Source organism: Bacillus sp. FSL P4-0248 (assembly GCF_038593305.1).
Classification (GTDB): domain Bacteria; phylum Bacillota; class Bacilli; order Bacillales; family Bacillaceae; genus Bacillus; species Bacillus safensis.
Genome location: NZ_CP151983.1, coordinates 1,611,291 through 1,841,976, shown reverse-complemented (window position 1 = coordinate 1,841,976; position 230,686 = coordinate 1,611,291). Strand labels below are relative to the sequence as shown.

217 protein-coding genes and 4 pseudogenes (1 of these 221 running past the window's edge) are annotated in these 230,686 nt (G+C 40.9%); 110 read left to right on the top strand and 111 right to left on the bottom strand.

Going from position 1 to position 230,686, the window contains the following annotated elements:
- The 9 genes from NST65_RS09240 to NST65_RS09200 all read left to right on the top strand — a co-directional run.
- Positions 1-175 carry the 3' end of an FAD-dependent oxidoreductase gene (locus NST65_RS09240; RefSeq protein WP_111926577.1) on the top strand. It extends 2,075 nt beyond the left edge of the window, so only the last 175 of its 2,250 coding nucleotides appear in the window; its start codon lies beyond the left edge, outside the window; the stop codon is at positions 173-175.
- Complete coding sequence (locus NST65_RS09235; RefSeq protein WP_111926579.1) at positions 172-2,331, top strand: molybdopterin oxidoreductase family protein; 2,160 nt, start codon at positions 172-174, stop codon at positions 2,329-2,331. The genes NST65_RS09240 and NST65_RS09235 overlap by 4 nt, the downstream gene beginning before the upstream one ends.
- A 69-nt stretch (positions 2,332-2,400) precedes the next feature.
- Positions 2,401-4,812, top strand: coding sequence for a nitrite reductase large subunit NirB (nirB, locus tag NST65_RS09230; RefSeq protein ID WP_080943454.1), 2,412 nt, complete (start codon positions 2,401-2,403; stop codon positions 4,810-4,812).
- Positions 4,813-4,835: 23 nt separating this feature from the next.
- The gene (gene nirD / locus NST65_RS09225; protein WP_024422642.1) at positions 4,836-5,159 is read left to right on the top strand and encodes a nitrite reductase small subunit NirD; all 324 of its coding nucleotides are present in this window, start codon (positions 4,836-4,838) and stop codon (positions 5,157-5,159) included.
- A gap of 66 nt (positions 5,160-5,225) precedes the next feature.
- The gene (locus NST65_RS09220; protein ID WP_046311386.1) at positions 5,226-5,927 is read left to right on the top strand and encodes a DUF421 domain-containing protein; all 702 of its coding nucleotides are present in this window, start codon (positions 5,226-5,228) and stop codon (positions 5,925-5,927) included.
- 84 nt (positions 5,928-6,011) lie between these two features.
- Positions 6,012-6,986 carry a pectinesterase family protein gene (locus NST65_RS09215; RefSeq protein ID WP_111926581.1) on the top strand — a complete coding sequence of 325 codons (975 nt, stop codon included), beginning with the start codon at positions 6,012-6,014 and terminating at the stop codon, positions 6,984-6,986.
- 126 nt (positions 6,987-7,112) lie between these two features.
- A complete protein-coding gene (gene dacB / locus NST65_RS09210; protein WP_081124486.1) occupies positions 7,113-8,597 on the top strand; it encodes a D-alanyl-D-alanine carboxypeptidase/D-alanyl-D-alanine-endopeptidase in 1,485 nt (494 codons plus the stop codon).
- A gap of 25 nt (positions 8,598-8,622) precedes the next feature.
- Positions 8,623-9,990, top strand: coding sequence for an MATE family efflux transporter (locus NST65_RS09205; RefSeq protein WP_061109223.1), 1,368 nt, complete (start codon positions 8,623-8,625; stop codon positions 9,988-9,990).
- 64 nt (positions 9,991-10,054) lie between these two features.
- Positions 10,055-10,615: a CatB-related O-acetyltransferase gene (locus NST65_RS09200; protein WP_111926583.1), complete on the top strand. Its 561-nt coding sequence runs from the start codon at positions 10,055-10,057 to the stop codon at positions 10,613-10,615.
- A 21-nt stretch (positions 10,616-10,636) separates the two neighbouring features.
- Here the strand turns inward: NST65_RS09200 and NST65_RS09195 are convergent, their stop codons facing one another.
- Complete coding sequence (locus NST65_RS09195; RefSeq protein WP_342489374.1) at positions 10,637-17,140, bottom strand: hypothetical protein; 6,504 nt, start codon at positions 17,138-17,140, stop codon at positions 10,637-10,639.
- A 173-nt stretch (positions 17,141-17,313) separates the two neighbouring features.
- Here NST65_RS09195 and NST65_RS09190 point away from each other — a divergent pair, with 173 nt between their 5' ends.
- Positions 17,314-18,333 (top strand): LLM class flavin-dependent oxidoreductase, encoded by a 1,020-nt coding sequence (locus NST65_RS09190; protein WP_034284055.1) that lies wholly within the window; start codon positions 17,314-17,316, stop codon positions 18,331-18,333.
- A gap of 38 nt (positions 18,334-18,371) precedes the next feature.
- Here NST65_RS09190 and NST65_RS09185 read toward each other — a convergent pair whose 3' ends face one another.
- The gene (locus NST65_RS09185; protein WP_024425703.1) at positions 18,372-18,992 is read right to left on the bottom strand and encodes a GPR1/FUN34/YaaH family transporter; all 621 of its coding nucleotides are present in this window, start codon (positions 18,990-18,992) and stop codon (positions 18,372-18,374) included.
- A gap of 142 nt (positions 18,993-19,134) precedes the next feature.
- On the opposite strand from NST65_RS09185, the gene NST65_RS09180 reads away from it, so the two are divergent.
- Complete coding sequence (locus tag NST65_RS09180) at positions 19,135-19,956, top strand: uroporphyrinogen-III synthase (RefSeq protein ID WP_111927482.1); 822 nt, start codon at positions 19,135-19,137, stop codon at positions 19,954-19,956.
- A 38-nt stretch (positions 19,957-19,994) separates the two neighbouring features.
- On the opposite strand, the gene NST65_RS09175 is transcribed toward NST65_RS09180, so the two are convergent.
- On the bottom strand, positions 19,995-20,597 hold the full coding sequence (locus NST65_RS09175) for a DedA family protein (protein WP_034284052.1): 603 nt from the start codon (positions 20,595-20,597) through the stop codon (positions 19,995-19,997).
- 322 nt (positions 20,598-20,919) lie between these two features.
- Between NST65_RS09175 and NST65_RS09170 the strand changes: the two genes are divergently transcribed.
- Positions 20,920-21,150 (top strand): excisionase family DNA-binding protein, encoded by a 231-nt coding sequence (locus NST65_RS09170; RefSeq protein ID WP_034284049.1) that lies wholly within the window; start codon positions 20,920-20,922, stop codon positions 21,148-21,150.
- A 508-nt stretch (positions 21,151-21,658) separates the two neighbouring features.
- On the top strand, positions 21,659-22,219 hold the full coding sequence (locus NST65_RS09165; protein ID WP_258521782.1) for a hypothetical protein: 561 nt from the start codon (positions 21,659-21,661) through the stop codon (positions 22,217-22,219).
- A 6-nt stretch (positions 22,220-22,225) separates the two neighbouring features.
- Here NST65_RS09165 and NST65_RS09160 read toward each other — a convergent pair whose 3' ends face one another.
- From NST65_RS09160 to NST65_RS09135, 6 genes are all read right to left on the bottom strand, one after another.
- Complete coding sequence (locus NST65_RS09160; protein WP_111927481.1) at positions 22,226-23,326, bottom strand: Ger(x)C family spore germination protein; 1,101 nt, start codon at positions 23,324-23,326, stop codon at positions 22,226-22,228.
- A complete protein-coding gene (locus NST65_RS09155; RefSeq protein WP_041117651.1) occupies positions 23,323-24,423 on the bottom strand; it encodes a GerAB/ArcD/ProY family transporter in 1,101 nt (366 codons plus the stop codon). Before NST65_RS09155 ends, NST65_RS09160 begins: the two co-directional genes overlap by 4 nt.
- Before the next feature lie 12 nt (positions 24,424-24,435).
- The gene (locus NST65_RS09150; RefSeq protein ID WP_342489373.1) at positions 24,436-25,920 is read right to left on the bottom strand and encodes a spore germination protein; all 1,485 of its coding nucleotides are present in this window, start codon (positions 25,918-25,920) and stop codon (positions 24,436-24,438) included.
- Between the two features lie 73 nt (positions 25,921-25,993).
- A complete protein-coding gene (locus tag NST65_RS09145) occupies positions 25,994-27,334 on the bottom strand; it encodes a (Fe-S)-binding protein (RefSeq protein WP_111927480.1) in 1,341 nt (446 codons plus the stop codon).
- Positions 27,331-28,740, bottom strand: coding sequence for a glycolate oxidase subunit GlcD (gene glcD / locus NST65_RS09140; RefSeq protein ID WP_111927479.1), 1,410 nt, complete (start codon positions 28,738-28,740; stop codon positions 27,331-27,333). The genes NST65_RS09145 and glcD overlap by 4 nt, the downstream gene beginning before the upstream one ends.
- Positions 28,741-28,818: 78 nt before the next feature.
- On the bottom strand, positions 28,819-29,952 hold the full coding sequence (locus NST65_RS09135; RefSeq protein ID WP_111927478.1) for a sugar diacid recognition domain-containing protein: 1,134 nt from the start codon (positions 29,950-29,952) through the stop codon (positions 28,819-28,821).
- Between the two features lie 125 nt (positions 29,953-30,077).
- Here NST65_RS09135 and NST65_RS09130 point away from each other — a divergent pair, with 125 nt between their 5' ends.
- The gene (locus tag NST65_RS09130; protein WP_024427762.1) at positions 30,078-30,656 is read left to right on the top strand and encodes a hypothetical protein; all 579 of its coding nucleotides are present in this window, start codon (positions 30,078-30,080) and stop codon (positions 30,654-30,656) included.
- A gap of 17 nt (positions 30,657-30,673) precedes the next feature.
- On the opposite strand, the gene NST65_RS09125 is transcribed toward NST65_RS09130, so the two are convergent.
- Positions 30,674-31,438, bottom strand: coding sequence for a DeoR/GlpR family DNA-binding transcription regulator (locus NST65_RS09125; RefSeq protein ID WP_111927477.1), 765 nt, complete (start codon positions 31,436-31,438; stop codon positions 30,674-30,676).
- A 149-nt stretch (positions 31,439-31,587) separates the two neighbouring features.
- Here NST65_RS09125 and NST65_RS09120 point away from each other — a divergent pair, with 149 nt between their 5' ends.
- The 10 genes from NST65_RS09120 to NST65_RS09075 all read left to right on the top strand — a co-directional run bounded on the left by NST65_RS09120 (position 31,588) and on the right by NST65_RS09075 (position 43,701).
- The gene (locus NST65_RS09120) at positions 31,588-32,394 is read left to right on the top strand and encodes a tyrosine-protein phosphatase (protein WP_025093168.1); all 807 of its coding nucleotides are present in this window, start codon (positions 31,588-31,590) and stop codon (positions 32,392-32,394) included.
- Positions 32,395-32,418: 24 nt separating this feature from the next.
- Positions 32,419-33,960, top strand: a complete 1,542-nt coding sequence (locus NST65_RS09115) for a family 10 glycosylhydrolase (protein ID WP_111927476.1) — start codon at positions 32,419-32,421, stop codon at positions 33,958-33,960.
- Positions 33,961-34,103: 143 nt separating this feature from the next.
- Positions 34,104-35,246 (top strand): acyl-CoA dehydrogenase family protein, encoded by a 1,143-nt coding sequence (locus NST65_RS09110; RefSeq protein WP_111927475.1) that lies wholly within the window; start codon positions 34,104-34,106, stop codon positions 35,244-35,246.
- Positions 35,247-35,288: 42 nt separating this feature from the next.
- Positions 35,289-36,926 (top strand): AMP-binding protein, encoded by a 1,638-nt coding sequence (locus NST65_RS09105; RefSeq protein ID WP_111927474.1) that lies wholly within the window; start codon positions 35,289-35,291, stop codon positions 36,924-36,926.
- Positions 36,927-36,934: 8 nt separating this feature from the next.
- A complete protein-coding gene (locus tag NST65_RS09100) occupies positions 36,935-38,284 on the top strand; it encodes an acetyl-CoA carboxylase biotin carboxylase subunit (protein WP_111927473.1) in 1,350 nt (449 codons plus the stop codon).
- A complete protein-coding gene (locus tag NST65_RS09095) occupies positions 38,281-38,496 on the top strand; it encodes an acetyl-CoA carboxylase biotin carboxyl carrier protein subunit (RefSeq protein ID WP_024425681.1) in 216 nt (71 codons plus the stop codon). Before NST65_RS09100 ends, NST65_RS09095 begins: the two co-directional genes overlap by 4 nt.
- 11 nt (positions 38,497-38,507) lie before the next feature.
- Positions 38,508-39,416 carry a hydroxymethylglutaryl-CoA lyase gene (locus tag NST65_RS09090; RefSeq protein WP_111927472.1) on the top strand — a complete coding sequence of 303 codons (909 nt, stop codon included), beginning with the start codon at positions 38,508-38,510 and terminating at the stop codon, positions 39,414-39,416.
- Positions 39,417-39,428: 12 nt separating this feature from the next.
- Entirely contained in the window at positions 39,429-40,211 is a 783-nt protein-coding gene (locus tag NST65_RS09085) for an enoyl-CoA hydratase (protein WP_111927471.1), read from the top strand.
- A gap of 18 nt (positions 40,212-40,229) precedes the next feature.
- The gene (locus tag NST65_RS09080) at positions 40,230-41,753 is read left to right on the top strand and encodes an acyl-CoA carboxylase subunit beta (RefSeq protein WP_111927470.1); all 1,524 of its coding nucleotides are present in this window, start codon (positions 40,230-40,232) and stop codon (positions 41,751-41,753) included.
- Positions 41,754-41,766: 13 nt separating this feature from the next.
- On the top strand, positions 41,767-43,701 hold the full coding sequence (locus NST65_RS09075; protein ID WP_111927469.1) for an AMP-binding protein: 1,935 nt from the start codon (positions 41,767-41,769) through the stop codon (positions 43,699-43,701).
- A 29-nt stretch (positions 43,702-43,730) separates the two neighbouring features.
- On the opposite strand, the gene cysI is transcribed toward NST65_RS09075, so the two are convergent.
- Positions 43,731-45,449: an assimilatory sulfite reductase (NADPH) hemoprotein subunit gene (cysI, locus tag NST65_RS09070; RefSeq protein WP_041117625.1), complete on the bottom strand. Its 1,719-nt coding sequence runs from the start codon at positions 45,447-45,449 to the stop codon at positions 43,731-43,733.
- 33 nt (positions 45,450-45,482) lie between these two features.
- The gene (locus NST65_RS09065; protein ID WP_111927468.1) at positions 45,483-47,303 is read right to left on the bottom strand and encodes an assimilatory sulfite reductase (NADPH) flavoprotein subunit; all 1,821 of its coding nucleotides are present in this window, start codon (positions 47,301-47,303) and stop codon (positions 45,483-45,485) included.
- Between the two features lie 260 nt (positions 47,304-47,563).
- On the opposite strand from NST65_RS09065, the gene NST65_RS09060 reads away from it, so the two are divergent.
- Entirely contained in the window at positions 47,564-47,962 is a 399-nt protein-coding gene (locus NST65_RS09060; protein WP_257994956.1) for a YobA family protein, read from the top strand.
- A 69-nt stretch (positions 47,963-48,031) separates the two neighbouring features.
- Here the strand turns inward: NST65_RS09060 and NST65_RS09055 are convergent, their stop codons facing one another.
- Entirely contained in the window at positions 48,032-49,459 is a 1,428-nt protein-coding gene (locus NST65_RS09055) for an aldehyde dehydrogenase family protein (RefSeq protein ID WP_111927467.1), read from the bottom strand.
- 211 nt (positions 49,460-49,670) lie between these two features.
- Between NST65_RS09055 and NST65_RS09050 the strand changes: the two genes are divergently transcribed.
- From NST65_RS09050 to NST65_RS09040, 3 genes are read left to right on the top strand one after another with little or no spacing between them, the layout of a single operon-like run.
- Positions 49,671-50,096: a DMT family transporter gene (locus NST65_RS09050; RefSeq protein WP_111291186.1), complete on the top strand. Its 426-nt coding sequence runs from the start codon at positions 49,671-49,673 to the stop codon at positions 50,094-50,096.
- Positions 50,097-50,109: 13 nt separating this feature from the next.
- Positions 50,110-50,790 (top strand): cyclic nucleotide-binding domain-containing protein, encoded by a 681-nt coding sequence (locus tag NST65_RS09045; RefSeq protein ID WP_111927466.1) that lies wholly within the window; start codon positions 50,110-50,112, stop codon positions 50,788-50,790.
- 21 nt (positions 50,791-50,811) lie between these two features.
- A complete protein-coding gene (locus tag NST65_RS09040) occupies positions 50,812-51,297 on the top strand; it encodes a DMT family transporter (protein ID WP_111927465.1) in 486 nt (161 codons plus the stop codon).
- 8 nt (positions 51,298-51,305) lie between these two features.
- Here the strand turns inward: NST65_RS09040 and NST65_RS09035 are convergent, their stop codons facing one another.
- Complete coding sequence (locus NST65_RS09035) at positions 51,306-52,712, bottom strand: phospholipase D family protein (RefSeq protein ID WP_111927464.1); 1,407 nt, start codon at positions 52,710-52,712, stop codon at positions 51,306-51,308.
- 159 nt (positions 52,713-52,871) lie between these two features.
- On the opposite strand from NST65_RS09035, the gene NST65_RS09030 reads away from it, so the two are divergent.
- The 5 genes from NST65_RS09030 to NST65_RS09010 all read left to right on the top strand — a co-directional run bounded on the left by NST65_RS09030 (position 52,872) and on the right by NST65_RS09010 (position 57,468).
- Complete coding sequence (locus NST65_RS09030; protein WP_034284000.1) at positions 52,872-53,648, top strand: MurR/RpiR family transcriptional regulator; 777 nt, start codon at positions 52,872-52,874, stop codon at positions 53,646-53,648.
- 130 nt (positions 53,649-53,778) lie between these two features.
- On the top strand, positions 53,779-54,693 hold the full coding sequence (gene pfkB, locus NST65_RS09025; RefSeq protein ID WP_111927463.1) for a 1-phosphofructokinase: 915 nt from the start codon (positions 53,779-53,781) through the stop codon (positions 54,691-54,693).
- A gap of 13 nt (positions 54,694-54,706) precedes the next feature.
- Positions 54,707-56,122: a PTS fructose transporter subunit IIBC gene (locus NST65_RS09020; protein WP_111927462.1), complete on the top strand. Its 1,416-nt coding sequence runs from the start codon at positions 54,707-54,709 to the stop codon at positions 56,120-56,122.
- Positions 56,123-56,137: 15 nt separating this feature from the next.
- On the top strand, positions 56,138-56,596 hold the full coding sequence (locus tag NST65_RS09015; RefSeq protein ID WP_024427781.1) for a fructose PTS transporter subunit IIA: 459 nt from the start codon (positions 56,138-56,140) through the stop codon (positions 56,594-56,596).
- A gap of 2 nt (positions 56,597-56,598) precedes the next feature.
- Complete coding sequence (locus tag NST65_RS09010; protein ID WP_065214439.1) at positions 56,599-57,468, top strand: class II fructose-bisphosphate aldolase; 870 nt, start codon at positions 56,599-56,601, stop codon at positions 57,466-57,468.
- 38 nt (positions 57,469-57,506) lie between these two features.
- Here the strand turns inward: NST65_RS09010 and NST65_RS09005 are convergent, their stop codons facing one another.
- Positions 57,507-59,027, bottom strand: a complete 1,521-nt coding sequence (locus NST65_RS09005; RefSeq protein ID WP_041117607.1) for an MDR family MFS transporter — start codon at positions 59,025-59,027, stop codon at positions 57,507-57,509.
- Between the two features lie 170 nt (positions 59,028-59,197).
- Here NST65_RS09005 and NST65_RS09000 point away from each other — a divergent pair, with 170 nt between their 5' ends.
- The 4 genes from NST65_RS09000 (at position 59,198) to NST65_RS08985 (ending at position 62,387) form a co-directional block, all read left to right on the top strand.
- Positions 59,198-59,617: a MarR family transcriptional regulator gene (locus NST65_RS09000; protein ID WP_258521789.1), complete on the top strand. Its 420-nt coding sequence runs from the start codon at positions 59,198-59,200 to the stop codon at positions 59,615-59,617.
- 305 nt (positions 59,618-59,922) lie between these two features.
- Entirely contained in the window at positions 59,923-60,396 is a 474-nt protein-coding gene (locus NST65_RS08995; RefSeq protein ID WP_111927460.1) for a GNAT family N-acetyltransferase, read from the top strand.
- Between the two features lie 363 nt (positions 60,397-60,759).
- Complete coding sequence (locus tag NST65_RS08990; protein WP_220092504.1) at positions 60,760-61,827, top strand: arginine deiminase family protein; 1,068 nt, start codon at positions 60,760-60,762, stop codon at positions 61,825-61,827.
- 278 nt (positions 61,828-62,105) lie between these two features.
- Positions 62,106-62,387 carry a hypothetical protein gene (locus tag NST65_RS08985; RefSeq protein WP_111927459.1) on the top strand — a complete coding sequence of 94 codons (282 nt, stop codon included), beginning with the start codon at positions 62,106-62,108 and terminating at the stop codon, positions 62,385-62,387.
- 323 nt (positions 62,388-62,710) lie between these two features.
- On the opposite strand, the gene NST65_RS08980 is transcribed toward NST65_RS08985, so the two are convergent.
- Both NST65_RS08980 and NST65_RS08975 read right to left on the bottom strand, forming a co-directional pair.
- Positions 62,711-63,175 carry a phage tail protein gene (locus NST65_RS08980; RefSeq protein WP_111927458.1) on the bottom strand — a complete coding sequence of 155 codons (465 nt, stop codon included), beginning with the start codon at positions 63,173-63,175 and terminating at the stop codon, positions 62,711-62,713.
- Positions 63,176-63,196: 21 nt separating this feature from the next.
- Positions 63,197-63,676: a GyrI-like domain-containing protein gene (locus NST65_RS08975; protein WP_111927457.1), complete on the bottom strand. Its 480-nt coding sequence runs from the start codon at positions 63,674-63,676 to the stop codon at positions 63,197-63,199.
- A gap of 108 nt (positions 63,677-63,784) precedes the next feature.
- Here NST65_RS08975 and NST65_RS08970 point away from each other — a divergent pair, with 108 nt between their 5' ends.
- From NST65_RS08970 to NST65_RS08890, 17 genes are all read left to right on the top strand, one after another.
- Positions 63,785-64,747, top strand: coding sequence for an HTH domain-containing protein (locus NST65_RS08970; protein ID WP_111927456.1), 963 nt, complete (start codon positions 63,785-63,787; stop codon positions 64,745-64,747).
- A 338-nt stretch (positions 64,748-65,085) separates the two neighbouring features.
- Entirely contained in the window at positions 65,086-66,573 is a 1,488-nt protein-coding gene (tcuA, locus tag NST65_RS08965; protein WP_111927455.1) for an FAD-dependent tricarballylate dehydrogenase TcuA, read from the top strand.
- Positions 66,574-66,750: 177 nt separating this feature from the next.
- Positions 66,751-67,623 (top strand): LysR family transcriptional regulator, encoded by an 873-nt coding sequence (locus NST65_RS08960; RefSeq protein ID WP_111927454.1) that lies wholly within the window; start codon positions 66,751-66,753, stop codon positions 67,621-67,623.
- Positions 67,624-67,979: 356 nt separating this feature from the next.
- Positions 67,980-70,052 (top strand): BglG family transcription antiterminator, encoded by a 2,073-nt coding sequence (locus NST65_RS08955; protein ID WP_111927453.1) that lies wholly within the window; start codon positions 67,980-67,982, stop codon positions 70,050-70,052.
- 15 nt (positions 70,053-70,067) lie between these two features.
- Positions 70,068-70,334, top strand: coding sequence for a PTS sugar transporter subunit IIB (locus NST65_RS08950; protein WP_024425192.1), 267 nt, complete (start codon positions 70,068-70,070; stop codon positions 70,332-70,334).
- 25 nt (positions 70,335-70,359) lie between these two features.
- Positions 70,360-71,622, top strand: a complete 1,263-nt coding sequence (locus NST65_RS08945) for a PTS ascorbate transporter subunit IIC (RefSeq protein WP_024425191.1) — start codon at positions 70,360-70,362, stop codon at positions 71,620-71,622.
- A 17-nt stretch (positions 71,623-71,639) separates the two neighbouring features.
- Positions 71,640-72,332 carry a D-allulose 6-phosphate 3-epimerase gene (gene alsE, locus NST65_RS08940; protein WP_342489372.1) on the top strand — a complete coding sequence of 231 codons (693 nt, stop codon included), beginning with the start codon at positions 71,640-71,642 and terminating at the stop codon, positions 72,330-72,332.
- 185 nt (positions 72,333-72,517) lie between these two features.
- On the top strand, positions 72,518-73,558 hold the full coding sequence (locus NST65_RS08935; protein ID WP_034622055.1) for a LacI family DNA-binding transcriptional regulator: 1,041 nt from the start codon (positions 72,518-72,520) through the stop codon (positions 73,556-73,558).
- A gap of 218 nt (positions 73,559-73,776) precedes the next feature.
- The gene (locus NST65_RS08930; RefSeq protein ID WP_111927452.1) at positions 73,777-75,033 is read left to right on the top strand and encodes an ABC transporter substrate-binding protein; all 1,257 of its coding nucleotides are present in this window, start codon (positions 73,777-73,779) and stop codon (positions 75,031-75,033) included.
- A 30-nt stretch (positions 75,034-75,063) separates the two neighbouring features.
- Complete coding sequence (locus tag NST65_RS08925; RefSeq protein WP_065214471.1) at positions 75,064-75,996, top strand: sugar ABC transporter permease; 933 nt, start codon at positions 75,064-75,066, stop codon at positions 75,994-75,996.
- Entirely contained in the window at positions 75,996-76,826 is an 831-nt protein-coding gene (locus tag NST65_RS08920) for a carbohydrate ABC transporter permease (protein ID WP_065214470.1), read from the top strand. The genes NST65_RS08925 and NST65_RS08920 overlap by 1 nt, the downstream gene beginning before the upstream one ends.
- A 31-nt stretch (positions 76,827-76,857) precedes the next feature.
- Positions 76,858-78,198, top strand: coding sequence for an alpha-glucosidase/alpha-galactosidase (locus tag NST65_RS08915; RefSeq protein ID WP_065214431.1), 1,341 nt, complete (start codon positions 76,858-76,860; stop codon positions 78,196-78,198).
- Between the two features lie 338 nt (positions 78,199-78,536).
- Positions 78,537-79,997: a CoA-acylating methylmalonate-semialdehyde dehydrogenase gene (locus NST65_RS08910; protein ID WP_065214430.1), complete on the top strand. Its 1,461-nt coding sequence runs from the start codon at positions 78,537-78,539 to the stop codon at positions 79,995-79,997.
- Between the two features lie 220 nt (positions 79,998-80,217).
- Positions 80,218-81,756 (top strand): glycoside hydrolase family 43 protein, encoded by a 1,539-nt coding sequence (locus NST65_RS08905; protein WP_046311295.1) that lies wholly within the window; start codon positions 80,218-80,220, stop codon positions 81,754-81,756.
- A 35-nt stretch (positions 81,757-81,791) separates the two neighbouring features.
- Positions 81,792-83,057, top strand: a complete 1,266-nt coding sequence (locus NST65_RS08900; RefSeq protein WP_342489371.1) for a glucuronoxylanase — start codon at positions 81,792-81,794, stop codon at positions 83,055-83,057.
- 140 nt (positions 83,058-83,197) lie between these two features.
- Entirely contained in the window at positions 83,198-83,905 is a 708-nt protein-coding gene (locus NST65_RS08895) for a response regulator transcription factor (RefSeq protein WP_034283500.1), read from the top strand.
- Positions 83,906-83,907: 2 nt separating this feature from the next.
- A complete protein-coding gene (locus NST65_RS08890) occupies positions 83,908-85,311 on the top strand; it encodes a HAMP domain-containing sensor histidine kinase (RefSeq protein ID WP_046311289.1) in 1,404 nt (467 codons plus the stop codon).
- A 55-nt stretch (positions 85,312-85,366) separates the two neighbouring features.
- Here NST65_RS08890 and NST65_RS08885 read toward each other — a convergent pair whose 3' ends face one another.
- Positions 85,367-85,675, bottom strand: a complete 309-nt coding sequence (locus NST65_RS08885; protein ID WP_041109292.1) for a DUF4870 domain-containing protein — start codon at positions 85,673-85,675, stop codon at positions 85,367-85,369.
- 343 nt (positions 85,676-86,018) lie between these two features.
- On the opposite strand from NST65_RS08885, the gene NST65_RS08880 reads away from it, so the two are divergent.
- The 7 genes from NST65_RS08880 (at position 86,019) to NST65_RS08850 (ending at position 92,931) form a co-directional block, all read left to right on the top strand.
- Positions 86,019-86,861, top strand: a complete 843-nt coding sequence (locus NST65_RS08880; RefSeq protein WP_342489370.1) for a PRD domain-containing protein — start codon at positions 86,019-86,021, stop codon at positions 86,859-86,861.
- 114 nt (positions 86,862-86,975) lie between these two features.
- Positions 86,976-88,877, top strand: a complete 1,902-nt coding sequence (locus NST65_RS08875) for a beta-glucoside-specific PTS transporter subunit IIABC (RefSeq protein WP_065214429.1) — start codon at positions 86,976-86,978, stop codon at positions 88,875-88,877.
- Positions 88,878-88,900: 23 nt separating this feature from the next.
- Complete coding sequence (locus tag NST65_RS08870; RefSeq protein ID WP_176544438.1) at positions 88,901-90,364, top strand: glycoside hydrolase family 1 protein; 1,464 nt, start codon at positions 88,901-88,903, stop codon at positions 90,362-90,364.
- A gap of 167 nt (positions 90,365-90,531) precedes the next feature.
- On the top strand, positions 90,532-90,924 hold the full coding sequence (locus NST65_RS08865) for a MerR family transcriptional regulator (protein WP_065214469.1): 393 nt from the start codon (positions 90,532-90,534) through the stop codon (positions 90,922-90,924).
- Between the two features lie 29 nt (positions 90,925-90,953).
- Complete coding sequence (locus NST65_RS08860) at positions 90,954-91,874, top strand: alpha/beta hydrolase (protein ID WP_065214428.1); 921 nt, start codon at positions 90,954-90,956, stop codon at positions 91,872-91,874.
- 230 nt (positions 91,875-92,104) lie between these two features.
- Positions 92,105-92,377, top strand: coding sequence for a DUF2651 family protein (locus NST65_RS08855; protein ID WP_065214427.1), 273 nt, complete (start codon positions 92,105-92,107; stop codon positions 92,375-92,377).
- A 131-nt stretch (positions 92,378-92,508) separates the two neighbouring features.
- The gene (locus NST65_RS08850; RefSeq protein ID WP_342489369.1) at positions 92,509-92,931 is read left to right on the top strand and encodes a cytidine deaminase; all 423 of its coding nucleotides are present in this window, start codon (positions 92,509-92,511) and stop codon (positions 92,929-92,931) included.
- Between the two features lie 23 nt (positions 92,932-92,954).
- Here the strand turns inward: NST65_RS08850 and NST65_RS08845 are convergent, their stop codons facing one another.
- Together NST65_RS08845 and NST65_RS08840 are read right to left on the bottom strand one after the other, a co-directional pair.
- Positions 92,955-93,722, bottom strand: coding sequence for a pentapeptide repeat-containing protein (locus NST65_RS08845; protein ID WP_342489368.1), 768 nt, complete (start codon positions 93,720-93,722; stop codon positions 92,955-92,957).
- 347 nt (positions 93,723-94,069) lie between these two features.
- Complete coding sequence (locus NST65_RS08840) at positions 94,070-94,960, bottom strand: LysR family transcriptional regulator (protein ID WP_025093223.1); 891 nt, start codon at positions 94,958-94,960, stop codon at positions 94,070-94,072.
- A gap of 100 nt (positions 94,961-95,060) precedes the next feature.
- Here NST65_RS08840 and NST65_RS08835 point away from each other — a divergent pair, with 100 nt between their 5' ends.
- On the top strand, positions 95,061-96,008 hold the full coding sequence (locus tag NST65_RS08835) for a carbon-nitrogen hydrolase family protein (RefSeq protein ID WP_024425171.1): 948 nt from the start codon (positions 95,061-95,063) through the stop codon (positions 96,006-96,008).
- Between the two features lie 47 nt (positions 96,009-96,055).
- On the opposite strand, the gene NST65_RS08830 is transcribed toward NST65_RS08835, so the two are convergent.
- Entirely contained in the window at positions 96,056-96,373 is a 318-nt protein-coding gene (locus NST65_RS08830) for a monooxygenase (protein WP_197172879.1), read from the bottom strand.
- An 11-nt stretch (positions 96,374-96,384) separates the two neighbouring features.
- The gene (locus tag NST65_RS08825; RefSeq protein ID WP_024425169.1) at positions 96,385-97,311 is read right to left on the bottom strand and encodes a DsbA family protein; all 927 of its coding nucleotides are present in this window, start codon (positions 97,309-97,311) and stop codon (positions 96,385-96,387) included.
- Positions 97,312-97,490: 179 nt separating this feature from the next.
- Between NST65_RS08825 and NST65_RS08820 the strand changes: the two genes are divergently transcribed.
- The 3 genes from NST65_RS08820 (at position 97,491) to NST65_RS08810 (ending at position 99,022) form a co-directional block, all read left to right on the top strand.
- Positions 97,491-98,063 (top strand): TetR/AcrR family transcriptional regulator, encoded by a 573-nt coding sequence (locus NST65_RS08820; protein WP_034622018.1) that lies wholly within the window; start codon positions 97,491-97,493, stop codon positions 98,061-98,063.
- A gap of 68 nt (positions 98,064-98,131) precedes the next feature.
- Positions 98,132-98,557, top strand: a complete 426-nt coding sequence (locus tag NST65_RS08815; RefSeq protein ID WP_342489367.1) for a MarR family transcriptional regulator — start codon at positions 98,132-98,134, stop codon at positions 98,555-98,557.
- A gap of 117 nt (positions 98,558-98,674) precedes the next feature.
- Entirely contained in the window at positions 98,675-99,022 is a 348-nt protein-coding gene (locus tag NST65_RS08810) for a DoxX family protein (RefSeq protein ID WP_024425167.1), read from the top strand.
- Positions 99,023-99,094: 72 nt separating this feature from the next.
- Here NST65_RS08810 and NST65_RS08805 read toward each other — a convergent pair whose 3' ends face one another.
- Positions 99,095-99,283, bottom strand: coding sequence for a hypothetical protein (locus NST65_RS08805; RefSeq protein WP_025093227.1), 189 nt, complete (start codon positions 99,281-99,283; stop codon positions 99,095-99,097).
- A gap of 242 nt (positions 99,284-99,525) precedes the next feature.
- Between NST65_RS08805 and NST65_RS08800 the strand changes: the two genes are divergently transcribed.
- From NST65_RS08800 to NST65_RS08735, 14 genes are all read left to right on the top strand, one after another.
- Positions 99,526-100,695, top strand: a complete 1,170-nt coding sequence (locus NST65_RS08800) for an NAD(P)/FAD-dependent oxidoreductase (protein WP_342489366.1) — start codon at positions 99,526-99,528, stop codon at positions 100,693-100,695.
- Between the two features lie 42 nt (positions 100,696-100,737).
- Positions 100,738-101,418 carry a TetR/AcrR family transcriptional regulator gene (locus tag NST65_RS08795; RefSeq protein ID WP_169510854.1) on the top strand — a complete coding sequence of 227 codons (681 nt, stop codon included), beginning with the start codon at positions 100,738-100,740 and terminating at the stop codon, positions 101,416-101,418.
- Positions 101,419-101,562: 144 nt separating this feature from the next.
- Positions 101,563-102,228, top strand: coding sequence for a helix-turn-helix transcriptional regulator (locus NST65_RS08790; protein WP_342489365.1), 666 nt, complete (start codon positions 101,563-101,565; stop codon positions 102,226-102,228).
- On the top strand, positions 102,225-102,599 hold the full coding sequence (locus NST65_RS08785; RefSeq protein ID WP_024427108.1) for a RidA family protein: 375 nt from the start codon (positions 102,225-102,227) through the stop codon (positions 102,597-102,599). The genes NST65_RS08790 and NST65_RS08785 overlap by 4 nt, the downstream gene beginning before the upstream one ends.
- Before the next feature lie 72 nt (positions 102,600-102,671).
- Positions 102,672-103,775 (top strand): threonine synthase, encoded by a 1,104-nt coding sequence (locus tag NST65_RS08780; protein ID WP_342489364.1) that lies wholly within the window; start codon positions 102,672-102,674, stop codon positions 103,773-103,775.
- A 216-nt stretch (positions 103,776-103,991) separates the two neighbouring features.
- Positions 103,992-106,154: an MMPL family transporter gene (locus NST65_RS08775; RefSeq protein WP_342489363.1), complete on the top strand. Its 2,163-nt coding sequence runs from the start codon at positions 103,992-103,994 to the stop codon at positions 106,152-106,154.
- 101 nt (positions 106,155-106,255) lie between these two features.
- Positions 106,256-107,440 (top strand): sensor histidine kinase, encoded by a 1,185-nt coding sequence (locus tag NST65_RS08770; protein WP_342489362.1) that lies wholly within the window; start codon positions 106,256-106,258, stop codon positions 107,438-107,440.
- A gap of 5 nt (positions 107,441-107,445) precedes the next feature.
- The gene (locus NST65_RS08765) at positions 107,446-108,096 is read left to right on the top strand and encodes a response regulator transcription factor (RefSeq protein WP_044334492.1); all 651 of its coding nucleotides are present in this window, start codon (positions 107,446-107,448) and stop codon (positions 108,094-108,096) included.
- Positions 108,097-108,303: 207 nt separating this feature from the next.
- A complete protein-coding gene (locus NST65_RS08760) occupies positions 108,304-109,272 on the top strand; it encodes an AraC family transcriptional regulator (RefSeq protein ID WP_034621993.1) in 969 nt (322 codons plus the stop codon).
- Positions 109,273-109,411: 139 nt separating this feature from the next.
- Positions 109,412-110,830, top strand: coding sequence for a rhamnulokinase (gene rhaB / locus NST65_RS08755; protein WP_111927444.1), 1,419 nt, complete (start codon positions 109,412-109,414; stop codon positions 110,828-110,830).
- A 21-nt stretch (positions 110,831-110,851) separates the two neighbouring features.
- The gene (gene rhaA, locus NST65_RS08750; RefSeq protein ID WP_111927443.1) at positions 110,852-112,120 is read left to right on the top strand and encodes an L-rhamnose isomerase; all 1,269 of its coding nucleotides are present in this window, start codon (positions 110,852-110,854) and stop codon (positions 112,118-112,120) included.
- 280 nt (positions 112,121-112,400) lie between these two features.
- Entirely contained in the window at positions 112,401-113,117 is a 717-nt protein-coding gene (locus NST65_RS08745) for a (Fe-S)-binding protein (protein WP_111927442.1), read from the top strand.
- Between the two features lie 20 nt (positions 113,118-113,137).
- Positions 113,138-114,562 (top strand): LutB/LldF family L-lactate oxidation iron-sulfur protein, encoded by a 1,425-nt coding sequence (locus tag NST65_RS08740; protein ID WP_111927441.1) that lies wholly within the window; start codon positions 113,138-113,140, stop codon positions 114,560-114,562.
- Positions 114,562-115,275 carry a lactate utilization protein C gene (locus NST65_RS08735; protein WP_111927440.1) on the top strand — a complete coding sequence of 238 codons (714 nt, stop codon included), beginning with the start codon at positions 114,562-114,564 and terminating at the stop codon, positions 115,273-115,275. Before NST65_RS08740 ends, NST65_RS08735 begins: the two co-directional genes overlap by 1 nt.
- Before the next feature lie 119 nt (positions 115,276-115,394).
- On the opposite strand, the gene NST65_RS08730 is transcribed toward NST65_RS08735, so the two are convergent.
- From NST65_RS08730 to NST65_RS08720, 3 genes are all read right to left on the bottom strand, one after another.
- The gene (locus tag NST65_RS08730; protein ID WP_111927439.1) at positions 115,395-116,666 is read right to left on the bottom strand and encodes an MFS transporter; all 1,272 of its coding nucleotides are present in this window, start codon (positions 116,664-116,666) and stop codon (positions 115,395-115,397) included.
- A gap of 82 nt (positions 116,667-116,748) precedes the next feature.
- Entirely contained in the window at positions 116,749-117,063 is a 315-nt protein-coding gene (rhaM, locus tag NST65_RS08725) for an L-rhamnose mutarotase (protein ID WP_056766886.1), read from the bottom strand.
- A gap of 330 nt (positions 117,064-117,393) precedes the next feature.
- Complete coding sequence (locus NST65_RS08720) at positions 117,394-118,176, bottom strand: DeoR/GlpR family DNA-binding transcription regulator (RefSeq protein ID WP_111927438.1); 783 nt, start codon at positions 118,174-118,176, stop codon at positions 117,394-117,396.
- A 366-nt stretch (positions 118,177-118,542) separates the two neighbouring features.
- Between NST65_RS08720 and rhaD the strand changes: the two genes are divergently transcribed.
- Both rhaD and aldA read left to right on the top strand, forming a co-directional pair.
- Entirely contained in the window at positions 118,543-119,379 is an 837-nt protein-coding gene (gene rhaD, locus NST65_RS08715; protein WP_111927437.1) for a rhamnulose-1-phosphate aldolase, read from the top strand.
- 42 nt (positions 119,380-119,421) lie between these two features.
- Positions 119,422-120,888 carry an aldehyde dehydrogenase gene (gene aldA / locus NST65_RS08710; protein ID WP_111927436.1) on the top strand — a complete coding sequence of 489 codons (1,467 nt, stop codon included), beginning with the start codon at positions 119,422-119,424 and terminating at the stop codon, positions 120,886-120,888.
- Between the two features lie 143 nt (positions 120,889-121,031).
- Here aldA and NST65_RS08705 read toward each other — a convergent pair whose 3' ends face one another.
- Positions 121,032-121,373 (bottom strand): helix-turn-helix domain-containing protein, encoded by a 342-nt coding sequence (locus NST65_RS08705; protein WP_111927435.1) that lies wholly within the window; start codon positions 121,371-121,373, stop codon positions 121,032-121,034.
- A 122-nt stretch (positions 121,374-121,495) separates the two neighbouring features.
- On the opposite strand from NST65_RS08705, the gene NST65_RS08700 reads away from it, so the two are divergent.
- Entirely contained in the window at positions 121,496-122,077 is a 582-nt protein-coding gene (locus NST65_RS08700) for an NAD(P)H-dependent oxidoreductase (RefSeq protein WP_034621984.1), read from the top strand.
- 228 nt (positions 122,078-122,305) lie between these two features.
- Here NST65_RS08700 and NST65_RS08695 read toward each other — a convergent pair whose 3' ends face one another.
- Positions 122,306-122,875, bottom strand: coding sequence for a sugar O-acetyltransferase (locus tag NST65_RS08695; RefSeq protein WP_024427095.1), 570 nt, complete (start codon positions 122,873-122,875; stop codon positions 122,306-122,308).
- 228 nt (positions 122,876-123,103) lie between these two features.
- Between NST65_RS08695 and NST65_RS08690 the strand changes: the two genes are divergently transcribed.
- From NST65_RS08690 to NST65_RS08680, 3 genes are all read left to right on the top strand, one after another.
- Positions 123,104-124,285 (top strand): MFS transporter, encoded by a 1,182-nt coding sequence (locus NST65_RS08690; protein ID WP_024425151.1) that lies wholly within the window; start codon positions 123,104-123,106, stop codon positions 124,283-124,285.
- 184 nt (positions 124,286-124,469) lie between these two features.
- Positions 124,470-124,805 carry a hypothetical protein gene (locus NST65_RS08685; RefSeq protein ID WP_024425150.1) on the top strand — a complete coding sequence of 112 codons (336 nt, stop codon included), beginning with the start codon at positions 124,470-124,472 and terminating at the stop codon, positions 124,803-124,805.
- A 43-nt stretch (positions 124,806-124,848) separates the two neighbouring features.
- The gene (locus NST65_RS08680; RefSeq protein WP_254966705.1) at positions 124,849-124,974 is read left to right on the top strand and encodes a hypothetical protein; all 126 of its coding nucleotides are present in this window, start codon (positions 124,849-124,851) and stop codon (positions 124,972-124,974) included.
- 53 nt (positions 124,975-125,027) lie between these two features.
- On the opposite strand, the gene parC is transcribed toward NST65_RS08680, so the two are convergent.
- From parC to NST65_RS08660, 4 genes are all read right to left on the bottom strand, one after another.
- Entirely contained in the window at positions 125,028-127,466 is a 2,439-nt protein-coding gene (gene parC / locus NST65_RS08675) for a DNA topoisomerase IV subunit A (RefSeq protein WP_024427093.1), read from the bottom strand.
- A gap of 2 nt (positions 127,467-127,468) precedes the next feature.
- Positions 127,469-129,436 (bottom strand): DNA topoisomerase IV subunit B, encoded by a 1,968-nt coding sequence (gene parE / locus NST65_RS08670; protein WP_111927434.1) that lies wholly within the window; start codon positions 129,434-129,436, stop codon positions 127,469-127,471.
- A gap of 417 nt (positions 129,437-129,853) precedes the next feature.
- Positions 129,854-130,267 (bottom strand): CoA-binding protein, encoded by a 414-nt coding sequence (locus NST65_RS08665; protein ID WP_025093244.1) that lies wholly within the window; start codon positions 130,265-130,267, stop codon positions 129,854-129,856.
- Positions 130,218-130,346 carry a hypothetical protein gene (locus NST65_RS08660; RefSeq protein WP_254966706.1) on the bottom strand — a complete coding sequence of 43 codons (129 nt, stop codon included), beginning with the start codon at positions 130,344-130,346 and terminating at the stop codon, positions 130,218-130,220. Before NST65_RS08660 ends, NST65_RS08665 begins: the two co-directional genes overlap by 50 nt.
- A 75-nt stretch (positions 130,347-130,421) precedes the next feature.
- Between NST65_RS08660 and plsY the strand changes: the two genes are divergently transcribed.
- Entirely contained in the window at positions 130,422-131,003 is a 582-nt protein-coding gene (plsY, locus tag NST65_RS08655) for a glycerol-3-phosphate 1-O-acyltransferase PlsY (protein ID WP_024425146.1), read from the top strand.
- A 97-nt stretch (positions 131,004-131,100) separates the two neighbouring features.
- Positions 131,101-131,388, top strand: a complete 288-nt coding sequence (locus tag NST65_RS08650) for a HesB/YadR/YfhF family protein (RefSeq protein WP_024425145.1) — start codon at positions 131,101-131,103, stop codon at positions 131,386-131,388.
- A gap of 40 nt (positions 131,389-131,428) precedes the next feature.
- Here NST65_RS08650 and NST65_RS08645 read toward each other — a convergent pair whose 3' ends face one another.
- The 7 genes from NST65_RS08645 to acnA form a co-directional block, all read right to left on the bottom strand.
- On the bottom strand, positions 131,429-131,740 hold the full coding sequence (locus tag NST65_RS08645) for a hypothetical protein (protein ID WP_041117529.1): 312 nt from the start codon (positions 131,738-131,740) through the stop codon (positions 131,429-131,431).
- Between the two features lie 3 nt (positions 131,741-131,743).
- Positions 131,744-132,166, bottom strand: coding sequence for a thioesterase family protein (locus NST65_RS08640; RefSeq protein WP_024425143.1), 423 nt, complete (start codon positions 132,164-132,166; stop codon positions 131,744-131,746).
- 107 nt (positions 132,167-132,273) lie between these two features.
- On the bottom strand, positions 132,274-132,516 hold the full coding sequence (gene tlp, locus NST65_RS08635; RefSeq protein WP_024427090.1) for a small acid-soluble spore protein Tlp: 243 nt from the start codon (positions 132,514-132,516) through the stop codon (positions 132,274-132,276).
- 14 nt (positions 132,517-132,530) lie between these two features.
- Positions 132,531-132,674, bottom strand: coding sequence for an acid-soluble spore protein N (locus NST65_RS08630; RefSeq protein ID WP_008357830.1), 144 nt, complete (start codon positions 132,672-132,674; stop codon positions 132,531-132,533).
- Positions 132,675-132,725: 51 nt separating this feature from the next.
- Entirely contained in the window at positions 132,726-132,896 is a 171-nt protein-coding gene (locus tag NST65_RS08625) for an FbpB family small basic protein (RefSeq protein ID WP_229137412.1), read from the bottom strand.
- A gap of 28 nt (positions 132,897-132,924) precedes the next feature.
- Complete coding sequence (locus NST65_RS08620; protein WP_024425141.1) at positions 132,925-133,428, bottom strand: TlpA disulfide reductase family protein; 504 nt, start codon at positions 133,426-133,428, stop codon at positions 132,925-132,927.
- A gap of 66 nt (positions 133,429-133,494) precedes the next feature.
- Positions 133,495-136,224: an aconitate hydratase AcnA gene (acnA, locus tag NST65_RS08615; protein WP_024427088.1), complete on the bottom strand. Its 2,730-nt coding sequence runs from the start codon at positions 136,222-136,224 to the stop codon at positions 133,495-133,497.
- A 220-nt stretch (positions 136,225-136,444) separates the two neighbouring features.
- Here acnA and sspO point away from each other — a divergent pair, with 220 nt between their 5' ends.
- The 4 genes from sspO to NST65_RS08595 all read left to right on the top strand — a co-directional run bounded on the left by sspO (position 136,445) and on the right by NST65_RS08595 (position 137,949).
- A complete protein-coding gene (sspO, locus tag NST65_RS08610; protein ID WP_024425139.1) occupies positions 136,445-136,591 on the top strand; it encodes a small acid-soluble spore protein O in 147 nt (48 codons plus the stop codon).
- A gap of 16 nt (positions 136,592-136,607) precedes the next feature.
- Positions 136,608-136,754 carry a small acid-soluble spore protein P gene (locus NST65_RS08605; RefSeq protein ID WP_003211331.1) on the top strand — a complete coding sequence of 49 codons (147 nt, stop codon included), beginning with the start codon at positions 136,608-136,610 and terminating at the stop codon, positions 136,752-136,754.
- Positions 136,755-136,856: 102 nt separating this feature from the next.
- Positions 136,857-137,258 (top strand): Hsp20/alpha crystallin family protein, encoded by a 402-nt coding sequence (locus NST65_RS08600; RefSeq protein ID WP_024425138.1) that lies wholly within the window; start codon positions 136,857-136,859, stop codon positions 137,256-137,258.
- Between the two features lie 262 nt (positions 137,259-137,520).
- Complete coding sequence (locus tag NST65_RS08595; RefSeq protein WP_111927433.1) at positions 137,521-137,949, top strand: DUF2621 domain-containing protein; 429 nt, start codon at positions 137,521-137,523, stop codon at positions 137,947-137,949.
- A 222-nt stretch (positions 137,950-138,171) separates the two neighbouring features.
- On the opposite strand, the gene NST65_RS08590 is transcribed toward NST65_RS08595, so the two are convergent.
- The gene (locus tag NST65_RS08590) at positions 138,172-138,654 is read right to left on the bottom strand and encodes a CcdC protein domain-containing protein (RefSeq protein WP_024425136.1); all 483 of its coding nucleotides are present in this window, start codon (positions 138,652-138,654) and stop codon (positions 138,172-138,174) included.
- A gap of 94 nt (positions 138,655-138,748) precedes the next feature.
- A complete protein-coding gene (locus NST65_RS08585) occupies positions 138,749-139,456 on the bottom strand; it encodes a cytochrome c biogenesis protein CcdA (protein ID WP_024427084.1) in 708 nt (235 codons plus the stop codon).
- A 214-nt stretch (positions 139,457-139,670) separates the two neighbouring features.
- Between NST65_RS08585 and NST65_RS08580 the strand changes: the two genes are divergently transcribed.
- Positions 139,671-139,838, top strand: coding sequence for an aspartyl-phosphate phosphatase Spo0E family protein (locus tag NST65_RS08580; protein ID WP_008343814.1), 168 nt, complete (start codon positions 139,671-139,673; stop codon positions 139,836-139,838).
- Positions 139,839-140,100: 262 nt separating this feature from the next.
- On the opposite strand, the gene NST65_RS08575 is transcribed toward NST65_RS08580, so the two are convergent.
- From NST65_RS08575 to yneA, 6 genes are all read right to left on the bottom strand, one after another.
- A complete protein-coding gene (locus NST65_RS08575; protein ID WP_003212379.1) occupies positions 140,101-140,319 on the bottom strand; it encodes a YneF family protein in 219 nt (72 codons plus the stop codon).
- Between the two features lie 84 nt (positions 140,320-140,403).
- Positions 140,404-140,850, bottom strand: a complete 447-nt coding sequence (gene sirA / locus NST65_RS08570; RefSeq protein WP_024425134.1) for a sporulation inhibitor of replication protein SirA — start codon at positions 140,848-140,850, stop codon at positions 140,404-140,406.
- Positions 140,851-141,055: 205 nt separating this feature from the next.
- Positions 141,056-143,059 (bottom strand): transketolase, encoded by a 2,004-nt coding sequence (gene tkt, locus NST65_RS08565; RefSeq protein WP_024427083.1) that lies wholly within the window; start codon positions 143,057-143,059, stop codon positions 141,056-141,058.
- A gap of 187 nt (positions 143,060-143,246) precedes the next feature.
- Positions 143,247-143,477, bottom strand: a complete 231-nt coding sequence (locus tag NST65_RS08560) for a DUF896 domain-containing protein (RefSeq protein ID WP_024425132.1) — start codon at positions 143,475-143,477, stop codon at positions 143,247-143,249.
- Positions 143,478-143,546: 69 nt separating this feature from the next.
- On the bottom strand, positions 143,547-144,194 hold the full coding sequence (locus tag NST65_RS08555) for a recombinase family protein (protein ID WP_034283427.1): 648 nt from the start codon (positions 144,192-144,194) through the stop codon (positions 143,547-143,549).
- Positions 144,195-144,211: 17 nt separating this feature from the next.
- Positions 144,212-144,523, bottom strand: a complete 312-nt coding sequence (yneA, locus tag NST65_RS08550; RefSeq protein WP_111927432.1) for a cell division suppressor protein YneA — start codon at positions 144,521-144,523, stop codon at positions 144,212-144,214.
- Positions 144,524-144,681: 158 nt separating this feature from the next.
- Here yneA and lexA point away from each other — a divergent pair, with 158 nt between their 5' ends.
- Positions 144,682-145,302, top strand: coding sequence for a transcriptional repressor LexA (lexA, locus tag NST65_RS08545; protein WP_034283422.1), 621 nt, complete (start codon positions 144,682-144,684; stop codon positions 145,300-145,302).
- 45 nt (positions 145,303-145,347) lie between these two features.
- Here the strand turns inward: lexA and NST65_RS08540 are convergent, their stop codons facing one another.
- Positions 145,348-145,782, bottom strand: coding sequence for a hypothetical protein (locus NST65_RS08540; RefSeq protein WP_111927431.1), 435 nt, complete (start codon positions 145,780-145,782; stop codon positions 145,348-145,350).
- A 296-nt stretch (positions 145,783-146,078) separates the two neighbouring features.
- Between NST65_RS08540 and NST65_RS08535 the strand changes: the two genes are divergently transcribed.
- The gene (locus NST65_RS08535; protein WP_041109224.1) at positions 146,079-146,621 is read left to right on the top strand and encodes an IseA DL-endopeptidase inhibitor family protein; all 543 of its coding nucleotides are present in this window, start codon (positions 146,079-146,081) and stop codon (positions 146,619-146,621) included.
- A gap of 32 nt (positions 146,622-146,653) precedes the next feature.
- On the opposite strand, the gene NST65_RS08530 is transcribed toward NST65_RS08535, so the two are convergent.
- The 7 genes from NST65_RS08530 to NST65_RS08500 form a co-directional block, all read right to left on the bottom strand.
- Positions 146,654-147,502 (bottom strand): STAS domain-containing protein, encoded by an 849-nt coding sequence (locus NST65_RS08530; protein ID WP_041117519.1) that lies wholly within the window; start codon positions 147,500-147,502, stop codon positions 146,654-146,656.
- Positions 147,503-147,647: 145 nt separating this feature from the next.
- The gene (locus tag NST65_RS08525) at positions 147,648-148,028 is read right to left on the bottom strand and encodes a NucA/NucB deoxyribonuclease domain-containing protein (RefSeq protein WP_044335941.1); all 381 of its coding nucleotides are present in this window, start codon (positions 148,026-148,028) and stop codon (positions 147,648-147,650) included.
- 259 nt (positions 148,029-148,287) lie between these two features.
- Complete coding sequence (locus tag NST65_RS08520; protein ID WP_024425124.1) at positions 148,288-149,196, bottom strand: trypsin-like serine protease; 909 nt, start codon at positions 149,194-149,196, stop codon at positions 148,288-148,290.
- A gap of 193 nt (positions 149,197-149,389) precedes the next feature.
- A complete protein-coding gene (locus NST65_RS08515) occupies positions 149,390-152,533 on the bottom strand; it encodes a bifunctional cytochrome P450/NADPH--P450 reductase (protein WP_211044056.1) in 3,144 nt (1,047 codons plus the stop codon).
- Positions 152,534-152,554: 21 nt separating this feature from the next.
- Positions 152,555-153,133: a TetR/AcrR family transcriptional regulator gene (locus tag NST65_RS08510; protein WP_034283407.1), complete on the bottom strand. Its 579-nt coding sequence runs from the start codon at positions 153,131-153,133 to the stop codon at positions 152,555-152,557.
- Positions 153,134-153,361: 228 nt separating this feature from the next.
- A complete protein-coding gene (locus NST65_RS08505) occupies positions 153,362-154,072 on the bottom strand; it encodes a DUF421 domain-containing protein (protein ID WP_342489361.1) in 711 nt (236 codons plus the stop codon).
- A 64-nt stretch (positions 154,073-154,136) separates the two neighbouring features.
- Positions 154,137-156,353, bottom strand: a complete 2,217-nt coding sequence (locus tag NST65_RS08500; RefSeq protein ID WP_342489360.1) for an RNA ligase — start codon at positions 156,351-156,353, stop codon at positions 154,137-154,139.
- 110 nt (positions 156,354-156,463) lie between these two features.
- On the opposite strand from NST65_RS08500, the gene NST65_RS08495 reads away from it, so the two are divergent.
- Positions 156,464-156,655: a hypothetical protein gene (locus NST65_RS08495; protein WP_046311192.1), complete on the top strand. Its 192-nt coding sequence runs from the start codon at positions 156,464-156,466 to the stop codon at positions 156,653-156,655.
- Positions 156,656-156,667: 12 nt separating this feature from the next.
- Here NST65_RS08495 and NST65_RS08490 read toward each other — a convergent pair.
- From NST65_RS08490 to NST65_RS08470, 5 genes and pseudogenes are all read right to left on the bottom strand, one after another.
- Positions 156,668-157,105 (bottom strand): annotated as a pseudogene (locus NST65_RS08490) (DMT family transporter); the annotation flags it as partial.
- A gap of 159 nt (positions 157,106-157,264) precedes the next feature.
- A pseudogene (locus tag NST65_RS08485) lies at positions 157,265-157,930 on the bottom strand ((Fe-S)-binding protein); the annotation flags it as partial.
- A gap of 190 nt (positions 157,931-158,120) precedes the next feature.
- On the bottom strand, positions 158,121-158,972 hold the full coding sequence (locus NST65_RS08480) for an SDR family oxidoreductase (RefSeq protein ID WP_111927427.1): 852 nt from the start codon (positions 158,970-158,972) through the stop codon (positions 158,121-158,123).
- 101 nt (positions 158,973-159,073) lie between these two features.
- Positions 159,074-159,487, bottom strand: a complete 414-nt coding sequence (locus NST65_RS08475) for an Rrf2 family transcriptional regulator (RefSeq protein ID WP_111927426.1) — start codon at positions 159,485-159,487, stop codon at positions 159,074-159,076.
- A 48-nt stretch (positions 159,488-159,535) separates the two neighbouring features.
- Positions 159,536-160,009, bottom strand: a complete 474-nt coding sequence (locus NST65_RS08470; RefSeq protein WP_111927425.1) for a VOC family protein — start codon at positions 160,007-160,009, stop codon at positions 159,536-159,538.
- A gap of 160 nt (positions 160,010-160,169) precedes the next feature.
- On the opposite strand from NST65_RS08470, the gene NST65_RS08465 reads away from it, so the two are divergent.
- The gene (locus NST65_RS08465; RefSeq protein WP_111927424.1) at positions 160,170-160,613 is read left to right on the top strand and encodes a DUF2188 domain-containing protein; all 444 of its coding nucleotides are present in this window, start codon (positions 160,170-160,172) and stop codon (positions 160,611-160,613) included.
- 218 nt (positions 160,614-160,831) lie between these two features.
- Here NST65_RS08465 and NST65_RS08460 read toward each other — a convergent pair whose 3' ends face one another.
- Positions 160,832-161,680, bottom strand: coding sequence for a Ku protein (locus NST65_RS08460; RefSeq protein ID WP_024425113.1), 849 nt, complete (start codon positions 161,678-161,680; stop codon positions 160,832-160,834).
- A gap of 115 nt (positions 161,681-161,795) precedes the next feature.
- Between NST65_RS08460 and NST65_RS08455 the strand changes: the two genes are divergently transcribed.
- Complete coding sequence (locus NST65_RS08455) at positions 161,796-163,628, top strand: DNA ligase D (RefSeq protein ID WP_041117492.1); 1,833 nt, start codon at positions 161,796-161,798, stop codon at positions 163,626-163,628.
- Positions 163,629-163,695: 67 nt separating this feature from the next.
- A complete protein-coding gene (locus tag NST65_RS08450) occupies positions 163,696-164,391 on the top strand; it encodes a YoaK family protein (protein WP_041117490.1) in 696 nt (231 codons plus the stop codon).
- 729 nt (positions 164,392-165,120) lie between these two features.
- Here NST65_RS08450 and NST65_RS08445 read toward each other — a convergent pair.
- Positions 165,121-166,233 carry a tetratricopeptide repeat protein gene (locus tag NST65_RS08445; protein ID WP_034283371.1) on the bottom strand — a complete coding sequence of 371 codons (1,113 nt, stop codon included), beginning with the start codon at positions 166,231-166,233 and terminating at the stop codon, positions 165,121-165,123.
- A 543-nt stretch (positions 166,234-166,776) separates the two neighbouring features.
- Here NST65_RS08445 and NST65_RS08440 point away from each other — a divergent pair.
- Complete coding sequence (locus NST65_RS08440) at positions 166,777-167,148, top strand: iron chaperone (RefSeq protein WP_041117486.1); 372 nt, start codon at positions 166,777-166,779, stop codon at positions 167,146-167,148.
- A 53-nt stretch (positions 167,149-167,201) separates the two neighbouring features.
- Here the strand turns inward: NST65_RS08440 and NST65_RS08435 are convergent, their stop codons facing one another.
- Positions 167,202-167,783 carry an undecaprenyl-diphosphatase gene (locus NST65_RS08435; protein WP_041117484.1) on the bottom strand — a complete coding sequence of 194 codons (582 nt, stop codon included), beginning with the start codon at positions 167,781-167,783 and terminating at the stop codon, positions 167,202-167,204.
- A gap of 228 nt (positions 167,784-168,011) precedes the next feature.
- Between NST65_RS08435 and NST65_RS08430 the strand changes: the two genes are divergently transcribed.
- Positions 168,012-168,473: a macro domain-containing protein gene (locus tag NST65_RS08430; protein WP_041117482.1), complete on the top strand. Its 462-nt coding sequence runs from the start codon at positions 168,012-168,014 to the stop codon at positions 168,471-168,473.
- A gap of 64 nt (positions 168,474-168,537) precedes the next feature.
- Here the strand turns inward: NST65_RS08430 and NST65_RS08425 are convergent, their stop codons facing one another.
- The 5 genes from NST65_RS08425 to NST65_RS08405 all read right to left on the bottom strand — a co-directional run bounded on the left by NST65_RS08425 (position 168,538) and on the right by NST65_RS08405 (position 173,681).
- Entirely contained in the window at positions 168,538-169,020 is a 483-nt protein-coding gene (locus NST65_RS08425; RefSeq protein WP_041117480.1) for an immunity protein YezG family protein, read from the bottom strand.
- Between the two features lie 4 nt (positions 169,021-169,024).
- Complete coding sequence (locus NST65_RS08420) at positions 169,025-170,950, bottom strand: T7SS effector LXG polymorphic toxin (RefSeq protein ID WP_065214385.1); 1,926 nt, start codon at positions 170,948-170,950, stop codon at positions 169,025-169,027.
- An 89-nt stretch (positions 170,951-171,039) separates the two neighbouring features.
- Positions 171,040-171,174, bottom strand: coding sequence for a hypothetical protein (locus tag NST65_RS08415; RefSeq protein WP_254966822.1), 135 nt, complete (start codon positions 171,172-171,174; stop codon positions 171,040-171,042).
- Complete coding sequence (locus NST65_RS08410; protein ID WP_041117476.1) at positions 171,175-172,284, bottom strand: RapH N-terminal domain-containing protein; 1,110 nt, start codon at positions 172,282-172,284, stop codon at positions 171,175-171,177.
- Between the two features lie 557 nt (positions 172,285-172,841).
- Positions 172,842-173,681 carry an SMI1/KNR4 family protein gene (locus tag NST65_RS08405; protein ID WP_111927423.1) on the bottom strand — a complete coding sequence of 280 codons (840 nt, stop codon included), beginning with the start codon at positions 173,679-173,681 and terminating at the stop codon, positions 172,842-172,844.
- 182 nt (positions 173,682-173,863) lie between these two features.
- Between NST65_RS08405 and NST65_RS08400 the strand changes: the two are divergent.
- Positions 173,864-174,120 (top strand): annotated as a pseudogene (locus tag NST65_RS08400) (stress protein); the annotation flags it as partial.
- Positions 174,121-174,171: 51 nt separating this feature from the next.
- On the opposite strand, the pseudogene NST65_RS08395 reads toward NST65_RS08400, so the two are convergent.
- A pseudogene (locus tag NST65_RS08395) lies at positions 174,172-174,270 on the bottom strand (hypothetical protein); the annotation flags it as partial.
- Positions 174,271-174,466: 196 nt separating this feature from the next.
- Between NST65_RS08395 and NST65_RS08390 the strand changes: the two are divergent.
- On the top strand, positions 174,467-174,964 hold the full coding sequence (locus tag NST65_RS08390; protein ID WP_041117472.1) for a GNAT family N-acetyltransferase: 498 nt from the start codon (positions 174,467-174,469) through the stop codon (positions 174,962-174,964).
- Positions 174,965-175,305: 341 nt separating this feature from the next.
- Here the strand turns inward: NST65_RS08390 and glnA are convergent, their stop codons facing one another.
- The 5 genes from glnA to spoVK all read right to left on the bottom strand — a co-directional run bounded on the left by glnA (position 175,306) and on the right by spoVK (position 180,842).
- Entirely contained in the window at positions 175,306-176,640 is a 1,335-nt protein-coding gene (gene glnA, locus NST65_RS08385) for a type I glutamate--ammonia ligase (protein WP_025093273.1), read from the bottom strand.
- A 60-nt stretch (positions 176,641-176,700) separates the two neighbouring features.
- Positions 176,701-177,111, bottom strand: coding sequence for a MerR family transcriptional regulator (locus tag NST65_RS08380; RefSeq protein ID WP_034281940.1), 411 nt, complete (start codon positions 177,109-177,111; stop codon positions 176,701-176,703).
- Between the two features lie 91 nt (positions 177,112-177,202).
- Positions 177,203-178,483 carry an aminotransferase class I/II-fold pyridoxal phosphate-dependent enzyme gene (locus tag NST65_RS08375; RefSeq protein ID WP_342489359.1) on the bottom strand — a complete coding sequence of 427 codons (1,281 nt, stop codon included), beginning with the start codon at positions 178,481-178,483 and terminating at the stop codon, positions 177,203-177,205.
- A gap of 6 nt (positions 178,484-178,489) precedes the next feature.
- Positions 178,490-179,761 carry a GTPase HflX gene (hflX, locus tag NST65_RS08370; protein WP_046311059.1) on the bottom strand — a complete coding sequence of 424 codons (1,272 nt, stop codon included), beginning with the start codon at positions 179,759-179,761 and terminating at the stop codon, positions 178,490-178,492.
- A gap of 121 nt (positions 179,762-179,882) precedes the next feature.
- The gene (spoVK, locus tag NST65_RS08365) at positions 179,883-180,842 is read right to left on the bottom strand and encodes a stage V sporulation protein K (protein ID WP_024424083.1); all 960 of its coding nucleotides are present in this window, start codon (positions 180,840-180,842) and stop codon (positions 179,883-179,885) included.
- A 320-nt stretch (positions 180,843-181,162) separates the two neighbouring features.
- Between spoVK and NST65_RS08360 the strand changes: the two genes are divergently transcribed.
- Positions 181,163-181,921 carry an N-acetylmuramoyl-L-alanine amidase gene (locus tag NST65_RS08360; protein WP_024427042.1) on the top strand — a complete coding sequence of 253 codons (759 nt, stop codon included), beginning with the start codon at positions 181,163-181,165 and terminating at the stop codon, positions 181,919-181,921.
- Between the two features lie 67 nt (positions 181,922-181,988).
- On the opposite strand, the gene NST65_RS08355 is transcribed toward NST65_RS08360, so the two are convergent.
- From NST65_RS08355 to NST65_RS08315, 9 genes are all read right to left on the bottom strand, one after another.
- Positions 181,989-182,606, bottom strand: a complete 618-nt coding sequence (locus NST65_RS08355) for a hypothetical protein (protein WP_046311057.1) — start codon at positions 182,604-182,606, stop codon at positions 181,989-181,991.
- Positions 182,607-182,690: 84 nt separating this feature from the next.
- A complete protein-coding gene (gene nrdF / locus NST65_RS08350; protein ID WP_024424085.1) occupies positions 182,691-183,671 on the bottom strand; it encodes a class 1b ribonucleoside-diphosphate reductase subunit beta in 981 nt (326 codons plus the stop codon).
- A 17-nt stretch (positions 183,672-183,688) separates the two neighbouring features.
- Positions 183,689-185,791 carry a class 1b ribonucleoside-diphosphate reductase subunit alpha gene (nrdE, locus tag NST65_RS08345; RefSeq protein ID WP_024424086.1) on the bottom strand — a complete coding sequence of 701 codons (2,103 nt, stop codon included), beginning with the start codon at positions 185,789-185,791 and terminating at the stop codon, positions 183,689-183,691.
- A complete protein-coding gene (gene nrdI / locus NST65_RS08340; RefSeq protein ID WP_008360380.1) occupies positions 185,751-186,143 on the bottom strand; it encodes a class Ib ribonucleoside-diphosphate reductase assembly flavoprotein NrdI in 393 nt (130 codons plus the stop codon). The genes nrdE and nrdI overlap by 41 nt, the downstream gene beginning before the upstream one ends.
- A gap of 265 nt (positions 186,144-186,408) precedes the next feature.
- Positions 186,409-186,621: a hypothetical protein gene (locus tag NST65_RS08335; RefSeq protein ID WP_003212415.1), complete on the bottom strand. Its 213-nt coding sequence runs from the start codon at positions 186,619-186,621 to the stop codon at positions 186,409-186,411.
- 79 nt (positions 186,622-186,700) lie between these two features.
- A complete protein-coding gene (locus tag NST65_RS08330) occupies positions 186,701-187,021 on the bottom strand; it encodes a YmzC family protein (protein WP_046311054.1) in 321 nt (106 codons plus the stop codon).
- Between the two features lie 162 nt (positions 187,022-187,183).
- Positions 187,184-187,405, bottom strand: a complete 222-nt coding sequence (gene hfq / locus NST65_RS08325; protein WP_024424088.1) for an RNA chaperone Hfq — start codon at positions 187,403-187,405, stop codon at positions 187,184-187,186.
- 25 nt (positions 187,406-187,430) lie between these two features.
- Positions 187,431-188,387 carry a tRNA (adenosine(37)-N6)-dimethylallyltransferase MiaA gene (miaA, locus tag NST65_RS08320; protein ID WP_034281931.1) on the bottom strand — a complete coding sequence of 319 codons (957 nt, stop codon included), beginning with the start codon at positions 188,385-188,387 and terminating at the stop codon, positions 187,431-187,433.
- Positions 188,388-188,457: 70 nt separating this feature from the next.
- Positions 188,458-188,859, bottom strand: a complete 402-nt coding sequence (locus NST65_RS08315; RefSeq protein ID WP_034281930.1) for a YmaF family protein — start codon at positions 188,857-188,859, stop codon at positions 188,458-188,460.
- Positions 188,860-188,963: 104 nt separating this feature from the next.
- On the opposite strand from NST65_RS08315, the gene NST65_RS08310 reads away from it, so the two are divergent.
- The 4 genes from NST65_RS08310 to NST65_RS08295 all read left to right on the top strand — a co-directional run bounded on the left by NST65_RS08310 (position 188,964) and on the right by NST65_RS08295 (position 190,586).
- Positions 188,964-189,227, top strand: a complete 264-nt coding sequence (locus tag NST65_RS08310) for a hypothetical protein (protein ID WP_025093279.1) — start codon at positions 188,964-188,966, stop codon at positions 189,225-189,227.
- A gap of 112 nt (positions 189,228-189,339) precedes the next feature.
- Positions 189,340-189,882 (top strand): TetR/AcrR family transcriptional regulator, encoded by a 543-nt coding sequence (locus NST65_RS08305; protein ID WP_046311052.1) that lies wholly within the window; start codon positions 189,340-189,342, stop codon positions 189,880-189,882.
- A gap of 2 nt (positions 189,883-189,884) precedes the next feature.
- The gene (locus NST65_RS08300; protein ID WP_041117460.1) at positions 189,885-190,202 is read left to right on the top strand and encodes a multidrug efflux SMR transporter; all 318 of its coding nucleotides are present in this window, start codon (positions 189,885-189,887) and stop codon (positions 190,200-190,202) included.
- Positions 190,203-190,217: 15 nt separating this feature from the next.
- Positions 190,218-190,586 (top strand): multidrug efflux SMR transporter, encoded by a 369-nt coding sequence (locus NST65_RS08295; protein WP_034281925.1) that lies wholly within the window; start codon positions 190,218-190,220, stop codon positions 190,584-190,586.
- A 47-nt stretch (positions 190,587-190,633) separates the two neighbouring features.
- On the opposite strand, the gene NST65_RS08290 is transcribed toward NST65_RS08295, so the two are convergent.
- On the bottom strand, positions 190,634-191,083 hold the full coding sequence (locus NST65_RS08290) for an OsmC family protein (protein ID WP_034281924.1): 450 nt from the start codon (positions 191,081-191,083) through the stop codon (positions 190,634-190,636).
- Positions 191,084-191,159: 76 nt separating this feature from the next.
- Entirely contained in the window at positions 191,160-191,894 is a 735-nt protein-coding gene (locus NST65_RS08285) for a poly-gamma-glutamate hydrolase family protein (protein ID WP_024427035.1), read from the bottom strand.
- A 584-nt stretch (positions 191,895-192,478) separates the two neighbouring features.
- Between NST65_RS08285 and NST65_RS08280 the strand changes: the two genes are divergently transcribed.
- Positions 192,479-193,804 (top strand): S8 family peptidase, encoded by a 1,326-nt coding sequence (locus tag NST65_RS08280; RefSeq protein ID WP_342489358.1) that lies wholly within the window; start codon positions 192,479-192,481, stop codon positions 193,802-193,804.
- Positions 193,805-193,894: 90 nt separating this feature from the next.
- On the opposite strand, the gene NST65_RS08275 is transcribed toward NST65_RS08280, so the two are convergent.
- The 3 genes from NST65_RS08275 to NST65_RS08265 all read right to left on the bottom strand — a co-directional run bounded on the left by NST65_RS08275 (position 193,895) and on the right by NST65_RS08265 (position 196,738).
- On the bottom strand, positions 193,895-195,043 hold the full coding sequence (locus tag NST65_RS08275) for a Rap family tetratricopeptide repeat protein (RefSeq protein WP_034281920.1): 1,149 nt from the start codon (positions 195,041-195,043) through the stop codon (positions 193,895-193,897).
- 162 nt (positions 195,044-195,205) lie between these two features.
- Positions 195,206-195,955: a poly-gamma-glutamate hydrolase family protein gene (locus NST65_RS08270; protein ID WP_328699436.1), complete on the bottom strand. Its 750-nt coding sequence runs from the start codon at positions 195,953-195,955 to the stop codon at positions 195,206-195,208.
- Between the two features lie 309 nt (positions 195,956-196,264).
- Positions 196,265-196,738 carry a CarD family transcriptional regulator gene (locus NST65_RS08265; protein ID WP_024424099.1) on the bottom strand — a complete coding sequence of 158 codons (474 nt, stop codon included), beginning with the start codon at positions 196,736-196,738 and terminating at the stop codon, positions 196,265-196,267.
- Between the two features lie 572 nt (positions 196,739-197,310).
- On the opposite strand from NST65_RS08265, the gene NST65_RS08260 reads away from it, so the two are divergent.
- Both NST65_RS08260 and bslA read left to right on the top strand, forming a co-directional pair.
- Positions 197,311-197,715, top strand: coding sequence for a hypothetical protein (locus NST65_RS08260; RefSeq protein WP_111927418.1), 405 nt, complete (start codon positions 197,311-197,313; stop codon positions 197,713-197,715).
- 123 nt (positions 197,716-197,838) lie between these two features.
- The gene (bslA, locus tag NST65_RS08255; RefSeq protein ID WP_111927416.1) at positions 197,839-198,363 is read left to right on the top strand and encodes a biofilm surface layer hydrophobin BslA; all 525 of its coding nucleotides are present in this window, start codon (positions 197,839-197,841) and stop codon (positions 198,361-198,363) included.
- 35 nt (positions 198,364-198,398) lie between these two features.
- On the opposite strand, the gene mutL is transcribed toward bslA, so the two are convergent.
- The 23 genes from mutL to NST65_RS08140 form a co-directional block, all read right to left on the bottom strand.
- Positions 198,399-200,300 carry a DNA mismatch repair endonuclease MutL gene (mutL, locus tag NST65_RS08250; RefSeq protein ID WP_111927414.1) on the bottom strand — a complete coding sequence of 634 codons (1,902 nt, stop codon included), beginning with the start codon at positions 200,298-200,300 and terminating at the stop codon, positions 198,399-198,401.
- A 21-nt stretch (positions 200,301-200,321) separates the two neighbouring features.
- Positions 200,322-202,898 carry a DNA mismatch repair protein MutS gene (gene mutS / locus NST65_RS08245; protein ID WP_111927412.1) on the bottom strand — a complete coding sequence of 859 codons (2,577 nt, stop codon included), beginning with the start codon at positions 202,896-202,898 and terminating at the stop codon, positions 200,322-200,324.
- Positions 202,899-203,022: 124 nt separating this feature from the next.
- A complete protein-coding gene (gene cotE / locus NST65_RS08240) occupies positions 203,023-203,568 on the bottom strand; it encodes an outer spore coat protein CotE (RefSeq protein ID WP_024424105.1) in 546 nt (181 codons plus the stop codon).
- A gap of 255 nt (positions 203,569-203,823) precedes the next feature.
- Positions 203,824-204,258: a RicAFT regulatory complex protein RicA family protein gene (locus tag NST65_RS08235; RefSeq protein ID WP_008358013.1), complete on the bottom strand. Its 435-nt coding sequence runs from the start codon at positions 204,256-204,258 to the stop codon at positions 203,824-203,826.
- 1 nt (position 204,259) lies between these two features.
- Positions 204,260-205,786, bottom strand: coding sequence for a tRNA (N6-isopentenyl adenosine(37)-C2)-methylthiotransferase MiaB (gene miaB, locus NST65_RS08230; protein ID WP_024427027.1), 1,527 nt, complete (start codon positions 205,784-205,786; stop codon positions 204,260-204,262).
- A gap of 150 nt (positions 205,787-205,936) precedes the next feature.
- A complete protein-coding gene (locus NST65_RS08225) occupies positions 205,937-207,115 on the bottom strand; it encodes a glycine C-acetyltransferase (protein ID WP_111927410.1) in 1,179 nt (392 codons plus the stop codon).
- Entirely contained in the window at positions 207,115-208,179 is a 1,065-nt protein-coding gene (gene tdh, locus NST65_RS08220; protein ID WP_034281903.1) for an L-threonine 3-dehydrogenase, read from the bottom strand. Before tdh ends, NST65_RS08225 begins: the two co-directional genes overlap by 1 nt.
- Before the next feature lie 174 nt (positions 208,180-208,353).
- Positions 208,354-211,398 (bottom strand): efflux RND transporter permease subunit, encoded by a 3,045-nt coding sequence (locus NST65_RS08215; RefSeq protein ID WP_065214374.1) that lies wholly within the window; start codon positions 211,396-211,398, stop codon positions 208,354-208,356.
- A gap of 202 nt (positions 211,399-211,600) precedes the next feature.
- Positions 211,601-211,861, bottom strand: a complete 261-nt coding sequence (spoVS, locus tag NST65_RS08210; RefSeq protein ID WP_003211281.1) for a stage V sporulation protein SpoVS — start codon at positions 211,859-211,861, stop codon at positions 211,601-211,603.
- 202 nt (positions 211,862-212,063) lie between these two features.
- Positions 212,064-212,858: a TIGR00282 family metallophosphoesterase gene (locus tag NST65_RS08205; RefSeq protein WP_065214373.1), complete on the bottom strand. Its 795-nt coding sequence runs from the start codon at positions 212,856-212,858 to the stop codon at positions 212,064-212,066.
- 90 nt (positions 212,859-212,948) lie between these two features.
- Positions 212,949-214,511: a ribonuclease Y gene (gene rny, locus NST65_RS08200; RefSeq protein ID WP_003211958.1), complete on the bottom strand. Its 1,563-nt coding sequence runs from the start codon at positions 214,509-214,511 to the stop codon at positions 212,949-212,951.
- Between the two features lie 308 nt (positions 214,512-214,819).
- Positions 214,820-215,863 carry a recombinase RecA gene (gene recA, locus NST65_RS08195; protein WP_034281901.1) on the bottom strand — a complete coding sequence of 348 codons (1,044 nt, stop codon included), beginning with the start codon at positions 215,861-215,863 and terminating at the stop codon, positions 214,820-214,822.
- 176 nt (positions 215,864-216,039) lie between these two features.
- Positions 216,040-217,290: a competence/damage-inducible protein A gene (locus NST65_RS08190; protein WP_024424112.1), complete on the bottom strand. Its 1,251-nt coding sequence runs from the start codon at positions 217,288-217,290 to the stop codon at positions 216,040-216,042.
- A gap of 16 nt (positions 217,291-217,306) precedes the next feature.
- On the bottom strand, positions 217,307-217,888 hold the full coding sequence (gene pgsA, locus NST65_RS08185; RefSeq protein ID WP_081124410.1) for a CDP-diacylglycerol--glycerol-3-phosphate 3-phosphatidyltransferase: 582 nt from the start codon (positions 217,886-217,888) through the stop codon (positions 217,307-217,309).
- A gap of 74 nt (positions 217,889-217,962) precedes the next feature.
- On the bottom strand, positions 217,963-218,862 hold the full coding sequence (locus NST65_RS08180; RefSeq protein WP_111927408.1) for a helix-turn-helix domain-containing protein: 900 nt from the start codon (positions 218,860-218,862) through the stop codon (positions 217,963-217,965).
- A 23-nt stretch (positions 218,863-218,885) separates the two neighbouring features.
- Positions 218,886-219,677: a DUF3388 domain-containing protein gene (locus tag NST65_RS08175; protein WP_003211480.1), complete on the bottom strand. Its 792-nt coding sequence runs from the start codon at positions 219,675-219,677 to the stop codon at positions 218,886-218,888.
- A gap of 131 nt (positions 219,678-219,808) precedes the next feature.
- Positions 219,809-220,066 carry a DUF3243 domain-containing protein gene (locus NST65_RS08170; RefSeq protein ID WP_024424114.1) on the bottom strand — a complete coding sequence of 86 codons (258 nt, stop codon included), beginning with the start codon at positions 220,064-220,066 and terminating at the stop codon, positions 219,809-219,811.
- A gap of 73 nt (positions 220,067-220,139) precedes the next feature.
- Positions 220,140-220,868, bottom strand: coding sequence for an SDR family oxidoreductase (locus NST65_RS08165; RefSeq protein ID WP_024424115.1), 729 nt, complete (start codon positions 220,866-220,868; stop codon positions 220,140-220,142).
- A gap of 31 nt (positions 220,869-220,899) precedes the next feature.
- Positions 220,900-224,019 (bottom strand): MMPL family transporter, encoded by a 3,120-nt coding sequence (locus tag NST65_RS08160; protein WP_111927406.1) that lies wholly within the window; start codon positions 224,017-224,019, stop codon positions 220,900-220,902.
- Positions 223,997-224,473, bottom strand: coding sequence for a MarR family transcriptional regulator (locus tag NST65_RS08155; protein ID WP_111927404.1), 477 nt, complete (start codon positions 224,471-224,473; stop codon positions 223,997-223,999). The genes NST65_RS08160 and NST65_RS08155 overlap by 23 nt, the downstream gene beginning before the upstream one ends.
- A 151-nt stretch (positions 224,474-224,624) precedes the next feature.
- Positions 224,625-225,917, bottom strand: coding sequence for a pitrilysin family protein (locus tag NST65_RS08150; protein WP_111927402.1), 1,293 nt, complete (start codon positions 225,915-225,917; stop codon positions 224,625-224,627).
- Positions 225,914-227,194, bottom strand: coding sequence for a pitrilysin family protein (locus NST65_RS08145; protein WP_034281889.1), 1,281 nt, complete (start codon positions 227,192-227,194; stop codon positions 225,914-225,916). The genes NST65_RS08150 and NST65_RS08145 overlap by 4 nt, the downstream gene beginning before the upstream one ends.
- A 145-nt stretch (positions 227,195-227,339) precedes the next feature.
- A complete protein-coding gene (locus NST65_RS08140; protein WP_111927400.1) occupies positions 227,340-230,456 on the bottom strand; it encodes an MMPL family transporter in 3,117 nt (1,038 codons plus the stop codon).
- Positions 230,457-230,686 lie beyond the last annotated feature (230 nt).

Here is a 230,686-nt window from a genome sequence, read left to right as displayed (position 1 = left end):
TGAAGAGTATAGAAAAAATGCTTACTTTCAAGAATCCATTGGTGATTGGCTTTCCCGGCAAGGGAACATTTCTATTCGAGAAAAGTTACTTGATGAGGAAATAAGAGAAGAGCTCTGTGCGCAATTTGACCAAAGCAGACAAGAAAATGTAAGTCATAAGGATGTGAAGGTATGAGTCAATCTTTTTTACAATATGCCCAGCAAAAATCAAAGCAGGAAGAACAAAAGCGAGTGTTCCCAGCCCAATGTCCTTTTTGCAGTATGCAGTGCAAAATGCAATTAATCGAGCAGCATGTGGAAGGGCGAACACGCTACCAAACGATTGGTGTACACAATCCAACTACGCACGGAAGACTTTGTATGAAAGGACAGCATGCCCACCAGCACGCGCTTCATAAAGATCGCCTGAATCACCCGCTGATCAAAAGAAACGGACAATTTGTAAAAGCAACATGGCAGGAGGCTCTTGAGGAAATCAAAACAAACATAGAATCCCTTCAGCTGTCACATGGCCATGATGTGATCAGTGTGTACGGAAGCGCATCAATTACAAATGAGGAAGCGTACTTACTCGGGAAATTTGCAAGAGTGGCGCTGAAAACAAAATACATCGATTATAACGGGAGACTATGTATGTCTTCGGCAGCAACTGCCGCAAATCAAACATTCGGACTTGACCGTGGCCTGACCTTTCCTCTCAGCGACATCAAGCATGCACGAGTGTTGATATTGGTTGGAACGAATATAGCGGAATGTCAGCCAACCTTCCTGCCCTACATCGAAGAGGCGAAAAACAATGGCGCATTTCTCATCGTCATTGATCCGCGCAGAACTCCGACAGCCCAATTAGCCGATTTACATGTCAGCCTAAAACCAGGGTCAGATGCCGCACTGGCAAACGGCATATTGCACATCATGATGCATGAGCATTTAATCGATGAATCATTTATTCATCAACGAACGTCAGGTTTCCAAGAACTAAAGGAGCATATCTCACGCATCTCCCTGCCAGACATAGCTGAGCAAACCGGCGTGACGATTGATGTGATGCAGAAAATAGCAAGGAAATTCGCACAAGAAAAGACAGGCATGATTTTTACAGCAAGAGGCATTGAGCAGCAAATAGACGGTACAGCCTCTGTGCGTAATTTCCTGAATATTCTGCTTGTTACTGGGAAGATCGGCCGCTTTGGATGCGGCTATGGCGCAATAACCGGCCAGGGAAATGGCCAGGGAGCAAGAGAGCATGGGCAAAAAGCAGATCAGCTTCCAGGATATCGAGATATCTCAAACCCTGGTCACAGAAAAGAAATGGCTGAACGATGGAACATTGATGAAAAAGAACTCCCAGGAAAGGGTGTGTCTGCTTTTGAGATGTTTGAAAAAATGGAGGCAGGTGAGATCAAAGCGCTCTTTTTAATGTGCTCAAACCCTGTCCAGTCAGGGCCGAACGCGCACCTGATTCAGCAAGCCATCAAGAACTTGTCCTTTTTTGTTGCCGTTGATTTATTTATGTCTGAGACAGCTGCGCTGGCAGATGTAATTTTACCGACTTCGTCATATTTAGAGGATGAAGGTACCGTGACAAACATAGAGGGGCGCGTTACGCTTAGAGAAGCAACATATCCACTTAAACACCAAAGAAAGCACGATTGGCAAATCATTTGTGAAATAGCAGCTGTATTAGGCAAAGGCAGCCATTTTTCCTTTTCATCCGCAGAAGAGATCTTTGAGGAAATAAGAGCCGTAACGAAAGGTGCAAAGGCTGATTATTCAGGCATAACCTATGAAAGGCTGAGGAAGGAACAAGGCATAAGGTGGCCTTGTACTCATTTAGAAGACCCGGGAACTGAAAGATTATTTGAACATGCATTCTCACATTCTGACAGTTTAGCGAAGTTTGCCGTTGTCACACATGGAAAAAAGGCTGCAAAGGAACCCGTCAGTCAAGAATACCCTCTTTATTTAACGACCGGCAGGGTGATGGCTCATTACCAAACAGGCGTTCAAACAAGAAGGAGCACCTCTCTTGTTGCCAGACAGTTTGAAGCATATGCAGAGCTTCACCCTGACACAGCGAAAACGTATGGACTTCAGCACGGGGAGCTCGTGACCATCAAGTCAAAAAGAGGAAGTGTCATCATCAGATGCCGCATATCAGACACCATTCGAAAAGATACCGTATTTGTTCCATTTCACTGGAGCAAACATCAATCAATTAATCAATTAATTGATGACCAACTAGATCCGCACAGTAAAATGCCAGGCTTTAAATATTGTCCTGTACAGCTGTCAGCCTACGTGAATGAAAAACTATGTGAGAAATTTTAACATGTATTTTCCATCTATGTTTAGATTATGGTACTTTCTAAAAAATGATCACATGAGGGGTGTTTTATCATGAAAGAAAAACTCGTATTAGTGGGGAACGGTATGGCCGGCATTCGAAGCCTTGAAAACATTTTAAAAACAGACGGCGAACGTTTCGACATGACGGTATTTGGGACTGAACCGCATCCTAACTATAACCGAATTCTTTTATCGAAAGTGCTTCAAGGGGATACGAAGGTCGAAGATATTACGTTAAACGATTGGAACTGGTATCAAAAGCATGATATTCAACTGTTTACAAACGAGACCATAGTGAAGATCGATACAGAGAACCAAACAGTCACCAGTGATCAAGGACGGACCGTGCATTATGACCGATTGATTTTAGCAACAGGGTCACTTCCATTCATCCTTCCAATTCCAGGGAGTGATAAAAAAGGCGTGACGGCTTTTCGTACATTGCAAGACACTGAGGAAATGGTCAATGCCTCTACTATGTACAAAAAAGCAGCAGTCATCGGAGGCGGACTCCTTGGGCTTGAAGCAGCACGCGGTCTATTAAACTTAGGCATGGAAGTGAATGTCATCCACCTCAGCTCTCATTTAATGGAACGCCAGCTAGACCCTATTGCAGGCCAGCTTCTTCAAAAAGCATTAGAAGAACAGGGGATGAAATTCCTGTTAGGAAAACAGACAAATGAGATTTTAGGAGATACAAGAGTAGAAGGATTATCATTTTCAGACGGCACTACACTTGAGACAGACCTAGTCGTCATGGCTGCGGGAATTAAACCAAGTAAAATGCTTGCAGAAATAAGCGGGCTTGAAGTGAACCGTGGGATTATCGTCAATGATTTTATGGAAACAAGTGTCCCGGGCATTTATGCCGTCGGAGAATGTGTGGAACACAGGGGACAAACGTACGGATTAGTTGCTCCTTTATACGATCAAGCGACTGTACTTGCCAAGCATGTATGCGGCTTGAACCCTGCTCCATATGAAGGCTCTGTTCTGTCAACACAGCTGAAAGTATCAGGAGTTGATGTATTTTCAGCTGGTGATTTTATTGAAAACGATGAGAAAAAAGCGATTAAAATTTTTGACGAACAAAAAGGCATCTATCAAAAACTCGTCTTCCAGCAAAACCGATTAGTAGGCGCCGTCATGTTTGGAGAAACAAGCGACGGACCTCGTTTATTCTCGTACATTAAAGAAGGAATAGATATGTCGGATATGGAGAAGGTATCTGTCTTAACCTCCAATGATCCGGCGCAAGAAAGCACGATTGACAGCATGGCAAACGACCATATCGTTTGCGGCTGTAATGGCGTGTCAAAAGGGCAGATTGTGGAAGCCATTCAGAAAGAAGGCTTAACAACGTTTCAGGAAGTCAAGCAATGTACAAGTGCCTCACGATCTTGCGGAGGCTGTCAGCCTGTTGTCGAAGAGATTCTTTGGCATACGCTAGGTGAGGATGCAAGCCGGACAGCCCAAAAAGAAACCATCTGCGCCTGCACTACCCTTTCACGAGATGAAGTCATTCATGAAATCAAAGAGAAAGGGCTGCAGCATGTCAAAGAAGTGATGAATGTACTTGACTGGAATACAGAAGAGGGCTGTTCAAAATGCCGCCCTGCACTGAATTATTATTTAGGCATGCTTCATCCACTTGAATACAAAGATGAAAAGAGCTCACGTTTTGTAAATGAACGCATGCACGCCAATATTCAAAACGATGGCACCTATTCAGTTGTTCCGCGAATGTACGGCGGCGTCACCAATGCAAATGACTTGAGAAAAATAGCCGATGTCGTCGACAAATATGAAATACCGCTTGTGAAAATGACTGGCGGTCAGCGTATTGATCTTCTAGGTGTCAAAAAAGAAGATTTACCTAAAGTGTGGGCGGATCTAGATATGCCATCGGGTTATGCATATGGAAAATCTTTAAGAACAGTTAAAACATGTGTTGGAGAACAATTTTGCAGGTTCGGCACGCAGGACTCCATGGCTCTTGGAATTGCACTTGAGAAGAAATTTGAAGGTCTTGCGACACCGCATAAAGTAAAAATGGCCGTCTCTGCTTGTCCGAGAAACTGTGCAGAGTCCGGAATTAAAGACCTCGGTATTGTGGGGATAGATGGGGGGTTTGAATTGTACGCCGGCGGAAATGGCGGCACACACCTGCGGGCTGGAGATTTATTAATGAAGGTCAGTACAGCAGAAGAAGTAGAGCAAATGGCCGCAGCATACCTGCAATATTACAGAGAAACGGCAAATTATTTAGAAAGAACCTCTGCTTGGGTTGAGCGACTTGGGTTAGATCATATTCAATCAGTACTCCTGGATGATGAAAAACGAGCAGCCTTAATCGAAAGAATGGACATTGCGCTTTCAACATATGAAGAGCCTTGGCAGGAGCTTCGCGAGAGTCAAAAAGACACGAGACAATTATTTCAAAAAGCGACGGCTTCCGTATAAATCAATTGAAGGGATGAGATCATATGACAGTTTCAGTTGTTAAAGTTCACATTGGCACCCTATCAGATTTTCCGCTACAGCTAGGTAAAACAGTTGAAGCCGGTACACTTGAATTAGCTGTTTTTCAAACCTCTAATAAGCAGTTCAAAGCCATTGAAAATCGCTGTCCTCATAAAGGCGGCGTTCTGGCTGAAGGCATGGTCAGCGGGAATCACGTTTTCTGCCCAATGCATGATTGGAAAATTGATCTTTCATCAGGAAACGTGCAAGCACCAGATCACGGATGCGTTAAAACATATGAAACATTCGTTGAAGGGGACAATGTCTTTATTTTATTGCCTTCATAAATGGTTTAGATCCTTCCTTTCATGTATATGCTGTATATAAATGCAGCAAGAAAGGAAGGAATTTTTGTGCCGTTCGTTAATATTTTGATTGAACTCTTAATCGGATTTTTCGCTTTATTTTTTATTACAAAATTATTAGGGAAAACACAATTTGCACAAATCACACCGTTTGATTTTATTTCTGCACTAATTTTAGGCGAAATGGTCGGAAACGCCATTTTTGACCCAGAAGTCAGGATTCAGCACATTTTATTTGCTGTTGCGGTATGGGGCGTACTTATTTATACAGTTGAATGGCTTTCACAGCGCTTTAAATCCATTCGCGCTTTTTTAGAAGGAAGACCTACTCTTGTGATTGATAAGGGGAAGATTCACTACAATCGGTTGAAGAAGAATATGCTTGATATCAATCAGCTGCAGACACTGGTTCGCGCAAAAGGCCATTTTGCACTGAATGAAATTGAATATGCCATTTTGGAAACGGACGGTTCTGTCAGTGTTCTTCCGAAAATGAAATACGCGCCAGCCACAGCAGAAGATGTGAACGTGAAGGGAAAAGAAGTGAAATTGCCTAGAACATTTATTATTGACGGCGAAATCTTAAAAGATGATTTACAAGAAGCCGGCTTTGATGAATCCTGGCTGAATAAGCAATTAAAAAAGCAGCATATTTCCTCTTATCGAGACGTTCTATTTTGTGAATGGATTGAAAATGAAGGGATTTATGCGATGCAATATGAAAAGTCTAAAAAAACATCCACAACATAAAAACGTGGGTGTTTTTTTGTGCGTGTATGGAATAGGATCAAAAAGAATGATGAAAACGTTCACAAAATGAGGAGGAGATATGTGATGAAATATAGAAACGTATGGATTGTTATGGTCTTGTCTTTCTTTCTTTTTGACTTCGCTTCACTTCAAGCAGCAGAAGCCGGGCATAACCGCGTCCTTGTCGTTGATCAAAAGGGAAGCGGGACATACCGCACCGTTCAGTCTGCCATTGATGCGATTCCAGCAAACAATCAACAACCGGCAACGATCTATATTAAAAATGGCGTATATAAAGAAAAAATTTCGCTTCCGCAAAATAAACCACACGTATCCTTTATTGGCGAAAACCAGCACAAGACGATCCTTACGTATGATGATACAAACGCAAGCACTGGGAGTACAACAAACAGCTCAAGCACAATGATTCGTGCAAACGATTTTTATGCAGAAAATATCACCTTTCAAAATACAGCTGGCAGACATGCTGGTCAGGCAGTTGCGCTGTATGTGTCTGGCGACCGGGCTGTGTTCAAGCAAATACGCGTGTTAGGCTATCAAGATACACTTTATGCAACAGGCACAGGGCGGCAATATTATGAAAACTGCTATATTGAGGGCACGGTCGATTTTATTTTTGGATCAGCCACAGCTGTGTTTAAAAGAGCTGAAATAAAAAGCCTTGGAAACGGGTATATTACTGCAGCATCCACAACAGAAGCGCAAAGGTACGGCTATGTATTCATGGACTCTACGCTGAAAAAGGGGACGGCAGCTGCGCAATCGGTTTATTTAGGACGTCCGTGGAGACCTCATTCGGCTGTAACATTCCTTCATACAAAAATGGATGATCATGTGAAAGCAGAGGGATGGCATAACTGGGATAACCGTGACAATGAAAGAACGGCCAGATATAAAGAATTTGGATCGACAGGAGCGGGAAGCAGTCCAGCAAACCGCGTAAAATGGTCAACCATTTTAACCCAAAATGAAGCAAGTCAAATCACGGTTCAGGCTGTTCTTCGCGGAACCGATGGCTGGAATCCAGAAAAGAGGTAAGGGGCTTGTCAGTTTTCGTCAAAGAAAGCTGACTTTTCTGTTTAAAAAACCTTTGAGAACAAACGTTCTTTTGTGTATAATGAACATATTCTTCTAAAATTGGCTGCAACAAAAAGGAGGGATTGCGTGAAGCGTTTTTCACAGCTCATGTTTTTACAAATATGTATCCTGTCGATTTTATTTCTCCCTTTTTCAGCGAAAGATGAACAACTCAAAGCTCGTGACGATTCACTTCAATGGATGACAGCTTTAGACGAATTCATACGAACAGCACCTGATTTAGAGGGCGCGATCTCTGGCATCAGCGTCCGCGATACTTCTGACACCTCTCTTCTTTATGAACATCAAGCCGATATTCGTCTTACTCCTGCTTCTAATATGAAACTGCTCACATCAGCCATCGCACTTGATATACTTGGAGAAACACACACATTCCCTACAGACATCTGGATGGATGGTTCCATTCAAAAGAAAACGCTACATGGCAGCCTTTATCTTCGCGGCACCGGCGATCCGACTTTATTAGAGGAGGATTTTGCAGCACTTGCCAAACAAGTCAAAAAGGCCGGAATACATACCATTCGCGGGCAGCTTGCGGCAGATGACACTTGGTTTGATGACACGAGATACTCCATTGACCTGCCTTGGAGTGATGAGGATCAATATTACGGGGCACAAATTTCTGCTCTCACGGCTTCACCGAATCAAGATTATGATGCAGGGACCGTGATTCTCGAAGTAAAACCAGGAAAAAGAGCAGGACAGAAAGCCGCATATGATATGATCCCAAAGACGGATGTCGCTCAAGTCATCAATCAAGTGAAAACAGTTCCAGAAGGTGAAAAAAAGAAAATCTCTTTTAAGCGCTCTCACGGAACCAACAAGATTACGTTGACTGGGACTATTCCTGTTAAAGCGAGCTCATCTAAACAATGGGTAGCTTTATGGGATCCGTCCGTCTATGCTTTAGACTTAATGAAACGAGCGTTAAAGGCGGAAGGGATTCAAGTAAAGGGACCGCTGAAATCAAAACAAGTTCCTAAAAAAGCCAAAAAAATTGCCTCCCATACATCGATGCCATTATCAGAGCTGCTTGTTCCTATGATGAAATTAAGCAACAATACCCATGCAGAAATTTTGCTAAAGGAACTAGGGAAAAAAGTGAAGAACAAAGGGAGCTTTGAAGCTGGGCTGGACGTCATGAATGAACGGCTTCCTGCGTTTGGCATCGATCCTTCGCTTGCAGTGCTGCGTGACGGATCGGGCATATCACCTATTAACCTTGTCTCTGCTAACCAGTTCACTTTATTTTTGACAAACATTCAAAAGGAAAAATGGTTTAAAACCTATGAACATGCGCTCCCTTTAGCAGGGGCAAGTGAACGAATGGTAGGGGGAACGTTAAGGAACAGATTGAAGGAACCAGCTACACTAGAAAAAGTACGTGCAAAAACAGGGTCGTTAACAACGGTCAGCACACTTTCTGGATATATTGACACGCAGGGCGGGAAAACGCTCGCTTTTTCCATCTTATTAAATCACCTTGTTGATGACGAAAAAGGGAAAGAGATAGAAGACCGTATTGTCAGCATACTAGCTGAGAATCTTTAGATTTAGAGAGAGAAGGAGAACCATCATGACGTTAGATAATAATCAATCTTTAGTAAAAACCATGTCCATTTTTCTCATCCCGCTTTTGCTAAGTAATATTTTGCAATCGATCGGACAATTAGTGTCTATTGTTCTTGTCGGAAGATGGATTGGAGAGGATGCAGTAGCTGCCATTTCTGCATTCTTTCCGCTTTTCTTTTTACTCGTTTCTTTTTCCATTGGAATTGGATCGGGAAGCTCGATCCTTATTGGACAAGCGTATGGAGCAAAAAATGAACAGAAATTAAAAGAAATTATTGGCACAACGCTTTCATTCACTTTTTTGATCGGAGTATCTTTAGCGATCATTGGAGGTTTTTTCGCAACAGACATCTTAAACCTTATGGGAACACCCGCTAATATCGTGGAGGAAAGTGCGGGCTATGCTAGAATTCTATTCATCTCAATGCCGATCTTATTTCTTTATTTTGTTTATACGACCTTCTTGCGAGGGACAGGGGATTCGAAAACGCCATTTTATTTCTTAATGATTAGTACGGCAACGAATATTTTGATGCTGCCCATTTTATTATTTGGATGGCTGGGACTGCCAGCGTTCGGCTTATACGGCGCTGCGTATGCTTCTGTGATTTCAACAATTGTGACATTTATCATTCTACACATCTACTTATATAAGACAAAGCACCCGCTTCGCATTGATGCATCGGTGAGAAAGCATTTATTGATGAAAGGAGATCTATTAAAAACGTTATTAAAGCTCAGTATCCCATCAAGCATTAATATGATCCTCATTTCTTTATCAGAAATTGCCGTTATTTCTTTCGTCAACGATTATGGATCACAGGCAACAGCTGCCTATGGAGTTGTCAATCAAGTCGTGAGTTATGTGCAGATGCCGGCAGTGAGCCTTGGCATTGCGGTCTCGATCTTTGCAGCTCAATTCATTGGCGCAGGAAATATGAATCGACTGAAAGATGTCATTAAAATTGGGTTAGGGCTTAACTTCGCCATAGGCGGATGCATCATCATTTTCGTTTATATTTTTGCGCCTCAGATTTTATCGATCTTTTTAACAGATCCTGGGACGATAGACATCGCCTATAGTTTGGTCGTCATTACATTATGGAGCTATCTCATTTTTGGAACGGCCCAAATTGTTGCAGCCACAATGAGAGCAAGCGGGACGGTTCTTTGGCCGACGATCTTTAGTATTTGTTCCATTTGGCTTGTAGAAGTACCAGTCGCTTATGTGCTATCGCACTATACATCTCTTGGCATTAAAGGAATATGGATTGGCTACCCAGCTGCTTTCTTTGTGAACTTACTCCTCCAATACAGCTACTATCAGCTCGTATGGAAGAAAAAACAAATTGTCTCGCTTGTTCAATCATAATGTAAAGGTGTAAGACAGCATATACATACGAAGATCTCTCACTTTTAAGGAGGCCGGATCTTCTATGTTTTTGAATCAAAGAAATGAACTGAGCTCGCACAATATCGGTGACTTTTCTTATGCCGGACCAGATTTCCAAGTGCTGACGTGGGGGGAAGGAACGACATTACATATTGGGAAGTTTTGTTCCATCGCAAACGAAGTGAAAATTTTTCTAGGCGGGGAACACCGTACAGATTGGGTCACAACGTATCCGTTTAATCAAATTTTCAAAGAAGCTGCCGACATTAAAGGACATCCCAAATCGAAGGGAGATGTTCATATTGGACATGACGTATGGATTGGATATGGTGCGACGATTATGTCAGGGGTATGTATAGGAAACGGGGCCGTGATCGGGGCAAATAGTGTGATCACAAAAGATGTGCCGCCATATGCAATTGCCGCAGGAAATCCCCAGCAGCTCATGAAATATCGATTTTCATCCGAAATAATCGAAAAACTGCAGTTATTAGAATGGTGGAATTTAGAGTTTTCAATCATCCAATCTATTTTTCATCTTTTGCAATCGTATGATATTGAACAGTGTATAAATGTAATAGAAGACATAAAAAAGAAAGGCTGAAAAAGCCTTTCTTTTTTTAGTTTAGCTAAGACGTATGATGGTCAAGGCTGCTCCAGCAGCACCACCTCCGCCAACTAAAATAGCTGTGACAACCGCCCCAAAAAACTGCAGTGAGATGGTATTACCAGCTGTTAAATTAACAATAACAGTGTTGTTGATTAATGAAGTTGAGATAACAGGTGATTGAACAGAACCAGAAATAGTAGTTGTTCCATTTAAAAGCAAACGTGTATTAATCAAAAGAGCTGTAGTGGTGTTGATTTGATACGTAATATAATATTTACCAGTTTGCAGAACGGTAAAAACAGTACTTGTGCCGTTTGCTGTAAAACCAGTAATGTTTTGAAAGTTTGGCAAAGGAATATTCGTTCCTCCTGCTACAGTAACGATGGTAGGGCCAGAACTATTAGCAGCATAAAGTGCTGTATCTGTAAAACCACCTGTTCCAGTAGCCCCAGTGACACCTGTCACGCCAGTAGGACCTGTTGGTCCAGTAATACCAGTGACACCAGTAGGACCGGTAGATCCGGTAATACCTGTGGCACCAGTAGGTCCAGTTGATCCAGTGATGCCGGTGGCACCAGTAGGTCCAGTTGATCCAGTGATGCCGGTGGCACCAGTAGGACCCGTAGCTCCAGTAATACCTGTGGCACCAGTAGGTCCAGTTGATCCAGTGATCCCCGTAGCGCCGGTAGAGCCAGTTGATCCAGTAATCCCTGTCGCACCAGTAGGTCCGGTAGCTCCAGTGATCCCCGTGGTCCCGGTAGGTCCAGTTGAACCGGTGATACCAGTGGCACCAGTAGGACCCGTAGCTCCAGTAATCCCCGTGGCACCCGTAGGTCCAGTAGAACCAGTGATCCCCGTGGCACCAGTAGGTCCGGTAGCTCCAGTGATGCCCGTGGCACCGGTAGGTCCGGTAGGTCCAGTGATACCCGTCACACCAGTAGGACCTGTTGGTCCAGTAATACCAGTGACACCAGTAGGACCGGTAGCTCCAGTGATGCCCGTGGCACCGGTAGGTCCAGTTGAACCGGTGATCCCCGTGGCACCCGTAGGTCCAGTTGAACCAGTGATGCCCGTGGCGCCAGTAGGACCAGTAGCTCCAGTAATCCCCGTGGCACCCGTAGGTCCGGTAGCTCCAGTGATCCCCGTGGTCCCGGTAGGTCCAGTTGAACCGGTGATCCCCGTGGCGCCAGTAGGACCAGTAGCTCCAGTAATACCAGTGACACCCGTAGGACCAGTAGCTCCAGTAATACCAGTGACACCAGTAGGACCGGTAGATCCGGTAATACCGGTGGCACCCGTAGGACCAGTTGAACCAGTGATGCCCGTGGCGCCGGTAGAGCCAGTTGATCCAGTAATCCCTGTCGCACCAGTAGGTCCGGTAGGTCCAGTGATCCCCGTGGCACCCGTAGGACCAGTTGAACCAGTGATGCCCGTGGCGCCAGTAGGACCAGTAGCTCCAGTAATACCAGTGACACCAGTAGGACCGGTAGATCCGGTAATACCGGTGGCACCCGTAGGTCCAGTTGATCCAGTGATGCCCGTGGCACCGGTAGAGCCAGTTGATCCAGTAATACCTGTTGCACCAGTAGGTCCGGTAGATCCAGTTGAACCGGTGATACCAGTGGCACCAGTAGGTCCAGTAGAACCAGTGATGCCCGTGGCACCAGTAGGTCCGGTAGCTCCAGTGATCCCCGTGGCACCGGTAGGTCCGGTAGGTCCAGTGATACCCGTCACACCAGTAGGACCTGTTGGTCCAGTAATACCAGTGACACCAGTAGGACCGGTAGCTCCAGTGATGCCCGTGGCACCGGTAGGTCCAGTTGAACCAGTGATGCCCGTGGCACCGGTAGGTCCAGTTGAACCGGTGATCCCTGTCGCACCAGTAGGTCCGGTAGCTCCAGTGATACCCGTGGTCCCGGTAGGTCCAGTTGAACCGGTGATACCAGTGGCACCCGTAGGTCCAGTTGAACCAGTGATGCCCGTGGCGCCGGTAGAGCCAGTTGATCCAGTAATCCCTGTCGCACCAGTAGGTCCGGTAGGTCCAGTGATACCCGTCACACCAGTAGGACCTGTTGGTCCAGTAATACCAGTGACACCAGTAGGACCGGTAGCTCCAGTGATCCCCGTGGCACCGGTAGGTCCAGTTGAACCGGTGATCCCTGTCGCACCAGTAGGTCCGGTAGCTCCAGTGATCCCCGTGGCACCCGTAGGACCAGTTGAACCAGTGATGCCCGTGGCGCCAGTAGGACCAGTAGCTCCAGTAATACCAGTGACACCAGTAGGACCGGTAGATCCGGTAATACCGGTGGCACCGGTAGGTCCAGTTGATCCAGTGATCCCCGTAGCGCCGGTAGAGCCAGTTGAACCGGTGATCCCCGTGGCACCCGTAGGTCCAGTAGCTCCAGTGATGCCCGTGGCACCCGTAGGTCCAGTAGCTCCAGTGATACCCGTCACACCAGTAGGACCAGTTGGTCCAGTGATGCCCGTGGCCCCTGTATCACCAGTAGATCCGGTAATACCGGTGGCACCCGTAGGTCCAGTAGCTCCAGTGATACCCGTGGCACCCGTAGGTCCAGTAGCTCCAGTGATACCCGTCACACCAGTAGGACCAGTTGGTCCAGTGATGCCCGTGGCACCTGTATCACCAGTAGATCCGGTAATACCGGTGGCACCCGTAGGTCCAGTTGAACCAGTGATCCCCGTAGCGCCGGTAGAGCCAGTTGATCCAGTAATCCCTGTCGCACCAGTAGGTCCGGTAGCTCCAGTGATACCCGTGGTCCCGGTAGGTCCAGTTGAACCGGTGATACCAGTGGCACCCGTAGGTCCAGTTGAACCAGTGATGCCCGTGGCGCCAGTAGGCCCAGTAGCTCCAGTAATACCAGTGACACCAGTAGGACCGGTAGATCCGGTAATACCGGTGGCACCCGTAGGACCAGTTGATCCAGTGATACCCGTTGCGCCGGTAGAGCCAGTTGATCCAGTAATCCCTGTCGCACCAGTAGGCCCAGTAGCTCCAGTGATACCAGTGACACCAGTAGGACCTGTTGGTCCAGTGATACCCGTCACACCAGTAGGACCTGTTGATCCAGTAATACCAGTGACACCAGTAGGACCGGTAGGTCCAGTTGAACCGGTGATCCCCGTGGCACCCGTAGGTCCAGTTGATCCAGTGATGCCCGTGGCACCGGTAGAGCCAGTTGATCCAGTAATACCTGTTGCACCAGTAGGTCCGGTAGATCCAGTTGAACCGGTGATACCAGTGGCACCAGTAGGTCCAGTAGAACCAGTGATGCCCGTGGCACCAGTAGGTCCGGTAGCTCCAGTGATGCCCGTGGCACCGGTAGGTCCGGTAGGTCCAGTGATACCCGTCACACCAGTAGGACCTGTTGGTCCAGTAATACCAGTGACACCAGTAGGACCGGTAGCTCCAGTGATGCCCGTGGCACCGGTAGGTCCAGTTGAACCAGTGATCCCCGTGGCACCCGTAGGTCCAGTTGAACCGGTGATCCCTGTCGCACCAGTAGGACCGGTAGCTCCAGTGATACCCGTGGTCCCGGTAGGTCCAGTTGAACCGGTGATACCAGTGGCACCCGTAGGTCCAGTTGAACCAGTGATGCCCGTGGCGCCGGTAGAGCCAGTTGATCCAGTAATCCCTGTCGCACCAGTAGGTCCGGTAGGTCCAGTGATACCCGTCACACCAGTAGGACCTGTTGGTCCAGTAATACCAGTGACACCAGTAGGACCGGTAGCTCCAGTGATGCCCGTGGCACCGGTAGGTCCAGTTGAACCAGTGATGCCCGTGGCGCCGGTAGAGCCAGTTGATCCAGTAATCCCTGTCGCACCAGTAGGTCCGGTAGCTCCAGTGATCCCCGTGGCACCCGTAGGACCAGTTGAACCAGTGATGCCCGTGGCGCCAGTAGGACCAGTAGCTCCAGTAATACCAGTGACACCAGTAGGACCGGTAGATCCGGTAATACCGGTGGCACCCGTAGGTCCAGTTGATCCAGTGATCCCCGTAGCGCCGGTAGAGCCAGTTGAACCGGTGATCCCCGTGGCACCCGTAGGTCCAGTAGCTCCAGTGATACCCGTGGCACCCGTAGGACCAGTAGCTCCAGTGATACCCGTGGCCCCTGTATCACCAGTAGATCCGGTAATACCGGTGGCACCCGTAGGTCCAGTAGCTCCAGTGATACCCGTGGCACCCGTAGGACCAGTAGCTCCAGTGATCCCCGTGGCACCCGTAGGACCAGTAGCTCCAGTGATACCCGTCACACCAGTAGGACCAGTTGGTCCAGTGATGCCCGTGGCCCCTGTATCACCAGTAGATCCGGTAATACCGGTGGCACCCGTAGGTCCAGTTGAACCAGTGATCCCCGTAGCGCCGGTAGAGCCAGTTGATCCAGTAATCCCTGTCGCACCAGTAGGTCCGGTAGCTCCAGTGATCCCCGTGGTCCCGGTAGGTCCAGTTGAACCGGTGATACCAGTGGCACCCGTAGGTCCAGTTGAACCAGTGATGCCCGTGGCGCCAGTAGGCCCAGTAGCTCCAGTAATACCAGTGACACCAGTAGGACCGGTAGATCCGGTAATACCGGTGGCACCCGTAGGTCCAGTTGATCCAGTGATCCCCGTAGCGCCGGTAGAGCCAGTTGATCCAGTAATCCCTGTCGCACCAGTAGGCCCAGTAGCTCCAGTGATACCAGTGACACCAGTAGGACCTGTTGGTCCAGTGATACCCGTCACACCAGTAGGCCCAGTAGCTCCAGTAATACCAGTGACACCAGTAGGACCGGTAGGTCCAGTTGAACCGGTGATCCCCGTGGCACCGGTAGGTCCAGTTGAACCGGTGATGCCCGTGGCGCCAGTAGGACCAGTAGCTCCAGTAATCCCCGTGGTCCCGGTAGGTCCAGTTGAACCGGTGATACCCGTGGTCCCGGTAGGTCCAGTTGAACCAGTGATGCCCGTGGCGCCTGTATCACCAGTAGCTCCGGTAATCCCTGTCGCACCAGTAGGTCCAGTTGAACCAGTGATGCCCGTGGCGCCAGTAGGACCAGTAGCTCCAGTAATACCAGTGACACCAGTAGGACCGGTAGATCCGGTAATACCGGTGGCACCCGTAGGACCAGTTGATCCAGTGATACCCATTGCGCCGGTAGAGCCAGTTGATCCAGTAATCCCTGTCGCACCAGTAGGTCCGGTAGCTCCAGTGATCCCCGTGGTCCCGGTAGGTCCAGTTGAACCAGTGATGCCCGTGGCGCCTGTATCACCAGTAGCTCCGGTGATCCCTGTCGCACCAGTAGGTCCGGTAGCTCCAGTGATCCCCGTCACACCAGTAGGACCAGTTGGTCCAGTGATGCCCGTGGCGCCAGTAGGACCGGTAGATCCGGTAATCCCTGTCGCACCAGTAGGACCTGTTGCTCCAGTAATACCAGTAACACCAGTAGGACCGGTAGATCCGGTTGAACCGGTGATCCCCGTGGCACCCGTAGGTCCGGTTGAACCGGTGATACCAGTGGCACCCGTAGGACCGGTAGCTCCAGTGATGCCCGTGGCACCCGTAGGTCCAGTTGATCCAGTAATCCCTGTCGCACCAGTAGGTCCGGTAGCTCCAGTGATCCCCGTGGTCCCGGTAGGTCCAGTTGAACCAGTGATGCCCGTGGCGCCTGTATCACCAGTAGCTCCGGTGATCCCTGTCGCACCAGTAGGTCCGGTAGCTCCAGTGATCCCCGTGGTCCCGGTAGGTCCAGTAGAACCAGTGATGCCCGTGGCACCGGTAGGTCCGGTAGCTCCAGTGATCCCGGTGGCACCCGTAGGACCGGTAGATCCAGTAATACCCGTGGCCCCGGTAGGTCCAGTTGAACCGGTGATCCCCGTAGCGCCTGCAGGCCCAGTTTCACCTGGTGCTGCTAAAAGTGTGTAATCTGACGACGTATCTGGCGTACCTGAAGGTGGTGCAGAATCCACTATATACGTACCACCACCATAAGTGACCACTTGCCCTACTGAATATGTTGTTGCCATAACAGGATCATAGGCTTCAACACCAATTAATCCGATCCCAGTAGGCCCCGTAGGCCCAGTTTCTCCAGAAGCAGCCAAAAGGGTATAGTCGGGGGAGAGTCCAGGTATTCCTGATGGAGCGTCAACATTGGCAATGTAAGTACTGCCATTAAACGTGACCACTTGCCCTGCATCATAATCTTGTGATTGTGAGGGATCAAAAGGAAGAGCGCCGGTTAACCCGCCAGCAGGTCCAGTAGGTCCGGTTGGTCCAGGGGGACCTGCTGGGCCTGCCGGGCCTCTTGGTCCAGCTCTTTGATTTGGTTTTGATTGTTTTATTCCTTTTGCAATCTGGCAAGGTTGATTCCCTTGAGATATCTTTTGTGTTGGATATTCTTGTTTAATGAATGGACAGTCTCTTTTTCGAGGACGGTCATGACGTGATCTTTTGTAATGAGGCTGTTCATGGTATTTACCGCAAAAGGGACATTTGTGTTCGAATTGATTGTACAAATTGCCCATCTCCTAGAATTGATATTTCATTCTATGTGCAAATTTTCAAATTGGAAGTAAAACCTAGGAAATCATCATTTCGAAAATCATCGAATCAAATCATTTAAATCTTTCATGGTTTTGTGTTATGGTGTTGAAAGTATAAAATAGTATGATTTTTGACAGAAATGGGGACATCATTTATGAGTCAATCAGTTTTACAAGGCAAAGCCTATTCCGTTTTAAATTTATCCTCAGTGACAGAAGGAGGTACCATTAAAGAATCTTTTGATCGTAGTATGGATTTAGCAAAGAAGGCGGAGAAGTGGGGCTATCATAGATACTGGCTGGCAGAACACCATAACATGGAAGGGGTAGCGAGCTCTGCAACGTCTGTTTTAATTGGATATATTGCGGGAGGAACCGAAAAAATTCGAGTAGGATCTGGCGGGATTATGCTGCCAAACCACTCTTCACTTGTCATTGCCGAACAATTTGGCACACTTGAGACATTGTATCCAGGGAGAATTGATTTAGGTCTTGGCAGAGCACCAGGGACGGATCAGTTAACAGCAAGAGCGCTTAGACGTAATCTTCATAACGGAGAAGATTTCCCAGAGCAGCTTGAAGAACTTCGTCAATATTTCAAGCCGACCGGTCAGGTTAAAAAACATGTAAGAGCTGTTCCAGGAGAAGGTCTGGACATTCCGATTTGGCTCCTTGGTTCAAGTGGTTTTAGCGCCAGACTTGCAGGAGAACTTGGATTACCATTTGCCTTTGCAGCACATTTCTCACCTAAAAATACAATTCCCGCGTTAGAGTTGTACAGACAGTCATTTAGACCTTCTGATGTATTAAAAGAGCCTTATGCCATGGTCGGTGTGACGGTTTTTGCTGCAGATGAAACAGAACGGGCTGAATACTTGGCAACCTCTCATTATCAGCGGTTTTTAAGTCTCATTCGCAACACACCAGGAAAACTGAAGGCGCCTGTCGACAGCATGGACGGTCTTTGGAGTCCATATGAAAAGGCGATGGTGGATGAACAATTAAGCTCGACTATCATTGGGGATAAAGAAAAAGTAAAAATAGAATTAGAAGCCTTTATTGAAGCTACACAAGCAGATGAAGTGATGATTAATTCTGATATGTTCGATCATCAAGAAAGAATGCGTTCGTATGAAATCATCGGAGAGATCTTTCAAGAGGCACAAGAAAAATAAACATAAAAAAAGAACTGCACAGAGCAGTTCTTTTTTATTTAAGCTTTTGTAAAAATGCGAAATGGTTGTCCGATTGGCAGAACAATACGGCCAAAATGTGTATTAAGGACTACAGCTGCAGAACCATAAAATGAAAGCAGGGAAATAATCAATTCTGCAATACCAGCCATGGTATGAGTCACATCGTACATCACACCAAAAGTGCTAAGGGAAAGACCAATGAATAAGAAATCAATAAAGACGAAAATCAAAAATAATACTTTATGTGTTTCCATTGCACCAATCGTCATAAACAAGCTGAAAATCAAATAACCAATAAACGCAAAACCTAACTGTTTTGGATCTGCTGCTCCCGCAAGCGTTTTCCCAAAAACGCCGGCTTGAATGAGCCAAGTTGTTCCAACGCCCATCCAGAAAAGACCGAATGCGCCAAAAGCAGTGGCTCCAAAAATATTATGATGCTTTGAATCTTGTATGGACGCGATCAGCTGCGCGATTCCTCCAAGGAAGATAGCCCAAGGTAAAATAAGGGAAGTGCCATCTGTGATTCCTAGTTTTTGTGAGGACGCAACGAGCGTCACCATTGCTAAACCAAACAAACCAAGTGGTGTTGGGTCTGCAATTGATAATCGAATTGCTTGAACATTCTGTTTTTCCATAATGACCTCCTACAATTTGCACTTACAAAAGATACTCGAATTCGATAGAAACGTCAAGCTCTTTTTTAGTAGACACTTGCATCGTCTTCCAAATAAATCTATATTTAATACATATCAAATGTGATAGAAAAAGAGGGATAAAATGAGGAAGGGCTTATCTGGAAAAACGATTGCCATTTGTGGAACGAGAAAAACAGAAGAAATGCGTACACTTGTCGAAAAGCAAGGGGGACAAGCCGTTATTCGTTCTCTTCAAGGAACCGTATTTTTAGCCAAAGAGGAATTAAAGCCAGGCATAGAAACCTTTGTGAAACAAGGGGCCGACTGGGTGATCTTGACAACAGGCATCGGTACAGATACATTGATTGAGAGTGCACAAGAGCTGCAGCTTGGTAAAGAATTTATGAACATTCTATCAAATGCCCATATTGCTTCAAGAGGGTACAAAACCTTTGCTGCTTTGAAAAAACACGGAATTCAGCCTGAGGTCTCTGATGAAGACGGTACAGTTCGTGACTTGATTTCAAAGCTTGAAGACAAGGAATTTCAAGGCAAACGTGTGATGGTGCAGCTTCATGGTGAAAATGCACCAGCTCTCATTCAGTTTTTACATGAAAAAGAGGCAGATGTTTTGCCGCTTTTACCATATCAGCACACACCTCCTGAACCAGAGGCAGCTGAAACGCTGCTGAAAGAAATGAAAGATGGACAAGTTCATGCCGTTTGTTTTACAACCGCTGTCCAAGTTCACGCCTTTTTCAAACTAGCTGCAGAATGGGGAAGAAAAGAAGAATTGCAAGCATTATTCGAGCAGCACGTGCTTGCAGTAGCCGTCGGGAAAGTCACTGCTGAAGCTTTAAAAGAAGAGGGAATAGACCGAATTCTTGCCCCGTCACTTGAGAGAATGGGTGCAATGATAATAGAGCTATCCCGATATATGGAAAAACAATCAGCACACTCATAAAAAAACGCCTTTCACCAGATCAGTGAAAGGCGTTTTGGTTAGATTGTCCGTTTTCGATTCGTCCGAATTTTTTTGAGTACAAAGTAGAGAACAATCAGGACAATGGCAATGACCATAATAGGGGTTGTATAAGCATGAGCAACACTTTGAATATGATCCCATTTTGTCCCAAGCTGCATGCCAAGATAGATAAATAAGATAGACCAAGGGATGGCAGCTAATCCTGTCAAGAAAACGAATTTCAAAAAAGGCATCTTTGCAATACCCGCTGGAATCGAGATGGCATGACGGACAACAGGGATAAAGCGGGCGGTAAAAACTACACCGGTTCCATACCGGTCAAACCAGCGCTCTGCAGTCGCGATATGATGTTCATGGATGAACAAATACTTTCCATACTTTGTTAAAAAAGGTCTTCCGCCGTACAGACCGATCCAGTAAATAAAACACTGGGCGAGCGTACCACCGATGACGCCGGCAATCACAGCTCCTACAAAACCAATTGTGCCTGTTGACACCATATATCCGCCATAGGCAAGTACAATTTCACTCGGAATGATTTCAATCATCAGCCCTAGTGCTACACCTACATAACCAAGGCTTGTCAGCCAGGTTAAAATTTCATTAAAAAAGGTTCCCATTCATTTCACTCTGCCTTTAAATACGATTTTTCTTCAAGCATCCTTATAAGAGCCTATGCTTGTTTTGCTTTTCTCATGAGTATGCTTTCTATATATGCCAGGATGGCTTGCGGCTCATACAGACACCACTGAACCTGGCTTTTTCATCAAGTCTATGTTAAAAAGCTCTCGTCTAGCAGATTTTATCATACCATATTTGCCGGCATTTAGACGATCTACTTGCTATGTGAAAAATAGTCACCATAAAAGAATAGGCTGCATCCGTTTTTTCAGCAGAACATGATATAATTTGCTAGATGAAACGAACGGGTGGTGCACAAACATGTATCTAACAATTGCAGAAACAGCTGAATACTTGGAAGTATCAGAAGCGTATATTAAAAAATTAATCCAGCAAAAAAAGATCCGTTACGTATTTGACGGGGAATCTTATCTTATTTATCAAGGGCAGTTTCAAACGCATTTAAAGCAGCTCGAACAATATAAAGAGCTCGTCCAAGAGATCTTAAATGAACCGATTCCGGAAGACCCCGATGTAAAGGATGAAGATTAGAATATTGTCATTTTTTCAATTGATTCAACATGGATCAATGTAGAAAGAATAATCTTTATATTAACTTATGCTCAAATGGTTTCCGCTCTTTCTCGAATGACAATCATTAGCAGTAAAAGGAAGTGAAAATGGTGGGGACAACTACTTTATGTGAAGCCTGTCAAAAAAACGAAATGAATGTTGTAGAAGCGTCTGATGAACCGAAACAGCCTTATCACTTAGCCGTTCTCCGTTCTCCGTTCTCCATTCTCCTAACCAATTTTTACTGCACGATGATTTTTATGGAGAGGACGGACAGGCTTTCCAATCAGAGAAGGACGTCATCGTCACCAAAAGTGAGAAAGCACCAACATTACACGTCGTTAGGCATGATTTGGCGTCTTTAATAGACTTTTCAATTACTAGATGGTTTCTTGAGGATGATGTCATCGATGCGCTGAAACAGCACGACCGGCAAAAAATCTTGGATTCTGTTCATAGTAGGTTTTATGAAACGGAGCATGCCGAAGTGAAATCACGAATGTTAGAAATCGCAGCTGATGTTCTAGGTACAGTTGCCGCTGAATGGGTAAGGGAACTTTTGGATCAGGCGGACGAAGAATTCCTTTATCCGCTTTTGTGGGCAGCAGCCAGCTGTTTGCCAGAAGATGAGGGATTACACCATATATTGAAAAAAATGAAATCGATCAGTGAAAAAGAATTGCCGTTAGAGGCTTTTATTTGCCTACACCGTTTCCGTTCTCACAAAATATTGGATTGGATGGAGTCAAATTGCACCCATTTTCACGATCAGTGGGGAAGGCTGGCAGCCGTCAGCTGTCCAACCTGGGAAAGAATGAAATCTTGGCTAAACAAAGGAAGGTCTTTCAGCTTAATTGCACTAGATACAATGGCAAACTGTGCAGGAAATAGACCGGCCCTAGTGGAACAATTTTCACCTAAAATCCTTAAAACTGATAAAAATGAAGTAGAGAAGATTTTACATGATGTTAAACAAAAAGATCAGGTTCCACGAGTGAAAATGAAAGTGTCCAATATCTTGGAGAACAAACAAGACATATTTGAATAAGCCTTTTTATTGGCTGACTCCCGTTTGAACAATTTTCATGCGGCATTTCACTTTTACATCCGCATCAGGATAAATGTCTTGCCATTTTTCTGGTGTCATTGCCTTGTCTTTTGATCTATACCTAAGGCCCAGTCCAAGCGGGTCTATGTTTTGCTTTTTAAAGGATTGTACAAGATCTTCTCCTTGCTGAGTGATACGTTTTTCAACTTCTTTTTCGACTTGGTCCAATATATTCGGTTTATCAATTTTTTTGGACTTCATGAATTCTTTTAATTCGCCTTTTAGTTTGATATCAATCGTGATATGAGGCTTTTTTGTTAGGTTTTTCGTCGGTTTGATCTGGTAAGACACATGTGATTTGATATTTTCAATGACAACATGAGTCTTTGCTCGATCATGCAATTGAAACTCATAGATGCCATTTTTATGATTTTCAATCATCGCTTTAAATGTGAACGTGTCTTCTCCTGGAATATGACCCACCATTTTTTCTTGATCAAATAGAGCAACGCCCGAGACCTTGATGGCATTGCTTGTTCTTTCAATGTAAGGGAGATAAGCATCGACCCCTTTTGCCATCATCTGATTCATAAAAATATGCTGATTTGTGACCGGCTCATTGCCATTTCGCATATTTTGCGCTAACAAATCAGAGAGATATACACCTATATTTAAGTTCGTTTGATTCATCTTTGTGTATAATAATTCTTCGACTTCTCCGCCAACAATCGCAAACACTTGGCGTGAACCAATAATAGGATCACGATAAATGTAATTCATTAAATCGATCATGCCGACTTCTTTTGCTAACTTTTCACTGACTAAAATAACGAGCACCTGGCCCATAACCACCGGAAAAGGCGATTTTTCTGACACGAGAAATTGGATATTACTAATCGTGTTTGACTTTGCACTTAATATTTGATAGCTGCCTTGCTCTTCACTTTTAAAGACGGGAAAGACAAAAAAGCCCTTCATTTCGCCATCTTCCATTAAATCAAATCCTGCCGCCTGAGAGATATTTAATTCATCTAATAGCCGGGGCTGTGCACAGCTAGTTAACAAAAGACTAAACAACATGAGACCTATGAGTACGTAGTGTTTCATGTTCGTTTTTTCACCCACCTTTTTTTCAGCATCAGTCCAATGACCATACAGACAATCAATCCATAGATCAGAATGAATCCGCTATATTCCACCCATTGATTAAAGGTTTCAAAAGAAGTTGCACCGGCAAAAAACGAAAACATGATCAGAATGAGAATGCTGAGACCGATTAAATTGACGCGCTGGCTTGTATGAAATACTTGTTTCGCCATTCGGCTCGCTGCCCATAATGGAATTGCGATATTTGGAATAATAAGAAGCAGCCAAAGAGACACTTCAATAAATTCAAAGCGCTGAATGAAGGGAAGTTTCACAATGCTTGTTAACGTCAATGTTGGCCATTTTGTTAATTTAAGCTGAGCACTCGAATAATACGCAATGGATACGAGAAAGACAAGTAAATTTAAGCATGTCGTGAATAATGCTCCCATGTGGGCAAATTTTTGTGACGTTTGTGCTTTTTTAATAAAGGGATAATAGACAAGCAGCGTTCCAAAACCAAACATGGGTAAGGAGGCATCTTTGAGACCCATTACCAGCTGCGAGAATGTATGATCAAACATTGGAAACATAAAGCGAATGTGACTATATTTCATGACGTAAAAGCAAATAAACGTCATCCAATATGTGAGTATAATGCTAAAAAACGCCCATCCTGCAATGGTTCTAAAGCCGCCGGTATGAATGTAATACACTAGCACAAGCAGTACAGCAGCAAACAAAAAACCCGGAATTTCTTTAAACAGCCACACATGGATTACATCCATATAATGGACGAGGACAGTAAGCGACAAACATGAAAAGTATAAGATGTAGAGAATATTGAATAATTGCCCAATCCATTTACCAAATACGAATTTTGTAATATGAACAAATTCATCCGAAGGAGCCTTTTTAAACATCAAGTAAATCAGAAAGATCATCACATTGACACTGATGCCAGAAATTAGAATGGCGATCCATCCGTCATTATTCATGGAACGGACAAGGTTCGTTTGAAAGTTTAAAATGCCGACACCTACTTGATTGGCATTAATGAGAAAAAACACAAAAAAAGGGGATATTTGAAATTTCTCTTTGACAGAAGAAGAGCTCATGCCTTCACTTCCTTATTCATAAAAATCATTTTTCCCCTTCCGGCCTTGCTTAGGCTTTGGCTGGTGAATGGTTTTATTTTGTCCGCGTAAATTATCCGGCCTTTTATTCAAAAAGCGAAGCTGAGGGCGAATCAAACTGCTCTTTAAATCAGCTAGACGAGGTGGATAAATGGGTTCAAGGTATGGCTGCCCAATAGAGGTTAATTTCATCAAATGGGTGATCAGAAAAGCGCCCATCAGTGAAATTCCTAAGGCTCCCCAAACCTGTGCTGCAAATAGAAAAGGGAACCTCAAAAGCCGGATGGCATTTCCCATTTTATAGATCGGGGTGACAAAGGAAGCTAGAGCAGACAATGCCACAATGATCAGCAGGATATTACTTGTTAAGCCCGCTGCCACCGCCGCCTGTCCAATGACGATCCCGCCAACAATCCCGAGTGTTTGTCCTACCTTTGTCGGAAGCCTGGATCCAGCCTCTCTTAGTAATTCAATCGAAATCTCTAAAAATAGTGCCTCAATGATCGGAGGAAATGGCACAAGATAGCGCGAGGACACAATGGTTTCTAATAAATCCTTTGGGATCAGCTCATAATGAAAGGTTAAAACGGCTACATATAAAGGTGTCGCAAAAATGGAAAATATCACAGCAAATATGCGTAACAGCCTAAAGCAAGAAGCCGCAATCCATGACATATTATAGTCTTCCATAGTGGAAAAATACTCAAGTAAAATAGTCGGGGCAAGCAAGACATGAGGCGAACCATCCACTAATATGGCAATTTTCCCTTCTGATAAACCTGAAGACACGCGGTCGGGTCTTTCTGTATTCAAAAACAACGGAAAGATCGTATTGGACACATCATAAAGCATTTGAGCAAGGTAATTCGCATCTAAAATCTGATCATAATTAACGTCCTCAATTCGCTGAAGAACCGTTTCGATGTTTTCCGGGTTGGCGATTTCTTCAATATATAACACGGCTACTTTTGTTTGAGACAGCGTACCAACCGTCTTTTCCTCAACTTTTAGGTTAGGCGTTGGCAGCCGCCGCCTGACTAAATTTAAATTGGTATCTAAAGACTCTACAAATGCTTCCTGTGCACTAATAATCCCAAATTCAATCTCAGGCGGACCTACTTGTCTGCCTTTCTTTTCTTCAATCGGCAAAAGAAGCGTTTTGCCCCAGTCTGTCTCAAGTCTAATGGCAATGCTGCCCCGGTGAAGGGCTTCTTCCACTTTTTGAAGATCGCTCGTGATGACAGCCTGCTCAATGGGAATTCGTTCTTTCAACTCTTCAAGAGTGGGTGTCAGATGCATTTGTTTGAGGGAGGGGAGAATTTGTTCATGTAGAAGATGTCCATTAATCAATGAACGAAAAAAGGAAATCCTATACAGAAAATCTCCATTTCGAGACAGCTCATTTGTAAAATCAGCAGAACGTGACAATGCTTCAAATACTGAATTCGGGTCCTTTTGTTGTTTGTTTTTCTTCAGCATTTGAACCAGCTCCTTCGGCGATTTGCCTCTATTATCTAACCAATTGTCTAAAGATATGCATGAAAAAAAGCGTTCAGCTTGATGGGCTGGACGCTTTTTTTCCATATAGAACGGCTTCTAATAATAAATCAGCTAAATGGACCGCGCGCATGCTCGGCGAGTGCCCTGAGCGTTTGATGCCTGCTGCCATTTGCAGCTGACAGCCTGGATTAGATGTAACGATGGCAGCCGCCTTTGTTTGGCTGGCTTCTGTCATTTTATGATCTAAAATTTGCATCGACATCTTTGGCTGCAAAATGTTGTAAATGCCAGCTGAGCCGCAGCACCGGCCCGCATCCTTCATTTCTTTAAATGATACACCCTGAATGGCCTTCATCAGCACCCTTGGCGCATGCTGTACTCCCATTCCGTTCCGCAAATGACAGGAATCTTGGTAGGTGATGACTTGCTCTGGCAAAGCAAGCGGCATGCGGCGGTGAAATTCCAGCTCCACTAAAATGTCTGATATATCCGTGATTTTCTTTGAGAAGGCTTCACTTCGCTTTTGAAAATCCGGATCATCGCAAAGCAAATGATCGTAATCACTTAAAAAAGCGCCACAACCGCCCGCATTCATGACAATGGCATCCGCATCTATCTCTTCAAAAGCTTCAATATTCCGCTTTGCTAACTTTTTCGCTTGTTCTTTTTCACCGCTATGGCCATGGAGCGCTCCGCAGCACGTCTGAATAGGAGGAACGAAGACGTCACAGCCTGCCAGCTGCAAAAGCTGGATGGTTGCTTCGTTTGTACTGGAAAAAACCGTGTCCATTAAACAGCCAGTAAAAAAGGCGACCCGTTTTCTCGCTGGGCCGGCGGCTTTGTATTCCGTCAAACGGCTTTTCTGTTGACGCGGCACCTTTGGAAGCGCCTGTTCCATCAGGCGTAAGTGCGGTGGAAGCACCTTCAGCATGCCAGTTTTGCGGGCAGCCGTTTGCAGACCAGATGTTTGATAAAATCGAAGAAGTCCTGCTGCTTGCCTCATTCGGCTTTGTGAAGGAAAAAGACCTTTAAACACTACACGTCTTACAAGTTTGACAGGAATGGATTGTTTTTTGTGCTGCTGAATGATGTCTCTTGCATCTTCAAGTAACCGTCCATATTTAACGCCGGAAGGGCAGACCGGTTCACATGCACGGCAGCCAAGACAAAGATTCAGCGAATGCTCGACATCTTCATCTGGCTCAATGACGCCGTCTCTCACCGCCTTCATTAAAGCAATTCGGCCGCGGGGAGAGTGTGTTTCTTGCTGACCAGATTCAATATAAGTCGGGCAGGAAGGAAGACAGAATCCGCAGCGCATGCAATTGAGCAGCTCTTTTTCGTCCATTTGCTGCTGAAATGCTTGCTGAATCTCTGTTTGTTTAGAACTCATGAGACCACCACCCGCTTTCTTGCGGCTTTTCCAAACACTTTATCAGGGTTCATGATATTTTCCGGGTCAAGCGCTTGTTTGATCGCTTTCATTGCCGCAATGCCTTCTTTTTTAACCTTTAGTTCTAAGTAAGGGGCTTTCATAAGACCCACGCCATGTTCACCCGTAATGGTGCCGCCAAGTGAGACTGCTTTTTCAAAAATGGCCTGAAAGGCTTCTTCCACCCGTTTCATTTCTTCTTCATTTCTTGCATCTGCTGCACAAGTAGGATGCAAATTGCCATCACCTGCATGACCAAATGTACAGATTTTCACTTTGTACTCCTTCGCAATGTCTTCGATCGCCCGCACCATGCTGGCAATTTCAGACCGGGGGACTGTGGCATCTTCTAAAATGGTCGTCGGGCTTAACCGGGCGAGAGCTGATAAAGCAGATCGTCTCGCTGTTAAAAGGGCATTGGCCTCTTCTTCAGAATGTGCGATATTCACTTCTTTTGCACCGTGCTGCTGGCACACTTTTGCGATGCGCTGCATATCACGGGCAACCGCCTCAGGATGGCCGTCTTGTTCGATTAACAGCACCGCTTGAACGTCAGTCGGCAAACCGATTTTTGCAAAGTCTTCAACGACTTCCAAAGTCGGCTGATCCATAAATTCTAATGTGGCGGGGATGATACGCTCTGCAATAATCGCCGACACTGAAGCGGCGGCTTCCTCTAAACTTTCATATAAGCAAAGCATCGTTTGTTTTGTTTCTGGAAGCGGCAAAAGCTTCAGCGTGGCTTCAGTGACAATCCCGAGCGTTCCTTCTGAACCTACGAACAAACGGGTCATATCATACCCGGCCACGTCCTTTGCAAGCTTGCCGCCTGTTTTGATGATGTCACCGTTTGGCAGAACGACTTCAAGTCCAAGTACATAATCTCTTGTCACACCATATTTTAACCCCCGGAGACCACCTGAATTTTCATTAATATTTCCGCCTAATGTAGAGATTTTCATAGAGCTTGGATCAGGTGGATAGAAGAGGCCTTTCGCCTCTACTTGGCGAATAAGTTCCTGTGTGATTAAACCAGGCTGCACCGTTGCTGTCAGGTTTTCTTCATCTATTTCTATTAATTGGTTCATTCTTGTAAACAGCATCACAAGTCCGCCTTGAGTGGGACATGTGCCTGCACAAAGGTTCGTTCCTGATCCTCTTGGCACGATCGGAATGTTATATGAGGAGCAGAGCCGGACAATTTGCTGGATTTCCTCAGCCGCGTGCGGGCTTACGATGACATCTGGCATATGCTGAAAATTTGGTGTTGCATCATAAGAGTAGGCAAGCCGATCGGCTTTACTGTCCTGCATGTAAGACGCACCGACAATCTTTTTTAATTGATTTAAAAATTCAGAATGTAACATACGCATTCAACTCCTATTGATGAGACGTATCGTTTCTTCCAGTATAAAAAAAGAATCGCCTCATGCCTATGGACGATTCTACAAAATATCGGGCTGTTCGCTTCGTTTTTTTGGATCATGATCTAATAACATGAAGGCTAAATAAAAGAGCATTGCATCTTGCATACGCTTTGGATCAAGTGTCGTTAAATCTTGGATGCGTTTTAGCCTGTAATGCAGTGTATTGATATGGACATGCATCGCTTCTGCTGTATATTTCAATGAGTAATCTGATGTCATAAGCACCCGCAATGTTTTCACTAATTCAGGATAGGGGAGAAGAGGGGCGATTGTTCGATCAAGAAACACTTCTTTTGTTTCCTGACTCACTTCCTCCATAAAAAGTTCAAGCGTTAAATCTTCATCAAATACAATCGGTGTATCAGCATGTGCCATTTTTAATGCTCGAAAGGCTTGTTGAAAGGATTGCTTCATCAAATGAGCAGCTGCTGGTTTTCCTGCTCCAATCAAAACCCCCTGTGTGCCCCGCGCCGTAAGGGAGGCATGGATGTGAAACAGGCGCTGCTGCAAGGCTTTACGATCATCTGCTGTTGTCTGCAGCATGAGCAAAAAACGGGCATGCCCCCAGCGGACGATGATCTCCTGCATAGTGAGATGCAGCGTTTCCTTCAATTCTTTGTATTGATTCTGCTTCATAAACGATTCATCCTGACAATCGATCAGAACAACTGCGCGCTCCTTGGTGATATCAAGCTGAAGCCGCGACGCTTTTTCAGTGAGATCAATCGCTGTCTCTGGCAGATGAAGCCAGTCGAATACAAACGCTTCGAGCTGACGTTCATCCGTTTCAGTTTCTTGAAAAAATTCATGTTCATGAATAAGCAGCTCGGTCATTTTTCTTAATATTTCGCCAAAAGGAGACACATGTACAGGATCTCCTGTCATTCCAATGACCCCGATGACCTCTTGCTTAAAATAAATAGGCAGATTGATGCCAGCTTTGACGCCTTTCATGTGCTGCTGGTCATCCTTTGTGAGAATTCGTTTCTGTCCTTCAAAAGATGTCAGATACGCTCCTTCATGAAATTGTCCAACGCGCGCTGGATCTGTTGCTGCAATGATGGTGCCGTTTGTTTGTGCGATGATGATTTCCTCAGTCAGCACCTTTTTAACCTCATCTACGATTTTTTCTGCCAGTGTCATTGTGAGCAAAACGTACCCCTCCGAGATGTTTCTTTTGACACTATCATACCATCATATGCTGGGACATATCTTTCTTTTCATGAGTTATGCTAAAATAATAAACACACATGAAGGAGAAGAAAGGAGACATAGCCATGTCACTGCAAAATCGCTTACAAGACTTACTGAAAGAAGGACAGGCGCTGACCGACTTTGAATATGATGAAGCGGCGCGCCGCAATTGGACATTAGAAGGGGCGAGAATAAAAGAAGAAGCCCGTTTTGGCGATGTATATATAGAGCGTGTAGACAAGGAATCAGAGAACATGATTCAAACAGAAAACGCCTCATTTCTAAACACACCGCTTACATATGTGAAAAAACATCAAAAAGAATTCATTTATATCGAATCCAAGTGGTTTGATGTTGTGAAAGTGGATGGCTTGGCCATTGAATGGGATGAAGTGTTTCAAACGTATACCGTCCTATTCGGTTTAAAACGTCCTAAAAAAGACACGAATATTCTAAAGGACATGCTATCGCCATTAAATGGTGCTCAGCTTCAATTTAATGGACAAGATGGCTTATTTGATGTGAATTTGCAGCTTCTTGAGCTTGAGGATATCCACGAAGATACGGCTTTCATTGATGTCATCTCGGCCGTGTATCGATTTTTATTCCATATGATCATACAGCTTGAAATCAATGAATCAAAAAACGGCTCAAATTCCTGAGCCGTTTTTTTGTCCATCTATTCATTTGATGAAGGCGTGACAAACCGTACATCATGCTCTTTTCCATATTGAAGATAATCTTCATTTGGCTCCTGATTGGTCACGACGAAATCAATCTCGTGCAAATCACAAAACGTGGTCAAGGCGTAATGATCGAATTTGCTATCATCCACTAATAAAAACGTTTTGGCACTTTTTTGAACGAGCGTCTTTTTAATATCGGTTTCAAGCGGAGACGAATTCGTGACACCGTGATCAATGGATAAACCAGTTGATGCGATAAAGGCTTTATTGACATTGTAAGCTTTTAAGCGCTCAACACTTTGATAACCAACGAAAGAATTCGTTTTTCTTTCAAGCATCCCGCCAGTGGAAAAGATGGTGAGATTTTCATAAGGCATCGCCTGTGTAATAAAATCCACATTATTGGTCACAATGGTCACCTGTTTCTCCGTCAAATAGGGGAGCATCTCAAGCGTTGTCGTACCAGAATCAATAAAAATCATATCCCCGTTTTCCACAAAAGCGGCAGCCGTCTGACCGATCAATTGCTTTTTACTGAGCTGACGGATCTTTCGCTCCTGATACACCACTAACGTTGAGTGGTTCACAGCCACTCCGCCATACACTTTTTTGAGTACGCCGGACTCGACCAATGCCTGTACATCTCGGCGTATCGTGTTTTTTGAGACACCAAAATACGCCACAAGCTCATCAAGTGAGGCAGATTCACGGTCAAACACATACTCTTTGATTTGCTGAATCCGTTTTGTTTTTATCATACTTCATATCTCCAATCAATCCGAATGTCCTTTTTCCATTATACCAATAAATTCTCTTACATGGATTAGGTCAATTGATTCTCTTTTCTCCTTTGATATAAAAGCGTATGATAGAAAAAAGAACGAAACCAGAAAGGACTTTCACTTCTATGAATCAATCAAACAACCCATTTTCAAAGCTTGCGAATTTTAGAGAAGTAGGGGGACTTCAAACAACAGATGGGATGGTGATCAAACAGGGAATGATTTATCGATCCGCAGACTTATCCCGTTTGTCGAAACAAGACATCGAGATATTCTCAGCACTCGGAATTCAAACCGTTTGTGACCTCCGTACAGCCTCAGAACGTAAATCACATCCGCCAAAGATCAAGGAACACGACAAAATCGTGCATATTCCGATGCAGCCTGACAGTAAGATGCCAAGTAAATGGACCATGTTTCGTATGCTGGTAACAGAAGGGAAGTCTCTCTCATTTACACCGATCATGAAAGAGTTATATCAAAGCATGCTGACAGAGCGTAAAGAAGAGATTCGGCAGCTGTTCACACTGCTTTCAGATCAAAGCCATTACCCGCTGATGCTTCACTGCACGAGTGGCAAGGACCGAACAGGTTTTTTATCTGCCCTGATTCAGTTGGTGGCAGGTGTACCGCAGGCTGTCGTTTTAAGTGAATACATGCGTTCCAATGAAGGCGTGCAAATGCTCGTCAGAAGGCAGGAACGATTTGTCCGATTGATGAGTTTATACCGGGTGTCAAAAGAACAAATTCAGCCGCTTGTCGGTGTGCAGCAAGATTATCTTGAAGATGTGCTGCACGAAATGCTGGAGACATACGGGAGTGCAGAGCGGTATTTAATTGAAGCCTGCAAAGTCCCTGAAGCTCAGCTCAATGAAATGAAAAACATTCTGCTTACACCATCTGCTGGCATTCCATCACAAAAAGCGGAATAAACTTAAGATGAGGTGATGCAAAACATGCTGAAAAAGATCAGTATGACAGTTTTAACACTGATGTTGATGTTTGTATTTTTATTGATTCCTTCCAGCAGTCTAGCAGCTCGTGCAGTGCCAAAAGGGAAGCTTGAGAGCACAAGAGAGATGCGCGCGGTATGGATTGCATCTGTTTATAACTTAGATTGGCCCTCAAAGAAGGGGCTGCCTGTAGCAGAGCAGAAGCAAGAGTTTATTCGTTTGTTAGACGAAATCAAAGCGATGAATATGAATGCCGTCATTATGCAAATTAAACCAACAGCAGATGCCTTTTATCCTTCAGCATACGGGCCGTGGTCAGAATATTTGACTGGAACACAAGGGAAAGATCCGGGGTACGATCCGCTTGAGTTTATGATCGAAGAAGCTCATAAACGCGGCCTTGAATTTCACGCTTGGTTTAACCCTTACCGAATCACAATGAATCATACTGATCTCAGCCGTTTGTCTGCCGATCACCCTGCAAGACAACATCCTGATTGGACGATTGCGTATGGTAATCAGCTTTATTACAATCCTGGTATTCCTGAAACTCAGGACTTCATTATCGGCGGTATCGAAGAAGTTGTGAAAAACTACGATATTGATGCAGTACATATGGATGATTATTTTTATCCATATAAAATAGCCGGTGTACCATTTCCAGATCAAGAAACGTATGAAACATATGGAAAAAAAGCATTTACTCATATAGAAGATTGGCGAAGAGATAATGTGAATCAGCTGGTGAAGCAAATCAATGACACCATTAAGAAAGAAAAACCGTATGTGAAATTTGGTATTAGTCCATTCGGGGTATGGCGCAACATAAAAGATGACCCGACTGGTTCAAACACCACTGCAGGAATGACCAACTACGATGATTTGTATGCTGATACAAGAGAGTGGATTCAGCAGCACGATATTGATTATGTTACTCCGCAAATTTACTGGAGCATCGGCTTTCAAGCTGCCGCTTATGATGTGCTGACGAAATGGTGGTCAAATGAGGTGAAAGGGGAGCCGGTTCACCTGTACATTGGGCAGGCGGCATATAAAATTAATCAAAACAGTGACCCTGCTTGGTCTGACCCGGAAGAATATTTTAGGCAGATTGAGCTGAACAGGCAGTCACAGCTTGTGCAGGGAAGCATGCATTTCAGCCTGAAGGATCTCAATCGCAACCCTTTGAATGTAAAGGATCGATTGATAGAAGAGTCATACAGCAAACCAGCTCTCATTCCAGAAATGCCTTGGCTTCATCAGAAAGCACCTAAAAAACCAATCATTCAATCTGTGAAAAAGACATCGGATGGTGCGGCTTTACAAATCAAAAATGATCCGCATTCTACCGTATCCTATTATGCGGTCTATCGATTAACAAATAAAGGAACATATGAATTGCTGCAAACGGTTAGAAAAGAAAAAGGCGCCATAACAACGATTAAAGACCTCCCAGTCAATCAAAAGAAAATGGATACTTACAAGATTACGGCTCTGAATCGTCTTCATCACGAAAGCAAGCCTTCTACAAAAATAGTGAAATAACAGAAAAAGCATGAGTGAGATTTTCTTCGTTCATGCTTTTTTTCTATTATTCTTGTTTTAATTTTCTGAATTCAATCAAGCTTGGCATGAAGCAGCTGCTTGATTAATAAATATGATAGAAAAGAGCTAAAGGGGGAAGCAAGATGGATTTTGAATTAACGAAAGAACAACAAATGATCCGCCAGATGGTCAAAGATTTCGCCAAAGCAGAAATTGCACCACTCGCTCAAACCATTGATAAACAGGCCGTATTCCCAGCCAAAACGTTTCAAAAAATGGGGGAGCTCGGCTTTATGGGCATCCCCTTTCCAGAGAAATACGGCGGCTCAGGAGGAGATACGATATCATATGCACTCGCTGTAGAAGAAATCGGAAAACAGTGCGGTAGTACAGGTCTTAGCTATGCCGCAGCCGTCTCCTTAGGCGCAAGCCCGCTTTATTACTTCGGTACAGAGGAACAAAAGATGGACCACCTTGTCCCGCTGGCTTCTGGAACAGCACTTGGTTCCTTCGGATTAACAGAACCAAATGCAGGGTCAGATGCAAAAGGGACGAAAACAAAAGCAGTCAAAGACGGACAAGAGTATGTCATTAGCGGGGAAAAGTGCTGGATCACAAACGCCAATTTTGCCAGAACCATTATCGTCACTGCTGTCTCGGATCAAGATGAAAACGGCCGCCCGATCATCTCCGCCTTCATTGTGGAGAAAGGGCAAAAAGGGCTGACCATTACAAATCCATATGACAAAATGGGCGTGCGCGGTTCAGATACAGCAGAAATCATTTTAGACGGTGTACGTGTACCAGCCCAGAATATTTTAGGAGACCCAGCGAAAGGCTTTAAGCAATTTTTATATACATTAGACGGGGGGCGCATTTCAATTGCTGCGTTATCAGTTGGCATCGCACAAGCTGCACTAGATGCTTCGCTCTCGCATGCAAAAGAAAGAAAGCAATTTGGGCAGACCCTTTCTTCCTTCCAAGCGATTCAATTTAAGCTGGCAGATATGGCGATGCAAATAGAGCTCGCTAGACAAATGGTTTGGAAAGCCGCTTGGCTGAAAGATCACGGCAAGCCGTTTACAAAAGAAGCTGCCTATGCCAAACTCTTCGCTTCTGAAATGGCGACAAAAGCAAGTCTTGATGCTGTTCAAATTCACGGGGGAACAGGCTACATGAAAGAATGTGGTGTAGAACGGCTTGTGAGAGATGCCAAGCTAATGGAAATTGGAGAAGGGACCTCTGAAATTCAGCGTCTAGTCATCGCAAGACAACTGTTAGCGTAATCCGATAATGAAAACGCTTACCATCAATGGAGGAGGAAAGCCATGATGTCGATTCATCCACAGACAATCGGCTCGTTATTAAAAGAGAAAAGGGAGCAGCATCCAGGACATGAAGCCATTGTGTATCCAGAACGTTCTTTACGTTATTCATATGAAGCGTTTTATCGAGAAGTCAAGGAAACCGGAAAAGGTCTTATGGCATTAGGGGTTCAAAAAGGGGATCATATCGCCATCATGGCGCCCAATGTACCCGAATGGCTCATGCTGCAATTCGCCTGCGCGTCGATTGGAGCCGTTCTTGTCACCGTGAATACAAACTTTCAATCACAAGAACTCGCTTATTTACTCAAGCACTCTGATAGTAGCATGCTGTTTATCGTAGACGGGTTCAAAGAGACATCCTATGTCAAAATGCTTGATGAACTCATACCGGAGCTTCAAAACGCTCATCAAGGAGAGATCACATCCTCATCTTTTCCTTATTTAAAAAGTGTCGTCTATATAGGTGAGCACACGCCAAAGGGCATGCGCAGCTGGAACAGTATTCAAGCAGCTGCCAAAAGAACAGAGGATCATGAGTGGGAGAAACGAATGGATGAGCTTGCACCGGATGACGTCATTAATATGCAATATACCTCAGGCACAACCGGCTATCCAAAAGGAGTCATGCTCAGCCATACAAACATTGTCTGCAATGCCAGCCAAATCGCAGATTGTATGAAGCTCACCCAAAAGGACCGAATGTGTATCCCTGTTCCTTTCTTTCATTGCTTTGGATCCGTCCTTGGCGTGCTTGCATGTCTCACAAAAGGAGGAACGATCATTCCAATTGAATCCTTCCACCCAGAGCGAGTTCTTCAAACCGTAGAAAAAGAGAAGTGCACCGTCCTTCACGGCGTCCCGACAATGTTCATTGCAGAGCTCGACCATCCGAATTTTCACCAATACGATCTGTCCACATTACGAACGGGCATTATGGCAGGATCTCTTTGCCCATCCCATGTGATGAAAGCCGTCATTGAACAAATGGGACTGAAGGAGCTCACGATTGCTTACGGCCAGACCGAAAGCTCTCCTGTCATTACCCAAACAAGAACGGATGATTCATTTGAAAGGCGGGTTCAAACGGTCGGCCGGGCGCTTCCTCACATTGAAGTGAAAATCACCGTTCCAGGCACGCCGGAGGAAGTACCAAGAGGAGAACAAGGAGAGCTGTGTACAAGAGGCTATCATGTGATGAAAGGCTACTATAAAAATGAAGAAGCCACAAATGAAGTGATTGACCAGGACGGCTGGCTTCATACGGGTGATTTAGCAGAGATGGATGAGGACGGCTATGTGAAAATCACAGGACGGCTGAAAGATATGATCATTAGAGGCGGGGAGAATGTTTATCCAAAAGAGATTGAGGATGTTCTTTATACTCATCCGGATATTCTTGATGCACAGGTCGTTGGTATACCTGACGAGACGTATGGAGAAGAAGCCGCCGCATTCATTCGGCTTAAAAAAGGTAGGACGGTGACAATTGAGACACTCACCAGCTATTGTCAGTCGCAAATGGCACGCTATAAAATTCCTAAATATTTTTTCATCACTGACGAGTATCCGATGACCGCATCAGGGAAGATTCAAAAATTTCGTCTGAAAAAGCAGGCGCTTGATCTAATAAAGGAGTGAAGGCAGTGATGTTTCTAAAAGTACTGATTGCAAATCGAGGCGAAATTGCCCGGCGAATTATTCGAACGTGTAAAAGGCTCGGGATCCACACCGTTGCCGTTTATTCAGAAGCAGATCAGCATGCACTTCATGTGCAAGAAGCAGACAGCGCCTATCTGATTGGAGGCGCGAAAGTATCTGAAAGCTATTTAAACATGGAAGCCATCATTCGTGTAGCCAAACAGACACATACAGATGCCATCCACCCAGGATATGGCCTCTTATCAGAAAATGCAGCCTTTGCAGAACGCTGCCGCAGCGAAGGAATCGCCTTTATTGGCCCATCCGCACAAGTCATTCAGCGAATGGGGAATAAAATTGAAGCAAGAAAAACGATGGCTCAAGCAGGTATCCCCATTGTACCAGGCGTTTCAGCTCCGCTGCATGATGCAGAAGAAGGGGTCAGTCAAGCGCAGTCACTCGGTTATCCGATTATGCTCAAGGCATCAAGCGGGGGCGGAGGAATTGGCATGCAGCTCGTGCAAAATGACGAGGAGCTGTACAGGGCTTTTGAAGGGAATCAAAAAAGAGCGCAAAGCTTTTTCAACGATGGGACGCTGTATATGGAAAAGGTCATTGAAAACGCTCGGCACATTGAAATTCAGGTCCTTTTTGATTCCTTCGGCCATGGGGTTCACTTATTTGAGCGCGACTGTTCACTCCAGCGAAGACATCAAAAAATCATTGAAGAAGCACCAGCCGTCTGTCTCGATGAATCGGTGAGACATCAGATGGGGGAGATGGCCGTCAAAGCAGCCAAAGCGATTGGGTATGAAAATGCAGGAACGATTGAATGTTTAGTCGATCAGCATCAACAATTTTATTTCCTAGAAATGAACACAAGATTACAAGTAGAGCACCCTGTCACAGAAGAAATTACAGGCATTGACCTTGTCGAGGAACAGCTGAAAATCGCTGCATGTGAGCCGCTTTCCTTTAATCAGGAGGATATTCATCAAATCGGCCATGCCATCGAGGTTAGAATTTATGCGGAAGATCCCGTCACCTTTTATCCATCACCAGGAACGATCACTCAGCTTTTAACGCCTGAAGCTCCGTATATCCGGCATGAGTCAAGCGTGACAAATGGAAGCATCATTACCCCTTTTTACGATCCAATGATTGCGAAAATGATCGTTTACGGTGATACACGAAAACTTGCAATAGAACGATTAAAAGGGGCATTACAAGCATATGAAATAGAAGGGATCAAAACCAACTTACCGCTTTTAAGGGAAATGGCCGGATCTTCTGCTTTCTTACAAGGCAGCATCACCACCGATTTTCTCATGAAAAAAAGGGAGGAAAACCGTTCATGAAAACTGTCACAATTCAAATGGCCGGAAACTTGTGGAAGCTTCTTGTGAAACAAGGCGATGAAGTGCAAAAAGGACAGGAGGTTGCCATCTTAGAATCAATGAAAATGGAGATTCCGATCGTTGCTGAAGAGGGCGGGATCATCAGTAAAGTGTATAAGGCAGAGGGAGAGTTTGTCGATGAAGGAGAGGTTCTTTTAGAACTATCAGAATAGGAGGGAGCCAGATGGCATTACCAAAGAGTGTGCTTATCAGGGAGGTCGGCCCGCGGGACGGACTGCAAAATGAATCAGTCTGGCTTGACACAGGCGAGAAGCGAACGTGGATTGATCTGCTCGCAGCAGCCCAGCTCCCTTATATTGAAGTCACATCATTTGTTCATCCTAAATGGGTTCCAGCCTTAAAAGATGCCAAAGAACTCACCCAATCCTTTAACAAAAAAGACGGCATCACCTATGCAGCACTCATTCCCAATGAAAAAGGCTTAGCTCATTTTTTTGAAGCCAATCTTGACACAGGCGCTATGTTCATCTCTTCGAGTGAAACACATAACAAGAAAAATATGAATCAATCCATCCACGAAACACTTCCTGTTATCAAACAAATGACAGCTGATTTAAAAGCAGCAGGAAAAAACACGCGCGCGTATATTTCCACCGTGTTTGGCTGCCCATATGAAAAACAAGTGCCAATGGATCAAGTCCTCCGGTTAACGGATATTTTGCTTTCTTATGGCATTGATGAAATATCTCTCGGTGACACCATAGGTGAAGCCCATCCGCTTCAAGTAGAAAGACGCTTAGACATTTTACTCGAACGTTTTCCTGCTGATAAAATCGCTCTTCATTTTCATGATACGAAGGGGATGGCTCTTGCGAATATTTATACGGCATTAAAAGCAGGGATCACCATATTTGACTCCTCCAGCGGCGGGCTTGGCGGATGTCCCTATGCACCTGGTTCCAGCGGAAATGTGGCGACAGAAGATGTGGTGCATATGCTTCAAAAACTAGGAATTGAGACAAATATTCACCTTCCTGCATTAATTAAAGCGGCAGAATGGATTGAAGCGAAAGTAGATCGAACCCTGCCTAGTCACTGTTTACGTGCTTTTCACTCTCAGACTACTTCATAAAGGATGAATAACATGACATCATTGGTCCATTTTTCGATACAAGGTGAACAGATCGGCATCATGACCTTAAACAGGCCAGAACAAGCGAATTCCCTATCTGCTCCAATGCTGGAGGAGATCAATCAAATCATTCAAGAAATCAAACACGATGAAAGCATTCGCTGTCTTCTCATTACAGGAGCCGGTTCAAAAGTCTTTTGTGCTGGAGCAGATTTAAAAGAAAGACGATTGATGACAGAAGCAGAAGCAAAAGGCGCTGTTCTTTCGATTCAGCAAACCTTTATCGAGATTGAATCTATTCCTGTACCTGTCATTGCAGTGATAAATGGACACGCACTGGGCGGAGGACTTGAGCTCGCGCTCGCTTGTGATCTCCGCATTTCACGAGCCGGAGCAAGACTCGGCCTGCCAGAAACAGGACTAGCTATCATACCAGGAGCCGGAGGGACGCAGCGCCTTCCGCGCCTCATTGGACTCGGTAAAGCAAAAGAACTTATCTTCACAGGCGCATCATTACAAGCAGAAGAAGCCATTCAAATCGGGCTGATTGAGCATATCTCTTTAGCAGATTCCCTCATGAACGATGCCATCTCTCTTGCAAAACAAATCATCAAAAATGGCCCGCTTGCCTTAAAAGAAGCGAAACAAGCGATTCAATCAAGCCTTGATCACGATTTGCATACAGGTTTGACAAAGGAATACGAAGCGTATCTACGGCTCATTGAGACAGAAGATCGAACGGAAGGTCTTCGAGCCTTCCAAGAAAAACGCACGCCTCAATACAGAGGCAGGTAGCAAGAAAGGGGAATGGGTATGATCGAAGGATATGAACTAAAAAAACAGCAGATTCTGAAAGGCGGGGCAGACCGATACCATCAAAAAAACAAAGAAAAAGGAAAATTGTTTGTCCGTGACCGCCTCCAGTTGTTATTAGATGAGGATTCTTTCATTGAGGATGCCATGTTTGCCGAGTGTCAAAATGAACATTTACCAGCAGATGGTGTTGTCACAGGGACAGGGCGGATGAATGGGCAGACTGTTTGCGTTATGGCAAATGATTCTACCGTCAAAGCAGGATCATGGGGCGTCAAAACGGTAGAAAAAATCATTAGAATCCAGGAAACAGCCGAAAAGCTCAACTGCCCAATGCTGTATTTAGTTGACTCTGCGGGTGCTAGAATCACCGATCAAATCGCTATGTTTCCAGGCAGAAGGGGTGCAGGCCGCATTTTTTATAACCAGGTGAAGCTGTCTGGACGTACTCCGCAAATTTGTTTACTATTTGGTCCTTCGGCAGCCGGAGGTGCTTACATTCCTGCTTTTTGTGACATCGTCGTCATGGTCGAAGGGAATGCCTCAATGTACTTAGGCTCACCGCGAATGGCCGAAATGGTGATTGGAGAGAAAGTATCACTTGAAGAAATGGGCGGAGCAAAAATGCATTGCAGCATTTCTGGATGCGGCGATATTTTAGCACAAACAGAGGAAGAAGCCATTCAAATCGCCCGCACTTATTTAACTTACATGCCTGCCAACTATACAGAAAAACCAAAACCGGCAGCCGCAATCGCACCTAAACCATCAGAGATCACTCTCCAAGACCTTATCCCTAAAGGGCAGAATACCCCTTTTGATATGTATCAGCTCATTGATTTACTCATTGATGAAGGATCATTTTTTGAAATCAAAAAGCTGTTTGCCGCAGAGCTGATCACAGGTTTTGGCCGCATGAATGGTCAGCCTGTCGGTCTTATTGCCAATCAGCCGAGGGTAAAAGGCGGTGTTTTATTCCATGACTCAGCCGACAAAGCCGCCAAATTTATTCAGCTATGTGACGCCTTTCATATTCCACTCCTTTTCCTTGCAGATATACCGGGGTTTATGATCGGAACAAAAGTGGAACAAGCAGGTATTATCAGGCACGGGGCGAAGATGATCTCCGCCATGTCAGAGGCAACCGTTCCGAAAATATCCGTCATTGTTCGTAAAGCATACGGTGCAGGTTTATATGCAATGGCAGGACCGGCCTTTGAACCGGACTGCTGTCTCGCACTTCCATCAGCACAAATTGCTGTCATGGGGCCAGAAGCCGCTGTAAATGCTGTCTATGCGAATAAAATTGCCGAACTGCCTGCTGAGGAAAGAGCAGCATTTATTCAAGAGAAACGCAAGGAATACCAGGAAGATATGAATATATATGAGCTTGCCTCTGAAATGATTGTCGATGGTGTCATCCCATTTGACCATTTGCGAGATGAGCTTTGTCATAGATTACAAGCCTATACCTCTAAAGAGATGACATTTACAAGACGAAAACACCCGGTTTATCCGGTCTAAAGGGGGCGGCCTCATGATGAACCTAAAACCAGCGTGGATACCCGAAGAACAGATGATGAAACAAACACGCCTTTACAAATGGATGCATTCACTTGGTTTTTCTACTTATGATGCGTTCTATCAAGCTAGTATCGAGCGGACCGATTGGTTTTGGAGAGAAGCCGAAAAGGCGGTTGGCATCGTGTGGAAGAAGCGGTATGAAGCCGCATTAGGCCAAGATTCATTCATGTGGCCCAATTGGTATAAAGGCGGCCGGCTCAACGTGGTCGAAACGGCTGTTGACAAATGGGCAGAGAATGAAGAAACCCAGCATCAACCAGCTGTGATGTGGAGAAATGAAGCGGGAGAAGAGAGAAGATGGTCGTTCCTCGAACTTCAAGAAAAGGTCAATCGTCTCGCTGCTGGTTTTTTGAAGAAGGGAATACAAAAAGGGGATGTAGCGGTCATTTATATGCCGATGCTTCCGGAAACGGCTGCTGTCATGCTTGCCTTTGCAAAGATTGGTGTCATCTTTAGCCCGGTTTTTTCTGGCTATGGAAGCGAGCCTCTTGCCGTACGTATTCGTGCATCAGGTGCAACCATTGTCGTCACAGGCTCAAGCGTGACGCGCCGGGGAAAGACGATCAACATGCGTGAATGTGCGGCAGAAGCGATCGACAAAACCAAGACTGTCCAAACAGTCATTGTACATGCTTCCTCTTCTACTGGATATAAAGAGGATATTCAGCTAAACGATTTGTTAAAAGAGGAACCACTGAGTGAAACGACTTATCTTTCAAATGAAGATCCCCTTATGATCTTATACACGTCTGGAACAACCGGTACACCCAAAGGGGCTGTTCATACACACGCAGGCTTTCCTGTAAAAGCGGCTTTTGATGCCGGTCTTTGTATGGACGTTGCAAAAGGAGACCGTTTGTTTTGGCTCACAGACATGGGATGGATGATGGGGCCCTTTCTCGTCTTTGGCGGCTTGATCAATGGAGCTGCAATTGTTTTATATGACGGCGCCCCCGATTATCCAGATGAACAGCACATTTGGTCATTCATCCACGAGCAAAAAGTCACCCATTTTGGACTTTCACCTACTTTTGTTCGATCTGCGATGCAGCAAAACCTTTCAGACATTGAGCTGCCGCACGTGAAAGCCATCATTTCTACAGGTGAACCGTGGAATGAAGCACCATGGCAATGGCTTTTTGACACCATTGGTCAAAAGCACATTCCGATCTTAAATTACTCAGGGGGAACAGAGGTTTCTGGCGGAATTGTAGGAAGTACGCTGCTTCGCCCAATCAAACCGATCCTTTTTAATGCGGCAATCTTAGGAATGGCGGCAGATGTGTATAATGAGGCAGGAGAGAGCGTCCTGAATGAAGTAGGAGAGCTTGTCGTGAAAAAGCCGTGGGTCGGCATGACATGTGGGTTTTGGAAAGATCCGAAGCGATATGAAGACACCTATTTTAAACGATTTGATGGGGTGTGGACGCACGGTGATTGGGTGATGCAATCAGAGGATGGCGCATTCCATATCACGGGCAGATCGGATGATGTCATTAATACAGCTGGTAAACGCATTGGTCCAGCTGAAATTGAATCCATTCTTGTCGGGCATCCAGCCGTACATGAGGCTGCTGTGATTGGAGTAAAGGATGAGGTGAAGGGAGAAGCACTAGTTTGTTTCATTGTGGCAAGTTCACAGTCTTTAGAAGAAGCAGCATTCATTCAAGAGCTCAAAATACATGTTGGTTCATATGCGGGAAAAGCGCTCACACCAAAGGAAATTCATCTCATTTCAGCTTTACCGAAAACAAGAAACGGAAAAATCGTCCGTCGTTTATTAAAAGGAGCTTATGAACAGCAGCATTCACCAGATCTTTCGTCTCTAGATAATCCTGATGTGTATAACAGCATTTGCGAATACTTGAAAAGAAAACAAAATCCATAAAAAAAAGACAGGAGAGCGTCCTGTCTTTTTTATTGCACATGAAAATTCGTGCCATCTGTTGTTTCTTTTACAATACCTGCCCGAATCACAAAATCACCGAAATGTTCATGTTCCTCGCGTTCTTTTGCATAGCGGGGGAGTAGAGAGCCAAGCTCGTTTAAAATGTCTTCTTCTCCTACATTTTCTCGGTATAGTTTACTTAATCTGCTGCCATCAAACGCAGCGCCAAGATACATGTTGTATTTACCAGGTGATTTGCCGATAAAGCCAATTTCACCAAGCGCATGACGGGCGCATCCATTTGGACATCCAGTCATACGAATCGTGATTTCTTTATCACTTAAGCCATTTTCTTCGACAATCTCTTCAATTTTGTCAATCAAGCGCGGGAGGTAGCGTTCTGCCTCTGCCATTGCTAAGCCGCATGTCGGAAGAGCAACACAGGCCATTGAACTGCGGCGCAGTGCAGAGTGCTGCTGTCCATCTGACAAACCAAACTCCTGAATGAGCTGCTCGATTTGTTTCTTTTTGTGAGATGTGACGTTTCCAATGATCAAATTTTGATTCGCTGTTAAGCGGAAGTCACCTGTATGAATCTTTGCGATTTCACGAATGCCTGTCATCAGCGGGTAGTCATCGTAATCCGTGATGCGTCCGCCTTCTACAAACATCGTATAATGCCATCTGCCATTGATGCCTTTTACCCAGCCATAGCGGTCACCGTTATGATCGAAGTGATAATCTCTTGCATCTAATAGGGTAAATCCAAGGCGGCGCTCAAGCTCTTCTTTTACATTCTCAAGACCGAGGCGGTCCACTGTATATTTAAAGCGGGCATTTTTTCTCACCGAACGGTTTCCATAGTCACGCTGAATGGTGATCACTTGTTTGGCAATCTCTACAACTTGTTCCGGTGTACAAAAGCCAATTACTTTTGCAAGCTGAGGATAGGTCGCTGTATCACCATGAGTCATGCCCATTCCGCCGCCAATCGCGACATTAAAACCGACTAATTGATCATTTTCAATAATCGCAATGAAGCCTAAATCCTGCGAAAACACATCAATATCGTTAGCAGGAGGGACCGCCACACCAATCTTGAATTTTCTTGGCAAATAAAGCGGACCATACATCGGCTCAACCTCTGTATCAGGCGTTGCTGCTACCTTTTCCTCATCAAGCCAAATTTCATGGTACGCTCTTGTTTGCGGAAGCAGGTCATCACTTAATTTTTTGGCAAGCTCGTATACATCATGGTGTACTTCTGATTGATAGGGGTTTGATGTACACATGACATTACGGTTCACATCGCCGCAAGCAGCGATCGTATCAAGCATAGTGGAATGGATGTCTTGAATGGTTTTTTTCATGTTCCATTTTAAAATACCGTGAAGCTGAAAGGTTTCACGAGTTGTCAGCTTTAACGTACCGTTTCCGTATTGATGAGCAAGCTCATCCATCACAAGCCACTGCTTAGATGTAGCGATTCCGCCAGGCAGGCGGACGCGCAGCATAAATTGATAGGCAGGCTCAAGCTTTTGTTTTTGCCGTTCATTTCTCAGGTCACGATCATCCTGTAAATAACTGCCGTGATGCTTCATCAGGCGGTTGTCATCATCAGGGATACCCGCTGAAATCGGATCAAGCATCACTTCTTTTAAAGTACCCCGTAAATAATCACTTTTTTCTTTGATTTCCTCTACGTCGCTCGGAGGTCCATCCGGCGCTGTTAATGCTGTCTTCACCATGTAAGTAAAAGCTCCTTTCTTTCAAGCATTCAATCAATATACGTCACGCTGATAGCGTTTTTGCTGCTGCAAGTTAGCTAGATAGCTTTCAGCTTTCTCTTTGCTCATCGCACCTTCTTCTTGGATGATTGATAGAAGGGTATCATGAACATCATGCGCCATATGTTTTTCATCTCCGCAGACATATACATAGGCACCTTGCTCCAGCCATTCGAATAATTCTTTACTTTGTTTCTTCATTTGATGCTGGACATATACTTTTTCCTCTGAATCTCTTGAAAAAGCCACATCCATTTTCGTTAACACACCATCTTTTAACCACTTTTGCCATTCGGTTTGATATAAGAAATCCGTCACAAAGTGCTGATCACCGAAGAACAACCATGACTTTCCGTCTGCACCGACTTCCTCGCGCTCCTGCATAAAGGAACGGAAAGGGGCGATGCCTGTGCCTGGTCCTACCATAATGATCGGTGCTTCAGGGTTTTCAGGAAGCTTAAAGTTTTGATTGTGCTGGATATAAACAGGTAGCTTATCACCTGGCTCTAAGCGCTCCGCACATAAGATTGAGCAGACACCTTGACGTTTTCTTCCGTGAGCATCATATCTCACAGCACCGATTGTCAAATGAACTTCTTCTTCATTTGCTTTCAGGCTGCTTGCAATGGAATAAAGGCGAGCCGGAATTTTTCTTAAAATGGCAGTGAAGTCTGCCGCTGTTCCTTCAAAAGGACCGAAATCACGAGCAGCATCTACTAAATCTCTTCCTGCTATATATGCTTTTAACTTTTCTTCGTTTCCTTCTTCTAAAAGGGCCTGCAAGGCTTCGCTCTTTGTAAAGGACGCCATCTTTTGAAGAAGAGGTTTTGTTAAGACAGTAATCTCAAAATGAGAGGTGAGTGCTTCCTTTAAAGGAAGCGTGTCGCCGTTTTTATGAACGGTTACGGCTTCCTCTGCATCCCATCCGCATGCCTTGATCAGTTCATCAACAAGCGCTGGATCATTTGTTGGATAAATACCAAGGCTGTCACCCGGCTCATAAACAAGTCCTGAACCTTCAAGAGAAAGCTCCAAATGACGGGTTTCTTTGTTAGAACCGCGGCCATTTAGGTTGATATTTTCAAGCACTTCAGCATAAAAAGGATTTGTTCTTGAGTATTCAGATGCAGCTGTTTGAGTGTTTGCTTCCGCTGATTCCTGCGGGGCTGCTGCGGCTCCGCCTTCGCTAAGTGAAGATGCCACCCCTTGAAGCCATTCAGAAAACGGCTCATCATAATCAAGATCACAGTCCACTCGATCGAAAAGACGCGTTCCGCCAAGCTCTTTTAAGCGCTCATCAAATTCTTTACCTGTTTGACAGAAGAATTCGTAAGAGCTGTCACCAAGTGATAGGACAGAAAAGCTTAAATGATCAAGCTTTGGTGCCCGTCTGCCGTGAACATATTCATGGAAAGAAAGGGCATTATCAGGCGGATCTCCCTCGCCATGTGTGCTGACGATGATGAGTAAATTGTTTATTTTTTTCAGACTATTTGGTTTAAAATCTGACATAGAAGAGAGCGTCAATTGAAAACCTTTCTCTTCAAGATGCTGCGCTGTCTTTTTTGCTAACCCTTCAGAATTGCCTGTTTGCGAGCCATAAAGTACAGTCACATCTTTACTGACAGGCTGCGCTGGTGCTGCAGCAGAAGGAGAAGGGGTTTGGGCAGTATTTTCTAATCCGGTTAAAGCTGCCTGTGCTGATAAATAACCGGTAAGCCAAATTTTTTGCTGATCTGTTAAAGTCGGAAGCAGCTGATTAAGCAGTTCTGCCTGCTCCTGACTAAACGGACTGTTCAATACATGAAGTTGCAACGATATCCACCTCACAAGGAATATAAACATAGATTAATTCGATAGGAATTATATATATAGGTTCAATTTGAACTTTACCGAAAGTTTGCCATTAAGTAAAATATATAATATTGATTGTCATGATTAAGATTTCTAATACCTTTGCAAGGTGAAGGAACATGAAGGTGAATCGTTTAGCTGGATAAAGCACCTTTAGAAAAATGAGCCGTTTTGAATGAAGAAGCGATCGTAAGGAATTGAAAAGGGGTGTATGAAAGTTGATGCAGCTAAAATTTAAAAACACAAAATATTTTCGGCTTGTCATCTTGATTTTTCTCATTTTATTAGTAGCGTGCCATTCTCCAAAGGGCAATATAAAGAATTCAGACAATAAGAATAAAATAACAGCACCTTTTTCAAAAAAAGGCATCCTGCTAAGAAAAGGGGAGACGAACTTACTTCTTATTAACAATAAAACGCCTCTAAAAAGCGATGATTCATTGAAAACTCATCTTCTTATTGAAAAGTATAAAAATAATCTCATCGTTATGGATTTAACAAAAGTAGATTCTAAAGAGCTGTCACAGGGTCAAACGATTGAGGTTTGGTTTGATGAGTTACAAGAATCGTTTCCTCCTAAAGCAACGGTCAAAAAATATCACATCTTGGTGGATAAGTAGGGGAGCAGGGGCAGATTCTTTCTATCAAGAAAAAGGAGAAAAACCCTAAGGTTTTTCTCTTTTCTCAAATTATGCTGTTGGAAGTCCCATCACAGCTTTCACTTCTAAATATTCCTCGATCCCGAAGTCTCCCCATTCTCTTCCAATACCAGATTGCTTAAAGCCGCCAAACGGGGCAAAGTAATCTGTTTCGGCATTGTTGATGGTAATTTGACCGGCACGAATATGTTCAGCTACATATTTTAATGTTTTTTCATCTTTTCCAACCACATAGCCAGCAAGGCCATACACTGTATCATTGGCAATCTCAAGGGCATGATCAAGGTCCTTATATGTGATCACACTCATGACGGGTCCGAATATTTCCTCTTGCGCAATGGTCATATCATTTTTCACATTTGTGAAGATAGTATGCTTGGCGAAATATCCTTTGTCTAGTCCGTCCGGCTTACCAGTTCCCCCAGCAAGCAGGTGAGCACCTTCTTCAATTCCTTTTTCAATATAAGACTGCACGGTATCCCATTGCTTTTTGGAGACAAGCGGGCCAGTGGCGTGATCTTCTCTCGGATCACCAACTGTAAACTTCGGCAGAGCATTCAGCAGCGCTTTTTCAAATGCGTCTTTCATTGATTCAGGAATCAGCACACGTGTAGCTGCGGAACATACTTGACCTGTATTCATCGCAATATGATGAACGGCTGTTTCGGCTGCCTCATCCACATCTGCATCATCTAAGACGATAAGAGGGGATTTCCCGCCGAGCTCAAGAGCCACTTTCTTAATATTGTCTGCAGCATTTTCCATTATTTTAGAGCCGACAGCACCTGATCCCGTAAATGAAACAAAGTCAATATCAGGGTGGGAGCTAATGCCGTCACCAATGACATCACCAGTTCCGTTTACTAGGTTGAAGACGCCTTTTGGTACGCCAGCTTCATCAATGATGTCTGCAAGAATCATTGCGGCAAAAGGTGTAATTTCCGCAGGCTTTAAGACAACTGGCGAGCCTGCTGCAATGGCACCCGCGATTTTAAGTGATGTTTGATTCGTTGGGAAATTCCAAGGTGTAATCAATCCGCTGACACCAATCGCTTCTTTTATAATGGTGTGTCCGCCGCGGTCCTCAGTAAATGTATACGATTTAAGTGCTTCCGCTGCTTTAGAAAAATGTTCATATCCCATTTTGTAATGAACCTCTTCTGATACTTTCAGCGGTGCACCAAGCTCTTGTGTCATGACTTCTATCAGTTCATCCTTACGCTTTTCGTAGCCGCGCACAATGTTTTCCAGCATCTTTACGCGTTCATTTCGAGATGTTTTTGAGAAAGAAGGAAAGGCGGCACGAGCAGCTTTGACTGCCTTATCTAAATCTTCTTTTGTTCCTAAACTAATGGTGCCAATGACTTCCTCTGTAGCAGGATTGATGACTTCCGTCGTTTCGTTTCCTGTTGATGCGATCCATTCTCCGTTAATAAAATGTTTCTCTTGATTTCTCATTCTGACATGTCTCCTTTTTATATGTGATTCCATTCAATATTCTGTTTTCAGGTGATATAAAACTGTACCCACTGTGAAAAATCTAAAACGATGAAACTGCAAAAGAAAAAGTTTCTGATATAATACGCAAAGTGGGACATATGTCCTTTTCAACATCAGGGCATCTATCTTTTAATGGAACTAGACTGAAAAAGAAGGAGCATTTGAACGAATGAAAGGTGTTATTTTCGCTTTATTAGGAGGCGCTTGTATTACACTGCAAGGCGTAGCAAACGCAAGGATCAGCCAGGATATCGGCACATGGCAGGCGGCAACCATCACGCAGCTGACCGGCTTTATGATCGCACTGATCATTTTACTGATCGTACGTGACGGACACTTCAGGGAATATCGAAAGGTGAAGCCACTGTATTTAATTGGAGGCGCATTTGCAGCCATTATTATTTTCAATGAAGTCACTGCAATTCAAATGATCGGTGTCACACTGACCATTGCTGCTTTACTCATTGCACAGCTTGCTTTTACCTTTGCAATCGATGCAAAAGGATGGTTTGGTGTACAGAAGAAGAAAATGAAATGGCCGCATTATGCAGGAATTCTATTGATGATCGCAGGCGTCATCATTTTAAAGCTATAAAGGAGGACGTCAGATGGAGGAGCTTCATGATGAATCTCTATTTTCCTCTTATCTCAAGGCACATGAATTAGAAACCGTCTTTCATCAGAAACTCATATCACACGTCAGCTTATGGCGCTATGAGCAAGGTGAGCTGATTTGTTCAAAGGGAGATCAGAGGGAGCACTTGTACTTGTTAGTAAAAGGAAAATTAAAGATTTTCACCACCACAAAAGAAGGGAAGACCTTTATTCTTTGTTTTAAACATCCTCTTGAAGCGATTGGAGATATTGAATACGTTCAGCAGACAGATATGGTCAATACAGTGGAGGCTGTCACAGAAGTACATATGCTAAGGATTTCTCATCAAGCGCTCATGCGCCATGCGAAGGATGACCCCCGCGTGTTAACCTTTTTACTAAAGGGCATCACAAACAAATTTTATACGAAATCAAACGATTTGAGCTTCCACCTTTTATATCCTGTAGAGGTCAGACTCGCAAGCTACTTATTGTCTGTGTTAACAGGGGATAACAGCTCGAGCGCACTTCGTCTTACTGATGCGGCGAGCTTAATTGGTACAAGCTACCGTCATATTAACCGGGTGATTCAGCAATTTTGTGAAAAAGGGCTGATAGAGAGGCGAAGAGGGAAGATTACGATTCTTGACCGGGAAGGACTCTTAGAAATAGCGGAGCGAAACATTTATGAATAGAAGAAATGAAGGGATTCAGACATGATCATAGGAATAGGATTAGCCATCACGGCTGGCGCACTCGTCAGCTTACAAACCATTTTTAACAGTAAGGTCAATGAGCAGACAGGCTCTTGGTCAACGACCACTCTCGTTCTAGGTATGGGCTTTATTGCTTCTCTTTTGATGGGTCTTTTGCTAGAAGGAACCGGCATGTTTCAATTAAGACATATGGAAGCGTGGTACTGGATGAGCGGAGCCATTGGAGTAGGGGTGGTCATCTGCCTCGTTCAAAGTATCAAACGTCTTGGTCCGACTTATGGAATCTCGATTGTCCTGATTTCACAGCTCGGTTCTGCGCTTTTGTTCGATTCGCTTGGCTGGCTTGGGTTAGAGAAAGTGGAATTTTCTCCCACAAAACTATTAGGTGTCATTGTAATTGTTGCGGGGATCCTAGTGTTTAAATTGACCAAATTGGAGTCAGCAGAAGAGGATCAATCAGAAGAAAAAGGGCTGCCACAAGAGTAAGCTGCCCTTTAGATCAACCGCCGCCATAGAACAGTGATCGCGGATAAACCATTTAAAAGGAGCCTTTTCATCAAAGGCTTTTTTTTCTGCCCATAGGACTGCGCTTTATAGGCTGTTTTGTCCTTCGCGACAAGTATACTATAGGCAATTTTACGTTCTATTGCCTGAGTAAGTGATAGCGCAAAAGGGGCACTATCAATGACCAAAATTGACTCTGTATTTAAAAAACTAGACCTCGCATCTAAATTATATGTGCCAATAATACTTAAATAATCATCAATGACCATTGATTTCGCATGAATGGAATACGGGCCTTCATATTCGTACAAATGAATGCCTGTTTTCATCAGTTCCTTTTTCGTGCTTAAGTAACCTGCAAAAGCTAACGGATTTGGCGTCGCTGTAAGAGAATTCGTAACAACTGTCGTTTGAATCCCGCTGTCTAAGGGAGTGAGGCCGTCTTTCATGGGTCGTGTCGGGATGACATAAGGCGTCTGTATGAGCACAGAACGCTTTGCCCGGTGGGCTAGATCGTTTAGTTTTTTGAGCACAAGAGGACGCTTATTGAAGCGCTCCACAGGATTTGTAAAAAATGCAATCTGCTTTACTGAGGTGCCATCTGCTGCCCAATTAAAGGACGACATCACAAAAGGTTCTTTCGCATGCACGGCCTCCTGATAGGATCTAAGCAGTTTCTTTCTTAGTTTTAAGCCTTTCTTTGCTTTTTGTTTGGAGAACACAGCTTTTGTTCTTTTCGTAAAGTCATGATTCCATAAATAAACGAAGTATTGCTCCATTTCATCTAATACTTTTCCTTTTTTGTCGTTATAAAGCAGCACATCGCGGTCAAATGCAAAATCTTTCGGGGGCTGATCTGCAAAGTATTTATCACCGATATTTCTTCCGCCCATCACAGCCACTCGGCCATCTGCCAGCAGCAGCTTATCATGAAGGCGGTTATGCCACGTCCATGGCTTAAATAACCGAAAGGGCTCATAAAAACGAATGGCCATGTTCGGGTGATTTGCCACGGCATATCGTAAATGCTTCAGCGGTCCACGCAAACTGTGGCAGATGCCGTCTAAAAGCAGCTGAACTTTCACCCCTCGATCAGCAGCTTCAATTAAAGCACCTAGTACCCATTCGGCTGTTTTTCCTTTTTGAATGGAATAATAACTTAGGCGGATCATCCTCTTTGCCTCACGAATCATTTGGATTCTGGCCTGACCAGACTCAAATCCATCGTCAAGAAGCATCACTTGATTTGTGCCCTGATCGTCTCCTGAGATCGAAGAGGCTTTATAGATACAATGTTCTTTGCATGTTTTTTGGATAGGTAAATAAAACAAAACAAATGCGGTCAAAAAGACATAAACGACATAGAGAAGGATCAGAAAAAACAAAAGATGAAGCATACGGATCAGCTCCTTTCACATAGACACAACTTTTCCTTAGTTTATGTCAAAAATAAAATTTCACTCATTTTCGCCTTTTATTTAAATACATGACAAAAGAATCATCTTGTTTTTATTGGGCATTTAATTATAGTATGAAATGAATAAGGGGGAATCGAATTGAATGAATCATTATTTAACATCCCAAGTGATGTATATCAAACGTTAAGTGAAACAGAACGATATTTACTCAATTATATTCACCAGCATTTAGAGGATATCTCCACCTTATCCATTGTCACTTTAAGCGAAAGAGCCAATGTTTCAACGGCCACGATAGTCAGGCTGATGAAAAAAATTGGCTATAACGGCTATACATCCTTTAAATATCGATTGAAACAAGAAAAGAAAATGACAGATGCAAGCGACCAGCTCAAAAATATTGATGAAGACATCAAACTAGCAATTCGGAAAAATGAAGAAGAGGTTTTAAAAACGATACAGCTGCAAAGTATTGGACAAATTGAAGATGCCGTTCAAAAAATACATAATGCAGACAAAATTTATATTTTCGGCAGAGGCTTCTCAGAGATGATCGCCAAAGAGATGACCATCAAATTACAGCTCATCGGGAAAACATGTGAAGTACACGACGATCCGAATATCATTCGGCTGAAATCGCGAGACATTGATAAAAGTGAGCTTGCCATCTTTGTTTCATTAAATGGCGAAACAGCTGAGCTTGTTGAAGCATGTCAAAACCTCAGCATGAAGCAAGTCACAACTATTACGCTTACGACAAGAATAGATTCTACATTAAGCAAAATATCAGATATGACACTAGTCGGATATAAAGGGGAACAATCTTTCTTCCCAGATTATGAAGTGAGATCCCGCCTGTCTCTTCATGTCATTGCCCGCATTTTACTTGACGCCTATGTGATCCGAATGAAATAACCAATAAGAAAGCCTTCGAGACTTTGATCTGGAAGGCTTTTTCTCATGAAAACCTTTACACATTCTGAAAACATTTTCACTGAATCGTATGAGATACTTTCTTTAGAGAAAAGAAAGAAGGTGAAACCAATTGATTTATACCTGCACCTTAAATCCTGCTATTGACCTATATATTGCATTAAAAGAAATGCGGGCAAATGCAGTCAACCGGACGGAAGATGAAGATTATCAGCCGAATGGAAAAGGCGTGAACGTGTCAATTATGCTAAAGAAATATGGCTTCACAAGCACTGCATTAGGATTTATCGCTGGGTTTTCAGGATCTTATATTGAACAATCTTTAAAGGATCTCTCCATTCAGACCGATTTTATCTCGGTTGAAGGAATCACACGAATTAATGTTTTTATCAATACGACAGAAGAATACAAGCTCGTGAATCAGGGCCCTGCAATTGAAGAAAAAGCGCTTCACGCCTTTCGTGAGAAAATTGCGGCTATCCCGCAGGGAGGCATCCTCATCATGTCAGGCAGTCTGCCAAAAGGCGTTCCTGCCAGCATTTTTTCAGAAGTAGCAGCTATTTGCCATCAACAGAAGGTCAAGTTTATTTTAGACACAAGCTCAGCAGCAGTTCTTGAGACGCTTCAATACAAGCCGTATTTACTAAAACCAAATGAAGAAGAAATTGCTGCTTTTTTCGGCAAAACACATCCTTTGTCAGAAAAAGAACTCATTCAATCAGGAGAAAAGCTCATTGAGATGGGTGCAGAGCAAGTGCTGATTTCCCGAGGCGAGGAAGGGGCTTTATTCATTACGAAGGACGCAGTGTTTAAAGGAAACGCACCAACAGGCACTGTCGTAAACACAGCGTGTTCTGGAGATGCGATGCTCGCAGCTTTTCTTAGTAAACATCTTGAAGGATATTCACCTGAAGAATGCTTACGCTACGGCATTGCAACGGGAGCATCCACTGCGTTTTCAAAAGGCTTAAGTGATTTACATGATATTGATTCATTGATTGAGCAAGTACACATTCAGAAGATCTAAGGGGGAATAACACATGAGCCGTAAAAAAATTGTCGCTGCAACCGGCTGTCCAACAGGTATTGCACACACATTTATGGCAGCTGAAGCATTAAAAATCGCTGCTGAGCAGCTAGGGGTCGACATTAAAGTCGAAACGCATGGTCAAGTAGGAATTGAAAGCGCTTTAACTGATCAAGACATTATGGAAGCAGATGGGGTCATCGTGGCAGCTGACAAAGATGTAAATACAGATCGTTTTCACGGCAAACCACTCATTGAAGTGCCTGTAGCCAAAGGCATTCGCACACCTACTGAGCTGATTCAGAGCATTATAAGTGGAGATGCTCCCGTTCATCAAGTGAAAGGAAGAGCTTCTGGAACAGAGAAACCATCTGCTCCTTCATCCTCTCAACAAAAGTCGGCAAATAAATGGATACACACCATTTATAAGCACTTAATGAACGGTGTATCACACATGCTGCCATTTGTCGTTGGAGGCGGTGTTTTAATTGCCCTTTCTTTCTTATTTGGTATCTACTCTGCTGATCCTAAGCACGAAACGTATCATCCGTTTGCTGCCTATTTGAAAAGCATTGGCGGACTTGGCTTCAGCTTAATGGTACCAATTTTAGCAGCATTTATCGCTGATTCGATCGCTAGACGCCCAGGGATGGTCGTCGGATTTATAGGGGGTCTCCTTGCAAATGATGGAGGTGCTGGATTCTTAGGCGGTATTATTGCAGGTTTTGCAGCAGGATATATCATTTTATTGCTTCAATTCTTGCTTCAAAAATTACCAGCATCACTTGATGGATTAAAATCGATCTTCATCTATCCTGTCATCGGTATTTTCTTAATCGGGGCTGTCATGACCCCGCTGTTAGTTCCAATCACAGGGCTAAATAATTCCTTAATGGATTTTCTCTCATCTGTACAATCCACAAACCCTCTGCTTTTAGGCTTAATTGTTGGAGCGATGTGTGGATTTGATATGGGAGGACCTTTTAACAAAGCAGCCTATGTCACAGGAACGGCTTTACTTGCAGAAGGTAACCTTTACTTCATGGCAGGTGTGTCAGCAGCATGTATCACACCACCGCTTATCATTGCGATTGCTACAACGATTTTCCGAAAACATTTCACGCCACAAGAACGAAATGCAGGGGCAATCAACTATATTCTGGGGGCGACACATATTACAGAAGGAGCCATCCCATTTGCGGCAAAAAACCCGGTCGTTGTCCTGCCAATTATCATGTTTGGCTCGGCTATCTCTGCTATATTGACGTATCTCTTTGGCGTACAGGTTCCAGCTCCGCATGGCGGGTTCCTTGTTCTTCCGGTCGTCACAGGTGCATTCCAATGGGTGCTTTCCATACTAATCGGCTCACTAGTAGGTGCGATTCTCTACGGACTTTACCGTAAAAAAATAGACAACCCCGCAGTTTAAAACGGAGGAGGAGAAATGATGGAACATATCTATATGAATCTTCACGAAACAGCTTCTTCACAGGCTGGCGTGTTCGCAGCCATTGCTGACATTGCCTACAAAGCAGGTATTTGCACCTCACCAGAGGATGTCAAAAAAGGCTTAGCGGAAAGGGAAGCACTTAGTACAACCGGATTTCAAGATGGATTTGCCATTCCGCATACACAAACAGAAGCCATCACGAAACCAGCACTTGTGATCGTCCGCACGGAAACAGGAATTGAATGGGACGCTTTTGATGGGAAGCCTTGCTTTTTCTTCTTATCCTTACTGATCCCTAAAAGTGAAGCAGGGACGACTCATTTAAAAGCTCTTTCAGCCCTTTCACGAGGCTTAATGGATGAAACGAAACGTCAAAAACTGCTGGAAACAAGAACAAATGAAGACATGCTTGCTGTATTAGAAACGGATATTTTAACTAGAGAGGATGTTTGATCATGCCTTTACTTTCAACAACACCAATGCTTGAGGCTGCGAAAAAAGAAAAATACGGAATTGTGGCATTCAATGTACACTCCTTTGACAGTATCTATTGGGTGCTCGAAACTGCTGCAGAATTAAAGTCACCTGTGATTTTGCAAACAACGGTTGGAACGGTTCAATCTCTTGGAGCAAAAGCGATTGCAGATACAGTGAAGGCGGCGGCTGATCAATATCAAATCCCAATCGGTCTTCACCTGGATCACTGCACAGACTTTGATGTGATTCTCACCTGTATCAGGGCTGGATATACATCCGTTATGATCGATGCATCTATGCACTCATATGAAGAAAATGTACGCCGCACAAAAGAAGTCGTAGATCTTGCCTTAAAAGTCGGTGTAAATGTCGAAGCAGAGCTAGGCAAGGTAGGCGGCGTAGAAGATGATATCGTCGTCGACGAAAAGGATGCTGAAAAAGCCGTTCCATCAGAATGCCGCCAATTTGTAGAAGAAACTGGGGTGCCTACTTTAGCGCCTGCGATTGGTACTGCCCATGGCATTTATAAAGGGGTGCCGGATATTGACTTTGCCCGCATTGAACAAATTGCAGCGCTGGTCGATGTACCACTTGTCCTGCACGGTGGTTCCGCTGTACCAGATGAGGATGTCAAGCGATGCGTTGCACTTGGTATGGCAAAGGTGAATGTCTCAACTGAACTGAAAAATGCATATTCCGAGGCGATACGTGATCATTTCTCAAACGAACCTGAAAGCTTAGATCCGCGTATGTATTTACAAAAAGCAAAACAAGCAGCAAAAGACATGGTCCAATCGAAAATACGAATCGTTGGCAGTGAGGGCAAAGCCCATCCGTTATATCAATAAGAAAAAAAGCAGAGCTGCTATCGCTCTGCTTTTTCCCTTTATTCGTTTTCCTTCATTTCATTAGATGTGCGTACCCGTGCATTTCCCATAAATACGACCGTAATCGCCGCAAGTGCAATCGGGAATAATGCAAGCAAAAATACGTACGTAATACTTTGTGACATCGCATCGATGACTTTATTTAAAATATCAGGCGGAATTTGTGAGCGGGCACCTTCTTGGAAAATAGCCTGTGGATCGCCTACTTGAGAAGGGGCTCCTTTCATTCCGCTAAAGGCATCAGCTAAACGATTTGTCAGCACATTGGTTTGAATCGTCCCGAAAATCGTTACACCGAGCGTCATTCCAAGTGATCTCATAAATGAATTGGTCGAGTTTGCACTGCCTCGGTAGCGCGGCTCAAGATCATTCATTGAAGCTGACGGCAGAAGGGAGAAGCTGAACCCGACGCCAAAGCCTGATATCATCATAAAGAGTGTGAGCCACAGTCTTGCTGTATCTGGTGACATATTGGCAAGCAGCAGCATCCCAGCGAAAAATGAAATGACAGAAATAGTCATAAGACGTCTGAAAGGCACTTTCGTCTGCATCGTTCCGCCAATCATACTGCCAATGACTGATCCAATCATCATCGGTGTTAAAATGAACCCTGCACTTGTTGCAGATTCACCGTACACAGCCTGCACGAAAATAGGAATAAAGACAGCAAGAATAATAAATGTCCCGCCATATAAAAACGCCAAAATTTGAGATGTTGCAAATAATCGATTTTTAAACATCCAAAATGAGATAATCGGCTCCTCAGCCTTACGCTCAACAATAAAGAAGATCGTACCGAACACAAGAAACACAGCAAAAAGTGTGAGGATTTGCACCGAATCCCAAGCATAAGATTTACCGCCAAGCTCAAGCGCGAACATTAAGCTGACAACCGCAACGACAAGTGTAATAGCACCTGACCAGTCGATTTTCTGCTTACGATGTTCAAGCGATTCCTGATAGTATCTGGCGATCAAGAAGACACTGACAATACCAATTGGCACATTAATATAGAAAACCCAATGCCAGCCGATCGAATCCGTAATAATAGCACCTAAAAGCGGTCCGAGTACACTTGATAAACCAAAGACTGCTCCAAACATACCAGACATTTTTCCGCGCTTTTCAGGCGGGAAGATGTCAAAGATAATCGTAAATGCGATCGGAAGAAGTGCACCGCCCCCAAGCCCTTGAATGGCTCGGTAAATAATGAGCTGATCCATCGTTTGCGCGATACCGCACAGCGCTGATCCAATTAAAAAGAAAATAAGTCCAAACAGAAAAAAACGCTTTCGACCATACATATCAGAAAGCTTTCCGTAAATCGGCATTCCCGCCATCACTGCCACCATATAAGAAGCCGTCACCCAAGCAAATTTATCAAAACTACCTAAATCTGCTACGATGCTTCCCATTGCTGTTGCAACAATGGTATTGTCCATCGCTGCCATAAAAATCCCTAACAGCAAACCGATGACAACAAAGCGAGTGGATGCCTTGCCTTTATCCACATGATTCATTTCATTTACCTCCTGCTTACGTTCTCTCATTATTTTTGCTATGATCAACTTAACCATAAAGTAAGAGAACATTTATCTTGATGATCAAGATAAATTGATTTTAAAGGGAGGAGAACAAGTTGTCAATAAAGAACGAGGCTGAAGACAGAGCAGCCCAGATCATCCATACAATGAGGCGCCTCGCCACACGAACCGTTTTGTTCCACCAAGCGGCCGCTCAATCGCTCGGCCTTTTTCCAACAGATCTCAAATCCGCCGATCTATTAAACGAACTCGGTCCTCTCACAGCAGGAGAATTAAGTGAAAAAACAGGTCTTAGCTCAGGTGCGGTCACAGCTCTCATTGACCGCCTTGTCAAAGCGGGCTACGCCAAAAGAGAAAAAGACCCAAAAGACAAACGAAGAGTCATCATTGTCCCACTAACAGCAGGAAAATCACAAGTGAAAGAACTTTTCCAATCCTTATCAGCATCAACTAAACAGCTTACAAACGAATACAAACCAGAAGAATTAGATTTAATCATCCAATTCATTTCAGAAGCAGCTGAAATAATGGAACAAGAGCTGCAATTACTAAAATCTAAATCGTAAGAAAGCGCACTGATGCGTTAAATAGACGAAACTAATAAGAGGATACTATGTTCAATAGGTGAGCATATATCCTCTTTTCTTATGCATATTATATTCGTTAATTAGATGTTGAAAAAATTGTATAATATGTATACAACACATTGGAACATAAGTTTGTTTTTGATGGAGGACGTAGCCCACAGCGGGAGGCGTAGTGAGGTCTTTAGACCGAGCGTTAATATCTTTTAGTTATGAGGGTGCAAGAAGTTCTCATTGAGAATAACAACATAGGATGCTTATCCGAATAAGGGGAGGTATAACAGAAAATGGAGATTATAAAGTTTAAGGAAACTGATACAAAAGAGATTGTTTCATTGTTTTATGAAACAGTTCATTCCGTAAATTCAAAAGATTATTCCCAAGTACAATTGGATGCTTGGGCACCAAGAGATGAAAAAGAATCTAAAATTAATTCTTGGAAGGAATCATTGGGTCAAAATATAACATTTGTTGCTAAAGTTCATGATAAAGTTGTTGGTTTTAGCGATTTAACGCATACCGGGTACTTAGATAGACTATTCGTACATAAAGATTATCAAGGACAAGGTATAGCCACAGCTTTAGTGGATATGCTCGAATCTGAGGCAAAGAAACTAAATCTTTTAGAAATTGATACCGAAGCAAGTATTACAGCTAAGCCATTTTTTGAACATCTAGGTTACAAAATTGTTTGTTCACAAACTGTCGAAAAAAAGGGGGTGAAGTTGGCTAATTTTAAAATGCTAAAAAAAATAAAATAATCATTTTCTTGTTATGCTAACAGGTGCGTTAGTTTAAGAAGAAAGGGTATAACATATTAGTCATATGAAATATGTTATACCCTTTTATTTATCTTGATAATTTTTAGGTGTGCTTTTTTTAATGGGAAAAATAAGCCTGCACTGGATGAAGAATTTTAGATTTCTTTGGATCTGATATACAGAAGGTGAATTCGATGAACTATCACTTGAATAGATTCAAAGGTTTAGAGATGAAAAAGGATTGTTACCATAAGCTGAAACCTTTCCACTTTAAAAATAAAAAAAGCATAAAAGTTAATAAATATTTAAGATTTAATCGTTACTATTTTGATTAACCACAAATAAAATGGAGGGTTAATTGAAATGAGAAGAAAATTGATTCATTTAGTTGGCTTTGCTGCGGTAATGGCCGTTATTGTAACAGGGTGTTCGCAGTCAAAAAGCTCAGACAGCGTGAAAGTAAAAGCAGAAAAAGTCTCAGCTGAAAACGAAAAAAATAAAGGAAATGTGTATGTAGAAAGTGAATTCGCTCCATTAAAACGTGTCGTTTTGTCTCAGTCTGAAGTTTATTTTCCGGAGGAAGATAGCGGCTCAAACATGATGGAAGATATGAAAGATATTCAAAGCAAAATGGAAAAAGAACGTGAAGAGTTTAAAAAAGTACTTCAGAAATACGATGTATACACCCAAATGCCACGCCTTTTAACAGAGGATGAAAAGAAATTAGGTTTAGCTGAAAATGGTATAACTGGTGGAGCAGGTGCTACGAATTTCTTTGTGAGAGATCCATTCTTTACAATCGGAAATCACATAATTGAAGGATCGTTCTTTTCAAGCTACCGCAGACTAGAAGTTCTTCCAGCAAGAGATATCCTTTTAAAAGAGGTAAAAGCGAACAAAAATCCATATGTTGCTGTTCCACAGCCCGATGTTTCAAAGGGCATAAATTCTAAGACTGGGCCATTTTTAGAGGGTGGAGATATTCTTGTGTACGGGAAAACAATTTTTGTTGGGAACTCTGGTCAAGCATCTAATAAGGAAGGAATCGATTGGCTTCGTCATTATTTGACACCAGATGGTTATAAAGTAGTTGAAGTGAAACTCGAAAAAAATACACTTCACCTTGATTGTGCCATTAGTTTTGTGCGAGACGGTCTAATGATTGTGAATGAAGACTCACTACCGAACGGAATTCCAGATGAATTAAGAGATTGGGATAAAATAAAAGTAAGCTACAAAGATGCGCTAAATTTAGCTATTAATGGGCTGCCTATTAATGAAAAAGTATATGTAACAGATACAGCATATAAAAATACAATTGGAAAAGAATTAGAAAAAAGAAATATCAAAGTGGAATATGTTGATTTTAAAATAACAAGAAGCTTTGGTGGCGCTTTCCGATGCACGACTCAGCCATTACTGCGTAAATAAATACATCCTGAATAAGAGCATCTTTATTATATGTAGATCATCGTATAATAGAGACAAGAAAAACGAACCGAATATGTTGTCCAAAAAGAAGAACCTGTGGACGCTTATCATTGAGCACTTTCTCCAAAACAAATTAAAAAGTTGATTGAAAGAGATGTTACTTCTTCTGATTTTTGGAAGAAAAGAGCGATTAATTGGACTAAAAGGGATAATGAGTATTTGATTAAAGGGGAAGTTCCAAGCCAATATATTAAGGTTTCACCTAAGGAGTGAGAATTGTGAAATTATACTTTCTAAACGAGTTTTTAGGAGATATACGCGATATTAATGTTGATGGTATGTGGGTTAATGGTGAGATTACCCCTTCAAATAATATAGACAAATTTAATGATTTTTTCGCAGCACTTGTTGATGAAGAAAATGATTTTGTAGAAACAAATTTTAACGAAGAATGGTTAGATGATAACAATTGGTACATTGTTGATGATGAAAATAAAAGAAGGGGGATATATATACCTGCAGTTTATCCTGATAGGGAAATTAGCTGGCGGTGGAGATGATTTACAGAATTTATAGATTATAAAAAACCTTGATGGGCTTATGCCTTTCAAGGTTTTTGGTGTTTATTGGACTCCTATTCGAGAAAAAGCCGAGAAAAAGGGGGATGGAGACCTTTTTTCCTGTGTGGGTCATCGTATGATAGAGACAAGTAAAACCAGCTTTTATAGTGAGTGTTTTTTGAATAATGAGAGGCTGGTACAATAAACAGAAAAACATCCTCTAATAATGCATAGAGAATGCTGCTCTGTTTAAAAGTGGAAATAACTTTAGTTTATTTGTTCAATCAAATTCACAAATTCGAGTGAAGAAAGTATTTCTAACCTCAATACTCTCCTTTAATTTTAAAAAATGACCCACGAATCGTTCCAGCTAGTTTAGACTTTTGCCTAGCAAATTTAAATTTCCCTTCTAATTCCTTTGGTACTTCCATACCTTCAGAAAGCTTAAAACCAACAGCGCGTTTTTTAGGGTCATCCAATGTATAAAGGACGTTAATTGCAAGACCATCCTCATAAAAGACGTAGGTCCATTTGATATTTTCTACTTGAAAACTTGTCGTTTCTAAAGGTTTGGCTGCAAACTCTAGTTCACGTTCTTCTTTTAACACTCGGTTCACATAATCAAGGGTCTCCTGACTTTCGCTAGCAGGTAATACTGTAAATTCATGCTTATATTTGTTCATAAAGTAACGAGCCTCATTCGCTCGTAAGCCAGCAAGTGCTTCTGCTACAGGTGAAGATTCTAAACCAATCGTAGACACATTTTTAAAATCAACGATATAGGCCATTTCTATCCCTCCAAATCCTTCTTATTTTCGTACAACAGGAATCCACATCTCACCAAGTAATAAGCCGTTTCGCTGCTCCATCTCTACCACTGCATTTGGTCCACCAACATAGGCGAAATTCTTTGCTTCAGGCAAGACTTGACCAAATGCAATACCAGTAAGCGTTTGATGCAATTCATCAGCGGTTTTAGCTTCCCCTTTAACGATTAGATATTCCCCTTTAGGAAATTGAATCACTCTGTCCGCTTCTGGTAACGATTCCTCTGTCATGACCCCGACATAATGCATCAGCTTGTTATTTACCGCTTCGTTTACGATAAAAATACAGTCATTTGAGGCAATGGCTTTTAAGGTGTCAAGCTTACCTTCTTGTGTGACTGCTTGCCAAAAGTCTGCTTTTTCCTTCGTTATGCCCGCATAGTCTGTGTAATGACTCTTAAGTTCAGTTCCAATACCTAACACGTGAAAGCTGTCTTTTTCTTCTAGTATATAATCTGTCATATTCTACACATCCTTTTGAAAAATTGATCAAATGTTTTTTCTTTTCACTTGATAAATATATAATAGGCTTAAACCATGTCAAAAAATGATACTGTTTAGGGGGGCCAGATGAAAAAAGTTGAACGGATTAATACCATCATGCGGTATATCAACAACCGCGCCAACTTTACAATTTCTGAAATCATGAGAGAATTTAATATCTCTCGTTCGACAGCAATTAGAGACATCAGAGAAATTGAAGCTATGGGGATGCCGCTTGTCGCAGAAGTCGGAAGGGACGGGGGATATTTTGTGATGAACAACTCTGTCCTGCCAACTGTTCGTTTTACCGATAATGAGATTAAAGCTCTTTTTATTGCCTTTATGGCTACGAGAAACCAACAACTCCCTTATTTAAAGAGTCGTCAGTCTTTAGCTGAAAAATTACTAGGACTCATCTCAGAAACCCAGCAAGATGACCTTGTTCTTTTAAATCGCCTCTTACTATTTGAAGGGACTAATCCGAATAATCCTGATCTGCTTGATTTGACAGATCTCCCTCATCCCATGTTAGAAAAATTAATCCAACTGCTTATTTTGGATCGATATTTACTGATTACCATAAGAGAGGAGAACGTGATAAAGTCCTATCCGATTTACCTCTTGAATCTTTATCGTGAAAAAAGCCTGTGGCTGATTGAAGGCTTTGATTTAAAGGAGGAGAAGAAACGGATTTTGCCTGTCGACCATCTCACAGATGTAGAACCATGCTCTACAAATATTCGATTAAGCAGGAAAAAGATTTTAGAAAAACTAAGTAAACAGGAAGAAGTAATTAACCTTGTCCTTGAACTTGGTCCAAAGGCAATTGCACAGTTCAAAAAATACCATCCTTTCAAAATGTCAATTTCTTATACGAATCCTTACCAAACTACAGCCATTTTAAAGACTTTTATTGATGTTAATCATACAGAAGAAATAACCGAAATAACAAATTGGCTATTTTTCCTAGGCGATGATATCAAGGTCAGGGAAATGCCTGTAGAAATCTTGGAAGGTTTACAAGAGAGACTCCTCCTATATTGTCCATAATCAATGCTGGTTAGACCTCATGGTAACCGTACCATAAGTAAATAGGTTTTTTTAGAAAGTGCCTCTTCCTTAACTGGGAAGGCATTTTTATATTGTAGAGGGATCTAACTCCTTCATATTAGTTTGAACCATTAACTCTAGAGAATTTATCTAAAAGTCCTTGTGCTTAATTAGCTAAATGTTTACATAGATAAACCTATTAATAATTGCAAGCAATCAACAGTTATAAACAAAATTTTAAATTGAATTAAAAAAACATATATTTCACTTATGGCTAAATCTTCTTTAACATTAAGGTACATTTATGTTACAAAATAAAGTCAAGGAGGAGTAGCTGAGTGAATAACTCATATGATGTTATCATTGTTGGCGGGGGTAATGCGGCTTTGTGTGCTGCTATTAGTGCGCATGAAGGAGGGGCAAATGTACTTGTTCTTGAAAGGGCACCTATGGAAAAACGTGGAGGAAATTCATATTTCACAGATGGTGCAATTCGAGTAGCCTATAACAGATTAGATATGTTAAGAGAAGTGCTTCCGGATTTGACAGATTATGACTCAGAACAAATTGTAATGCCTCCTTATACAGAGGATGATTTCATGAATGATTTGATGAGAGTGACTTCTGGTAAAAGTGATAACAAATTAGCCCGCCATTTAATTTCAAAATCTTTTGAAACTATTAAGTGGATGTATAAAAACGGAGTAAAATTCGAATTAAATTATGATAATCAGTCATATGAAAAAGAAGGAAAGCGGCATTTTTGGGGTGGTTTACCTCTTAAGACTTCTGGAAAAGGTGTTGGCCTCATCAAACAACTTTATCAATGTGTTGATCAATTAAGAATAAAAGTGGAGTATGATGCCAGAACGGTTGATTTAATTAGTGTTGATGATGGGGTAACGGGTGTAGTAGTTGAAAAGAACGGTGAGTTAGTTCAAATTTATTCTAAGACCGTCATTCTTGCATGTGGTAGTTTTGAAGCAAATAAAAAGATGAGAATCGAATTCCTGGGTAAGGAATGGGAAGGTGCGATTGTCAGAGGTACGGAATATAACACTGGAGACGGCTTGGATATGGCAGTGAAAGCTGGAGCTTCTAAATATGGAGATTGGGGCAGCTGCCATTCTATAGGCACTGATTATAATGCTCCAGCGGTTGGTGATTTTAACAAACCTGGCGATATTTACAAGAAATCCTCTTTTCCACTTGGCTTAATGTTTAATTTGGAAGGGAAGAGATTTGTAGATGAAGGAGCAGATTTTAGGAATTATACGTACGCTAAATATGGAAGAGAAATTCTTAAGCAGCCCGATCATAAAGCATTTCAAGTATTTGATGCCAAAGTACATCCATTATTACGCGATGAATATACTTTGGACGAAGCTACCTGCTATCAAGCTGATAGCTTAGAAGAACTTGCAGACTTAATGAAAATCAGTAAAGAAGTGTTTAAAGATACGATACAAGAATATAATTTGTCCGTGCAAGAAGGAGACTATAATCCTTCCATTAAGGATGGAAAGGGGACTGTAGGGATAACGCCACCAAAAACAAATTGGGCGCTGACAATAGATCAAGCACCTTATTATGCTTATCCGGTAACATGCGGTGTTACCTTTGCATTTGGCGGTCTTCGAGTGAATACAAATGCAGAGGTCTTAAATTCTAAAAATAAACCTATCAAGGGTTTATACGCAGCTGGTGAGATGGTAGGGGGTATTTTCTATGAGAACTATCCAGGTGGTTCAGGTTTAATGTCTGGTTCAGTATTTGGGAAAACTGCTGGTTTCAATGCTGCATCATTTCTAAAACAACATGCATAGAAATAGGGTAAGGGGGACTCTTAAAGAGTCCCCTTTACATATTTGATATGCTCTCTGCATGTAAATCAGCACGTATACTTCGTGTTATAAGGTTCGTGTAGGATGTACAAATAAAGTATTATTCAATTTAACAAGAACACATCTATAATTATAATAAACTTAGAAAGGATGACCACTATGGATGAAAAAGATTGGATTTTACTTGATATCCTTTACAATGAGCAAAATTTAACAAAAACAGCGGAAAAGTTGTATACATCTCAGCCCTCAATTACTTATAGATTAAATAAGATTGAGGAAGTTTTTGAGATTAAATTGTTCAACAAAAGACATAAGGGAATTACCTTTACTGTAGAGGGAGAGCATTTAGTTTTCTATGCACGAAGAATGTTAAAGGAACTGCAGGATACCAAGGATCAAATCGTTAACTTAGGAAAAGAGGTACAGGGACACTTAAGACTTGGCGTTTCCAGCAATTTCGCACAATATAAGCTCCCAAAATTACTTAGAGATTTTTCCAACATGTATCCCAATGTCCAATTTAGTGTGCAAACTGGATGGAGCACTGATGTCATGAAGTTATTAGATGCAGGTATTGTACAAGTTGGAATAATTAGAGGGGACCATCGATGGAAAGGAGAGAAGGAGAGGCTTACAAAGGAAAAATTACTAATCATCTCTAGAGATCCCATTAATATAGGACAGCTTCCTTTGTTACCATTTATAAAATATCAGACTGATAATTCTTTAAAGACTATTCTCGATGATTGGATGTACGACAATCTAGTCCTGCAACCAAACATAGCTATGAAAGTTGATCGACATGAGACATGCAAAGAAATGGTGAAGCAAGGGCTTGGGTACTCGATAGCACCCGAGATTTGCTTAAGAAATTCAGATAAACTATATACAATGGAAATATATGATACTAAGAAAAAGCCATTAACTAGAGATACTTGGCTCATGTATGATCAGAAATCTACAGAGACTAAAACTGTTAAAGCATTTATTGAATTCCTAAGAGGAGAACAAGTTTCATCTGTATTATGACATCATTTTGTATTTGTTCTTAAAAGACATTCTTTTTTTGAAATCGCATTCACTCGATCTACGGTAGGCATGGGCAGTAGCCAAGGGAAAAGAAATCAAAAGATGATAAGAAGTGAAAAAACCTTGGCTGGCTTTATATCATTCAAGGTTTTTTGCGTTTATTGGTTCGCAAACACGCAAAAGAAGACAAAAAACCCTTTGTATACAAGCCTGAAAGCACACACTCAAATGGTGTGTTTTTTTTATGAAAAGAGCACACAATCGCTGCACAGCACGTGCTGAAGACATTTGGACTTCTTTGATGCATGTGAGTTGATTAGACTTATAAGCAAAGGGAAAGAAAGGAGGAATTCCAACTGTACTTAACCAAAAGGGGCACGACGTTACTATCTATGCTGCTTCATACGACATCTTATCTATCAATAGAAGATTTGCAGAATCGAATGAACGTTTCGACTCGAACCGTTTACGCTGAAATCAAGCGAATGAACAGCTGGCTTGAAACTCATCAGCTTAGTGGTGTGCAGCGAAAAGGCCAACGTGGCTATTATTTAAATCCTCATGAAAAAGAAATCATTATTCAAAAAGCTGATACCATTCTTGTTGGTCACGATTATGAACCATGTGTAAAGGAACGAAGGGCTATCTTGCTTTTAACCATTGCATGCAGCGAGCATTGCCTAAGAATAGATGATTTTATGAAGATGACAAAGGTGAGCCGAAATACATTACTCGAGGATATGAAACAGCTAAAAGAAGCGCTCTCAAAGCAGGAGATCACACTCCGCTATCAGGCAGCAAGCGGCTATGTCATTTCAGGAGACGAAAGGGCCATTCGATTGGCACTCAAACCTTATATACATTTCATTCGCACCATGATAAAAAACGAAAAAACGTTTCCGTCGTTTTGGTTAAAGGGACCTATTTCATCCAAACGGGTACACCATCTCCTCCAGCAGTCAGAACAAGAACTTAAGCTTGAATTTGCAGATGAGATGCTGGATCAGCTCTCTTTGGATCTCTTTTTTTACTTTAAGCGGATGAAGCTGGGGCTTGCTGTACACATTTCAAACGAAGAAAAGCGAACATTGCAGGAAACAGAGGAATGCTTGGCGGCTATTCGTTTCATGGCACAGATTCAAAAAGAGGCCAGTCTCATTGTTCATGATGATGAGATCTATTTTCTTAGCACCTTATGGCTCAGTGCCAAAAAACAAAAACTTCCATCAATTAAAAAACCAGAAGAACATCTCATTCGCACCATCGCCAGAAAAATGATATTTGACTTTCAGCGATATGCTTGTATTTCCTTTCAAGAACCTAAAGCATTGGAGCAAAACTTAACAATGCATTTAATCCCAGCCTATTACAGGCTCATCTATCACATTAGTATGATCAACGAACTGACGGATTCTATAAAAAAAGCACAGCCAGAAGTGTTTGAAATCACTCAAAAAGTTGCATGTCATTTAGAAAAGGCCGCCTGTTCAAAGTTGAGTGACCATGAAATTGCATATCTCGCCATGCATTTTGGCAGCTGGATGAGAAGAGAAGGAATTTCATCCATTGCCAGGCGTTCTGTATACATTGTCTGCGGAGAAGGAATCGGCACAAGTAACATGCTGAAAACTCAGCTTCTCGAATTAATCGGCTACATTGAAGTACGCGGACTGTTATCAAAGCGTGCATATGAAGAATTAGCAGCAGTTGATGCAGATTTCGTTGTGTCCACAACACCTATTTCGTTTAAAGGAAAACCAGTTCATCTCGTTCATCCTATTTTAACTGCCTATGAGAAAAAAACATTACTTCAATACGGAAAAGGCTCAGAAACGAAGATTGACGAGAAGCATGTAAACGCTTTATTCAACATCATTCAGCAGCATACCATCGTACAAAATAAACAAGCACTGCTTCATGACATTCGAGAGCTGCTACATCCCACATATGTATCCTATCAGAAAGGGTGGAACCCAGTGTTAAAAGATTTATTAACAGAACAAACCATCAAGCTCCACCAAACAGCAGACACATGGCAAGAGGCGATTACAAAAGCGGCGCAGCCTTTACTTGATCAAAATGCTATTAAACCAAGTTATGTAGAAGCCATGATACAGTCTGTTCATCAAAATGGTCCTTATATTGTCATTGCACCACAAGTGGCCATCCCACATGCAAGGCCCGAGGATGGCGTGAACAAATTGAGCATGACTCTCATGTCCTTCAAACAGCCCATTTCGTTTTCAAAGGATGGAAAAAAGCAGGTGCGGCTTGTCATTGTGTTAGCTGCCATTGACAGCATGAGCCACTTGAAAGCACTCAAACAGCTGACCATGCTGTTAAGTGAAGAGAAACGCACGAAACAATTGATGGAAGCAGAAGAGTTAGCATCGGTTCAAAAACTAATTGATCAATTTTCACAAGTATAAAGGGGGAGTAAGAAAATGAAAAAAATTCTTGTTGTATGTGGAAACGGGTTAGGAAGCAGCTTTATTGTAGAAATGAATGTCAAAAAAGCTTTAGAAGAATTAGGTCTTAAAGCTGAAGTGGATCATACCGATCTCAGTACAAGTAAAAATGAACAAGCCGACCTTTATATCGGAGCAGCTGATATTATTGACCAGCTGAATGACGGCACAAGAAATGTGGCTGGCTTAAACAATTTGTTAGACCAGGAAGCCATTAAAGACGTCCTTCGTCAACACATTTAAGTCATGAAAAAGGGGGATTCACATCATGATAGAACTGATCATGAACGATATATTGGGCACACCTGCCATTCTCATCGGTTTGTTTGCACTAGCCGGTTTACTTTTGCAGAAAAAATCAGCTGCAGACACTGTGTCAGGCACCTTGAAAACAACCATGGGTTTCTTAATATTAGGGGCGGGCGCTACAGTCGTCTCTGATTCACTTGGGGTTTTTCGAAAGATGTTTGAAGCAGCCTTTCACATTCAAGGGGTTGTCCCAAATACAGATGCTATGGCCGCCATTGCTCAAAAGGAATTCGGTACACAGACAGCACTTATCATGATTTTTGGTATGCTGGTCAATTTGTTACTTGCAAGATTTACACCCTTTAAATATGTCTTTTTGACTGGTCACCACACGTTGTATATGGCGGCGATGCTCGCCGTCGTTCTCTCGACAGCCGGCATGCACGGGTGGCTGCTCATCTCCACTGGCTCCATGATATTAGGGGCAGCTATGGTCATTGCACCCGCAATCCTTCAGCCGTTTACGAGGAAAGTCACCGGAAGCAATGATCTCGCGCTCGGACACTTCAGTACTTTCGGTTATTTTACTGCGGGAATGATCGGCAAATGGGTTGGATCTCCAGAAAAATCAACGGAAACCATTCAAGTGCCTAAATCACTCGGTTTTCTAAGAGATACATCTGTTGCCATTTCGATTACAATGGCTTTACTGTTCTTTGCAATCGCACCGTTTGCAGGAATTCCTTATATAGAACAAATTAGCGGTGGCACGAACTTCGCTGTCTTCATTCTCATTCAAGCGATTACGTTTGCTGCTGGTGTGTACATTATTTTAGCAGGGGTACGGATGGCCATTGGCGAGATCGTGCCTGCGTTTAAAGGGATTGCCGATCGATTCGTGAAGGGGGCAAAGCCGGCACTTGATGCGCCAACCGTTTTTCCATTTGCGCCAAATGCGGTCATTATCGGTTTTTTATGTAGCTTTGCAGGAGGCATCGTATCCATTTTTCTTTTACCTTTGTTTGGTTTAACTGTCATTGTCCCTGGACTTGTCCCGCACTTTTTTTGCGGTGCTACAGCAGGCGTGTATGGCAATGCAACAGGAGGGGTTAGAGGTGCTGTCGCTGGGGCCTTTGTAAATGGATTGCTTCTTTCCTTTTTACCTGCCTGTTTATTACCTGTGTTAGGAGCCCTTGGCTTTGAAGGGACGACGTTTGGAGATACAGACTTTGGTATCATCGGAATCTTGATTGGATTGATCAAGTTTTTATTTCAGCTGTAAAAAGGAGGAGCCTGAGAATGACAGCCGTTTTTTCACCTTCACTGATGTGCATGGATCTAACGCACTTCCGTGAACAAATCCATCTTCTCAACACAAGAGCAGACCGGTACCATGTCGACGTGATGGATGGGCATTATGTGAAGAATATGACGTTATCACCCTTTTTCATTGAACAGCTTCGGAAACTGACAAATTTACCGATTGATGTTCATCTAATGGCCGAACATCCGCAGGAATTTTTAATCGATGCATGTATTGATGCAGGCGCAACGATGATTTGTTTACACCCAGAAGTCGTGCAAAAAGATGCCTTTCGAATCATCCGGCATATTCACCAAAGAAAATGTGATGTTGGCTTTGTTCTAAATCCCGCCACACCAGTTGCAGCATTAGATTCCTTTATTCATTTAATAGACAGAGTGACGATCATGACAATCGATCCAGGCTTTGCCGGACAGCCTTTTATTAAAGAAATTCTTCAAAAAATTAAACAGGTGAGAGATATCAAAAAGCACGGAGGATACTCGTTTTCAATTGAAGTAGACGGCTCTTGTAATGAGAGCACGTTCCGGCTGCTTGCTGAGGCTGGAAATGAGATTTACATCATCGGCACCTCAGGTTTATTTGGACTTCATAAAGAACTCGACACTGCTTGGGAAAGAATGAAGCAAATATTTGCAAAAGAAACAGCCTCAATCGAATCACGTTAGTAAAAGAGAGGATGAAAACCATCCTCTCTTTTACGCAAATTTTACTAAAACACAATTCATTCACCAAAACTTACCCAAAAACAAAATAAAAATCAAAAATTCATAATTGAAAGCGCTTTATTTATGTGTTATCCTTCAAATATCTTTAGTAAATATTTAGTCAAATAACGATGAGGAGTTTGCCTATGACCACACTCAAAGATATTGCTCATGATGCAAAAGTGTCCGTTTCCACTGTATCCCGTGTGTTAAATGGCGATCAAACGCTTGCCGTTTCACACGCAACGAGACAAAACATCCTCGACATTGCTAAGAAGTTAAACTATACCCCAGTGAGAGCAAGAAAAGCAGATCAAACAGAAGAAAAAAGCCCATCTGAATCCCCAGTCATCGGTGTCGTTGTCGCTCAATCCATTGACGAAGAATTAAATGATCCCTTTTTTTCATCGATTCGAAAAGGAATTGAAAAAGAATATGCTAAACAAGGCTTGTCCACTCTCCATACCTTTCGCCTAAGAAGCATGGATAAAGGGGCGATGCTAAAGGATATTGACGGCTTGATCGTCATTGGACGAATCAGCCCGGATACGGTTGAAAAAATGACAAATCGAATGGAACACATTGTTTTTATCAATCATTATGCGGATGAAGATTTGTATGATTGTGTACATGTGGATTTTGTCAGAGCGGCAGATCGCGCCATTCGTCATCTGCAATCTCTTGGCTATACACATCTAGGCTATATTGGCGGGAAAGAGCGGGAGCATTATTTTGAAGGTAATGCTGTGATTGAGGACGAAAGACAAACGACGTTTATGAAAAGAATGCAGGAGGCGGGCGCTCTTCATATGGAAGACATCCACATTGGTGAATACTCCATGCAAGAAGGCTATACGCTTATGCAGCAAGCGATCAAAAAGGGAAAACTGCCGCAAGCCTTTTTCATTGGAAGTGACTCTATGGCAATCGGCGCAATGCGCGCTCTGCATGAAGCCGGTCTACACGTACCTTCAGATGTATCCATTGTTGGGTTTAATGACATTGAAGCCGCGTCATTTTCAAGTCCGCCGCTTACGACCGTCAAAGTATATACAGAAGAAATGGGGGAAGTCGGTCTGAAGCTTTTGCTTGAGAGAATAAACGGAAGAAAACTTCCTCTAAAAGTCGTCGTGCCAACAACACTCATCGAGCGAGGCAGTACATGTCTCATCCATGAAAGGGGGTGAACCATAGATTTCAGCACACAAAAAAGAGACAAAAAAGCAGAAAGCAAGCTGCTTAGCATGATGGCCAGATCATGCTAAGAACAAGGCAGCCTGCCGGTATGCTCTCTTATCTCTTAGAAAAGAATAGAATTCCAGTATAATGGACTTCCTTTGTTTCCGCAACTGCATGAATTCTACCGATTATCGTCTGAATTTTCAGTGATTAAAAGGAGGAAACCATGAATAAAAAAATCATGCTGCTGACTGCTGCCATGTTCTTGACCATGATTTTGTCTGCTTGCGGTAATAACAGCTCATCTGAAGCAAATGGAAAGGTCACCTTGACGCTATTTTCAACGATGAGTAACAGCGGGGAAAGAAAAGCGTTTGAAGAAGTCATTCGCGAGTTTGAGAAGGAGCATCAACAGATTCGAATCGATGCTAATTTCCCAGGCAACAGCTATGAAGATATGATCCGCGTCAAAATGGGAGCAAACGATATGCCAGACCTGTTTGATACACATGGCTGGGCCAAACTGCGCTATAGCGAGTATGTGGCTGATTTAAAAGAGATGGATTGGGTCAAACAGCTTGATCCTTCACTCGACCAGATTTTAAAAGACCAAGATGGGAAAGTGTACGCTTATCCGCTGAATCAAGCAAAAGACGGGCTTAGCTTTAATGCCAATCTATTAAAGGAATATGGCATAGAAGTGCCTAGAACACTTGATGAATTAAAATCTGCTTTGCTGACAGTGAAAGAAAAGAGCAAAGGAGATGTTGTGCCGCTCTGGATACCAGGAGGAGATAACTCAAATATTGCCCAAGTCTTTGATGAGCTGGCGACGCCTTTATTAATCACCGATCAAAAGCATCAATACGGAAAAGAACTTGAAAACGGATCATTTGATTGGTCTCTCTATACCCCGCTTGCACAATTCATGAAAGCTCTGAAGGATCAAGACCTTTTAAACAAGGATGTCCTGACAGCGAAACTATCTCAAGCGCCTGAACTCATGGCACAAAACAAAATCGCCTTCACCTTTGTCGGAGGATCCTTAGGACCTGAAGCAACAGAGCTGAATTCATCGATCAAAGTAGGCACGATGCCTGTTCCAGCCATTCATAAAGGAGATGAACAAAGCTGGATTGGCGGAGAACGTTTTACTGTTGCTGCTTGGAAAGGCTCTAAGCATCTAAAAGAAGCAAAACAATTCATCGATTTTTTAGCAAAACCTGAAAACGCAAAAAAAATCGCAGAGGGCACATCCTCTGAAACAGCTCTAAAACAAGTGAAAGCGAAAAACTATTACTCTACATTTTACGATCAATACGAACAGGTGAAGATTGAACCGTATTTCGATCGAAAATACTTACCAAGCGGAATGTGGGCGGTCATGGCAACAACCGGTCAAGAATTATTAGCAGGCTCCATCACACCAGAACAGTTATCAAAGAAAATGGAAGAGGAATATAAGCGTTTGAAAAAACAATAGCCGATGGATGCTGAAACAGGAGTGAAGCCAATGAATGACATCACAAAAGCAAAACAGCCCGCCGCATTCACCTCTTTACCAAAACAAAAGATACAAAAACGCCAGAATTCATCACTTTGGTGGATGTACATGCCAGCTGTTCTCGTCGTCAGTACCTTTATCATTTATCCTTTTTTAAACGGCATTCAGCTTTCTTTTACGAATTGGAACGGTTTCTCACAAACTTATCAATGGATTGGTCTTGAGCAATATGGGCGGCTGCTTCAGGATCAAGCGACATGGCTTGTTGTCAAAAACACGCTTCTCTATGGAATCGGGAGCACTGTCTTACAAAATATCATCGGACTTGGATATGCTCTTTTATTAAATCAAAGCTTAAAGATGAAAGCCATCACAAGAACGGTCATCTATTTACCTGTCATGATCAGCCCGATTGCGATGGGCTATATTTGGTATTTTGTGTTTGCTTACCAAGGCGGTGCCTTAAATGATGTGGTGACGCTTTTTGGATTTGATCAAATAAATGCGCTCGGCAACCCGCAATTCAACACATGGATCATTGTGCTTGTCAACACATATCAATTCGTCGGGATTGCGATGATCATTTATTTAGCAGGACTTCAAAGTATTCCTAAGGATTATTATGAAGCGGCTCAATTAGACGGCGCAGCGAGCTCCCAGCAATTCAGGCGGATTACATTGCCGCTGCTTATGCCGTCGATCACCATTAATGTTGTGCTGAATGTCATTGGCGGGCTCAAGCTCTTTGATGTCATTGTGGCACTCACGGGCGGCGGACCTGGAGATTCCTCGCAATCCATGTCGACCTTTATGTATGATCTGTATTTCAAACGCCAGGATGCAGGCTATGCAGCGACGCAAGGGGTTTTCATGGCGGTCATTATCCTTGTCATTAGTGTCGCAGCGCTGATTTATTTCAAACGAAAGGAGACCGAGGTATGATGGATAACGCCTATAAGCGCAAGAAAAAATGGTACTCCTTCCTCGCACTATTGATCACATTGCTGCACCTCATTCCATTTTATATTTTGGTGACGACATCATTAAAGGGGATAGGAGATTTTAGTTCAAAATGGCTGTTTTCAAAAACGCTGCATCTTGAAAACTTCCGCACAGCATGGACAGAGGCTCAGCTTGGCCAGTCCTTTTTGAATACAGTGATCATTACGTTCAGTTCCGCTGTATTGCTTATTATGTTTGGATCTCTTGCAGCCTATCCGCTCGCAAGAAGGAACACAAAGCTGAATAAAGCAGTCTATGTTTTATTTATTGCCATTATGGTCATTCCACCGCTTACAGCCCTTGTCCCGCTCTATAAAATGGTCGTTCAAATCGGGATGATGAACACCTATCAAATTGCTGTTTTAAATAATGTGGCTGCTTTTTTGCCGCTGACAATTTTCTTATACGCAGGCTTTATCCGGTCGACAATTCCAAAGGAGCTTGAAGAAGCTGCCCGTATTGATGGTGCAGGGACACTCAGAGTTTTTTTCACAGTCGTTTTTCCGCTTCTGAAGCCCATTACCGCTTCTGTATTAATTATTGCCTGCGTGTATATTTGGAACGACTATCAATTTGCTATCTTCTTTTTGCAAGATAAAGAGATGCATACACTCACAGTCGCCTTATCCCATTTTTTTGGTCAAAATCAGCATCAGCTTCAACTCGTTGGGGCAGCTGCACTCATTGCAATGCTGCCAATGGTCACGATGTTTTTACTTTTGCAAAAATATTTTATCGCAGGGCTTTCACAAGGCTCTGTCAAAGGCTAGCCCAATATAGATGTAAAAAGGAGAGTCGTCTATGTCTAAAATTACATTTATCGGTGCAGGGAGTACCGTGTTTGCTAAAAATATATTAGGAGATTGTCTGTTTGTTCCCGCCCTTGCAGGCTTTGAATTCGCATTATATGATATCGACCACAACCGGCTGAAAGAATCAGAAACGATGCTCCGGCATTTAAAAGCAAATTACGGTGCAAATGTGACCATCCAGTCCTATCACAACCGGAAAGAAGCCTTAAAGGATGCGAAATATGTTATCAATGCCATCCAAGTTGGAGGCTACCGGCCAAGTACTGTCATTGATTTTGAAATACCAAAAAAATACGGATTAAGACAAACGATTGCGGATACGGTTGGGATCGGCGGCATCTTCCGCTCCCTTCGAACGATTCCTGTCATGCTGGAATTTGCAAAGGACATGGAAGAGGTTTGTCCAAATGCTTTATTGTTAAATTACACGAACCCAATGGCCACACTGACAGGTGCGATGCTGCGCTATACTCAGGTTCAAACGATTGGTCTCTGTCATAGTGTGCAAGTCTGTACAAAGGACCTATTTGAATCTCTTGAAATGGAACATGAAGGCATTGAAGAAAAAATTGCCGGCATTAACCATATGGCATGGTTATTAGAGGTAAAACGGGACGGAAAAGACTTGTATCCAGAAATCAAAAGACGGGCAAAAGAAAAGCAGCAATCGAGGCATCATGATATGGTACGTTTTGAACTGATGGATAAATTCGGCTACTATGTCACAGAATCCTCAGAGCACAATGCCGAATACCATCCATATTTCATCAAATCACGGTACCCAGAACTAATCGGTCAGTTTAACATTCCGCTCGATGAATACCTGAGACGCTGCGAGGAACAAATCAACAATTGGAATACAATGAAGCATGATCTAGTGGGGAACACACAGATCACACATACCCGCTCTAAAGAATATGGTTCACGTATCATTGAAGCGATCGAAACGAACGTTCCCTTTAAATTTGCCGGGAATGTGCTGAACACAGGCGGGCTCATTCACAACCTGCCTGAAAAAGCCTGTGTAGAAGTACCGTGTGTGGCAGATCGAAGCGGCATCATGGCATGCTATGTCGGAGAGATCCCTGAACAACTGGCGGGACTGAACCGGACCAATATTAGTTCACAGCTCATGACCATCGAAGCAGCAATCAGCGGGAAAAAAGAACACATTTATCAAGCGGCATTACTAGATCCACACACAAGTGCTGAACTGTCGATTGATGACATCATCAAATTATGCGATGAACTCATTGAAGAACATGGTGAGATGCTCTCGCATTTTGCAGATCCGAATCAATATGCCGCATCAACCAATTTACAGAAATAAACCAGCCTCTACCTGATGCAATGCGCATCAGGTTTTTTTATGCTGCAAATAGAGGATTGACTGAAAGCGTTTTTAATATTATGATTTTTCTAAAGTTAATCAAAAGTTAATCAAAAACAAATCATGAGTGAATCACATTCCGGAATCATTTCTCACAAACAAATGGCTGGGCGGCAACCTATCACACGTTAGAGCAAGCTTTTATCACAACGTAAACCAAAACAACAATAATATTTGACAAAGAGTGTATACAGATGGACGCCCGTTAGATGAGACAATGACAACTAAACACATCCTATAAGCATGACACATTTTTTCATAAAAAGGAGAGAGGGAACATGACCAAAACAGATGTACAAACGTTGAAAAATTATATCGGCGGACAATGGATTGAGGCAGAAACTAGTCAAACAGAGGAAGTATATAACCCAGCTACTGGCGAGATCATCGCAGAAGTGCCGCTTTCAACAAAAAAAGATGTCGAACATGCGGTACAGGCAGCACAAGAAGCATTTGCCACTTGGTCGAAAACTCCCGTTCCCCGCCGTGCACGCATTTTATTTAAATACCAACAGTTACTCGTTGACAAATGGGATGAGCTGGCTGAACTCGTAACGATTGAAAACGGAAAAAGCATCACAGAAGCAAAAGGAGAAGTGCAGCGCGGAATTGAATGTGTCGAATTTGCCGCTGGTGCACCAACCTTAATGATGGGAAAACAATTACCAGATATCGCATCTGGACTCGAATCTGGCATGTACCGATATCCAATTGGCGTCATCGGCGGAATTACACCATTTAACTTTCCGATGATGGTTCCTTGCTGGATGTTCCCGCTTGCCATTGCCTGCGGAAATACGTTTGTTTTAAAACCTTCAGAGCGCACGCCGATTCTTGCCGCACGATTAGCCGAATTATTTGAAGAAGCTGGTCTTCCAAAAGGGGTTCTCAACATTGTCCATGGAGCTCATGATGTCGTCAATGGTCTGCTTGAACACCAAAAGGTCAAAGCCATTTCATTTGTCGGCTCTCAGCCAGTTGCAGAATACGTCTATAAAAAAGGCACAGAGCATGGCAAACGTGTCCAAGCACTTGCAGGAGCAAAAAATCACTCCATTGTCCTCAAAGATGCAGATTTAGACGCGGCAACGAAACAAATCATTGGTGCTGCCTTTGGATCAGCAGGAGAGCGCTGCATGGCCGCGGCCGTTGTTGCAGTGGAAGAAGAAGTGGCAGATGATCTCATTCAAAAATTAGTTGATGAATCGAATGAGCTTGTCATTGGAAACGGAATAAATGAAGAGGTCTTTCTTGGTCCAGTCATTCGAGAGGAACATAAGGAGCGAACGCTTCAATACATTCAGTCAGGGATTGAAGAAGGCGCAAGTCTCATTCGAGATGGCAGGAAAGATCACGAAACAAATGGAAAAGGGTATTTCGTTGGACCAACGATCTTTGACCATGTGACAAATCAAATGAAAATTTGGCAGGACGAGATTTTCGCCCCAGTCTTATCAATAGTTCGTGTCTCTTCACTGACAGAAGCGATCGACCTGTCTAATCAATCAAAATTTGCGAACGGTGCCTGCCTGTACACAGACAGTGCATCAAGCATCAGAGAATTTCGCGAAAATATTGAAGCAGGGATGCTCGGCGTCAATATCGGTGTTCCCGCACCAATGGCATTTTTCCCGTTTTCCGGCTGGAAGGATTCTTTCTACGGGGATTTGCACGCCAATGGAACAGACGGAGTGGAGTTTTACACAAGAAAGAAGATGGTGACCGCTCGTTATATGTGATCAACACTCATCAATTAACTTAGAAAATGCAGTTCCAAAAGGAGAACTGCATTTTTTGTTGTCTTCTAGTCAAAAAGTAAGGGTTTTCATCGTGATTCCAGCAAGGATTTGCACTAGAAATCATTCTTTCTATTCATTCTTCATCAGTATCTATCAACATATTTTGAAATTGGGCCTAAACCCCAATATTAGGAAGATGAAAACAGGAGGAAATGAAACGATGAGGACGAGGATGAAGTGCGGCGTTGGTTTATTGATTTTTGCTTTGGTACTGAGTTGTTTACCGGTATATGATGCGAGTGCGGCAAGCACAACAATTGCAAAACGTGTAGGAAATGCAAACCCGCTCATAGACCACCACTTGGGCGCTGATCCGTTTGCGCTCACCTATAACGGAAGAGTGTACATTTATATGTCGAGTGATGACTATGAATATCACAGCAACGGTACGATTAAAGATAATTCTTTTGCCAATTTGAATAGGGTCTTCGTCATCTCTTCAGCAGATATGGTGAACTGGACAGATCATGGCGCGATTCCAGTAGCCGGTGCAAATGGGGCAAATGGCGGCAAAGGGATTGCTAAATGGGCAGGTGCTTCCTGGGCTCCATCAGCGGCGGTGAAAAAAATCAATGGGAAAGATAAATTTTTCCTTTATTTTGCGAACAGCGGCGGAGGGATTGGTGTTCTGACAGCAGATTCCCCAATCGGTCCATGGACAGATCCTATCGGAAAAGCGCTTGTCACGCCAAATACACCAGGAATGTCCGGGGTTGTATGGCTGTTTGATCCAGCCGTTTTTGTAGATGATGACGGCACTGGTTATTTATATGCCGGTGGAGGCGTACCAGGCGGTTCTAATCCAACGCAGGGACAATGGGCCAATCCTAAAACAGCAAGAGTCTTAAAACTAGGGCCTGATATGACAAGTGTTGCCAGTAGCGCCTCGACCATTGATGCTCCATTTATGTTTGAAGACTCAGGGATGCATAAGTATAACGGAACCTATTACTATTCCTATTGCATCAACTTTGGCGGCTCCCACCCAGCAGATAAACCACCTGGTGAGATCGGTTATATGACGAGCTCAAGTCCGATGGGTCCATTTACGTATAGAGGGCATTTCCTGAAAAATCCGGGTGCATTTTTTGGCGGAGGCGGTAACAACCATCATGCGGTGTTCAATTTTAAAAACGAGTGGTATGTCGTGTATCATACCCAAACGGTCAGCTCTGCTTTATACGGGGCAGGAAAAGGCTACAGATCTCCGCATATTAATAAGCTTGTGCATAATGCTGACGGCTCCCTTCGAGAGGTTGCAGCCAATTTTGAAGGGGTCAAACAGCTTTCCAACCTGAATCCTTATCAGCGGGTAGAAGCTGAAACATTTGCATGGAATGGACGCATTTTGACAGAGGCCTCTTCAGCTCCAGGCGGACCGGTCAATAACCAGCATGTCACAAACATTCAAAACGGAGATTGGGTGGCTGCCAGTAACGTCGATTTCGGATCAAACGGCGCAAGAACATTTAAAGCGAATGTAGCATCAAATACAGGCGGAAAAATAGAAGTACGCCTCGGAAGCCCTGACGGCAGACTCGTCGGAACATTAAATGTCCCTTCCACAGGCGGAACAAACAATTGGCGAGAAGTAGAAACGACAGTAAACGGAGCAGCTGGCGTGCACAACGTATTTTTTGTCTTTACTGGAACAGGTGCAAACCTATTTCAGTTTGATTCCTGGCGGTTTACTCAATAACAAAGGATGAGAAAATGATAGGAGAGTGGAAAAATTTGATGTCAATGATCAAAAAAACAATCTGTACTTTATTGATCTGCTTCACCATGCTGTCTGTCATGTTCATCGGACCTGGCGCAACTGAAGTTTCAGCAGCAGATGCCAATATTAATATCAATGCAGAAAGACAAGTGATTCGCGGCTTTGGCGGAATGAACCATCCAACTTGGATTGGTGATTTGACCGCACCTCAAAGGGAAACCGCCTTTGGCAATGGGCAGAATCAGTTAGGGTTTTCCATTCTAAGAATTTTTGTAGATGAGAACAGAAATAATTGGCACAGAGAGGTCGCCACAGCCAAAAGAGCAATAGAGCATGGAGCTTTAGTGATCGCTTCACCTTGGAATCCTCCAAGCCATATGGTCGAGACTTTCAACCGTAATGGTACAACTGCAAAGCGGCTGAGATACAATCAATACGCTGCATATGCTCAGCATCTGAACGATTTTGTGACGTATATGAAAAATAATGGCGTCAATCTCTATGCGATATCAGTACAAAACGAGCCTGATTATGCACATGAATGGACATGGTGGACTCCTCAGGAAATCCTGCGTTTCATGAGAGAAAATGCCGGCTCCATTAATGCCCGCGTGATTGCGCCAGAATCCTTTCAATACCTTAAAAATATATCAGATCCTATCTTAAATGATCCGCAAGCGCTTAGAAATATGGACATTCTCGGAGCCCATTTGTACGGAACCCAAATCAGCCAGCTTCCATATCCTCTTTTCAAACAAAAAGGAGGGGGGAAGGAGCTTTGGATGACAGAGGTCTACTACCCGAATAGCGATAACAATTCAGCGGACCGCTGGCCTGAGGCATTAGGGGTTTCAGAGCATATTCACCATTCGATGGTAGAAGGGGACTTTCAGGCATATGTTTGGTGGTACATCCGCAGATCCTACGGCCCTATGAAGGAAGATGGCCTGATCAGTAAACGCGGTTACAACATGGCGCATTTCTCCAAGTTTGTACGCCCAGGATACGTCAGAATTGATGCAACGAAAAGTCCTGAACCAAATGTTTTCGTATCTGCCTACAAAGGAAACAATCAGGTTGTCATTGTCGCGATTAACAAAAACAATACAGGAGTCAATCAGCACTTTGTAATGCAAAATGGAACTGCTTCGCAAGCATCAAGATGGATTACAAGCAGCAACAGCAACCTTCAGCCCGGTACAGACTTAAATATATCAGGTAATCAATTTTGGGCTCATCTCCCGGCTCAAAGTGTGACAACATTTGTAGTCAAACGCTAGAATCAATTGAATCACCAAAAGCCAATTTTCTCATTTCAAAAGAAAATTGGCTTTTTTTATGCAAATAGGAAGTTGATTTTTTCACTATGTTCTTACATTGAGTATAATAATGGCAATGACTTCAGGAGAGTGATCAATGTATGCCAAAGCATCAAAGCAAAGTATTAATGATCGATGATGAAAAAGAAATTTTGGAATTAATCAACACAGTATTAACAAGAGAAGGCATTGATCGCGTTATAACAGCTTCAACTGCCCGTGATGGGCTCACGAAATTCCACCAAGAACAGCCTGATCTTGTCATACTTGATATTATGCTGCCAGACGGTGAAGGCTATGATATTTGCAGACAAATTAGAGAGACCTCCCATGTTCCGATTATCTTTTTATCAGCAAAGGGAGAGGAAACAGACAAAATTGTAGGTCTTGCCATCGGCGGGGATGACTACATTACAAAACCGTTCAGTCCAAAGGAAGTCGCCTACCGGGTGAAAGCGCAGCTAAGACGGCTCTCATACTTGCAGTCATCTCAAGCGGATCCCGTCATCAAAAAAGGGCCGTTTGAGTTAAACGAGCAGCAAGCAGAACTGAAGAAAAATGGCGCGGTCATTGAGCTCACTCCGAAAGAGCTTCTGCTGATGACCTACTTCTTGCAGCACCCGAACCGCATCATCAGTAAAGAAACGCTTTATCAAACTGTTTGGGGGGAAGACTTCTTCGGTTCTGACAATACGGTGATGGTTCATATCCGAAGACTTCGGGAAAAAATAGAAAATTCCCCGTCCACACCAGAGTTTCTCGTCACAGTCAAAGGGCTTGGCTATAAATTTGTTGTAAAGGATGCGTAAGGATGAAATGGCGATTAACAGGCAGGTATATGGTCTCTGTCATTATCGTGACCATTATCACGGTCTTTATCAACTTATTCGTATTTATGATTTGGCTCGTACTTCAGGCAAACAGCCAGCATAACGAGGAAAATACGCCCGAAACCTTCACAAGATCATTTGAACAATACATCTCTTTTTCTGATCAAGGAATGACCGTAAACAAAGAAGGGCAGAAAGCCTTAAAACAACAGAATGCATGGATTCAAATTTTAGACGAAAATGGCCAAAACGTGTATCATGCGCAAGCACCTAAAGGATTAAAGAACAAATATACACCGATAGAAATCGTGAACTTACATAAATATAAAGATAAGCAATTATTATCGACCATTTATGCTGGCGGAAAAAAAGTAAAGGGCAAAGAATACAGCTACTTTATCGGTTTTAAAGACCCTTCCATCGGAAAATACCTATTCTCGTTTGACACGAAGGATTTAGTAACAAGATTCAATATCGGGACGATGATTTTATTATCAATTGATGCCATCATAGCATTACTCATTGGTTACTTATTCAGCCGGCAGCTCACAAAACCGCTCGGCCGTGCCATTCATAGCATCCAGCGGCTGGCAAACGGAGATTACACGACAAATCTGCCTGCTAAAGGAATTTATAAAGATGTCTTCTATAATGTCAATCACTTATCAGAGCAGCTCGCTTCAAGCAAAAAAGAAAAAGACAAACTAGAGCAAATGCGGGAAGAATGGATCAGCCATATTTCTCATGATATTAAAACGCCGCTCGCTTCTATTCAAGGCTATGCAGAAATCATGAAAGACCCAAAGTATCCTCTTTCAAAGCAAGACATCAGACATTACGCGGGCATCATTGAGAATAAATCATTATATATCAAAGATGTCATGGAGGATCTGAATTTAACGACAAGGCTGAAAAATAACGGCGTAATGCTCAATAAAGAGCTGGTCAACATTGTGTCACTGCTGCGGGAAACGTTAATTGATATTTTAAACGATTCAAGATATGCAGATCAGACGATTGAGCTTCAAACGAATGAAGACAAGCTCATGCTGAATATTGATAAAATCCTCATTCGAAGAGCGGTTACCAATCTGATTTTAAATGCCCTCGTTCACAATGATTCTGATGTGACGATCATTGTACAGCTTGAACAAAAAGAAAAAACCCATATCACGATTAAAGACAACGGCAGAGGAATAGAAGAGGCAGAGCTGGAAAAAGTGTTTGACCGCTATTACAGGGGGACGAATACAGGAGTTTCACATGCTGGCTCTGGTCTTGGGATGGCCATTGCAAAGGATATTATCGTCAAGCACGGCGGGGACATCACGATCCGCAGCAGTATAGGGAAAGGAACAACAATTGATATCCAACTACCAGCATGAAAATAGACAAAAAAACGGTTCTGATCAACAACAGAACCGTTTTTTTACCTATTATTTATTCTGAAAATACTTTGATGCCTTTCACAATGTTCCAAATGAAGAAGTAGATGGCAACAAGGAATGTCACTGCATATGTCGCAATTAAGAAAGGCCCCGCATGGCTGATATCTTTCATACCAAGTAAACCTGAACCAAGGATGCCAATACCAAAAATCAAATAAGGTATGACATGCGTCCATAATGATTTTTTCGCATGATATTTCACTTCGTCCTGACCTAAAAAATAGACGATAATTGGGAACAAAAATGGTGCAAAAAAGATACTGAAATAACATAATGATGACAAGACTTTATTTCCTTTCATAACGTTTCACCTCTATGATTTATTCACTACAAACACATTGTACTACCTCAACCTTAATCCGTATTAATCTGAACCTTACAGCAACCTTAAAAATGTTTACCTTTTAAAATAATTTATAAACGACATACTATAATATAGGTATTTAAATCTATTTTACCGAAAAAAATAGTTGACTTTGGTTTATCCTGTGTTTACAATAAAATCGTAACCGATGCAGGAGTGTTACTGATATCATCAGGCACCACCAAGTCAGGTAAACATGTTGTACATTTGTACGTTGTTTGCTGAGATTTTGGTGTTTTTTTTATGCTTTTTTAGCAGTTTTAGGTAAGGTGGGATGAAGATGTTCACCGTCGTTAAAGTTTTAAACAATAATATCGTATTAGCTCTAACAGACACTCAAAATGAAGTAGTTGTTTTTGGTACAGGAATAGGCTTTAAGAAGAAAAAAGGTGATACACTTGATGAGAGCGCTGTCAGTAAGACATTTTATTCTGATCAGACGTCTCCATTAGAATCTCAACTTGCCGCTATCCCAACTGATATTCTTTTATTAACTGAAAAAATCATTCATATGGGCGAAGAGATGTTGAATAAAAAATTAGGTTCTAGCATGCTGTTTTCGCTATCTGATCATCTGACTTTTTCAATTCAAAGGCATCAAGAAAAAATGGAGTATGAAAACCCTATTGTATGGGAAATTCCACATCTATATTTTCAAGAATATCAAATTGGGAAAAAAGCACTTAAAATTATTCAAAAAATGATGGGGATTACTTTTCATGATACAGAGGCTTCACTCATTGCCCTTCATTTTGTAAACGCTCAAATAGATGGTCAGTCTATGGGAGATACCATCAAAATGACCCATCTCACGAAGGAAATCGTTAAGATTATTCAAAACATTTTCGAGATGGTATTAGATAAATCATCGATAGATTATTCGAGGTTTATTACTCATTTGAGATATTTTATTGTCAGACAAGAAACAAATCAACCGTCGCAGCAGATGGATGATACATTAAAGGAATTAATTCAGGATCGTTATATGAAGAGCTATGCATGCGGATTGATTATTAAAGAAATGTTAAAGCGGGAATTCAATTGGAATGTCACTGAAGACGAACTGGTTTTTCTAGTCATTCATATTGAAAGGATTACAAAGAAACATCAACAGAATAAATGATTTCTTTTAGGCGTGTTATGAAAAAGCATTAACCTAAACAAATCTCCATTTAGAAGTCTTTCTAATGGTGGATTTTGTTTAGGTTTTTTTTTGTGAAAATGAAGGGGTGAAGACATGGGAAACAAAGAATTGGCGCAAGAAATTATCAAATTAATCGGTGGAACCGGCAATATATCTCAAAGCTGGCATTGTATTACGAGGCTGAGATTTAATATCAACGATGAAAAACAGGTGAAAGTAGATGAACTGAAAACAGTAGACGGTGTGCTGGGAGCACAATTCCAAAGCGGACAATTCCAAGTCATTATTGGAGCAAAAGTGGCAGAAGTCTATGAGGAAATCGACCATCTGATTGGTGAGAGCAGCAATGATTCTACTCCTGCTAAAAATACGTCAAAAATGAATCCAATCGAAGTCGTATTCGATGTCATTAGCGGAATTTTCACACCAATTTTGCCGGCGATTGTTGGTAGTGGATTGATAAAAGGGATCATGGCTTTGTTCGTTAGTTTAGGCTGGATGACGGAAAAAAGCTCTACCTATGCTGTACTTCAAATCTTTTCAAATGCTGTCTTTTACTTTTTACCTTTCCTCATTGCTTATTCTGCAGCGAAGAAATTTAAAACACGAGAATCTCTCGCGATGGCACTTGCTGGGATTTTATTATATCCGACAATGGTGGAAGGGGCAGCAAAAGGGGCAGATCCACTTAGTTTTTTAGGATTGAGTATTCCATTAAATAATTATACTTCTTCAGTCCTGCCGATTATTTTAGGCGTGCTGCTTCTTAGCTTTATTGATAAGTGGATGACGAAAGTGATTCCAAAATCCTTAAGCATCGTATTTACACCGGTACTGAGCTTAATGATTACAGCGCCTCTTACACTAGCTTTCATAGCGCCTATTGGAAACGTTTTCGGTCAGTATTTAGAGATCTTTTTCACTTCTTTATTCCATTTTGCTGGACCGATTGCAGGTTTATTAATGGGAGGCCTCATGCCTTTAATTGTGCTAACTGGGATGCATTACGCATTCTTCCCAAGCACGTTTGCCAGCTTTGAAAAAGTTGGTTACGATGTCATGCTGCTTCCGATGAACTTTATTGCCAATATGGCACAAGCAGGTGCCGTTTTAGGTGTTATCATTCGCACAAAACGAGTAGAAACAAGGTCTTTGGCGTTATCAACATTGCTTCCGAGTTTCTTTGGAATTACAGAACCAGCCATTTATGGAGTAACACTGAGACTGAAAAAGCCTTTCTATGCTTCATTAATAGGCGGCGCAGTTGGCGGATGTTTTTATGGTTTATTCTCCGTCAAAACGACAGCATTTTCAATTCCAGGAATGACATCTCTGCCAACTTACATTATGAAAGGCACAAATAATTTCCAGCTGGCTTTAATTGGAATAGCGTTTAGCTTTTTGGTCTCACTGCTTGCCACTATGTTTCTTGGCTTCAAGGAACCTGCCACAAAGGATGAAGGTCAGCCGGAAAAACAGGAAAAGCCATCTAAAAATCCAGAAAATGCAGTCAATCAACAAGCTGTGAGACAAGTAAATCCTTATGAAGTACAAGCACCTATAACTGGTAAAGTCGTTCCTTTATCTGACGTAAATGATGCCGTCTTTTCAAGCGAAATGATGGGCAAGGGAGTAGCGATTATGCCTGATAAGGGGGTGGTACAAGCGCCGTTTTCCGGAAAAGTAGTGACCGTTACACCTACTAAACATGCAATAGGTTTGGTTTCAGATGATGGGGTTGAATTATTAATACATGTAGGGATTGATACCGTCAGCCTAAATGGTCAATTCTTTGAGGTATTGGTGGAAGAAGGAGATGAAATCAACATCGGGGATCATTTATTATCATTTGATATAGAAGCAATTCAATCAAAAGGATTAGATGTCGTGACACCTATTATTGTCACTAATTCCTCGAAGTACCTGGATGTTATCTATACAGGTGACTCTTATGTCAACGCAGGAGAAAATAAACTCTTAATGCTTATTCATTAATCATAATAGAAGGGATGATTGAAATGAAAGAATTAAAAAAAGGATTTTCAGATAATTTTCTATGGGGTGGCGCAACCGCTGCCAATCAAATAGAGGGTGCATATTTAGAAGGCGGAAAAGGGCTGTCAACTTCAGACTTCGCTGCATATAAAGATCCATATGCAAAAGGAAAAGTGAACAACTTTACATTCGATGTTAGTTCAGCTGAACTAAACAAGTACAAAGAAAATCCTGATGCATTTGATTTCCCAAAAAGACGCGGAATTGATTTTTATCATCGTTATGAAGAAGATATTGCACTGTTTGCAGAAATGGGATTTAAAGTCTTTCGTTTGTCTATCTCATGGGCAAGAATCTTTCCAACAGGTTTAGAGGACAAGCCGAATGAAGAAGGATTGGCTTTTTACGATAAAGTATTTGATGAATGTGCGAAATATGGAATTGAACCGCTAGTAACGATGTCTCATTATGAAATGCCGATTACTTTAACAGAGAAATACAATGGATGGATGAGTAGAGAGCTTGTCCCATTGTTCGAAAAATACGCACGAGCGATTTTAGAAAGATATAAAAACAAAGTGAAATATTGGATTACGTTTAATGAAATGAATATGAACCTCAACAGCCTTTATACAGGTGCTGGAATTTTAGAGGATCTAGTAGATCATAAATTACAAGCTGCTTACCAAGCATCTCATCATCAATTTGTGGCAAGTGCCTTAACAGTGAAGGCTGCGAAGGAAATCATTCCAGATGTCCAAATTGGCTGTATGATTAACCAGATTGAAGCCTATGCAAAAACAACAAAACCAGAGGATCAGCTGCAGGCAGTCAAATCGAATCAATTGAATATGTTCTATCCTGATGTTCAAGCTAGAGGCGAATATCCAACATACATGGTGAAATACTTTGCTGATAATCAAATCAAGCTTGATATTAAAGAGCAGGATGAACAAATTTTAAAAGAGGGCACTGTTGATTTTGTTGCGATCAGCTATTATATGTCCCACGTAGCAGAAGCACGTGAAGATGCAGCTGAGCTAGCGGGTACGTTTGACAGTCCGATTAAAAATGAACACTTGGAATTATCACAATGGGATTGGCCGATCGATCCAATGGGTCTGCGCATTTCATTAATTAAACTGTATGACAGATACCAAAAGCCTTTATTTGTTTGTGAAAATGGACTTGGTGCAAGGGATACATTGACACAAGACGGAAAAGTACACGATGATTATCGAATTGATTATTTGAAAAAACATATTGAACAGATGAAAGAAGCCGTAAAAGAAGGTGTTGACTTAATGGGATATACACCTTGGGGCTGCATTGACTTAATCAGCTGCGGAACATCTCAAATGACTAAACGCTATGGTTTGATCTATGTGGATCAAGACGACCTAGGAAACGGTACACTGAATCGTTACCGGAAAGACTCATTCTTCTGGTACAAAAATGTAATCGCATCAAATGGGGAAGATCTATAAAAGCAGATTGAATGATGTAAAACACCATCGCGGGGCGCCTTAACCGGCGGCATGCGATGGTGTTTTATTTTTTACGAAAACGTATCTTGACCTTGAAGTATCGTTCAACCTTTATAATGTAAATATAGAAAGACAAAATCACGAAAAAGGAGTAACGACTTGAGTTGATGACTAGAGGAGAACTTGCCAAACAAACAGGAATAAGCCCTGCCGCAATTCGTTACTATGAAGAACACAACATTTTACCTGTCCCTAGACGCCGTTCGAACGGTTATAGACTATACACAGAAGATTATATCGTGAAAATTCAATTGATCAAAGATGCCAAATCATTGGGTTATTCACTAAAGGAAATAAAAGGAATATTGGAAATGCTGAGTCAAGACATAGAACTTGATACTTTAAAAAGAATTGTACATCAAAAACATGAAGAAATTGAAAAGAAAATTAACAGTCTCCGTCTCATACAAGACCTTTTATCTAACTTATTAAAGACTCCTGAGAAAGAAGTACAAGTGTATCTCAAATCATTTCGTATGATGAATCAGGATGACGAATAAACATATATGCTTAAAGGAGAGAAAACAAAATGAGTGTCGACATTTTTAATGGAGAACGTTCTGAAGAAAGTATTCAATTTGAAACATTATTCACGTCCCAAAGTAATAAAGAAAGTTTTGCTAGTGTCGAAAAAACCAAAAAACTTCTGTCTCAAATAGAAAATATAAAGCCTTATGCAATCGGAGACGATGTGAAATTAAAGAGTGAGATAAAGGAGCAGTCTTTCAAAGGAATGCAGGTTTTCACATTGAATGACCAAATGTCGCAAAAACAAAAGGTGATTTTATATATACATGGTGGTGCCTGGGTAAACCAGCCTCTCGATTTCCATTGGTGGTACATGGATAAATTGGCTAGGTCCCTTAACGCCAAAGTGATCGCTCCTATTTACCCTAAATTACCTCATTACAGCTACCAAGATACCTATCCGAAAATCTTAAATCTATATAAAGAAATACTAAAAACGGTTGAGAGTCCCGATCAATTAACGATCATGGGTGATTCAGCGGGCGGAAATATCTCTCTTGGCCTTGCGCACCTCTTAAAGAGGGAAGGTCTGCCGCAGCCGAAGGATATCATTTTATTATCTGCATGTGTTGATATGAGTTTAAGCAATCCTCTTATATTTGAATATGCCGATAAAGATCCCATTCTAGCGCCAGAAGGAATAGATGTCATTACAAAAATGTGGGCAGCAGATAAAAAGGTAACTGACCCATTAATCAGTCCAATTCACGGTGACTTTAACGGTCTTGCGAAGATCACTCATTTTATTGGAACACATGATATTTTATATCCAGATGCACTAAAGCTTGATGAAAAGCTAGCAGAACAAGGAATTGACATGAAAACCTTTGTTTATCCAGAAATGCTGCATGTATTTGTCGTCATGCCAATCCCTGAGGCACAAGACGCTAAGGAAAAAATCATTCAGGTGATAAATAGTTAGATTCTCTTTTCACATATCAAAATGCTCCGGCTTGAATATTTGAAAGCTTAGCGAAATGGGCTGCTTACTGAAAGCAGTCTTTTTCCATTCAACATGAAATACATTCGGAATGTCAATTCACCTCAGATTAAATATTTCTTAAATTCCAATTTTTGTTTACAACGTGCGAATTTCCTATTAATATGATACATATTCGGTTCTTCACCGGTTCATAAAAGGAGAGTGACATGATGAGTGCTTTCTTTCTCCATCCCATGGCGCTGATCTTATTTACATTGCCTTTATTATCATTGATATGGGGGATTGTTGGCTACTGCATCTTTAAGCGAGTTTACATCGTTCTTATCATCACATTTGCAGTCTCCACTATTTTCATATTTGCCTATACTGGGTTTGACATGTCAAATATGTATTGGGTCGTGGTGATGACCTTTTTATGCATGTGTACCTCTGTCATCACAAAAATCATTCGATATATGTATGCCCGCTATAAAAGAGCATAACGAAAAAGCTGATGGTCAAAAAATCAGCTTTTTTGTATCCATTCTACATCTTGCGGAACAGCCCATTATCTGAAGTTTGGTATAATAGATCAGTACATTCAAAACGAGCATAGAAGGGCGAAGGGAACACAATGCACACATTTGATCTTACTCCAAAAGATGTAGAGTTAATAGACGAAGCAAAAAAGAAGATTATGAGCCTTTATGAAGAGGATAAACACCATGTAGGAGCCGCTATCCGCATGAAAACAGGAGAAATGATCTCCGCTGTCCATATAGAAGCCTATATCGGACGGGTAACGGTTTGTGCAGAAGCCATTGCAATTGGCAGTGCTTTATCGAATGGATATAAAGATTTTGATACCATTGTTGCCGTTCGACATCCATATTCAGATGAAGAGGATAGAAGATTGAGGGTCGTAAGCCCTTGCGGCATCTGCAGAGAGCTCATTTCAGATTTCGGACCAGAATGTTTTGTCATCATAGAAATAGATGGCGAACTAGTCAAAGTGAAAATCGGGGAACTGATTCCACTCAAATATACTAGAAGTTGATATACAGCCTAGACTTAGCAGCTTCAAGCGTTCTCTTTGTTACATTCCAGATAACTGAAAAATCGCTCCACAAAATCAGCCCCATGTATGTTCTCCATATGCGCAGTATTAAAAATATATTGTTCCATATGCTCAAGCTTGCGCAGGCTGCGTACCAGTACTTTGCGATCCTCGTCAGAAAGATGAGGGTCATGATTTATCTTCAGCAATGCCTGTTTGACACGCGCGGAGACCTTTTCAACATATAGATGGTTTTTGGAAGCTGGCGGAATACATTGCGACAGGTCACAGCCTGTAAAGCGAACACCGTCAAGAATGCAGTTTTCAAAGTTGGCGATCAGCTTTTGTTTACCATTTCCCTCAAACGTTATATCCACCAGCTTACCGGTAAAGGTACAATTTACGATATTCGCTGCTTGTAAAACGCGGTCATTAAACCTGCATTGATAAAATGTACAGTTGATAAACACAGCATTTTCCAATGTCATTCCTCTCATATCACAGGAGGAAAATTCGCAATTCGTAAAAACAGCCTCGTCTCTAGCAATTCCAACAGAACGCAAATCGGAACGAGTAAACGTACAATGCTCAATCGTACTACCTGCAAAGAATCTCGCATTCGTCAGATCACACGTATTAAATACAAGATGACGCAGCTGACAGCTCCAAAATATAGGTGAATGAACATTCGAGTTGTTGATCGTCGTTCCGCTTATCGTTTCATGTTCATACCTGACAATATCAGAAAATATTTCGTTGTCTACTGACATTCCAGACTCAAGCCTTCTCATTGTGATCACCTATCATTTCTTCAGAATCTTTTCCAATGATGAATACCTTCCAGCAAGTTCATTTCGGTTTCACTAAGCGGTTGGCACTGACAAGTTATTATAAAGCTAGAAACATAAAGAGAGCGGTCATCGTTTTGAAATGCGCTTATATCAAAATGTGTATTTCACATTCATTTTTTGATCATTACATTCTGCAAAAGCCTGTACATGTGGAAAGTCTGTCATACAATGGCGTGGACTTGATTAAGAAAACGAGCAGAAAGTGATGACCTGATGGTCTCATGTCTATTGCATGGCTGACAGGTGCTATCATGGAGAAACTAAGAAGGATGATTTTTTATTTGTTTCTATTTCTGTTCCCCAGAATAGATATCCGCAACGATTTTTAAAAAAGCCTTCAAAGCACGTGTTTTATATCGATCTTTCTTCACGACAATGCCAATTTTCCAGGGAATATATTGACTGCTAATTGGTTTTACACAAATGTCCTCTCTGTACATATCCGTTAAAGGACTTGGAAGGATCGCCACTCCAAGTTCATCACGAACTAATGTCAAAAGCAAATCCCATTGTGTTGTGCTGTAAGCGATGTTGGGAACAAAATGTTCCTTACGGCAGCTTTCTAAAATCACTTGACTCAACGCAAATGAAGAATCAAACAATATCCAGTTATCCTCTTTAAGCTGTTCGAGTGAGAGCTGTTGTTCATCTTTTAAAGCGTGATTTTTTGGTACACAAGCTACAAATGGCGCTTCAAAAATGAGTTGTTCCTCTAATTCATGACTTTGCGCAGGTATGACAACAAAGGCAACATCTACTTCGCCTTTCTCAACAAGTTTTTCTACATGTAAGCCGCCCTCTTCAATCATTTCGAGCGTCACATCTGGATGCTTTTTAGTAAAAGCCTTTGCCACTTTGGAAAAGAAAAAGGTTCCAATTATTTGTGGCAGACCGATCTTTAAATGGCCGCGAATATGCGTGTCGGTATCACCCAGCTCCATTTGCAGCTCATTCATTTGCTGCAGCACCGCAATCGCTTTTTCATATACAAGCTCTCCTTCATCCGTTAACCTAAAAATTCGATTTGATCGATCAAAAAGGATGACTCCCAGTTTTTTCTCTAATTTTTGAATGGTTTTAGAGAGGGAAGGCTGGGCGATAAAAAGCTTTTCACTTGCTCTTGAAAAACTTCCACAATCCGCAATTGTTTTAAAAATTTCAAAGTCCCGTATGTTCATTTTATCCTCCCATTATTCCAATAAGGCATACTCATTATGATGATGATATATTGTACATGATAAACGTTTATTTTTACACTGAGAATAAGGAGGGGGTAAGATGTCAACATGTAGAGTTGCTGTTGTGCAAGCTGCTTCTGTCATTATGGATAGAGAAGCATGTACTGAAAAAGCCATTTCATTAACACTTGAGGCTGGAGAAAAAGGAGCCAATATTGTTGTATTTCCTGAAGCTTTTATACCTGCTTATCCAAGAGGACTAGCTTTTGGCGCCACTGTAGGAAGCCGTTCTCCAGAAGGAAGAAAGGACTGGCTTCGTTACTTAGAAAATTCAGTTCCAGTTCCTAGTCAAACGACAGACAGATTAGGAGAAGCAGCCCGCAAAGCTGGTGTCTACCTCGTCATCGGTGTCATTGAAAGAGATGATGAATCAAGCCGCGGGACTTTATATTGTTCCGTATTGTTTTTTGGACCAGATGGAACCTTACTTGGAAAGCACCGTAAACTAAAGCCGACAGGCTCTGAACGACTCATATGGGGAGAGGGGGATGGCAGCACACTGCCGGTTTTCGATACACCGTATGGTAAAATAGGCGCTTTAATTTGCTGGGAAAACTATATGCCATTAGCTAGAGCAGCGATGTATGCAAAAGGCGTCCAAATCTATATAGCCCCTACAGCAGATTCCAGGGAGCTATGGCAATCAACGATTCGCCATATTGCCGCAGAAGGCCGCTGCTTCGTTCTATCTTGTAATCAATATGTGAATAAAGAGATGTATCCTAAAGATTTAGCCTGCTATGATGAATTAGCATCTTCTCCTGATGAAATGTGCCGAGGGGGAAGTGCAATCGTCGGTCCGTTAGGCGAATATATAAAAGAACCTGTCTATGGTCAAGAAGAGATACTGCTGGCAGATCTTGATTTGCGTGATATTTCTTCTAGTCAATTTGACTTCGATGTCGTAGGACATTATTCAAGACCTGATGTCTTCCAGCTCGTCGTCAATGAAGAGAAAAAAGAAAATGTAAAGTGGATGAATCGATGAAATCACACGAAAAAAAGAGCAGCCATCCAGCGCTCTTTTTTCGTGTGTCAACCTTGATGAGTTTTTAATGGACCTTTTGTGATATGAGTAAGATGAGCATTCACGTTAAAGATTTTAGCGTTGATGTCTGTTATTCCAAAGCTGGTTATTCTTTTAGAATGCATCTCAAGATAGTTTTCAGCTGCTTCTTTTGTTTCGAATAAGTAGATTCCGCCAGCCTCATTCTTCTCGGGATTCTCCGTCCATATTTTCCATATGAATCCGTCTTCCTCATTTATACTTTTCGCTAAATCAGAAAACTCTTTTGCCATTTCATCACCGAAAGGGCCCTTCATCTTAAAATCCACCTGTAATAAATGTGCCATCGTCATTCTCCTTATATCGAAGTTGTAAAATACAGTTCTCCCAGCACTTCTTTCATTTGATACTGCTGCTGCGGAAGTTCTTTCTTCATAAAAGACCGTACATCTGATTGGTCAACATCGTACATTACTTCAATTTCTTTAGAAAATAGAAGTTTTTCTTTTTCGAGCAGGATAGAAACAGCTGGGCGCTTTTTCGGTTCAAGTTCTTCAGTGTTTAAAGCTTGCTTTAATCCTTCAACATAGACTTCAAATGAGCGGCCACCCGTGATTTTGACTCCTTTATTTTCTTCGTTGACGAAGATAATCGTTGGGAAACCTCTAGCACCAAGGTCTCGAACAAGAGTAAAATCTTGATCTAATAATTCCTGGCCGCTAGGCAGCTCCGCTTCATGGACAATCACATCTCCGTTAAGTCCAAGGTCGTTGACGATATCAATTAACACCGTGATATCCGATATATTTTGATTGAAGGCAAATAGCGCTTCTCTTGCACGGCGTAAAAAAGTATAGGCTAGTGCATCATCATGATGTTTTTGAATCACTTTGAACACACGAGAGGGCGGGTAGGAGGATTGAACAGGATTGTCAATCATTAAGGAACCATCAATTGGCATGCGAGAATGTTCTCCAACCTCTCTCCAGTGACCAGCAACATCAGCAGGCTTATAAATTCCGTTTGCAGGATCAATTGGACCACCATGCCATTTCTCTAACAGTCCACCCAACACAGTCTGGAAATGAAAATAATGTCCATATTGCTCTTTAAATCGACGCAGGACAGGTTCAATTGCCCAGCAATGCGAACAAATCGGATCTGTTACATAATAGAGCGTTATTGTTTTTTTAGGCTGTTGAAAATCAATCACCTGGATATCCTCTTCTTCACCTACACCACATACACCTGTTTCTATATCACAAAACATCTCATTGTTTTTCAATTTCATTTACCTCCTCAATTTTTGCAAGGAAACGCTATTTCCTAGAAGTTGTACGAATCAATCATTTGCATTACAATTAGATCTTAAAACACAACGAGTAAGACCAACACCAATAATTTCTTCAATTTGTTGTTTATCCAACAGATTGATAGATGTGTTGAAAAAGGAGGAGGGATAAGATGACGCAGCCAAAGACAGACCCTCGGGTTCTGAGAACGCGTAAGTTAATCATGGAGTCTTTTATGAAACTTTCATCGAAAAAGGAATTTAAGGATATTACGATCAAAGATGTCACGGCAGAAGCCATGATCAACCGAGCGACGTTTTATTATCATTTTGAGGATAAATACGATTTGCTGGATAAAACGCTGTCAGAAGTATTATCGATTAATTTAGAAAGTATTCATTTCAATCATCGTAAACTAGATGAAGATACGATCATCAATATTTTTAAAGCATTAACGAATTTTCAACAATCTCTGCATAACCGCTGCCAAGTAGAATATGAAACTGAACTTGCTCCTATTGTGAGGGAACAGCTTGAAATCATTTTTTATCAATTGTTAATCAATCAATATACAAATGTCGGAAAGCAAATTCTGAAGGTCACAGCTGTTTTTTTAAGCTGGGGAATTCACGGAGCTTCTGTTGAGTGGAGAAAAAATAGTTCGCACATATCATCAGAGGAGTTTATCAAATCAGCAGTGCCATATATTTTGTCAGGGATTGATTTTAAACAAGCAGATAGTTGATTTGACAATTTTCAAAGGCTTCACTAATATAAATGCTATAGCATATAAATTTCATAGAGGGTGTTTACATGGAGTTACAAGATTTAATAGGCTATCTCGTTCATCGTACCGATCTCAAAATGACAAATTATTTTACAAACAGGTTAAAGCCTTACGGGGTCACTCCTGAACAATGGAGTATTATCAGTATTCTGAGCAGTGAAAAGGGGACTACTCAAAAAGAATTAGCAGAAGGAATTGATAAAAATCAAACCACTGTCGTCAGAATGATCCAATCAATGGAACGAAAAGGGCTTGTCAAAAAAATCTATAACGAACAAGACCGGCGCTCACATCACCTGCTTTTAACAAAAAAAGGGCACGAGGTCAAAAAGGCCATTCTTCCTGTCGTCATGGATGCACACCAAACGGTAACAAAGCAATTAAGCGATGAAGAGATTCAACAATTAAAATTACTTTTGAACAAATTATTTCATTCACACTATGAATTTTGAAACGTCTAATCTGTAACAAACGATTTATATCTAATATATGCTATGACATATAATTTTCACCAGCTGAAAATTTGTCCATTTTGGACTGAGTGTTTCAGTCAAATAACTTAGAAAGATGTGATCACGATTTTCATACTTATTCTGCAAATGATATTGGCTGCTTTCTTTTTTGTAACAGGATCGAAAATTATATCAGGGAAAATGGCAGAAGAGTTCAAACGATTTGGTTTACCTGCTTTTTTTAATGTTTTAACCGGAGCCTTTGAGCTCATAGGCGCTGCTGGAATGCTGATCGGCATATGGATGCCAACAATAGCAATATTATCAGGCTTACTGTTAGGAGGCACGATGCTTGCAGCTGCCTTTACTCTGATCGTATTAGCCAAAGATCCCTTTAAAAAAGCACTCCCTGCACTTGTGTTATTCGCTCTCAGTATCGGGGTCAGCTTGTACCACATTCTTTAAGTTGATATCAGAATAAAACACAAAACCTAAACAACTCTCCATTGTTCTAATGGCGGATTGTGTTTAGGTTTTTTAGCGATTGAATTGTTTTCGAAGAACTAGGCATGAGACAGCGAATACTGCGAAAGCGCCCGCTGATCCAGCAGCAAACACCAGCTCAAATTGTTCTGGTTTGGACTTGAATAACAAAGGGACAGAAAGAATGAGAGCCGCACCACTAAAGCTCAATCCTAATATGAACGTTGCCAATAATTTATTCATAGAAACACCTCTTACACTCAGAATTAGAACAATGGAAACGACTGATTCAAGAATCATTGTGATGATTCGACATCCTTTCACATTCCTAGTTGGAGTGTATCATATGGTGGCGGGCGATTGTAAAATACACAATTGTGAAATAAACTTTTTAAACGAACACTGTTCTTTACGAACGGTGTTCGTTATAATATAAATGTGATGTGGCTTTAAACGATTTCCATAAAGAAGAGGAGATGCATACGATGACGGCATTATCTAAGAAACAAAAGCAGATCGCTATTATTGGAGGAGGACCTGGGGGGCTAACACTCGCCTTAATTCTGCAAAATTACGGTATACAAACTACTATCTATGAGCGAGAGATGCATGACAAGAGTCTTGAAAGAGGGGGCTCACTGGATATTCATGAAGAAACAGGTCAAAAAGCTTTAAAAGAAGCAGGGGTTTATGAGGAATTTCAAAGGAACGCCCACTATGAAGGAGAAGATTTCCGTTTACTTGATAAATCAGGAAGAATTTATTTAGATGAAGAAACGGAATCAGATCAAAAAGGCACCCGCCCAGAAATTGATCGTGGTCTTTTGTGCGAACTGCTGTTAGATCAAATTGATGCTGAAAACATCAAATATGGATATAAACTAGAAAGTTGCATTTCACTAGAAAGCGGCATGACGGAGCTTCATTTTGAAAACGGAGTTGTTGAGACAGTTGATCTTGTAATCGGGGCAGATGGTGCTTTTTCTCGTGTGCGTCCTCTCTTAACAGATATTGATATTGAATACGCCGGACTCACGATGCTGGAACTGAATATCCTCAACGTAGAGATGAACCACCCTGATTTAGCTGCATTTAATAAACGTGGTAAGATGTTTGCTTTAGCAGACCACAAAGGACTGATTGGTCAGTTAAACGGAGATGGACGAATCAAAGTGTATGCAAGCCTTATGGTAGAGCGTAACTGGATTGAGACTTGTGGTATTCCGTTTCATCAAGCGAAAGAAGCAAAAGAACAATTATTAGCGTTATTTAGTGATTGGGACGATCAGCTGAAAAATTATATTCGTTATGCAGAAGATGCCATCATTCCAAGACGGATTTATACGCTTCCTGTCGGTTTTAAATGGAACCGCCATAAAGGAGTAACGCTTATCGGTGATGCCGCTCATGTCATGTCGCCATTCGCAGGGGAGGGTGTAAACATGGCGATGTTTGATGCAATGGAGCTTGCACTTGCGATTGTTCGAAATCCTCATCATATTGAAAAGGCTATTGAAGAATACGAAGACAGGATGTACGAATATTCATCGGAGAAAGCTCATGAATCGGAAAAAAGTTTAAAGCTGTGTTTTTCAAAAGATGCTGCAATCAAGCTTGCTGAAATGATGAATTCTTTTCAAGAAAACGGTGATTGATGCTCAATTTACTATTTGACTTTGACATGTTATAAAGAGATTATGAACAATTCAAATCGTCGTATTATAAGTCGTCGGTCTCGGCCGGCTAAAGAGCCCTTAAGCCGTGAACTCATTGTGAAAACTGCCTATGAGCTTCTAAAGGAACAAGGGTTAGAGGGCATGAGTATGCGTAAGGTGGCTAAAGCACTCGATACGGGACCTGCATCCTTGTATGTCTACGTGAACAATTTTCAAGAACTAAGTGCTTACGTATTGGATTATGGTCTCGGCCAAATGGTTTATCCAGATTCAGTGAATGGCACATGGAAAGAACAGTTATTTGACATATTGCATACTTATTTCCTACTGTTATTCGAAAAACCTGGTCTTGCTGAAATTTCTCTTTCCACCATCCCGCAAGGAACGAACTTTTTACAGTTGACCGAACATATTCTCGCTGCATTGCATGAAGGCGGGATTAAATCTACATCTGCTGCATGGGGAGTAGACCTGTTACTGTTATACGTATCTTCCGTAGCATACGAAAAGGTCTCTTGGAAGAAACATGGCTCTTCGCAGATTTCAGATACAAAAAAAGCATTTCATGATGCAGACAAAACGCGGTTTCCTTTCATCCATAGCCTAAAAGAAGAAATGTTTGCAGGTGATACCGTATCAATGGAACGGTTCAGGTGGGGAATTGAAGTCATTTTGTATGGAATCCAGCAAGAAATTAATTAGAAAGGAGCACAAGCAAAAAGCAGTCAATGGCTGCTTTTTTTATATTTTCTTAACTTTTTCAACATATATAAAAAAATCTATATATTGTTTTTATATATAAAAAATTATATAATCTAGTGGAATAAACAAATGAGGTGCTTAGGCATGGAAAATATAAAGAATTTATTAGAGAGCTATATTCCTTTAGCAAAATCTACGGCAAAAATGTTTGGACCAAATTGTGAAGTCGTTATTCATGATTTAACGAACCCTCAAGCATCTGTCATGTTTACAGTCAATCATCATGTGACGGGAAGAAAAATCGGTCAATCATTTGATCATTTGGTAAAGACTGTTTTACAATCAGAAGATTTTAAAGAAGATTATCTTGCTGGGTATACATTTAAAACAGAAGACAACCGTACCATTCGTTCTTCGACTTCATTAATTCGTGATTCGAAGAAAAAGGTGATCGGGGCATTCTGTATCAATTTTGATGTTGAAGCATTGAATCAAATGCAGCAATTTATGGATACTTTTCTTTCTACAAAAGTTGAAGTTCAAGAGAATGAAACAACATCAAATGATGATCTTGAAAATGTGGAAGGAATCGTAGATCAATTGATTCAACAGATCATTCAAATCAGTGTCCACCCAGTTATGAAACGTCATGAAAAAATTGAATTAATAAGGTTCATGGATGAAAAGGGAATCTTTTTAATGAAAGGTTCAGTTGAGAAAGTCGCATCTATGTTAGGTATTTCTAAAGTCACCGTCTATAGCTATTTGGATGAAATCAAACATAAATCGAATGAAGGGGAAACGAAATGAAAAGCATCCTTGAGGTAGGAAATCTAAAATCCAACGGACACTATGCATTCGCAACCATTCATCAAAACACGGTCTATGTTTCAGGACAATTTGCCATCAATCCCGAAACGAGAGAAAAAGAATTCGGCCCCATTGAGGAAGAGACATTACAAGCGCTTAAGAATGTGGAGATGATTGTAGAAGCAGCCGGAAGTAAAAAAGAAAAGATTTTGCGTATGACATTATACATTTCTGATATTGAACTATGGGACAAAGTAGATGCGGTTTACACTGAATTTTTCGGTGAACATCAACCAGCACGTACTGTTGTACCAACGAATGAATTACATTTTGGTTTCAAAATTGAAATTGATGCTATTTCTTATATTTAGAATATTTTTTTGCCTATGATATATAAAAAAGTATATTTTATATAAAAAATTATTCAAAGGGGCTGAGGATTGATGAATCAATTGATTTGTAACGATTGCGGTAAAAAGTATGAGATGACACCAACTTTATGGAAATGTGATTGTAACGGCGTATTAAACCTGGTGAAAGATACCCCTCAAATAGATATTGCGGCTTGGAATCACTACCCAAATTCATTATGGCGTTATGTTGAAACCATGCCATTTTCAAAAGGTTCAAAGACTTGGGAATCTGTGACAATGGGTGAAGGCCAAACTCCGTTAATCGTTTTAGATCCTCATGAGCCAAACACTTATGTAAAAGTTGATTATATGATGCCTACGCTATCCTTTAAAGATCGAGGAGCTGCTATTTTAATGACAAAGGCAAAGGAATTAGGGGTATCAAAAGTCATTGCGGATAGCAGCGGGAATGCAGGAACGGCGATTGCCGCTTATGCAGCTCGTTGCGAGATTGCATGTGACATCTATCTAAGCGATGAAACTTCACCTAAAAAGATCGCTCAAATAAAAGCCCATGGAGCAACGGTTAAAGAAATTCGCGGTACACGAGAGGATATTGCAGCAGCGGCGCAAAAAGCAGTAGACGCCGAAAACGTTTTTTATGCAAGCCATGTGTATAATCCTTATTTTTTTGAAGGAACAAAAACATACGCCTATGAAATTTATGAACAAATAAAAGGAGCACCTGATGCATTAATCATTCCGGTTGGAAATGGTACTCTCCTCCTAGGTGCGTATTATGGTTTTAAAGAGTTATTTGAAAATGGTTTAATTCATAAAATACCGAAAATCATTGCCATACAAGCGAAAAACTGTGCTCCTCTCGTGAAAGCTTATCAAAATGCGAAAGATTCAGCATCGCCTGTTACGAATACAGGAACTTTGGCAGAAGGGATAGCCATTGCTGCCCCGGCGCGCTCCAAACAAATTCTAGAAGCTGTACAAGATACCAATGGTACATTTATAGATATTGAAGAGGATGAGATATTGAATGCACGCTCTAAACTAAGTGAGAAAGGATTTTATGTGGAAGTGACATCTGCAGTCAATTTTGCTGGCTACATGAAATATAAAAAGGAAGCAAAAGAAACAATCGTCATACCTCTTTGCGGTGCAGGAATTAAATCAAAATAACCAGATATGACTAATACAACTGATCCGGAATTGGCCAAATGATGATATAGATAAAATGAACGCTCTCTATAAATAGAAGGGTATCTCAAAAGAGATGCTCTTTTTCTTGCCTAAATGTACAATCCCTTTTGCCCAAAAGTACAATTTCAATCAACTATTTCATTACGTAGAATAAAGAGGTGAATATCATGAATTCGATGAAAAAGGAGTAAGTGAATGGCTAAATTTTTATATAACTTAGGAAACTTTGCTTTTACTAAGCCTAAACGAATGTTAATCGGTTGGTTACTTATTTTAGTAGCTGTAGTTGCAGCAACAATAGGGACAGGCGTTTCATTTAATGGAGATATGTCGATTCCAGGAACAAAATCTGAAAAAGCGATGGATCTCTTGGAAAAGAAGTTCCCAGCAGGTGATGATGAGGGAACGATTCGTCTAATATTTAAAGCACCTAAAGATGAAACTTTAGAAGCAAAGAAAGTGAAACATAAAATTAATGAGACGATAAAAGAAATTAAAAAGGATAAAGCAGTTAACCAGGTGACCGATTTATATGAGACCTTTACGATAAGTAAAGATAAGAAAATAGGATATGCGGATATTACGTATCGAGTGAAAGCGGACAAGGTAAAGGAATCCTCAAAAGAGAAAGTATTAAATAGCATAAAGATTTCAAAAGATGCGGGCATCCAAACGGAATTAGGCGGCTCCGTCACATTCTCTGAAATTGAAGTAGGTGGCATTTCTGAAATCATAGGGATTATCTTCGCCTTCTTGATTTTAGCCTTTACATTTGCTTCACTTTTGGTCGCAGGATTACCAATATTGACGGCTGTGATTGGGTTAGTAATAGGTGTGATGGTCATTTTAATCACCTCAAACTTTGTAGACATGTCTGCATTTAGTCTCACATTAGCGGTGATGATTGGTCTTGCAGTAGGAATTGATTATGCGCTGTTTATCATTTCAAGATATCGACAGCTGTTAGCAGAAGGCTACAATTTGAATGAGGCTGCTGCTAGAGCAGTGGGTACCGCAGGAAGTGCTGTATTATTTGCGGGCGTCACTGTTATTGTTGCATTATGTGGACTTGTATTAGTTGACATACCGTTTCTAGGTATCATGGGCCTTGTGGGAGCCTTTATGGTACTATCTGTTATGCTTGTTTCTCTCACGATTGTTCCAGCTATACTAGGGCTTCTTGGAGATAAGGTGAGTCCTTCTAGGAAAAATAAGTTATTTTCTAAATTACAGCCAAAAAAAGAGAAAAAAACAATGGGCTGGGGAAGATTTATTCAAAAGCATCCGGGTAAAATAATGCTAGGTGTCATTTTATTGACAGGATTGATAAGCTGGCCAGCACTTCATATGGAGCTTGGTCTTCCGGATAACGGTATGAAAGACAAAGAAACAACTGAACGTAAAGGATACGATCTTTTAGCAGAAGGTTTTGGCAAGGGGTTTAATGGACCACTTGTTGTCATCATAGATGCCTCTCAAGCAGATAAAACGATGAAGTCCAAGTTCATCGAGAAATCATCAAAATTGTTAGAAAAAATGGATGGTATCAAACAAATCACGCCGGCGATCCCTGATCAATCGGGTGAGTACGCAATGTTAACAATCTTACCTAGAAGTGGTCCGGAGGATAAAGAAACGAAGCAATTAGTGAAAGACATTCGAAATGTATCGAGTGTGACTGACACAAAGTTTCTTGTGACTGGTTCTACTGCCGTGAATATAGATATTTCAGATAGACTCAGTGAAGCATTGCCAAAATTTGCAGGAGTCATTATTGGATTTGCTTTTGTGTTAATGATTCTTGTATTTAGATCATTCCTTGTTCCATTAAAGGCTGTACTAGGGTTTTTAATGACATTAACTGCTACATTAGGTTTTGCTGTCTTTGTTTTACAGGATGGACACCTTGCCCCATTGTTTGGAATACCTGCAGCAGGACCGTTGTTAAACTTTATGCCTGTACTAGTGACAGGAATATTATTTGGTCTTGCAATGGATTATGAAGTATTTTTAGTTAGTAGAATGAGGGAAGAATTCCTTCTATCTCATGATGCAAAGAAATCTGTTATTTCTGGATTACAGCATAGTGGCAGGGTTGTAACTGCAGCAGGCTTAATTATGATTTTCGTTTTCGCAAGCTTTATTTTTGCTCAAGACTTGATTATTAAAACAATGGGATTAACATTGGCATTTGGGGTTTTATTCGATGCATTTGTCATTAGAATGACCTTTATCCCTGCTTGTATGATGCTATTAGGGCGGGCAAATTGGTACTTACCAAAATGGCTGGCACGATTGCTTCCGCATATTGATATTGAAGGAGAGTCAATTGCCCAAAAAGAAAAGAAGATTATATAATGTATTCTTTTTAAAATGTTAAAATCCTAATACCGCCATTGCCTCTTTAAAAGGCGGGCGGTATTTTTCGTGTTATGATGGGGTTTGGAAGGTGAGAGTTTATGGTTAAGAAACGGATAGACCCATTTAATGAAATGATCTATTCCCGAATTCCCACGTTATTATGGGGCGTTCTTGTGTATGCTGCAGCGATGATTTTTCAGTTTTTAACAGCATCTTTATCGCTTTCAAGTTTGTTTTTTTCTGGCCTTATCGCGATCAATCTCATTTTGCACTGGTGGTCATTTTATTGGTTCAAGAAGAAGCCTTGGATTTATTTCTTCATACAAGGAATCGTTATTCTACTTTGTGTTTTAGCTATGCAAGCTGCCTCTCCTGTTATTTTAATTGGTCTTTTACCGTTATTAATTGCTCAAAGCATCGGTGTATACTATCATACATTAAAGATTATTTTGACAGGACTTTGTTTTTATGTACTTTTTTTTCTAGCTCTTATTTTGGTTAATGATACAGATGATCTGACTGTCTACATTCCGATTTTATTTCTTATCCTTATTGTGGTCGTTGCATACTCTATCTTATTTTTTAGACAAGTAAAGGCTAGAATTCGAACTCAAACGTTTCTAAAGGAACTCGAACTCGCACATCAGCAGGTGGAAGAGTTAACCCTTGCTAATGAACGTCAAAGAATGGCGAGAGATTTACATGATACCCTTGCACAAGGGCTTGCAGGCATTATTATGCAATTGGAAGCTGTTCAAGCACATTTAGAGAATCAAAATACCCAGCGTGCTCAAAGCATTATCAAGGGATCAATGAGCCAAGCGCGAAAAACATTAGGTGAGGCACGATTGGTGATCGATGATCTTCGGAAGGATCGTCATGATCAATACGATTTAACTGAAACAGTGAAAAATGAAGTAAATCGATTTATGACAGCAACGAACATCACAATTCGTACAAAGATCTCTGTACCTCAGAATATGTCGCCTTTTTTTATTGAACATACCGTTTATATTATAAAAGAATGCTTAACGAATATTTCAAAACATGCCAAAGCAAGCCATGTCGAGTTAGTGATGGTACAACAAGGTGATCACATCCATTTGGAAATAGCAGACAATGGAGTGGGATTTGATGAGAAAAAACGAGAATCCACTTTTGGACATTACGGCATCATTGGTATGTCAGAACGTGTTCGGCTGCTTGGTGGAGAGATCCATTTGAAAAGTAAAAAAAATGAAGGTACACAAGTAATAGTGAACATACCTTTGAAAAAGGAGTAAATACAGTGTCTTATCGAATTGTGATTGTTGATGATCATTATGTTGTGAGAGAAGGATTAAAATTAATTCTTGAAACAGACGAAAGATTTGAAGTTGTTGGAGAAGCAGAAGATGGAGGAAAGGGGATAGATGTCATAAAAGAAAAATCCCCAGACCTTGTATTACTTGACCTCAACATGCCAATGATGAGCGGGCTTGATATGCTTAGAGAAATGCAGACTCTTCAAATAAAAGTTCCCGTACTCATTTTGACTACTTATAATGAAGAAAAATTAATGATCCAAGGGTTACAACTTGGTGCAAAAGGCTACCTCTTAAAGGATGCCAGCAGAGAAAACTTATTTAATACAATTGAAGCGGCCATCAGAGGAGACATTTTACTTCAATCAAATGTGGCCTCAAAGGTATTTGAATCAACCGTACACAAAGAACCTCAAGAAAAATTGAAAACAGACAACCACTTGCTTACCGAAAAAGAAATGCTCGTTTTGCAAGCAGTAGCTAGAGGGTTTCGGAGTAAGGAAATTGCATTTGATATGGGAATTTCCGAGAGAACTGTAAAAGCACATTTAACAAACATTTATCAAAAACTAAATGTGACATCAAGAGCTGAAGCCATTAAAACATCAATAGAATTAGGAATCATTCATTTTTAGATAATTGAACAAACAGGAGTCAAAGCCACTCTTGCAGAAGCACTTTTGTACAAACCTATGAGCTTGGGAAATAATAAAGAGACTACTTTAGGTAGTCTCTTTTTAAAAAGCATGGAGTTAGACTCTATATAAGAAAGAAGGTATGTGGGCTTTGGTTGAAGAAGTCTAATAAACAATGAAGTAAGATTATAAACAAAGGAGAAACCTATGCAACATGATCTTCTCAATCAATTATTAAAGATAACAGATGAAGAGGAACTGATTCTACAAAACAGAAGAGAGATAAATAAAGACATTTATACCAATCAGTCTAATTTTATTATAGAAAGTCAAAAATTTCTCAATCAAGAGAGTATGATTACGGTTCGAAAACATACACGCTTTGTGGATTTTCCTAAACATAAACACGACTACATTGAGATTAATTATGTTTACAATGGACAGTATAACCAAAAAGTAGGGAATCAAAGAATAAAATTGCAACAAGGGGAGCTGTTATTTTTAAACCAGCATATTGAGCATGAAACTCAAGCTTGTGCAGAAGAAGACATTATTATTAATTTTATCATTTTACCTAATTTTTTTGATTTTATCTTTTCGTTTTTAACGACTGAAAACAGAATTAGTAATTTCTTAATTAACAGTTTATATAACAGTACTCAAAATGGACAATTCCTTTACTTTAAAGTTTCAGAAGTAGAAAGCATTCAAGAATTGATAAAAAAAATTATTATTGAAATTATGTCTCCTGCTTTTATGTCTGAATCCACCATTAAATTGTATATGGGTCTTTTAATGGTGGAGTTAATTAAACACGCTGATAAGGCCGAACATACAGAAGACAATCCTGTACAACATTATTTAATTGTTGAATCATTAAAGTATATTGATGAACATTTCCAGAGTGCATCACTGAATGAATTAGCCACAAAATTAAGCCAGCCCGCTTATGCTTTAAGTAAAGAGATTAAAAAGGCTACCAACTTTACATTTAAAGAATTACTTCAAGAAAAACGTTTAAATAAAGCGAAAGAGTTACTGGAAAGTACAGATATGCCAATTGCCTCTGTTATAGATCAAGTTGGATATGATAATGTAAGTTATTTCTATCGGATTTTTAAAAACAAATATCATCAGACACCAAAGCAATTCAGAGAACACTTAGCAAAAAAATAAGATGCTGCTAAATGTTCTTTTTTATTTTAAACAATTGCAAATAAGGACAATAAATAAATCATTTTAGACATTATTTTCTCCTTTTAGCTGGCTTAATATAAAGACATAAGCAAACGCTTTCATTCAAAGGGTGATTAAAATGAAGAAATGTTGTTTAGCAGTTGATATTGGTGCTTCTAGTGGAAGATTAATAGCGGGTCATCTTGAAGATGGACTTTTAAATCTAAAAGAAATCCACCGTTTCGAGAATAAAATGGTCCAAAAAAATGGCCAGTTTTGCTGGGAGCTTGATCGATTATTTGAAGAAATAAAAAAGGGAATCCATCAATGTAGTGAAATGGGATTATCTCCAGAAAGTATCGGTATTGATACATGGGCAGTAGACTTTGTTTTACTAGATGAATGGAACAAACCTTTAACAGATTTTGTTGCCTATCGCGATTCGAGAACAGACGGGATGATGGATGAGGTTTTTAAAACATTCATGAAGGAACGTCTGTATCTAGAGACAGGAATTCAATTTCAAAAATTTAATACGATTTATCAACTTTATTCAATCAAACAAAATCATCCGGAGATTTTAGAAAATGCAAAATCTTTTCTAATGGTTCCTGACTATTTTCATTATTTATTAACAGGAAAAAAGGCAAACGAATACACAAATGCCACTTCAACTCAGCTGGTTAATGCTTTCACAAAGAAATGGGATCATGAAATATTAGATCAACTAGGCATGAACAAAGAAATGTTCAAAGATATTCATCCCCCCAAAACAGTGTTGGGTACATTGACTGAAGATTTAATAGAAGAATTCGGCTTTAATATGAAGGTTATTCTCCCAGCCACTCACGATACTGGTTCAGCTGTCATTTCGGTTCCTGAGCAGGAAGAAACAATCTATATTAGTTCAGGAACGTGGTCTTTAGTTGGTGTAGAAAATCATTTTCCAATATGTATTACAAAAGCTTTAGATTACAATTTCACCAATGAGGGCGGCATTGATTATCGCTATAGATTTTTAAAGAATATTATGGGGCTTTGGATGATACAAGAAGTGAAAAGAAATTATAAAAATCAATTTTCTTTTGCAGAGTTGGTCGTCTTAGCTAATCAGGCTCAAACATTTAAATCCATCGTTAATGTAGATGATCCACGGTTTTTAAAGCCAGAAAATATGATTCAAGAGATTCAAAGTTATTGTCAAGAAACAAACCAGCCAATTCCATCTAGACCTGGAGAAGTAGCAAAATGTGTGTTTGACAGTTTAGTATGCAGCTACCAGCAAGCCATTAATCAAATTGAAGAAATTTTTGAAAGAACATTCAATCAAATTAATGTGATCGGAGGGGGTTGCCAAAATGAACTGTTAAATCAACTAATTGCTGACGCAACAAAAAAAGAAGTATACGCTGGTCCAGTTGAAGCAACCGCCATTGGAAATATTGTAACGCAGTTAATGGCAGTTGGCGAAATTGAAGATATAAAAGAAGCAAGAACAATCATTAAGAACTCTTTTAAGGTTAAAAAATACACACCTTTAACAGTAACGGCACCGTAAAAAAGAAAGGAAGAATATCAAATGACAATAAGAGAAAATTATGAGGTTGCGAAAAAAGAATATGAAAAATGGGGAATCAATGTTGATGAAGTATTGGAACAATTAAAAAATGTACCGATTTCTATTCATTGCTGGCAGGGAGATGACATTGCTGGATTTGAAGTAAATAAAGGAGAATTGTCAGGTGGAATTGATGTAACGGGAAATTATCCTGGTAAAGCAACCACCCCTCAACAACTAAGAGCAGATTTAGAGAAAGCGTTGTCTTTAATTCCTGGAAAACATCGTGTGAATTTACATGCCATTTATGCGGAAACAAATGGAGAAGTCGTTGAAAGGGATCAATTAGAGCCAAGACACTTTGAAAACTGGGTGAAATGGGCTAAAGATCAAGGTGTAGGCTTAGATTTCAATCCAACATTATTCTCACATGAAAAAGCAGCAGATGGGCTAACGTTGTCTCATCCTGATGAACGTATCAGAGAGTTTTGGATCAATCATTGTATCGCCAGCCGCAAAATTGGTGAGCATTTTGGTAAAGAATTAGGAACAGCATCCTTAACAAATATTTGGATTCCAGATGGTTATAAAGATATTCCAAGTGATCGACTAACGCCTCGTCAACGGTTAAAAGATTCGTTAGATAAGATTTTTGAAGAAGAGATCAATGAAAACTATAATCTTGATGCCGTTGAAAGTAAGTTATTCGGTATTGGTTCTGAATCTTATGTGGTTGGATCGCATGAATTTTATCTTGGATACGCATTAAAGAATAATAAACTATGTTTATTAGATACAGGACATTTCCATCCGACTGAAATGGTATCAAACAAAATTTCATCTATGCTGCTTTACAGTGACAAGCTTGCCCTTCATGTTTCTCGTCCTGTTCGCTGGGACAGTGATCATGTTGTGACGCTGGATGATGAGTTACGTGAAATTGGTCTCGAAATTGTTCGAAATCAAGCATTGGATAAAGTGATGATTGGCCTTGATTTCTTTGATGCAAGTATTAACCGAGTTGCAGCATGGACAATTGGAACAAGAAACATGATTAAATCGTTACTATATGCAATGTTAGTACCAAATGAACATTTAAAAGAGTTACAGGAAGATGGAAACTTTACAGAAAGATTAGCATTAATAGAGGAATTCAAAACGTATCCTTTCGGTGCAATCTGGGATTACTATTGTGAAAAAATGGGCGTGCCTGTAAAAGAAACATGGCTGGAAGAAGTGAAACAATATGAGCAAGATGTATTAACAAAAAGAAACTCTGTTTTAGCCTAAAAAATCATGAAAGGCTAACTAGTAAATTTACAAAGAGATACAGTCAGGGGAAGGGTCTAATAGATCAATTCCCTTGTTTATATTACAAGGATTCCTTTTTAGATGAATAGGTTACAACTCAATGTTTTTTCCACTCTACGTGTGCTAATTGAAGGGAATCATATTCATCTCACATGGAGAATACACAATAAAATACTTATGAGAGAAGGGGCCTGCTTTTACTTATCAGTCATCAGCCGACCAGGTAAATCTAAATATTCGTTAAGAGGAGGTTTTAAAATTGAAAGTGAGCTTATTTATTACATGTTTAATTGATACTTTCCAGCCGAATGTCGGTAAGGCAACAGTTGAGATACTTGAACACCTTGGTTGTGAAGTATCATTTCCTACATCACAAGTATGTTGTGGCCAGCCCGCCTATAATAGTGGCTATGTTGCCGAAGCCAAGCAAGCAGCGAAAAATATGATCCAAACCTTTGAAGATGCAGAGTATATAGTAACTCCCTCTGGTTCTTGTGCAGCGATGTTCCACGAATATCCACATATATTCAAAGGAGATTTTCAATGGGAGGAGCGAGCAAGGCGTCTTGCTGAGAAAACGTATGAACTAACTCAATTTATCGTAGAGGTGTTAAAGGTTACAGATGTAGGGGCACGTTTAAAAGGGAAAGCGACCTATCATACATCTTGTCATATGACACGTTTGCTAGGTGTGAAGGAAGCACCTTTTACGCTGCTTTCTAATGTAAAAGAATTAGAGGTTGAGCACCTTCCCAACGCCCAAAATTGCTGTGGATTTGGTGGAACCTTTTCTGTGAAAATGATGCCAATATCTGAACAAATGGTAGACGAAAAAGTAGAAAGTGTTGAACAGACAGGTGCGGACTATTTAATTAGTGCAGATTGTGGATGTTTAATGAATATTGGAGGACGAATAGAACGTTTAGGAAAATCAGCGCGGGTACTGCATATTGCAGAGGTATTAAATAGCCGTTAATTCAAGGGGGGGAACACGACATGAGCATGAAAATTAGTGATAAAAAATTTAATGAACGTATTGATAAAGGAATCCAAGATTCTACGATGCGTGAAGCTGTGGCTACAGCTCAAGAACGCCTGTATACACGTCGTTTGGCAGCTAGTGAAGAGCTTGGGAACTGGGAAGAATGGCGCGATTTAGGGGAGCAAATCCGTCAACACACGCTGGAGAATTTAGATTATTACTTAATGCAATTAAGTGAAAATGTTACAAAACGCGGGGGACATGTCTTTTTTGCGAAAACAAAAGAAGACGCCGCTCAATACATGAAGGAAGTTGCAGAAAAAAAACAAGCCAAGAAAGTCGTGAAATCCAAATCAATGGTAACCGAAGAAATCGAAATGAATAAAACTTTAGAAGACATAGGTTGTGAAGTGGTAGAAAGTGACCTTGGCGAATACATTTTGCAAGTTGATGATCATGAACCACCTTCCCACATCGTAGCGCCGGCTCTTCATATGAAAAAAGAACAAATTCGTGATGTATTTCAAGAAAAACTAGGTTATGGAAAGTCGGAAGATCCTTACGAGATGACAAAATTTGTTCGTAAAATCCTGCGCGAAAAATTTCTTGAAGCAGAAATCGGTGTCACCGGTTGCAACTTTGCCGTTGCAAATACAGGATCAATCTGTTTAGTGACCAATGAAGGAAATGCGGATCTTGTAACTGCTATTCCAAAAACGCAAATCGCTGTAATGGGAATGGAACGTCTTGTACCAACAATGGAGGAGCTGGATGTACTCGTTGGATTGCTTTGCAGAAGTGCAGTAGGGCAAAAGCTAACGAGTTACATTACAACAGTAGGGCCTAAATATGAAGAAGAGGCAGATGGTCCAGAAGAATTTCACCTTGTTGTCGTTGATAACGGCCGTTCTGAAATCTTAGGGTCTGAGTTCCAACAAGTATTACAATGCATCCGTTGTGCAGCATGTATTAATGTATGTCCAGTATATCGTCATGTCGGAGGACATTCTTATGGCTCTATCTATCCGGGGCCAATTGGTGCAGTATTAAGTCCACTTTTAGGTGGATATGACGATTATAAAGAACTGCCATATGCATCAACTCTTTGTGCAGCATGTACTGATGCTTGTCCAGTTAAAATTCCGCTACACGAACTACTTTTAAAACATCGTCAAGTAATTGTTGAAAAAGAAGGACGTGCTCCTCTCGGTGAGAAACTAGCGATGAAAATGTTTGGAATGGGAGCATCATCTGCTGCTCTATACAAACTAGGTACAAAAATGGCACCTGCAGCTATGAAGCCCATTGTATCAGGAGATCGAGTCTCCAAAGGAATTGGCCCATTAAAAAATTGGACTGAAATTCGAGAATTCCCAGCTCCAAGTAAAGAACGTTTTCGAGACTGGTTTGACAATCATAAAAAAGGTGGTGAAAAGTAATGAGAGGAACAGCTCAAAATCAGGAAGTTTTTTTAAATCATGTGGCTAAACAGCTGGGACGGGAAAGACGAATAAGTGGTGTTGTACGACCAGAGTGGAAGAATAACGTAAACTGGGATGTAATGAAAGGTTATACAGAAAAGGAGTTAATCGCTACGTTCACAGAGCACTGCAGCAAAATTCATACCACTGTTTTTGAAACAACAAAAGATCACTTAGCTGAAGCTTTAAAGAAAATTGTTGCTGAACATGGCGGGGGGCCCGTAATGACAGCCCAAGATACACGTTTCAAAGAATATGGCTTAACAGATTTACTTGAAAAAGAATGGCCGGAAGAAAATATAGAGGTACATGTATGGGATTCAAAAAGAGGACGTGAAGCGAATCATTCCCTCGCCGAAAAAGCCAATATTGGTATTACATTCAGTGACTATGCACTTGCCGAGTCAGGAACAATTGTTGTAAAAACTCATGAGGGACAAGGGCGGGCACTTCACTTTTTGCCGACTGTCTATGTTACGATTATCCCGCGTGAAACGATTGTGGCACGTATTACACAGGCTGTTTCTGACCTAAACCAACGTGTGGAAAAGGGAGAAGCTGTTGCTTCTTGTATTCACTTTATTTCTGGACCAAGTAATTCTGCAGATATCGAAATGAATTTGGTCGTGGGTGTGCATGGACCTTTAAATGCTTTTTATTTCATTGTGTAAGGTTGGTTGATATAAAAAATAGAGTTTCCATTTGGAATCTCTATTTTTTATTGTAGTAAGGAGAGCAGGGGGGAGGCAGAAAAATAACCAAGCTTCTCAAAGAAAGCTTGGCTATTTTTTTAAGCGCTGTATCGTTCCTTTTCAATTTCTTTTAATGATTTTCCTCTTGTTTCTGGCGCCATGACTAATCCAATAATTGCAGCAATTACAAGAAACCCAATCATAATAGAACCTGATATTTTAAATCCTAATGTAGAAATCATCGTTGGAATCACAAGTGATATAAGGCCAACGGCTACACGCGCTGTACAAAAAAGGAATCCTTGTGCCTTTGCACGGTATTTTGTATGAAATAACTCACTTGACCAAAGACCATAAAATGCTTGAGCACCAAAACCAGCTGCAATTCCCCATAATATTACAAATATAAGCAGTTCAGTCATGCCCATTCCGCCATACGTAAGAGTAGCCCAAGCAGCAATCCCCATTGCCGCTCCTATGCCATACAATACACGTCTGTTCACTTTATCACCTAGTTTAATAAAGACAAAGTACGTTCCTAAAACGGTCAAAATCCATAAAAACGCTTGTAATAAATTTGCTTGTGATGATGAAAGCCCTCCAACGGTCTGATAAATATACGGCATGAAGTATCCCATTACACCAGCTACTAAGTTCCAAAAGCAATAGATCCCTAGTAATAAAATAATGGCATGACGGTTTGCTTTGATTGTGAATAATTCTTTGACTGGACTTTTTAATTTTTCACCATTTGCTTTTTGATTCTCTTCTTTTTGTTTTTCTTCTTCCCATATTTTTGATTCACTAATTTGTTGTTGCATAATCCAAGTAATTAAAGCGATTACAAATAATTGACCAAAAATAATTCGGCTTCCTAAAAGACCTAATGGGGCCAAGGCGACAGAGAGGAGTAACGAAATAGCTGGACCAACCGACCACGCTAACTGTCCCCATCCTACACGAGATGCACGTTCATTTTCAGGCGCTTCTTCTGCTATATACGTCCAAGCAGCTGGAATGGCAGCTCCTACGGCTACTCCAGTAATAATGTATCCAGCTAACAACATGGGGAAGTTAAAAGACAACATCGTTAATAAGACACCAAACATATAGACCAATAAATCGTATTTATAAATTAACTTTCGCCCATATTTATCAACCAGAACGCCTCCTATGAGGGCTCCTGCAGCTGAAGCAAATCCATTAGCACTCAGCGCTCCTAATAATCCCAGTTTAAAGTCATTTAAATTTAAATATTCCATCCAGAGTGTCAGGCCGCCAGCAGCAGCTACGATGGATGCTGCCTCCAAATAATTTGACATTGCTACAGTAATAGTAGACTTTAATCCGCCTTTTGTATTACCAGCCATATTTAAATCTCCTCTCAAGTACCTTCAAACGATACATCCGTTTGAATGCCTGTATTTTTGCTGTCTTTGTTTTCCTAAAAAATTATGCTAAGTAAAACAATTCATTTAAATCTACAGAGCGTGGACTGTTATCTGAATTTGTCTCCATGATAGGTGCCATGTAATCCCACCATTTTTTACAAATATCACTTTTAGCCATCTGGTTCCATCTATCTTCATTTTCGATTTCCAAATAAGCAAACAATTGGCCACTTTCTTTTTCTAAGAAAATAGAATAGTTATGAGCTCCATGCTGTTTTAATGCCTCAACCATTTCCGGCCATATTTCATCATGTCGACGTTTGTATTCATCAAATTGATCCTTGTGTACAAACATAATACTGGCTTTTCTTATCATCTCTCTCGCTCCTTGTACTGTAGAATAAATGAAAAAAATAAAGAAAGCGTTTGCAAAAAGCAATTTAATCTTCACAATAAAGTGATTTTTTCCCCTGATTTCTGCAAAATCTTTATTTTTCTTTGTTTATATGGTCATATTATTATAAAAACAAAAATAAAACAACATTTTTTTATTATTGGTTTTTGTTAATGTTGATTACGAGAGGGGTTCATCATAAATAAGGCAAGATAAAATTGTGGATATAGAAAAAGACAAACCTATATAGGTTTGTCTTGAACACGTATATACACAGAAAAGGAGAGACCTTAATCTTCTATTTGGATTTGACTATGAAGCAGATTCACTCATCAAGGCTACAGAAGTAACATTAATATTTTTATCACGTAAAATGGCATGTGCATCATTGCTTAGTTTATCGTCAACAATAATGCGGCTAATATCACTTAATGAAGAGATATGAGAAAATTCACGGGATCCAAACTTACTAGAGTCGACCATTAAAATGGTCTCATGTGACCGTTCAATCATTTTTCTTTTTAAGAGAGCCTGCCACTCATTTGAATCACTTAAGCCGCTATTTAAGTCAATACCCTTACAGGATAAGAACACTTTATTCACATGATAATTTTCCAGTGAGCGCTCTGCTAGAGGTCCTACGTAGGACAACGATTTAGGAAGGAGGAGACCTCCTGTTGAGATCACCTGAATTTTTTCTTTCTTACTTAATTCTATGGCTACCTTAATGGAGTTGGTGATAACAGTCAAAGGAATATTCGGAAGGATTTTTGACATGTACCATGCAGTGGTACTTGCGTCAAGGATAATACGGTCGCCTTCTTCAACTTGCTTCACAGCTTCACGTGCAATCACTTTCTTTTCTAATACATTCGTAATTTCTCGCTCTGAAAAATCAACTTCTGATTCTTTTTCCTCAATACTAACTGCTCCGCCGTGGCTTCGCCGCAACTTATTTTCTTTCTCTAATTTTTCAAGATCACGGCGAATCGTTTCATCTGTCACAGAAAAAATTTCGCTTAATTCTGATACACGAATGCTGGATCGTAAATTAACTAAATCTACTATTTTTTGATGCCTTTCAGCTAATAACATGTGTAACTTCCTTTCGCTTTTAAATATGAATAAAAGAAAAACAGCATAAAATTGCCTATAAGGTTGTTGTTTTGTTTTTATTTTTGTTTGTTTTCATCATAACATACTTATAACTTCAAAAAAATGACCTTAAACAGCAGCAAGGTTTAGTATTTAACGCGAATGAAACAGCATTGTATCATTCATAAAATAACCACTTATATCACAATCAAAACAAACACAAACAAAGATAAAATGTTTGTTTGTGTTGACTTAATGTGTTTCTCGAAGTAATATGAGGATGTAAACGCTTTTGCATGAGTTTATCAAAAGTATAATTTTTATTTAGAAAGATATATATCAATGAAAACAAGGGAGAAGATGGAGATGAAAGACCTTTTGACAAAGAAAAATATACTAAAAGCACCTTTCCTTCAAGAAATGACCAAAACGACAGCTAACCTATATCGCTTAGGTTGGGATGAACGAAATGGCGGGAATATTAGTTATTTATTAAAAGAAGACGAAGTAGCAGAGTACCTTGACGTTCATGATGTGAAACGAACGGTGCCGATGATTTTTGATGGTGCTGAGTTAGCAGGGAAATATTTTATTGTGACGGGTTCGGGGAAATATTTTAAAAATGTAATAGATGATCCAGCCGCTAACCTTGGTATTATTCGTATAACTGAAGATGGCAAATCGCTTGATATTTTATGGGGGTTAGAAGAGGGAGGCGTTCCAACAAGTGAGCTTCCATCACATTTAATGAGCCATATTGAAAGATTAAAAGCAGATCCAAACCATCGTGTGATCATGCACTGTCATGCAACAAACCTTATTGGTATGACATTCACACACAGCTTGGATGAAGTAGCATTTACAAAAACTTTATGGCAGATGTGTACCGAATGCATTGTTGTATTCCCAGAAGGAATTGGTATTATTCCATGGATGGTTCCAGGAACTGATTCAATTGGAGAAGCTACAGCTGCAAAAATGAAAGATGTTCGTTCAGTTATTTGGCCACACCACGGAATTTTTGGTGCTGGAACTACAATGGATGAGACATTTGGGTTAATTGAAACAGCTGAAAAAGCTGCGGAAGTATACACAGTTGTATGTGCACAAGGAAGCGTCAAACAAACCATTACAGATCAACAGCTTCAAGACTTGGCAGATGCTTTTGGTGTTGTGCCAAGACAAGGAGTTTTAAATCTATAAAAATAGTCTTTCCTACAACCCAATATTAGGAGGTTTCAGTAAATGAACTCACAAACCAATGTTAAACAATTTCAAATGTACATTAATGGAGAATTTGTAAATGCCAGCTCTGGCGAAGTGATACAGGTGTTAAATCCGGCAACTGAAAAAGTGATTTCAGAAGTGCCAAGTTGTTCTAAAGAAGAGGTTCAAGAAGCGATTGAGTTTGCAGAAGCTGCACAAAAAGAATGGAAAAAGAAACCGGCTGCTGAGCGTGCAAAGTATTTAACACGTTTAGCTGAAGAAATTCGAAAAAATAGAGATTTTCTTGCACGCGTCATTTCAGAAGAACAAGGAAAAGTACTTGCTCTCTCTACTACAGAAGTTGATTTTACTGCTGAGTACATTGATTATATGGCAGGTTCAGCAAGGACGTACGAAGGGGAAATTCTTCAAAGTGACAGACCAAATGAAAATATAATGATCTTTAAAGAGCCAATCGGGGTTGTAGCTGGCTTTTTACCATGGAATTTCCCATTCTTCCTTGTAGCGAGAAAGGCTGCGCCTGCATTGGTAACAGGGAATACCATTGTCATTAAACCTAGTAGTGATACGCCAAATAATGCAATAGAATTTGCAAAATTAGTAGATAAAGTGGGTATTCCAAAAGGGGTATTCAATCTTGTAACAGGGCGCGGAGATACAGTGGGAGACGAACTTGCTTCAAATGAAAAGATTGGTTTAGTCAGTTTAACAGGGAGCGTGGATGCAGGTGTAAGTGTCATGAAAGCTGCAGCTCAAAATGTAACAAAAGTCAGTCTAGAGCTTGGCGGTAAAGCACCAGCTATTGTAGCTGAAGATGCAGACATTGATTTAGCCGTGAAAGCAATTGTCGACTCACGTATCATTAATACGGGACAAGTATGTAACTGTGCTGAACGCGTGTATGTTCATGAAAGTATCGCCGATCCATTTATCAAAAAAATTGTCACATCAATGAAAAATGTGAAATATGGCAATCCTCTCGAAGATGAAGGTTTAGATATGGGACCACTTACAAATAAGCAAGCAATAGAATCAATTGAAGCGATGGTAAACCGAGCTGTTGAAGAAGGGGCCCAAGTGTTAACTGGTGGAAAACGTGCAGATGTGACACCTGGATATTACTATGAACCAACAGTCCTCGTGAATGTAAAACAAGATTCAGAAATTGTACAGGAAGAAGTATTTGGACCGGTTCTCCCGATTATGACGTTTAAAGATTTAGATGAAGCAATTGAGCTTGCGAATGATTGCCAATATGGATTAACATCATCTATCTTTACACAGAATTTAGATACAGCGATGCGTGCTGCAAATGAGTTACTATTTGGAGAAACGTACATTAACCGTGAAAACTTTGAAGCCATTCAGGGATTCCACTCAGGTCGTAAGAAATCTGGAATTGGCGGAGCAGATGGTAAACATGGGTTAGAAGAATTTTTACAAACTCATGTTGTTTATTTGCAGCATAACTCAAACAAAAAATAAGAGAAAGACAACTTAATATTCCATGAGATGTATCAATAAACAGCTATATCATCATCGTTCTAAGAGTATCTCAAGAGAGATGCTCTTTTTTTGACTGAATGTACACCCTTTTGCCTAAAAGTACAATTTCACTCAACGTTTAACTATTTTTTCATTTGTTCTTCCCCCCAATAGCAAATCGCATCTAATACAGGGATCAATGATAATCCCTTTTCCGATAAACTATATTCTACTTTTGGAGGCACTTGAGGATATTCTTTACGATTAATTAACTGATCTGCTTCAAGTTCTTTTAGTGTATTGGTTAATGTTTTAAAAGAGATTGCCCCAAGCATTCGTTTCAACTGATTATAGCGAATAGGCGCATTGTTTGCATATAAAGCATACAGTACCGTCATCTTATATTTCCCACCAATTAATGATAAAGTGTACCCAAATCCAGTTTCTTTTAGATCAACATTAGCTGTAAAGGATTCTTTGGTCATTTTACACTCTCCTTTAGGTTAGTATCGCACTTTAATTACCGTACTTGTAGTACGTTATAGCATACAATAAAATGAATGTACATCAAAATATGATGAAAATAACAAAAAAGGGTGAATGAATCATGAAAACAATTGTCTATGCACATCCTTGGGATGGAAGCTATAATCATGCCATTTTGACTTCCATTACAGAAAATCTAGAAACAAAGAGAGAACCATTTCAAGTGATCGATTTATATAAAGATGGGTTTAATCCCGTCTTTTCAGCTGAGGAATTGAAGTATTTTCATAAAGGAGAAACGCCTGATCAATTAGTTAAGGATTATCAAAAGAAATTAAGTCAGTCAACTGAATTAATATTTATATTTCCTGTCTGGTGGTGGGATTTACCTGCAATTTTAAAAGGATTTATTGATAAAGTCATGTTAAGAGGTTTCGCATTCTTAGAAGATAAAAACACTGGGGCTTTAAAAGGTTTATTGACAAATATTAAAAAAACAACCGTGATCTCAACATCTACAACAGATAAGGATTATATAGAATCTGAAGGTGGGAATGCGATTCAAAGCGTTTTTATTAACAGAACTCTTGCTGACTTGGGACTTAAAAATGAAGACACCAAATGGATTCATTTTTCGAGAGTTAACTTAACAACAGATGAAAAGAGGAAAGTATTTTTAAACGAAATATCCCAAAGTATTTAATTTACTGTAGCAGCCAATAAGGAAAGGCACAACCTTTACGACTGATCTAATTTATTGAGAAGGTGGTAGAGGTTGTGAAATTAAATATCGACACTCAAATATGTATTCTCATTTCTTAGTTTACATAATATATATTCTAGGAAGTTAAACAAACAATGAATTTCTTTTGTCTCAAAATTAAGTATACTCATCTTATTGAGACAAAATAGAAAAAATCAAAATCCAACGTTATTCGCCAGATTTTGATTCATCAAGATATTTAATGATTTTCGCAGGATTTCCGCCAACCACCACATTTGCTGGAACATTTTTTGTCACAACGGCACCAGAAGCAATGACAGCATTGTCGCCAATTGTGACACCTGGATTAATAATAGCACCGCCGCCAATCCATACATGGTTTCCAATGGTGACTGGTTTGCCGAATTCAATGCCTTTTGCACGTTCTATCGGGTCAAGTGGGTGTCCAGCCGTATAAATATGTACATTCGGACCTAATAAACAGTGATGTCCAATGGTAATTTTGCACACGTCTAATAACACTGCATCAAAATTTGCAAAAAAATGCTCACCAATCTCGATATTGTATCCGTAATCGCACTGCAGTCTTCCTTCAAAAACGACATCATTTCCGCAAGCGCCTAATAATTCCTTTAAAATGGATGTTCTTTTTTCTTGCTGATTGGTTTGCTGATATGCGTATGTCAATTGTCTCGCTCTTTCACGATCTGCGATCAGTGTTTGGTCACTAGATACATAATGTTCTCCTTGAATCATTTTTTCCTTTTCACTTTTCATGTTGATCTCCTCCTCCCTTCTATTTATACCGATGCGATATGATTACATCCTACCGCCCCCTTTATGTTTATTATTTTACCTTCTCATCATAAGAATTGGGAAGGAATGATTTCTTTTGACTAGAATTGACCTTGTTCCTCCAGCAAGTTATTTACGAATCAGCAAGTCTCATTTATAATCGAGTAGATTTGTTCAATAACATATATATCTTTAAATGTGAGGGATTAGATGGAATTAAAGTGGTATAAAGCAATTATTGTGATCTTTACGATGTCTGGGATCTCCATTTCTACATGGTTTTCTCGGACACCGGAAGTGAGAGATTTATTACAAGCAAACACTGGAACAATGGGACTTATTTTACTCGGTTTATCCGTTGGTTCAATTGTTGGGCTTGTTCTTTCAAATGTATTCGTCCGCAAAAAAGGCGGCCGAGTGGCGATTGTGATCAGTGCTTTTTTGATGTTCCTTGGATTTACTACTCTTGCCATTGGTTCAACACTCTCTTCTATCTTTGTCGTCACTTCCGGTCTTTTTCTTTTTGGCGCAGGCTCTGGCATGTGCAATGTAGCGATGAACTTAGAAGGAACAGAGATTGAGTACAGCATCAAGAAAACCATTCTGCCTATATTGCATGCTTCCTTTAGTATTGGGACTTTAATTGGAGCAGGTGCTGGTATTCTTTTTATCCATTTAGGGGTTTCTGTATTGATACACCTTCTCGCTATTGCCCTTCTGCTTTTCCTCAGCATATTGATTTGTACACGGTTTATTCCGCACGGGACAGGAAAGGATCAGCATGAGAAACAGTCCGATACAGTTGAGCCTACTCAAACGGCATGGCTGAACAAACGAACGATATCTCTTGCGATGATCGCCTTATGTCTTGCGTTTGTCGAAGGCTCCGCCAATGATTGGATTCCACTTGCAATGGTGGATGGCTATCAAGTTTCACATTCCATGAGTACGGTCATCTATGCTTTGTTTTTGTGCGGCATGATTAGCGGCAGACTGATCAGCGGACGTTTGATCGATCGCTTTGGCAGAGTATTATTGCTAAGAGTTGCGATTTTATCAGCAGCTGCCGGCCTATTCTTAGTCATTTTGAAGATTTCACTTGTTGTATGTATGATATCAATCTTTTTATGGGGACTTGGCGCATCTTTAGGCTTTCCGCTAACTATTTCTGCAGCAGGCGATGATAGCCGGTACGCTGTCAAACGCGTTAGTATTGTGACCTTATCTGGTTACACAGCCTCCCTTTCCGGTCCTCCTATTTTAGGGCTGCTTGCCAATCAGGTTGGATTGCTTCATGCCTTTATCTTTGTTCTATTTGCCATATGTATTGCAGGAATCTTTACTAAAGCTGTAGCAAAACCACATTCATTACAAGCGACTAAAAGTGTCTGATCCTTGATCATGGCACTTTTTTTAAATTTAAAAAATAAAATTGAAACCTTTCATGAAGTGAAACAGTCCTATAGATGTCGTGATGTTTATCGCTTTTTTAAAGAGGGAAAGTAAAAAAATAAGACTTTTCAAATAACTGAAAACGTGGTAAGATCATGAAAATAACCAGGAAGGGGTGAGAAAAATGAAAAAAAATATGCTATTAAAATTAGGTGTTTTATGCATAGCACTTGCAAGTTTTCATTTGTTCTCAATGCCTCATTCCGTTCAGGTATACCATCATGCTAAGGTGGTTGCCGATCAAGAATCACATGAAATGAAAATCGTCCAGACAATGGGCGATGAAAAGAAACAAAAACATGTGAACGCAGTATTTGCCGCATTTACAGCACTGCTGATTATTGGCAGTATGACAGCTGGATTTGCGCGCATCACTCATACTGATCGATTTGACCGGAAAAAGAAGCATTTACTTGCAGTGTTCTATCAATCTTCTTATTTCCGACAAGCTCGTGTTTAACCCAACCATCTAAATCAAAACAAAAATTGGGAGGTTTTACACGATGTTATTTTTCTTAAGAATTTTCATTCTAGGTCTTTTCTCTGTCACTTCACTTTCTCTTTTCGTCTACCAAGGAATTGAAGTAGTGCACGCCATTACAAGCATGTTTGGCAACCACGAGAGCTAAATGACCCGTATATAAAAGAAACCCCCTGCCAGTCGCAGGGGGTTTTCGTTTGCTTATTTATTGTCATCTGGTGCAGGTTCAGGTGTCAGAAGGACATGAGTCACTTCTCCCTGCTCTTCCTCATCTACAATAAATGATCCATTGCTATAGCGGTCATTTGCTCTTAAAGTAGAAATATCAAGTGGAATCGTTGTACCTTTTTCGGTATCTATCTCAAGTGTATCGTGCAGCGCTGCAGCGATCACAGCCACAATACGGTGCGGGTTTTTCTTTAATTCTCTCAGCATAAGAACTCCGCGTTTCGCTCTTGATGTTTTATCAAATTCAGAGAGGTTCATTCGCTTTACAGCCCCTCTTTGTGTCGTGAGCACAAGGACATCGTTTTTCGGATCAATGATCTGGCCAGAGACTACCTCGTCCCCTTCCTTCAAGTTGATTCCTTTGACGCCGGCCGCTCTCGGTCCAACAACACTTACTTCTTCTTCATCAAACCACAAACCGTAACCATTTTTCGTTGCAATAAACAATTCCTGCTGTCCTGTTGTGACATGAACATCGACGAGTTCATCGTCACCTTTTAGGTTCAAGGCAACAAGCGGTTTCGAATAGCGCTGCGCTTTATATTGAAGAAGCTCCGTTTTCTTCACCATTCCGCCTTTCGTAAAGAATAAAAGATATGACGTTTCATCAAATTCTTTTATTGGAATGGCTTTTTGGATGGATTCCTCGCGATCAATCGAAATGATATTCGTAATATGCTGCCCCATGTCTTTCCAGCGTATATCTGGCAGCTGGTGAACAGGACAATAAATGTAGCTTCCTTTATTCGTAAACAGCAGAAGAACATCCGTTGTATTCATTTCAAACTGATGAATCAACCGGTCAGTATCCTTCATGCCAAAGTCCTTACCGTTAGAGGCAGCATAGGAGCGCTGGCTTGTTCGCTTAATGTAACCATCCTTCGTGACTGTCACATAAACATCCTCTGATGCGATCATCACTTCAAGGTTAATCTTAATTTCTTCGATTTTTTCCTCAATAACGGATCTTCTCTCATCAGCATATGTCTTTTTGAGCTTTTTCAGGCTGTTTGTAATGACCTTCAGCAGCTTTTTCTCGTTCGCTAAAATGTCTTCAAGCTCTGCTATGCGCACATCTAGCTCTCTTGCTTCGTCTCTTAATTGCGTAATATCTGTATTCGTTAAACGATATAACTGGAGTGAAACAATCGCTTCTGATTGTGCTTCTGTAAAGTCATATTTCGCCATCAAGTTGTTCTTTGCATCACGCTTATCATTAGAGGAGCGGATTGTGGCAATAACTTCATCTAAGATGGAAAGTGCCTTAATCAATCCGTCTACAATATGGTGGCGTTCCTTCGCTTTACGAAGCTCGTACGCTGAGCGGTTCGTCACCACTTCTTTTTGATGGGCAATATATGCATCTAGTACAGTGGTGAGCGTCATTAAGGTCGGTCTTCGATTATGTATCGCTACCATATTAAAGTTATATGGGATTTGCAGATCTGAGTTTTTATATAAGAAATTCAGCACACCATTTGCATCTGCTTCTTTTTTCAGCTCTACTACGATTCGAAGCCCAGTACGGTCTGTTTCATCTCGGACCTCTGAAATGCCTTCTACTTTTCTTTCAATTCGGAACTCGTCCATCTTTTTGACAAGATTGGCTTTATTCACTTCGTAAGGAATTTCTGTGATCACGATTTGCTGGCGTCCGCCGCGGATGGTTTCAATCTCCGCTTTGCCTCGAATCATAATCTTTCCTTTTCCTGTTTCATACGCCTTCTTAATACCGTCTACACCTTGAATGATACCGCCTGTTGGGAAATCTGGCCCTTTGATGACCGTCATTAAATCCTCAACCGTACAATGCGGCTGTTCAATTCGTTTAATAACGCCATCAATGACTTCTCCCAAGTGATGCGGCGGGATATCTGTGGCATACCCGGCTGAAATCCCTGTTGATCCGTTCACAAGAAGGTTTGGGAACATCGCTGGTAATACAACGGGCTCTTTGCTTGTATCATCAAAGTTTGCGACAAATTCGACCGTTTCCTTGTCTAAGTCCTTTAAAAGCTCTGAAGCAATAGCAGACAGCCTTGCTTCCGTATAACGCATGGCAGCAGGCGGATCACCATCGATACTCCCGTTATTCCCATGCATCTCAATCAGTACATTTCGTACTTTCCACTCCTGACTCATTCTTACCATCGCTTCATAAACAGATGAGTCTCCGTGCGGGTGATAGTTACCAATCACGTTACCGACTGTTTTAGCGGCTTTACGGAAGTTTTTATCCTGCGTATTTCCTTCTGCATACATCGCATATAAAATTCTTCGTTGTACAGGTTTTAGTCCATCACGTGCATCTGGAAGCGCACGGTCTTGGATAATATATTTACTATAGCGGCCAAATCGGTCGCCGATTACTTCTTCTAATGGTAAATCATGAAATCGTTCTTGTTGTGCCATGTTTAAACCTCCTCAGCTAGCGACAAGTTTTCATTTTCAAGAATGTTGCTTTCCTCATCAAGTCCAAAGGCGACATTCTTTTCAATCCATTTACGGCGTGGTTCTACTTTGTCACCCATTAGAGTTGTGACGCGGCGTTCCACACGTGCAGCATCATCAATTTTGACCCTGACAAGTGTTCTCGATTCTGGATTCATTGTCGTTTCCCATAGCTGGTCGGCATTCATTTCACCTAACCCTTTGTAGCGCTGAATCGTGTACCCTTTTCCAACTTTCTTCAAAACGTCATCCATTTCTTCATCAGACCATGCGTACTCAATGATTTCTTTTTTCCCTGAGCCTTTGCTGACTTTATATAAAGGCGGGAGTGCAATAAACACTTTGCCATGCTCAATCAGCGGCTTCATATAGCGGTAGAAGAATGTTAAGAGAAGCACTTGAATATGCGCTCCATCCGTATCCGCATCTGTCATGATCACGATTTTGTCATAATTGATGTCTTCTACATTAAAATCGACACCGACGCCTCCACCGATTGCATGAATAATGGTGTTGATTTCTTCGTTTTTGAAAATATCAGCAAGCTTTGCTTTTTCTGTATTGATGACCTTTCCGCGCAGCGGCAGCACTGCCTGGAATTTACGGTCGCGTCCCTGTTTTGCTGACCCGCCCGCTGAGTCACCCTCTACTAGGTATAGTTCGTTTCTTGCTGGGTTTCTAGATTGAGCAGGTGTTAATTTTCCGCTCAGCGTGGCTTCAGACTTTTTCCGTTTCTTGCCGCTCCTTGCTTCTTCACGGGCTTTTCTAGCAGCCTCTCTTGCCTGCTGCGCTTTAATCGCTTTTTTCACAAGAAGAGTGGCTGTTTCCCGGTTTTCTTCAAGGAAATACGCAAGTTTTTCAGAAATGACAGCATCAACAGCTGAACGTGCCTCACTTGTCCCAAGCTTTCCTTTTGTCTGCCCTTCAAATTGAAGCAGCTCTTCAGGAATTCTGACAGAAATAATAGCAGACAGTCCTTCGCGAATATCAGTGCCTTCTAAATTTTTGTCTTTTTCTTTTAAAAGAGCGACTTTGCGAGCATATTCGTTAAAGGCTCTCGTCATGGCCGTTTTGGCACCAGACTCATGTGTTCCGCCATCTTTTGTTCTGACGTTATTAACGAAGGAAAGGATATTTTCCGAATAGCCATCATTAAATTGAAAAGCAAAATCTACTTCAATCGATTGATGCTCTCCTTCAAATGAGACGACTTCACTCAGAACATCTTTTTCTTCATTTAAATAAGCAACAAAGGCTTCAATGCCTGTCTCATAATAAAACGTTTCTTGTACATCATTCCGTTCATCGATCAGCTCTATTTTTAACCCTTTTAATAAAAAGGCAGATTCTCTTAAACGCTCTGATAATGTATCGAAATTATAGGTCGTAACACTGAACATGGTAGGATCCGGCTTAAAATGAATCAGTGTTCCCGTTTTTTTCGATTTTCCGACTTTTTCAAGTGATGTGACAGGTTTACCGCCGTTTTCAAAGCGCTGATGATAAATAAATCCGTCACGTTCAATTGTGACAGTGAGCCATTCTGACAGCGCGTTCACAACAGATGCCCCAACTCCGTGAAGTCCACCACTTGTTTTATATCCGCCTTGACCAAATTTTCCGCCTGCGTGCAGGACCGTTAAAATGATCTCAGGTGTCGGTTTTCCAAGCTTATGCATACCAGTAGGCATTCCACGCCCTTTATCTTGGACGGAAATGCTGTTATCTTTATGTATTTTGACAATGATATGATCTCCATGGCCAGCGAGCACTTCATCGACAGAGTTGTCTACAATCTCATAGACAAGGTGATGAAGACCGCGCGAATCCGTAGATCCAATATACATCCCTGGACGTTTACGGACCGCTTCAAGCCCCTCTAGCACCTGAATAGAATCATCGTTATAATCTACTTGCTGCTTTTTAACCAAATGCTTAATCCCCTTTCACTAACAAACATAACCGGCTAATCATCAAATGATCTCTCTAGATTTTAATGATGATCATGCTGCTCATTACTGTCCACTTTAATAAGCTGCATCATCATCATGCATGTGTCATTCACCAATACATGCTCTTTTGCACAGCTATGAGAATCATTCTACATTCTGCAATCAGAACTAGAAGTCCATTATAAACAAGACTGTTTCATAAGCCAAATGCAATCATATGATGGTTTTAGCAAAACAGAACAAATGTTCTATATTTATCTTATCGCTCTTTTTCTCGATATGCAAGGCCGCCGATATGTCCCTGTCGCCTTATTTTATCGCTTTCTTTCAGAATCGCAAATATATTTCTGCAACAAAAAAGCAAAAATCCTTGAAAAACCAAGGATTTTTGACGATTTAATGAGTTTTTGTCATCGCATGAGCCACCTTGATACATAAATCCATGATGGCGACCTTGCCATTTTCCTCAATCAGCCTTTTCGCTTCTTCGTGATATATGCCTTGCTGCGCCCAAAAAACAGGTGCGTCTATTTCGAGAAACTCTTCTGCCACCTCTGGTAAAAACTCTGAACGTCTAAAGACATTGACGATATCAACAGGCTCTTTTATATCTTTTAAAGAAGCGACTGCTTTCACACCGAGTGCTTCATCGATCGTTGGATTCACTGGGATCACCTCATACCCGGCATCCTGCATCGCCTTAGACACCATATAAGACGTCCGGTGCGGCTGATCTGATAATCCAACAACAGCAATTCGTTTACTGCTTTTTAATATACGGCCGATTTCTTCTTTCGTAGGATTGTTCATCAAGACACTCCTTTTCCTCCATTTTAGCGAATTTCTGCTTAAAAACAAAGCCGAATCCATCTGCTTTCGATTTTTTCAAAAAAAGTTCCCCATGTTTTTCACAAGATCATGTTAAAATGTAAGACAAGAGGGAGAATATAAAGGAGTTATGCAGATGTTAATTGCTTTGATGTTTATTTTGGCTTATCTTCTCGGCAGTATTCCATCCGGTCTCATTGTCGGGAAAGCTGCAAAGGGTATCGATATCCGTGAACATGGCAGCGGAAACCTAGGTGCGACGAATGCATTTCGTACACTTGGCGTAAAAGCAGGGTCTATTGTGATTACTGCTGATATCCTAAAAGGGACGCTTGCTTCAGCTTTACCGTTTTTCATGCAGCTGGACATCCATCCCTTATTAGCAGGAGTTGCTGCTGTTATCGGTCACAGCTTTCCTGTCTTTGCAAAATTTAAAGGGGGAAAGGCAGTCGCTACATCAGGCGGTGTGCTGCTATTTTATGCCCCATTCCTATTTATCACGATGATCGCTGCTTTTTTCTTATTTTTATACATTAGTAAATATGTTTCACTATCATCTATGCTGACAGGGATCTATACATTCATTTACAGCATATTCACCAAAGACCTATTCTTAATCATTGTTGTTGCCGTTCTTGCTGGCTTTGTGATCTACAGACACATCGCCAACCTCAAACGAATTCTCAACAAAACTGAACCGAAAATCAAATGGCTCTAGCCGTTTCATCCATTTAAATATGTGGTAAAAGTAAAGAAAAGCTGTTTTTGCATCCTGCATTTTAAAAACAGCATGACTTCAAAAAGGGGCGATCACATTGAAATTAACGATAAAAGAAGATGCACTCAATTGGTACAAGGATGAATTAGATTTAGAAAAAGGTGATCAAGTTCGCTTTTTTGTGAGATATGGCGGGTGCAGTAATGTACAAAAAGGCTTTTCTCTCGGCGTCGCAAAAGATGAACCTCAAAATGCCGGCGCAACCGCTGAAATAGAAGGTATTACTTTCTTTATTGAGGAAAGTGATATTTGGTACTTTGACAACCATGATCTGCATATTGATTATAACGAGTCCGTGAAAGAACCAGAATTTCATTATGAATAAACAAAAAAAGATACCTCATCCCTCGGGTATCTTTTTTGTTTTACACTTCAATATACAGCCCATACTCCTGAATGTTCCCTAAAGATCGTTCCTTTTGCAGAATTCTTTTTTGCGGCTCACCGATCAAGTCAAAATGAGGAAACCCTTCGCGGTCATGAATCCATTCTTTTTTTAGTCCATGTCTTTCTCCCCACTCAACTAACCGCTTCATATCCTGACAGGCTGCTTTTGTGACAGTATTGGCATTTGGAAAACGGTCATCGAGCCAGTAGTGTGTTAAAAAAGCAACTTTGCCTTGCTGGACAGCTGATTTCCAAGCGTTTAAATCGCTTCGTTTAATACCAAAAGCCATAAATTAAACCTGCTTCTTCGACTGTTCATATACTTTATGCCAGGCAGGAAAGGCTTTTCTAAATTGAATAGGTCTAAAGGTGTCTTTATCCACACATATATGTGAGGTTGTCCCTGTAATCGCTGTTTGTCCATCAGGTTTTTGAATTTCATAGCCATACACCGTTTTGACACCATTATATTCTTCAATCCATGTATGAACGGTTGCTGTTTCACCGTACAGCAATGGTTTTTTATATTGAACCTGCAAGTCTATAACAGGTGCAAGAGCACCATCTGCTTCTAGCTGCGCATAGGAAAACCCTAATTCTTTAATCAATGCTGTTCTGCCGACTTCCATCCAAATTAAATAATTGGCATGATACACGATGCCCATTTGATCTGTTTCTGCATAACGGACTTCTATTTCTTTTTTGGATACATACACGTTTTCATCGCTCTCCTATCAAAACCTAAGGTCTGTCTCTGCCATTTTACCACATTCCAAATGGTTCTTCTAAAAAGAGGCAATAAAATAAACCAGGAATCCCTGGTTTATTCGGTATAGCCATTCTTTCTTGCCGCTTCTTCGTCCTTGATCTCAGAACGCATCGCGTCAATACTCATTTTGCGGTTTTCGTTTTTTTGTTTGATCATTTGCTTTTCTGTCTCTGTCGAAACGGACATCGCTGCTTCAGATTCATCGATATTGTCAAGTGTGTTCTCGATCATATCTTGCAGCTTTTCAACATTATCAGAACGATCATCTGGATTGGATTGATATGACTCGTTATTCATGATGATTCCCCTCCTTATTCGCCCTTCGTCTGTATCACATCAGGCTGTTCATTTGATTTATTATGCATCTTTTTACCTTTATTCCGTTTGTATGCTACAGGTTTTGTCCCTAAATGGTCTGGTGTAAACTGCGCTTGTTTATCATGCTCTCTACCCATTATTCATCCCTCCCTCTTCTTTAGGATGAACGAAAACGGATAATTCATAACTTATTTCTGTCTAAATCGCTCTTCCAACTTTTCTTCAAGCTGGTTTAAAAATTCCTCATTGCTTAATAATTCTTTTTTATTTTCAAGCACAAGCTCTTCAAATGTGCGTCGTTTTCTTCTTCTCATTTCACTCACCTCCATATATGTATGATTACATTTTCGCCAAAACATTTAGAAAATAAGCAAAAGAGCTGAATCATTATAGATCCAGCTCTTTTTCAATTTCTTTTTTTGTCAGCATTTGATGCTTCACAGACATGATGCGCCCTTTTTCATCTAATATGTATGTCGTTGGGTATGAAAGCACCTGATATCTTGCTTGAATGCCTTTTTGGTCCAATAAAACAGGAAAGCTCACCTTTAATTCTTTTGTGAATGCTGCCACATGATCCACACTCTTTTCAGTGGTCGTTAAATTCACTGCTAGTACTTCAACTTGGTCATTTTCGCTCCTAATCGCGTCTAGATCCGGCATTTCCGTCCTGCACGGCTTACACCATGTCGCCCAGAAATTGACGAGCACCTTTTTCCCTCGGTAATCAGATAACGAGGCGGTTTTGCCATCAAGGGTTTTCAGTTCAAAATCAGGGGCTTGATCACCTTTTTCAAGACCGATTGCGGGCTCTTTTGGCCCAAATAAATTCCACGCAAGTAAACCAATCAACACAAGTAAAACAGCGCTTGCCATTCCTTTTTTCCACATGATTGATCCTCCACTATTTTAAAAAAGAAGAGAAAGCTGTTGGATCGCCTTCTCTTCTTTGCTGTATTAGTTGCTTGCCAATTTTTCGCGAAGTACCATTTGAAGGATACCGCCATGACGATAGTAGTCAATTTCGACTTCACTGTCAAAGCGAACCACCACTTCAAACGTTTTCTCGTTTCCATCTGTGTCAATTGCTTTCACAGTGACGAGATCACGTGGACGAACTGTTTCGTCAACATGAACTTCAAATGTTTCTGTTCCTGTTAGACCATGAGTTTCTGCACTTTCTCCATCTTTAAACTGCAGAGGAAGTACGCCCATGAAGACAAGGTTACTTCTGTGGATACGCTCAAAGCTTTCAGCTAGAACAAATTTAATTCCAAGAAGGTTTGTTCCTTTAGCAGCCCAGTCACGTGAAGAACCCATTCCGTAGTCTTTACCTGCTAAGATCGCAAGACCTGTTCCATCCTCTTTATAACGCATGCATGCATCATAAATCGATGTCACTTCACCAGTTGGCCAGTAAGTTGTATAACCGCCTTCTGTTCCTGGTGCAATTTGGTTCTTAATACGGATGTTTGCAAAAGTACCTCTCATCATAACATGGTGGTTACCACGGCGAGATCCATATGAGTTAAAGTCTCTAGGCGATACGCCTCTTTCTTGCAAGTATTTGCCCGCCGGTGTGTCCTTACCAATCGCTCCAGCAGGAGAAATATGGTCAGTTGTGACAGAGTCACCGAACTTCGCAACGACGCGCAAGCCTTTAAGCGGTTCAACTTTACCAGGTTCAACTGATAGGTTTTCAAAGAATGGCGGGTTATCAATGTATGTGGAATTTTCATCCCATTTATACAATGCATCATCCGTCGTTTTAATTTCATTCCAGCGGTCATTGTTGTCAAAAACAGTTTCATACTCTGAACGGAATAGCTCAGGTGTGACAGTGCTCTTAACGACGCTGTTGATTTCATCCATTGATGGCCAAATGTCATTGAAATAAACGTTCTCGCCATTTTTATCGACACCGATAGGATCTTTTGTTAAATCAATATTCACCGTACCAGCAAGTGCATAAGCCACAACTAATGGTGGAGATGCAAGGTAGTTCCCTTTCACAAGCGGATGAATACGACCTTCAAAGTTACGGTTACCTGATAATACAGAAGTGATCAGCAGATCATTTTCAGAGACTGCATCTTCAATTTCTTTCTCAAGCGGTCCGGAGTTTCCGATACATGTTGTACAGCCATATCCAACAATGTTAAATCCAAGATCTTTTAAATATGGAAGAAGTCCCGAATTCACAAGGTACCCTGTTACAACTTTAGAACCCGGCGCTAGTGACGTTTTCACGTAGTTTGGCACTTTCATACCAAGCTCGCTTGCTTTCTTCGCAACAAGACCTGCTCCGATTAACACGTATGGGTTCGATGTATTCGTACAGCTCGTAATCGCTGCAATCGCAATCGCACCTGTCTTCATCACAGCTTTTTCACCGTTTGCAAGATCAAATTCGATTTGTTTATCAAGCTCTGATTTATCTAAGCCAAACCCTTGGTTACCAGCTGGGCTTTCGATGTGTTTATGGAACGTCTCTTTCATTTGAGAAAGTGGAATCAAATCTTGTGGACGTTTAGGACCAGATAAGTTTGACTCAATTTTAGAAAGATCAATTTCCACAACATCAGTAAAAATTGGTTCTTCTGCATCTGGCGTATAGAATAAGCCATTTGCACGAGAATATTCTTCAACGATATTAATTTGCTCTTCATCACGTCCAGTAAGGCGCAGGTAAGCAAGCGCTTCTTCATCTACTGGGAAGAATCCGCAAGTAGCACCGTATTCTGGCGCCATGTTCGCAATGGTTGCACGATCTGCTAACGGCAATTGTGCAACACCAGGTCCGAAGAACTCAACGAACTTGTTCACTACGCCTTTTTCACGAAGGACTTGTGTGACTTTTAATGCAAGGTCAGTTGCAGTTGTTCCGTTTGGAAGCTCTCCAACTAATTTAGCACCAATCACTTCTGGTACTGGGAAGTATGAAGGCTGACCAAGCATACCAGCTTCCGCTTCGATACCGCCAACGCCCCATCCAAGTACACCGATACCGTTAATCATCGTTGTATGAGAGTCAGTTCCAACTAATGTATCTGGGTAAGTGATGATCTCGCCATCTTCTTCAATCGCATGAACAACACTTGCAAGATACTCTAAGTTCACTTGGTGAACAATTCCTGTTGCAGGTGGGACAGCTTGATAGTTATTAAACGCTTTCTTTGCCCAGCTAAGGAAGTTATAACGCTCTGCGTTACGTTCGAACTCTAAATCCATGTTAATGTTTAATGCATCTTCAGTTCCAGCTTTATCAACTTGTACTGAGTGGTCAATCACAAGGTCAACTGGAATTTCAGGGTTGATTTTATCCGGATCCCCGCCTACATCTGCCATTGCTTTTCTTAAAGAAGCAAGGTCAACGACGGCTGGTACACCCGTGAAGTCTTGTAAAATAACACGAGAAGGTTTAAACGGAACATCAATTTCTTTTACCTCGGCAGTTCCCCATTTTGCCAAGTTTTCAACGTGTTCCTTCTTGATCACTCTACCGTCTACTTGGCGAAGCACTGATTCTAAAAGTACCTTAATGGAATAAGGCAGCTTAGAAACATTTCCGATTCCTTGTTTCTCTAGTGCTTCTAACGAATAATAGTGATACGTTTTCCCATTTGTCGAAAACGTTTTTCTAGATTGAAAAGCGTCTTGTTTAGCGACTTGCTGCTGTTTCGACATGTCCAAAATCCCCCTTTTGATGATCAAGATCAATTTCAATTCTCAGAAAAATCGTCGTATTTCACCACAATTTTCTCACAATTTCATCTTAAAACAAATTCATACATAAGTAAATAACAATGCTTTTATTAAATTCAATAAGTTTAACTTATCATTAGGAAATGATTACTCTTCATAAACGAAGCGGGGCGGGCTCATACTACAAATGAGGTGATAGAACATGACAAAACGCAAAGCTAATCATGTCATGAATGGCATGAACGCAGCCAAAAGCCAGGGTAATGGCGCAGGCTATACGGAAGATGATCAGCTCGTTTTAACAGAAGAACAAAGGCAAAACAATAAAAAACGTAAAAAGAATCAATAAGAAGGAGCCAAACATCATGACGAATAAAAACACAGGGAAAGACATCCGTCAAAACTCTCCTAAGGAGCATCAAGGCGGTCAGCCTGAGCCGTTATCAGGCAGTAAAAAAGTGAAAAACCGCAACCATACAAGACAAAAGCACAATTCTCATCATGATATGTAATTATTCCCCTCTCATCCCGTGACCACACGGGATGTTTTAGGTCTTTCACACATTTCCATTTTCATCATATGATTTATTATGAGATGTGATGGAGGAGTGTTTATGGAGAATGAAAAGCAATCGAATTCCTCTGATTTTATTGAAATAGATGATTGGCTCAATGTTTTAATGGATGATCCATTTGCCTGGTATGATGAACACCTCCCAATTGATCTTTATGAAACAAGCCGTGATTATATTATCGAAATCGATGTCTCCACCTTATCGATCACTGATGTAAAGCTGACCTTCGCTGGACATGAGCTGACGTTGACTTACACAGTACAGCATCCAAATGGTGAAGGCGAACAGCCAATTGAAAAAAGCGTGATGCTCCCTTTTTATTTAAACGACAAAGACATTGAAACAGATTATGAAAACCGAATCATATCGATAAAAATTAAAAAATGTTCCGACCATCCAAACGGTGCATTTTCCTTTCAAATCCCGCACTTCAAACATTAAGAGCCCACCTTTATATAGGTGGGCTCTCTTCCCGTTCGTTTCAAGTCAATACCTTTTGCGAACCACCATGGCCAAATAGTAGAGTCGCTATATGATAATGTATTCTTTTTCTACTAATTGGTTTGGGTCATTCTAGTAAATGGGCGGCTATCAATGAAAAAGGGCGTTTATAGAGATAATAGACATACATTTTTGTTATTTTCTTCTATCCTCTCTTCATGTAATATAAAATAGAGAGATAAGGGGTATAAGGAGTGAGAACATGTTAAGCGGCTGGTTTTTGTGGTTCATTTTATTTTGGGGTACAGTGATGATCGGATTACTCGCAATCGGTGGCTTTTTTATGTTTCGCAAGTTTTTAAAACGATTGCCAAAGGAAGATGGGAAATCAGAGCTTTATTGGCAGGATGAATATATTCAAAAGAGCCTTCACCTATGGCGGGATGAGGACAAACAGCTGTTAAATGAACTCGTATTACCTGTTCCAGAGCTGTTTAGAGATGTTGCCAAAGAAAAAATAGCGGGTAAAATCGGTGAGCTGGCATTAAAAGAACAGGCTGCCAGCATTAATTTAGACTTAATCATTCGCGGCTACATTATGGCCACACCAAAGCGGGATCATAAGTTTTTACTGAAGCGCCTTCAAGAAAAAAACATTGATCACTCGCCATATGAATCGTTATTAAAATAACCTCCTTTTATAAAGGAGGTTTCAGCGTTTAGACAAACCCTCGCATTCTTTGTCAGTCCTGCGCGCTGGTGCTCACGAATGTTAAATTCGCTCCGCGCCAGTGCTCGTCCTTCCTAGACTTCAAAGGTTTTCAATAACGCTGAATAGAAGACAAAGGGCTAAAATAAAAGATCATTTTAGCCCTTTGTCAACAATATGTAACCTCCTTTATTAAAAGGAGGTTTAATTCATTTGAATCTGCTGCGGATCTAATTGTTTAGACAGCTTTCTAAACGATAAATACATGGCAACCCGCCAAGGCACGATCATGCCAAAGGCAAGAATCCAAAACATCCCGCTTAATGAACCATAATCAATAGAAGAGCTTAGGATGGTCTTCATCCCGATACGAAGGACAAGAAGTCCAATGAGAATGAACACAAATGCTTTTGACCGTTTTAAGTAGATGTCATTACCTCTAATTTCAAACTTCGATGTTTTGATTAAAAATATAGAGAAAAACATCCCCACTGTGATCGCTTCTAGAAATTCAGCTCCAGTTACCCGAAACATAGGAACAAAAAACATCAGTGCGCCAGTGCTCATGAAAATAGGAGGTAAAATAATTTTTTTCGCAGTTGCAGGTTTTGCAGATGACTTAATGCGAATAAACATGACGGCCACCGCCATACATACCGCAATTATAGAAGAGATCAAGATCATCATATCAAATCATTCCTTTATTCTTTAAGGTCAGCCTATGTATAATATACTCCAATTGACGAAAAAAAACCATTCGCCGCGACTGTAGAAAACGATTTCAAAAGCCTGTAAAGCCGCCAAACAATGATGAGAACATGATGATAATCCATGTCAGAAGATCAAAGAACAGCAAAATCCCTACCACAATCATAATGATTCCGCCAATTCGCATGATGAGCTGCTGACGTTTTCTGATCCACGCCATTTTCGTAATGAAAAAGGAGAGAATAAAAAACGGGACGGCAAATCCAAAAACATACGCAATCATATACATAACCGCCGACTCAGGATGGTTACTCGCCAGTGTGATAACAGCGGATAAAATAGGTCCAGTACAAGGTGTCCATCCAGCGGCAAAGCCCATTCCGATGAGAATGGATCCAAAAAAACCAGCAGGACGGTTTTTGAACTGGATTCTCTTTTCGCCCATGAGGAAAGAGGGCTTGAATACGCCAAGAGTCATAAAACCAAAGAAAATAATGAGGATGGCTCCAATTTGACGAATCGCTTGATGATAATCATTAAAAAACTTCCCGACAAACGATGTCCCAAAGCCAATCGCAATAAATATAATAGAGAACCCAACTAAAAAGAATAAAGTATGAAGCAGACTTCTTCTTCTCAGCATCACCTTCTCGGATTTCACTTCATCTATACTAACGCCCGTAATATACGATAAAAACGCTGGATAAAGCGGCAGACAGCACGGTGAAATAAAAGAAAGAAATCCTGCTCCAAATGCTAAAAAGTAATTCAAATCTGTCAAAAGAACACCCCCTTCTTACAATATACAATAAGAGATGACAAAATCATTTCATTTTTTTTACATCACCTCAATAAAGATGGTCTATTCTCTTAAAACCTTATATAATTTAATTTGACATCAAGATAATGAATCCTTTAAATTTGAAAATAAACCTTAAAATGGATATAATAGAATCGATTCTTTTTATCAAGATTTGCATGAAAGGAACATGACTTTGGTAAAAACATCATTATTAACTCAAATCGAAGAAAAAAGAGAAGAGCTGATGAAAGTTGTCTTGCATAATGGGATGACATCAACAGTGACCATCGAACATAGCCAGCAGCTAGATCATCTCCTCTTACAATATCAACGACACTTACACTCAAACTCAGCCAACTAATCATACTTCATGATATCAAACATGCCGCACCATTTTTAGAACAGTTGATATGTGTGACCATAAACGAAACAAAAAACCTCTGACTTAGGGGTTTTTTGTTTTTTACATACTCTTGACGCCATAATAAAAACCACCTTCCCTGCTTCATTCATGCAAGTACAGTGGTTTTAAGCGTCTGATGAAGGTGAATTGAATAAAGAAAGGACAATGCTTGTCCATTCTTTAAAACCATGTTCCATCTATGATCATAATATCGTACGTATTATTTCGCTTGGTTGTTCATGGCTTTCATCATTTGATTGATTTTCTTCTGGGACGGTTTCATGCCCATTTGCATCATCATCATTCGAAGCATTTGTTCATTAATCGGTGGATTCTTTTTCAAATAGCTCATCATATACTTACGAGCAATAAAGAATCCGAGTGCAACTCCTGCAAGCAGTGCAACAACGCCTACAAGGATGACAACCCATAAATCCATAATTCTTCCTCCTTCATGTTGTCTCGTATAAAGTGTACTAAACAAAAGGCTATTATACAACATTTCACGTTCAATTTTATTTTTTTAAACAAAATTCCTCACTTTTACTGGATTGAGCCATCCGTGTTTCTTTGAACTAAAGTCCATTGCAAGAAAACAAGGGCTGATTTTTCTCAGCACTTCAAAAAACACCGCTTCTGCCTCATAACTGCCAGTGGCAGACATTTGAATATACCGGTCTTTAATAATAAATGCTGCAGTTCCTTTTCCATCTGGTAAGGAAGCGCTGTAAATCGAGCCTATTTGTGTATAGTGAATGTTCGTTAAGTTATTCATTAGACGCTGGTGCATATGAAAAGCAGGGATTCGTTTCGTCACATAATCCACTTGCTTCACAAGCATTACAAGTTCATCGTCAGTGCGGTTCGTCCAATGTAACGACTCAAACAAATGAAACAAAATCGATTCTCTGCCAAAATAGTGATGCGCAAATTCATCCTCAATCCAATAAATATAATAATGACGTTCCATGTCTATCCCTTCCTTTCACATTTCGTCAATCTCGTTTATTGCTTGTATTATACAAAAATGTGAAAGAAAGAATTGTCTATATATGAAGCAAGAAGAAACTAGTTTTGTCAAAAAAACAAGAAAAAAGAAAAAAGAAAAAAGTTTGCAGAGCGGATGAAAATGCTCTGCAAACAGATAGCAAAAAAGCATGATGCTTGGAGTTCGTTTATTTATTCAGCTTCGCTTTCACACGGCTGACTACATTGCTGACAGTAAAGCCGTATTTCTCGATAATGGTTTCTCCTGGTGCAGAAGCGCCAAATTTATCAATTGCAATCACGTCACCATCAAGCCCCGTGTAACGCTCCCAGCCAAGTGAAGCACCCATTTCAATTGCAATACGTGCACGTACTGCTTTAGGAAGAACGGATTCTTTGTATTCGTCTGACTGCTGATCGAAGCGATCCCATGCAGGAAGGCTGACAACAGACGCGCGGATACCTTCTTTTTCAAGTGCCTTTTGTGCTTCAATGGCTAAACCAACCTCAGATCCTGAAGCGAGTAGAAGTGCTTCCGGCTGTGCATCAGCTGCTTCAACCACAACGTATCCACCTTTTTCTACTCCCTCATATGCCTTCTCTGGTGCCTGGTCAATTGTTGGAAGGTTTTGACGAGTAAGAACTAGTGCTGTCGGTTTATCCGTTGAAGATACAGCTAGTTTCCACGCTGCAGCTGTTTCATTTCCATCTGCTGGGCGGATAACGGAAAGATTAGGCATCGCACGCAGTGAAGCAAGCTGTTCAACCGGTTCATGCGTTGGACCATCTTCACCAACAGCGATACTATCATGAGTAAAGACGTAAGTGACTGGAAGTCCCATTAAGGCAGCAAGACGAATCGCTGGTCTTAAGTAATCTGAGAAAACAAAGAACGTTCCGCCGAATACACGAAGACCGCCGTGAAGTGCCATACCATTGAGCGCTGCACCCATTGCAAATTCTCTGACACCGAACCAAATGTTTTTGCCGGCATAATTATTTTTCCCGAAATCATCTGTGTTTTTAATCGTTGTTTTATTTGATCCAGCAAGGTCAGCAGACCCGCCAATAAAGAAAGGTACTTGCTTTGCAATGCCATTTAACACTTCACCTGAAGATGCGCGGGAAGCAAGGCTTGAACCTGCTTCATAAACAGGAATTTCTTGATCCCAATTCTCAGGAAGCTTTCCTTCAATCGCAAGCTTCAGCTGTGCTGCCAGCTCTGGATATTCTTTTTCGTATTGCGCAAACAATTCATTCCACGCTGCTTCTTTTTTCTGTCCAGCGTCTTTGACAGCTTCTTTGAAATGATCGTACACTTCAGAAGGTACATGGAAATCTTCTTCAAACGTCCAAGAGTAAGCTTCCTTCGTCAGCTTTGCTTCCTCGCTGCCAAGCGGTGCACCATGCACACCAGACGTTCCCGCACGGTTTGGAGATCCGAAACCGATCGTTGTTTTCACTTCGATTAATGTAGGTCTGTCTGTGCTTTGCTTCGCCTTTTCAATAGCAGCTGTTACTTCTTCGATGTTGTTGCCGTCTTTCACGTAAAGAACTTCCCAGTTCATCGCTTCAAAACGATTCTTCACATTTTCAGAGAATGAACGATCTAAATCGCCATCTAAAGAAATGTCATTTGAATCGTAAAGAACGATTAAACGGCCTAAGCCTAAATGACCAGCAAGTGAAGCTGCTTCAGAGGAAATTCCCTCCATTAAGTCTCCATCTCCACAAATGCTGTATGTATAGTGGTCTACAACATGAAAGTTGTCTTTGTTATACGTTTCCGCAAGATGTCTTTCTGCAAGTGCCATTCCTACTGCCATAGCAATTCCCTGGCCTAAAGGACCCGTTGTCGCGTCTACGCCTTCTGTGTGTCCAAATTCAGGATGTCCAGGTGTTTTGCTTCCCCATTGGCGGAATTGTTTTAAATCTTCAATGCTCAGATTGTATCCGCTTAAATGAAGCATGCTGTATAGAAGCATAGAACCATGGCCCGCAGATAAAACAAAGCGGTCTCTGTTAAACCAATTTGGATTTTGCGGACTTACGTTTAAGTGATTCGTCCATAAAGCGTATGCCATTGGTGCAGCACCCATCGGCATTCCTGGGTGACCGGAATTCGCTTTTTCAATTGCGTCTATGGAGAGAGTACGTATTGTTGCAATAGATTTCAATTCAATCGTTTCCATATAAATCCCCTTCCGTATCTTGTGTACACCATTATCATAAATCTACTGTCCTTTTTTCACAACTATTTCACGCTGAAAAAGAAGGATTTTGTCACATTTAGTTTATCGATCACCTAAAAAGTTATGCAAATATGAAAAAAGACGAGAATATTCTTCCCATCTTTTCAAAATTCAAGAAATCACAGCCTTAATGAAGGTTCTGATCTTTTTCTCTTTTTAATTTTTCTGGTGTGACATCGTTTCCTTCAGGGTCAACGATTTTGACAGTTTTAAGTGTATTTTTCATAGAAGAACGAAAAGCTTTTAAATACTCTTCTCTCAACTGCTTTTGTTCTGTTTTTTCAGCGTCTGATAAACCGGTTTCTTTCGACTTTTTTGAAAGCTCATTTATTCTTGCAAGCTGTTCTTTAGAAATCATGACAAACTCCTTTAAAGCATTTTCTCTACATACTACTAAATATCAATCATTTTGACAACAAATCACGCTTTAGGTGGTAAGGCCTTTTTCATATTCTTGATACCTTCTATGCACTGTTGCTTTTGAAATGTCAAAACCTAATGCCTGAAGAGTTGCGGCAATTTCGGCGAACGTCATGTTATTTTTTCTTAATCGAACAATTTCTGAAATAGGCACTTCAATACGCTCACGGCCAGGTGCATGGTCCTGCTGCCTTAAATTTAGTTCAGGCTGATATCCGCGCTCAACAGCCCTTTTCATCCCCCGCTTGATTTTCAGGTTATGAATTTTCCGTTGGTACTCTTCGACGACTCCTACAATCTCGATGACCATTTCATCTGCTTCTGAAAGCTCAAGCTCTCCTCTATGAAACACGCTGTATACCTTTACGTTCTCTTTAAATAGACAATGAAGAAGCGCAATTTTAGCTTGTCCTCTTCCAAGACGTGTTTCATCTTGGATAAGAACGGCATCGATCGACTCTTCCTTCAGTGCAGCAAGCATTTCAAACACGCCATCACGATCTAGCTCATATCCACTTGCTTTTTCTTTGATGACTTTGACCACATTCATCTTGTGCATGGCAGCTAAAGCCAGCAGTTCTTCTTCTTGTCTTTTCAGCGAGGTTTCCTGCTCTTCTTTCACAGTGCTTACTCTCGCATAAATGATTGCGTTCATGTCTTCAATCGACCTTTCTACTGTACTGTTGCAAGCTGATATACGACTGGATGCTCTTTTTTCACGGGTATGACAAGAATGTCTCCAGGCTGGATTTCTGTTGAAGCAAGATCATTGTGTTCTGTTACCCAGTCAATAAATGCATTTTTGTCGATTGATTTGCTGTCATTTACTTGATCAGCTAATCCCCAAAGAGTATCTCCTGATTGAACCTCTATTTTAACATATTGATTTGAATCATTATGGCTTGTGACTGCAATAAGTGAGAGAAATATGCCAACGATGAATGAGAATACCCCAATAAAAATAATACATTCTTTTAACCTCATAATGTCATCTCTCCTAATAGAATGTGCGTTCGCTCTTTCTGTCTCTCATTATAAATACGAACAAACGTTTCTGTCAAACGTTTTTTCGAACCTATGTTTGTACTGTTAGGAAAAACATGCTATAATTTCTTTAAAATTGACGTTTTGAGGTGCAAAAGATGACGAAGCTATCAAAAAGACAACTCGATATCCTGAAATTCATCAAAGATGAAGTAAAAAGCAAGGGTTATCCCCCATCCGTCCGTGAAATTGGAGAAGCTGTCGGTCTAGCATCCAGTTCAACGGTCCATGGACATTTAGCTAGACTGGAAACAAAGGGCTTAATAAGAAGAGACCCGACAAAACCTAGAGCGATCGAAGTACTAGATGAAGAGGAAATGAATATTCCAAAGAGTGCTGTAATGAACGTTCCAGTCATCGGAAAAGTAACCGCCGGCCTTCCTATCACAGCTGTTGAGAATGTAGAAGAATACTTCCCTCTTCCAGAGACTTTTGCAGCACCAGACGAACAAGTGTTTATGCTTGAAATTATGGGAGAAAGTATGATTGATGCAGGTATTTTGGACAAGGACTATGTCATTGTGCGTCAGCAAAGCACCGCTAACAATGGAGATATTGTGGTCGCCATGACAGAGGAAGATGAAGCGACAGTGAAACGTTTCTATAAAGAAAATACACACTTTAGATTACAGCCAGAGAATCCATCAATGGAACCGATTATTTTACAGAATGTGAGTATACTAGGTAAAGTGATTGGCGTATTTCGAAATATTCATTAAAAAAAGCCGGTATTTCATCAGCAGCTGATGAAAACCGGCTTTTTCTTATGCACAAGAATATGCAAGAATACTTGAGCTTGGGAAGGAACCAAATGTAAAGTTCGGCCATATAAAGCCAGTTGTTCGGCCAAAAGGCTGTGAGGAAAGAACGAACATTAAAAATACTTGACCGTTTCTCAAAAGCACAATCGTCCATCTTCTATTACATCCCGCTGCAAATTGTACAGTTTGATGGCCTCCGCCAACACCTTGCCCCGATATAAGCGACTGCATACTTTGTGGCTGAGAGAGTGCTTGCTGATACTGGGAAATGATATGCTGCGGCGGTGCCGGCGGTGCTGAGTGTCCGCCTGAACCTTGCCCTCCTCCGATTGGAAACCCAGGAAAACCTCCAATTTGAGGAATAGAAATCGATGGCAATCCCTGCATCTGCCTATCATATGAGTAACCATTCCACATATCTTCATACGGTTGATACATACGAAACACCACTTTCTTTAGACTTTCATCACGACAGTATATGTCATAAATAAAAAAGAGTGTTAAACGTCTAAATAGAAATTTTTCCAAAAGACGTTTCGTTCTTCTTTAGAACGGTTATATAATGTTTAAGAAGAAAAATAAAAAAAATGAAAACTTTTTGTCTCCCTCAAACGTTATATAATTAGAAACAAAAGAAATAAAAAAACATTTAGATTTAATACTTGTAATATCACTGTAATTATTGTAACATTTGTAACATAAGAAGTTTTCATTGAGAAAAGGAGGCAATCGCCTTGAAAAAATTATTTGTTTTATTAACTGCTATTATGCTTATGATCTCATTACAAACAACAACATTGGCCGCTTCCAAGAAATCAGCCGCTTTGACTAATAAAGAAGCGTTACATATTGCCCTTGATGCAAGAGAACATTTTTGGAGTGCAATGTCAGGCTACAAAATTAAAGACCATTCTAATGTCAAATTAAAATCATTTACCTATAAAGATATGACGTACAACTATCTTTCTAAAACATTTGATACAAAGAAAAAATTAAACAGCTACCTATCTCAAGTTTTCACTCAAGATGCCATCAAACATGGTTTAAAAGATTATCAGTTCATTGTTCATAAAGGCAAAATGGCTGTTCCAGTCGGTGATGGAGACAACATGCTCAATTGGGAAAAAGCCACACCTAAACTTGTTTCTAAAAAACAAACGGTCCGCACATATGAATTTACTGTCCCAACACTTGATGGACGCAAAGTAAAACGAACTGTTACGTACGAAAAAGTACAAAAAAATTGGAAAGTCACACAAATTGACGCTGTCATCTAAATTAAAAACCAGGCCATTCATCGGCCTGGTTTTTATATTGAAGAAAATTCAGTCATACGGTCCAGTGCGTGAGCAAGTGATGATGCCGTGCGAAATTCATTAAAAGGAAGCCCGAGCTGCACTGCTGTTTGGGCAATTTCTGGTCTAATCCCTGAAATGGTCGTCTCTACTCCAATTAACCGAAGTGACGTGACAAGATCAAAGATTTGATGAGCCACCATTGTATCAATAATGACCACACCCGATAGATCAATACATAAATGCTGAACACCTTTTTGCGAGCACTGATTTAGCGTATTTTCTAAAATAATCTTTGCTCTCGCTGTGTCAATGTCACCTACTAAAGGCAATAACGCAATCTGGCTTTTTAAGACAATCACCGGTGAGCTCAATTCGTAAATCATATCTCTTTGAGCCACGAGTTTTTCGGTTGTATTTTTCACATATTGCTGGATAAACACATGGATTGAAATATTAAACGCTTCGGAAATTAAATCATACCAATAAAAGATGCGGTCAATATCAATTTCATCTTGACGCTGTTTGATAAATTCTTTTAAGTAATGCAGAACCACTCTTTGATTGGACATGTATTCTCTCACGACATAATCTAATGGTGTATTTAAATGCTTTGGGTCACTGGCTAATTCCTCAGACCATTTTTTAAATTCAGTATGTAAATACGTCTTATCTTCAATAATAGCTCGTATAAAATGCTGGTAATAATCTTGATTCTGCCGTTTTAGCTCTGATATGATGCTGGAATCTGTTGAACGATATATGGATTCTGGATCATCGTCCTCAATTGATTCATACCATGTTTCGGTCAGCTCCTCTGCATGCTGCATAAAAAAATCGTATAATGCACGGTTCTTATCCATAAGCAAATGTCCCTTCACATTTTCTTCTTGTCAGTCTTTGTACCTTATAGATTGATTGTACCACTGAATCTTTTGTCCCTGCTAGCTCGAATAGGCTCTGATGATAAACAAAAGAGCCCCCCACTCTAGGGAGACTCTTTCCGATTTATTTCACAATGAATAATATTCTTTTCCCATCAGGAAACCCGCTGATTTGGTGCCCGACCCATGAGCCTGCTCCCCTATTATCAGATGGACTAACATATTGTACGCTTGCGCCTTTTCCTCCCTCAAGACAAACCGCCATTGGCCATTCATCCCGGTCAAAGCCAGGTTTTGTCGGAATTCCTTTTAATGATTCTTGCCTGCGGGCATCTGCTCCATTTCGGTCAATGGTACACACATCTGAATGCCCTTTTCGAATGGCTTCTTGAATATGACTGCCTGTTTCAGGGTACCTTTCCTTTGGAAATTGAACGACATGATCATATCGATCAGCCCCTTTTGCTGCCTGCTTCTCTCCAAATCCACCTAACAACGTGCCCATCCATATCACAAAACATAAGGCGACAGCAGCGATCCAGCCTCTTTTCATCTTCAAAAGCGCGTGACCCTCCTCATCCATCTTAAGCATCATCTTGACTGAAAGGAAATGTGTCATTTTAATGTATGAGTGGTGCGCAGATGACATGAGAAAAAAATGATGAGGCTCTCAATCTCAAATCTCTCAGGTTAGAAATATGAATTCTATCAAATCAATTCATACAAAAAAGCTTGTCCCCTATGAAGGAAACAAGCTCTATTTTTTATTGCGCTTTCGCATAGTTTATAAACTCAACAAAAGCAGCTGTCGCTTTCGGACCGCCATTTATCGTTCCGTTTGAATACCCAGCGTTATGAACGCCAACGATTTGCTGGTTCTGATCCAGCATGGCAGAACCTGAATTTCCGCTGAATGTATCAATCGTATAGTACGCTAGATTCGTATCTTCTCTCGTCACAGGACCTGACATCTCCCACTGTGACACCTTGCCAGTCGATCTCATTTTATCACCAGGATATCCTGAGATTTTAATGGTTGTCCCAGTCAAGTTTGTCACCTGGCGGATGGATCGGTAGCCGACCGTATTGCCAATGTTCGTATCGGTTTTGATCACGGCAAAGTCATATTGGCTTGCTCCAGTATTAATATATCCGCTTGGCACATAGAACTCAGTCATTTTTGCTGAACCATTCACCGCAGTACTATCATTCATACCAGGATATACAGTCCCTTTCTCACTATAGCTTCTCGATGCCGTATTATATACGCAGTGTCCGTTTGTCAAAATTTTGTTAGGAGCAATGAGTGTTCCCGTACAGCTTGAGCCGCCAAATGTAATATAAGCAATCGAATTGTATGGTGCCACTCTTGTATTTGCAACTTTGGTTCTACCATCGTCTCCAATGACGACTTTCGTTTGAAAATCTTTTAAATATTTTGATAGTGGTTTTACTTTTTCGCCAACAGTAGAAGAAAGATCATCCACTTTGTCAAAGGATGAGGGGGCTTTCGTATCATTGTGGAAATCACTTGAAGAAATCACTTTACCATCAGAAGTCACCATGTCATAATCAGACGTTAGTACTGAATCCGATGCGGCATGGGCAAAACTAGGCACACTTAAAGCACCAAAAACGAGAAGAGAAGGGAGTAACATTTTCACCTTTTTCATCATATTCCTCCTTTATGTCCTATATCAAAAATCATACGATTGTTTCATATTGGAGTAAATGAGAGAATATTCTTATTTTTTACAAAATATTTCATTTCCAAATTAGGTGTTTTGTATCTTCCCAATCTTCATTCTATCGATCTCTTTCTATGAGAACAAAAAAAACCGCCTAATAGGCGGTCTTTCCTCTTTGTCAGCTCCACACATCTTTTACATATCTATTGTCATTTGCGAGGGTTGTCAGCCAATTTTCAGCTGTTTCTCTCGAGCATTGTTTCTCGTTTTGATAAAGATCGATCAGTGTAGCCTCTACCTCTGGGGCCATAACTTTTCCGTCTCCGCACACGTACAGATAAGCACCTTGATCAAGCAATTCGATCAGCATGCCGCCCTCTTCTTTCAACAAATGCTGGACATATACTTTTTGCTCATCGTAACGAGAATAAGCACGATGGATATGGACAACTCCGTTTTGCGCTGCAAGCTGCATTTCATCATAATACAGATCATCTTCCTGAGGGTGACGGCAGCCAAAATATAGGTGGGCTTCGCCTAGCTGCTTCCCTTCCTTCTGCCACACTTCTCTTGCCTGAACAAATCCTCTAAATGGAGCGATTCCTGTACCTGGTCCAATCATAATCATCGGTATGTCTGATGAAGGGGGCAGCTGGAATCCGTCTTGCGCTTCATGCAGGAAGCAGGCTACTTCTTCCCCTTCTTTCAGACCACATAAATAGGTTGATGCGACTCCGGCATATTCTCCGCTTCCGCTCCATGCTTTACCTTTTACAACCGCCACTGTGATACTGACTTTTTCTTCATCTACCTTTGGCGAGCTAGAAATCGAGTAATAACGCGGCTTCAAACCTGGTAAAAGCGCCAAAAAGTGCACAAACGGCAGCTCACACGCTTCATATTGATCTAATAAATCCAGCATGGTTACTCGTTTCTTTAAGATGGCTTCTTGATATGCTTCACCAGCCATTTTTTCAAGCTCCACGCGGTGAGGCGGACATACAGTATGTGCTGCGAGCTCTCTTAACTGTGTACGTGTTGCAGGCTCTTGAAGCTCAACATGCGAGGCAAGTAATTCTTTGATTGGAATCGGCTGATCTAATGGTAAATGACTTGCCTCTTTCTCAGATGAAAGCTTAATGTGCTGTTCAGGATCTAGTTTAAAGCGGCGGGTCACACGCTGAACGAGTGCATCACTATTTTTCGGTACAATCCCAATATGATCGCCTTCTTTGTATGCTTTTCCAGCAGGTAATTTTAATTCAATATGTCTTGTCTGCCGTGTGCTTTTTTCTGATTGTAATTCTTCATTTTTCAATACAACAGCTGAAAAGGCATCATATATTTTAGCTACAGGACGCTCCACTAGCTCATTAGTATAAGCAACTGATAGGTTTGGTTTTTCCTTTCCCTTTTCTTGGAAGGTGAGCTTAAATTCTTTTGCAAGCTGTTCGAAGACATTTTTCTGGAAGATTTCTTTATCCTCATCCATATCACCGCCTGCATCGCCTTCACCTATATCCGTTACACGCTTCGCCCCTTTTCTTTCAAGTGCTTCATCAATCAGACGAGGAATACGCTGGTACGTACTCGCCCAATTTCGATCTCCGCATCCAAAGACAGCAAATGTCACGTTTGATAAATCCTGCTCTTCATCCTGCGCCAGCCAATCCACAAATTGCTTCGCATTGTCAGGCGGATGTCCGTTGTATGAAGCGGTCACGATGAAGACAGCACCTGTATCTGGCAATTGGCGTGTAAAGTCATCAAGCGGCGCAGTAGTCACATCAAATCCTTTTGCTTTCCCGTCTTCAGCCAGTTCGTTCGCTATTTGCTTTGCTGTGCCAAGATTTGATCCGTACAAAACTAGCAGCGGTGTACCGTGACTCGCCACTTTTGACTCACTAGAATTGGTGCTTTTCTTCGGTTCTTCCTTCGGTGGTGCCATAAAGAATTGCTGCTTCCTTGGCCGTACTTTGATTTTAAAATCGTTAGGTTTAATTGTGAGAGATTCTTTTAAATCTAGCTCATAAGATGTGTGGTCAATTAACTCTAAATTGTGCAGAACCATCGCGAGAACCATCGTAGCTTCATGCAGGGCGAACTGCATACCGATACATGCACGCTGGCCATTTCCGAACGGTTTATAGGCATGCTGCGGAATTTTCTCAGGGTGCATAAACCGCTCTGGTTTAAAGTCTTCTGCATCCTCTCCCCATACCGCTTGATCACGGTGTAGTTTAGGGAGCAGAACAGAGACACTTTGATTCTTTTGAATCGGATATTTCCCCCCGATTACTGTGTCCTCTTTCGCATAAAGAGAGAACGTAGGCGCTGTTGGCCAGAGGCGGAGAGCTTCATTTAACACCATACGAGTGTAGCTTAGCTTTTGCACCTGTTTAAATGCCGGAAGCCCGCCCTGCAGCACCTCATCTGCTTCCTGGACGGCTTTCTTTAATTTCTCTGGATTCTTCAGTAAGAAATAAATCGCAAATGATAGCAGCCCGCTTGTTGTTTCGTGTCCTGCAATTAAGAAGGTGATGATTTGATAACGGATATTTTCATCGGATAAACGTTCACCTGTTTCAGGGTCCTCTGCATGCAGCATAAGAGACAGTAAATCATCGCCCGTTTTATCTTGTTTTCTTCGTTCCTGAATAATGTCATCTACTAATTTCTTCATAAAATCGACATGCTGTTCAAATTCTTTTCTTCTTTTGATCATCAGTTTATCTGCAATTGGCAATCGGCTCGACTGCTCCATTGCTTCATTTAAACCTTTCAGCATGCTGTCGATGAACGGATGCTGATTTTCTTTATAAAAGCTGTTAAAGCGAAAATCAAAACCGCAAAGGCCGATTGTATCTAAAGTCAGCTTTGTCATATCCTCAGCTACTTCAATTTCTTCATCGCGGCCTGTTCTTTGCCATTTTTGCACAAGCTGTGTGGCAATATCGAGCATCATTTCATGATAGCCCTTCATGGCCTGCTGGCTGAATGCAGGCATCAAAATTTGATGAGCCTTTCTCCAGTTCGGTTCTTCTGTCCAGCTTGTAAATAGTCCATCCCCTGAAAATGCTCTAACTTTACTCAGACTAGTCCCAATATATTTATCAAAACGGCTCTCGTCACATACTTCTTTGACAAGTTCATGGCTGGAAACAAAAATACTTGTTGCATTTGAAAATTCAAACTGAAAGATCGGTCCTAATTCATCTGCCAGCCGCCAAAAGGTTTGAGAAAGCTCTCCTTTTTTTATATGGGGAATATTTTTAAAAGGTCCGTATGTTTTTGGTTTTGGAATGATTGATGGTTGCTTCATATGCCCACTCCCTTTATCTCTTTAAGATGCAACGCTGATGGCGCGCCATAAACATTGCTCAATATCCTCTAAAAAATCAATCGTTGGCTCTATTTCTTCTGCAAGAATTTGTTTATGCAGCTGCACGAAGGCACCAAATACAATAGATAAAATGGTTCTGCCTGAGAGATTTGGATGTATTCCATCCTTTTTCCCTTCTTCAAAGATAAGGAATAGCTCATGTAACAAATGCTGCATTTTCTCTTTGCTCGTCTCGTCTAAGTAATGAGACCGTTTATCAATCTCTAAGAAATACAGCCCGCTTGGATTCTCCTTTGTAAATAAAACCAAGCAATAAAATACATGCTTAAAGTACGCCCGGATACTTAACTTTGGATCTGGACTGTTTGTGTTCATTTTTTCGATAAATGCTGAGAGACTGCGCTGGTACAAAATATTGACGAGCGCCTCCTTGCTGTCGAAATAACGGTAAATGGTGCCCGCTCCGACATTTGCTCTTTTTGAAATCATCGGCATTGTGGTGCCGTCAAAGCCTCGTTCAATAAATAGTTCCAGCGAAGCCTTCATGATCTGTTCTTGTTTATCAGTCACTGCTGGCATTTCATCCCCTCCTTATAAAAATATAGGAATGAACGTTCATTCCGCTTTCGGTATATTATATTAATATTTTAATTTCATCTATTTATACTTAAACATACTTATTTTAATCCGTCATCACATTTTCTGAAAATAATAATAATTGAGAAATGCTACCTAGTCGTATGACACCCAAAGGACTTATAAAGATTGTCAAATGTGTGTCACACAGGTGTCATCAGCACTACACATTCATTCCTGATCGATTGGAGAATGAATATGGTCGTCATATGTATCAATATATAAGTTTCCATTACTTGAACGGACAGCATAAACAATGTCCTTTAAGGACAGCTGCCTTTTTTTAAGCTCTTCTTCTATCCATTGCTCTGTTAATTGATTTTCTTGTATGTTCTTTTGGATGAGTTTCCCGTCCATGATGACTTCAATCGGCATGTAACGCCCTGCCTCCATGAATAAATGAAGGTCTTTCCGCGTGACTTTTTCAAACGAAGGGTATTTTTTCACTGATATATGCCCATCTGTTTCAATCATCGCAAATTCAACTTCGCTAATATCAAAGATGTCTTTTTCTCTCAGCTGTTGATTTAAATAATCAAGGGTATATCTCATCCCTTTCATATTTCCTTCAAGAATTTTTCCATTTTGTATGACAAGGGTTGGTTTACCAGCCATAAACCCTCTCATCTTCCGGCTTCTTAATGCAAGCAGGGAAATCACATAAATAATCATGACAAGTGACACAAAGGAAATCGTTGTGTGCTGAAGCGGGAGCGTTGTATTAAACGCCAGGTTCGCTGCAATTGAACCTAAGCTGATGGCTGCTATAAAATCAAAAATATTCATTTGCGCAATGGTTTGTTTTCCTAAAAGACGTGCTCCTCCAAATAAAATTGCAAAAGCAAACATCGTCCGAAGAATGACTTCAATATGGTCAGGCATGCAAGTGTCCACCTTTCAATTGCATCAAAAAAAGCCTTTTCCTTAGAAAAGACTCTTTGTTAGACTATGCATTTATCCCACCATTATTCAATTGGGCAGTACCGCTTTGTTCAAATTGTGACCGCAGTTCAATAATTGTGCTATTCCTCACATGATCTGCTTCTTGCTCAAGAAGCCACGTATAGAACCTAGCTTGCTCCGCTGTCTGCAACGCCTGCATAAATTTTTGCGAGGAACGCTTCTCTGCAACGCGCTGCTTCATCCCGCGCATCTGCTTCCAGAATTGATAATAAGGAAGCTTGAGTTTGGTCATAAAGCCGCGAGCATCCTCAATGACATATCCCTCTTCTTTTATTGTGTCATCATGAGAGACCGCCTGATACCATTTATAAAAAGACGTCCAATCATGGAAAACAGCCACTTCCTGCTTACAGGATATTCCCAGCTGTTCACTTAATCTTTTCACTTCAGCGAATGGTGCTTTTTCATAGCTTAACTGCCGCTTCACTATATCGAGTAAAATGAGTTGATCTTGTTCATATGTGATAATATGCGGATCTTTTTCTGGCAAAATGACTTCAAACACAAGAGATACATGGTGGTCACGGACGTATGATTTGATGTAGTCAGCCTGCACATCACCGAAGGTTTTATAAAATAGCTCTTCGACCCAGGAAGCATGCTGATTTTGTTTCACATGTGATGTATACGATTTGGACGTAAACACCAATTCATCTTCCATTTCGTTATACCCAACAGTGCCTAAGTATCCATTTGCTTTATCATATACGGCGACAGGGAATTGAAGATGGTTCACTAAATGCTGCATTCTTGTCTCCGGACGCTCATCAATGTTAAAAAATTTATTATAGCTTCTAGACACAATCTGCTTTGAAACCATATTGACAAACAAACCTCTTGCCTTCACATTCACATCATCCCACTGACGTTCACTAAAAGCCTTTTTCGTAAAATTAAAAGATGAAATATGGTGTGGAAGCTTTAATTCCTGAACGTATTCATGCTGATCTAAATGAGCTAAAAAATCATCCAGTGAAATATCTGATTGAACAGCAGCCGATTGTTTTTTCTCAGAGGCTCTGTAGACTGGATTGTCAATTTCATGAGTCTCAATCCCCTCAGCTGTGATTTTTAACACCCGCAGCTGCCCCCCAAATTCAACCTGGCCTTCTAGGTTATAAGATCTTTCCGCTGCGTGAATAGGCAGTCTGTATAAATTGCGATGCCCGTGAATTTGGATGATATCCAGCCCAGCTGTGTTTTGAACAAATAAGTGATCAATGTCATCTGAATATTCTCCTACGCCGTGAATGAGCTGCTGTGTTGAGACATGAAGAAGCTCTTCCGGCAAATGAGCAAGTCCGCCATGGGTAACAAGAAATGTCTGATCATGGTACGTAAAATAAGTCAGCTGATGAAAGGTTCTGACAAACTTTCGTACTTCCTTCAAATCAAAGTCTGCTGCTTCAATTTCAGGCGCAGTATGCCGGTTAAACATATTGCTTCTGACTTTTTCACCATGTGCAAACCGGTATAAATGCTGATCATGATTGCCTTCAATGACAATGACATTCCGGCATTCTCTATGGGCGAGCATCCAATCTAATACTTCTTTGTTTTCTATTCCCCTATCAAGTAAATCCCCTGTAAAGATATAAAGTTCGTTTTCTTTGATGTCTCCTTGCAAATAGGTGGTAAGTGCGGTGTAACAACCGTGAATATCTCCGAAAACATGAATGGCCTCATATTGATCAAAGGATCGAGGCTGATAGGTCATCACTTGCGGATATTCCTCCGGCTGCAAAACAGTCACCCATGACGGGACCTTTTCTGTTTTTAACCGCTCGTTCATTTGATACAAAACAGATTCCCGCACCACTTTGTGAGATTCACGTGAGCGATTTTGCAAAAGAGCTGTTTCAAGGGGCACCTGCGTGAAATCGACGACATATACCCTGTAACGATACGAAGTCGCTAAAGACTTATATTGAGAAATCGATTTACTTGAAATATGTGTCGCATCAATCACAGTAAAGTCTCCGCGTTCCATACGGGCCGTGAGTAGATCGAATAATAAAGACCAAACTTTGTGGTCATGCTTGCTTGAAATGTCTAGTTTCCCATTGACTGATAGCTGCGGCGGCTGCGTTAACAGCCGGATTTGATCCGCTGATAAAGTGTAAGGCTCTAAGCCTTGTTCTTTGATCCATGTTGATTTACCTACGCCTGGGAGACCTCGTAAAAGGACTAAAGTTCTCATATTGGTTCTCCTTTAATGAGTGATATTTTACCTATTATAGATAAATTATGGATAAATCTCAATCTTTTAATGATTATGGTAATATATAGATAGAAAAGGAGGTTTTACGTATGTCTAATAGAGAGGATATGGCATTCAACATGGGAGATCTTCTATTTCAAATGTTCTCTCTTCTATTCATTGCCTTTATTGTGACAATCATTGTCATCGCGTTTCGCATAATCAGAAGAAAACGAATGGAATTGAAAAAAATCGAGGCAAGATTAAACAAAGTGATTGAAAAAAACGATTTAAAAGAGTAAAAAATCCGGAAGTTAACCGGATTTTTTTGTTTTCATCACGATTCCTTGACGCTGCTGCATCAAAAAGAAGAAGACGCCTAAAAGAACAAGCAGACCGCCAAGCATTTGAAGCAGTGTAACTTTCTCTCCAAGCAGCCATACAGCAAGTATTGTTGCCCCAACAGGTTCGCCAAGAATACTCATTGAAATGGTTGTCGCATTCACATAGGTTAATAGCCAATTATTAATGACATGAGACATCGTAGGTATGATGGCGAGCAATAAAAAGATTCCCCACTCTTTACCCGGATAGCCTGTGAAAGGGGTTTGCTGAAGCAGGTTGAATAAAATTAAAAAAAGACCGGCAAAACCAAATACACAAAAACTATAAATCCAATGAGATATTTTTCTTACAGCCTGTTGGCCTATTAGCAAATAACAAACAACAGCAATCACACTCAAAAAGGATAAAATATCTCCTAAGATGGCTGCCTTGCTATGACCAATATCTCCCCAGCCTATCATAAGGGCACCAACAATCGCTGCACACATCGTCAATAGAGCAGACATTGTTGTTCGTTCACGGAAAATGAGGAATCCGCCTAATAAGGAGACCATCGGCTGAAGGGCAAGACGGTTCAGCCTCCCGCCAATGTTCAGCAGACACCCGCAGTCAGCACCAATGATATATTCGGCGCCTGTCTCCTCTATGCTTTGTACTTTTTCATCAACCATCTGCTCAGAAATAGGGGTCATTTTCACTGAAAAGGTTCCTCCAAATCCACAGCAATTTTCTGCGCGGGGCAATGGTTTCATCGTCAAATCTTTGACATTTGACAACAGGGTAAAAGGCGCCTCCTTAATGCGCAGCAGTCTCGTCATATGACAAGAGGTGTGATAGGCTGCGTTTCCTTTCAGGCTCGCGCCTACATCTGTCACGTGTAATATATCAACAATAAACTCTGTTAATTCATATGTTTTTGCGGCAAGTGCCTCAGCCTTGGCCGACCACACTCGGTCTTCTTTCAAAAGATGAGGATATTCTAAAAACATCGCCTTGCACGAACCTGATGGTGTCACAACATATTCAGCTGATTCAAAGGCTTTGATCATGTTTTTCGCTGCTTTGATTGTCTCTTTTGTATAGCCGCTGTTAAAGGCTGGCTGCCCGCAGCACACTTGTGTTTCTGGAAATTCCACTTCAACACCGAGTCTTTCCAATACTTCCACTGTCGCCTTTCCTACATTTGGCTGCATCGTGTCAATTAAACAAGTAACGAATAAATGGACTTTCATCGGCGAACTTCCCTTCTATTGCTGCATTTTGATTCATCATTCTGGTCATCTGATGACTAAATAACAGACCCTAATTTCATTTTAATCCCAAATTTCTGAAATTTCAACGAAGTGATTTGTCTAAAATTTGTCCTTATGATTCGTGTGACTACATGAAAAAAACGCCCTTTTCATAGGGCGTTTTTGATGTTTATTCTGAAATCAATTCACGGATTCTCTCTTCAATAGGTGTTAACGGCCGGCCTAGTAATGTTTCGAAATCTTGGCTTTCGACGGCTAAAGCACCATCGCGTATGCCGCTTTGAATGGCTTTGACAAATGGCACTGCTTCTTTTGGTACACCATTTGAACCTAAAAAGTCTCCAAATGTGTCTACATCTATTTTTTCTACTTTGATTTCTTTTCCACTCACCTTACTAACAATTTGTGCAAGTTCACTATGCGTCCGAAGCGGTCCTGACAGTTCATATATCTCCTGATCATGTACGGCAAGTGTTAACGCATTTGCTGCCGCTTCTGCGTAGTCATTTCTTGTTGCCCAGCCAACCTTTCCTTCGCCAATAGGGCTTAAAAATGGTGCGCCGCTGACTGACGCCAGAATCGTATCTTTTTCGTTTTCAACATACCAGTTGTTTCTTAAAAATACATGAGGAATGCCTGAGGCCACAATGGCTTCTTCTGTTTTAGCATGGTCATTTGCAAGGATAAGCTGACTCTCTCTTGCATTGACAACACTTGTATAAGCAATAAATGCCACATTTGCTGCTTTTGCCGCTTCGATTGCCGCTTTATGCTGCTGCACACGGTCTCCATCCGCTGTTGAAATGATCAACAGACGATCAATGCCCTTAAATGCTGATGTCAGGGTGTCTGGCTGAGTAAAATCTCCGTGGCGTACATCCACCCCAGCATCCTTCAAATGTGCTGCTTTTTGTGGATTTCGAACACTGACTGCAATTTGTTCAGCCGGTACTTTTGTGAGCAAATGCTTGACGACGAGCGTCCCAAGTTGTCCTGTTGCACCTGTTACTAATAATTTCATTTGTTTGACCTCCTCATTTTTCGTTCAACGGTGATGTGCATACGTTATAATCAAAATGGTTACAACAAAGGTGTAAAAAAAGCTCCAATGTATGAGCTTTTTTATTCCGCCTCTGTCAATAATTGCTGAATTGTCACTTGCTTTAGGTGATTCTCAAGTGCAACTTGTGCTTCTTTTAGTTCATGCCGCAGTCTCGTATCCATCGCTTGACCAATCGGGCATGCGATGACGGGCTGATGAAAGTTAAATAATTCTTCATCCTCGCTTACATCCACAGCGCGGTACACATCTAAGAGTGTGATGTCCTCAGCCGGTCTTTTTAAATAAGCACCGCCTACTCCGCGGCGAATTTCAATAAGACCCGCCCGTTTGAGCATTGCCATCATTTTTCGAACAATGGCTGGATTTGAATTCACGCTCTCTGCAATAAAATCACCTGTACACTCTTTTGGAACACCTGCAATAAATGACACAATATGAACAGCAATCGGATACCTGCTGCTAATTTGTTTCACAATCTTTCACCACCGTTGTAATCACTATAGTTACAATGAGTGATCTTGTCAATCAATAAACGGATTTTTCTTTCGATCCCAATCTTCAAATGTCATCATCTCATGCTGTTCTGATGCATCGATTTCTAGTGGTGCGATACATTCAAGCAGATTCCCATCGGGATCAAGAAAATAAATGGCGGCATGAAATTGCGGCGGATTATCGAGAACTAAAGGCTGCTTTTCTTCTGAAAAACCAAACATTGGGTGAATGCTGATGTCTCTTTCAATCAGCCAAGTCTTAATCTGTTCGATACTGGACGTTGTAATTTGAAAGGCAACGTGCCGAGTCGAAGGATGGTATGGATAGGCATTTATATCTACTTTCCACAGTCCAAGCCAGCTCTTTCCTTTCTCAATCCATAAAAAAGCAACTCTTTCATTTTCATGAGCAAGTGTCAATTCCAATTTTTCATAAAACGCAATCGATGCCTTCAAGTCACTCACAGGTAAATGTGCTTCATACAAACCTTTCATCATCATCAAAATCACTCCTTTTCTATCTTCTATTCTGCGTGAATGAATGATATTCTGCCTCAGCAAAACGATGTATTTTATCCCCATCATTGGTTTGAGAGAACTTGTATGTTTGATCCATTACAGATGGGGGAAGGTGTTCAAATAAAAGAAAGGAGCGTTTCTTATGCCTTGGACGATGAACGATTATCCAGCTTCATTTCAATCATTAGACAACGTCATTCGAAAAAAAGCGCTTGAGATTGCCAATAAAATGATTCAGGAAGGCTATGAGGAAAATAGAGCCATTCCAATTGCAATCAGTCAAGCGAAAGAGTGGAAAAAGAACGCAACGGAGAAAGAGGTAGAGAATTTCTCCTCTCATGGTTCTGTCAAACCCTCTGAGAACAGCAGCTCCGCAAGACCAGAGCTCATGGATCAGGCGCAGCATGTTGTGAAACACAAGGAAGGCTGGGCGGTTCAAACAGAGAAAGCGAAACGAGCAAGTGAGGTCAAAGAAACAAAACAAGAAGCAATTGACCGGGCCAAGGAGATTTCAGCTAATAAAGGAACTTCCGTTGTCATTCATCGAAAAGATGGGACGATTCAGGATGTGTTAAAGCCGCAATAAGACCGCTCGTCAGCGGTCTTAGCGTGTAGACAAACCCTCGCATTCTTTGTCAGGTCTGCGCTCCGGTGCTCACGAATGTCAAATTCGCTCCACTCCGGTACTCGTCCTTCCTAGACTGCAAAGGTTTTCTATCACGCTGAATGAAAACAAAAGGCTAAAATAAAGATCATTTTAGCCTTTTGTCAACAATTTAAGACCGCTTGTCAGCTGTCTTGTTTTTATGCATTTTTTTCCTTTTTCGCTGGTGTTTTTCTTTTCTTAGGTGCTGCTTTTTTCGCTTTGGCTGGTTTTGATCGGTCGATTGATGCCTGTAGTGCGGCCATTAAATCAGTCACATTGGCTGCAGGATCTTTTTTGCCTGTCGTTTCCGGCTGAACGGTATGTTCTCCAGATATTTTATCGCCAATTAAATTCATCAGCTGTTCTCTGTATTCATCTTGATATGCCGCTGGATCGAATGTCGTGGTCAGCTGCTCGATTAAAAGGAGCGCTGTATCTAACTCTTTCTTTACAATGTTCTCCTCTTGGGGAATATTCGGTACATCTGATACTTGTCTAATTTCATCAGGGAAATGAATGGTCTCCATCAGCAAAATATGTTCATAGCACCTAACGATTGCTAATTGTTCCTTTGAGCGGATCATAATCTTTGCGACACCAATTTTCCCCGATTCCTCTAAAGCTTTTCTTAATAATGAATAAGCCTTCGCTCCGCCAGTATCCGGTGATAAGAAGTAACTTCTTTCATAATAGATGGGATCAATCTCTTCAATCTTCACAAAATCAATGATTTCTACGGCTTTTTCTTCATTTTCTTTTCGCAGTTTTTCCAGCTCTTCATCGTCCAATTCAATAAATTTATTTTTCGCATATTCATACGCCTTGACGATTTGTTCCGGCGCTACTTCTTCACCGCAATTGGCACATACTTTCTTGTAGTTAATGGGCGTGTGACACTCTTTATGCAGCTGTCTTAATTTAATGTCTTTGTTCTCTGTAGCGGTAAACAGCTTGACTGGAATATTGACCAATCCGAAACTAATGCCGCCTTTCCATACTGTATGCATCGCGCTTCCTCCGTTCTTTTCTCCTTACTATGTAATGTTTTCATCAGACTTATGTATGTGATTGAAAATTTCATCCCACTCTAAGAACACATGATATAAGGAAGTGACATGCACAATGAAACCTATGCGATTAACACCTGCACATGATATACCTGCCGGTGCAGACTGGGTATATGAATTAAAATATGATGGCTTTCGGGCTATTCTTGTATGGGAAGAAGACGAGATTCGTTTAGAAAGCAGGACCGGAAAACAGCTGAATAAGCAATTTCCTGAAGTGATGGATCAGTGCGAACAATTAAGAGACCAATTTGCTCCTTATTTACCGCTGACGCTTGACGGAGAATTGGTCTTTTTACTGAGTGAACAGCAAAGCGAGTTTGCGAAGGTTCAGCAAAGAGGCAGGCTGAAAAACAAAGAAGCCATCCAAAGACAGGCTGAACGATTTCCATGTCATTTTATTGCATTCGATCTATTAAGCTGCAAAGGGAAACCTATCGTTGATTCACCGTTGATGGAAAGAAAAAATCAGCTGCAGCAATTATTCCAAGAAGCAAAGCTCCCCTCATCAGTTCAGCTTAAGCACCCTTCCCTTTTGCAGGTCATTCATACAGATCCAGACTCTGAATACATGAAAAACGTGATGACGATGTATTTAGCAGAAGGACTAGTAGCGAAAAAAAAGATGAGTAAATGGCATGACAATACTCGTTCAAAAGAATGGCTGAAAATGAAAAACTGGCGGTATGTCTCTGTCATTGTCACCCGTTTTGACAAAGAAAATGGCTATTTCCAAGGTTCCATTTATCAAGATTCGACACTCATCGAGGTTGTCCAATTCAAGCATGGATTTTCTAATGAAGAAGAACAAACGCTGCGTACGCTATTTCAGACAAAAGGCCAGTTAACAGGAGGATCATTATACGAAATCCCCCCTTCTATCGTTGCCAGCATTGCTTGTATATCCTTTGATGGATCGGCGTTAAGAGAGCCGCGTTTTTCTTCCTTTTTACTAGATGCTGATCCAGCAGCATGTACATTTCAGCACATGCTCAAACAGCTGTATCCACTCCCTGCTGCTATAGAAGTCACTCACCCTGAGAAACCGATTGTCCCGGCTCTTCAACTAAACAAGGCAGATTACTTACTTTATTTAAGACAAGCGGCTCCCTACCTTTTGCCCTTTTTACGTGAAAGGCGTCTTACTTTAATTCGGTATCCGCACGGCACTGGAGACGAATTCTTTTATCAAAAGACGACACCTGATTATGCGCCGGATTTTGTTTTAACAGATGAAGTTGATGATATTTCTTATACGGTCTGTAATGATCCTCGTACGCTTCTTTGGCTTGGCAACCAGCTGGCGATGGAATTTCATATCCCTTTTGAAACAAGAGATACGAATCGGCCGACAGAAATCGTCTTTGATCTGGACCCGCCATCTGTAAATGAGTTTCATCTAGCCATAGAAGCTGCTAAACGAATCAAAGCGCTTTTAGACGGGCTTTTCCTCACAGCCTTTATTAAAACAAGCGGAGGTAAAGGGCTTCAAGTCTATATTCCTTTAAAGAAAAACGCCTTCACATACGAAGAAACAAGACAATTCACCGCGTTTATATGCCAATTTTTATGTGAGCAAGCACCGGATCTTTTTACTCTGGAACGTCTTAAGAAAAACCGCGGCAATCGCTTGTATTTAGACTACATTCAGCATGATGCTGGGAAAACAATCATCGCTCCATATTCCCCAAGAGGAAATGAGCTTGGACTTGTTGCGACACCGCTTGAATGGGACGAACTCTATCATGATGAGCTTCATCCTTCTCTTTTTACGATGCCGGCTGTTATAGAGCGTTTAAAGGAAAAGGGCGATCCGTTCCGCCGCATGAGGCACCTTGTGAATGATGATACTTTTAGACAAGTCTTACATCAGCTTGCACACATGTGACCATCTCATCAGATGGACATTCGCGGTCATAAAGCGTTACACTTATTCATTAGAGAGGAAGAAAGGAATGACTATTTTGACCGCACATTCATTTCGAAATACAGCTTTGGTTTTCTTATGTCTTTCCGCAGGAATTGTGGATGTGATTGGCTATTTAAGCCTAGGGCATGTGTTTACAGCCAATATGACAGGTAATATTGTGCTGCTTGGCATTGCAGCAGGAAGCTCCTTGCAGCTAACAGCCCTTCATTCTATCATTGCTCTAAGTGGGTTCGTTTTAGGGGTTTTACTTGCAGTTGTGATAGGCGGAAAGCATGAGAAAACGTTTTGGCCAAAAGCCGTTACACGCATTTTTATCATCGAATTGATGATTTTGCTTCTATTTGCTCTCATGACCGTTTTCCCTTATACACAAGGTGCTTACTTTATGCTGATCATCCTTTTAAGTATGGCTATGGGTATGCAGACAGCAGCCGCTCGTAAATTGAATGTTGCTGGCATTTCCACAACCGTTCTCACGAGTACACTTGCTAACCTATTTGAAGATGCAGCTCAGCGTATATCATACCGGGAAAAAAGAAAGGCCCCTATCCAGCTTGTAAGCTTGATGCGAATAGGCTCTATTGTCTTCTACTGCCTAGGTGCAGCTATTGCTGCATATACAGATCGTTACGATCCATTTATCATCATCTGGCTGCCTATCATCATCCTAGGGGTCATTGTGATAACTGCTGGATTGAAGCACTTTCACCAATTGAAATAGCCTATCTTTAGATGGCTATTTCAATTATTGTGCTCTTACACTAATAACTCCTCACATAAAAACCAGGAGGACGTCCCATGATGAACGTAGAACCATACGGATATCCAGAAAATGTCCCGAATCCCCCGTACCCAGGAAAACCTCCCAAGCCAGAGAACACACCAGGGCTCAAATAAGACCCGCCAAAGCCGATATGGGAACCAACCGGCCCAATATGTGCTCCTCCTCCTGTAAATCCGCCTCCATGAAAACCACCATAAACCCGTGGATACATACAATCACCTGCCTTCGAATCAGACCTTATCTCATCATATGCATGACAAATGGGGCGGTGCCCCTGCTTTTTCTTTTCCTTCTATGTACATTAGACCAATTTGATAAAATTTGAATGAAAAGTCCTGCAAAAAATTAAATTAAGCAAAGAAAAGTGACCTTTTTAACTTGTTGCTCTGCCCTATGTTTATTTAGAATAATGGAGCAGGTAATAAATTTGCACACCCCCTTTGTTGCGAATTCTTCTTATTAAACGTTCTTGCAGCGTTTAATAAGAAGAGCCTATTAAAACACAAAAAACCCTTGCTGACGATATCAACAAGGGCGAGAGATAAATGGTATTAACCACCAATGATTTTTTCTGCAACTTCGAAAGAACCTGTAACGTTTTGCGTCAGAACAGTCGCAGCGACCGCTAAACCTACAACGAATAATACTTTTAATCCTGTTTTCATCTTAAATCAACCCCATTCTTTTCATATGTAAATCCGCTTCTAAACTTTTGTTCAAGTAAAAAACAGACTGCTCATAAAGTGCTTGCTTTTCACAATATTTTGCTGCAAATTGTGATAGCTCTTTTACTTCATGATATTCATTCTTCTCTTCTAACTTTCTTAATTTCTCATCAATTTGCTGAAATCTTTGCGGTGCATGCGTTAAGTAAAGATCATGTACGATGCCTATTTTTAGCTGAAACACTTCATGAGAAGCATCTTTCATTCTGGCATATGCAGCCTCTATATATTGGCTTGCACGCTGCTTTTCACCAATCACACAGAGTTCTCGGCTGATCAGATACGTAGAATGGAAAAAGAAATCTGAATCATAATACTCTTGATGAGACAGTGCTTTTTCAAGATGACGTATCGATTCCTTCGGTTTATTCCAAAATGAATATAAAATGGCCACATTGTGATGAAGCTGAGCCAGCATAAAATCATCCTGCTCGCTTGTCAAAACTTTTTCTGCCAGACGATAATTCTCAAGCGCCTCTTCATACCGGCCGATCTCTGTTAGATTCGCTGCTATAAGAGAGTATGAAAGGGCCGTTCTTCTTTCATACTGCTTGTGCCGCTTATAGACGTGGAGCGCTCTGCGGATATAGCTTAGTGAGAGCATAATATGACTGAGCCGGTAATAAAGCCATGCCACTTTAAAATCGAAATCAGCACGTTCGATCTCACTTGGAATTTTATCTAAGAGCTTTTCAGCACTTTGATACATCTGCAATGCAACCTCATAATTACCTTGATGCTGCTCATACACACCCTCATAAAAATCAAAATAATAGGCAAGACGGTTAGACAGGTCATCTTCTTTTTTTCCATAATGACCCTCTATGCTTTTCGTTGAAACATTGCCCTTTTGCCCTCTTAAATTGTACATCAGAATGTGATGCCTCTTCTCAAGAAGAGAATAGTATATGAGGATATCCGCATCGTCAATTTCCTCTACCGCTTGTTTCGCTTTGGCAAATAACCGTTCTGCCTCATCTGCATGATCTTTTTTGATTTCCATGTTCCAGTCATTTAATAGTGATGCCAATTCCGCAACAGGAACTTTGCTCATTCTACACCCCCAATCACCTTCAGCTAAAACACATGAATTCACTAAATATGGAACTTCTATTAGCAATTGCTAATTAGTCCATTTGACATCATTTTAATATGAATCACTTGAATCTTCAACAACCGTTTCCATTGAAAGTGCGTTTCTTTCTCCTAGTCAACGATATTTGCGAAAAAATTCCGCCTTTTTTTAAAATAAACATCTCGAGATGAAATGAAAAAAGCCCAATGTCGAGGTTTTCTAATCTTATGATGGTTCATAGCAGCTTTTCATTTATCCAATTTCTTTATATAATATGATCAATCACTTACACGCCTCAGTAGCTCTAGAAGGGAAGAGCGCCGTAAAACAAATTGTAGCTGGCGGGTCGCAAGGCAAGGGTTTCAGAAGCACCGAAAAGCACATGAGCTGAGACAGGTGAAATTCCTGTCGGTGAAATTCCGTAGGGAAGCGTGTTGCCCCTAGCCTATGCTTACGAAAGGAGTGCGGGTTCGAATCCCGTCTGAGGCTTATGAGGTAGATGGATTGGGAGGATAAAATATCATGCATGTGTTTGAAGAATATATCAGCAAAATCGGTAACCCAGAGCTGAAGCAGCGCACTCAAGACATCTTACAATGGATAGAAGACACATTCCCTCAATTAGAGCCAAGAATTGCTTGGAATCAGCCCATGTTCACAGATCACGGCACATTTATTATTGGGTTTAGCGTGGCAAAACATCACATTTCTGTCGCACCAGAAGCAAAAGGAATTGATCAATTTTCAGCTGACATTGTACAAGCTGGGTACGATCATGGGAAAAATCTGTTTCGCATGAAAGAAAGCTTGCAAGTTGATTATCCTCTCCTAAAAAAAATCATCGAATTTAATATCGAAGACAAAGCGGATTGTTCAACGTTTTGGCGAAAATAAAAAGCACCCCGATCTGAGCCATAAACAGATCGGGGTATTTTGCTGCAACAATGTTATTTTGTTCTCTTCCCTACCAATTTTTGTTCAAGCCATTCATAGCATGACAAAAGGGCATCAACGCTCTTTTGGCATAGCGGCACATATACAACGGCGGCGGCTGTTAAACACGCTATAGCAGCTCCTGCCAAGACATCAAATGGATAATGAACACCTACCCAAATCCTTGAAAAACCAACAGCACACGCAATGATCAGCCAATACATATGGCGTTTGTGAAACAGCCAAAAGATCACGCAAATCGAAAAAATAAAGATGGTATGATCACTTGGAAACGAGTTATTCACTTCCTTTTGAATCAAAAGATTGACGTGGCTCATTTCTGCAAAGGGCTGCTGATTGAAATAAAGGAGCCCTGCGATTTTCCAAAGTAACTCTGCCAATATGAAGGTCACTCCGGCAGATACGACCATCGCCCTATTGTACCTGCTGCGATTTTGAAACCATACGAACAGACACACGAGCGCTGCCAGCAGCACTGTATATTCAGCTAGTCCAATAAATATTGGATTCAAGTAACCATGATCGATACTGAGCTCATTCACCCGCCTAAATAAATCTTCATTAAGTCCCCGCATCTCATTTCATCCCTTTTTACTTGATTTATGATAAAGATAATTGAAATGAGATGTCTGCCTCCATCGATCGAACGAACAAACCATGGAATCATATGACATGTTTGTCACTTTGCTGTCACCTGAACATCGTGTACTAACTAAAAACTCATCAAAGGCTATTAAATCATAGAAACAAAACTGCTATAATAGAACATATGTTTACATTTTATCAAAAAGGGGTTACTGCATATGATCAAAACGGTAGACGGCAATATATTAGAGGCAAGCGAAGACATCATTTGTCACCAAGTGAACTGTAAAGGAGTCATGGGCGCTGGATTAGCGAAACAAATCAAAAGCAAATATCCGAATGTGTTCAAAGATTATAAACAGTTATGTACAGAACAAGGAGATGACTTGTTAAGCTCCGTTCAACTTATCACAACAAAAGACGGAAAAACAATTGCCAACTTATTTGCCCAAGCTGGATACGGAAGAACAAGAAAGCAAACAGACTACGATGCCTTACGCAGCTGCTTTCAACACCTAAAGGATACAGTGACACAATCACCTGAAGAGAAAAACCAAACGTCCATCGCCATTCCATACGGGATCGGCTGCGGATTGGCTGGCGGCGATTGGACGGTTGTGGAAGAGATGATTGAAGAGGTACTGGGTGATTGTGAGGTGACGATTTATCGGTTTAAATAATGGAAATGAGGCTTTTATGAAACATATATGACAAATACCCTCCTTAATCGGAGGGTATTGTGCGTTAGTTATCGTCTTTATTTTTTATAAAATTTAGCACGGCTTCTTTATCTTCCTCATCATCGGGTAAAAATCCAAACGTTTCATATTCCCAAACTGCTATTCTCTGTATATTGTCAATACCTAAAGAAAATACATCATCGTAACCAAAATCTGTTGACATTTTTCCTGAATAAGTCAATTTCATTTTTACAGTTGTCCATTTATCTGATTGTTCTTTAGTATACTCTTCCCTCAACTGTCTTAGCTTTCTTTGTAAGTTAATCAACAGGCTATCATATATGTCTTCACTAACCTGATATTGATCTGGGATATTGTGTGAATAAAAATATTCCTCTTTATTAGGAACCGTAAAATAAAAGAGAGCAGATGCAGAGTCATCTAACATTTCTGCATACATCCAAATTGTATCCCACTCCACTGGAATCATTTCATTTAAATTTCTGGCTATTTCTCTATATAAGCTTTCCATCTCTTTTGTTTCCATTTGTTCATCCTCCTGGTCTGTTATATATTGTGTCTGTATAAACTCTTCCGTCTATCTTGTATTTGACTAGGAATTCAGATGGTCTTAACGAATCGGATTCATAAAATGCTTTTATTGAAACAGTCACAGTTTTAGGTGGATCGGTTTTCAAAGCTTTCAACCACCGTTGCTCCATCTCATACCATTTCCCGCCACTTCTATTAATCTGTGAACTCATCGGAACAAGGTTATCAATATCCCCAGACCCTTTAAAAATAGAGGCAATCAAGTGACCTCCGTCATCTTTTGATAATCGATCCGGCTTTCCTGAATTGGATTGGGCATATTGGTTTCTTTTGACCTCTCCGTATTTTAAATCACTTGCTTCGACTTTGACAATACGTCCGTAGTGATCGGTTGTGTAGGTGTAGCCTTGCTTTGTTGAATAAACGACATTCGGTTTTAATACTTTCTTACGTTTCCATCTCACATAGTGTTCTCCGTAACTAACAACGGTTGGTGGTGATTTTGGTGCTGGTAAGCGTCTGCCTGTCTTAGAGATGCCGTATCCTGAATTGTTGTCTAGACGCTTCGCCATGGAGAGGAGTTTATTTTTGAGATTTTCTCCGTCAAACACGTTATACGGCAGCTTCGGGCCGCCAGCCATTTGAAACTTTGGTGAGTATGGCAATAGATTCGGAATAGAAACTCTGTCTAATGATTTTGCTCCTTGCTCAAGGCCTTTCTTCACCGTCGTTTTGGCTGCTGTTGCCCCCGTTTTTGTAATGGCACCTGCCCCTTTAGAACCAAAGACGATTTCTGCTAGAGAACCAGTCGCATAGGCGAACCAGTGTGATCGAGAATATGCATCACCATCGATGACTTCTTTTTGGAATGAGTCTGAAATCGACTTACCAATCGCTTTCGACGTTTCAATTGGATGAGAAACAGCCGTTACGACCGATTCAACGGCACCACCAGGATCTGTCACAAGATCGTAGATGCCAACTACTGTATCTTTGGCCACATCATATAGACCAACTGCTGCACCTTTTACAACATCAACGAACCCCTCTGATGCTTCTTCCTGCGCTTTGATCTGGAGAAGCTGGCTGTAATACATTTTTTGATCGTAAGAAAGATTTTCATATCCAATTTCGTCTACAATCTCAAAGTATTTTTCCTCTGATATACACGAAGGATCGTTGAGTTTTTCTTTCAATTCTTTGATTCTTCGTTTCTCTTTTTCTTCTTTTTTCACCTTTAAATATGCTTTCACCTGTGCATCGATTTTATCATGATTCTTGTACACATTTGTCTCATGAAATGCTTTTGCATCGTAATACATGGGCTGCGCATTTTTCCCTTTTCCTGTAGCAGCCATCATTTTTGCATAAAAGGTTGCAAGATGTTTCTCAATCGCTTCTGATTTTTCGTACTCTGTTTTTAGGGCATGATCTAATTTATGTACAGCATCAATTGCCTCTTTTCTTTTTTCGTTTGCATCGTCTAAATGTTCATTGACCTCTTTACTTGAAAATACATTCAGTTCTATGAGATCACTGATGTCATCAAAAATAGTGGATAGGGCTTCTTTTTGTTCCTTGACCATATCTTTATTATTCTGAATCCCTTGTTTCAGTTGAGCGCCTAAGAAATGCTCATCAATAAATGTACTCCCGCCTAACGATTCATCATCAAGCTTTCCTTTTACCCCATCTAAAAAAGCTTTTTGCATATCAATAAAATCAAGATAAGTGTCTGTGTAAAGCGCAAGATCCTCATAAAAGGCTTTAATATTGTCTGCACCTTTTCCAGTAAATTCATCACCTAATCCCGACACACTTTTTAATGCTTTTTTCACATGCTGCATTTCGTCTCGAAGCTCCTGATAGGCTTTTGACCTTTGTTCGACAGCTGATAGTAAAGATGGAGCATCTAATATTTTCATATAAAAAAGACTCCTTTTATGGCGTATTCTTTTACTAGAATACCATAAGGAGTCTTACACTTTAATCCACTTTATCGTTTTTTAACCAATTATCCTCCAGAGCTCCCTCTTGATGCGACGGTTTGGACATCATCATGTTGAGGTTGAATGAAACCATTTGTAAAGAAAAGTGTACCTAATGCTACCACAGCTATTGATAATGGAATAAAAAAAGACTTTTTCATTTAATTCACTCCTTTTCCTACAAATTGACTTGCATGTAAGGCTCTTTTATAGTATTTCAATGATTGTTGCAACAAACCTTTTTCCTCTAAATATTTCGCCACATCAACCAAGATTTCCTCTAAATCAACCCAAACTCTTCTTTCTTCAAGCTCTGCACACAAATTACTTATATTGGCTTGTTGAGTTTCATTTGTTTCATATAATAGTTCTTTTAACAATTTAAATTTAATTTGAAAAATGTGATGGTTCACTTGTTCCGACAAGGAAATGCCTAGATCAACCCATTCAATCACTTCATTGCTTTGATTTGATAATTCTATTCTGGCTAGTTCATATAAACATCTCATTTTTAATAACATTTGTTGCTCAATTTCTTCATAACTCAGTGTGCGTCTAAAAAATGCAGATGCTTTCTCAGCATTCTCTCTTTTGCTTTCCAAAAAACCCATGCTGTAATAGAGATGAATAATTAAATGATTGTCATTGATACTCCGGATCATGTTCTCTGCTTCATTAAAAAGTTCACTTGCTTTCTCATATTCAAATTGATCGATTAAGTTCAGCGCATGCAGCATTCTACAGTTAATTTGTCTTTTGATATATGATTCATGTGCATTAAATGTGTCACAAGCAATTTGAGCATGATATTTAGATAAGAAAGTCATTTTCAAATCATAAAATAGAACAGCTAATTTATAATGAAATTCTGCTTTTTCTATTTCATCATCAACATAGGCCAACTTCTTTTCAGCTATTCTGAAATAACTTAGCGCCTTATCATAATCTTGTAAGTAGTCATGATAGATCCCATTATAGAAATAGAAGTAATAGGACATGAGTTTGTTTGTCTTCTCTTCTTTTTCGTCTGGTGCATTCCTCTCAAAGAATGGCTTATCTAGGTTTTTGCTAATATTCTGAAGTTTCAGCTTAAGTCTAAAGCTTAATAGTTGATAGTACAAAAGAATATCTTGATTTTCTTCCATTTGTTCGATTGCCTTGTCTATGTCATCTTGCATTTCAATAGCTGCCGACAAATCCCCTTTTTGTATGGCAAGATTCCAGGTGTTTAACATGTTTCCTACCTCCTGAGAGGCAATTAATTCTGTCATCCCTTTACCCCCTTCAAAACAAATCCCTTGTATATTCTAACACGTGATTTACAACATATGTAAAGTGAGTCTACTCATAATAGAAATTTTCGGTATCCCGCAAATATGATAATAATTGAATGGTGTGTAATTAAAAGAGTTGGTTATAAGAGAGGAGCTGCCTACTTATTTCTTTTAGAATGACCGCCTTCATGTTTTAAAATTGATATAAAAAAGACCTGACTGAGTTTCAGCCAGGTTCATGAAGGGGTCAATCATATTCTTATCATAATGAAATCAAAGTAGTTAATTAAACATTTGTTCTCAACTACAAAAAGCTCAGCCCCCTTATTTTATTTGCCGATTGGTTTAATCGTACATCTAAAATTAGACCTACATATAGATAGAGATTCAAAGTTTCACAATCCTATTAACGGAAAAAGAGGCGTGGAATTCGTCATAAATTAACAGATATTTATAGAAAAAAATACAAAATTTAAATTCATCAGCTTTTTCACTTTTTCTTCTTTAGCCATTTCCGATAATTTCTCTAGAAAGGACAACTTAAGATCGTTCTACTAAGATAGAAATTCTGTTTCAATCGCAATATTTTCTCCGAGATTCACTAGTAGTGGGTTATCATTTTTTTCTAAAAATTTAACAATTTGATCCAGAATCTCACTAATTTTTTCGTTAATCGGCATATTTTGATTTAATAAGAAAATGCAGAGAATCGTATCAGCTACTTGATAAAGCGTATATTCATCTTTTGTATTTTCAATGTGATATTGCATCTTTTTAAAAAACCATTCAATTTCGTTCAAATCAACCATTGGGTAATATTGAATTTTATGCAGATTACCTTCATCAAGGACGTCCGATTCAAATATAGCTTCAAGTTCTTCTTTACTTAAATGATCTTCAGGAATTTCATATTCACCCTCAGCTGCTTCATCATCAACAGTATACTCAACTGTATAAAGCCCCTCAATGAATTCATCAAAGGAATCTGCTAATTTAAAGTCTTCTTCCATCTCAACATCAAAATAATGAATTGGAGGATTCTTTTTCGTTTTTCGATAATCCATCGCTACCCAAGTATGGCCATCCCCGTTAATCAAAACAAGCCCTTCTGACAACTCCCACTCTTTTATTAAATAGGCACTATCCATAATTCCTTCATCTTCAGCAATTCCCAGCAAGTGATTAAATTGAATGTGATCCTCAGCCCATGAATTAGAGTGATTGGTTGGAAAAGCATTATGAAATATATAACCACCATTTTGTTCTAATATGAGCTTTTTATATGTATCTGGCAAAGTGACTCCAAGTTTCTTTTCAGCCTTAGATATTTCTGATTCGTTGATCTTTTTTAACGTATAGTAACCTTCCTCGTCTATTTCCCAAAATGGTTTCAAGGTGAATACCTCCTAGTACAATATGCACATAAGTATACCATCCAGATGATTATTTTTAACAATTTAGTCAAAATAAAAGAATTAATTAGTTATTCACGCTGTCTATTTTTGTCGAAACAATAGTAAAAAGAAGGTACTTCATCTAAAATTTCCTTTGCACCTAAAAATCAGGAGGATCAATGATGAAGAAATTCTTTGTATTCATTTTTACTTGTCTCATTATGCTAACAGCTTGCCTTGCAGTAGCGCAGCATCTAATGAAAAACAGCTCACGACAGCCAATATTGAAGCTTTTAAAAATGCTGGCCTTGAAGCAGAAGAAAAACCATCTGCTCTTAAACAAAAAGAGTTTGGAAATATAAGAGAAGATGGAAAAAGAATTCTTATTCCTTCCTTAGGTGAAAATGCTGGTGGAAGGATTTTTAAATTCGGAAATGAATTGATAATAGATTAGAAGATCTTGATCCTCTTCCAATCTATCTATTTCTCATTCAACTTCCGCTTTCAAAATCTCTGCGTCTGGAACGCTGAATTGCCAAATCATTTTATACCATTCATTTATTTTCACAACTATAAAGACTAAGATAATTAGAGCACTTACACAGGCAAATAATTTACTACGTAACAGTTTTACTGAAAGTGAAATTGATTTATTTTATAAAATTATGAAAGAGTATGCTTATTGGATACAACGAATGTATAAGATTTTCTTGACAAATTATTGTTTGGGTTCTAAAATTTTATAGTTTAAACATTTTTTATTATATAAAGGAGTCCTAACTATTATGGTTATTTTAAGGAATGTTCAACTTGATGATTTAGATGAGTTATTAGTTATTGAAAATGAGGGTTTTTCCACAGAAGAGGCCGCTACAAAAGAAGCTATAATTGAGAGGATTCGATTAATAAATGATACTTTTATTGTCGCAGAAAAAGAAGGTAATATTGTCGGCTATATTAATGGACCTGTTATTAATCAACCTTATATTACAGATGATCTTTTTGAAGAAATTAAGGAAAATACCTCAAAAGGTGGATACCAAAGCATCTTAGGATTGGTCGTCTCAAAATCAGCTAGAAACCAAAGGATAGCAAAATTATTAGTAGAGAAAATGGAAGAACTAGTTAAAGAAAATAGGAGAGAAGGAATTACTTTAACTTGTAAGAAAGAATTGATTCCCTTTTATGAAAAACTTGGTTTTAAAAATCATGGAAGATCACACTCGCAACACGGTGGATTCACTTGGTACAATCTACTTAAATTAAGAAAAGATATGACTTGAAGTTTTCAATCTACAATACGCTTTATTTCATTATAAAAAAGGAGCTGTATAGGTTCCCTTAAATTTAGAAGTACTACGGTTAAAATAAAGAGCCTCTCAAAAATGACAGAGGCTCTTTATTATTTTAATTACAGCAATAATTAGACCACCTAAAGCTATAGCGCTAAGATAAAACGCACCATTTAATAAAATCAAACCCACTCTGCTTCGCAGTGTGAGCCTAAATTCATAACTTCAAATTTTCTTGTTCATATTTTGGTCAAAGACCAAAAATATTATTCCGTTATTTTTTGACCAAAATAAAAACCCCTGAAACCAATGGCTCCAAGGGGTTTTTATTATTAATACTGAGACATATACTGATCGCGTTCCCATGGGTGTACTTGAGTTCTGAACATATCCCATTCGATTTCTTTTGATTCGATGAAGTGCTCGAATAGGTGATCGCCTAGTGCGTTGATCATGACTTCGTTTGATTTCAGCAGCTCGAGTGCTTCTGCAAGTGTTGCAGGAAGGTCAGCGATGCCGTTTTCAAGGCGCTCTTCTTTGTCCATGACATAGATGTTTCTGTCAATTGGTGCTGGTGCTTCTAGTTTGTTTTTGATTCCGTCTAGACCTGCTGCAAGTAATACGCTTAGTGCAAGGTATGGGTTTGCAGATGGGTCTACGCTGCGCACTTCTACGCGTGTGCTGATGCCGCGTGATGCCGGGATACGGATCAATGGGCTGCGGTTTTGTGCACTCCATGCCACATAGCAAGGTGCTTCATAGCCAGGTACAAGACGCTTGTATGAGTTAACCGTTGGGTTTGTGACTGCGGTAAAGCTTGTTGCGTGCTTGACGATACCTGCGATAAAGTGTCTAGCCGTCTCGCTTAATTGTAAATCTGCTTTTTCATCAAAGAATGCGTTTTTACCATTTTTAAATAATGATAGGTTACAGTGCATTCCAGATCCGTTTACACCGAACAATGGTTTTGGCATGAATGTCGCATGAAGACCATGCTTTCTCGCAATGGTTTTGACAACGAGTTTGAACGTTTGAATGTCGTCACAAGAACGGATTGCGCCTGCATATTTGAAATCAATTTCGTGCTGCCCTGGTGCTACTTCGTGGTGAGATGCTTCAATTTCAAAGCCCATTTCTTCAAGCTCTAGCACGATATCACGGCGGCAGTTTTCGCCTAGATCTGTTGGTGCAAGGTCAAAGTATCCGCCTTTATCATTTAGTTCAAGCGTTGGCTCGCCTTTTTCATCTAATTTAAATAAGAAGAATTCTGGCTCAGGTCCAAGGTTGAAATCACTAAATCCCAGTTCTTCCATTTCCTTCAAGATACGCTTTAAGTTGTTACGCGGGTCTCCATCAAATGGTGTCCCGTCTGGCTTATAAATGTCACAAATAAAGCGTGCAACTTTACCTTTTTCTGCTGTCCAAGGGAAAATAACAAATGTGTTTAGATCTGGGTATAGATACATATCTGATTCTTCGATACGTACAAATCCTTCAATAGATGAACCGTCAAACATACATTTGTTATCGAGAGCTTTTTCTAACTGGCTCACAGGAATCTCAACATTTTTAATCGTTCCGAGAATGTCTGTAAACTGCAGACGGATGTACTTTACGTTTTCCTCATTTACTAATTTTACGATATCTTCTCTTGTGTACTTTGCCATTTCGTAAAACTCCTCCCCTACAAAAGGTAAAATGTGTATAGCAATGCTTTTGCTAATTGGTTAACGGAAGAACCTTGACATATCCCCCTGCCTAAAGGTCGTTCCTTGTTGGAAACGTCCAGCCTGAATGAGTTCCTTCTTCAGTAGCTTCCTGAGTTCATCATCTGTCAAGTTGTGCTTCGCTGTGGTTTTTTCCTCCGTCTTTGTAACAGACGATGGATTTTCTGCCTCAGCTTTGGCAAAAAGCTTTTTGATTCCTGCCATGTTTACACCTTGTTCGATGAGGTTTTTAATTTCTAGTAATTTATCAACATCATGAAAAGAAAATAATCGGCGGTTTCCATCACTTCTTGCTGGAAATACTAAACCATTTTCCTCATAATAGCGAATTTGTCTTGCAGATAATTCTGTTAGCTGCATGACAATCCCAATTGGGAATAAAGGCATTGAGCGGCGAATGTTATCACTCATCTCAACTGTCTCCTCCTCTTTGCTTAAATTTATTATATGTCATGTTATATTATGTGTCAACAAGATGTTAGGAATATTAACATGGATTTTTTTATTGAGCAGGTACTTCAATAAAACCTTGTTCCAATAAGGCATCGACAGCACTGCAAATCGCATTTTTCACATGGGCATACGTGAGTCCGCCTTGAACATAGGCAGTATAAGGCGGTCTGATCGGACCATCGGCTGATAATTCGATACTGGCTCCTTGTACAAATGTGCCCGCTGCCATAATGACATCATCCTCGTAGCCCGGCATATAGCTTGCATGTGGTGTGACGTGACTGTTAATCGGAGAGGCATACTGGATTGCCTGACAGAACGCAATCATTTTTTTAGGATCTCCAAATTCAACTGATTGAATCAAATCCGTTCTTTTCGCATTCCACGCTGGGTTTGTTTGGAATCCGAGCTTCTCAAGAAAACGAGCCGTAAATACTGCGCCTTTTAAGCTTTGAGCCACAACATGCGGCGCCAAGAAAAAGCCTTGATACATTTCCTGAAGCGTATACAGCGATGCACCCGCTTCACTGCCGATGCCTGGAGAAGTCATTCGATAAGAGCAAGCTTCTACCCATTTTTCTTTTCCAACGATGTAGCCGCCTGTTTTGGCAAGGCCTCCGCCTGGGTTTTTAATGAGTGAACCGGCCATGAGGTCAGCTCCGACATGACACGGCTCTTTTAATTCAGTAAATTCACCATAACAGTTATCTATAAACACAATGATTTCTTCATTCATCTCTTTCACAAATGAAATCATTTGCTCAATTTCTTCTATAGTAAAGGATGGTCTTGACGCATAGCCTTTCGAACGCTGAATGCCGATGACTTTTGTTTTAGAGGAAATCGACTCTTTTACTTTCTCATAATCGACGGATCCATCTTGTCGTAAATCAATGGCTTTGTAGTCAATCTGGAAGTCTTTTAATGAGCCTGTCCCTTCTTTCCCGCGAATCCCGACAATTTCTTCTAGCGTATCGTATGGTTTTCCCGTCATATAGATCAATTCATCGCCAGGTCTCAGCACACCAAATAAGGCAATGGAAATTGCGTGTGTACCGGAAATAATTTGCGGACGCACAAGCCCGCTTTCTCCGCCGAAGACATCCGCATAAATCTTTTCTAATGTGTCTCTCCCCATATCATCGTAGCCATATCCAGTCGTCGGATTAAAGTGAGAGTCACTGACTTTGTGCTTTCGATAGCTTTCAAGCACCCGCCACTCATTTTGTTCGCTCTTTTGATCAATTTGCTGATGCACGTGTAAAATCTCTTGTTCTGTTTCTGCTGCTGCTTGTTCTAAAATACTGCCGTGTTTTAATGTGTGAAACATCTTGATTTAATTCCTTTCCAACATATACTTCTTGATTTGACCTAAAATGGTCTGATCCTCACCACTATATCCGATGATGTCATATATCTCTGCTTCTTTTTGAAATTCTAGTGATTCCACAAGCGTTTCTGATTTTAATGCGGAGATGAGCTTCCCTTCATACGCTGGAATCTTTACATGATATGGCTTTAAAAAGGCTTTTTTCAGCTCGGCCATAATATCCGCTTTTAACCTTTTTACATCTTCTTTGCGCTTAGCACTGATTAAGATGTGGCGATGCTTTGAAGATGGGATGAAATCTGGTCTGATTTGATCTTCCTTGTTGTAAACAGTCAGCATCGGAATACGGTCGGCTTCTAATTCTTCTAAAAGCTCATGAACCGTTCGTTCGTGCCCTTCATAATCCTCATTAGAAGAGTCGATGACATGAAGCAAATAATCGGCTTCCTTCACTTCTTCAAGGGTGGAACGAAATGCGGCAATCAGTGTGGTCGGAAGGTCTTGGATAAAGCCAACTGTATCTGAAATCAGCACACTGTAGCCGGATTCTAATGTCATCTTACGTGTCATTGGATCAAGTGTCGCAAACAGCAGATCCTCTTCATGACTATCCGCTTCTGTTAACTGGTTAAACAAAGTTGATTTTCCGGCATTCGTATACCCGACGATGGCAATTTGGAACACACCATTTTTCTTCCGGCGTTCCCGGTATCTTGTTCGGTGTTCTTTGACTGCAGATAACTGCCCGTTAATTTCGTGAATGCGGTTTCGAATATGGCGTCTGTCTGTTTCAAGTTTTGTTTCACCCGGACCTCTTGCGCCAATTCCGCCCCCTTGTCTTGAGAGGCTGATCCCTTGTCCACTTAGTCTCGGCAGGGCATACTGAAGCTGGGCAAGCTCTATTTGCAGCTTCCCCTCTCTTGTACGGGCTCTTTTTGCAAAGATATCTAAAATCAATTGCGTACGATCAATAATTTTCACATCTAAAGCAGTCGCCAAAGCTTTTAGCTGGCTTGGAGAAAGCTCGTCGTTAAAAATAATGACATCACATTCGAGCTCCTCGCAAAGCACCTCAAGTTCTTCTACTTTCCCTTTACCGATATACGTTGCGCTGTCTTGTCTATTTCTCTTCTGCGTCATCACGCTGACAGCTTCACCGCCAGCTGTTTTGGTTAAGGAAGCTAATTCTTCCATTGAGTATTGGAAGCGTTCATCCGTTACATGCGGCAATTGACAGCCGACAAGGATCGCTTTTTCAGTCATTTCATGTTCATTCAACGTCAGTTGTTTCCTTTCTGTACTTAAGTTTTCAGTAGTACCATCATACCAAACACATCACACGTATACCACTATTCGGATGGTTTATTTTAGTGACTCTTTATAAAAAGGATACGCCATTTCAAGAAGGCGTATCCTCTTTCATTTGAAGATCGTGACTTTTAATGGTCAGCAGATCTTTTTTATCATAATGATCCACAAGAAGCAGTCTCATCGCCTGGGTTCGTATGGCTTTTTCAATGGTGTTTCGCACAAACCGGCCGTTGCTGAATTTTGCCGGGCTTGTGGTACTTTTAATGTGCATTAAATAATCCCGCAGCTTCCATTCGGCTTCTTGTGTAAATACATATTCTCTGTCTGCCATCATTCGTTTTGCAATATCCATGAGCTGATCGACTGTATAATCAGGAAAGCTGATGTTGATTGGAAATCTTGATTGCAGGCCGGGGTTTAAAGAAAGAAAATGATCCATTTCCTTGGAGTAGCCAGCAAGAATGAGAATGAATTCGTGCTGTTTGTCCTCCATATGTTTTACAAGGGTATCAATCGCTTCTTTTCCAAAATCCTTTTCTCCTCCGCGTGCAAGAGAATAGGCTTCGTCAATGAACAAAATACCACCTAGTGATTTTTTAATTAAATCCCTTGTTTTTTGCGCTGTATGACCAATATACTCTCCAACAAGATCACCGCGTTCTGCTTCAATTAAGTGACCCTTTGAGAGCACATTCATTTCAAAGAAAAGCTTCCCGACAAGTCTTGCAACTGTGGTTTTCCCTGTGCCAGGATTTCCTTTGAACATCATATGAAGCGCTTGTTTTCCTACCTTTAACCCTTGTTCCTGCCGTTTTTGATTAACAAAAATCCAAGCATAAATCTCTTTTATGTTTCGTTTCATTTCATCCATACCGACAAGGCTGTTCATTTCACGCTCTATTTCCCGTAAGATGCTGTGTTTTGCCTCATTTTTCTGCAAGGCTTCCAGGTATTCTGCCTCTGAGTCTGCATCAACCAATACTTGCTTTTGTCCGTTAAGTATAATATTGATTTGGCCGTTGTTTTTATATGTGACAGCTCGCTCCAACGTATTCACCTCTCGCTCTTCTCTCTTTATTCTATTCGGGTGGAGCTGTAATCGTGACAATCGCCCGCTTAAGCCCAAGTTTGCTGTCAAAATGACCCGAGATACCGAATATTGTAGGGGTTTCTGCGGTTTCCCAGGAAATGATGTGCTATTTCCATTGTATTCACCCCGTTTGGGCGGACAAACCAACAATTTGCTTTTTCTTAGAAAAATGTAGCTTTTTGATCACAAATGATGCAGAAAAGAGTCTCAATGATTTCCGCATTTTGTACAGGCAATTCTTCTATTTTCTCATAAAATAAAGACGAGGTGATGAATAGATGGTGAAAATTTTTATTGATCCTGGCCACGGAGGAACAGATTCTGGAGCTAGTGCTAATGGACTTTTGGAGAAAAATATAACACTTCAAATCGCGCTTTTATTGAGAGACATTTTGATTAGTGAATATGATGGGGTTTCTGTCCGCTTAAGTCGTTCAACTGACCAATCCGTCACTTTGTCCCAGCGTACGAATGCGGCAAACAGCTGGGGGGCAGACTATTTCGTGTCTATTCATATTAATGCTGGCGGGGGCACAGGGTTTGAAAGCTATGTGTATCCTGGCGTTTCAGCACCGACCACCACGTATCGCAATGCCCTTCATGATGAAATTGTCCGCTCGGTTGATTTTGCGAACCGCGGCAAGAAAACTGCGAACTTCCACGTTCTTCGAGAAACTTCTATGCCCGCTATTTTAACAGAGAATGGTTTCATTGATACGGCAGCTGATGCTAATAAGCTCCGCAACGCAACCTTCCTTCAAGGCATCGCTCGCGCTCATGCGACTGGTCTAGAAGAAGCCTTTCAATTGAAAAAAAAAGCAAGTAATCTTTATAAAGTGCAGGCAGGAGCTTTCAAAGTGAAAGCCAATGCAGATGAATTAGCAGCAACACTTAAATCCAAAGGCTTTGACGCGTTTGTTGTATTAGACGGCGGCATGTTCCGAGTACAGGCCGGCGCTTTCCGTACAAAACAAAATGCAGATGATCTCGTCGCAAGATTGAAGCAGGCCGGTCACGACGCATTCGTTTTCCAATAAGCTGAAGCTGTTGTAACGAAACAAACCGGCTCAAGTCTTCTGCTGAGCCGGTTTGTTGTGTATTCATTTACGCTAGGATGTTGACAACAAATTGAGACCATGTTTCAAGACGGTCGAAGTATTCAGGCTTTTTCAAATCGGCTGCTTTCATCCATTTTCCTGAGATTTGATCTGTTTCTTTTACTTCCACATGAGCACCCGGAGATAGCTCAAGCGCTGATAACATTCCGATGTGCACACGGCCGACACTGTTGTCATCGTCATTGATTAATCCAAGGGTTTTCATTTCAAGTTTGTCTTCTTCTTGAATAGAAAGTTCTTCGTCCAGCTCACGATCTGTATTTTCTTTTAGAATCTCAGCAAAGTTTTTTCCTTCGATGAAATTCATATGCCCCCCAAAACCAAGAGATAACTTATGATGTAAGCGAGTCTCTCCCCCGCCTTGAAGTCTTTCGTATACATACACTTCGTCCTCACGCTTAATCACAACATAAGGAATCGGCTGCTTGAAGTCAGGATTTTCTTCTGCATCGCCTCTTCGCATTTGCTCGAAGTGCTCTTCGATTTCTTTCATTATTGTGCTGATTGTTTTCTCTTCACTGTTCACACCATTAAACGCAAGTGTTTCGTTTTGAAACACGCGTGCGCGTGGTGCAACTAAAATGATTTCGTCCATTTTTCCCATGTTCGGTAACCTCCAGTATGTAACACATTGTTAGAAATGGCAAAAAGCCAAAACGAGTGATGCGTTTTGACTTTTACGCTTTTCTTATGATTCATCTCCAAAGAAGAAGTCGTCATCTTTTAACGGCTCAACTGTTGCTTTTTTGTAGCCGTTCCCTTTCATTGAGAAGAAGTCATGCGACTTTGTTTTTGTATTGAGTCCATTCAATACAATAGGATTGATCTCTTCTTCTTCAAAGTAAGGGGCAAATCCAAGGTTCATTAACGCTTTATTGGCATTGTAACGAATAAACTTTTTCACATCATGCGATAAATTAACTTGGTCATAAATATCTTCTGTGTAATGAAGTTCATTTTCATAAAGCTCGTTTAAAAGGTCAATAGAGAAATCATACAGCTCTTTTTGCACGTCAGGTGTTTGTTTGTTGTAAATTTCTTGTGCTAATAATCCAACATACACACCATGAATCGCTTCATCACGTAAAATTAAGTTGATGATTTCACCACTTTGCATGAGCTTTCCTTGTCCATAGAAATAAAGCGGGTAGTAAAAACCACTATAAAATAGGAAACTTTCTAAATAAACAGAAGCAACCATTGCTTTAAAGAGAGAAATAGGATCGTCCTTTTGAATCGAACGGTATAAACTGACAATCATATCTGCTTTCTTTTGCAGGAATTTATTCTTCTTGACCCATTCAAACACTTCACTGATCGTTTCAGTTGGTGCAAGTGTCATGAAGATATTGGAGTATGATTTCGCATGCACCGCATTTTCCATCATTGCCATAAAGTTTAGTACAGCTTTACGCTGATGGCCGTCCACATGTTCAGCAACAATCGGCATCCCTGTATTTCCTTGTTCTGTATCAAGTAAAGTCAGTCCAGCAAGTACCTTCATGTACGTATCTCGCTCTTTTTCACCTAAATATTTCCATGTTAAGAGATCTCCGTTTAAGGAAATCTCTTCTGGAAGCCAGAACTGCTTCACATTTTGGTTGTAAAACATTTGTGTAAAATCGTCTTCGTGTTTTGACCAGTTGGCTGCATCATAAATTTTTGTCACGTTAAACTCTCCTTTAATCAAACAACACAAGAAAGACAGCCTTCCTGCCCTGTATCCTTCGTTCTTGCATAATAAAGTGTCTTAATGCCTTTATGGTGTGCATAAAGATCGATGCGGTTTAAATCACGCGTTGTCATCGTATCTTTTAAGAATAGTGTAAAGCTGATTCCTTGATCGACGTGCTGCTGAATCGTTGCGATCATATCGACCACTTTAAACATGTCCATATCGTACGCTTCTTTATAGAAGAACCAGTTTTGTGCTGAAAGACCTGGCATTGGGTAATAGGTTTTGCTGTTGCCGTATGTTCTTTCTTCGATACGTTCCATAATTGGCATCACAGAGGCTGTTGCCGATTGAACATAAGAAATGGAACCTGTTGGTGCAATACATAAACGATAGCTGTGATACATGCCATGTTCCGCTACAAATTCTTTAAGTGCTGCCCAGTCTTCTTTTGTTGGAATGTGCATGCCTTCAAATAGCGCTGCTGCTTTTTCTGTTTTTGGTGTGAAATCATTCTCCACGTATTTATTGAAGTACTCACCAGTTGCATAGCCAGAGCCTTCATAACGATGGAATGTTTCTCCTTTTTCTTTCGCAAGCTCACTTGAGCGTTTAATTGAATAATAGTTCACCATCATAAAGAATGTATTTGCGAAATCTCTTGCTTCTTCACTTTCATAGGCAATTTGGTTTTGAGCTAAATACCCGTGAAGGTTCATCGCACCAAGTCCGATTGACTTCATCGCTTTGTTCGCTTTTCGAACAGCTGGTGCATTGCGAATGTCTGTTGTTTCAGACACAAGCGTTAGTGAGTCTGTTGCAAGCTTAACCGTTTTTTCAATCGATTTGTTTTTCATGACATTCATGATATTTAACGAACCAAGGTTACAAGAAATATCAAGACCGATTTCATCTTCTTGATCATAGTCCGTGTAAGAAGAAACCTCTGAAGCCTGAAGCACTTCTGAGCAAAGGTTTGAGAATTTCACTCGTGAAATATGGTTCAAGGCATGCTCTCTGTTTACATTATCTTGGAACATGATATATGGATAGCCTGATTCTGAGCGTAGAACAGCCAATTTTTCAAGAAGCTTCCTCGGATTGACTTTTTCTTTTTTGACTTTCGGGTTTTCTACAAGCTCGTCATACATTTCTTCCATGTCCATCTCATCAAGATGCTGTCCATATTCTTTATAGACTGTATGCGGATAGAAGGTATAAGCTGTTTTATCTTCTCTAGCAAGCTCGATAAATTTATCCGGGATGACGACTCCGATGGACAGAGTTTTCACGCGAACATCTTCATCGGCAGAGATTTTTTTCGTATCTAAGAAATCATTGATATCTCTGTGGAAAATATTCAGGTAAGCACTGCCTGATCCTTGTCTTTGCCCCATTTGATCTGCATATCTGAATGCATTATCAAGAAGCTTCATCACGCCGACGACACCTTTTGTCGCGTTTTCGACATCTTTGATTGCTTCGCCTTTTGCACGAAGTTTTGACAGGTTCAAACTGACGCCGCCGCCTAGTTTTGACAGCTGCATGGAAATATCAATCGCTCTTGAAATATCGTTTAGTGAGTCATTTACTTCAAGCAAGAAGCAGCTCACAAGTTCACCGCGTCTTTTACGTCCAGCGTTCAAGAAGGTTGGTGTACTTGGCTGGTACTCTTGATTGATCATCAGTTCTACAAACTCAAGTGCTTTTTCTTTATCCCCACCTGCAAAGAAAAGTGCTACAACTGAAATGCGGTCTTCATAACGTTCAAGGATTTTCTTTTTATCATTTGTTTTCAGTGCATAGTCATTGTAAAACTTAAACGCACTCATAAATGATGGGAATCTAAATTTTTTGGCATATGCAGCTTCAAAGACTTCTTTAATATCTGCCATGCTGTATTGTCTTAAAAATTCTTCCTCATAGTAGTCGTTTTCTATTAAGTAATCAATCTTCTCTTCTAGATTGTGAAAAAAGACCGTGTTTTGATTAATGTAATCTACGAAATAACTATGTACAGCTTCTTTGTCCTTATCGAACTGAAACTTTCCTTCTTTTTGAATCATAATCTCGTTATTTAATTGTATCCACTTTGGAACCTGATTTTGTGACAATTCTTTCTACCTCCTGTGTAAACAATTCAACATCCCTTTTTGTTCCGCTTAGTTCAAAGGTGTGCAAAATAGGAACTTGATATTGTTTAGAAATCGTATCGGCGCTTTTTGCAAAATTATCTCCCCACACTTTGTTGCCACTCACCGCAACACCTAGTAAAAGGTGAGCATTTTTCTCTAAAAAGGACTGAGTGGTACTAGGGACTTGTCCAAATCCTGTCGTAAAGGTGACGAGAATAAACGGCGTATCCAAAAACTCTTCTCCAGTCAATTTTCGTTTGTCTGTAAAAGGGGTCTTGTCCAAAAAGCGTTGAACATTTCCTGTTTTTGAATCAAATACGATTTGAATCAATTCCATCACGACCTAGTTTTTAGTATTGTTGATCATTTCGCTATTCACTATATATAGTATACTATGTTTTTTCAAAACACAACATATAGATGTTCGAAACGAAAAAAATCAACCAACCCGGCCGAACCTTCATAGCCGAACTCGTACGTTCAAATAAATAGAGCAGAACAGGATCTAAAAATAGACTGCTCTACTCCCTATTCAACTGAAACCGAAATCTATCATAACACGAAAAAAAATCGCTTAGTAGACTAGACTTTTTGTTTTATTTTTTGTAGGCATCGCACTGTAAATCTTCTGACACTTCTGTAATTTCCACTTCAACACCTAATTCTTTTAGCACCGCTTCAAGCGCAGAAACGATTGAAGCTTCTCTCACTAATTCTTTCCCATTTACAGAAACACTCGTTCCATATTCGAAACAGGAATCGTCTTCACAAGTTTGTTCCCAATGATTAATTTTAATTTTATGTGTCATGAACTCATCCTTTTCTGTCTAGATGTCTGATGCATGATTATAGTGTAGCGGCTTCACATTCATTTGTAAATTTACGTGCTTACTCTTCTTCATTAAGGTCATCATCATATTCTTCGTCGTCCCATTCATCTATGTATTTCGTTGTAACGAGAGTCAGCTCTCCTTCTTTTTCATCAAACCGGTACACATGTACTTGATCATCTTTCACAACAGCAAAATGATTATTTTTTAGTGCAGCAGATGATGGTAAAACGCCATCTGCATTTTCATGAGAATGGTTATTCCAACTTTCTTGTCTCGTTTCAATGTTTGAGATAGCGCACGATCCAAACAAGACAACAATTCCAATCAAAAGGAGGATCACTCTAATCCTTCTTAATTCAAGCTCTGCATTTTCCATATGAATCCCCTCACCCTTCTAATATCCAATAAGGAATTATACGGAAAATTGGCAGAAAAGTTTCATTGCATACAAAATAGCCCCTCTGCACTGACAAAAAACGTAGCGGGTTCCGGCCGGTTTATTCGCAGAGGCATGGGGCTATTTTAAATACAACATATCCTATTCTAATTCTAGATTTACATTCTTTTGAGGTGCAAATGTAGAAATGGCGTGTTTATAAATAAGCTGCTGCTTCCCTTCTGTTTCAAGCAGCACCGTGAAATTGTCAAACCCTTTCACTTGACCGCGAAGCTGAAAGCCATTCAGCAAGAATACTGTGACAAATGTATTGTCTTTGCGGATCTGATTCAAAAACTGCTCCTGAATATTAATCGGTTTCATGTTTCGTCCTCCTTGATTCTGATAACTACAGTTTCGCTTTAAGTCCAAGCTTTCCTGCTATATATGCGAAAATTTCCTCTTTTTTGTCTGAAAAGTGGCAAGGCGGTGTCATATCAAACCAAGTGACCGCCATTTTATTACGGAACCACGTGAACTGACGCTTCGCATATCTACGGGAATTTTGCTTTAATTGCTGGATGGCTTCATCAAGTGAGCAGTCACCTTGAAAATAGGCATACAGCTCTTTATAACCAATGGCTTGAACAGACTGACAATCCTTCAAGCCAGATTGATAAAGTGCTCTCACTTCTTCAATTAAGCCCTCATCTATCATCATATCAATTCTTTGATGAATGCGCTCGTACAAAACCTCTCGATCCATTTTCAGCCCAATGAAGGCTGTATCATAAAGAGGAACTTCTTGATGCCCGTTTTGCATCTCCGACATTTTCTGACCTGTTGTATGAATCACTTCCAGCGCCCGGATCACGCGGCGGACGTTATTTGGATGAATAGCGTTTGCCGCATCAGGATCTACTGCCTTTAGCTTTTCGTGCAGCAAAAGCGCGCCGTGCTGCTGTTCAAAGAGCGTCATTTCTTCTCTAAAAGCAGGATCACTTTTCTCATCCGTAAATGTGTAATCATATAAAACAGATTGGATATAGAGGCCTGTTCCGCCGACAATCATTGGCGTTTTCCCTCTAGCGGCAATCTCTTTGATCTTCGAACGAACCAGCTGCTGAAATTCAGCTGTCGAAAAAGATTCGTCCGGCTGTTTAATATCAATTAAATGGTGCGGGATGCCATTCATTTCTTCGGGGGTGATTTTAGCTGTTCCGATATCCATCCCTTTATAAATCTGCATCGAATCCCCGCTGATAATCTCTCCATTAAATGCTTTGGCTATATCAATGCTCAATTTGGTTTTGCCGACAGCTGTCGGCCCTACTAACACGATTACTGGCTGCTTCGCTTTATTCATAACATCACTCACTTTTACAAAACTGCCTACAGTATAGCATAACTTTTCTTACTCTCCTATATCCTGCCCATCACCAGCCAAGCGGTTCATTTCCAACCACTTCATATGTTTTTCCTTTTAAACGATGCTTATGGGTTGGCCGCTTCTCATCTGGACTATAGACGACACCTCCATATGGGATGGGTACAGAATCGAGATAGGCTGAATAGGTGACTTCCTCGATCTCGTGATAATGTGTTCCATCCACTCTCGGAATTGCAGGCCCTGTGACCCCGTAGTACCTGTGGAAATGCCCTCTTTCAAAGGAAGTGATTCCGCGATAAAAATGAGTATGCCGGTCGGTATTGCTTCCATTCACAGGCTGAGAAATACCTTCTATTAAATGATAATGCCCCTCTGTTACATCCGTACGTGCTTTATATGCATGAGCATGCGGCGGACACTTTGCCCAATCAGATGGATACAGGCCCATTTCTAACATTCCTCCTTATATTAGGCGTTCATCCAAACATATGTAGGCAACTGGAATACACTGATGTCAGTTACAGTGATTTTATGAGAAAGGAGCCTTTTATTATGAATTATTTTGACGCACCTCCGTTTATTCAAGAAGACATGAGAAGACCTTTTGGATTTGGGTTTGGCCGACCTGGTTTTGGATTTGGGAGACCCGGTTTTGGATTTGGCCGCCCAGGCTTTGGCTTTGGAAGACCTGGATTCTTTGGACCTCCATTTTTAGGTGGTTTTGCTGGCGGTCTGCTTGCTGGATCTTTGCTTGCTCCAGGATTTGGATATCCTTATCCGCCATTCCCGCCATATGGACCATACCCTTGGTATTAAATATGACGTTTAAGTGAAAACATCCGTTCATAAAATGAATCGATTGACACACTCTTTTTTCATGGGTTAACATTTACTTTACCGACTGTTCAGTAAAGTAGGTGTTTTTTTTATGTCTAAAACCAAAAAAGAGCAAATTTTTGACGCGGCTGCCAGCACAATTCTAAAAGAAGGAGTCAGCCAGCTCACCCTTCAGCAGGTGGCAGAGCATGCAAATATGACCAAAGCTGGTCTGCTTTATCATTTTTCAAGCAAGGAAGAGCTCATCCAAAAAATGAATGAGCATGCGATTCTTTGTTTTCGTCAGCAGCTCGAGACGTATCAAGAAACATACAAACACGAAAAAGCGCCTTATGTACGCGCATATATATTGGCCACATTACATGATTTAGATATGCAGCATACGACCCAGCTATGTACAAGTATGCTGGCTACGATGTCATTTGATGATGCGCTGCTGCAACCTTGGCGTGATTTTTATGCGGAGTTCAAAGAAAAAGCAGCTGAGGAAATAAGCGATCCTACACTGAGTCAGCTGATCCGCCTTGCATGTGATGGGATATGGTTTTCAGAAATGTTTCAGCTTGAACCGCTGAAAAGAGAGGAAAAAACCCTTTTACTTCATCGGATTTTACACCTATTAGAGGAGGGATGATCATGATCCTCGGATATCTTTTTTTGGCTGTTGCCATTTTTTCAGAAGCCATTGGCGCCGTGATGTTAAAATTATCAAATGGCTTTACGCGCTGGAAGCCTAGCGCTGCCGTTGTGGCTGGCTATACACTTGCTTTTTATATGCTGTCATTGACGCTCAATATCATTCCGCTAAGCATGTCTTACGCAACATGGTCTGGGGTTGGTACGGTCCTCACGGCTATTTTTGGCGTGCTCTTTTTCAAAGAAACCTTGAACCAAAAAGCAGTCATTGGCATGGCGATGCTTGTCTCAGGGGTCGTACTATTGAATATGTCATAAAGGATGTGAGAGATCATGAAAGGAATGCTCTACTTAACAGGAGCCATTTTAACGGAGGTTTTTGGCAGTACAATGCTGAAGCTTTCACAAGGCTTTACGCAGCTGCTGCCGAGTATTGGGGTACTGATCGGATTTGGCTGCGCCTTTACTTTCCTCAGTTTGGCACTAAAAACCATTGAGCTTTCGTCTGCCTATGCAACCTGGTCTGGCGTTGGAACAGCCCTTACCGCTCTTGTAGGACTTGTGCTGTTTAACGAAACCATCAGCACGAAAGGCTTCATCGGCCTTGCACTTGTCATCTGCGGCGTGATTGTCTTAAATCAATCCAAGAAGCAACAGAACGAAACCAAAGCACAACTCGATCAAACCGAATGGACGTCATAAAAAAAGTCATTTTCTCCATATTTCAAGAGAAAATGACTTTTTTGTTTTTAACGGCCGACTTGAATGGTTTCTTCTAAAGAAATGTTCACATTCCCCTGAACAGCTCTTGAGATCATACATGAGCTTTCGGCTTTATGCGCAAGCTTACGGGCAAGCTCAATTTCATGTGCAGAAGCGGACTCTTTAAGTGTGATGACAGGTCGATGAATGATTTCCTCATAAGTAAACACACCATTTGTCACATCTACGACGGCTTCAGAGCTCATCGATAGATCCTCTTTCTCTAATTGACTCCGCTCCATCATGGCTGCAAGTGTAATGATATAACACGTAGCCGCTGCACCTAAAAGCATCTCATCTGGATTGGTTCCAACACCAGGACCGTCCATTTCCTTTGGAATCGAAATCTTTGTTTTTAATTGTTCACATGCGATTGTACCCACATCGTTACGCAGACCAGGCCAGCTTGCCTGAAGATGAAAATGATGACGCGCCATATCCGTCTCTCCTTTTGTTATCACTGTTCATAGTGTAACAAGAATTCCCCTGCTTGTCTTAGCATGTGCACAGCCATTATGTATATTCTTCATCCAGCACTGTCCGAATCGCCCTGACATAACGATAGAATGTCTCGTTTTTTGTACTTGACCGCCTCCGAAAATCGAAACTGTCAAATAAAGCTTCACGCTGACTTCTACTAATCTCAAGCTGCACACTCTGCCCTGTTTTTGTAAGATTATTAATATTATGATTGCTTGTCCCGCTCAGGGTTGCGTGTGCGACAGCCAGTTCAGCAGAAAACCCGTTCCGCTCTAATGAGTTGACAATTTTCTCTGCACGATCGTAATCTGTTCCGCCGACGAGAGTATGGTCAATTCCTTCCTCGCCTTTGTATCCATGCACTGCTAAAATGTAATCATGTGCTTTTGCCTGCGCGACGCCGATTGGCTCATCAAAGTTTGTACTTGTAATATGAAGTTCTGATGCATTCTCTCTTAGACCTTCAAATAAATACGTCGAAAAATCGTTGTCAAAAAAATGGACGATCTCGCTCACTCCGCCTTCGATCCTCCCGCCATGAGGTGACATCACAAGAAGGCGGCTGCCGGGCACTGGGTTGGCTGTAATGTTATAGCTGCTCGTTGATTCGTTTTCTTCAAGTTCTTTAAAATTTCGATAAATATCATTTGAACCGCTTTCGTCTTCCCCACCTGATGACACTGGCTCATCATGTTCCTGTGCTTGCATGGTATAATAAACGCCCCATCCGATCGCAAGCAGGAGAAGCAAAGCAAAAAACTTCTTCATTCCCGTTCTCCTTTAACAGATTTCTAAGCCGTTTCTATGATTTATATTGAATCATCATTTCTTATCATTTTTTCCACATTTTCTCTTCACGTTTGATCATAACACTCTAGATCATGAGATTCCTCAAAAATAAGATAATTGCATTTATATACACAGAAACGCCTCTCCTCTTTGAAAACAGAGTTAGAATAGTATGACAAACAAATGACGTTATGTTTAATATGACCTAGTCCTATCCAGTCTGTTTTCTTTAATTCGGCTTTTTTTGATAAGGATTTGATGTTTTCCATCTGTCACGCATCACATTTATATGAGCATTGACCCTGTCCACAGCCCTCCTTTTTCTGCAAAATCCTTTGTTTCACTGGTTCTCTCAGAAGAACTCTCCCACCTATCATCGGCAGATTCTATATGATTTCCACCTTTTTCTATTATTTTACAAAATGTAAGCGCTTTTCTTTTTTGAAAGACATAAGCAAGCCGCCAATATAAAGAAAAGGAGGGACAAGAATCCGAACCAAGCAGTTCTCATTCTCATAACGTAAGAGTGTACGAGAATGGATAGCTGGAATGGAGGACATCACATGTTTGGATTTTCTATGGTGCAAATGGTCAGAACACATGCTAGTAAACTAGATCAGCCTTTAAGAGAGACCGTTCTTCACCTTTATAAACCTTTTAAATGGACGCCATGCTTTCTTCATCGTTTTTTCGAAGGCAGGCTGAAGAAGAAAAAGAAGCTTCGTGTGATCATTGAATTTAAGGAAGGTGCAGCCGAAGCAGGGATTCAAAGCACAAAACAGCTCATGAAAAAAAGCAGAAAAACAAATATAAAACGGCATTTTTCACATATCGATTGCTGTGCTGCTGATTTAACGCCTGCTGCTTTAGAGGAGCTATTAGCAAATGGGGAGCATATTCGTAAAATTTATTTAGACCGGAAAGTTCATGCGCTGCTGGATGTAGCCACACAAGCAAGTCATGCTGAAGAAGTCATCCGAAACGGGACAACTTTAACCGGAGAAGGAATTACGGTCGCTGTCATTGACACAGGAATTTATCCGCATGAAGATTTAGATGGAAGAATTCGAGATTTTGTGGATTTCGTCAAACAAAAAACAAAGCCTTATGATGATAATGGCCACGGTACTCACTGCGCGGGAGATGTCGCGGGAGATGGAGCCGCTTCAGATGGCTTATACAAAGGACCTGCCCCAAAAGCAAATCTGATTGGCGTGAAAGTGTTAAATAAACAAGGGGCTGGATCACTTTCTACTATTATAGAAGGTGTTGAATGGTGCATACAGTTCAACGAAGACCACCCTGATGATCCGATTCATATTATCAGTATGTCGCTAGGCGGCGCTGCCCAGCGTTATGATGACGAACAGGACGATCCAATGGTGCGTGCTGTCAATGCGGCTTGGGATCAAGGCATTGTTGTATGCGTCGCTGCAGGAAACTCTGGTCCTAACAGCCAGACAATTGCAAGCCCTGCTGTCAGCCAAAAAGTCATTACGGTCGGAGCCTACGATGACAGGAATACACCAGAATCAAGTGACGATGTCGTGGCACCGTTTTTCAGCAGAGGGCCAACTGTTTATGGGGAAGCAAAGCCTGATATCCTCGCACCAGGCGTAAACATCGTTTCTCTCAGATCACCAAGATCCTTTCTGGATAAACTCGATAAATCAAGCAGAGTCGATGAGGATTATACAACGTTATCTGGCACATCGATGGCAACACCGATTTGTGCTGGTATTTGCGCTCTACTGTTAGAGCATTCACCAGATTTAACGCCAGATGAAGTCAAAACCCTGTTAAAAGAAAATACTGGCAAGTGGTCTGGGGATGACCCGATGATTTATGGAGCAGGTGCAATTGACGCAGAAAAAGCAATCAAAGAATAAAGAAAAAAGCCCTTTACGTTTATGCGTAAAGGGTGTTGTTTGTCTCATTTTTAAGTGTGAAGTCTTTCATCTACTTGAGCAGCTGACATGTTATGCTTCGTTCTCATACATCTCATCTCCTTTTTGAATGTGCGTACGCGCTTCGATCACAATCTCAAAAAAAGTGGAGGATTCCTTGTACATGTCGCGTTCCTTATAATAATTAGCCGCATCAAGTGCTAATTCCTCTAAATCAGCAAACATTTTTTTATTTCTCAGACCAAAAAGGGCCGACCTCAATTGCTCACAGCCGTCTTTCTCTATATAGAGCGCCTGCAAAAATTGGAATTTCAACTGATAAATTTCATCTTCCAATACACAAGCCTCTTTCATTCCTGTAGATATGGCCTCGCCCGCCCGCTGAATATCTCCGAGTTTAAAACAAGTAAGGGCAAGTGAAAACAATGATTTGATCATCGTGGATGCTTGATCTTTCTGATAAAGTGAGATGGCTTGTTCAAAAAAGACAGTCGCTGTATGGTACGTTCCCATACTATAATGGCAAGTGCCTAAGTTATTAAGAGCCATTGCTTTAAAGTAAGATGTGCATTCTTTTTGTTCCATCGCTTCACAGACCTTTAACGCTTTTTCTAAATAAGGAAGCGCTTTTTGATACTGATTAACATCAATCCAATTACCTGCCATGACAAAATCACATTGAATGCTTCTTTTTCCATAAAGCTGATGTTTCTTGTAGATGTCTCTTGCCTTTTTAGCGTAGTGCATGGAGAAATAGGTTTGTTTCATATGATAGTATACTTCTGCGATTTTATAGTAAAATTCTGCTTTTTCAATCTCATCTGTCACTAAAATCAGTTGATGTTCAGCATGCTTGTAATATGAAATGGCCTCGATATAGCGGCGCTGGATAAACGCATACATTCCATGAAAAAAATGAAAATAATAGCCGAGTAAGCCTGTCATCTCATCTTCTGCATCGTCAATTTCTTTAGGAAAGGACACTGCTTGAAGCGTTTCACTCCCTGCATGGACTGGCGCTAAGTGCTGAAGCATCATTTGATGGCGAAAATCCATTAGAGAATAGTATAGGAGTAAATCTTGATCCTCTTCCATATCATGAATTTCTTCTTCAACAAGGCGCTTCATGCCGTTTGCCTGTTCAACTTCAAATTTGCAAATATGCGTGTACCATTGATTGATCTTTACACCTACTTCGGAAGATGGTATTTTGTGTGCCATCCACTTCAGCCCCATTCTATCATATCAAACTGATAACTATTATTTTACATAATTTATGTTTTTAAGGCAAATTGTAAGTAATTACATATTTTATGTTCAAATCGCATATTCCTATCTTTTTTACCAAGTTTAAATAGAGTACTTTTGCCCATCAAAATTGTTTTACGAAGAAGGGTCGAATTCTCTGAGCACTTCTTTTAACGCATTAGTATAGCGTCTGAATGCTTTTTTCTTTCCCTTTCTCGTATCAAAATTGTCAAAAAAAGCTTCTCTTTGCGCTGTACTAATTTCGAGCTGCACGCTTTCACCACTCGCATTTCGATTATTTATATTTTTAGGGTCTGTACCAGAAAGCCGTTCTCCTTTTTGTACCATTTCTGCGGAAAATCCCCGATCTTTTAGTTCTCGTACAACTGCTCTTTGCATTTTTTCATTTGTGCCGCCAACGAGCGTGTGTCTTTTATCACTTTTATAGCCGTGGATGGAAACTGAAAAAGGATACGTTTTAATCATTTGAACCAAAATGGGTTCATCAAAATTGGTACTCGTGATATGCAGGTCCCGGTTATTGTCTTGCTTTGTACCTTCAAACAAATACGTAGAGTAGCTTTCTTGAAAGGCTTCTACAATTTCACTTGTTCCTGGTTCAATGTCACCTCCATGAGGAGAAAATACGAGTAAATCACTTCCGCCCTTTTCGTGAAATTCTATCTCATAACCGTCTCTTTCATATCGCATGAGCTGTTTAAAGTTTTCATATTGATCGCCTTGTTTTCGCTCTTTTTGATACTTTTCTACCTCTTGATGATGCTGCTTTTGCTCTTTTTTTTCTTGAACAGAATGGCTGCATTTCACCATTAAAAGAGTACACAGAATAAGAAAGATGAATCCACATATTAGTAACCTTTTCATTTCACCGCTCCTTTTTTCTCTTAGGTGTCATCTTACCGCAATATTTTACTATCAATGGCTTAGAAAATTCAAAGGTTGTCCGGCTCATTTGAATGAATCAGGAGAAGTTACCTGTTTTTAATGTTATCTAGGTATTTCAGAGGTCTTTAAATTTTTGTTGTGAACGTAAAAACTAAATCGTATGACCTCATTTCAATTTTAGTTAAAACCACCTACAAAAATGGCAATATTACTCTTTTCTTCAAACAAAAAAGCTGTAAACAAAAGGAGTGCCCCCTTCAGTTTACAGCTAGTCTCTGTATATCATCATTACATTCTTAATTCATTCTCTAAAGCTGTCATCACTTCATCTTGCGTCAGTCCCTGTGCAAGTGAAATCTCACTCACTAACATACCTCTTGCATCTTCAAGCATCTTCTTTTCACTTGAATTTAATGCTTTCTTCTGATTTCGTCTCATTAGATCTTTGACAACGTCTGCACCATCTTCGATCGCACCTGTTTTTAGCTTTTTCAGATTTTCATCATATCTTTGCTTCCAAGTAAGCGTGTCGTCGTTTGTTTCTTCTGCAAAATTGTTCATCACAACTTTCAGCGTTGCTTGATCTGCTACCGGACGTATACCTAGTTGATTGATTCTGCCTTTTGGGACCATCATCTGCATATTCGGCATTTGAATCAGGAAATATTCCTGCGTCTTACCTAAAATCTCTTTTTCTTCCATTCCTTCAATCACACCGGCTCCATGCATTGGATAAACAATTTTATCACCTATTTGAAACAAATCCGCCACCTCCGAAAGTATTCACAATATCATTATAACACATTTCATCAGAGGATAAAAATTTATATTTTATCATGTTAATTTAGCACTAGTCAATTCTTTTTATTTGAGTTTTTTCAGAAAAAGGCCTTTTTTTATAAAAGAAGCAAGAGCATCCAGTCCTCATGACTCTTTCTTGCATATACTAGCATTGAGTCACATTTAGGAGGGATGACAATGTGCAAATGCAAGTGCAAACATTCCCACTCACACTGCCATAAAAAGCATGACGATCATTGCCATGAGGATCCATGTAGAGAAAAAAAGTTTTGTCATAAAAAAGATAAATGGTTTGAGAGCGATTTTTGGGATACCTCTCGAAGCTACGATCCCTGTTATTTTCCTAAAAGTGTCTGCAGCAGATGTAAAAAGCGTCGCAGAAGAAGACACAGCTACACAATTTAAGGCTTGACGCTTTACCTGCTTTTCCTTTTCCCGGCTGAAAGGCCGGTTTTTTTCTTTTATATGGATAGGCTCATGAAGCAGATCTGTCTCATAGGATATGGCAACCTGACATAAAGGATGAGATATACATGAACGATATGAACAGCCAAATGAATCATTATCACCAAGAAAATCCCTATCACACATTTGAAAATGTGTATACAGCCAATCATGAGCATATGGTCGCGCCAAACATGCATGATCATATGAATATGCCAAACCATTATCATAGCGGCAAAAAAGATGTGTATAACGCGCACCATCCACATCATCATTCAGTTTATTCACCGTTTCCAAATCAGCATGATACCTTTTCAAAGCATGTTCCAATGAAGGCCCATCATCATCTAGGCCATTATGGTGGATACGGGATGATGCCACATCATCCATATGGTTATCAAGATATGCATATGATGATGCCAACAAACCAGCAAATGCCAGGCCATTATTACGGAATGAATCAACCAAATGCGCTATTTCCCCGCTATTACTAAAGAATGACAAAATAAGGGTATAATATCCCATTTAATACCATATGGTAATATGGTAACATTATAGGTAAATAATGGGTGTAATCATCTATTATTTACCTATATTCAACAAGGGGGAAGGAAAAAATGAAAAAAACGTGGACGATTCTTATGATGGGGATGCTCACATTGGTTATGGCACTGTCAGTACCGCTTTCTGCATCTGCTGAGGAAGCCGGCAAAGCAACAACCAATGCAAGACCAGCTGCACTTTACGCAAAAATTACAGGAGCAAGTAAGCAGGAATGGTCTTTTTCTGACATTGAGCTGACGTACAGCCCAAATTCTGTTCTAAGTCTTGGTGCGGTTGAGTTCACTCTGCCAAAGGGTTTCCAAGCAACAACTAAAGACATTATGAACGGTAAAGCATTAAAAGACAGCTATATTTTGAACAACGGACAAACCGTTCGTATCCCGCTCAGATTGGATTTACTTGGAATTTCCAAATATACATTAAAGCTTTCACATAAAGTACTTCCTGCTGCAGGTACATATACGTTCCGTGCAGAAAATCGAGCCATCAGCATCGGTTCCACATTTTATGCAGAAGATACGATTGATATTAATACACGACCAGTTGTGGTCACACCGCCAGATCCTTGCGGATGCTAAATAAAAAAGCGCTCTGATTAGAGCGCTTTTTTATATCACATCACCCGTTTAAACATCTTCTCCATCTCATAAGTGGAGTGATGAATGATGATCGGCCGGCCGTGCGGACAGGTGAATGGGTCCTTCGTTTGCCGAAGTTCATCTAATAAGGCTTTGATTTCATCATGACGCAAATGACGATTTGCTTTGATTGAGCCTTTACAGCTCATCATAATCGCCGCTTCTTCTCTGAGTTTCTTGATATCAACACGTTTTTCATCAAGCACTTGCTCTATAATCTCTTCGATCAGTTCAGCCTCTTCACCTTTTGGAAACCACTGCGGATGCGACCGAACGATGTAGCTACCTGAACCAAAGGGCTCTAAGAAGACCCCCACTTTCGCTAGAATATCCTTATGCTCTTCAATGATCAGCATATCGTTTTTAGAGTAGTGAAATGTTAAGGGGACGAGCATTTCTTGCACTTCCTGCTTGATCTCTCCCACCTTCTCACGATAATACTCATACTTGATTCGCTCTTGAGCCGCATGCTGGTCGATGATATAAAGACCTCGTTCATTTTGAGCCAAAATATATGTGCCGTGCATTTGTCCAATTGGATACATCACAGGGACGCGCTCATTTTCAGGAATTGTTTCTGTCATTTCTTCGTGCAGTACCGTCTCTTCATATTCAAGTGAAGCGGCGGATTCCTCTAAATGAACACGCTCAGATGAGGCTTCTTCATAACATACTGGTGATGATGCTTCTGTCTTCTCTTGTTTAGGCATTCCGTATGCATCGGTATGACTTGTCTCGTATACGATCGATTCGAGCGGCTCCGGCTGATAGGTTAGCGGTGTTTCCGCTGGGCTTTGTTTTCCTTGTTTCGCATCGAAGGTTAAGGATTGCTGCTCATTTTTCACAGCTGGCATTGGTGCTTTTTTTGGTACTGAAGCACTTGGAATGAGTTGCTGCTTTTGAAATACTTCCTTAATTCCTTGTTTAATCAGCTCATGAAGTTCCTGCTCTTTACTTAGTCTCACTTCAAGCTTCGAAGGATGAACGTTCACGTCCACTAGAATGGGATCCATCTTCATCTCAATAAATGTAATTGGATGGCGGCCAATCGGAAGCAGCGTGTGATACCCTTCATGGATGGCTTTCACGAGCGGAAAATGTTTGACATATCGGCCGTTTACAACAGAAGACATATAATTCCGTGATGCCCTCGTCACTTCTGGTAAGGAAATATATCCTTTCACTTCAAAATCAAGTGATTGTACGTGAAGCGGCAGCATTTTTTTAGCCACAGCTGTCCCGTAAATGGCTGCAAGTACATGACGTACATCTCCGTTTCCATTCGTCTGTAGCAGGATTTTCCCTTGATGACGCAAACGGATCGAAACTTCGGGATGAGCTAACGCAATTCGATTGACCACATCCGATATGTTGCCAAGTTCCGTATGAACGGTTTTCATGTATTTTAGGCGGGCTGGCGTATTGTAAAATAAATTGGTGACCACAATCTCGGTGCCGCGGCGGCCAGAGGTTTTTTTCTCTGAAATAATCTTCCCGCCTTGCAAAGCTAAGTGTGTCCCAGCTCCTTCGCCAGTACTTGTTTTCATTTCTAGATGAGAGACGGACGCAATACTTGGCAGCGCCTCTCCTCTGAATCCGAGCGTTCTGACACGAAACAGATCATTTTCGTCTTTGATTTTACTCGTTGCATGACGCTGGAAGGCGAGCTTACAATCTTCAGCATCGATTCCAACACCATTATCAATAATCCTGATAGAAGAAAGACCTGCTTCTTCTACATCGATTTCAATCACTGTACTTTTTGCATCGATCGCATTTTCCACAAGCTCCTTTACAACAGAAGCCGGACGCTCAACCACTTCACCTGCAGCAATTTTATTGGATAGGTCATCGGATAACTGAATAATCTTTGCCATTTCTGCTCACCTCACCTTACATTATAATTTCTTTTGCAATTCATATAGCTTTGTCATCGCTTCAAGCGGCGTCATATCCATTAGGTTGAATGACTTTAATTCGTCGATGACCGCTTGATCCTTCTGTTTTAGGGCAGCTTGGGGCTGCGGTTTTTCTTCTACTTCAAAGAAAGATAGCTGCTGTTTTTCTTCAGCCTTTTCTGCTTTTGGTGCTGCAGATACGGTTGGGGCCACGTCATGTGATCCGCTCTCAAGCTCCGTTAAAATAGTCTGGGCTCTATTAATGATGGCATCAGGCAATTCCGCAAGCTGCGCTACATGAATACCATAGCTTTTATCAGCTGCACCTTCTTTGATTTGATGTAAGAAAACGACCGTGCCTTCATGCTCTTCAGCTCGCACATGAACATTTTTCAGCTCGCTTAATTGAGATTCAAGGACAGTGAGCTCATGGTAATGTGTAGAGAATAGGGTTTTGGCCCCAATATGATCATGAACAAATTCAATGATCGCCTGCGCAAGAGCCATTCCATCATAAGTACTTGTCCCGCGTCCAATTTCATCAAATAAAATCAAGCTGTTTTTCGTAGCATGCACCATCGCATTTTTCGCTTCGAGCATCTCTACCATAAAAGTACTTTGACCAGAAATCAAATCATCTGCTGCACCAATACGTGTAAAGATTTGATCGAAGATTGGAAGCGTCGCCTTTGACGCAGGCACGAAGCAGCCAATCTGCGCAAGAATCGAGATGAGCGCCATTTGTCTCATATACGTACTTTTCCCTGACATATTCGGTCCAGTGATGAGTAAGGTTTGTCTGCCTTTTCCCATATAGCAGTCATTCGGTACATATTCCTGGTGATCCAGCACTTTTTCAACGACAGGGTGACGGCCATCTTTGACATCCACGTCATCCTCTGAGAATTCCGGCCGGATATAACGGCGCTTTTCACTGACAGTCGCAAAGCATTGAAGCGCATCAAGCTCGCTCATTTGTTTTGCAAGCAGCTGTAATCTAGGAATATAGCCTTTTACTTGCTCCCTAAGAGCTGTAAATAGTTCATATTCCAATTCGTTAATATTTGATTCTGCTTCAAGAATCAGTGCTTCTTTTTCTTTTAATTCAGGTGTGATATACCGCTCTGCATTGGCAAGCGTTTGTTTTCTTTCGTAACGCCCCTCCTCCAGCAGATGTGTATTTGCGCGTGTCACTTCGATATAATAACCAAACACTTTATTAAACCCGACTTTTAAGGAGCGAATACCGGTATATTCTCTTTCCTGCTGTTCAAGCCGTGCAATCCAGTCCTTTCCGTTTCGGCTGGCATCACGGTATTCATCTAATTTTGCATTGTACCCATCTTTAATCAAATTGCCTTCTTTTATCGTCATCGGCGGATTTTCATGAAGTGCATCTTCTAATAAATCAAGGAGGTCACCACAAGGATCAATCTCATTCGCTCTTGATTTTGCCATTTCCTCTGGTAATGAATGAATGAGTTGTTTAATATCTGGTACTTGTTTTAGAGATTCTTTGAGCTGGATGAGATCACGGGCATTCACATTGCCAAATGCCACGCGGCCCGCTAAACGCTCAAGATCATATACTTGCTTTAATCGTTCGCGCAGATCCTCTCGCTCAAAGAAATGATCCATCAAGATTTGCACCATTTCCTGACGCTCATTAATTTGCGAAAGGCGAATAAGCGGCCGATCGATCCATTGCTTGAGCAGTCTGCCGCCCATCGCTGTTTTTGTTTCATCTAACAGCCATAATAAAGAGCCTTTTTTGCTTTTTGAACGAATCGTTTCTGTTAATTCAAGGTTTCGTTTTGAGTAAAGATCGATTTTCATCGTTTGTTCAAGTTCAAACACTTGAACTTTCTGAAGATGATCCAAACTTCTTTTTTGCGTTCTTCTTAAATAGGCATATAGTGTTAAAAATGACGTTTTTAACTTTTCGTCTAGATGGGAAACGAGACGCTCAGCTTCCTCTAATAATTGATCACTATCTTCGTATGAAATAGTTGCTTGGCAGCGTTCTTTAAGGGTTTTGATTGTTTCCTCATCCAGCTGTTTTGACACCACAATTTCTTTTGCACCGACAGAATAAATTTCTGATACGACTTCATCTAATCGATCGATGAAAGCTGCCATGTTTTCACCTGTTGATAAATCAGACAGCGCAAGACCGTACCCATTTTGAAAGCTGGTAACAGACGCAATAAAGTTGTTCTCGTTTTCACTTAATCCTTTACCATCCATGACGGTTCCTGGTGTAATCAGTTGAACGACTTCCCTTTTGACTACACCTTTTGCCGTTTTAGGGTCTTCCACCTGCTCACAAATGGCGACCTTGTAGCCTTTTGAAATCAACTGTTCTATGTATGCAGAAGCAGAATGATAAGGAACGCCGCACATTGGAATTGTGCCGCCGTCTCTGCTTGTTAACGTAATTTCTAGTTCTTGCGCGGCTTCCTTTGCATCATCAAAAAACATCTCATAAAAATCGCCTAGGCGAAAAAATAAAAAGGCATCTTGATAATCTGCCTTGATCTTTAAATATTGCTGTATCATGGGCGTATAACTTGCCATATTTCTAATCCCTCACTATATTACTTTCGAATTCATACCATCTCTAATTATAGCATAAAAAATCACCTTTTTTCTCCTAGATCAGGCACAAAAAAACTAGGGGGATATGCGCCCTAGTCATTCCTTACTCTTCTGTCTCACCTGCTAGGAATTCTGGATGAATATCCTCTAACTCCTCATCCACTTCTTCTTCCCACTCGTGATCATCTTTTTCTTTCCAGCTTGAATCGACCTCTACGACAATTTTTGTTTCACCGACTACCTCAGCAATGAATTCACGCTCTGCCTGAACGATAATTTTATTGCCATTTGGAGAAATGGTCACTTCTAAGCAATTGGGCTGCTGCAATACTTTCGCAATTACTTCATGCTCATCATCAAGGAAATTTTTATCTTTATATCTCAGTTTAATGATGTCTACATACTTCACACGCTCTGTGACGACTTCTGTTTTCGTGTTGTCGGCGTAAGAGTACCATACGTTAATATCAAATGTTCCTTCGATCTCAACGGTTTTACCGACCTTTTCAGCATCATACTTATGATTAATGATCCAACCACCTAGGATGCTGGTTGGTTTTTGCGATGGAGAAATGGTGTGTGTGCTTTGGGTGAATTTCCTCCCTTTTGCAACCACCGCTTTTGTAATAATTTCTCTGTATTCAGACATTCCGGCATGCCTCCTTGTTCTTGATCGTTTTATCTTATGCTGGGCATTCGTCTAGTGTGTCACGATTTTGAACTTCATGTTCAATTAAATTCATTTCTGTTTCAGTGTATGCATGGTCGCCCATAAACTTGCCTTGAAAATTGGAAAAGTTGGAGAGTGAGAGGTTTGGAGGCGATGAAGCATGAAAAAGAATGGGTAGTGCTTTTCAAAAAATGTTAATAGGAAAGCAAAAAACCCCGCATCTGCGGGGTTTTCTCATTTAATGGAGCAACTTGGTGATGAGTTTTTCACTTTTGAACCGGTTTCTCCTAATAAGAGATCACCGCCGGTTGAAAGAATGATTTCATCTGTTACTTGATTCGAAATCGTGTGCGCTACAAGTTGAAGCAGGGAATTGACTTCCATTTGTGATTCTTTGAATTCTTGAATCACTGGGATGTCATCCAGTTCTTCTTGCAGGGCATCGATTTTTTCTTCGACTTGTTTTAAGGCTTCATGTTTGCCGTAATGCTTTAAGTTCACAGCTTGTTTTTGAAGCGCCTTAATTTGATTAATAATCGTTGAAATTTTTGTATTTTCATTGATTTGCGCTTCTGCTTTTTTGAAGAAATCAACTTCTTCCGTTTCAGAAATCATTTTAGCGAGCTCTCTTGCACGCTCGACAATCTCTTTCTTTGAATAAAGTGTCATTTTAATTCACCTCGATAGCTTCTCCAACCATTTCTCCGTCAAGAGACCAAGTTTTGGCTTGTGTGATTTTCACTTTGACGATGTTGCCAATCGCTTCTTTTGGTGCTTTAAAATTCACAAGCTTGCTTTTACTTGTATATCCGGCTAGGATCTCAGGGTTGTTTTTACTTTCACCCTCTACTAATACTTCGACAATCTGCCCTTCATATTCCTTCATTTTTTTCGCAGAAATTTCATTCACAAGTGCATTTAGGCGCTGCAGACGTTCTTTTTTCACACGCATTGGCACGTTGTCTTTCATTTTCGCTGCAGGCGTTCCTTCTCTTGGAGAATAAATGAATGTATAAGCAGCATCAAACTCAACCTCACGATAGAGGGAAAGTGTTTCTTCAAACTGCTCATCTGTTTCATTTGGGAACCCAACAATAATGTCCGTTGTTAATGAAGCATTCGGCATAGCTTCTTTGATTTTGCGCACAAGATCAAGGTAACGCTCACGGTCATATTTTCTCGCCATAAGTTTCAGCACAGAAGAACTTCCGGATTGAACTGGCAGGTGAATATGATCGAGAAGGTTTCCGCCCTTGGCAAGCACTTCAATTAAGTGATCATCAAAATCACGCGGGTGGCTTGTTGTAAAACGGATACGCGGAATATCAATTTTTCGCAGCTCATCCATCAGGTGGCCAAGACCATATTCCATATCTTCAAAATCTTTTCCATATGCATTCACGTTTTGACCAAGAAGGGTAATTTCCTTATATCCTTCTGCCGCTAAACGTCTGACCTCTTGAATAATTTCATCTGGGCGGCGGCTTCTTTCCTTGCCGCGCGTGTAAGGCACGATACAGTATGTACAGAATTTATCACAGCCGTACATAATGTTCACCCAGCCCTTGATTTTACCTTGACGGGCTCTTGGAAGGTTCTCAATCACGTCGCCTTCTTTTGACCAAACCTCAATGACCATTTCTTTTGAAAGGTAGCATTCAGATAACAGCTCTGGCAGGCGGTGAATGTTGTGCGTGCCAAAAATCAAGTCAACAAATGGGTGTTTCTTCAAAATACGGTTCACGACAGATTCTTCTTGTGACATACATCCGCAGACACCTAAAATTAAATCTGGCTTTTCACGTTTTAATGCTTTTAAATGCCCAAGCTCTCCAAACACTTTATTTTCTGCATTCTCACGAATCGCACAAGTGTTTAATAAGATAACATTTGCATCTTCCGTTGAGTTTGTTGGTTCATAGCCAAGCGCCATAAAAATACCAGCCATCACTTCTGTGTCATGTTCATTCATTTGACAGCCATATGTGCGAATATAAAACTTGCGGCCGTTCCCTAACCCTTGAAACTGCTCGTCAATTTGAAATTGATTGTATTCGACTTCTTCTTTACCCCGTTTTTTTGCATCTTTTAAGGAAGGCGGAATGTACACAGCTTCAAAATATTTGCTGTAGTCCTTCTCGGATTTTTTGTCCGATGAACTTACTTGTCCGCTCGCTTTTCTCTGCTCTTCATTCATGAATTTGTACTCCTTTCAAACCAAGTTCCACCCTACAGTATAGACTATTTTGTGATGAATTGAAAATAAATCATATACGGTTCTTCTATGAAAATTGCCTATTAGTCATAACCATTTTTCACAAAAAGAAAAAAGAGAGCCTGCGCTCTCTCAATCAAGTATGTTTAGTTTTTTTGCTTCTTCTTCAATGATTGTCAATGCCCGGTCTAGTTCTTCTTTTGTGTGCTCGGCTGTGATGATGGCTCTAATTCTTGCCTTGCCTTTTGCTACAGTTGGGAAGGCGATGCCTTGGGCAAACACGCCTCGTTCTATTAAAGCCTTTGAGAAACGAAAAGTAAGTGCTTCGTCTCCAATCATGATTGGGATAATCGGTGTCTCTGTTGGAGCGACTTGAAATCCAAGGCTGATGACTTTTTCTTTAAAATAAGCGGCGTTCTCCCAAAGTGTATCGATTCGCTCCGGTTCATCTAACAGCACTTCAATCGCTTCTTCACACGCTCTAGTCACAGCTGGCGGATGTGAGGTGCTAAATAAAAACGGTCTTGCTTTATGTTTTAGATAATCAATTAAAACCGCTGAACCAGCCACGTAGCCGCCGAGCACTCCGACAGCCTTGCTAAGTGTCCCGACCTGAATGTGCACTCTGCCGTCGAGTTTAAAATGGTTGACCGTCCCGCGGCCATTCTCGCCAAGCACGCCCGAGGCATGCGCATCGTCTACCATCACAAATGCATCATATGCTTCTGCGAGCCTGACGATCTCAGGAAGTGGCGCGATATCTCCATCCATCGAGAACACACCGTCTGTAACGATGAGGCGGACGCGGTAATTCATTGATTTCTTCAAAATCTTCTCCAGCTCTTCCATATTAGAATGACTGTATACTTTCTTATCTGCTTTGGTTAATCGGATTCCATCAATAATGGAGGCATGATTTAGTTCATCTGAAATGACAATATCATCTTTTGTCAGGATACTGGATAAGACCCCTTGGTTGGTCGTAAAGCCTGATTGGAACACAAGAGCAGCTTCTGTCTTTTTAAATGAAGCAAGCTTTTTTTCAAGGCGTTCATGCATTGTCATTGTGCCGGCGATGGTTCGTACAGATCCTGTACCCGCACCGAATTCATCAATCGCCTCTTTTGCTGCTTTCATCAGCCTTGGGTGCGAGGTGAGGCCTAAGTAGTTATTTGAGGAGAGTTGTATGACAGATTGTTCATTTAATGTAACAGTGGATGATTGTTTTGAGTCGATCTCTTTCAAAGTTTGGTGGGTGCCTTGCTGCTTCATTGTGTCCAATTCATCTTGTAAATACGTGAATTCTTTCATCATTTCTTCCCCCTTTGATATGATGGCATCATCAGTACGACTTTTCCGCACGTACCGCTTTGCATAAGTTCAAATCCCTTTTGGAACTCTTCAAATGGCAGTGTATGAGTGACAACTGGCTTTACATCAATGGTATTCGTTCTTAACAGCTCAGATACTTGACGCCACGTCTCAAACATTTTTCTCCCCGTGATCCCTTGCACGGTTAATCCCCTAAAAACAATTTGATTCGTAATATCAATTGTCACTGGCCGTTCTGGCAAGCTTAGTATATTGACTTTTCCTCCATTTGCACAAGCTTCGAGTGCTTGATTAATGGCAGCTGGATGACCTGACATCTCACACATCACGTCTGCCCCTTCCATCCGCGTGAGCTGCTTAATCATCGCGACTGGATCATCTTTTCCAATATCTACAATATGATCTGCACCCATTTTTCGGGCAAGATCGAGCCTGTATTCATTTTTATCAACAGCGAACACTTGAACAGCCCCGGAGGCTTTTGCGACAGCAATTGCCATTAAACCGATTGGTCCGCAGCCAAAAATCGCCACTGACTTACCTGAAACAGGTGTGTGCAGTACAGTATGAACAGCATTTCCTAGCGGCTCTTGTATAGAGGCAAGCTCAACCGGCATTTGGGCTGGATTGTGCCACACATTTTGTTCAGGTACTTTGACATATTCAGCAAAACAGCCATCAATGTCTACCCCTAAAATTTTCGTTTCACTGCACAAATGCTGCTGCCCTGTTAAGCACATATAACATTGATTACATACAACATGCGTCTCAGCCGATACAAAGTCCCCTACCTTTGCTCGTGAGACTTGCTTCCCCACTTTAACAACTTCCCCTGTAAATTCATGTCCAAAAATGTAGGGCGCTTTGACTCTTCCCTTAGCCCAGTCGTCCCAATTATAAATATGCACGTCTGTTCCGCATATCGAAGTGGCTTTCACTTGGATCAAAACTTCATGATTTTTGATTTCTGGAATCGGCATCTCCATCAACGCCGCTCCGTAAGCGCTTTCTTTTTTAACAATTGCTTTCATCGTTCCACACATGACGTACAACCCCTTTGTTAAAAAACTTCTCCCAATCAGATTTTAACACGACTTATTTTAGTCGTAAATACCACTGTCCACCAGATAAATACAAATGAACACCCCACATATTTTTTTGGATATTTTTCTAAAAAAAAAGCAAATCTCCTTTCGATCGGAGATTTGCTTTCATCGTCAGCGTTTCTTTGAAACGGCAACATATAGGGCTGGCACAATGAATAATGTCAGAATTGTTGAGAAAAACACACCTGATACAATGCAGATTGCCAGCGGCTTAAAGAGTGGATCATGACTTAATGCAACAGGCATTAGTGCAACAAGTGCCGTAAATGCTGTTAAGAGAATCGGCTTAATCCTTGCTCTTCCTGCTTCAATGACAGCTGTCTGTTGATCAAACCCTTGCTTGCGCCGCTGCTCAATAAATTCGAAGAGGACGACCGCATTTCGGACGACAATACCAGCCAATGAGACAATTCCCATTGTTGCCATAAAGCTGAATGGTGTTTGTGTAACAAATAGTCCGATAATGGCTCCTGATACGGCTAAGTAAACCGTTCCTAGAACTAACAGCGGAAGCATCAATGAATTGAACTGGAATGCGATGGTCACATAAATGAGCAGCAAGACAACTGCAAATAAGAGACTAATTTCAATAAAGAACTGGGTCTGATTTTCATTTTCTCCACCTTGTGAAATGGTCAAATCCTTCGCTACAGAACTTTTCCCTACTTGATTGACGACTTCTTTCATATCGTCTTTAAACGAATCTGATGCACCGGGATACGCCTTCAGCGTAATGGTCGGCACTCCATTTTCATGTGGAATGCTTTCGTACTGCTCTGTTTCTTTTTCTTTTACATATCGGCTAAGCGGCTCAAGTTGAGGCATACCGCCTTCATTTGTCTTCACAGGCACATTCATTTCTTTTAGCTTTAAACCATTTTGATGTGTGCCTATATCCTGTTTCACCACTAAATCGATATCATTTGTTCCTTGTTGAAAGGTACCTAATGGAATCCCTTCTGTCAAAAGACCAAGCTGTCTGCTGACAAATTGAGCACTGAGCCCATCCTCTGCCATTCGCTCGCGGTTTAATTCAAAGGAGATCGTTTTCACAGGCTGATTGACATCGTCCGTAATCAAGCTTGCCCCTTTGTCTTTCATTTCATTTGTCAGCGTTTCTTTGACATCAATGAGCTTTGAAAAAGATTCACCCGCAACCGTTACTGTCACTGGTGCTCCAGCTGGCGGCCCTTGAACAATGGTTTTCATAAAGATTTCTGCCTCATTGAATTTCTCTCGCAAAGGCTCAGTCATACGATCTATCAATGCCTTACTAGTTATCTGATCATTGTCTACTCTCACGACAACCTGACCCGTATGGTCACTTGCATTTGAAATACTTTCATTAAACAGGTTCGGCACACCGCCGCCTGCAAAAATCGCCGTTTCTTCAATGCCTTTTTGCCGTTTGATCTCTTGTTCTATTTTCTTTAGTGTTTCATTTGTTTTGTCTAGTGTTGTTTCACTTGGAAGTGTGACAGTGACGACCACTTCTTTCTTATTCGCCGCAGGGAAAAATTCAAATGGTGTGACGAAAATAAGTAAAAAAGCAAGCGTTGCAACGAGCAAACCACTTAGTCCAATAACGAGCGGCCGCTTCACAATGTTTGTCAGCACACGGTCTGCATAGAAATCAGCCAGCCTTTTTAATGGTTTCCCTAGGAATCCCGGCTCTTTTTGACTGTTTTTGTTCTTTCTTTTCCGGTTCACAGTATATTGATAGACCGGTACAAGTGTCAGAGAAATCACCATGGATGCAAGCACAGTCGTAACTAGAACAGACGGTAATGCCCGAATAAATGAACCGTTTGCACCTGATAGGAAAACAAGCGGCAGGAAGGCAAATACAACAGCTAGTGTTGATGTCAAAATGGATCCTGCGACTTCTTTCACTCCTGCAATTGTTCCTTTAAGCGGACTTTCGTATTTTTTCATTTGTCTTAAAATATTATCATTGACGACAATGGCATCATCGACAAGTATCCCTAAGGCAATAATAAAGCCGATGATCGAAATTTGATTGAGGTCCACTTGTAAAAATGGCAGCGGAATCGTTCCAATTGTAATCGATAGCGGAATGGCTAGTGAAACGATAAACGCCCCGCCAATCGTGAGTCCAAGTGTGGTAACAATTATGACAGCAATGACCGCAACAATGGCTTCTTTTATTAAATCATTGAAAATGGTATCCACTTCACTTTTTTGTGAATAGTAGTCTACCCACTCCACCCCGTTTGGCAGCTGCTTTTCTTTCTCAATGACATCACTGACTTTGTCATACATTTTAGGAATATCAAGCCCTGGTTTAATATTCACAGTAAATGAATAAGCGGGCTTTCCGTTATACGACACAATATCACTTTTCTGTTTTTCTACTTCTTTTAAACTGCCAAGCTGACTAATTGTGACCGGCTCTCTTTTCGTTTTAGAAAAAAGCTCAATCTTTTTAACCTGATCTAAGCGGTCATATGTATCGATGGACAGCTTCACCTTCTCTTTGCCTGCCCGAATATCGCCTAGTGGAGATGTGTCAAATTCTTGATTGATGGCATTTGTGACATCAGTTATATTGAGCCCTTCACCCTCCAGCTTGTTTGAATCTAAGTTTAATATCGCTTGTTTGTCATTGAAGCCTTTGATAACGACACTGTCTACCCCTTTGATGTCCTCCACTTTTTCCTTCAATGCACGCAGCGATTTCTGACTCTTTGCTAAGTCCGATGATTCACTCGACACAATCATATAAGAACCAACCGGCACGCTGCCAAATTCATCCTTTACTTCTGGCTCCATCACCCCATCAGGAAAAGACGACGCAGCACTTGTGGTTTCATTCTTAATTTGACTTGCCGTCTTTTGAAAATCGGCTTGGTCCTCAATTTCAATCACAATATTTGAGAAACCAATGGCTGAAACCGAGCTCGTTTTCTCTACACCGTTGATATCAGATAGGGCTGATTCCAGTTTATTGGTGACATCTCTTTCCACCTGTTTTGCATCTGCACCAGGAAAAACGGTAGAAATCGTGACGAGATTCGCCTCGAATTCTGGCAGTTCTCGTTTAGGAAGCTGCGCGAATAAATAGCCGCCAGCAATGAGAACGATAAAAAATAAAATAAAAACTAGCTTTCCTCTTTTCAAAAAAGCTTCGAACATTATTTCACCTACTTAAATATTTATTTTTGATGAAGTAAATTCAACTTAATCTTAATTTATCATCATGGTGAAAAAATGCAAGCTCTAATATGTCATTTTTATCTATTTCACGAACTGAATATGTTATATAAGAAATGTATAGCGGTAAACAAAAACAACCTGCTTACATGATGTAAGCAGGTTGAAAATAATAAAATTAGAATTATCGTGGCTCAACAATCAATTTGATGGCTGTTCTTTCTTCTCCATCGATCAGAATGTCAGTAAAGGCTGGAATGCATATCAAATCCACTCCGCTTGGCGCGACAAATCCCCTTGCAATGGCGACAGCCTTAACCGCCTGATTCAGTGCTCCAGCGCCGATTGCTTGTATTTCCGCTGCACCGCGTTCACGTAAAACGCCGGCTAATGCTCCTGCTACTGAATTCGGATTTGACTTTGCTGAAACTTTTAAAATTTCCATTTCTGCTCCCCCTTAAATTTACAATGGATAAGTGAGTGTTCATTAGAACAATCTTTGTTAGATGATGCTATTTTTTTGAAAATCCATCCCCAAAATGTTTTTCAAAAATAGCAGGCTACCTACCATTTTTACTATATTCACGATAGAGGGCGCATATTCCTTCTTTCTGATTAATATTTTTCTGAAATAAATATGTGAACATTTATTCAAAGAAAATATGGTCATCATTTATCAAAATTCGATCAATTTTGACAGCTTTTTTCGACTGTTCGTCAATTTCTACGATTACTGCACTTAACGTCGTGCGGCCTTCTGCAATTTCAAACCGGACTGGGAGACTTGTTTTGAATCGTTTAATGATCGTTTCTCGGTCAACACCTAAAATGCCATCATAAGGTCCTGTCATCCCGACATCTGAAATATACGCAGTTCCTTTAGGCAATACGCGGTTATCTGCTGTTTGAACATGTGTATGCGTTCCAACGACACATGATGCACGGCCGTCTGTATACCAGCCCATCGCTTGCTTTTCACTTGTGGCTTCACCATGAAAATCAATAAAAATAAACGGTGTCCGTTTGGATGCTTCCCCAATTAATTCATCTACTTTTTGAAATGGGCAGTCAATTGGCGGTAAAAACGTACGTCCTTGCAGGTTGATGACAGCCAGTTCTTTTCCTTGTTTTTTAATAAACGTGAGACCTTTTCCAGGTGTGCCTTCTGGGAAGTTAGCAGGTCGGACCATATTTGCTGCATCATCGATGAAATCGAAAATGTCTCTTTTATCCCATGTATGGTTACCCATTGTGAGCACATCAGCTCCTGCTTGCAGCAGCTCATGATAGATTTTTTCAGTTAGACCTTTCCCGTGAGCAGCATTTTCTCCGTTGACAATAGTAAAGTGCGGCTGATATTTTTTCTTCAGCTTTGGCAAGTATTCTTTCAGTGTGTCTCTGCCAGGTGAACCGACGATATCTCCAACAAATAATATTTTCATGCGCTTTTGAACCCTTTCTCTTTTAAATTGATCTTCTTATCAGTGTTGCATATTTACACAAAAAAATAAAGCGGCGCTAAGCGCACCGCTCTATTTTGCATACTCTACTGCGCGAGTTTCTCGAATGACTGTCACTTTAATGTGACCAGGGTAATCGAGCTCGTCCTCAATTCGCTTACGAATATCCCTTGCTAGACGGTGAGCTTCAAGATCATTAATTGAATCTGGCTTCACCATAATACGTACTTCACGTCCAGCCTGTATCGCAAACGATTTTTCAACACCTTCATAAGATTCAGAGATATCTTCTAATTTCTCAAGTCTCCGAATGTAATTTTCAAGTGTCTCACTTCTTGCACCAGGGCGTGCTGCAGATAATGCATCAGCTGCCGCAACAAGAACAGCGATAATAGATGTCGGTTCTTGGTCACCGTGGTGAGAGGCAATACTGTTGATGACAACAGGATGCTCTTTATATTTCGTCGCAAGCTCAACGCCAATTTCTACGTGGCTTCCTTCTACTTCATGATCAATGGCTTTTCCAATGTCATGCAGAAGACCTGCTCGTTTTGCAAGCTTTGCATCTTCTCCAAGCTCCGAAGCCATGAGACCTGCAAGATGTGCAACCTCAATTGAATGCTTCAGGACATTTTGTCCATAACTTGTACGGAATTTTAAGCGGCCGAGAATTTTGATCAGATCCGGATGCAGACCGTGAACTCCGACTTCGAATGTCGTTTGCTCACCCATCTCACGGATATAATCATCGACTTCACGGCGTGATTTTTCCACCATTTCTTCAATTCGTGCAGGATGAATGCGGCCATCCTGGACTAGCTTGTCCAGAGCTATCCTCGCTGTTTCACGTCTAATCGGATCAAAGCCCGATAGTATAACAGCTTCAGGTGTATCATCTATGATCAAGTCAATACCTGTTAACGTTTCTAACGTACGGATATTTCGTCCTTCACGTCCGATAATACGACCTTTCATCTCATCATTTGGAAGATTGACTACAGATACCGTTGTTTCAGCCACATGATCAGCTGCACAACGCTGTAACGCAAGTGAAAGAATGTTTTTCGCCTTTTTGTCAGCCTCTTCTTTCGCTCGGTTTTCAGATTCTTTCGTCATGACTGCAATGTCGTGGGAAAGCTCATTTTCAACTTGATCCAGAATGATTTGTTTCGCTTCATCTCGAGTTAGACTTGAAATACGTTCCAACTCGGCTTTCTGCAAACGAATCATATCATCCACTTTGCTTTCCATCTCTTCAATATGTTGTTGTCGTTCATTCAGAGAATGATCTCTCTTCTCCAACAGGGACTCCCGTTTATCTAAAGATTCGTCTTTGCGATCAAGATTTTCCTCTTTTTGAAGTAAACGGTTTTCTTGTCTTTGAAGCTCATTTCGTCTTTCACGAACTTCTTGCTCCGCCTCTACACGAAACGAATGAATTTCATCTTTCGCTTCCAAGAGCGCTTCTTTCTTCAATGCTTCCGCATCACGCTTTGCATCCTCAACAATTTGTTCGGCCATGTTTCTTGCGCCGGATATTTTTGCTTCTGCAATGGTTTTACGAACAAAGTAGCCAACAACTAAACAGATTAGGCTCAGCAAAATGGAGATGATCGTAAACATCGTAGGCGACATATTTTCACCTCCTCTTGCTATGAACTTGGTTTTACAAATAAAGTGTCGGCATGTACATTGTTTTGTGTCTCAACATACAGGGCCTTCACAGGGAATGAGATCCTCACTGCCCTTGTCAAGTTTAAATTAGTTATCAATCATGTTAAGAAAAACAAGTGATACATTCCCATTGTAATTGTGTCGGAAATACTTGTCAAGCTAGTCAGACTGAGGCGTAAGTCGTTATTTCAAGCAAAGACAGAACTTTTGACCTGCCAGCTGTCATGTAAATGTAAAAAAAAGACGCTTTTCAGCGTCTTTTAGTCTTTTTAGTCATTAAACTCCAATTCTTCTTGTCCTTCTTCTTCAGCTGCTTTCACTCCGTTTGTATCCAAACCGTAGTGTTCGCGAATTTGCTCCTGGATCATCAGCATGATATCTTTATTTTCTTTTAGGAACTGTTTCGCATTTTCACGGCCTTGTCCAAGACGTTCTTCTTGGTAAGAATACCAAGCACCGCTCTTTTGTACGATATCTAGCTCGCTTCCAAGGTCGATGATTTCTCCCTCTTTTGAGATCCCTTCACCGTACATAATGTCTACTTCGGCAATACGGAATGGCGGTGCTACTTTGTTTTTGACCACTTTAATTCTCGTTTTATTCCCCATAATGTCATTGCCTTGTTTCAGCTGTTCAGCACGGCGCACTTCTAAACGAACAGACGAATAGAACTTCAGCGCACGTCCACCTGGCGTTGTTTCAGGGTTACCGAACATGACCCCAACTTTTTCACGAATTTGGTTAATAAAGATGGCAATTGTTTTTGATTTATTGATAGCACCTGATAGTTTACGAAGTGCTTGGGACATCAAACGTGCTTGAAGACCAACATGTGAATCACCCATATCTCCTTCAATCTCTGCTTTTGGTACAAGAGCAGCTACAGAGTCAATAACAACAATATCAACTGCCCCGCTGCGGACAAGAGCTTCTGCAATTTCAAGTGCTTGCTCTCCTGTATCCGGCTGAGAAAGTAACAGTTCATCAATGTTGACACCTAGTTTTTGAGCGTAAACTGGATCGAGTGCATGCTCTGCATCAATAAATGCAGCTTGTCCTCCCTGCTGCTGAACTTCAGCAATGGCATGAAGGGCTACTGTCGTTTTACCAGAACTCTCTGGACCATATACTTCGATAATACGGCCTCGGGGATATCCGCCTATTCCAAGCGCAGTATCAAGTGCTAACGAACCACTAGGTACTGTTGAAATACGTGTATCTGTTTGCTCTCCTAGTTTCATAATAGAGCCTTTACCAAACTGTTTTTCTATTTGTTTAAGAGCCATATCTAAGGCTGCTTGACGATCACTCATTCTATTGTTTCCTCCTTTATCAATTCCACTATCTATACTATACCTTGTTTTACGTCATTTGCCAAGAAAAAAACGAACACATATTCGATTTTTTCTTGGCAGATTTTTAAGAAAAGAGTATTTTCTATTAGAAAAAACGCTCTTTTATAAAGGAGTAAACCTAACAAAAAACAAAATTAACTCTCTTTTAATAAGTTGAGTAAGTGATGCAGACCATATTTCACAGCGCGCTTTCGAATACCCGACCGGCTGCCTGTAAACATCCATTCAAACACGTCCGTCTGGTCTTTCGTCGATAGTCCAATGAACACTTTTCCAACAGGCTGACCCTCTTGGGTATCAGGTCCTGCTACACCCGTAAAGCTAATGCCAATATCACTTCCGGTCAGCTTTCTAACCCCTTCAGCAAGCTCTAAAGCACACTCTTTGCTGACAGCACCATGAGAAGACAATGTTTCTTCCCGGCAGCCAAGTACCTGCTGCTTGACTTGGTTTGTATAACAAACCACACTTCCGTTCAAAATGGATGATGCTCCTTCGAGATCTGTCAGCCATTCGGAGAACATTCCGCCAGTCAGGCTTTCTGCTGCTGCTACTGTTTTCCCGTGCTCGTGCAAGGCTTTGGACGCTTCGCGGACAAGTGATGTATCCCCATATCCGTAGAAGTACTCTCCTACCCGCGCTAAAATTTGCGCTTCTGTTTCTTTTAACAGACGCTCTGTTTCTTTTTCATCCTCATGCTTAGCAGTCAGCCTTAGCGTCACTTCACCGTCAGATGCGAGTGGTGCAATCGTCGGGTTGGTTTGAGCATCAATTAAATCTTCTAGGTCTGTTTCAAGCTGCGATTCACCGATTCCGAAGAAGCGCAGAACAACAGACACGATCTTTTCCTTTAAGCCAAGTTTCTCAGAAATCAGCGGCTTTGCCTCGTTTTCAAACATCGGGTGCAGTTCACTTGGCGGTCCAGGAAGAAGCATATAAAACGTATCGTCTTCTTGAACAAACATACCCGGGGCCATCCCGAAACGGTTCACGAGCACATCAGACCCTTCTAGAACGAGTGCCTGCTTACGGTTGTTCGGTGACATAACGCGTCCGGTCTTTAGAAAGTAGTCTTGAATTGATTCAAATGCTTCTTCATTTAGTACAAGCTCTTTGCCAAGCGTACTCGCAATGGTTTCTTTTGTTAAGTCATCTTTGGTTGGTCCAAGACCACCTGAGAAGATAATAAAATTAGATCTTTCCTGCGCCACCTGAATGGCCTGTTTTAAACGCTCTGGATTGTCACCAACTGCTGTGTGGTAATAAACATTCACACCAATTTCAGCTAGTTGTTTGCTGATGAATTGTGCATTCGTATTCGTAATTTGCCCTAGCAATAGTTCGGAACCGACTGCAATAATTTCTGCTTTTCTCTCTGACTTCAAAGCGTACACGTCCTTTTTAGTTAGAATTCTTTAAAGCTTCCCAGTTTTTTGCAAAGTAATCCCAGCCTGAGACAACAGTGAAGAACACCGCTACCCACATCGCTAGATCACCAAACGGGAATGACACAAGTTCAAACGGCAGGTTATGCAGTAAAAGTGCTGAAATCGCAATGATCTGCGCCCATGTCTTCACTTTTCCAAGCATATTCGCTGCCACTACTTCACCGCCTCCGGCTAATACAAGCCTTAGACCTGTTACAGCAAATTCACGGCTGATGATCACAATCGCCATCCATGCCGGTGTGAGGTTGTATTGAACAAGTATAATTAAAGCAGCTGAAACAAGCAATTTATCTGCAAGCGGATCTAAAAATTTACCAAAGTTCGTCACTAAATTAAGCTTACGTGCGTAGTATCCATCAATCCAGTCAGTTGTTGAAGCGACAATAAACAGGATCGCTCCAACAAGGTGCGTCACTTCGATGCTGGCGTCGCCAAAGCGCGCAACACCCCAATCTAGCGGTGCAAGCATAATAATCATAAAAACAGGGATCAAGGCGATCCTAGAAAGGGTTATTTTATTCGGTAAGTTAAACATGAAATCCAATCCTCCAATAATGCAATTTTATTATGTATATAATAGTAGGAACAAAAGAAAAGTCATCTACTTGCTTAAGATGACTTTTCCTTTCCTTTATTCACAATCACAATGTTTTGTGTCATGGTGTCCTTAGGGTCTAATTCGTACTTAAGTGTCTCGTCATTTACCTTGATATCAATTCCAGACGCATTGCCTAGACGGATATCGACCTGAGAAAGATCAGACAGGTCTGTTTTAAACGATTCGCCATCTTTTAGTTCACCCATCTTCAGCACTTTTCCAGATTCGTCTCTTACACGCAGCCATGAAGCTTGCGAGGCAGAAATTTTTAACTCCATTTCGTCTACACCTGATACTTCATACGTTGTTGTCGAGCCTTCTGTATTCGTCGCCTTTAAAGATACAGTTTCATCGTCTTTTGATGAATCATCTTTTTTAGATGATTTTTCTTTATCATCTGACGAAGCTTTTTCTTTTTTCTTTTGATCTTTTGCAAGAGATGAACCCTCAGATACTTCATATTTAGATTCTGATTGCTGAGGAGCCGCCTGATTATTCTTCTGTCCGCTATCATGATTGACCGCCTGCACGATCACATAAATGATGGCGATGACCACAATGATGCCTCCAATAATTAAAATTGTCGGCAATAGTTCAAGCACTTTCGAAGCAGGCTTTGGCAGCTCTCTTTGCGGTTTAATATTTGATAATTTATCAGATACTTCATCGTTATACGTGCTTGGAACATCTTTACGAAATTCTTCGAACAATTGTTCAGGATTCAGTCCAACGGCTTCGGCATATTGTTTAATAAACGCTCTGACGTAAAATTTACCTGGAATAATATCATAGTTTCCTTGTTCGATTGCTAGCAAATAGCGCTTTTGGATCTTGGTCACCGTCTGAAGATCCTCCAGCGACATCCCTTTTTCCTCTCTGGCCTCAACGAGCCGTTTTCCCAATTCAGTCAAAACAAACACCTACCATTACCATATTAAAAATCGAAGCCGGAAAAACCAGAATGATCAAACACTTGTGGTTCTTCAGCGTGTTCATATGTAATCTCTTCGTCTGCGCTATTACGCAATTCAATGATATAGTCGAAATCATCCATTGTATATTCTGAATTTTGAATAAAGATGTCTGGATGCTCGACCACCTTCGTTGCCGGCAGTCTCATAATTTCCCTTAAAAGCTGCAAGTGCTTCTCAGAACCTCTTCTTGTCGACACAATCCCATCAATAATAAAGACGTTATCTGGGCTGTATTCATCTGCGATCAGCTGACTTCGAATCGTCTGTTTCAAAAGAGTTGATGATACAAACAGCCATCTCTTGCTTGCACAAACACTTGAAGCCACAATTGATTCTGTTTTTCCGACACGCGGCATTCCGCGAATCCCAATCAATTTATGTCCTTCTTTTTTAAAGAGTTCAGCCATAAAATCAACAAGAAGACCGAGCTCGTCTCTTTCAAAACGGAACGTCTTTTTGTCATCCGCATCACGCTGTATGTATCTTCCATGACGAACAGCTAAGCGGTCACGAAGCTTCGGCTGTCTTAATTTCGTTACTTTTATCGTTTCCATTGTATTTAAAATTGATTCAAGCCGCTTAATTTGATCTGTGTGGTCACAGCGTAAAAGCATTCCGCGTCTTGATACATCAACACCATTAATTGTCACAATATTAATTGAAAGCATCCCCATTAGAGAAGAAATGTCTCCTAAAAGTCCGGGACGGTTTACCTGTATCTCATATTCAAAATACCATTCGAGCTTTGCCAAATGATATTACCCCCTTCATTGTGGCAAATTTTTACCTTCCTTTATCATAAAGCATTTTCACATTTTTAGAAAGCACAATGTTGTGAAACGGTTAAAATAAAAAGAGAGGCACAAACGACCTCTCTTTTTGTTTAGTGCGAGCTATTATTTTCAACCAGCTTGACCATCATATTTGCAATGGCACGCTGCTCATCTTCTGATGCAACGCTCCAAAGGTCAGCAAGTACTCTTTCCTGCTCGTTCTTTGCCTCAACTTCGTTAGCTAGATATCCGCCAATTTCATACGCAAGGTTATTGATGGTCTCATCTTCTAAACCTTTATCCTGCGCATGATTTAAGCGATCACCTAAAAAGTTTTTCCAATGGTCCCAGTTCTCAAGTACAGACATGTCGATTCCTCCATTCGAAAAGATGAATTACAGCCATAGCTTTTGTCATGGAGAGCCGAATTATACACGTTTTTTAACAGTACCAGCCGCCATTGACAGATAAAATTTGACCTGTGATATAACTTGACTGTTTTGAGGCGAGAAACCAAATGACATCTGCAACCTCCTCAGGCGATGCAAGCCGGCCAAGCGGAATTTCTTCTTCCAGCATTGCGATGTCTTCCTGCGTAAAACGATTCATCATGTCTGTTTTGACAGCACCTGGCGAGACAGCATTTGCTCTAATTCCACTTGGAGCAAGCTCTTTTGCTAATCCTTTGATAAACGCATTTTGCGCACCTTTGACCATGCTGTACAGCACTTCACATGATGCTCCCGTTTCTCCCCATATCGAGCTGACCGCAATGATATGGCCTGCTTTCTTTCGAATCATGGCGGGTAAAAGGGATTGGGTAAGCTCATATGGACTTGTGACATGAAGCTGCACCATACTGGCTAATACGTCTTTTTCTGTGTCTGTCACCAATCCGACATGGCTTCTGCCGCTATTTAAAACAAGAATATCTGGACAGAGCGGCAGACGGCTGACAAGCTCTTCTGCTCCGCCCATTTTAGATAAATCGGCTTGAACGACGTGCGTTTGAATGGAATATGCCTCATCCAAATGAGCGGCGAGGCGCACAGCTGCCTGTTCATTTTTATGATAATGGAGCATCACATGGCAGCCTTCTTGGGCAAGCTTTTTCGCTGCTGCCTGCCCAATCCCGCCACTGGCACCTGTTATCAGCGCCCAACGACTCATCACATTGATTCCTTCTTTCTATATAGAATACCTATTCTTTTCGTTTAAATGGGAACCAGTTGGCTGATCCGAATAATTTCACCATTACAGGTACGAACAATGGTAGCACAACGAGTGCGTACAGTAAAAGTCCTGTAAGGACAAGTGTCGCAATCTGCAGGAGAGACAGCACACCTGATGGAAGCATGGCGGCAAATGTTCCTGCCAAAATAACAGCAGCAGACATAATGACAGACCCCATATTTTTCATTGATTCAGTCATGGCAAACTGGATGTCTTTTGTTTTGTATTCATTGAACCGCTCCATTAAGAAAATCGAATAATCGACTCCGAGCGCCATTAAAATCACAAATCCAAAGAATGGTACAGCCCAGTTAATGCCAGGATATCCGAAGAAATGGGTGAAAATAAATTCTGTTACACCGATTGCTGTAAAGTAAGTCAATATGAGTGAACCTACCAAGTAAAGCGGCATGACAAGCGAACGGAACAAGATCACCAAAATAAGGAAAATACCAATCATCATATAAAGCACTGTCTTATTGAAATCTTGGTCTGACAGTTGTTTTAGATCAGCGTTCATACTTGATACACCTGAGACGCCAAATGATGCATCTTTTAGGTTTGTTTCAGGAAGTGCCCGCTCGACAGAAGCTTCCACTTGTTTAATCGTCGACAAGGCGTCATTTCCATATGGATTTTTTTCTAAAATGACATCAATTTTTGTCATCTTGCGATCATCTGACATGTATGAATCAAATACTTGCTTGAATGCTTTATTTTTTAAGACGTCTTTTGGAATAAACCAGCCGGCCATGTCTTGATCTGGTGCATTTTTCAGTTCATCTAAGTAGTCACCTGCACCCATTAAGCCGCTCGAAATTTTCTCCAGTCCTTTTACACTTTTGTTTAGGCCACCTGTCAGCTTGATCAGATCATCTCCAAAGCCGCCAATCTTTTCTTTCATTTGTTTTTGGCCATTAATAATGTCGCCCGCTCCATTTGCAAGCTTTGGCATATTATCAGCTATTTGTCCTTGACCTTTAGACGTTTGATCCAGTCCAGTTTCAATAGCATCTAAGCCCGCAATGAGTTCATCGATTTGATTCGTCAAGACTTTTTGCTGCTCAGAAGCTTTTGCAATAAAGGCATCAGCTGCTTCAAGCTGCTTTCTAGCATCTTTCGCTTGTTTTGCATAGCTGTCTGCCTGTTTGGCCCCTTCTTGCAAGGTCGCAGAAAGTTCATTGTACGAAGCTTTGATGGCTTGATACGATTGATTTTCTTTTACTTGCGGAATTTGCTTTTCAAGTGTATTAAATTGTGTATTTGCTTGTTTGATTAACGCTTTTACATCTGCTGCGGCAGAGGATGACGTATCCACTTGCGCTAATGCCGCCTTTAATTCTTTGGAAATGCTTTTATACAGCGAAACTTGCTGATTCACTTGTGCGACTTGAGCTGTTAATTCCTTTTTTGCACCTTTGATTTCTTCTTTAATGGCTGCTACACCTTTTTTGTTTTGGTCGATGCCGTTTTGTAATTTTCTTAAGGATTTTTCAACATTTTTAATCCCTGTTTGCACCGATTCAGTACCAGAAATCAATTGATTAATGCCTTTTCCAGAGGATTTGATTTGCGGCGTTTGATCCTCAATGGATTGACTCATTGTCGTTAGTGCATCTTGGATTTTTTTCAAGCCTTCATTGCTTTTATCAAGTCCTGTGTTCAGTTCTTTGGCTTGTGATTTCACGTACAGATCACTCAGCCCTTTACCGACAGGACGGGTGGCACTTCTCACTTTACTGACCCCATCTGTTTGTTCAATTGCACGGCTGAGTTTTTCGATGGCAATCAGCCCTTCATTGTTGTCTAAAAGGTCAGATGATTTCACAACCACTGTTGCCGGAAGTGCTTCACCCGGTCCAAACTTATCAGAAATGGTATTGAATGCGTTAACCGATTCGTATTTATTACCAATTTCATCTAAGCTGTTATAAGAAAGAGTTCCTTTATACATGAGAATTGGCGGAAGCGTAATGATTCCTACAATTAATAAGCTGAAAAGCGGTTTCTTAAATGAAAAACGGCCTGCTGTTTCCCACATTTTTGACTGCGGATGGGCAATATCGCCTTTAATCGGCCAAAATAACACCTTTCCTAAAACTGCCATAAAGAACGGCACAATCGTGAGAAGAGCCACAATGAGCACAGCAACCCCAACTGCTACTGCAACAGCTGATTTATAAAGCTGGAATTGTGCCAGACCAATACATGTAAAGCCGATCAGCACTGCAATTCCGCTGAATAAGACGGTCTTTCCTGCTGTTTTATACGTAATCAGAATCGCTTCAATTTTATCTTTACCGTGTGCGATCTCTTCCTTAAAGCGGCTGAGAAGCAGTATGCAGTAGTCCGTTCCAATTCCAAACATGATCGCGACCATAAAGATCTGAGTAAAGGTCGAAAGCGGAAAGTCTACATATTTCACTAAATAAGCCACGATTGATTGACTCACCAAATAAGACAGTGCCACTGCGACTAACGGAACAAAAGGCGCCACAGCTGACCTAAAAACAAGAATAAGGACAACGAGAATAAACCCAATCGTAATGAATTCTGTTTTCTTCAGGCCTTCCTGCGAACTTGTGATAACATCATCATCAATTAACGGCTGCCCTGTCATTTCAAATTTCAGGTTTAAGCTTTTTAGCTTTTCATTGACTCTTTCTTTAAAGTCGGACGCTTTGATTTTGTTTGAGTCATATGTAACTGGCACAAGGAGTGTCGTTTGATCTTTAGAGAGCATTTGTTTTTTGATATCTTTATTGGCTTCAAAGTAAGAAGTGATGTCCTCTATGTGGAGATCTTGATCTTTTTCTAAAATATCCATTGCCTTTTTTAAAGATGTTTCTCTTTCTTTCACAATGTTCTTTTCTTGAAAGACAATGACGATTGATTTTTCTGTATCGCCGTTTTCAGACATTTTCTTTAATAAATGATTGGCATATGAAGACGGATAGCCGTCTGGTACAGAAATTTGCCCCTTTTCTTTTGTTAATTGCGCCATATTAGGAGCGGTGATGAGTAACACTGCCGCTAATACGATCCACAGAATCGTAATCAGCCATCTACCTTTTATAATTGCTCTCATTAGTACTTTGTGCCTCCTCTTCGATGATCACTTGATAGATCTTTTCATATGTTTGAATAAATGATTCCATTTCTTTTTCTTCAAGCTTTTCAAAATAAGACCGAACCAGGTCTTGAAGCTGCTTTTCCATTCGGCTGACCACTTCTTTGCCCTCTGGCGTGACGTACAGGTGAACATTCCTTCTATCAGCTTGATCATGTTCACGAAAAATATAGTTTTTCGTAAAAAGACGATTAGTCATGGATGTTACTGCACTTTTGTTTACATTACATACACAAGCCAGGTCCGTTGATGTACATCCTGGATGTAGATTGATGTATCGAAGCGAGTAATATTGATCAAGCGTCAGCTCTTTATCAAGCTTTTCGGTGATCATACTCGATACTTTTTTCTCCAACATGAGATAGACATCTGTATACCTCTGGATAAGCTGGGCAATTTTATTTTGTTCCATACGCTGCTCCTTTTTAGTTTAAGTGTTTAACTATTAAAGAGTTTAACTAATGACCAAAACAATTGTCAATCAATATCCTCGTAAATAAAGCGGCTTTTTCAATGAACATAAAAAAGACAAACTCTGCCGATATGAGTTTGTCTTTTTACATTTATTTTGTTTTTGGGACGACTTTGAAAACAGACATCCGTTCTTCATCAATTTCTTCATCTAAAATTTGCTGAATATCAGTCAATTGAATTTGTTCCAGCATTGTGACGACATCAAATAAGCTCATGTCTAAGAATGCATATCGAGTAAATTGGTTCGCAATATATTCTGGAGAATTCATGGCTTTTAAAAAGCTGCCGATTTTTTTCTTGCGCGCGAGTTCAATTTTCTCTTCTGTCATGAGGCTTTTTGCTTGAAGAAGGGTTTCTTTTAATACCTTTGCGAGTTGATCAGGATCATTTGTATCCCCGCCAACTGAAGTGAAGCCAAAGCCGCCCTCTTCTGTATAATCGTAGCTGAATGTTTCGTCAATTAAGCCTTTTTCATACATCTGTTCATATTGTAAGGAGCTTTTGCCAAACAGCGTCTCTAAAATGAGGTTCATTCCAAGCTCATGCTTTAGCAGCTGGTTTCCTTTTTTATGCGGATTCTTTGTTTTCAAACCGAACATACATTTAGAGCCTTGTACGTTCATTGGAAGTTCGTATTCTTTCCGGTACACACCTTCTGGCTCATTGATGTCTTTTCGTTTGATCTCCGGCTGATCTGTAAATGGCTTTTTCGCCTGATTCGCTCTGACTTGTTCTAAAATTTGCTTCGGATCAACAGGCCCGACGACGAATAGAAGCATATTGCTCGGGTGATAGAACGTTTCATAGCATTCATACAAATGATCTTTTGTAATAGGGGCAATGCTCTCTACTGTTCCAGCAATATCTATTCTCACAGGATGCTCTTGATATAAATTTTCAATCAGACCAAAGAATAAACGCCAGTCCGGATTGTCATCATACATGTTAATTTCTTGACCAATGATGCCCTTTTCTTTTTCGACTGTTTTTTCAGTAAAATAAGGCTCTTGAACAAAATCAATGAGTGTCTCAAGGTTTTGTTCAACATTTGAGGTGCTTGAAAATAAATAAGCCGTTCTCGTAAACGTTGTAAAAGCGTTTGCGGATGCTCCCTGTTTACTAAAAGTATGAAACACGTCTCCATCTTCTTTTTCAAACAGCTTATGCTCTAAGAAATGGGCAATTCCGTCAGGCACTCGAATCATGTCTTCTTTTCCAAGCGGCACAAATTCGTTATCGACAGAGCCATATTTTGTTGTAAAGGTCGCATAGGTTTTGTTAAACCCTTGCTTTGGCAGCACATAGACGTCAAGTCCGCTTTCCATTTTTTCGTGATAGACCGTTTCTTGCAGCTGATCGAATTGAATTGTTTTCACTGTCATGAAGCACCCTCCGTTCCTTTAAGAAAATAGGTCGTATCCCATTCGATTTTCTGACCCACTTTGATGATGTCCTCTTTTGTCACTCGGTCTAATGCTTCTAAAAAGGAATCAAGGGTTTCCCCAGTTGGCACAACGGCATGCTGATACAAATATTCTGCTGTTCCATAAGACGTATCGATCGTTTCAAGCAGCTGGTTTTTGACGACTGCTTTTGTTTGATCAATTGCTTCATCTGAAAAATCACCTTTTTGCATCGCTTCAAATTGTTCTTTGATGATGTCCACTGCCTGCTGGTAGTTGCCGACTTCAATTCCTGACATCACCATCATCAAGCCTTTAAAGCTCTCAAGTCTAGACACAGCATAGTACGCAAGACTTGCTTTTTCCCGAACATTAATGAAAAGCTTAGAATGCGAGAAACCGCCGAATATGCCATTAAACAAATGCAGTGCCGGATAATCTTTATCTGCAATCGTTGTATGTGTGCGAAAGCCGATATTCAGCTTGCCTTGTTTCACGTCCTCTTCATCAATGACTTCTTTTGGTTCATTTTGAGGTCTTGCTGATTCAGTCTGCTTTTTGACTGGTTCTCTTTCACTTGTTTTAAAGTACTGGGAGACCATTCGGCTGATGTCTTCTTCGTCAACATCTCCGACAACATAAAGATCAAGCTGGTTTGATTGAAGCGCATGCTCATAAGCTTCAAAGAGCGAGTGAGCTGTGATGGCGTCAATGTCTTCCATTTCACCATTGACGTGCAGTGCATATGGTTCTCCTTTACACATTTCCTGCACGAGTCTTAAGTTCGAATAACGCATTTTGTCATCATAAACTGCCTGAATTCGCTGTTTTAAAGTGCGTTTTTCTTGATCCACATATAATTGACTAAACACCCCATCTTCAACATACGGGTGGAATAATAGGTCGGATAGTAAGGAAATCCCTTTTTCTAGTAAAGGAGTTTGATCCTTTAAATATTTTTCATTCGCCATTTCTAGGCGGAAGGTAATGATGTGATTCTCACCTTTTTTTGCCATGTCTGCCGAAACGGTTGCTCCATAGAGCTCATCAAAATAGGCACGCAGTGCGCCTGTTTTGGGCATCTTTTCTGTTCCTCTCAACAGCACATGCGGGAAAAGAGAACGCATGGTGACGTCATCTTTGGATAGCGGTGCAAGCATTTTAAAAAGGATTGTCACGGTTTTGAATTTTTCTGTTTTGACAATATGAGTATGAAGACCGGGTGTGTCCAGTGTCTTCTCTTGTAAGTACGTCATGAGAAACCTCCTTTGTTCATCCTATTTATTATGTATTAGAACATGGCTGATATATACGTGAAACAGCCATTTAATAGACATTATATCAATCAGAGGAAAGGATAGGAAATAAAAACGCCTCTGCTCATAGCAGAGACGCCAGTCGTTATTTCATTCTAAACGGCCACCAATTCCATTTACCAAAAATACGAACCATGACCGGAATAAAGAGGGGCAATACAACAAAAGCATATAATAAAAGTCCAATGAGTACGACCGTTGCAATTTCAACAAGCGATAATACTCCTGATGGCAGCATAGCAGCGAACGTACCTGCTAAAATGGCCACTGCAGAAATAATGACAGAACCCATATTTCTCATCGCTGATATCATCGATGCTTGTACATGCTCTCCCTTCCATTCATTAAAACGATCCATGAGGAAGATGGAATAATCGATCCCGAGCGTCACAAGAATGACAAAGCTGAAAAATGGGACAGCCCAGCTGACACCATCGTAGCCAAAAAATGTTTTAAAGATCCATTCTGTTAAACCGATTGATGTAAAATACGTTAAAATCAGTGAAAGTGTTAAGTATATCGGCATGACGATTGACCGTAATAAAATAATTAAAATAATAAAAATACCAATTAACATGAAGATAACAGTTCGAATAAAGTCACCGTCAGACGTTTCTTTTAAGTCCACATTTAAGCTTGAGATACCAGATACCCCGTATTTGGCATTTTTGAGTCCACTTACAGGTAAATATTGATCAAGGGTTTCCTCAATTTTCGCGACACCTTTCATCGCTTCATTGCTGTATGGATTCACATTTAAGATGACTTCAAAAGTCGTTAATTTACGATCTGGAGACATATACGTATGAAAGATTTGCTTAAATTCTTGGCGTTTCAGCACTTCTTCTGGAATAAACCAGCCCGTTACTTCTTCATCTGGCGCTTGCTGAAGCTGCTTTAAGTAGCCGTCAGCCTCGGTGAAGCCGCTTTTGACCTGCTCAAGCCCTTCAATACTTTCATCTAATCCATCTGTTAATAACGTAAGTTTCGATGAAAGCTGGCTAAATCCTTTTTTGATGGCTTTTTGGCCTTCTGTCAGCTGATCTGCACCATCTTCGATTTTAGGCATTTCTTTAATCAATTGTTTTTGGCCCTCATTTGTTTGGTCAAGGCCGTCATAAATTTGATCAAGCCCGTCCATGAGCGCTTGCACTTGGCGTTTTACTTCTTTTTGCTTGCTTGATAAGGTTTGAAGCACTTGATCTGCCTGTTTGATCTTTTGCTTAAAATGAGCGGCTTCCTCTTCATATACACTCATTTGATCCCCTGCTTGATCAAGCATTCCTTTTGTTTCTTTGAATACCTTCTTGATTTCTTTATATTCATCCATGTCTTTTACTTCTGGAAGACGATTTTCTAGTGCTTCAAATGATAGATTTTCATAGGATGCTTTTACTTTCTTAATGGTTGTCATCAGCTGCTGATTCGATTTCGCATGGCGTTCAAGTGTATTCACCACACGCTCTAGCTCTTGAATCATCGTTTCGCTGCTGCGATATTCTTGCTCTAATTCTTTTTTCGCTTTTTTGATTTTACTTCGAATGGTGCCGACGCCTTCCTTACTGCGTCTCACCCCATCTTCTAAAGAGATTAGGGATTCCCTGACTTCTCCGACACCGCTTTTGATTGCTTTTGTTCCATCAATCAGCTGGTCAATGCCTTGAGCGGATTCTTCAATTTTTGGTTTTTGTTTGAGAAGAGCGAGATTTGTTTCGGTCAAGCCATCTGAAATTTTCCCGATTCCTTCATGGCCTTTGCCAAGTTCTCCTCCCAGCTCTTTCGCTTGAGAGGTGACATAAAGCTGGCTCAGCCCGTCCCCAACAGGACGCGTGACACTGCGGACTGTTTTGACTTCGTCAATGTCATTTAATTTACGAGTCAGTTTTTCAATCATGACAATCTTTTCTTGATTATCTAGCTTATCATCATTTTCGACAAGCACATTCAGCGGCAGCGCTTCACCAAAGCCAAATTGCTCTGATATCGTATTAAATGCAGACACCGACTCATATTTATTCCCAATTTCATTTAAACTGTTATAAGATAGGGTCCCGTCGTACATCAGAATAGGAGGTACCGTAATAAGAGCGACTAACCCTAAGCTGATCAGCGGCCTTTTAAATGAAAAACGCCCAGCCCATTCCCACATTTTACTTTGCGGGTGCCGAATGTTTTCTCTTTTAGATGGCCAGAATAGAGATTTTCCGAAAACAGACATAAAAAAGGGAACGATGGTGACAAGGGCAATCAGCAGAATGCCTACTCCAACGGCAACACTAACGGCTGATTGATACAATTGGAATTTAGCAAATCCAATACTTGAGAAGCCGACTAACACGGCTAAGCCGCTGAAAAATACCGTTTTCCCTGCACATTGATACGTGACGATAATCGACTCTTTGACATCACGGCCTTGACCGATCTCCTCTTTAAAACGGCTTAACAGCAGGATGCAATAATCCGTTCCGATACCGAACATAATGGCTACCATAAAAATCTGAGTAAAATTAGATAGAGGAAATTGTGTATATTCTACGAGAAAAGCCACAATACACCGGCTGACAGCGTAAGAAATGCCTATCGTAATGAGCGGAACAACAGGTGCCAATATCGATCTGAAAACAATAATTAAAATAAAGAAAATAAAAATCATCGTGATAAGTTCAGTTTTCTTCAGACCTTGTTGAGAGCTTTGAATGACATCTGAATCCACAAACTTTTGACCCGTTATTTCATATGAGACATGATAGGGCTTTAAAACTTCCTCAATTTGTTCTTTAATCTTCACAGCTTTTGTTTCGTAGTGGTCGAATTTGAATGGAACAAGAAGTGTACTTTTATCCTTTGATAAAAGTTGTTTTTGAATGTCCGGATCTACATGAAAATACGAAGTAATTCCGTCAATGTGGAGTTCTGGGGCATTTGACATGAGTGCAGCTAAAGCCTTTTTTAATTCCTGCTCTTTCGCAGGGAACAGATGTTGTTCGGAGAATACAAGCACACCTGTATCTTTCTTCCCGTTCTTATCTGACAGCTTATCCAATAGGTGAAGTGCCTCAGCTGTTGGTGTCCCCTCCGGAACCTTTAATTGCCCTTTTTCTCTTGTTAATTCCTCTAAATCGGGCGCAGTAATAAACAGAATCACAGCTGTTATCATCCACACCACTAATACAATCCATCTTGCTTTAATTATTTGCAACATAGCTGCTTCAAGCTCCTTCTACTTCTTCAATCAATTTGCTGTATTTGAGCGTGTCTGAAGTGCTGACTGCGTCTCCTTCAAATGGCAGGATGACCTATTCAATTGTCCTTTCGTGTTGAAGAAGCATATCTCCATCATCAGCACGCGAGTTCAATTTCTGCCTAAAGAAAGACAGAAAATGAATGTTTTTGAACACCTCCAATTTGGGATAATTTAAAAGATATTACTAT

Coding starts and splice junctions, on each gene's coding strand:
- NST65_RS09235 (WP_111926579.1), top strand. CDS start 172: ATGAGTCAATCTTTTTTACAATATGCCCAGCAAAAATCAAAGCAGGAA.
- nirB (WP_080943454.1), top strand. CDS start 2,401: ATGAAAGAAAAACTCGTATTAGTGGGGAACGGTATGGCCGGCATTCGA.
- nirD (WP_024422642.1), top strand. CDS start 4,836: ATGACAGTTTCAGTTGTTAAAGTTCACATTGGCACCCTATCAGATTTT.
- NST65_RS09215 (WP_111926581.1), top strand. CDS start 6,012: ATGAAATATAGAAACGTATGGATTGTTATGGTCTTGTCTTTCTTTCTT.
- NST65_RS09205 (WP_061109223.1), top strand. CDS start 8,623: ATGACGTTAGATAATAATCAATCTTTAGTAAAAACCATGTCCATTTTT.
- NST65_RS09200 (WP_111926583.1), top strand. CDS start 10,055: ATGTTTTTGAATCAAAGAAATGAACTGAGCTCGCACAATATCGGTGAC.
- NST65_RS09195 (WP_342489374.1), bottom strand. CDS start 17,140: ATGGGCAATTTGTACAATCAATTCGAACACAAATGTCCCTTTTGCGGT.
- NST65_RS09190 (WP_034284055.1), top strand. CDS start 17,314: ATGAGTCAATCAGTTTTACAAGGCAAAGCCTATTCCGTTTTAAATTTA.
- NST65_RS09185 (WP_024425703.1), bottom strand. CDS start 18,992: ATGGAAAAACAGAATGTTCAAGCAATTCGATTATCAATTGCAGACCCA.
- NST65_RS09180 (WP_111927482.1), top strand. CDS start 19,135: ATGAGGAAGGGCTTATCTGGAAAAACGATTGCCATTTGTGGAACGAGA.
- NST65_RS09175 (WP_034284052.1), bottom strand. CDS start 20,597: ATGGGAACCTTTTTTAATGAAATTTTAACCTGGCTGACAAGCCTTGGT.
- NST65_RS09170 (WP_034284049.1), top strand. CDS start 20,920: ATGTATCTAACAATTGCAGAAACAGCTGAATACTTGGAAGTATCAGAA.
- NST65_RS09160 (WP_111927481.1), bottom strand. CDS start 23,326: ATGAAACACTACGTACTCATAGGTCTCATGTTGTTTAGTCTTTTGTTA.
- NST65_RS09155 (WP_041117651.1), bottom strand. CDS start 24,423: ATGAGCTCTTCTTCTGTCAAAGAGAAATTTCAAATATCCCCTTTTTTT.
- NST65_RS09150 (WP_342489373.1), bottom strand. CDS start 25,920: ATGCTGAAGAAAAACAAACAACAAAAGGACCCGAATTCAGTATTTGAA.
- NST65_RS09145 (WP_111927480.1), bottom strand. CDS start 27,334: ATGAGTTCTAAACAAACAGAGATTCAGCAAGCATTTCAGCAGCAAATG.
- glcD (WP_111927479.1), bottom strand. CDS start 28,740: ATGTTACATTCTGAATTTTTAAATCAATTAAAAAAGATTGTCGGTGCG.
- NST65_RS09130 (WP_024427762.1), top strand. CDS start 30,078: ATGTCACTGCAAAATCGCTTACAAGACTTACTGAAAGAAGGACAGGCG.
- NST65_RS09125 (WP_111927477.1), bottom strand. CDS start 31,438: ATGATAAAAACAAAACGGATTCAGCAAATCAAAGAGTATGTGTTTGAC.
- NST65_RS09120 (WP_025093168.1), top strand. CDS start 31,588: ATGAATCAATCAAACAACCCATTTTCAAAGCTTGCGAATTTTAGAGAA.
- NST65_RS09115 (WP_111927476.1), top strand. CDS start 32,419: ATGCTGAAAAAGATCAGTATGACAGTTTTAACACTGATGTTGATGTTT.
- NST65_RS09110 (WP_111927475.1), top strand. CDS start 34,104: ATGGATTTTGAATTAACGAAAGAACAACAAATGATCCGCCAGATGGTC.
- NST65_RS09105 (WP_111927474.1), top strand. CDS start 35,289: ATGATGTCGATTCATCCACAGACAATCGGCTCGTTATTAAAAGAGAAA.
- NST65_RS09100 (WP_111927473.1), top strand. CDS start 36,935: ATGTTTCTAAAAGTACTGATTGCAAATCGAGGCGAAATTGCCCGGCGA.
- NST65_RS09095 (WP_024425681.1), top strand. CDS start 38,281: ATGAAAACTGTCACAATTCAAATGGCCGGAAACTTGTGGAAGCTTCTT.
- NST65_RS09090 (WP_111927472.1), top strand. CDS start 38,508: ATGGCATTACCAAAGAGTGTGCTTATCAGGGAGGTCGGCCCGCGGGAC.
- NST65_RS09085 (WP_111927471.1), top strand. CDS start 39,429: ATGACATCATTGGTCCATTTTTCGATACAAGGTGAACAGATCGGCATC.
- NST65_RS09080 (WP_111927470.1), top strand. CDS start 40,230: ATGATCGAAGGATATGAACTAAAAAAACAGCAGATTCTGAAAGGCGGG.
- NST65_RS09075 (WP_111927469.1), top strand. CDS start 41,767: ATGATGAACCTAAAACCAGCGTGGATACCCGAAGAACAGATGATGAAA.
- cysI (WP_041117625.1), bottom strand. CDS start 45,449: ATGGTGAAGACAGCATTAACAGCGCCGGATGGACCTCCGAGCGACGTA.
- NST65_RS09060 (WP_257994956.1), top strand. CDS start 47,564: ATGCAGCTAAAATTTAAAAACACAAAATATTTTCGGCTTGTCATCTTG.
- NST65_RS09055 (WP_111927467.1), bottom strand. CDS start 49,459: ATGAGAAATCAAGAGAAACATTTTATTAACGGAGAATGGATCGCATCA.
- NST65_RS09050 (WP_111291186.1), top strand. CDS start 49,671: ATGAAAGGTGTTATTTTCGCTTTATTAGGAGGCGCTTGTATTACACTG.
- NST65_RS09045 (WP_111927466.1), top strand. CDS start 50,110: ATGGAGGAGCTTCATGATGAATCTCTATTTTCCTCTTATCTCAAGGCA.
- NST65_RS09040 (WP_111927465.1), top strand. CDS start 50,812: ATGATCATAGGAATAGGATTAGCCATCACGGCTGGCGCACTCGTCAGC.
- NST65_RS09035 (WP_111927464.1), bottom strand. CDS start 52,712: ATGCTTCATCTTTTGTTTTTTCTGATCCTTCTCTATGTCGTTTATGTC.
- NST65_RS09020 (WP_111927462.1), top strand. CDS start 54,707: ATGAGCCGTAAAAAAATTGTCGCTGCAACCGGCTGTCCAACAGGTATT.
- NST65_RS09015 (WP_024427781.1), top strand. CDS start 56,138: ATGATGGAACATATCTATATGAATCTTCACGAAACAGCTTCTTCACAG.
- NST65_RS09010 (WP_065214439.1), top strand. CDS start 56,599: ATGCCTTTACTTTCAACAACACCAATGCTTGAGGCTGCGAAAAAAGAA.
- NST65_RS09005 (WP_041117607.1), bottom strand. CDS start 59,027: ATGAATCATGTGGATAAAGGCAAGGCATCCACTCGCTTTGTTGTCATC.
- NST65_RS09000 (WP_258521789.1), top strand. CDS start 59,198: ATGAGGCGCCTCGCCACACGAACCGTTTTGTTCCACCAAGCGGCCGCT.
- NST65_RS08995 (WP_111927460.1), top strand. CDS start 59,923: ATGGAGATTATAAAGTTTAAGGAAACTGATACAAAAGAGATTGTTTCA.
- NST65_RS08990 (WP_220092504.1), top strand. CDS start 60,760: ATGAGAAGAAAATTGATTCATTTAGTTGGCTTTGCTGCGGTAATGGCC.
- NST65_RS08980 (WP_111927458.1), bottom strand. CDS start 63,175: ATGGCCTATATCGTTGATTTTAAAAATGTGTCTACGATTGGTTTAGAA.
- NST65_RS08975 (WP_111927457.1), bottom strand. CDS start 63,676: ATGACAGATTATATACTAGAAGAAAAAGACAGCTTTCACGTGTTAGGT.
- NST65_RS08970 (WP_111927456.1), top strand. CDS start 63,785: ATGAAAAAAGTTGAACGGATTAATACCATCATGCGGTATATCAACAAC.
- NST65_RS08960 (WP_111927454.1), top strand. CDS start 66,751: ATGGATGAAAAAGATTGGATTTTACTTGATATCCTTTACAATGAGCAA.
- NST65_RS08950 (WP_024425192.1), top strand. CDS start 70,068: ATGAAAAAAATTCTTGTTGTATGTGGAAACGGGTTAGGAAGCAGCTTT.
- NST65_RS08945 (WP_024425191.1), top strand. CDS start 70,360: ATGATAGAACTGATCATGAACGATATATTGGGCACACCTGCCATTCTC.
- alsE (WP_342489372.1), top strand. CDS start 71,640: ATGACAGCCGTTTTTTCACCTTCACTGATGTGCATGGATCTAACGCAC.
- NST65_RS08935 (WP_034622055.1), top strand. CDS start 72,518: ATGACCACACTCAAAGATATTGCTCATGATGCAAAAGTGTCCGTTTCC.
- NST65_RS08930 (WP_111927452.1), top strand. CDS start 73,777: ATGAATAAAAAAATCATGCTGCTGACTGCTGCCATGTTCTTGACCATG.
- NST65_RS08925 (WP_065214471.1), top strand. CDS start 75,064: ATGAATGACATCACAAAAGCAAAACAGCCCGCCGCATTCACCTCTTTA.
- NST65_RS08920 (WP_065214470.1), top strand. CDS start 75,996: ATGGATAACGCCTATAAGCGCAAGAAAAAATGGTACTCCTTCCTCGCA.
- NST65_RS08915 (WP_065214431.1), top strand. CDS start 76,858: ATGTCTAAAATTACATTTATCGGTGCAGGGAGTACCGTGTTTGCTAAA.
- NST65_RS08910 (WP_065214430.1), top strand. CDS start 78,537: ATGACCAAAACAGATGTACAAACGTTGAAAAATTATATCGGCGGACAA.
- NST65_RS08905 (WP_046311295.1), top strand. CDS start 80,218: ATGAGGACGAGGATGAAGTGCGGCGTTGGTTTATTGATTTTTGCTTTG.
- NST65_RS08895 (WP_034283500.1), top strand. CDS start 83,198: ATGCCAAAGCATCAAAGCAAAGTATTAATGATCGATGATGAAAAAGAA.
- NST65_RS08890 (WP_046311289.1), top strand. CDS start 83,908: ATGAAATGGCGATTAACAGGCAGGTATATGGTCTCTGTCATTATCGTG.
- NST65_RS08885 (WP_041109292.1), bottom strand. CDS start 85,675: ATGAAAGGAAATAAAGTCTTGTCATCATTATGTTATTTCAGTATCTTT.
- NST65_RS08880 (WP_342489370.1), top strand. CDS start 86,019: ATGTTCACCGTCGTTAAAGTTTTAAACAATAATATCGTATTAGCTCTA.
- NST65_RS08875 (WP_065214429.1), top strand. CDS start 86,976: ATGGGAAACAAAGAATTGGCGCAAGAAATTATCAAATTAATCGGTGGA.
- NST65_RS08870 (WP_176544438.1), top strand. CDS start 88,901: ATGAAAGAATTAAAAAAAGGATTTTCAGATAATTTTCTATGGGGTGGC.
- NST65_RS08865 (WP_065214469.1), top strand. CDS start 90,532: ATGACTAGAGGAGAACTTGCCAAACAAACAGGAATAAGCCCTGCCGCA.
- NST65_RS08860 (WP_065214428.1), top strand. CDS start 90,954: ATGAGTGTCGACATTTTTAATGGAGAACGTTCTGAAGAAAGTATTCAA.
- NST65_RS08855 (WP_065214427.1), top strand. CDS start 92,105: ATGAGTGCTTTCTTTCTCCATCCCATGGCGCTGATCTTATTTACATTG.
- NST65_RS08850 (WP_342489369.1), top strand. CDS start 92,509: ATGCACACATTTGATCTTACTCCAAAAGATGTAGAGTTAATAGACGAA.
- NST65_RS08845 (WP_342489368.1), bottom strand. CDS start 93,722: ATGAGAAGGCTTGAGTCTGGAATGTCAGTAGACAACGAAATATTTTCT.
- NST65_RS08840 (WP_025093223.1), bottom strand. CDS start 94,960: ATGAACATACGGGACTTTGAAATTTTTAAAACAATTGCGGATTGTGGA.
- NST65_RS08835 (WP_024425171.1), top strand. CDS start 95,061: ATGTCAACATGTAGAGTTGCTGTTGTGCAAGCTGCTTCTGTCATTATG.
- NST65_RS08830 (WP_197172879.1), bottom strand. CDS start 96,373: ATGGCACATTTATTACAGGTGGATTTTAAGATGAAGGGCCCTTTCGGT.
- NST65_RS08820 (WP_034622018.1), top strand. CDS start 97,491: ATGACGCAGCCAAAGACAGACCCTCGGGTTCTGAGAACGCGTAAGTTA.
- NST65_RS08815 (WP_342489367.1), top strand. CDS start 98,132: ATGGAGTTACAAGATTTAATAGGCTATCTCGTTCATCGTACCGATCTC.
- NST65_RS08805 (WP_025093227.1), bottom strand. CDS start 99,283: ATGAATAAATTATTGGCAACGTTCATATTAGGATTGAGCTTTAGTGGT.
- NST65_RS08800 (WP_342489366.1), top strand. CDS start 99,526: ATGACGGCATTATCTAAGAAACAAAAGCAGATCGCTATTATTGGAGGA.
- NST65_RS08795 (WP_169510854.1), top strand. CDS start 100,738: ATGAACAATTCAAATCGTCGTATTATAAGTCGTCGGTCTCGGCCGGCT.
- NST65_RS08790 (WP_342489365.1), top strand. CDS start 101,563: ATGGAAAATATAAAGAATTTATTAGAGAGCTATATTCCTTTAGCAAAA.
- NST65_RS08785 (WP_024427108.1), top strand. CDS start 102,225: ATGAAAAGCATCCTTGAGGTAGGAAATCTAAAATCCAACGGACACTAT.
- NST65_RS08780 (WP_342489364.1), top strand. CDS start 102,672: ATGAATCAATTGATTTGTAACGATTGCGGTAAAAAGTATGAGATGACA.
- NST65_RS08775 (WP_342489363.1), top strand. CDS start 103,992: ATGGCTAAATTTTTATATAACTTAGGAAACTTTGCTTTTACTAAGCCT.
- NST65_RS08770 (WP_342489362.1), top strand. CDS start 106,256: ATGGTTAAGAAACGGATAGACCCATTTAATGAAATGATCTATTCCCGA.
- NST65_RS08760 (WP_034621993.1), top strand. CDS start 108,304: ATGCAACATGATCTTCTCAATCAATTATTAAAGATAACAGATGAAGAG.
- rhaB (WP_111927444.1), top strand. CDS start 109,412: ATGAAGAAATGTTGTTTAGCAGTTGATATTGGTGCTTCTAGTGGAAGA.
- rhaA (WP_111927443.1), top strand. CDS start 110,852: ATGACAATAAGAGAAAATTATGAGGTTGCGAAAAAAGAATATGAAAAA.
- NST65_RS08740 (WP_111927441.1), top strand. CDS start 113,138: ATGAGCATGAAAATTAGTGATAAAAAATTTAATGAACGTATTGATAAA.
- NST65_RS08735 (WP_111927440.1), top strand. CDS start 114,562: ATGAGAGGAACAGCTCAAAATCAGGAAGTTTTTTTAAATCATGTGGCT.
- NST65_RS08730 (WP_111927439.1), bottom strand. CDS start 116,666: ATGGCTGGTAATACAAAAGGCGGATTAAAGTCTACTATTACTGTAGCA.
- rhaM (WP_056766886.1), bottom strand. CDS start 117,063: ATGATAAGAAAAGCCAGTATTATGTTTGTACACAAGGATCAATTTGAT.
- NST65_RS08720 (WP_111927438.1), bottom strand. CDS start 118,176: ATGTTATTAGCTGAAAGGCATCAAAAAATAGTAGATTTAGTTAATTTA.
- rhaD (WP_111927437.1), top strand. CDS start 118,543: ATGAAAGACCTTTTGACAAAGAAAAATATACTAAAAGCACCTTTCCTT.
- aldA (WP_111927436.1), top strand. CDS start 119,422: ATGAACTCACAAACCAATGTTAAACAATTTCAAATGTACATTAATGGA.
- NST65_RS08705 (WP_111927435.1), bottom strand. CDS start 121,373: ATGACCAAAGAATCCTTTACAGCTAATGTTGATCTAAAAGAAACTGGA.
- NST65_RS08700 (WP_034621984.1), top strand. CDS start 121,496: ATGAAAACAATTGTCTATGCACATCCTTGGGATGGAAGCTATAATCAT.
- NST65_RS08695 (WP_024427095.1), bottom strand. CDS start 122,875: ATGAAAAGTGAAAAGGAAAAAATGATTCAAGGAGAACATTATGTATCT.
- NST65_RS08690 (WP_024425151.1), top strand. CDS start 123,104: ATGGAATTAAAGTGGTATAAAGCAATTATTGTGATCTTTACGATGTCT.
- NST65_RS08685 (WP_024425150.1), top strand. CDS start 124,470: ATGAAAAAAAATATGCTATTAAAATTAGGTGTTTTATGCATAGCACTT.
- NST65_RS08680 (WP_254966705.1), top strand. CDS start 124,849: ATGTTATTTTTCTTAAGAATTTTCATTCTAGGTCTTTTCTCTGTCACT.
- parC (WP_024427093.1), bottom strand. CDS start 127,466: ATGGCACAACAAGAACGATTTCATGATTTACCATTAGAAGAAGTAATC.
- NST65_RS08665 (WP_025093244.1), bottom strand. CDS start 130,267: ATGAACAATCCTACGAAAGAAGAAATCGGCCGTATATTAAAAAGCAGT.
- plsY (WP_024425146.1), top strand. CDS start 130,422: ATGTTAATTGCTTTGATGTTTATTTTGGCTTATCTTCTCGGCAGTATT.
- NST65_RS08645 (WP_041117529.1), bottom strand. CDS start 131,740: ATGGCTTTTGGTATTAAACGAAGCGATTTAAACGCTTGGAAATCAGCT.
- tlp (WP_024427090.1), bottom strand. CDS start 132,516: ATGAATAACGAGTCATATCAATCCAATCCAGATGATCGTTCTGATAAT.
- NST65_RS08630 (WP_008357830.1), bottom strand. CDS start 132,674: ATGGGTAGAGAGCATGATAAACAAGCGCAGTTTACACCAGACCATTTA.
- NST65_RS08625 (WP_229137412.1), bottom strand. CDS start 132,896: ATGTTTTGGCGAAAATGTAATCATACATATATGGAGGTGAGTGAAATG.
- NST65_RS08620 (WP_024425141.1), bottom strand. CDS start 133,428: ATGTGGAAAAAAGGAATGGCAAGCGCTGTTTTACTTGTGTTGATTGGT.
- acnA (WP_024427088.1), bottom strand. CDS start 136,224: ATGTCGAAACAGCAGCAAGTCGCTAAACAAGACGCTTTTCAATCTAGA.
- sspO (WP_024425139.1), top strand. CDS start 136,445: ATGACAAAACGCAAAGCTAATCATGTCATGAATGGCATGAACGCAGCC.
- NST65_RS08605 (WP_003211331.1), top strand. CDS start 136,608: ATGACGAATAAAAACACAGGGAAAGACATCCGTCAAAACTCTCCTAAG.
- NST65_RS08600 (WP_024425138.1), top strand. CDS start 136,857: ATGGAGAATGAAAAGCAATCGAATTCCTCTGATTTTATTGAAATAGAT.
- NST65_RS08595 (WP_111927433.1), top strand. CDS start 137,521: ATGTTAAGCGGCTGGTTTTTGTGGTTCATTTTATTTTGGGGTACAGTG.
- NST65_RS08590 (WP_024425136.1), bottom strand. CDS start 138,654: ATGATGATCTTGATCTCTTCTATAATTGCGGTATGTATGGCGGTGGCC.
- NST65_RS08575 (WP_003212379.1), bottom strand. CDS start 140,319: ATGGATTTATGGGTTGTCATCCTTGTAGGCGTTGTTGCACTGCTTGCA.
- sirA (WP_024425134.1), bottom strand. CDS start 140,850: ATGGAACGTCATTATTATATTTATTGGATTGAGGATGAATTTGCGCAT.
- tkt (WP_024427083.1), bottom strand. CDS start 143,059: ATGGAAACGATTGAATTGAAATCTATTGCAACAATACGTACTCTCTCC.
- NST65_RS08560 (WP_024425132.1), bottom strand. CDS start 143,477: ATGATTTCTAAAGAACAGCTTGCAAGAATAAATGAGCTTTCAAAAAAG.
- NST65_RS08555 (WP_034283427.1), bottom strand. CDS start 144,194: ATGAACGCAATCATTTATGCGAGAGTAAGCACTGTGAAAGAAGAGCAG.
- yneA (WP_111927432.1), bottom strand. CDS start 144,523: ATGAGGTTAAAAGAATGTATTATTTTTATTGGGGTATTCTCATTCATC.
- lexA (WP_034283422.1), top strand. CDS start 144,682: ATGACGAAGCTATCAAAAAGACAACTCGATATCCTGAAATTCATCAAA.
- NST65_RS08540 (WP_111927431.1), bottom strand. CDS start 145,782: ATGTATCAACCGTATGAAGATATGTGGAATGGTTACTCATATGATAGG.
- NST65_RS08530 (WP_041117519.1), bottom strand. CDS start 147,502: ATGGATAAGAACCGTGCATTATACGATTTTTTTATGCAGCATGCAGAG.
- NST65_RS08525 (WP_044335941.1), bottom strand. CDS start 148,028: ATGGGCACGTTGTTAGGTGGATTTGGAGAGAAGCAGGCAGCAAAAGGG.
- NST65_RS08520 (WP_024425124.1), bottom strand. CDS start 149,196: ATGAAAAAGGTGAAAATGTTACTCCCTTCTCTTCTCGTTTTTGGTGCT.
- NST65_RS08515 (WP_211044056.1), bottom strand. CDS start 152,533: ATGAAGCAACCATCAATCATTCCAAAACCAAAAACATACGGACCTTTT.
- NST65_RS08510 (WP_034283407.1), bottom strand. CDS start 153,133: ATGCCAGCAGTGACTGATAAACAAGAACAGATCATGAAGGCTTCGCTG.
- NST65_RS08505 (WP_342489361.1), bottom strand. CDS start 154,072: ATGCCTGACCATATTGAAGTCATTCTTCGGACGATGTTTGCTTTTGCA.
- NST65_RS08500 (WP_342489360.1), bottom strand. CDS start 156,353: ATGAGAACTTTAGTCCTTTTACGAGGTCTCCCAGGCGTAGGTAAATCA.
- NST65_RS08495 (WP_046311192.1), top strand. CDS start 156,464: ATGTCTAATAGAGAGGATATGGCATTCAACATGGGAGATCTTCTATTT.
- NST65_RS08480 (WP_111927427.1), bottom strand. CDS start 158,972: ATGAAATTATTAGTAACAGGTGCAACAGGACAACTTGGGACGCTCGTC.
- NST65_RS08470 (WP_111927425.1), bottom strand. CDS start 160,009: ATGATGATGAAAGGTTTGTATGAAGCACATTTACCTGTGAGTGACTTG.
- NST65_RS08465 (WP_111927424.1), top strand. CDS start 160,170: ATGCCTTGGACGATGAACGATTATCCAGCTTCATTTCAATCATTAGAC.
- NST65_RS08460 (WP_024425113.1), bottom strand. CDS start 161,680: ATGCATACAGTATGGAAAGGCGGCATTAGTTTCGGATTGGTCAATATT.
- NST65_RS08455 (WP_041117492.1), top strand. CDS start 161,796: ATGAAACCTATGCGATTAACACCTGCACATGATATACCTGCCGGTGCA.
- NST65_RS08450 (WP_041117490.1), top strand. CDS start 163,696: ATGACTATTTTGACCGCACATTCATTTCGAAATACAGCTTTGGTTTTC.
- NST65_RS08445 (WP_034283371.1), bottom strand. CDS start 166,233: ATGAGCAAAGTTCCTGTTGCGGAATTGGCATCACTATTAAATGACTGG.
- NST65_RS08440 (WP_041117486.1), top strand. CDS start 166,777: ATGCATGTGTTTGAAGAATATATCAGCAAAATCGGTAACCCAGAGCTG.
- NST65_RS08435 (WP_041117484.1), bottom strand. CDS start 167,783: ATGCGGGGACTTAATGAAGATTTATTTAGGCGGGTGAATGAGCTCAGT.
- NST65_RS08430 (WP_041117482.1), top strand. CDS start 168,012: ATGATCAAAACGGTAGACGGCAATATATTAGAGGCAAGCGAAGACATC.
- NST65_RS08425 (WP_041117480.1), bottom strand. CDS start 169,020: ATGGAAACAAAAGAGATGGAAAGCTTATATAGAGAAATAGCCAGAAAT.
- NST65_RS08420 (WP_065214385.1), bottom strand. CDS start 170,950: ATGAAAATATTAGATGCTCCATCTTTACTATCAGCTGTCGAACAAAGG.
- NST65_RS08415 (WP_254966822.1), bottom strand. CDS start 171,174: ATGAAAAAGTCTTTTTTTATTCCATTATCAATAGCTGTGGTAGCATTA.
- NST65_RS08410 (WP_041117476.1), bottom strand. CDS start 172,284: ATGACAGAATTAATTGCCTCTCAGGAGGTAGGAAACATGTTAAACACC.
- NST65_RS08390 (WP_041117472.1), top strand. CDS start 174,467: ATGGTTATTTTAAGGAATGTTCAACTTGATGATTTAGATGAGTTATTA.
- glnA (WP_025093273.1), bottom strand. CDS start 176,640: ATGGCAAAGTACACAAGAGAAGATATCGTAAAATTAGTAAATGAGGAA.
- NST65_RS08380 (WP_034281940.1), bottom strand. CDS start 177,111: ATGAGTGATAACATTCGCCGCTCAATGCCTTTATTCCCAATTGGGATT.
- NST65_RS08375 (WP_342489359.1), bottom strand. CDS start 178,483: ATGTTTCACACATTAAAACACGGCAGTATTTTAGAACAAGCAGCAGCA.
- NST65_RS08360 (WP_024427042.1), top strand. CDS start 181,163: ATGGTGAAAATTTTTATTGATCCTGGCCACGGAGGAACAGATTCTGGA.
- NST65_RS08355 (WP_046311057.1), bottom strand. CDS start 182,606: ATGGGAAAAATGGACGAAATCATTTTAGTTGCACCACGCGCACGCGTG.
- NST65_RS08335 (WP_003212415.1), bottom strand. CDS start 186,621: ATGACACATAAAATTAAAATTAATCATTGGGAACAAACTTGTGAAGAC.
- NST65_RS08330 (WP_046311054.1), bottom strand. CDS start 187,021: ATGGAAAATGCAGAGCTTGAATTAAGAAGGATTAGAGTGATCCTCCTT.
- hfq (WP_024424088.1), bottom strand. CDS start 187,405: ATGAAACCGATTAATATTCAGGAGCAGTTTTTGAATCAGATCCGCAAA.
- miaA (WP_034281931.1), bottom strand. CDS start 188,387: ATGAATAAAGCGAAGCAGCCAGTAATCGTGTTAGTAGGGCCGACAGCT.
- NST65_RS08315 (WP_034281930.1), bottom strand. CDS start 188,859: ATGGGCCTGTATCCATCTGATTGGGCAAAGTGTCCGCCGCATGCTCAT.
- NST65_RS08310 (WP_025093279.1), top strand. CDS start 188,964: ATGAATTATTTTGACGCACCTCCGTTTATTCAAGAAGACATGAGAAGA.
- NST65_RS08305 (WP_046311052.1), top strand. CDS start 189,340: ATGTCTAAAACCAAAAAAGAGCAAATTTTTGACGCGGCTGCCAGCACA.
- NST65_RS08300 (WP_041117460.1), top strand. CDS start 189,885: ATGATCCTCGGATATCTTTTTTTGGCTGTTGCCATTTTTTCAGAAGCC.
- NST65_RS08295 (WP_034281925.1), top strand. CDS start 190,218: ATGAAAGGAATGCTCTACTTAACAGGAGCCATTTTAACGGAGGTTTTT.
- NST65_RS08290 (WP_034281924.1), bottom strand. CDS start 191,083: ATGGCGCGTCATCATTTTCATCTTCAGGCAAGCTGGCCTGGTCTGCGT.
- NST65_RS08285 (WP_024427035.1), bottom strand. CDS start 191,894: ATGAAGAAGTTTTTTGCTTTGCTTCTCCTGCTTGCGATCGGATGGGGC.
- NST65_RS08280 (WP_342489358.1), top strand. CDS start 192,479: ATGTTTGGATTTTCTATGGTGCAAATGGTCAGAACACATGCTAGTAAA.
- NST65_RS08275 (WP_034281920.1), bottom strand. CDS start 195,043: ATGGCACACAAAATACCATCTTCCGAAGTAGGTGTAAAGATCAATCAA.
- NST65_RS08270 (WP_328699436.1), bottom strand. CDS start 195,955: ATGAAAAGGTTACTAATATGTGGATTCATCTTTCTTATTCTGTGTACT.
- NST65_RS08260 (WP_111927418.1), top strand. CDS start 197,311: ATGAACGATATGAACAGCCAAATGAATCATTATCACCAAGAAAATCCC.
- bslA (WP_111927416.1), top strand. CDS start 197,839: ATGAAAAAAACGTGGACGATTCTTATGATGGGGATGCTCACATTGGTT.
- mutL (WP_111927414.1), bottom strand. CDS start 200,300: ATGGCAAAGATTATTCAGTTATCCGATGACCTATCCAATAAAATTGCT.
- mutS (WP_111927412.1), bottom strand. CDS start 202,898: ATGGCAAGTTATACGCCCATGATACAGCAATATTTAAAGATCAAGGCA.
- cotE (WP_024424105.1), bottom strand. CDS start 203,568: ATGTCTGAATACAGAGAAATTATTACAAAAGCGGTGGTTGCAAAAGGG.
- NST65_RS08235 (WP_008358013.1), bottom strand. CDS start 204,258: ATGACACTTTATTCAAAGAAAGAGATTGTCGAGCGTGCAAGAGAGCTC.
- miaB (WP_024427027.1), bottom strand. CDS start 205,786: ATGAATGAAGAGCAGAGAAAAGCGAGCGGACAAGTAAGTTCATCGGAC.
- NST65_RS08225 (WP_111927410.1), bottom strand. CDS start 207,115: ATGAAAGAATTCACGTATTTACAAGATGAATTGGACACAATGAAGCAG.
- tdh (WP_034281903.1), bottom strand. CDS start 208,179: ATGTGTGGAACGATGAAAGCAATTGTTAAAAAAGAAAGCGCTTACGGA.
- NST65_RS08215 (WP_065214374.1), bottom strand. CDS start 211,398: ATGTTCGAAGCTTTTTTGAAAAGAGGAAAGCTAGTTTTTATTTTATTT.
- spoVS (WP_003211281.1), bottom strand. CDS start 211,861: ATGGAAATTTTAAAAGTTTCAGCAAAGTCAAATCCGAATTCAGTAGCA.
- NST65_RS08205 (WP_065214373.1), bottom strand. CDS start 212,858: ATGAAAATATTATTTGTTGGAGATATCGTCGGTTCACCTGGCAGAGAC.
- rny (WP_003211958.1), bottom strand. CDS start 214,511: ATGTCGCCTACGATGTTTACGATCATCTCCATTTTGCTGAGCCTAATC.
- recA (WP_034281901.1), bottom strand. CDS start 215,863: ATGAGTGATCGTCAAGCAGCCTTAGATATGGCTCTTAAACAAATAGAA.
- pgsA (WP_081124410.1), bottom strand. CDS start 217,888: ATGTTTAACTTACCGAATAAAATAACCCTTTCTAGGATCGCCTTGATC.
- NST65_RS08170 (WP_024424114.1), bottom strand. CDS start 220,066: ATGTCTGTACTTGAGAACTGGGACCATTGGAAAAACTTTTTAGGTGAT.
- NST65_RS08165 (WP_024424115.1), bottom strand. CDS start 220,868: ATGAGTCGTTGGGCGCTGATAACAGGTGCCAGTGGCGGGATTGGGCAG.
- NST65_RS08160 (WP_111927406.1), bottom strand. CDS start 224,019: ATGAGAGCAATTATAAAAGGTAGATGGCTGATTACGATTCTGTGGATC.
- NST65_RS08155 (WP_111927404.1), bottom strand. CDS start 224,473: ATGGAACAAAATAAAATTGCCCAGCTTATCCAGAGGTATACAGATGTC.
- NST65_RS08150 (WP_111927402.1), bottom strand. CDS start 225,917: ATGACAGTGAAAACAATTCAATTCGATCAGCTGCAAGAAACGGTCTAT.
- NST65_RS08145 (WP_034281889.1), bottom strand. CDS start 227,194: ATGACGTACTTACAAGAGAAGACACTGGACACACCCGGTCTTCATACT.
- NST65_RS08140 (WP_111927400.1), bottom strand. CDS start 230,456: ATGTTGCAAATAATTAAAGCAAGATGGATTGTATTAGTGGTGTGGATG.